We start from the raw sequence: 230,686 nt of genomic DNA, 5'->3' as shown, positions 1-230,686 counted from the left end.
GTTATTACAATTACAATATACACGCCACTTATATGGTTTCGGCTATTATCGAAAAGACGACTGGAGAGAATCTTGTTGATTTTCTAATGCCAAGATTATTTACTCCATTGGACATAGAAAGACCGGATTGGGAGACTTGCCCGTTAGGAATTGTTGCTGGTGGAATGGGACTAAGCATACCAACAGATGGAATTGCGAAATTTGGCCAGATGCTCCTCAATCAAGGAGTTTACAATAGCTGTAGAATTGTTTCTGAAGATTATTTAAAGCTGGCACTAAATGAACAAAGCGATAATCGTTGGGGACAAAATAAGGCTGATTGGTCAAACGGATATGGTTATCAGTTCTTTATGTGCAGGAATGGATGTAAGATGGGGAATGGAGCTTTTGGTCAATTGTGTTTCATTGATCCGAGTCGAGAGATTGTGATTGCTGCAACTTCAAGTTTTACCGAGATGAAGAAGTTACAGGATTTTTTAGATATCATATATGCAAATTTACTGAACCTTGATTGGCCAACGGTTGTATCTAACATTATTAAACCTCCTACATTTACCTCCTTAGTAGACAGGATAGTTAAAGTAGATTATAGATCGTACAGTGGAATTTATATCTTTGAAGATAATAAGCATAAAATCAAAGAATTAACACTGAAGTTTGAAGAAGATCACCTTAGTTTTTCTTTACTTTACGACGATCATTTAGATGAATTTAACTTCAATTTTTTAAAGCCTGCCTATGCAAAATGTTTATTTATTAAAGACTTATCCCTTAGTGAGCAGGAAGTTTGTACATCTGCAAGCTGGCAATATGCTGATTCTAAATTAATCCTCACGGTATATTACATTGAAACCCCTTACGTAGTTGATTACACCTTAAGTTTTAGCGGTAAAAAAATTGAATTGCATATGCATAGGAATCTTTCCTTGGAGGATAGAGAAGACATAACTGTTATTGGTTGGGAGGGATGAAATGATCAAGGGTAAAGGATGGATGGCTGTTTTATTTTTGCTGTTTTCTTTAGTTTTTGTGGGAATCACACATCAGGGGACTATGTTTGGGGATTACCTCTTCAGAACCATTGGAATTCCGCCTTGGAGCGAGCCTGCGACAAACCATGGTTTACATTACTCAGCGATATTCGGGATCATTATGTTAATCGTCAGTGGGAGTTTAACTATAAAGCACTTTAGACAGCGTTATAAAAAATATGTAGGCAGAACCGTTTTGCTTGCTATCATCATTTTCATTACGTTATATCCATTTCTAACAGAACGATTGTATTATCTTGTGAATATGAACAATGAAGGAATTGAAGTTGTGGATTTTCTGGAAAAAGATTCGCACTGTATGTACGGTACTCAAGAGGATATAGTGAAGGTTCAATGTACAATCAGGCTAATCAACTATGGCGGGCAAAATGAAACCGTTATGATTCGTCCAATCTTTCGAGAGTATGGTAATTCTCAAGGGATTTGGTCATTCGCAGAGGTTCAGCCGCAAGAGATTACATTGTTACCAAGATCTAATATTAAACATAACATTCACTTTGAGAGTAAGCCTGATGCTCGGATCGCTGAATTCGGGGCGAACGGTAATACCGATTATTTTGGTGTGGAATTCGTCAAGGATGGACAGAAAAAGGTAGTCTTTAGGGACTGAATTGATAAAAAGATTTATGTCAGTTTTAGCTTTGGTATTATTACAGCTGAGCAGTAACGGAGGGGAAGGTTTCCAGTGACTCAACGACTGATAACAAAAGTGAACCAGCACCTCGATAGTGTGCGTGTGCTGGTTCAAGAAATGATCATGTCTTTAGGTAGCGAACAACGGAAACAGGAAGCGTGTGTTCACCTGTACGGAGTGTCTAGCTTCGCTTCATTGCTTGCCATGAAAAGAGAACAAAATCAGGAATTGGCAGCCATTATAGGACTGCTTCATAATTATTATTTCTTCAAAACCGGAGTCAAGGATTTTCCAGGTCCCAACAGTGCAGATACCGTAAGGCCTTTATTAAGAGACTTGAATATGTTCACCAATGAAGAGCTGACTCAAATTCTAAAGGCGATCTTCCATCAAGGGGATAGGAATAAAGTTAAGGGTCCCTATGAAGAGATTCTAAAGGATGCTCAAGTTCTACAATTACACTTGCAGAATAGGGACTGTAATGTAACACAACAGGACACGAATAGGCTTCGGAATGTACTTCGTGAAATGACGATTCCAGAGGATTTTTTGGAAGAGATAGATTACAGTAGCGGGGCTGAAGTTCACCAGCCTACGGATAAACGAGGCAAGTTGGCTAATATTGCTGAAGCATTTGGAAAAGAAAACATTGTTGGAATACCAGGAAACGAACGATATCGAGAAATCTGTAAATATTGGCCTGACCAAGGGATTTATAAAGTATTACAAAACAATTGGTGCGCAGCATTTGTATATTACTGCTGTATGCAAGCTGGCTTTCTGCTGCCGATTCGATATCCGAATGCTGATTTTCGATTAGCTGGCGTAGGGGCATGGTTAGAGTGGGCGCAACTACCTGAGACCGCATTTTTTTATTTTGACGGGCAAGAGGGGTTTACTCCTCAACGTGGTGATATTGTGATTTATGAAAAATTGCTAACTAATGACCCTCACGATCATACAGGTATTGTTTTAGCATGCGATGACAAAGAGATCTTAGTTGCTGAAGGAAATAGGGATAATCAGAATTATTCCAGTGTTTTCTACAGAGATCGCTGGCATTGCGTATATGGCTATATCCGTATCGCTAATGACTATGAATTTGAGTTTAATGGAGAGTATACTCCAATTAGTTGAGGATGAAGAAGATTGCTTAATGGGCGAGTGTAGGAATTATATACTTGCCTTTTAAAAATGTTAGAGTTATCATAGATTTCTAAAGTCGTTAATGGAGGTGCTGAATGAAATATTCCCAAGCGACAGATTATGCACTTCATGCAATGCTCTATATGGTGACGGTGGCGTCTGATAAGCCGGTGGGTGTTCAATTGCTTGCTGAGAAGCTGGGTGTTTCCCAAACCTATCTGTCCAAAATGATGACTAAGCTAGTGAAGGCTGGATTAATTCAATCTGCACCTGGCGCTAATGGTGGTTATCGTCTCAGACGCAAGTCGGAGGAAATTTCTTTTTTGGATATTATCCATGCAATCGAAGGAACGGCTTCCTTTTTTGAATGCAGTCTAGATCACGGAAGTGAATGTCTGATTCAACAGGTTGTGATTGACGCTGAGCGACAGATGGAGCGGTACTTAGAGAACACGAAAATTGCAGATTTGGCAAAAACGATGAAGACGGAGTAAAGATCCGTTCTTTTTTCGGGCTTATTAGGGATAATATAAATCCGTAATAACTTTAATGCGGGTTTTGATACTAAAATGTGAAGTTTAAAACAATGGAGGATGATTACAATGACTGATGAGCAAAAATTAAATGCCAAGAGGGCGACCTATGAAAAAACAACTCGTATTTCGATTCCCTCTTATGATTCATTATTTTCGATGATCCAATCTTATTTTCGCTTCGAATTAGGTGACATCCCTGTATCTTTGCTCGTGGTCGGTGCGGGGGGAGGAAATGAATTTTCGGCATGGGGTCCATCTAACCCAAACTGGACATTTACTGGAGTGGATCCTTCGGAAGATATGCTTAAGATCGCGAAGTTAAAGATAGATGAACTGGGCTTAGAGAGCCGTGTCAGTCTGATTCCTGGGACAATCGATGATCTTCCTCAGCAGGACTCAAAGTTCGATGTGGCAAGTTGTATTTTGGTCCTTCATTTCATTCATGATGTTCAAGAAAAATTGAAATTGCTTCGCTCCATAAAGGATAATCTGAAACCGGGTGCTCCATTTGTTCTCGTAAGTGCATATGGAGATTTGGATGATCCTGAACTCCACGACAGAATAAATGTATGGAAAAGCTTTTGGGTTGCAGGGTATGAATCTCCCGAAGCGTTTGATAATGTAAGTAGCAATATTACGAAAATTTCTTTTCTTCCTGAAAAACAAATTGAAGAGTTATTGAAAGAATCAGGCTTCACGAGAATCACTCGATTTTATTCTACTGGAATTATGGCAGGCTGGATGTGTCACGCGGAGTGACTTGAATACTTTCAGACTCAGATGACGTTATTTGCATATATTTAGCCTTTGGAGCATGATTTCGGACTCCAGTGCTGCTATTCCTTAAATAGAGGATGATATATGGTGATTATCAAGCTCATAGCGGCTATGGAGTCCGCGAGCACCCTTAATATAGTAAAAAGTAGCGCATAAGGTCAACTGTGTCCTATAGCGGCTTCGTTCGTGTGAATAATATCTAATCAAACCAAGTTTAAGGATTAGATCAGCGATCAGTTAGATTCAAAAAGTAAGGGTGCCCAACAGCCATTGTATGGCTATGGACACCCCATTGTTTTTAACGAAAGTGACTAATCTATACATGAAGCTTGTAACGATTTGCTTTGCTCATCTGCTGAATGTCTGCAAGTTCCTCCGAAGTGAGTGGAGCTACATCAGCAGCCATTACATTGCTTTTTAATTGCTCCAGACTGCTTGCCCCAGGAATAATAACGGCTACAGATGGATTAGCTAGTGGATAATGCAGCGCTGTTTGTGCAAGATTGCGAGAGTCACTAGTTTCCTGTGAAAGCCGATCATGCAAATTCAGAAGTTCCTCACTACTGTAATCTAAGTAATTCTTTTCCGCCTTGCTGCGACCACGCTCTGATAGAATGCCCCCTGCTAAAGGTCCGCGTGCGATCATGCTAATTCCATGCTTAGCTAGCAGAGGAAGGATTTCTTCCTCAGGACGTCGATCTAAAATGCTATATTGGCTCATAACACTTACAATATTTGATTTTTTCACATATTCTCTAATTACATTAGGACGAATAGAAGAGATCCCATAATAGCGGATAAGACCCTCTTGCTTAAGTTCTTCAAAAGCTTCAATCGTTTCGTCAATTGGATCTTCAATAGTGCCGCCATGCAGCTGGTATAGATCGATGTAATCCGTTTGCAGCCGTTTGAGACTATCTTTGACTGCATTTTTAATATAGGTTTTTGAAGGGTCCCAGCTCCAGCCTTCTTGACCGGGAATTCTGCGGTTGCCAACTTTTGTTGTTAGGATTACATCCTGACGACGTTGACGAATGGCTTTGCCAATAATCTCTTCATTACGGCCCTCATCATAAAGATCTGCTGTATCAACAAAATTGATTCCTTGATCGAGTGCTTCATGAACAATGGAAATGGCTTTCGCCTCATCCGTACCCAAAGACATACAGCCAAGTCCTATCTCACTTACATACAAATCGGATTGTCCTAAACGATTTTTTCTCATAGCGCATTCCTTTCTACTTCTGTTGTTGTTATATTATAACGTTTTGGAGATTTGAATTCTAATGGTGCTGCTGACTTCCATTGACTTTATGATCTTTTGGCTTTATCGTCATAGCATATATTATTTATTAGATGAAGATAGATAGGGAGAGATTTGATCATATGGAACAAGCGATGTTTGCAGGCGGATGTTTTTGGTGCATGGTGACACCGTTTGAGGAATTACCAGGCATTCATGGAATTGTATCGGGATATGCGGGAGGGTTAACTGAGAATCCAACCTACGAAGAAGTCAAAACCGGAACAACGGGGCATTACGAGGTTGTGCAGATTACGTTTGATCCAGCGCTTTTTTCATACGAGAAGCTGCTTGAATTATATTGGCCTCAGATTGACCCTACCGATGATGGTGGGCAATTCCAGGATCGAGGAACTCAGTACCGGACAGCGATCTTCTATTATAATGAAGAACAGCGGTTAGCGGCTCTTGCCTCGAAAGAACAGGTTGCGGGCAGCGGCAGATTCTCCGGTCCAGTCGTTACGGAAATTCTTCCGGTGCCAACTTTTTATCGTGCAGAAGAGTATCATCAGGATTATCATCATAAGAATCCTAAGCACTACAAAGAAGATCGGGAGCAATCCGGTCGGGATACTTTTATCGCAAAACACTGGTAAGCATTGAAAAATCTAGACCAAGAGCATCCTGAGTCATACATGGCTTACGGGATGCTCTTTTTGCATTATATACAAATTTTATTTATTTTAAATTCTACATACTTTCCACACATTTGTAGACTAAACTACTCTAAATCAAGCGAGAACATCACACAGGAGGGTTTAGGATGAAAAAAATCATACCATTTGTTGCCGTTAGTTTGCTTTTGAGTACAGTGATAACAAGCTGCCAATCAGGCAATAATGTTCCATCTAAGGTTAATTCGCATGCTAGTTCTGCAACGGTGGAGCCACCTTGGATAGCTACGAAGAATACTACTCGCATTAACACTTCAGATCCGATTCAAGCCGCAGTGTTAGTTTCTCAGACTTTATGGACTGCGCAAACAAAGAATAATAGACCCTCAAGTGTAGTTTTGACGGATGTGAGTAATTGGCAGATTTCCGCAGTTAGTGCAGATTTGATTCATCATCCCAGTAACGGCCCCGTCCTGTATACCGCAAAAGATGGGGTTCCTGAGGTTACCCTCGCAGAACTTAAGCGACTGAATCCAATAGGTGCTGATGGCAATAATGGGGTTCAGGTAGTGCTTGTTGGGCCTATGGCATCTAATGTAAAACAACAATTAAAGGCCATTGATTTAAAAGTAGACCGGATAGAAGGGGATGAGCCAGCGGCTGTAGCTCAGGCTATAGATACTTATTACGCTAAAGCAGCCGGCGAACTTCCAAAGTCGGTCATTATTGGTTCTATGGATAATCCTGAGTACACGCTGCCAGCAGTGAATTGGATCGCACATATGCCGGAACCTCTACTCTATGTAACCAAAGACGAAATTCCTAACTCAACGGTCGAGGCTTTAAAAGAACGTGGAGGTAGCGCAACCATTTACATCCTAGGAGCAGAAGACATTGTCTCAGCAGATGTAGAAAAGCAATTAAAAGAATACGGAACAGTTACCCGTATAGCTGGAGAAGATGTTTTTAAGAACGCTATAGCTTTTGCAAGTTTTAAGGATGCCAATAACGGATTCGGCTGGGGAATCACTACACCCGGTCATAACCTGTCTTTGTTAACCACGGATTCAACGATGCTCACTATCGCCGCTGCGCCGTTTTCCCATTTGGGGAAACATGCGCCGCTTATTTTTACAGAAAAAGACGGGCTGCCAGATTCAGTAATGGAGTATATGATGGAGCTTCAACCTAAATTTCAAGATTCACCAGCGGAAGGTCCTTACAATCATGCTTGGATAACTGGAGATAACCTTGCAATAAATGAGCGAGCACAAAGTGAAATTGATGACATGCTAGAAATCTCACCTGCTGCAGGAGGCAATCCGCATTCCGGCCACTAACCATAATCACAGGCTGGCATCATTTAGAGATGATGTCGGCTTGTTCTGTGTTTTTTTGTATAATGAGAAGAACTAGGTCATAAAGAGGGTGAACGGCTTGAATAAGCTACAGATACTGATCGTAGATGATGAATGGAACATGCGGAATTTATTGCGGATTTATTTAAGTAAAGAAGGGATGTCTACAAAAGAGGCGTCAACGGGTCATGAGGCACTCCAACTGTTGAAACAACACAGCTTTGACCTAATCTTGCTGGATGTGATGATGCCGGATATGGATGGCTGGCAGGTCTGCAAGCTGGTGAGGGAGACAAGCTCTATCCCAATTCTAATGCTAACCGCACGTTCTGAAACCAAGGATAAGGTACGTGGTCTCGGTATAGGAGCAGATGATTATCTTACTAAACCGTTTGAGCCGGAAGAATTAGTGGCTAGGATTTATTCTCTGCTGCGGCGTTCAACACTTACATTTGCCCACCAACCTCAGGATAAGGTGCTCACATACCCTGATTTTAAAATATACCCAGAAGCTAGGGAGGTACATATTCAGGATACATCCATTGAATTCACTCTCAAGGAGTTTGATTTACTGGCTACTTTGGCGCAAAACACTACCCGGGTTTTTACGAGAGAAGAACTGGTGGAACGATTATGGGGGAATAATTATGAGGGGGAGAATCGTGTTATCGACACCCATATTAAGAATATCCGTGAGAAATTGCATAAGGCAGGCCTCTCCTATAATCCGGTTCAAACAGTGTGGGGGTTAGGTTATAAATTTCACGCTCCCGGTAATCTGGTATGAAAAATAACATCATCGGACTTAAGCTTGGTTATATTATAATGTCTGTTTTTTTAGTAGTTTTGCTTGTCCTTGGAATTACTATAGACCGGATGTTTACAAGCTTCTATTACAACGAGATGCAAAAAGAGACGGAGGAACTCACCTCACATTTTATCGGAATGGCGGAATCGCAGGATAGTTCAAATGAGCAGATGATGAGTACCTTTGCAGAATTTTCGGATGTCAGTATCTTTAATATCTCGAAGGATGGCAATGTGATACTGCACTCGGGTGTACATGATCGTTCGGATCGTTCATTCATCCAAGCTTCGGATGTTAGCCGGATTTTCGCTGGGAAAAGTGTTGATTTTGAGTATAAAGATCCTGCTGGACATTCCTATTTTATCATTGGAAAACCAATAATGGAGGGGGATACAACTCAGTCTGCACTTTATGTAATGTCCTCTACAGAGAGTATGAAGCAATCTTTGGCTTCCATCCGGAACCTGCTGCTGATTGCAGGAATAGGGGCTTTTATATTGGCTATAGGGATCACTGGTGTGATCGCCATGATTTTGTCCAGACCTCTGATCAAGATGCAAAAGGCAACCCGGAAAATCGCGGCTGGCGAGCTGGAAACGAGACTTTCTATACGTAGTACCGATGAGATTGGTTTTTTGGCTGCGGCCATAAATGATCTGGCTGTCGATCTACAACGATACAGGGATACAAGGCAGGAATTTCTGGCAAATATCTCACATGAGCTGAGAACGCCCATTACATATTTGGAGGGGTACACCAAGGTTATAAAAGATGGGCTTTACGAGACCGAGGGGGAAAGGGATCTATACTTGGATATCATTCATCAGGAAGCACATCGGCTCCAGCATCTGGTGGATGATTTATTTGAACTGGCAAAGATGGAGGAAGGAAAGGTTACACTTACCCAAGAGTGGATCGATCTCAGTCAGCTAACGGAACAAGCCGTGCGCAGAGTTGAACTGAAAGCAAAAGAGAAGGGGTTACAGCTGAAGCTTCAGCTTAGCGGAGATGCGTATATGATCCGTGGAGATCAAAAACGTATGGAACAGATTATAATGAACCTTCTGGAAAATGCAATTCGTTATACGGATGAAGGCGAGATTATTGTTCATGTGGAATTTACAGCGGATGCTGCAACTCTAATAGTTGAAGATACAGGAATAGGTATTCCTGAGGAAGAGCTTCCCTATATCTTCGAGCGTTTCTACCGGGTAGAGAAATCACGTTCAAGACAATACGGAGGTTCAGGTCTGGGACTTTCCATTGTTAAAAAGCTGGTGGAATTGCATGGAGGCAAGATTCGAATGATGAGTCAGCCTGGAGCGGGTACTCGTTGCGAGGTGCAACTATTGAATTTATCTAAATCCGAATACATGTAAGTAAAAAGAGACTTCCGATACAAAATGAGGTCTCTTTTTTGCATGTTTATAATGTTATTGATTCGACTCAAGCTCTTCAAGTGCCCATTCGCAAAATTGTATAGAGCTCTCCATATCAAGCACACGTTTGTGGATCAGTAAATAACGTCCAAAAGTGGTGGCTTTTAACTCACGAGTCTCACCGCGTTCATCACGCAAGACTTCGTTTGCTTTGAGCAAAACCTTGTATCGCTCCAGCTCACTTTTACAAAACTCTGCACGTTTTAGCAATAGGTCCTTGGCTTCTTTCGGGTTGGATAGCCATAAGCTATACAGCTTAAAATGCAGCTCATCCCGCAGCACCGGAGGCTCTGCAGTAGTTTCCACCCATTGCCGTAATTGCTCCAGTCCTGCTTTCGTAATGGAGTATTCTTTTTTATCCGGTTTATCGGTCTGTTCAATGAGCTTAAAGGTGATATAACCTTGCTGCTCCATGCTCATTAATAGAGGGTAGATTTGACTATGTCCAGCACGCCAGAGCGGCTTGATATTCTGAGTTAATTCATATCCAGACAATGAGTTAGCGCTAAGTAAAGCTAGAAGTCCATAAGACAGTGTATTCATTACTATAAAGCCCTCCAGTTATTATAAATCCGTTTTCATTGAATTTTTCGGGGATATGTCATCATTGACATATTGATCATACGATTATAACATTATTCAAGTCACCTTATATATGTAAAAGTAGACATATAAAAAAATAATGAGGAGGGGAAGCATGGAAGAAAATCAAGCAAGCAAAATACATTTTTGGCCGATCATGATTGCCATATTCTTCGGAAATTTCGTCTCTGTCTTAAGTACAACGACGATCAACATTGCTGTTCCTCTTTTAATGGATCATTTCAATACGAGTCTGAACACCATGCAATGGATGGTCACCGGTTTTATGCTGGCGACAGGAGTAACCGCACCACTCGCCGGATATCTCGGAGGAAGATTCAGCTACAAAAGGCTTTATCTTTTCGCCTTGATGGGATTCACCATGTTCTCTTTGCTTTGTGCTTTGGCATGGGATCCAACATCATTAATTGTATTTCGGATGCTACAGGGTTCGTGTAGCGGTCTCATCATGGCTTGTACAATGACCATCATATTTCAAGTAATACCGGGAGAACGCAGACCTTTTGCAGTAAGCCTCTGGTCGTTATCCGCGATGGTCGCGCCAGCCATAGGACCAACGTTTAGCGGGTGGCTGCTCCAATATGCCAGCTGGCATTGGTTATTCTTAATTAACATCCCTATTGGAATCATAGCTGTTATTCTAACCCTAACGTTAATTCCATATTATCGAATGAATATTCCGAAGTCATTTGATATTCCTGGTTTCCTTACCGTTGTCCTCGGTAGTTTATCATTATTAACTGCATTTAGCCAAGGCAATAGCTGGGGATGGACTTCGTGGAAAACCTTATCGTTAATCCTTTTGGGAGTTGTATTGTTAGTTTTGTTTGTTTTGCGCGAGCTGAAGGCGGAGGTACCTCTGCTGAATTTGCGTGTATTCCGTAATCGCCGTTTTACCGCCATGCTTAGTATCTATAGTTTAGTTACGATTGCGATGTATGCCGGAACCTATTTAACCCCTTTGTTCTTACAAACGGTAGAAGGGGCTACAACGCTTAAAACAGGGCTGATTTTATTGCCGTCCTCGATCCTCCTTGCCTTACTGAGTCCAATCGTAGGTAAGCTGTATCCAAAGTTCGGACCTGTGAAGTTGATTTCTGCGGGAATTTTATTTATATTCATCGGTTTATTCATGCTTAGTCGGCTGCAAACGAACATATCTTATAGCTTTATTATGTGGGCGATGGTCGTTCGTAATCTCGGCATTGGACTAGCCAATGTTCCAAGCAGTACAGCCTCAATGGAGGAAATTCCTGTCGAATGGTCTGGGCATGCTACGTCGATCAACAACTGGGTTCGCAATGTGTTAAGCTCACTTGGGATTGCAGTATTCACCTCACTGCTGTCGAGTAGATCCTTACTCCACTCTAAAGAGTTGATCAGCTCCGGTGCAAGTAATACAGATTCGATACGTTTGCTATCGTTCACGATGGGTGTGAATGATGTTTTTGTGGTAGGTTCCATTATTGTGTTGTTTGGATTTCCACTGATGTTTTTATTACGCAAGAAGCGTACTGTGGTAACTGTACAAAACGCAGGATAACCGGTACGATCCAAAAAGCAGATCAAGGTTTTATCCTTGATCTGCTTTTTGACTTAGATTACGTTATGTTAATAAACTTTAATGCATCATATCGCCCATTCCACCCATACTGCCCACAATTTCCGGATTAATCATCCCAAATATCATCGCTATATGCGCCACGACCAAGAAGCCACTAATTAGCAGAAAATGCAGCTTCATCTTGTGCTCTTCCGATCGTTTATGGGCAATCAGATCAAGATCTAACAAAGCCAGTGGCAATAAGGAGAGTACTCCGCTTAAATAGAAGCCCACGGCTACGATATCTACCCATGTGTGCCATTCCCCATTCACAGACAAAGGAATAAACGCAGTTGGGAACAAGTAAAGGAATACCCCTGTGAAATATAACCCTGCGAGTATGCTGCAGACTTTGTTGAAGGATCGTAGTGGGCCTTTTAGGTTCTTGGTGAATAAAATAATAAACTCTGTAATGGTAATCGTCTCAGCGAAAATCACGGGGATTGCCATGAATATAATCAAGTTCCAAGGCTGGTTGTCCGCTAGCAAAGACATGTAATGCGTCATGTTCATAAGATACTCCTCCGATAATATGTAATAGCTTCGGTTACTTATCGTATTCGAGAAGTATGTGGAAAGTATGTGGAAACGAAGGTATGATAAATATATGCAATAATAACAGTCGAGGGGAGCAAGACAACCGTGGGAAGAGGATTACAAAACATTTTATTTGATTTAGATGGTACTTTAACAGACCCCAAAGAAGGCATCACCAAAAGCGTAGAATACGCTTTGAACAAATTTGATATACAGATCGAACATTTGGATGAGCTTCTTCCTTACATAGGTCCTCCGTTATATGATTCATTTATCGAGCTGCACCATTTCACTGAGGAACAAGCGCTTGAAGCGGTTGCTTTTTACCGGGAGCGTTACAGTGCCACGGGATTATTTGAGAATATGGTGATTGAAGGTATACCCCAATTGCTGGAGGGACTTAAGACGAATGGATATTCATTGTATGTAGCAACCTCCAAACCGACTGTTTTTGCAGCACAGATTCTTGAGCATTATAAGCTCGATCATTATTTCAAACATATCGGAGGAAGTAATCTGGACGGTACCCGTTCTAAGAAGCAAGAGGTTATTCAGTACGTGCTTGATGAGAATGACATACATCCAGAGGAAGCGGTAATGATAGGAGATCGTAAGCATGATATGATCGGTGCTATTGGCTGTGGTGTCGAATCTATTGGAGTGACTTTTGGTTATGGTCCCAAGGAAGAGCTTGAACAAGCCGGAGCAGACCATATCGCCTTTCGTGTGGAAGAAATTGCAGATATCATTCAGCATATTTCATTGAGAGAACGGTGCACCAAATGAGTGTTATGAATACTGAACTACTTGACGGGAAAACAATTAAGCTGGTTCCAATAGATGAAAGTCATGCAGAAGGATTGGCGAGAGTGTTAAGAAATCCAGACATCTGGGAATTTACCTGGCGAAAAATAACGTCGGACGAGCAGGTGCAAGGATTAATCTCAACAGCTTTAGCAAATCAAAAAAACGGTTCACAAATTACCTTTACTATCATTGATAAAGCAACGGAGCGAATTATCGGAACCACAAGGATTATGCATCCGGATTTGGTTCATCGCAATGCGGAAATCGGATGTACCTGGATCTCGCCTGATTATTGGAGAACTAGTGTGAACACAGAGGGCAAGTCGCTGCTGCTACACTATTGTTTTGAAGAACTTAAGCTGATCCGTGTAGAATTTACAGTGGTCGCGAACAACTTGAGGTCACAAAGAGCAGTAGAACGAATTGGGGCGGTTAAAGAAGGAGTTCTGCGCAAGCATAGAATCAAGTCTGACGGATCGATTCATGATAATGTGGTCTTTAGCATATTGGATACCGAATGGCCTGCTGTAAAAGAGAATCTGCATTATTTGATAAATGATAAATACGCATAAGTATAGATAGTAGCAAACAAACGGGCTAGGGGCTGTTCCATAGGGAGCTACACTTCATCTAGAATAGATGAATCAGAGTGGCGATGGAAGCAATTAGTTGAAGCAGAGCGTTTAATTGTATTTTGTACAACTATAATTCCTTAATTGGTTGGGTCATAGATATAACTGTATTTAGTACATCTATTTTCCTCATTTACTTCCGTATAGGTAGATTTTTAGGTTTTTAATTGTACAGAATACAATTAAAACAAGTATAGTTGCTTTTTCATCCGGAATAAGTGCACAGAATGCAGTTATTTCACATTTACCCTATATCACTCTCCATTATCTCATTCAAATCCTTTAAATTAGGTGCTAGAAGTATACTAAGAGGGGATACAACGGAAGCTACGTTCTGTCTGAAAGGATTTCTTCAAGGCATCAGACTTGGCAACTCCTGCATAGTGTGTGGACAATTATACTTTGGTGGATCAGCGGATGTTTAAGCGGGTTAAATCAGAGTATATAAGGATTTGCCCATAAATTTGCTTAAGCCCCGCCACAGATCAAAAACACCAGGCAGCGATACTCCAATTCCCGGAGTATCGCTGCCTGGTTGTTTTTTAATAACAGAGACTGCTACAAATTCTAGAAAGAGCTGCTTGGGGCAGCGCCTTCTTTTATGATTCAGCCAATAGGCTGCTTATGGTTATTGTTTAGGACTTACAAGGATTTTCACTTGATTTTTTTCTTTCAAAAGTGCCTCAAACCCGTGATCAATCACTTCATTCAGTTTAATTCTCTTAGTAACAAGCTTCTCAGCAGGGAAGTACCCTTGTTCCATCAAGCTAATTACAGCTGGGAAAACATCACGGTATCCGATGATACCAGTTAAGTTGCGTTCTTTAAGTACGATATTGTTTGGAGTAATCGTAGCATCTTTTTCGAAAATACTAACGATCATGATTTGTCCACTCAATTTAGTGGAATTAATGGCTTGGGTTAGAACGGGAGGGACGCCAGTGACTTCAAAAGCAACATCTACGCCACCATCGGTACGTTTTTGAATTTCTTCGACCACATCATATTGTTTAGGATCGATTACAATACCACCGAGTTCTTCAGCTTTACTCTTACGTTCTTCAGAAAGTTCTACAACATAGATTTCCGCTGCACCGGATGCTTTCAAAGCTTCAATGACCAGCAAACCGATTGGGCCAGCACCGAATACTACAGCTTTATCTCCAACCTTTAGTTGACTGGAACGAACAGCGTGTAGAGCAACGGCAGAAGGTTCCACGAGAGCACCTTGTTCATAGGATAAGCTGTCTGGAATTTTGTGCACCATATGTTGGTCTGCTGCGACGTATTCTGAGAATCCACCGCCACCACCAGCCAAACCTAGGAAGCCCATTTTTTCACAAAGATTATATTTACCTTGTCGACAAGCCACACATTCACCACATGCAAAAACAGGCTCGACGACGACGCGATCACCAACATTAAACTTACTAACGCCTTTACCTACTTCTACGATTTGTCCAGAAAATTCATGTCCCATTACGACTGGAGCTTTTTCACCAGTAAGGGGATGATCAGTACCTTGGGGGATGAAAATAGGGCCAGCTACATATTCGTGAAGATCGCTGCCACAAATTCCGCACCATTCGATTTTGATTTTCACTTTTCCTTCAAGGGCTGCTGGTTCTTCAATCGTTTCTAACCGTAGATCTTTGACGTTATGCCATCTTAATGCTTGCATATCATTCATCTCCTAGATTAATAATTGATAATAAATAGTGTTATATTTCTGAAAAAGAGGAAACGTTTCCGAGAACAAATATGTCACATAATTTTCATATTGTCAAATTTAAATAATGAAAATATTAATATCGAAAATTAGTGAAATATTTCACTAAAACGGAGCTATATCAAGCGTTAAGGCACATGACGGTAGCTGAGATATGTATTTTTCTATGCAGTATTATGTTATAATCTTTACATTGGAATTTTGATTTTAGATGAGCGGAATAGAGATAAATACGAAAACGATTCCGGAAATAAGGGGACTATCAGAGTGGCTAATAAAAACAAAGTAACCATAGAGGATGTAGCGAAACGGGCGGGGGTAGGTATTGCTACTGTCTCAAGAGCCATTAATAATTCAGAGGGAATTAGTTCCAAGACCAAGGCGCTGGTACTTCAAGTGATTGAGGAGATGGGTTTCACTCCGAACACCTCTGCGCAAAGCCTCAAAATCCGCCAAACGAAGCAAATTGCTCTGGCCGTTCCTGACATCCGCAACGCAATTATTCCGGATATCGCCTGGTCCGTAGAGCAAGCCGCTAAACAACATAGCTATCGGGTAATTCAAATTAATACTTCTGGCAACCCGCGCACTGAGCTCGAAACGATTCGTGAGGTCAAAAAATTACATGTAGATGGACTCATTATCATGCCTCTTGCTTATCCAAAGACCATGGTGGAGTTAATTAATAAATCGAGTGTTCCGGTCTCCATCATTAACTACGGGAAAAGAATCACAGAAAATGTGAAAGCAGACATCGTCAGCTTGTCACGTTTTGAAGGTCAATTAGTGATGGAGCATTTAATCAATATCGGTCGAACTAGAATTGCATATGCAGGAGCTCAAAAAGATCTTATTGAAGATCGTTATCTTGCCTATCAGCAAGCTTTAAAACAAGTGGATATTTCGCTTGTTTATTTTGGCGAAGACTTTTCCTTGCAAACGGGGCTACAAGCCGCTGATTATTTCTACAGCCTGACACATATGCCAGACGCTATTTATGCAGTGAATGACATGGTGGCCATAGGTATTGTGAATCGTTTTAAAGAATTAGGCGTTCGTGTTCCGGAAGATGTGGCGGTGGTTGGGGTGGATAATAACTCATGGACAACTATTACAACGCCTCAGATTAGTTCGGTTTCCATCATGGGGAATGAAGTGGCGCGTTTAGCCACACAGCTTCTTTTACAACGTATTCAGGATAATATTACCGGGGAGTATCAAAGGGTGCAGCTTGATCCACGATTAATCGTGCGAGAGTCGAGTGTTTCGGTTAGACGTAGTACGAATTAACGGCCTCAATTTGCGACTAATAAGAATCAATAGGTTGTAAATCCTTTAAATCCTGCTAGACTTAATACAGAGTAATTTGATTGGAAATTAAGAAATGAGGTGCGGATCATTATGGCTAATATTTACAAGAGCTTAACCGATCTGATCGGAAATACACCGTTATTAGAGATTTCAAAGTATAGTAAAACCCAAAACGTAGAAGCAAGGGTTCTTGCCAAGCTGGAATCCTTTAATCCTGCAGGTAGTGTTAAGGATCGTATTGGGTATGCATTGATCAAAGATGCGGAAGAGAGAGGTCTCATCAATAAAGATTCTGTCATTATTGAGCCTACCAGTGGAAACACTGGGATTGGACTTGCTTTTGCAGCTGCTAGCTTGGGGTATTCACTGATCATCGTCCTACCAGATACATTTAGTATTGAACGCCGTAAATTAATGCTGGCACTAGGTGCTGAGCTTGTGTTAACACCGGGAACTGAAGGGATGAGCGGAGCTGTAAGAAAGGCAGAACAATTAGCTGCGGAAATTCCAAATTCATTTATTCCCCAACAATTCAGCAATCCTGCGAACCCGGAAATACACAGAACGACTACAGCTGAGGAAATTTGGCGGGATACCGATGGAGATGTAGATATTTTTATAGCGGGGGTTGGTTCTGGAGGCACTATCTCGGGTGTTGGAAAAGCGTTGAAAGAAAAGAACCCAGCAGTCCAAATCGTTGCCATCGAGCCGTTTGACTCCCCTGTTTTATCAGGAGGCCGTCCAAAGGGACATGGGATTCAGGGCATTGGAGCTAACTTTATTCCGGAGAATTACGATAATGAGGTAGTGGATGAGATTTTTCAGGTGAAAAATGATGATGCCTATAGCGTATCACGTGCACTTGCGAGAACAGAGGGTTTGCTGGTGGGTATCTCCTCCGGAGCAGCTGTTTACGCAGCTACACAAATCGCTAAGCGTCCTGAGAATAAAGACAAGACCATCGTGGTAATTCTGCCGGATACCGGTGAGCGTTACTTAACAACTACTCTGTTTGATTTTTAACGGAACATGAGCTCGAGATCCAACTAATTGGCTTTAAAATCATGAGGCTCAGCAATATGCTGAGTCTTTTTGTTGTTGGAGTATTGGCTGGGTATCTCAAGATAACGGGTACTCAAGTAACTAAGAAGTTTAAGAGGAATCCAAAACTCCAATTTTGTATAGTAGCCAAGGAAGTTCAGTGTGTTACGGACCGTATTGCAGCTATTTCGCCTTTTAAGCTCATTTTGCTGCGTTATCGGACTGTATAGCACTTATTGGCCAACATTTATGGATAAGTGGTGTGGTTTTAAGTAAATAGCTGCAACTGAGTCCGATAGCCTGCCGCAAACCCGCAAATGAACAAAATAACGTCTCCTGAGTCCGATGCATCGGCGAAAAGTATGTTATCCAGTAGGAGGATTCCAAAACTCCAATGTTCTTGAGTTTGATCCCTCAACACAACACGATGATTGCCCCTAAAGCGACTCGCACGCCTTAAATCACCTGCCTCACAAATTCTAATCGTTTTTTCCTGTTGTGTAATTTCCAGTTTAGAATAAAATGGAACTATTCCGCTAACCGCGCGTAACCGATAAATAAGAGAGATAATGATAGATCAGGAGGTACATATGAACACGAGAACTCTAAAAATACTGCTACGTACCACACTTGCTGCCTTATTGTTAAGTGTATTGCTTTTGCCGGCTGTAAGTTTAGCCAAAACTGCTGTACCTAAGCATACGGGTTCATTTTATGTGAATGATTTTGCGAATGTGATTGACGAGAAAGCAGAGAATTACATGGTGAACTACGGTATTCGATTACATCAGGCTACTGGAGCTCAAGTTGTGCTTGTAACTGTCGACTCTACTGAAGGGGTTTCGATGGAAGAGTATGCAAAATCGCTTTTCAATAGCTGGGGTGTGGGGGCTGCGGATAAAAATAACGGTCTGCTGCTGCTCCTTTCTATAAAAGATGATGATTATTGGGCGGTACAAGGTAAAGGTATAGAGGAATCATTGCCTAACAGTAAGATTAAAGAGATTCTTTCACAATATCTTGAGCCGGATTTCGCAGCTAAAACATACAGTAATGGTGCTAGGAAGACGTATGGAGCTTTTATTCAAGCTATGGGCGGTACTTGGGCAGAAAATGTTGGCACCAAAAATTACGTATCCGATAATGCGGGTGTGCTCAAAAAAGTAACTAAAGACTATCTGAACGATTCCAGCAACAGATATAAAACAACAACCGGAAGTGGAATTTATGTGGTTACCGTAAAAAATGCTGGAGATAAAACATTGCAGGACTATACCTATATGAAGTTTGCTTCGGTAGGTGCTGGTCCTAAGGATGTTATGCTTGTATTGGACATAGGCGGAGACAACTATCATGTTCTACAAGGCAAGGATATCGACAAGATTTTAACCAATGAGGCTATTAGTAATATTTTAAATACCGTGCTTGAACCCCAATTTGCGAAAAAAGATTACGGAACGGGAGCTACAACGACAGTTAATTCGTTCTACAGTTTCTTGTTAGCGAGAGCGGATCATCCGCAAGGAGTCACTGGAAACAACGGAAACAATGTTAATCCTGGAACTACAACGAACTCTGGTACTTCCTCTACTACTGCTATAACTGGAGGTGAGGCGGTTAGTAAAAGCAAGGCTTTTCTAATCTTCTCAGCAATTTTTGGTTCGCTCATCTTATTTGGATTTACTGCTTCACGACGCAATAGATATATAGAAATGTATGGTTTGCCATTTAATCCATATAGTCAAAGGAATATACGCCGTTATGGTCCTTGGCATGGTCAAGCGGATTACGGTTATGGCAGACGATGGCACAGACGTTATTATCATCACCATCATAATCATCATAGAAATACACCATCCAATAACTCACAGTCAAGCTTCTGGGGAAACAGTGGTGGCGGAGGCTCTACTAACGGTGGCGGTGCAGGAAGGTATTCCTCAAGCAACGAGAACCATGGTGGTGGAGGTTCCAGCAGTGGTGGAGGAGCAGGAAGACATTCTTCCAGCTCTTCAAGCAGCAGCAGATCTAACAATGATAGTGGCTCTTCCGGTGGAGGAGGTTATTCCGGCGGTGGTGGCTCATCAGGTGGCGGCGGTAGCGCTAGCGGCGGCGGTGGAGTAGGAAGACATTAGAATTTGATTAGCTATATGTGAGCAGGTAGCCAAAACTTTGGAAACCTGCTCTTTTTTGTTTTTGAAATGATGACTATTACTCAAATAGAAACTTTTAACGAAAATCATCGTCTATGATAAGGACGAGTTGTACATATTATCAAATTAGTAATATTTAGGGAGGAATACTTAGAAGTGAGCACTTCATCATTACCTCAACGTTCCAATGCACGCAATAAGAAACCTGTTAAGAAACCAATAAAAAAGCGTAAGAAACGGAGTTTTTTTCGCACCTTATCCAAAGTTTTTTTATTCTGCTTATTTTTAATGATCGCTGCTGGTGGATGGCTTTATTTTGCACCCTCGGCTCAGAACTTACGTTATACGATCGCAGATACGCTAATTACAACACAACATCGCTATATGGCTAAATATATTATAGGTGAAGATCAACTGAAGGACCGGGTAACCGAGTATACCGCCCGCTTTGAAGAGATGGGGGACGAAATAGATACACATACGATCGCTCCCGAACCTGAGGTGGTAGAGAAGCCACTTGTCGAGATTGAGAATGTCTCAGGCAGTGGTTATACCGGATATGTAATGATTGTTAATGATCCAACCAAAGTCCGGCTAGGAATACCTAATAAGATTGGTTCAGGTGAAAAAGTAACCAGTATGGTGAAGCGTACAGGCGCTGTCGCCGGAGTTAACGGTGGTGGGTTCGCTGATCCGAACTGGAAAGGTAACGGTTTTAAACCTATAGGAATTGTAGTCTCTCAAGGTAAATTATATTACAACGGTCTAGGCGGTAAAAAATCTACACAGATTGTTGGTCTTGATAAACAAGGAAAAATGGTTGCCGGGAATTATACACTAGATGAGATTAGTAAAATGGGGGTTCAGGAGGCAGTTACTTTTAGCCCGCGGCTAATCGTCAATGGCAAAGGATTGATTAAGAATGCAGCGGAAGGTTGGGGGATTGCACCTAGAACAGCAATGGGTCAGCGGGCAGATGGCGCTATTATTTTTGTGGTAATTGACGGTCGACAGCCTACTTATAGTATTGGAGCAAATCTCTATGATGTGCAGCAAATTTTGCTTAAGCATGGAGCCGTGATAGCGGCTAATCTTGATGGTGGATCTTCTACGGTACTTGTAAAAGACAATGAGATTATGAATAAACCTTCATCCCAATATGGTGAGCGGTATTTGCCTACAGCCTTTTTAGTTTTTGAGCATCCAGAACAGGTTGATATGCCAAATATTTGGAAAGGACTAGATCCTGCCAAGATTGATGCTGGGAAAAAGAGAACACAATAAGTACGCGTTATTGGGCACCTGAAAAGGATTATCTTGGAATGAGAGATGTATTTATGCTACGATATCAGCTAGTATGAAACAGAATGCAGTACGAATAGGTCTGGAACAGGGGGAATAGGAGTGACGTTGCAGCAGCTCCGCTACGCTATCGAAATTGCAAATAGTGGCTCCATGAATGAGGCGGCAAAGAAGCTCTTTGTTTCTCAACCGAGCCTGTCCAACGCTATTAAAGAGCTTGAAAATGAACTTGGGATTACCATCTTTGAACGGACGAACCGTGGAATAAGCATTTCTGTAGAAGGAATGGAATTTCTCGGATATGCCCGTCAAATCATTGAACAAACAGAGCTTATGGAGAATCGTTATACTGGGAAAAAGCGTAGCCCAATCTATTTTTCCATTTCGACTCAGCATTATGCTTTTGTGGTAGATGCTTTTGTGAGTCTCATGAAGCAAAGTGATGTCTCAGAGTACAACTTCAGCTTGAGAGAGACGCAAACCTACGACATCATCGAAGATGTGCGTACCCTCCGTAGCGATTTAGGGATTCTTTATATTAACGAGAGCAACTATAAGCATATGAATAAGCTGTTCAGTGATGGTAATCTGAAATTCACGCCACTCTTTAATACCGACCCACATCTTTATGTCAGAACTGGACATCCGCTTGCCCAGAAGGAAAGGATTTCGCAGGACGATATTTTACCTTTTCCGTATATTACTTTTGAACAAGGTGAGAACAATTCACTTCACTTCTCGGAGGAAATGTTAAGTTTTTCTCAGATTGAGAAGAATATTAAAGTGAATGACCGGGCAACCTTGACCAATTTATTAATGGGCACGGACGGTTATACGGTGGGTACAGGAATCATGGCATCCGATCTGAATGGTAATGGACTGAGGACGATTCCATTTGAGAGTAATGAAGTATTCACGGTTGGTTGGATTGCACATAAAGATCGCAGACCTAGTGTGATGGCATCCAAGTATATAGAAATCTTAAATGACTTGGTTTCCGGAAGTTATTTTGATCTAAATCATTTTTTACTATAGCTGTAGGAGGATCGGTATGATTAGACCCGTAACTGGCACCCAGAGAAATGCTCCACCCTTTCGCTATGATATCGTCGGCAGCTTCTTGCGTACGGAAGAAATTAAAGCAGCCCGCCTCCAATATGAGAATGGTGAAATCACAGGAAGTGAGCTTTATGAAATAGAGAATATTGAGATTGCTAAACTACTGGAACTAGAAAAGGAAGTAGGATTATTAGCAGTTACAGATGGTGAATTTCGCCGTTCCTGGTGGCATCTTGATTTCTTTGTTGGAATTAAAGGAACTGAAAAAATTAACTTAAACCAAGGGAGTGGAAGAGCGGAAACGGTTCAGCGCGCGGAATCATTCCGAATTGTTGACCGAATTTCCTTTGAAGATCATCCGATGCTCCAGCAATTTATCAAGCTCAAGCAAATGGCGGGAGACCGAATACCCAAAATGACGATTCCTTCACCTGCATTATTTCACTTTGTGGAGGAGTTTAATGGAAATGAAGTTTACCCTGATAAGGAAACTTTATTTCAAGATATCATAGCGGTTTACCAAACTGCGATTCAAGCATTTTACGATGCAGGCTGCCGTTACCTCCAGTTAGACGATACAACTTGGGGAACGCTGAGCAGTGGTAGACATCGCGCACATTTACGCAGTAGAGGTACAGATCCAGATCAGTTAGCAAAGGATTATGTTAGGCTGATTAATGAGAGTATTGCGAAGCGTCCGCATGATATGACCATCGCTCTGCACGTATGCCGAGGTAATTTTCGCTCCACTTGGTTCGCTGCTGGTGGTTATGAGCCTGTTGCCGAGGTGCTTTTTTCCAATACCAAAGTTGATGCCTTTTTCTTGGAATATGATAATGAACGAGCTGGCGATTTCGAACCCTTACGATTTATTAAAGACCAATTTGTAGTGTTGGGATTAGTAACAACCAAACATGGGGGTCTGGAGAGTAAAGAGCAGCTTAAGGCAAGAATCGAAGAAGCCGCACAATATGTAGATATTGAAAAGCTGTGCCTAAGCCCTCAGTGTGGATTTGCTTCTACGGAGGAAGGAAATATTCTAACTGAAGAAGAGCAGTGGGATAAAATACGCCTTGTGATCGAAACCGCTCGAGAGGTCTGGTTATAATTAAATAAGCTAATTTGGTGGCCTGCTATAGCGTAAGCTTATGGTAGGCCATAGTTTTTAGGAGTTACCCTGTCCTGATTGTACAGTGCTATAGTGAATTCAACAGAAAAGCACAGACAATAAAGGAGGACGAACCCCTATGAGTACCATCCAAAAAGGAAAACAAAGAACTGAAGTGCCATTCAGAGTAGATATCGTTGGCAGCTTCTTACGTCCGGAAACGATTAAGAGAGCTCGTGTCCAATATCAAAATAATGAAATCTCCGCTGATGAATTGCGCAAGGTAGAAGATACAGAGATTGCCAGAGTTGTGAAAAAACAAAAAGCGGTTGGATTAAAAGGTGTAACGGATGGAGAGTTCCGCCGCTCCTGGTGGCATTTAGATTTTATGTGGGGCCTTGAAGGGGTAACAAAGAAAGTCAGCCCAGTGGGCTACCTGTTTAATGGTGTAGAGACCAGAGCGGAAACTGCAGAATTATCCGGTAAAATTCGTGGGACTAACCATCCAATGATCGCTGACTACAGACAATTGGTTAGCATAGCGGGAAATGATGTAGTAGCGCGCCAAACGATTCCTTCGCCAGCGCAGTTCCTTGCTGAACTTCAGCGCAATCAAAAGACTACTGTAGCTGTTTACGACAAGCAGGATGAACTTGTGGCTGATATTGCTGCAGCTTATCGTGAAGTTATTCGCGATTTCTATGAGGCAGGTTGCCGTAATCTGCAATTGGACGACTGCACATGGGGTATGCTCTGTGATAAAGGATATTGGGAAGCCCGTCAAAAAGAGGGTGTAGATGTTAACGAAATCGCTAAGCTATACGCATTTGTAAATAACGAAGCGATTAAAGATCATCCAGCAGATATGGTTATCACGATGCATGTATGCCGTGGGAACTACGCGTCCACTTGGGCAGCATCCGGCGGATACGAGCCTATCGCAGAAGTGTTATTTGGAACGGTGGATGTAGATGGTTTCTATCTGGAGTTCGATACGGATCGGGCCGGAGACTTTGCACCCCTTAGATTTATTAAAGATCAGCAAGTGGTTTTAGGTTTGTTCAGTTCGAAGTCAGGTGAGCTTGAGAATAAAGAAGAAATCATTGGACGGATTAAAGAAGCTTCGCAATATGTGGATATCAATCAGTTGTGCCTGAGCCCACAATGTGGTTTTGCCTCTACGGAAGAAGGAAACCATCTGACAGATCAACAGCAATGGGATAAACTGCAGTTTATTAAAGAGATTGCAGATGAAATTTGGCAGTAATCTATAAAAAATTAGCAGGCTCCTGATCGAATCAGGGGCTTTTTCTATCTGTATTGTGACAGCTTAGAGGATTAACCTACTACTGCACTTTACTAGAGCTATCGAAGAAGGGTATAATAAGTAACAATTGTTTTTAATTCATGTTGAAAGAGAGCGGGAACAATATGGGTCGTAAGTGGAATAATATTAAAGAAAAGAAAGCTTCCAAAGACGCAAACACTAGTCGTGTTTATGCAAAGTTTGGTGTTGAGATTTATGTAGCAGCAAAGAAGGGTGAACCCGATCCAGAAGCGAACCGGGCCCTGAAAGTTGTATTAGAACGTGCAAAAACTTACAATGTACCAAAAGCGATCATTGACCGTGCGCTTGATAAGGCTAAAGGTAGCGCTGAAGAAAATTATGAAGAGCTTCGTTATGAAGGATTTGGACCTAGCGGTTCAATGATCATCGTTGATGCGCTCACAAATAACGTTAATCGGACAGCTCCATTGATCCGTTCAACCTTCAGTAAGAATGGCGGAAATATGGGTGTCAGCGGATCAGTAGCTTACATGTTTGACTCTACGGCCGTTATAGGTGTGGAAGGTAAAACTGCTGATGAAGTAATTGAAATGATGTTTGATGCAGAACTTGATGTACGCGATGTGCTGGAAGAGGATGATGCAGTTATTGTTTATGCAGAGCCTGATCAGTTCAATGCAGTGCAAGAAGTATTCAAGAATGCAGGCATCACTGAATTTACTGTTGCTGAGTTAAACATGCTTCCACAAAACTATGTGGCACTCCCAGAAGATGCTCAAGCTCAATTCGAGAAATTGATTGATGCTTTGGAAGACCTGGAAGATGTTCAACAAGTGTATCATAACGTAGATTCAGAAGAAGAATAATTTAAGTTTTATAAAGGGCGATGGAGTTCGCCATAACTGTCTCTCTGAGACTAATGACTCCTACCAGTGTGAGCTTCCCTGGTAGGGGTCTGTTTTATTGTTGAGACTAATTTATTTTGTCCTTAGGAGCAGTCGAGATGAATCCATGGTCTACCCGATGGTTTGAAATCACTAAGAAGCGAAGTTATTTTGCTCTTTGGAGTACATTTATCAAATGGATTGTGCTCGGCAGTGTAGTTGGTATTTTATCCGGCACCGCCTCTGCTTTTTTTCTAAAAAGCTTGGATTACGTAACAGATGTACGTTTAGAGCATCCAGGGCTACTTTATTTGTTGCCTCTTGGGGGAGTATTTGTTAGTTTCCTATATATGCGTTACGGAAAAAACAGCGCTAAAGGAAATAACCTTATTATAGAACAAATTCAGGACGGCCAAGAGACTATACCTTTGCGAATGGCTCCATTGGTGTTGTTCGGAACATTAGTAACCCACTTGTTTGGTGGATCCGCTGGGCGTGAAGGGACAGCTGTTCAAATGGGCGGAAGCCTTGCGGAATGGTTCGGAAAGCTGATTAAAATCAGTCCTCTGGATCGTAAGATACTGTTAATGTGCGGGATCAGTGCAGGCTTTGGTTCTATTTTCGGAACACCGCTGGCTGGAACCTTATTTGGTCTAGAGGTAGTAACCATTGGACTTATTAGCCAACAGGCATTACTTCCATGTTTTGTGGCTAGCTTTGTTGGTGATCTGGTCACCACTCGATTGTGGGGTGTTCATCATACACACTATGTAGTGAATGAATTTCCAGCTTTAAGTTTAATGATTATTCTAAAAGTGGTATTGGCCTCTGTAATTTTTGGTCTCGTGAGTATGCTTTTCAGTGAACTGACTCATTTTCTAAAAAGAATCTTCACCGCCAGGATAAGCAATCCAATGATAAAAGGTGCCGTAGGTGGATTAATTATCATTGCCTTAGTATTCCTTGTAGGGTCTCGTGATTACTTAGGCCTCGGAATTCCATTAATCAAGGATTCTTTTGAGGGAGATGTCTCGCCGTTCGCTTTTTTATGGAAGCTGATCTTTACCGCCTTTACCTTAGGAACAGGATTTCAGGGTGGTGAGGTTACTCCGTTATTTACGATTGGTGCCACACTAGGAAATGTCTTGGCTGGAATATTACATGTGTATGGACCCTTTTTAGCTGCCCTCGGTTTTATTGCTGTCTTCTGTGGAGCTACTAGCACGCCTATCGCTTGCTTCTTAATGGGGATCGAGCTGTTTGGTTCGGAAGGAGCCATATACATGTTTATCGCTTGTGTGGTGAGTTATTTATTCTCCGGACATAGTAGTATTTATACTTCACAGCTTATTGGTGTATCGAAGAGCCAGTTCATTACTATTCCTCAAGGGACTAGGATCGGTACGGTCAAACGCGCCCGCAAAAAATAACAGCACCTCTCGGATGGTGGTTGACAAGTGCGGTTACACGATTTAAAATGTAGCCAAACGAAGGGATGGTTCAACATGATTCATGTGGAAACTGAAAAATTATATACCAGAAGCTGCTCCGAACAATCGGATACAAACGATGAAACGTTGTCCGGAGCTTAATCAAAAAGCGAATCGCTTTTTATATCATCGAAAGATAGCTAGGTCATTTTAGTGTGATTATTCATGCTTATTTGATTACGCCATCTTCCGATGTTAATGATTAAGAGGCTGTAGACAATTTTCGTCTACAGCCTTTTGTGTTTATAATGTTCAGTTTCCAAACTGACAATTATCTATTTGTGCCGTCTATTTGTGCACTAATAAGCAGAAGGCTTGCGCCCAAGGGCGCAAGCCTTCTGCTTTTTTGTGCTTAAAAACAATTATAGAAAAGAGGAAAGCAATTGAGTTTACTCGAGGTTTCTAATGTATCACATGCTTTTGGAGATAAAGTGCTGTATAAACAGGTTTTTTTGGAAGTCTACAAAGGGGAGCATGTAGGTGTAGTGGGTCAGAATGGAACAGGGAAAAGCACATTGATTGGTATTCTGACGGGCGAGGTGATTCCTGATGGTGGAACGATTAAATGGCAGCCCAATATCAAAATAGGTCATCTTGATCAATACGCGGTTATTGATGGGTCAAGTACCGTTCAAAGTTATTTAAGGAGAGCGTTCACTGAAATATACGAAATGGAAGAAAAGATGAATGCACTTTATGCGGAATGTGCTGTTTCTGGCAATGGTGTGCTTTTGCAGGCAACAGACCTTCAGGAACGACTTGAGGCGCTCGACTATTATTCTATCGAGAGCAATACCAGTAAAGTGGTTACGGGGCTAGGATTAAATGCAATGGGGATGGACCGTCCTATTGATCAGCTTAGTGGGGGGCAGCGAACCAAAGTTATATTGGCAAAGCTGTTGCTTGAACAACCTGATGTGTTATTGCTCGACGAGCCCACCAATTATCTCGACACCACGCATATTAACTGGCTTGCTGAATATCTGATAGCGTTCGATCAAGCCTTCATTGTGGTCTCTCATAACTACACTTTTCTCGATAAAATATCAACAAGCATTTGCGATATTGAAGGGGAAACGATTAAAAAATATCATGGCCAATATGCTGATTTTTTGAGACAGAAGGAGCATTTTCGAGAAAGCCATATCCGGCAGTACCATGCACAGCAGAAAAAAATTGAAGCCACTGAGCAATATATCCGGAAAAATGGTGCTGGTGTTAATTCTAGAATTGCCCGTGGCCGTCAGAAGCAGCTGGATCGTATGGAGAGAATCGCTGCACCGACGTTTGTCACTAAAGCATCTATCCGTTTTCAAGAGCTTCCTGTTACTGCACAAGTTGCGCTTAGAGTAGACCATCTTGTGGTTGGTTACGATAGGCCGCTGCTGCCAAAATTAACATTTTCCATTCGAGGAGGACAAAAGATAGTCATAGCAGGCTTTAACGGCATCGGAAAATCAACATTGCTGAAAACATTAGTTGGTCAAATCCCCAGTGTTGACGGGGCATTCCGCTTTGCGGAACAAGTCTCTATTGGTTACTACGAGCAAGATTTAATTTGGGAAAACGATAACATGACACCTATTGAAATCGTCTCATCTTTTTATCCAAAATTGACTATTAAGGAAATACGTCGTCATCTAGCATTATGTGTTGTAAAAGATAGTCACGTTACACAGCCTATCCGTACACTCAGCGGTGGCGAACAATCCAAAGTTAAGCTGTGTCTTTTATTGCTTACAGCATGCAATTTCTTAATCTTAGATGAGCCCACTAATCACTTAGATGCCGAAACAAAAGATGCTTTACAGAATGCTTTAATCCAATTTAAAGGTACAGTGATTTTGGTTTCTCATGAGGAGCAATTTTATCAAGGGTGGGTGGATCGTGTAATCAATATTGTGGATGAAAATAGAAATAGAGAACTAAAGTATAGCCATAGATAAGGTTACCTAGTAACATGAAGCTGTTCCAAATTAATACAATCGTCTTTAAATGGCTTCCTGGTTTAAGTGAATATTAAGGAGGGCTCCAATCAGACATGTACATTAATAAATCTTCGTTAGCTCAGTTTGCTCAGGGCAATAAGACCTCAGATGTGACCATGGATAGATATCTTACGCAGTATTTAGATCTTTACAATAAAGTAGAACCACACGTGCGTGCTTTTGTGCCAGAGCAGAACCGAGCAGATAGAATAAAAAATGAAGTGGCTAGGGTAAGAGAGAAGTATTCGGAATTTCCTAACCCATCGCTATATGGAATACCTGTTGGAATCAAAGACTTAATTCACTTAGACGGGTTGCCTACCCGTGCAGGGTCGAACCTTCCCCCACAAGCATTGACGAAGTCTGAGGGCAGTTTTATTCAAAAGCTTCGGCAAAAAGGGGTTTGGTTCACCGGCAAAACAGTGACGGAGGAATTTGCTTATGCCGGACCTATCACAACCCGCAATCCTCATCAGCTGGATTATACGCCTGGCGGCTCTAGTGCAGGCTCTGCTGCTGCGGTTGCCGCGGGTATCTGTCCATTTGCGATAGGTACACAAACCTTGCGTTCTGTTATGGCACCTGCTTCATTTTGCGGAGTGGTCGGCTTTAAACCTAGTTATGGGCGTATCCCTATAGATGGTGTCCAATTGATGTCGCCATCTTTTGATACGTTTGGATTTTTCACTCAGGATATGGAGGGTATGGACTTTCTCGCCGCGGAGCTAGTAACAGAATGGAAACCATTTAATGAAGCTCGTAAACCTGTGCTAGGGATACCCGAAGGTGTATACATGACATTATTGGAGGATGACACCAAGATAACCTTTCAGAAGCAGCTTAAGAAGCTTGAGGAAGCAGGGTTCAGCATAAAAACAGTTGCGATGCCGTGGGAAGATAGCTTTATCTACGGAGATGCCATGGTGCGGTTTGTTCACGGAGAAATGGCGCAAGTCCATCATTCACTATTTGATATTTATAAAGATCTTTATGATGATACCGTACGGCAGGCTATTTTATCTGGACGAACCATCACTGAGGAAGAACTGGAAGGATATCGTAGCGGACAAATCAAGCTCAGAAATGATCTATTAGATGTGCAGAAGTCACAGGGGATTGATTTGTGGGTTTCGCCAGCTCAGGCAGGAACAGCTCCGCTGTGGGGTTCACGAACCGGATGGACCGGAATGACGGCCATTTGGTCATATGCTGGAGCGCCTGCGGTGAGTATTCCAGCTGCCTCTATAAATAACATGCCATTAGGATTTCAATGTATCGGGGCATATGGTAGGGATGAAGAGTTAATTTATTGGAGTAAAGTGGTTTCTTTAGCGCTTCAGTGATTCTATGGCTTTAGAAATGGATCAATTGTTGTATTTTGTTCTAAAACGTAATCGGTAGATTACACAGTAGGTCTTCGTTTTATTTGAAGATCTACTTTTTTTGTATAAAGTGAGAGTTTTTTTAATAGGGATCGTCTATATAGTATCGTGCTTCAAGGAGGCTTCAAGGTGAAGGGACATGTACCGAAAGTTGAAAAAGAGGATGAGAGGCTATGGATCCAAAATGTTCTCGATGGACATAAAGAAGACTATTCGTATCTTGTAAATCGATATAAGAATAAAATTTATGGGCTTTTGCGAGGAATGGGAGCCAATCATCAAGATGCACAAGACATAACGCAGGAGACGTTTATTAAAGCTTACCGCAAGCTGACCTCACATGATTTGGATAAGAATTTTGCGGCGTGGCTATACGCTATCGCGACTAATTTACTGAAGGATTTGTGGAAAAAAGACCGACCGACAGCGAGTTTGCCGGACGACAATGCCGAACATTCTCTTTCGGATAATCCAGAAGAAGAATTAATGCGATCGGAGCATCGCACAGAGCTGCTTCACCTGATGCAGAAGCTCCCGTCTAATTATCGTACGGCTTTACTGCTTCGTTATACCAATGATTTAAGCTATGAAGAAATGTGTATGGTTCTAGATGTTCCATTAAGCAAGATTCAAAATGATTTATACCGGGCTAAACAGCGTTTGAAGCAGCTAATTACACTCCAGGAGGTGAAGACCGATGAGGTGCTTAAATTCCTATGAGATCGAAGAATATATTTTAAGCAAATCTATCTTACGAGATCAAGCCGTAACTGAACATATGGCAACTTGTACGCATTGTAATATGATCTACGAAGCAGAGCTTGAGGAACAAGCTGAATGGTCGCAGGCTATGTATGAAGAGCGCTTACCAGATTCATTTACTGCTCAAGTAATGGCTTCTTTGGAACAAGTAGAGCTTGAGGAATTTACTCCAACACAAAGGAATCGGAAGCATCCGAAGCGCAATAAGTTGCTGAGATTATTTATGGGTGCGGCGTTGTTACTGGTTGTGCTAAGTGCCGTGATCTTATATTCCGTTCCTACACTGGCAGAGACTTTACGTTCTCTTTTTGTAAAAAACAACATGGACATTGGCCTTCTACGAGCACAAGAATTTGGGTTGGTAGAGCATCCTAATATTAAGGTGAAGGATAAGGGCTACACAATCAAAATAGATGAAGCAGTGGCAGATCCTACACGGGTAATTGTTGCGTTACAGTTGTTTGGACCAGATGGAAAGCATGATAAAAAGCGGTTGGCCCTTAATGATGGGAACAGTATTGCGATTAAGGATGATCAAGGGAAGGTTGTTGGGGAGTTATACGATATAGGATTTACCAGTGACTTTTACTATTTGATCGCTAATTTCACTGAACCTCTGCAAACTGATCGAATTACGGTCGAAGGTCATATTACTGAATTGGGAAGTGAACGCAAGAACATCCCTACTCTTAAAGGCGATTGGAATTTCAATTTTTCTATGGATATGACAGAAGCGAATAAACAAACAACCTCCATGCCACTAACGGGTAGCTACACCTCCCCGGACGGTTTAACTGTGACCTTGAAAAAATTAACTCATATGGTGCAAGGTGTTCGTTTTGAGTTTGATACGCAATTGAGTGAAGAGGCATTGACCCGTTCTCCTGGCGAACTATGGAAGCAACAGGGCTTGAAATTCCATTTTGAGGATACAGCAGGCGAAGAGATTCACAGTGTTAATGCTAGAAAGTTTCCTAATAAGAATAGCGTGATGTCCTACTCTAACCTTCCCGGGGCAACAAAGGGACTTATGCACTGGAGCTATACGTTTAAATATTTACCGCAGGATACGCCTTATACTTTCGTATTGGATGGATATTTCATCCCAGAGAAGGATGGTTCTAGTGTACAATTTGAGCCTGCCAAGTTGAAAGAACAGCCGATTCCCTTTGCATTTGACGGGGATGAACTGATGTTAAATGATTTTACAGTGGAGTCATCTCCCGATAACAATGTATCAGCGAAGGAAGGTGTATTACATTTTAGAGGAAGATTGAGAAATGAGTTTTTAAATAGTGAATGGATATTTAAGACACTAGATGGCAAGGAGTACAAACTCACTGAACAAGGAGCTTTTACTACCAAAGGGGGAGGATGGAAAGATGGTTATATTGAATTTATCGAGTCTCAGTCAAATAATCAAAAGAAATATTTCCAATTCCGTGCCGAAGGCCTTACACAAATTCCCGAGCAGCTTCAATTAGTACGCACGATAAACAATCGAATGTATTCTAATGTAGACTGGTCCGTTCCTATCATGGAAGCTAGTAAAAAAGAGTAAATATAGTTATTTGGTTTCCGGATTGTACAAGCAAATAAGGGGGAATAAGCATCTCATATACTATCACAATCGAAAAGAGGTGGTAGTTTATGACTGCTGCAGAGAAGAGAAAAATTCAAAGAGCTTTGAACGCATTGCGTAAGCAAAGAGTGATTCTGAAAGAAAGTCTTAAAAGAATTGAAGCCATTCTTTGCAGGTTGCCTATTGGCAGTCGTGAAAGATTTGAATTGTTAGCAGTAAGAGACTCAATAGTAGAAGCGCTTCGACTAAATGCAATTGCCATTAGAAATTTAAAAGATGCTACTTGTTCTTGTTAATTACCCTTATACCAGTTCTACGCAGTTTTTGCGTGGAGCTGGTTTTTTTGAAATAATAAGATTCAAACTATCCGTTATGATACTATAAACTTAATATGTCGATAACGTAAAAAAGAGAGGAAACCATTTATGACCAACAAACTATATTACAATTCTACATACCAGACTGATTGGCAAACCCGTGTGACTGAAACCATAGAACGAGAAGATGGGCTTTATGTTCTTTTGGAGGAGACGGCTTTTTATCCGCATGGTGGTGGACAACCCTGTGATCTTGGAGCTATTCAGGGAATTCCTGTGCTTGATGTAATCAGTGAGGAAGAGCTTGTACTGCATAAGCTGGAACGTTTACCTAATGAGGAATCGGTAACTTGTCAGATTGATTGGAATAGAAGATTTGACCATATGCAGCAGCATAGTGGCCAGCATTTGCTCTCAGCGGTTTGTCTAGAAAAACATAACTTTATGACCTTAAGCTTTCATTTAGGTGAGGACTATTGCACTATTGATATAGAAGTTTCTGAACTGTCTGCTGATCAACTGTACTCCATAGAGAGAGAAGTTAATCGGCAGATTTACTTAAATCACAATATTCTCAGTTATTTTGTAACAGGGGAAGAGGCTGCACAGCTTAAATTGGTTAAACAGCCAAAAGTGACAGAGAACATCCGGATTGTTGAGATCAAAGATGTTGAATACAACGCTTGTGGGGGGACACATGTGTCCTCAACAGGTGAAATTGGGATAATTAAGCTTTTGAAAGCTGAGAAAATAAAAGGGAACACACGGATTTATTTTAAATGTGGATATCGTGCTTTAGAGGAATTTAATACTAATCAGCAAATCCTTGGAACACTGTCTTCCAAATTCAACACAGGCAAAGATGAGATTATTGATCGAATTGAAAAATGGGAAAATGAACAAAAGCTGCTGCAAGCTGAAATTTACCTGCTTAAAGAAAAAAATGACGACTATGTTGTGCAAGAGCTTTTAAATGAGCAAGCGGGAAAGATGATCGCACAAGTATTTGAAGATAAATCGCTAAAAGATCTACAGAGCTTAGCTAATAAGCTGACTTCGAAATGTGATCTTCCTGTATTATTAGCTACTTCTGCGGAGAATAAGGTTGTGTTTGCGCAGAACGGGAGCACGGAGATTTCCTGTGGAGCTTTTTTCAAAGCTCATCTAGGCAGCTATAATGGTAAAGGCGGGGGCAGCGATAAACTGGCGCAAGCAGGATTCCCAACTTGGGAGGATGCTTTGGCATTTTATGAGTTTGCTAGAGGGTGAGAAGAAACTTTTTCCATTATCTTCCGTCTAATTACATATGATTATAATGTCGAGGGAGACGGATAGAAATGATTAAATGGAAGGTAACGCTAGGAATCTTTGCTGTTTTGATTTTAAGTACTGGATATGGATCGGTATCTGCGCAAGCAGACAAGCAAATTCAATTTAACTATAAAGAAATTGGAATCAGCAGTAAACAAGTGATCGCGGAGAATATAACTTTTGTACCCTTGAAATCACTTGCAGATGCTATGGGTTATACGTTATCGTGGGATCAAAAATCCAAAATGGCCAAGCTGGTACGTCCAGAGCGTGAAGTCATCTTCACCGCGGGTACTGCAACGTCAAAAGTGAACGGGGCAGCGATGGCATTAACAAAATCTCCTCGTATCATAAAAGGTTCGTTGTACTTGCCATTGGTCTCTGCAGTCAGTGTACTCGGGGGTAAAACCGCGCTTAATAAAACGGATGGGGTTATCCAAATCGTAGATGAACCTAGATTTGTTGCTGCTTCTGTAGAAGGTAGATCCTATTGGATATCTCAAAAAAACGCTAATTTATATTACCGGGCTACGGCAGCCGGGAAACCAGTAATTATTGGCCAACTACCCCTTAAGGAGTCAGCTTACAATCATGGATTTGAGATTAAAAAACTTGGAAATGGCACGGACTTACTCCAGTTAACGGACAATCACTATGCAATGTTTAATGATTTCAGCAACAGCTATCAGGTATTAGTTCAAGCAGGTACAATAATTAAGCAAATGGATTATCATTATATGATTTCTGCTTATCCACATGCGCCTCAAGTACCTTCCACTCAGGTGTATATGACCGATGGGAAGAATGTTCAGTATATTACTAAGGATGGCGGTTTGGGCAAGTTGTTTGAGATGGAGAAATTAACCGGGGCAACCGGTGATTTCATAGTGGAGTACGCCGCGGAGGATGTGGCACTTGTTCGCTTATTAGATACAACACAATTATATATTGTCTACAGCAGTACAGGAGAAATCGTCAATCTCAGTGAACAACTGATTACTAGTGAGGATCGTAAAGAATGGGATAAAGTAAATGATGGCAGAGATCAATACATTCTGAGCAGAATGTTAGGGATGAAAAGCCGTAAGGGGAATGTGCTGACATTCACCTATACGCCAATCCTTGAGGAAAAAGCAAAAACAGTGACATATACACTTCTAACGAAATAATTCGGAATCACATCAATATAATTAGTACAAAAAAGGAGCGATGTTGAACATCGCTCTTTTTTATGTATTTATGATTATTTCGTTGTCATCATACTTCCACCCTTAATCTGAACGGGTTGATCATTTATAGATACCCAAACATCTATGGCAGAATTGTTGCGGATAATCGTTTTGTCGGCACTTAATTTCAGTGAAGACAGGGCAGTGACATAATCATAAATCTCAATATTAGTAGCGTACCAAATATCTGAATGTCCACCTGCTTGTTGGCAAAAAGTTTCGATTAGCTCCCAATTGTTCTGTTGTGCGAACTCATAACTATGGCCCCAAACATAACAGAGTCTTAGTTTCTGGGAGGGTCCTTCCATTGTGAATCGCTCCCAAACCTGATGCAGATCTTCAATATGGTGGCAGGTTGGATGCCATTCCATGAAATTAAGAGGCATATCAAATTGTTTAGTAGAGTGAACAGTGCGGCTGTATTCAATTCCAACGGACTGAAGTGGTGCAATTATCTCCTGAGAGTATGTACCGTAGGGGTAGGACATGCCTCGCACTGGATAATCCACCAGCTTTTCCAATCGTTTACGGTCTTCGAACAGCTCTTCAATTACCATCGGTAAAGGAAGACGCTCTAGATGTGGGTGAGTAACGGAATGGGCGGACACTTCATGATTCCTGAGCGAATGCTTAACATCAGCGGGCGATAAGAACCCAGGTGCATTGATCATTGCACTATTTAAATGGAAGGTCCCTTTGATTCCATATTGATCAAAAATACCAGCCAAGCGGATATCGTGTTTCTGGCCGTCATCATAGCTCATAGTGAGCGCCTTAGATAATCCGCCTGGGAATAAGTTGAATTGAAGTTTCATGAATTCACACTCCTATAATTTGGTAAGCTCGAAATTACTTCTTCCAATTATAAGCAATTAACGTTATAATCAGATTCCACGTTTAAAAATGAAAGAGTTTTCAGTGAAAAATATACACTTAAGGAGAGATGCTATCTGCCTGACTTTCTCTACGTTGTAAAACTACTCTATGTAAAAGACAAAAGAAACTCACTTTTATATTTTATCACTAACCTGCTGAGCCCACCAATTCTATTTGCAGAGCTGTTCATAACGAAATATGTGGTTGACCTCATTCAGAACTTCACGACTAACGCCTACCTACATATCTTACTATTGGTAAGTTCACTGATGTTAATTTTATATCTGGCTGGCATCAATGGTTCTCTTCGAGCCATTTCTGTAACCAATTTAACGGCAACCAGTATTTATGAACTGGAACATAGTATTTTGGCTAAGACCTCTAAATTATCGACGGCTTTATTAGAAGACCCCGCAACAAAAACGATTAGAGAAAAAGCAAAACGGCTTTCCCTGATCGATTTATTAGATCAATGGACCGGAGTGACAATCCACTTTATAACATTAATCGCACTTATCGTAGTCCTATCCTGTTATGGCTTTTATATCCTGGCAGTGTTCATTTTAGTTGTACAAATTCTGCAGCTTTACCTCATCAGATGGATGTCTCGGAAAGTAGAGGCCAATTCAGCGAATCAAACCTCCTCTGTACGAATGATTAATTATATCGTTGATTTGCTGGTTAGTAGAAATACCCTCCCGGAAGTAAGAATGTACGGAATGTCCTCCTACTTGGTTAGCACAATGAAAGAGCTCTTCAATGGAAATTTCAAACAAATGCACCGAAAAGTTATTTTATCTGAGACCTTAAGCTTCTCCCAAAGTATAATTATGATTTTATTAAACGGGCTTACGATTGCTATTTTAGCAATTACGCTTGGAGGTAGAGGGCAGAGCGCCGGACTTTTCGTATTATTACTTCAAATATCTAGTCAAATATTTATTGTCATACCTGCGCTAACAAGGATGTATTCTGATCTGACCAAAAGTCGCGTGCGCTTCAATGAGTATAGTGCGTATTTGGAACTTGAAGAGCAAGTTCAAAGAGATCCGGAAGATTCCATAAGGAATACCGATGCGATGCAGATCACAATTCAGCAGTTGAATTATCGTTATGCAACCAATGCACAGGACACGCTTAAAAATATAAACATGACCCTCAAACCTGGTGAACGAGTTGCTTTTGTAGGTGAGAATGGTTCAGGAAAATCCACGCTCATCAAGCTGATAGCAGGGTTATATCATCCAACAGCGGGAAACATCCAGTGGTTTAATGGAAAGCAGGAAGTTCTGGCTCATAACGTCACAAAGGGTGTGAGAGTTGTTTTTCAGGATTTCACTAAATTACATAGACCAATTCGAGAAAACATAGCCATGGGGAATATTGCTGCCATGTATGACGATTCAAGATTATTAGCTGCGATGAGAAAAGCAGAAGCCGATTCTTATGGTGTTGCGTTGGACACTTTAGTAGGTCCACAGTTTGGGGGGATTGATCTGTCTGGTGGACAATGGCAAAGACTTGCGATTGCACGTGCATATCTCAACAACGGCTCGCTTACGATTTTTGATGAACCTACTGCAGCCCTCGATCCTTACGCGGAACAGCAGGCGTTTGAAACCTTTATGAAATTAGGAGAGCAGCAGACCTCCATTATTGTGACACATCGGCTATATATGTCCAAATTCGTTGATAGAATTTTTCTGTTTGAGCATGGAGAAATCGTTGAAAGTGGAACACATGAAGAATTAATGATATTGGATGGTAAGTACAGGGGAATGTTTAACCGCCAGTCCTCTTTATATGGCTGAGAAAGGAGAGATTCTGCTGAGAAGAGACCTTAAGAATATTTTAACGATACTGGCACGGATGATTGGAAAAAGTCCCGTAATCTCAACAATAACGATCATAGTTCCTGTAATCAGTGGATTATTAACTTTTTACTCGTATTCTGTTCAAGTTCATATCATTAATGCAGTAGCTGCTGGTGCGATAACCTTTATTCCGATTCTATGGTTTGTTTTAATTCATGGAGTACAAGCCTGTTCATTGAGTATAACCAACATAATAAAAAGTCGAATGAATGCGGAACTAACTCTCGCTTTCCAATCCGAGCTGATAGATATTGCAAACCAAGTTGACTTTGAGGATTTTGATGATGAAGAGTTTGGGAACAAGCTGCAAAGAGCTAAAACAATAGTTGGAGAAGATTTAGAGGGAATTACTGGTTTTTTGGTGTCCAGTGTAGGAAATATCTCAGGACTTATAAGTATCATCTGGTTATCTGCTACAAGTGGATATTTTTTAGTCACACTGGTGGTGGGTTTAATGATCGTATCTACTTTATCTTTTCGAATGTTTACTGAGATTAAAGTTAGAAGAACAGGGCGAGAGCTTACTTTTGACGGAAGAATGGGGGATTATCTAGCTGTAACTTTGGAAGATCCTAATGCGATTAGGGAAATGCGAATCTATAACGCTATCTCCTATTTTACGGATCTCTGGGCAAAGCTTATGAAGAAGCAGCATGATAAAAGGTATAGTGCGAGGAAATTCGAAATCAAAACAGGGATGATTGTGGCTATGGTTCAGACGAGTGCTATTTTTATCGTATTGGTCTATCTGTTAAGTAAAATGGGGGAGTCAAATACAGTTACTGTGGGGACAATCTCAGTATTATTTCTGGCTTTGTTAACTTGTGGTGGTAAAATCATGAGTTTGACTTGGCCGCTAAGCAAGCTTTACATCAGCAGCAGTAAATTATATGACTTAAATGAAGTGCTTACCTATAAAAATAGAGATTTCCGAAAAAATAATATCAATAACAGCTCTGAAGCTATGCTTCCTATTACCGTTTCAAATGTCTATTTTAAATACGCCAAATCCAGTAAGTATGTTTTATCTAACATCAATATGGTCATAAAGCCCGGTGAGAAAATAGCCATCGTTGGAGAAAATGGAGCAGGAAAGTCTACCTTGATCAAATTGTTATTAGGGCAGTACACTGCTAGTTCTGGATCTATTTACTGGAAAGACAGTCCAGAACCTCAAGGTAAAGTATCCGTCGTGTACCAGCATTCTATTAAATTCGAAATGACACTAAGAGAAAACATCCTGTTGGGTGATGCCAAATCTTCGCCGGACGATGTGAAAATACTAAGTATTCTGGAAAAATGTGAGCTGATGGATTTGTTTTACGAATTAGGGGGACTAGATGTAAGGTTAGGTCAAATGCTTGAAGGAAGCAGGCAGCTATCAGGCGGACAGTGGCAAAAGCTGGCGATAGCGCGTGCGTTATATAATGATGCTGATCTTATAGTGTTTGACGAACCTACTTCTGCGATTGATCCGAATGCTGAGATGCAGATCTATACACAATTATTAGATATCTGCCAAGATAAAGCTGCGATCTTCATTTCACATAGACTGGGCTGGGCGAAAAATGTTGATACGATCTATGTTATTGATAATGGAAGTATAGCTGAAGTGGGGCAGCATCAAGACTTAATAAATAATAAAGGGATTTATGCAGATATGTACGCTTTACAATCATCTTGGTATAACTAAAAATGCTTAGCATAGTAGTTTTTACCTTAATTATATTCATGAGGTTTACTAAAAAAATCCACAGCAAATTTCCGGAAATGTATAGCTGCTTGCGATAAAAAGTGCTTTCTGCTCCATGCGATGCCAAAAGAGCGTTGACATAGTGGTTCTGTTATTTTTAATTGAACAATTTCGGTATTTTGACTTCTTCTGCCTAAGGAGAGAGGGAGGGTGAAGGTGATTCCTAGTCCCATTTCTACTAGGGTTTGAATGGCGCTTACTTCTTCAAGCTCGAACGTAATTTGAGGTTCAAATCCAGCTTGTCGGCAAAATTCATCTGAAATTTCACGGAAATTATATCTAGAAGATAAAGAAATGAAATTCTCACCTGCAGCTTCTATCAAAGCAATGCTCTTTCGATTAGCAAAGCGATGATTCTTGGGCACAGTTAAACATAATTCTTCTTCTGCTAAGGTATGCCACTCAATATCTGGTCCGGTAACAGGTGTAGATGATATGCAAAAATCAATCGCTGCACTCTCTAAATCATTTCTCATTTCTAACGCAGAGCCAAGCTGGCGTTGGATGATCCGTACATGCGGATGAAGGGTAAGAAATTCTTTTAGTAAAGTGGGCAATACATACGGGAGTGTGGCCGCAATAGAAATTACACCATGTTCAAGTCCAGCCATATCTGTGAGCTCACGCTGTCCTTCTTCAAGTTCCATAAAAGCTTGCTCGACACGTTGCAGATAGGTTTTGCCGAATTCGTTCAATTTTATATTTCTGCCTTGTCGCTCGAATAAGGGAACACCTAAGTTTTTCTCTAAACGCTGTATGGAATTACTAAGGGAGGGCTGAGATACATTTAATTCTTTTGCGGCCTTAGTCATGTGTTCATGGCGTGCAACTGCCTGGAAATATTGAAGCTGAAGGAATTCCATAACAAAAACCTCACTTTACTTATAACTCTAATGTGATCTATCGATCATATAATATGTATTTTACTTAATTAATTTTCAGTCCTATACTATTGTAACATATAAAAAGTTATAGGTAGGATGGAGAGAGTCTGTTGTGATTAGAGAGAGAATATGGACCCGGAATTTTATTGTTGTTTGCTTAAGTAGTTTTTTTATGTTCCTGACCTTTTACATTCTGGCAACTGCATTCCCGTTATACGTTAAGGAAAGCTTACACGGGAATCAGCAGCAAATGGGGTTAGCGATTACTATCTATGTAATAGGGGGAGTATTGATCCGTCCTTTTTCGGGACAATGGGTCGATAAATTCGGCAAAAAGAAAATGGCGGTTATTGGGCTAACCATATTTCTAATCGCCTGTATTGGTTACTTCGAATCTAATGGAATTGTATTATTCCTGGTAATTCGTTTCCTTCACGGAATGAGTTATGCTATTGCCTCGACAGCTACTAGTACAATAGCCTCGACGCTAATTCCTTATTCACGTCAAGGAGAAGGCATCGGTTATTTTAGCATGTTTATGAGCATTGCTATGGTCATTGGACCCGCATTGGGTCTTTTTCTCTGGAAAGATGAGAATATTAATGTACTACTGTTAGGCGTGTGTGTGATTGCCGCTCTTTCGCTGTTATTCACGTTAGGTGTTCGGATGCCAAAAGAAGATAAGGCTAACGTTATTGAAGCTGTTAAGGAACCTGCTAAGACGCGAAAAGGGCTTCGCTGGAGAGACGTAATCGAGCCGAAAGCCTTGCCGATATCACTTGTCGGATTTACGCTTGCTTTTTCCTACAGCTCCTTGTCTGGATTTATAGCTTCTTTTACGAAAGAAATTCATCAATCACAGCTTACTGGTTATTTTTTTGTGGCTTTTGCAATTATGATTGTATTGTTTCGCCCGGTTATAGGTAAAGTATTCGATAAATATAATGAGCATATTCTCATCTATCCCGGAATTCTAATCTTCGCCGTTGGATTGCTTAGTTTAAGTCAAGCTCGGTCTGGTTTGATGTTAATGATGTCTGGTGTCATTATGGGAATTGGATATGGTGCACTTATGCCATGTTTCCAGACTCTTGCGCTTAAATTAGCGGCTAAAGATCGTAGAGGTAGTGCGAATGGGACCTTTTTCTTGTTATTTGATTTGGGTTATGGAGCGGGCTCGTATTTCATGGGTTTAATTGCTTCTTATACGGATTACCGAATGATGTATGAGGTTGCGGGGGGAGTAACACTTCTTTCTCTTGCTGCGTACTATTTGCTTCATCATGTACCTCAGGCCAAAGCTAAGCTGCACATACAAAAATCAAATATAGACGTTGTATAAATAGATGGTCTTGGCTGTATGATATAATTATTAGAAAAAAATATGGGGAGAACTGTATGACTACAATCATTGATAAAATTGCATGGATTCATATTCAGAATGGACAAGTTTTGTGTGCGCGTTCCAAAGGGAAAGATACCTATTATTTGCCTGGAGGAAAAAGAGAAGCTGGAGAAACAGACGAGGAGACGCTCGTGCGCGAAATCGAGGAAGAGATCTCTGTTCGTATTAAAACAGAAACCATCTCCTATTTTGGAACCTTTGAAGCGGAAGCTCACGGTAAAGCTGAAGGCGTCATAGTTAAAATGACATGTTATATCGCCGATTTTGAAGGTACACTTAGTCCTGCGTCGGAAATCGAAGAGTTATCCTGGTTATCTTATAAGGATCGAAATGGTGTTTCAGTCGTTACACAGATCATTTTTGATCAATTGCATGAGCATAAATTACTTTCCTAATCCACAATTTAAAGTTCTGAAAGCCCGTTTTAAGCCTAAGAGATGGCTTGAGGCGGTCTTTTTTTTGAAAATATATGAAAGGCTTATAGGGGCAACAACATCGTTTATTTTGGTTTAGGACAGATGTCCTTTTTTAAAGGCCTGAATTGCTTTTTAATATGTAAGAGATCGAAGTTGAGGAGAGAGAGAAATGAGAGGAATTATATTTGCGTTTTTAGCGGGGGCTTGTATCACTCTGCAAGGAGTATCTAATGCTCGAATTAGTCAAGATATTGGGACTTGGCAAGCTGCGACAATTACACAGCTAACTGGGTTTATAATGTCCTTATTAATCCTGCTATTCGTCCGAGATGGCAAATCACAGGGCTTTAAACAGGTAAAACCTTTATATTTGATTGGCGGCGCCTTTGCCGCAGTCATTATTTTCAGTGAGGTAACAGCTATTCAGCAGATTGGTGTAACGTTTACGATATCCACATTGCTGATTGCTCAGCTATGCTTGACCTTCATCATCGATATTAAAGGCTGGTTCGGGATGGAAAAACGAAAGATGAGACTGCCACAATTTATCGGTATCGCGTTAATGATTGCTGGCGTCGTGATCCTGAAATTCTAAATGATCCTGATGGACAATCGATAAATGGAGGAATGAAGTTATGATTATAGGTTTGATATTAGCGCTTATCGCGGGCTCACTAGTGAGCCTGCAAAATATATTTAATACGAAGGTTAATGAGAAGGTTGGATCTTGGGCTACAACGACATTAGTGTTAGGCATGGGATTTCTGGCTTCTTTTATCATGAGTCTTATCTTTGAAGGCAACCGTATATTTACTTTGCGAAACATGGAGCCCTGGTATTGGATCAGCGGATTGATCGGAGTGGGAGTTGTAATCTGTCTCGTGCAAGGGACCAAGCGGCTTGGACCAACCTATGCGATCTCTATCGTGTTAATCTCTCAGCTTGGATTCGCTTTATTGTGGGATTCCCTCGGCTGGTTAGGGCTTGAGAAGGTTCCTTTCACTTGGAAGCAGTTGGTCGGAGTACTTGTGATTGTTGGCGGTATTCTAGTGTTTAAGCTAGGCGGTGCCCGGGAGACTCAAAAGTCGGCTTAAATCAATCCTCTAAATAGAGCTAATAAATTTGTAAGCGTGAACCCATAGGGTTCATGCTTTTTTTTGTTATGGATAACCTATTCTCGGACGCATGACTGTCAAATTAGAAGTGATGGCAGTCACACGAGAGGAGAAGAAAATCGATTTATACTTTGCCAAAGCAGTAAATCTGGAGCATAGAAGGAAAGGAGAAATTATCTAATGTCGGGAGCGGAATTGTTAGTAGACTTGTTATTGAGGAAAGGTGTTTCAACGATTTTTGGTTACCCCGGTGGGGCCGTACTGCCTGTATATGATGCATTGTTCGATTGTGAAGGATTAGAGCATATTTTAGTACGGCATGAACAGGCTGCAGTACATGCCGCAGATGGTTACGCGAGAGCGACTGGAAGTGTAGGCGTTACACTCGTAACTAGTGGTCCTGGAGCCACCAATGCTATAACTGGAATAGCGACAGCTTTTATGGACTCCATTCCACTGATTGTACTAACTGGTCAGGTCCCCACGGATATGATTGGATTAGACAGCTTTCAGGAGGTTGATATTTATGGCATGACCATGTCCATCACGAAGCATAATTACATAGTAATGAATAAGAGTGATCTCCCACGCATCATTGATGAAGCTTTTTATTTGGCAACTACAGGACGTCCTGGCCCAGTTCTTATTGATCTGCCTAAAAATGTTATGATGGACACAACTCCAATAATATACGAAATTCCCGAACAACAATCATTTGTTTCTATTCGTGGATATTCAGTTGCTAATCAGTCTAATGGGAATGACTTGGATACGATGGCGGAGAAACTTCGGAATGCTGCCAGACCCTTACTATTGATCGGCGGGGGATGTGTAGCAGGTGAAACCCCTTCCTTATTGCTTAATTTGGCAGAACGTCTCGATCTTCCAGTTGCTTCTACTCTGATGGGTATAGGGGCGTTTCCATCTGATCATCCATTGCACTTAGGAATGGTAGGTATGCATGGAACGGTGGCCGCGAACCGCGCTATACAAGCAGCTGATGTTCTAGTTTGTCTAGGCGTCAGATTTAGTGATCGTGTAACAGGAAAACGCAGAGCGTTCTCTCCTCATTCGTATAAAATCCAAGTGGACATAGATGAAGCTGAATTTGATAAAAATATAGAGATGGATCTAGCTCTTTGTGATTCTATAACAAACGTATTACAGGAAATGCTTAATCGCTTATCAGATAGAAAGATTCCTGAATGGCATGACCAGATCAATGAATGGAGCAGATGTCCAATTCAACCATTTAGAGATCATCATGAATCGAGATTGACACCTCAAGACGTTATTCGGTACGTTGATCATGCAACTGTCTCCGATGCTATTATTTCCACGGATGTAGGACAACATCAAATCTGGACAGCACATCACTATAATTTTAAAAAGCCGCGTACCTTTCTAACCTCTGGAGGATTGGGTACTATGGGTTACGGGTTTCCTGCAGCTATTGGAGCAGCAGTTGCTTTTCCGGAACGGCAGGTTGTATGTATAAGTGGGGATGGAAGCTTTCAAATGAATATGCAGGAAATCATGACAGCTGTAGATTTGCAGCTCAATGTAAAAGTAGTTATTTTGAAAAATGGTTATTTAGGAATGGTGCGTCAGTGGCAGGAACTATTCTTGAACAAAAGATACTCAGCCGTACAGATTAGTTCACCTGACTTTGCCGCACTCGCTAAATCCTTTGGTGCACAAGGTTATCAAGCCAGCACTAAAGAAGAGGCTAAAGCCATAATCCAACATGCTATGAATACCGAAGGTCCTGCTATTATGGAATTTGATGTCATCGAAGAAACAAATGTCTATCCAATTGTCCCGCCTGGGGCAAGCAACGATGAATCGATTGAAGGGTAGTCTAAATTACAAAATAAGGAGTAGAGTATCTTATGCACATAGAACTAAACGCACTAACAGTAGATAAGTTAAAAGAAAACCTTGGGGAACGGCCAGGTGATTTTAAATTGTTCTTCGATACAGAGGGGTGTGGTTGTAATGGCGTGATCGTAATTCAGATCATTAGTGAACCCTATGCTACAGATATTGAAGTTCAGAAAGAGCCTTTTACATTTTTTGTTGATCGTCAACAGGAATCTTTATTTGATGAACAGATGCGACTTGAAGCAGATGCAAATTACCCTACATTTAAATTAAGTAGTGATGCCAGTCTGTTAGGAAATAATATTCGAGTAAAAGATATTCGCTGAGTAGAGCACTGCTACACTAAAAAACCAGAGCATTTGAGATCATCTCTCAATGCTCTGGTTTCTTGAATTTTTGTTTCCGTATTAGCTGCTTGCGTTTCGTTTCTTATCCATTTGATTTTTTCATAAACGCTATATGGTCTATTTTGCTGTTAACCAGTGTAATTAACTGTTCTGCCATATAGCTCGCCGAATATTTGAAATTGACTTCAGCCCAGTGCATAATGACACCTACTGTAGCAGACATTTGGTAACTCAACATAATTTCATAATCCACGGGAGCAGCATCAGCTTCTATCTCAATACGCATATCCTCACGCATGGATTCCCGTAAACGGTCGAACAGTTCAACAGTCATTTTCCCTCGTTCCACAGCGGATAAGGCCAAAAACTCAGCTTTATGCCCCTCAATATATTCGAACAATTGCAAAATGGAAGGGAAAACCTCTGTTGCCTCAATACGATCCAATCCCTCATAAGGGTCTATTAGCGCTTCACCTATGCCCTGTAGAAATTCATCATGTATTTCCTTAAGCAAAGCCTCTTTACTCTCAAAATGCTTATAAAAAGTCCCTCGATTGTAATCCGCTCGATTAGTCACGTCCAATATCGTAACTGAATCATAACTATTTTCCAATATTAGTTCAATGAATGCAGATTTCAGAGCTTGGCGTGTTCTTCTGGTTCTTCTGTCTTCATGCTCTTCCTGTATCAAAAAAACTACCCCCAGCTATGATCTTTTTATCGTTCATTTATAATTCCTACTTTAAAAGTAACAAAAGATCAGCCAATGTTCAAGATTTAGACATAAGTAAACACAGAGATCAGTTCTGTTGGTTAGGCGACATTGATTAAAATTCTGATTATTGAACAGATTAACTAATGGGGTGTACTCTAGTAATAGAGATAGGTTATCCCATCTCCTAAGACTATAATATATAGCCAATTCATAACAAAGGATGCGAATATACAATGAGTGAATCATATGTAAAAACTGCTGTAATTACTGGAGCTGCAGGAGGAATCGGTAAGGAGCTTGCCCGTCGATTGTCTGATCGTAAACTGAATCTTGTACTTGTCGATCTGAATGAAGAAGCGATAAAAAATGTTATCCAAGATTTAGGCTTAAATGAATCTAACTCTTTAGCTGTAGCTGCGGATGTCTCTAATGAAGAAGACGTTCAGAATTATGTTAATAAAGCGGTAGAAAAATTTGGTGCCATTGATTATTTTGCAAACAATGCCGGAATTGAAGGTCCAGCAGGTCAAATCGAAGAGCTTAACGTCAAAGCACTTGATCTTGTATACAACGTCAATGTACGTGGTGTATTTCTTGGACTACACTATGTAATTCCTGTGATGAAAAAACAAAACTCAGGTGCTATTCTGAACACTTCTTCTCTGGCAGGACTCATGGGCGCACCAGGCATGGCCCCTTACATTATGTCTAAGCATGCTGTAATTGGTCTGACTCGCGTAGCTGCAAATGAGCTTGCACCACTTGGCATTCGTGTTAATGCGGTACTGCCAGGAACGATCAATACACAAATGATGCGTAAAATTGAGAATAATTTCGGAAGTGCAGAAGAATACAAGGCAGCTAACGAAGCTGCAACACCAATGGGTCGCTACGGTGAACCGCAAGAAGTTGCCGCTGTGATGAACTTCCTTCTGTCGGATGAGGCTTCATTCGTAACGGGTTCTCTATATACAGTCGACGGTGGTATGATAGGTCAATAATGCAAGCTGATTTCGGTCATTATGGATACTCCAAATAAAGGATTGGGCCTGTGCGTTAAGCATTGGGTTCAATTCTTTTTTATTTAGGATACCCGGATCGGATTTAATAATAAGCAATCTGTTGAATTATCTTATAGAATATACAAAGGGGAATTATTCTTTTAAGTATTGCTCAGTTATTTAGATAAATTGTTGGCGAGGAGTGTTCATATGCTTGAATTATCTCAACAGGATTTTATTGAAGTGAAACCGTTACTTACAGGTGCTCTTATTCATCCTGAAATTCTCTCCATCATCGAGGGAAATAATCCGGGCTGGATTTTTGTAGATCAACTTGTAACACCGAAAAGCGCGTTGGTATGGAGTAAGGGGATGCAAGGATTTTATATTATAGGCGATCACACCAATGAGATATTTATCAAAAGCTTAGATAGTTATGTATCCAGTCATATTGCACCGAGGATGAAAAAGCTTGGGCTGGAGTATTTTGAAGTCTCAGGTCAACACGATGAATGGAATCTGGCATTGATGTTTCCTTCTAGGAAGCTATATCCTTTTGAACAAATGGTGTTCAAGTTATTCCACAAGCCCGCTGAGTCCCTTAATAATGGGATTAGAACTATAAATCTTAAAATACAGGATTGGGAGAACTTAGATTTAAAGCACATGGAATTTGTACATGAGAATATTGATTTATTCTGGTCATCGAAAAAAGGCTTTAAGGCAACAGGCTATGGATATGCTGCTATTGAGGGAGCTGAGATCATTGGTGTATGTTATTCTAGTTTCGTTACTGTGGATACTCATGCTATCGGAATTGAAACCCTCTCCAAGTATCAGAATAGAGGAGTGGGGACCCATTTAGCGGCTTTAGTAGCGGGAGATATACTTGCAAATGGTTTTACACCTTATTGGGACTGTTCATTAGATAATGAAGCTTCCCAAAAGCTAGCTCTTCGTTTAGGATTTCAGCAAATTCATCAATATAAGTGTAGCGCTTTTTCAATATGACGGTTTCGCAAATTATTAGGTTAGGATGAACATATATGAAAATATTGCTCGTAGAGGACGATAGAACCATTGCGTCAGGACTTGAATATTCCTTGCAGCAGGATCATTTTGAAACTATTTTATGTTATGATGCAACCTCTGCTAGGAGGGTGTTGGCGGAGCAGATATCTGAAGTAACACTTTGCATTTTTGATCTCTCTCTACCGGATGGCAGCGGATATGATCTGTGTAAGATCGTGAAGGAACGGAGCGATATTCCGGTCATCTTTTTAACTGCGATTGATGATGAGGTCAATGTAGTGATGGGACTTGATATGGGAGCAGACGATTACATAACTAAGCCATTTCGGATTCGTGAGCTGTTATCACGCATTAAATCGGTGTTAAGGAGATATAACAAGCAGGCTCAGACCCCGTCTAATTTTGAACTAGAGAATGTACGGATTAATACGCTAGAAGGAAAAGTGTATAAGAACGGCAATGAAGTTCTGCTAACAGCATTAGAATATCGTCTGCTTCTGATATTTGCTAATCATGTGGGACAAGTCCTTTCCAGAAATCAATTGTTAGAGCGGATTTGGGATGTCGCCGGAGAATTTGTAAATGATAATACATTGTCTGTGTATATTAAACGCTTACGGGAAAAGTTAGAGGATAACCCGCAAGAGCCCACCTTAATCAAAACAGTACGCGGTTTAGGGTATAAGGTTGGTGATTAGATGTTACGAAACAGAGAATTTAGATGGTTATTACTAACGATGTCTACGATCAGCCTTCTGGCGATTATAGTAACGGCATTTATTTCATCAGCAGCGATGGGGATCACGGCGGTAACTTCAGTTCTGCTTATAGGTTGTTGTTTATTATTTACCCGCTGGAGATACCGCGAAATTGAGAAGCTTTCAGGGTATCTACGTCAAATTAGCAGCGGTAATTATTCGCTCGATGTTCGTGATAATCAGGAAGGCGAGCTTAGTATTCTGAAAAATGATATTTATAAGGTGACGTTGATGTTATCGGAGCAGCGTTTGCTTTTGCAAGAGGATAAAATAAAGCTTACCAATGCGATCTCCGACATCTCCCATCAGCTCAAAACACCACTTACCTCCATGACCGTGATGGCAGATTTATTAAGTGATCCTGATCTGGACGTTGAGAAAAGAATAGAATTTACGCGGAAAATCAGCCTTCAGCTCGATCGGATTGGCTGGCTGGTTTCTTCATTATTAAAGTTCTCTAAGATCGATGCCGGAACCATTCAATTTAAAAAAGATTCAATAAAAGTAAAGAAGCTTGTTCAGAAATCTATGGAGCCCATACTGATTTCAATGGATATTAAGGAGCAACGGATCCTAATCGAAGGTGAAGACGCTACCTCATTCATAGGCGATTACAATTGGACAACTGAGGCGATGATTAATATTCTGAAAAACTGTGTAGAGCATACACCTGCTGGGGGAGAGATTACGATTTCTTTTGCAGAAAACACGCTGTTCACGGAAATTGTCATTACTGATAATGGCAAAGGAATTCCTAAGGCAGAGATCCCCTATATTTTCAAACGATTCTACAAGGGTACAAATGCAAACGAAGACAGCGTTGGAATTGGACTTGCCTTGGCGCAAAGTATTATCACTGAACAAAACGGCACGATTGATGTGGTGAGTGAAGTAGGAAAGGGTACACAATTTCGGATCAAATTTTACAAGCAAGTGATTTAACACTTATGGCTTAGTGACTAGAATGTCACTTAAGAGTCACTGAAGAGTCATTGTAGACAGATATACTGATCTCATCAACAAATGGGGGTCTAACAATGGATATTTTAAAGATTGAACATCTGTCTAAAACATATGGTAAAGGCGAGACCGCAGTAAAGGCTCTGGATGACGTATCTTTTTCAATTAAAAAAGGTGAATTCGTAGCGATTATTGGACCATCCGGCTCAGGAAAATCAACTATTCTGCATTTATTAGGTGGGGTGGATAGACCGACAAGTGGTAAAGTATTTGTAGATAACACGGATATTTATGATTTGAATGAAACACAGCTGGCGATCTTTAGACGCAGACAAATTGGTCTTATTTATCAGTTCTATAATCTCATACCGGTGCTGACGGTTGAAGAGAATATCACACTTCCGTTGCTGCTCGATCAGCATAAAGTGGATAAGAAGCAATTTGCAGATACCGTGAAGGCGTTAAATTTGGAAAATCGTTTAAACCATCTGCCGAATCAGCTATCAGGCGGACAGCAGCAGCGGGTATCCATAGGCAGAGCATTAATTAGTAACCCTGCAATTATGCTGGCAGATGAGCCAACTGGTAATCTAGACAGCAAGAATAGCAGTGAAATTATTGAATTATTAAAAATGTTTAATAAAACGTATAATCAAACACTTATTGTGATTACTCACGATGAACGTATTGCCTTGCAAGCAGATCGGGTCATTACTATTGAAGATGGAAGGATCGCTAAAGATGAGGTGATTCGTCCGTGAATATCGTAAACAAATTAACTATAAGACATTTGAAACAGAATAAGCGAAGAACATTGGTTACTATCATTGGAGTCATCATTTCAGTAGCTATGGTAACGGCTGTGGCGACGTTAGGTTTTTCTTTTATGGAATTAATGAAAAAGCAAAGTATCTCAACAAATGGAGAATGGCATGTCCAATATAGAAATGTTACTAAAGCTCAGCTCAAAGCGATAGAAACAGATGATGCGACAAAAGCCCTAGTGATCTCTAACGATCGTGGCTACGCCCCTTTAGAGGGTGGGAAAAATGAGAATAAACCCTATTGGTATATCAAGGAATATAATGCAGCTGGTTTTAAACAATTTCCGATTGAACTGCTGGAAGGTAGACTCCCGAAGACAAACCACGAAGTAGTCATTTCTGAGGAGATTGCAAAGAATGCAAAAGTCTCTTACAAGATTGGTGAAACTTTAACGCTTGATGTGGGTGAACGTGTCACTAGCGATGATGAAAATAGTGGCCAACCCCTATCTCAGAATGAACGATTACGGACTGAAGAGGATACCCTGCTTGAAAAGATTATTCATAAAAAATCAATGAACTATACGATTGTGGGAGTGATAAAACGTCCTACTTGGGAACCAACATGGTCTCCGGGTTATACTGCCATAAGTTATGTGGATGAAAGCATGATTGGAGCAGCTGAAAAAACCACAGCGACGGTTGTATTAAAAAAGGTGGACAGCTCCATATACAAGCATGCAGAGGAATTGGCAAAAGAAAATAAGATCGAGTCGATCTCTTATAATAATAGTCTGCTCCGCTATTATGGTGTGACGAATAACGATGGCTTACGTAACACACTTCTTTCATTGTCAGTAATTATTATGGTTGTGATTATCATTGGTTCCGTTTCTTTAATCTATAATGCTTTTGCGATCTCTGTCTCGGAGCGTGCACGTCATTTAGGGATGCTCTCCAGTGTAGGGGCTACAAAGTGGCAAAAGCAGAATTCAGTGTTTTTTGAAGGAATGATTATCGGTTTAATTAGTATTCCAATTGGGATCATTTGCGGTATAGCAGGCATCGGGATCACTTTTATGTTTATCAATTCGATGATTCAAGATGTATTAGGGATAACTGAGAGATTAACGCTGATTGTTACACCTCTGTCTCTACTAACCGCTTGTTTAGTTTCAATACTGACAATTTTTATATCCACCTATCTTCCAGCCAGAAAGGCTTCAAAGATCTCGGCAATTGATGCGATCAGACAAACAACCGATGTTAAGCTCTCAGGTAAAGCGGTGAAAACATCCAAGTTCGTGCGCAGATTGTTTGGTATTGAAGCAGAAATTGGTTTGAAGAATTTAAAGAGAAATAAACGCAGGTACCAAGCAACCGTGTTCTCACTTGTCATTAGTATTGTTTTATTTTTATCTGTATCAGCGTTCACTTCTAATATGAGAAGATCGGTAGAACTCTCACAGGATGGTTTGAACTATGATATCCAAGTATATATGGGGACTGAGGACGCTCAAAAAGTGGACCGGTTGACGAACTCGATATCCAAATTACCTAATATAACGGAATATAATGTGACTAGGGAACTCAGTGTGAGTTCATGGATTGATGAGAAAAATATGGCAAAAGAATTGCAAGAGATTGTGCAGGCGGATAAGAGTGTTCTAAAGAACGGGAAATATCCTTACTATATTCAGATCTATGCACTAAATGAACAGAGTTTGAAAACCTATGCAGAAACGGTCGGTATAAATTATGAACAACTAACGAAGCTTGATCAGATGACTGCTATTGTGAATGATACGGTTACCTTTGAGGATGAGAAAGCTAAAAAAATTGTTGAGACCAAAGCTTTTCACTCTGAAGTCGGCCAAAAGCTTGAGCTTATTTATACGGATTGGGATACCAAAAAAGAGACGGATTTATCACCAGTAAAAATTGTCGCTCTAACTGATAAACGTCCAATGGGAGTACATTCAGCAATGGTTGGTGGAATAAACATCATCGTCTCTGAACAAGTCTTCGATAAACTAACAAATGATGCGATGAGCAAAGATATTCAAAGCCGGCTTAACTTGAACAGCACAAACCCATTAGCAACACAACAAGCCATAGAGGAAATGAAAGAGCGGAATATCTATGTTCAAAATGTGTATCAAAATAGACAAAATAGTGAGCAGATGATCATGTTAATGTCTATTTTCACCTATGGTTTTATTGCTTTGATTACTTTAATATCAATTGCGAATATTTTTAATACGATATCAACCAGCATATCTCTTCGTAAAAGAGAGTTTGCGATGCTGAAGTCTGTGGGCATGACGCCAAATGGTTTTAATAAAATGATTAATTACGAAAGTGTTTTTTATGGAATAAAGTCATTACTATATGGGCTTCCGATTAGTATAGTTATTATGTACTTGATCTATAGATCAATGATGAGCAGCTTCTCTTATGGATTCACACTTCCGTGGATGAGTATCTTGTGTGTCATATTGGCAGTGTTTATCATCGTTGGTGCAGCCATGTTATATTCAAGCTCAAAAGTGAAAAAAGAGAACATTATCGATGCATTGAAACAGGAAAATATATAACTCTTAGCCCATCATTGCCGCGTTTAACGCGGCTTTTTTGTGTCATATCTGACACGTTGGTATGTAAATTCTTATAAATTCCTATGATATAATGTACACAATTGAATTGAACAGATTATAACCACGAGGTAGGTGTCAACGAATTGAGAACAGTTGTCGTGATTGGCGGGGGAATTACTGGATTGTCTACCGCTTACTATTTACAGAAATCTATAGAGCATAACAAGCTAGATGTAAAAATCGTTTTGGTTGAAGCCAGCGATAGACTGGGCGGTAAAATCAGGACACTAAAACAAGAAGACTTCATTATGGAGTCTGGGGCAGATTCTATTGTCACCCGTAAAACGAATGTTGCACCTCTGATTGAAGAGTTGGGTATACAAAATGAGGTTGTATATAACGCGACAGGAATATCCTTTATTTATACAGAAGGTAAACTGAAGCAAATTCCTAAAGATGCAGTCTTTGGCATTCCGCTCAGTATGGAGTCGCTTGCTACAACAGAACTGATCTCAGCTGAAGGAAAGGTTGAAGCACTCAAAGATTTCTACACTCCCAATAATAAGTTTACGAAAAACGATTCCGTGGGTGATTTTCTAGAAGCTTTTTTTGGAAAAGAACTTGTCGAGAAGCAAATTTCACCGGTTCTTTCAGGTGTATATTCCGGGAAGCTAAGCGAACTTACAATTGCCTCAACGCTGCCTTATTTGATTGATTATAAGAATGAATACGGCAGTATTATTCAAGGCTTATCCGCAAATAAAGCCAAATTTCAAGGGAATGGTGATAAGAAGTTCATGTCATTCAAGGGAGGTGTATCTGCCTTGATCGACTCTATGGAAGAACATCTTTCTAATTCGGAGATCATCAAAGGGATTCGTGCCGAGAGAATTGAGAAACGTGGAGAGCAGTACCGGGTAACTTTGGCAGATGGACGAATCATAGACTCCGATGTTGTCGTACTTGGAACGATGCATTCTACAGCACAAGCGCTACTTCAAGACGAAGAACTAAATGAAGATTTCAATCAGTTATATAATAGTTCAATGATTAGTGTATATTTAGGATTTAATATCCCTGATAGTCAGTTGCCTGCGAATGGCACAGGGTTCATCACTGCCAACAGCGATGATGTCCTATGTAATGCGTGTACGTGGACAAGTCGCAAGTGGGAGCATACGTCAGGACAACAGCGTCTGCTTGTTAGACTCTTTTATAAGAGCTCAAACCCTCATTATGATTCGTTGATCAAGCTATCTGAAGAGGAACTATTGAAGGTGGCTTTGAAAGATATACAGACCAGTCTCGGGATAACAGGACAGCCAGCTACCTATGATGTGACCAAATGGCATGATGTAATGCCAAATTACCATAAACTTCATCATCAAATTGTAGTATCCTTAGAGAAGAAGATGACAGATAGGTATCCTAATGTTATCCTTGCCGGATGCTCTTATTATGGAGTTGGTATTCCGGATTGTATTGCGAATGGAGAAAAGACAGCTGAGCGTATTTTGGAACAAGTAACTACACAATAAAAAGGAGGGTGTACAATCGTGAGAAGATTAGCGATCAGCTCTATGCAAAGTCTAGACTTATAAACAACGGCGGTTGTTTGTATAGAGCGAAAAATTGAGTTTACCGCTAGTGCAGTGTGCATGGGTTGTTTACAGAATAGACTTTGCTACCTTCAAACTCATTAAAAAGTTTAAGGAGCAGAGCGATTATGAAATATGTAAATGCAGATACGATTTTCCCAAAAGAATTATTAGAGGAAATTCAGAAATATATCAACGGTGGTATGGTTTATATCCCTAAGCCAGAAGAATCACATGTAAAATGGGGCGAAAAATCAGGGGGCAGAAAATACTTAAGATCTAGAAATATCGAAATCTGTCTAAGATTTGCTGTTGGTGCAACGGTTGACCAGCTTTCAGATGAATATTGCCTTTCTAGAGATAGTATCAAGAAAATTGTTTATTCAAAAAAATAGCTTATCATCCAAAAAAACCACGTTAGAGGAAACTCTGACGTGGTTTTTGGAATTTGATTATAATTTAATCTTAAATACCATATTTTTTCCGATATTTATTGATCCCATCTACAAACTGTCCTTCATACTTCACGCCTTCATCCATCTTTTTATTTGCGGCATTAATAGCTGTACTAGAAACCTTTGTTTTGTATAGTGCTTCTTTCATCATTGTCATTGCTTCTAATTGCAACTTAATCGCTTTTAAATAGATTTCATGTAACGCCTGCAATTCTGTATTGGGTGCTTTGATCTTTTTCGCCTCTATTACCAACTTAGTGTAATTAGGAATGATCACATTATTAAACGCTGTATAGCGTTGTTTTCTATTGTTACCTGTATCTATTCTGTTCTTTACATATGCCTCAGAGGCAATTTCGTCAAATTTAAAAATCGCTGCTATTTGATTAGAATAGATTGTGAAATCTATTACTTCTTGTGGCGTTTTCATCTTTTCTTCATAATCTGCCTCAGATAGAACGGTAATAGGGAATCTTTCTTCAGACCAACCAGGAATGTTGAAGACTACTTCTGCAGAACCTTCTTGAACTCCTGTAATAATATAATCTGAGTAACCATCCAATTCAATGGTAAGTATAGATTCATCAGAAACTTCAGGTGTCAATTTTGCATATGTAAGACTGGTCATTTCGGCTAGTAAGCGAACTTTTATTTTTGTGGTTCCACCCACGGGAATAACATCACTAGACAAAGTAATACTCGCTTCGTTGAGCAATTTCTTATCAGCAGCAAACACAGTGGATGGCATTAATAGAGCAATAACCATAGTGCATAGTATCAAATATCGACCAAACCTTTTCATTTTCAATCATCCTTATCTATTGATTTTGTATTTACTGGTAGCAATCCCGTATTCCATAAACTTACTATTCCTCCCTGAGTTTTACTATAAAGTGTTTTTTCTCAAATACCAACTACTTTTTGTGCTTTAAATCTCTATACATCGATTGGGAATGGATTACTGAATTAAATGTAGTCAAATATAAAGATAGATAGGGCGACAACCTGTATTTTTTGATACAAGTTGTCGCCCTATCCATTAAATATGTAATGCTATACGATTTGTTTATTCATATTCAAAGAGGCTTCAAATGCATCAATTATATACAGGAATCGTTCTGCTTCTCGGAATACATGATCCGCAAGCAATGGATGGATGATGCTCTTTATTCGACATTCCTCAATAAGATCTCGTGCCGTTTTCTTAAAGTCACGGAGAGATTTAACTGAGACTTTATTCTCGTCAAGTTGCTGACTGAGCAGGGGTTTGGTTTGGGATTGAGGACGCATGGAGCTAAGATCAATAGCTTGATACAGCAAAACATCAAAGTCATGGCTGAAATTTCTTGCTTGTTCAACAAGTTGACGTTCAGAAGGGTCCAATAAATGACCAATGAATTTAGCATGGTCTGCCATTATACGTAGGAAGAATACATTTTCATTAATAATTGCGTCTGGTAAAGGATCTAACCTACCCTGATTCAGTTCTTCCAGTCGATTTCGAAAATAGTTGGCTTCCCTACTGACATGATCCACTAATAAGGGGAAGTTCGTTCCGCCTGGAAGCTTACATTGTAGAATTAGACCTAGTATTTTTCTTTTGAACGCCCAGATATGTGAAGCTGCACTATGAACTTCCTCATTAAACTTCCGTATTACTGCTGGATCAGAATCCACAGTAAATCCGAGTGATCTATTCTCTATGGCTTCGAATGTGGCATAGAAATGGTTTGCTTCATTAATTAGTTGCGTGTCTTCACAACGAAACCCTAATTTAAGAAAAAAAGAGTGTTCTTTCATGATTCGTGACCAGAATCGTATTTCATCTAGAGATCTCGAAACAAAAGGATCCGGCATATCTGAGCACACCTCCCATTTTTATACAATTATAATATGCTAGAGGTTTGTACTATATCCGCAGAAGTTAAGGCGAGTCGAGTATATAGAAGTACAGGTACGCTTAACTTAATTATCAAATATAAATGGTGACATTATATAAAAATTAATTCTAATCGAATATGGCATATAACTAGAGCGAGGTCGTAATTATACTGAGAAAAGAAGTAATTATGGAGAAGAAATTGTGGGGGATGATGGAGATTAAGTTTGTTCCTGAACCGTTGAAGATAAAAAGTTATTCTGCCATAATATTTTAACGGAAAGTACTTACAGAGTATACAAAAGATAATGATACAGAATGTTATTTGAGTGATCTCCATTAATATATTCAAAAATTCGATAGAAGGTAGGAAGGTAACGATATGAATATCACAATCACCTTAACTGATAGTGCCTCGAAGTTTATTATTAACAACCTCTACCCACTATACTTACACGATCTATCAGAAATATGGGGGACGATTCCTAATCAATACGGGGTATTCGAGGAGGACGAGACACAGACACTGAAGGAACAGAATAAAGTCTTCGACATTTGGTGGGAGAAAGCTGGCGTTTTGTATCCTTATTTAATAAAAGAAAATGATATTCCAGTAGGATTTGCATTAGTTGCTACACCGCCTTACACACCGTCTGCTTGTGAATTCTATTTGAATGAATTTTTTATTCTACGGCCCTTCCGTGGCAAGGGAATTGCTGAATATGCAGCTAAGGAAGTCTTTAAGCTTCATTTGGGTAACTGGGAGTTGCAAACAAATCCCACGGGCACAAATGGGAGAGCACAGCATTTTTGGAGGAAAACTTTAAAAGAATACACTGGTGATAGTTATTTAGAGGAATGCGGGAAGTCATATGATGATGAATTAAAGATGATTTTTACATTTAGTAACCAATCAAAATTATCGAATCCATAAAAGGGGATTATTTCGAAGTTATGTTTAAGAATTCATTCCTAAAAGCGAAAGCTTATAAGTACAGTTCTTTGCAATATTTGGATGTTGAAGAGCTGGAACTACAGGCGCCTGAGGATATTCTTATTGATGAACCTGGTGTGTTTATATTATGTAAATCGGTTGATGAGGGTCATAATATTCATTGGGCTGCCGAGTCTACAGAATTATTTAGGACTGCACTAATAGATCTGACCAGTAAGTTTATTCAATTACCTGTGGGTGGAACTCATAGAATGTATATCGAATTTATACATCCAGATCTCATGCCAGTTATGGTGTCTTTGGGGTTCAAGATAGTTAGTCAGTTTATTGATTTCTGGAATGAGGATATCTCAAAGAAGATCACCGATCAAGCAGAATCACCATTCATAAGAAACATTGAGCCTAAAGACTATTTACAGGTTAGTATGATCACCAAAGCATGTATAAATCTTTCAAGAGGTTTCTATGGTGAAGAGTTGGATTTCATACAAACATGGAATGAATCGGATCATTCTTGTATTCTTGTAGCAGAATTGAATAAAAGCATTGTTGGAGTATGTTTATTGAACATCTACGGATTTGAAAATGAAAAGGGACCTGTGTTATGGCTTAGAGAATTAGCTGTAGATCCGAAATATCATAACCAAGGTATCGGACATAAGTTAGCTGTTGAAGGTATACGCTGGGGGAATAACAACGGCGCTAAGCGGAGTTTTCTAGCAGCAGATAAAGAAAATCGAAATGCGATCAGAATCTATAATAAATTGGGGTATAACCATAAGGACGAAGTAGGGCAGATTAATATGGCTTTAGTGCTTGGAATTGAAGAGCCGATCTAACTATCATAGTTAGATCGGCTTTTGTTGATCTTAGCTATTTGATGCGTTTAACTTGCAAATATATGCTTACCAATTTTTAAGTTTTGCGGACGTGACCAGATCCATGCACTTGTTGCTGTATCCGGATTGAAATAATAGATTGAATGGTTTGTGGGGTCCCAACCCCGAACAGCATCAAGAGCAGCTAAATAAGCTGTCTGATTTGGTGTAAGCCAATACTGACCGTCAGATACGGCTGTGAAAGCTCCTTTTTGGAATACAACTTCTTTAATATTATTTGGAAATTGACTTGATTGTATACGATTCATGACTACTGCACCCACTGCAACTTGTCCAACATAAGGCTCACCGCGAGACTCACTGTAGATAACTTTAGCCAAAATATCCATTTCATTAATATTAAGCGTGTGTTTTTTTAAAATATTCCAAGTTTTTGTCCCCGAAATTCCATCAGCGCTTATTCCATAGGCCTTTTGAAATCTAGCAACCGCTGCTTTCGTTTGTGATCCGTATACCCCATCTAAGGGCTCAGTGTAGAAATCAAGGGTTTTTAATCTATATTGTAGATCCCATACATCTCCTGAAGAACTTCCTATGGTTAATACCGGAGCTGCATTAGCAGAACCGATCATAGTAGCCATGCTCACCAGACCCCAAAGAAGCAACAAAGTGAATATTTTAGTCTTCATTATAGTAGCCTCCTTTCAGAAAACATTATAAATATAGTTTAATCATTGAGACAACACTCATTTAATGGAAAATAAATTACTGTTTTACAAACTGTGAATCCTTAGTTCCGTTTGTGATTTTCTGAAATGGGTAAAATAATACTTATAGGCAGATAAAATTTCGGAGGTCTTTTATATGAAAAAGCAATTATTTCTACTAGTCGTCGCAGCTGCTTTCAGCTTAAGTGCTTGTAGTAATGACAATAGCTATGGCAATCAAATGTCTTCTAACGATACACAAATGGAACATAACTCACATTCAAGTTCAGGTGAAGTTCCAAAAGATCTGCGGGTAGCGGAGAATCCTACTTACAAAGTAAGAAGTGAAGCTGTGATCCAAACTGACCATATGGAAGGGATGAAGGGAGCCATTGCGACAATTGTGGGAGCTTATGAGACGACAGCATATAATGTTTCCTATAGACCTACTACAGGAGGTCAGCCGGTCACAAATCATAAGTGGATTATTCATGAAGAAATAAAAGAAGCAGATGATATATCCTATCAACCAGGCTCAGAGGTTATTATGGAATCTGATCATATGGAGGATATGAAGGGTGCAACGGCTCAGATTAACTCAGCAGAAAAAACCACTGTCTATATGATTAATTACAAACCTACTACGGGTGGAGATGAAGTGAAAAATCATAAGTGGGTAACAGAAGATGAGCTTTCACCTGTAAAATAATAGATCAACACAAAAACTGCAACTTACTCAGTTACGCATGAGTAAGTTGCAGTTTTTGTTGTTTTATAGTCAGCTTCAAAGTAATTTGCGGTTAGGCTTTATCCACTGCAAGTTTTGAAGATTTCATGTTTGACGGGTCCTGTTCAGCTTCTTCAGGAACTGGCATTTGGTTAGAAGTACGAAGTGGAAGCTCCTTCAGGAAGAAGACAAGAACGAAAGCTACAACAAGCACAATGGTCCCGGTTAAGAACACGGATGACAATGTCTGTCCTAAAGCGTCACGGATACCCTCAATCATTTGTAAGAAGACAGGCTGTACATCGGTTGGCAGACTAGCTTGAGTCTGTTCAAGCAATGGTTTGTTCATTAATGCCTGTGGATTAGCGAAGGAGAGCATTTGCTCAGCAAGTTTTGGATCTATCTGTGTGAAATCCGGTGCTGATGACGATTGCAGAGCTTCCTTCAAGTTTTTGGTAAGACTATTTGACATAACGGTACCCATGACTGCGATACCGATCGTACCGCCTAAATTACGGAATAATTGTGAGGAGGCCGTTACTACACCCAGTTCTGTGTGTGAAACCGCATTTTGAGTAGCTAGTGAGAATACTGGCATTCCCAATCCTAACCCAAGACCAAACACAATCATACTTAGGACAGCCATCGGTACATTATTCATAAATACCATAATTGTCATACCAGCAATCATAATGGGTATTCCAATTAATGCGTAACGTTTATACTTCCCTTTTTTCGCCATCTTTTGTCCGGTAAGGGCACTGGCTACAACCATAACGATCGACATTGGCATAGTAACATACCCTGCATATGTCGCGGAGATCCCCAGAACACCTTGTACGAAGAAGGAAAGATAGATCATAGCTCCCATCATACCGAAGTTCATAATAAAACCAATAATATTAGATATGGTAACTACGCTATTCTTAAATAGATGAAGCGGAAGAATTGGATTTTTAGCTTTGGATTCGACCAAAATAAAGAGAAGTGCCGAAACGACCGTTCCCGCCAACAGGCCGAGAATTTGCGAAGAACCCCAATCATATTCTGTACCTGCCCAGGTGAAGGCAAGCAGTAGAGGCACGATGGTAGTTGTCATTAGCAAGGAACCTAAATAGTCGATGCTGGTTGACTCCCCGCGTTTGCCTTTAGGAAATAAGGTAAGAATCATCACGAAGGCTACTACACCAAGCGGTAGGAAGATCCAGAACAGCCAATGCCAATCCATATTGTCAATCAAAAAGCCTCCAAGCGTTGGTCCAAGCACACTGGAGAAGCCGAATACTGCCATCATCAACCCCATCCATTTACCACGTTCACGCGGAGGGAATAAGTCACCTACGGCAGTAAATGCGGTGGATTGAATAATACCTGCACCTACCCCTTGAATCCCACGGTAAATGATAAATTGATAAACATCGGAAGATGTACCTGTCAGAAAAGCCCCAACCATAAATAAGAGAATACCTGCTAATAGAAAGGGTTTACGTCCGAACATATCAGATAACTTACCGACAAGAACGGTTGCTATTGTTGATGTTAATAAGTAAATGTTAATAGTCCAAGTATAGTAATCCATGCCATCAAGAATTGCGATTATACGCGGCATAGCAGTACTTGTAATTGTCTGATTAATCGCTGCGAACAGCATTGCAGCCATTATTGCTATCATAATACTAAGTTTTCGTTTGCTGGATAAATGTTCCATTTGATTGTTTCCCCGCCACTTTTTAAATTTTATCTCTTGTCTAAATCAGAAATTATTACTGCGAAAATTCTTCTTAAATGCTCAATATCTTCATCGGGCAGTATCTTAAAGTAAGATTCCATAAGTTCTTGATGGCGTTCCTGCACCTCTTTAATCGTTGCTTCTCCTTTCTGCGTAATGGTGATGTGTACAACCCTTCGATCATCTTTGGCGCGTTCCTTATTTACGTAATCTTCAGCGATTAATTGGTCTGTTACGCCTGTAATTGCTGCTGAGGTAATACCCAGAGCAGCAGCAATCTGTGATACGTTTTGTGGACCGTTCTTAGATAAAGTCCTGAGGGTTTTGAACTGTGTAATATTTAAGGGGTAGTCTTGTTTGTTCCAATCTTGGGAGATTCCTTTTAAAAAGGATTTGAACATAGTAGAAATCTGAAGAAAATCTTCATTATTAGCCAAATCACGCCTCCTAAAGTTATGAAATAGGGCGGAATAAGTAATTCCATTAAATATTAGATAACAACTAAATGATTAACTACTTAATTATTAAAGCGTGAAACAATATATCATCCTTTTTTATATCTCGTCAAGAAAAGGTTTGTTTTTTTTGAATGAAATAGAGTGTTGTTGTTGAAGTTCGTTCCTGAGCTAATGAATTATTTGTTATACTGTGTATAGTTATCTTTATTATTATTTCATTAAAAAGGAGCATTTATTTGAATCTAGCAACTCCTGTAACACCTATTCAACTTATGCAAGTACTTCTAAACGTTTCTGTGATTCGCCCTGTTTTTATCTGGGGGGCGCCTGGTATTGGGAAATCTTCGCTAGTAGAAGCTTTTGCTGATCAGGTGGGTCTTCCTTGTGTGTCACTATTAGGTTCTCAATTGGCACCTGAAGACATCATTGGAGTCCCGCAAATCGTTAACGGTAAGAGCCAATTCTGTCCTCCAAAAATGATTGCTCGGGATGAACCATATTGTTTGTTCCTGGACGAGCTTAATGCCTGTTCTCAAGAGGTGCAAAAAGCTTTTTATAGTCTCATCCACGAACGCCGCATAGGCGATTATCACCTACCTGAGGGCTCTATAGTAATAGGAGCTGGTAACCGTGCACAAGATAGTGCAATTGTTAAACCTATGTCCTCCGCGCTTATCAATCGGATGTTCCATATACAGTTAAATGTTTCGTTTCAGAATTGGATCTCTTGGGCATATGAGCATAGCATTCATCCCATGGTTATTGAATATCTGGAATTGCGTCCCGATCATTTGTGGAGTGCACCTCCAAAGACTGAAGAGCCTTTCTCCACGCCACGCTCTTGGCATATGCTTAGTGATGCACTACATGAGTTTGGCGATGATATAAATGTGGATACCGTGGGGATTTTAGCGAATGGTTCACTGACACCTTCTCACGCCACACAATTCAGGGCTTTTTATAAAAATCTAACTGGTAAATATGAACTTAATCAAATTATAGATGGTAAATCCTCATTTCCAACGGCTCCAGAAGATCGGGATCTCCTGTATTTCCTGGCGCAATCCTTGCGTGCCCAGATTATCAAAGAACTCCCTCCGATTAAAGATAACGTACGAGATGGACATCGCCAATTTGCACACACGGTTAAAAAGCTGATTAAAGACCTGTCCGTCATTAGCTTTGAAATTGCACAGCTAGTAGTTGCTAAGCAGGAGCAAAGTGATAATATTCCAGATTGGTTAATGGTTGAAATTGTACGTGATTTACCACGTCTTGCAATAAAAGAGCGGGGGTAAATATGGCTAAAAAAACAACTCCAGATAATCCCGCTTTGAAAAATTTTAATGAAGCATGTTCGTTAATCGCGGATCATCCTATTTTTGCGCCGTTATCTGTTCGAGCTTCGATTATCCATAATGAAAATAGTCCCTATCCAGAAGACGGCTGGGCAATTGTCACTAATAACGGTTATATTTACACTCATCCTAAACGGCGTGGCGAGGTTGCTGAATGGATGTACGTTTTGGCACATTGTTTTCTTCATTTAGGTCTTGGACATTTAAAGATTAAAGAGAATCAAGTGGCGTGGAACGTTGCATGTGATGTGTACATAGCAAAGTTTTTAAATGACTTGAAGTTTGGGAAAGTACCCGCAGATATGGAGTCGCGAATTGATCTTACAATTAAAGATGAACAACAGCTTTACGAGCAATTTATGATAAAAGGAATTCCGGACAACTCCAGATATTTTGGGACTGCGGGTGTTTCAAAGCCGGACATGAATGTTCGAGAAACCACCAAAAGATACTGGGGAAAAGCGCCGGATTGGGAAGCCTATTTTGCTTATGGGTTATCTAATGCTGTGACGAATGCAGTAAGTGTTGCTGGAGGACATGCTAATACTATTAGTGACCCTGCACTTTCTTTAACAGCTCCACAACGGGCAAAACGATGGTTTATGGACAGATATCCTTTATTAGGAGCGCTTGCCGCCGGCTTTGAGATTATAGAAGATCCAGCGATATGTCGGCGATTAGATATTTCCATAGCTGCCATTGACGTTATTGATCGCAAAATATTCATGAACCCTGCAGCTGGACTAAACGATGAGGAGTGTATTTTCGTGATGGCGCATGAGCTTCTGCATGCAGGGCTTCAGCATCACGAGCGGTGTCTTGGCCGGGATCATTATCTTTGGAATGTGGCTTGTGACTACGTTATAAATTTATGGCTAGTGGAAATGAGTGTAGGGGAGTATCCGCGAATTGGACTCTTATTAGATCCTGAGCTTAAAGGTTTATCTGCTGAAACGATTTATGATCGTATGGTCGGAGATATCCGCACTTATAAGAAACTGGCAACCTTGAGAGGGAATGGACTCGGTGACATTTTAGATAACGGTTCATCAAGTTTTTGGGATGCGAGAGAAGGACAAACGTTAGATGATTTCTGTAAAAATGCTATGCAACAGGGACTTATGTATCATGAAGAGCAAAGTCGCGGTCTTTTGCCATCAGGCCTAGTTGAAGAGATTAGAGCGCTGGGCCAGCCACCTATTAAATGGGATGTAGAGCTTGCTCGGTGGTTTGATCATTATTTTTCACCGCTTGAGAAGACCAGATCTTATTCACGAATTAGCAGACGTCAATCTTCTACGCCTGATATCCCTCGACCACAGTGGGTTCATAGCGGTGCTGCAGATGATGGCCGTACTTTTGGCGTTATTTTAGATACCTCAGGCTCAATGGATAAAAAACTTCTGGCCAAAGCATTAGGGGCCATTTCAAGTTATGCGCAGGCTCGTGATGTTCCTTTTGCACGGATTATCTTTTGTGATGCTTGTCCTTATGATGCAGGTTACATGCCCCCCGAGGCTATCGCGGATCGGGTACAAGTGAAGGGAAGAGGGGGAACGATCTTACAACCAGCTATTGATTTGATTCAACAAGCTGAGGATTTCCCGAAAAAAGGACCGCTTCTAATTATTACAGATGGTTATTGTGACAAGCTGATCCTTAAAAGAGACCATGCTTATATTTTGCCCAAGGGTAATGACTTGCCTTTCTCACCCAAAGGACCTGTATTCAGAATTAATTAGGGCTTAGAATAAATTTAGAGCGAGGTAACAATGGATATGAATCCCCCCAAACATATTCTTTCAGCAGCTACAGTTATATTCAATGATCAAGAAGAAATCTTATTAATAAAAGGTCCACGTAGAGGCTGGGAGATGCCAGGCGGACAGGTTGAAGAGGAGGAGTCCCTTATAGAAGCAGCAATCAGGGAAGCCAAAGAAGAATCGGGCATTGATATAGAGATTAATAAGATCTGCGGAGTTTTTCAAAATGTTAATCGATCTATTTGTACTAACCTATTTCTAGGGAAAGCCATCGGCGGCGAACCTGCTACTAGTTCCGAGAGCTTAGAAGTTGGTTTTTTCTCGATAGAACAAGCATTGGAAATGGTCACATGGAAAAACCTCAGACTGCGGCTAGAGTATTGTCTAAATGATGAGGTACAGCCTTTTTACGTAGAGTTACGGGGTACAGAAGTTGAAGAAATTATATTTAAATTAGAAAACCAGCAAACTTTTTAGAGGTCCTCCTGCGTCCTAGCTAATGAGTGTCATCGGAAGGCACTTATAAATAGAGATGGAGGATGACGAGATATGAACAAAAGAACAAAAAATCTATTTAAAATGAGTGCAGTTGGATGTGTAGCCATTATGGGAGTGAGTGCAGCTTCTTTACCGGTTCATGCTATGGTTCCCACACAAGTAACAGCTAATGTTTCTGCGGCTTTACCGTCCAAGGCACCAGCTCTTGCTGGCATTAAAGTGCAAGAAAAAGTACTTAACACAACAAGTAAATACCTGATTGCAGATTTAAAAGTACCACAGCTAACAGGAATGCTGGATACTCATTATCAAGATGAACTGAACGATATTATCCTCTCTCATGCTGAAAAGGATCTGGCACAGTGGGAGAAAGACGCCGCAGAAATGGGCAAAAAAGCACAGGCTGATCAAATGGAATTTCATCCTTATACTCTTTACATTACTTATGATCTGAAATCAGATGGAACAGGTTCTCCAGCAGGTGTTATCTCCTTGACTGTTACTACTGAAGGCTCTGAAGGTGGAACAAGCATGCCGCGGATCGATACTTATAATGTGAAAAATATAGCTGAGGCAGAACCTGTTACACTAACGGATCTACTGGGCGCTAACTACAAAGAGAAGCTCGATGCAGACATTCTGGCAGAAATTAAAAAGGATTCAGATAAGTATTTCTTAGAAGAGTACACAGGAACTTCAACTGAGCAGTCGTTCTATATCGATAAAGGTAACTTAGTAATCGTATTCCCTAAATACAGCATTGCACCAGGTTATGTAGGTTCACCAGAGTTTCGGTTCAGCTTAAATCATAGTTCAACGGATACAACTAAGCTAGATTTGAAAAAAGTAGCTACTTTCACGAATAAGAAAGGCGTGCGCATGGTATCGCTTCGTGATGTGGCCAGTCAACTAAACTATGAATTGAAATGGAATCAGTCTACCAAAACCGCTGAATTGATGAAAGGTGCACAGTGGACAAGTGTTACGCTTAACAAAGATTCATACTTTTTCGCAAAAATGACTCCTAAAGCTTTAGGTGCTGCACCTGTTCTGCAAGATAACAAAACCTATGTACCTGTTCAATTTGTATCAGAAATTCTACAGGTTGAAGTTCAGAAATAACCTTTTAGAAGTTTGTGAAAGTAGTTAGATTTTTTAAAAACATCCCGCAGGGTAATTCTTGCGCGGGTGTTTTTTTACTTTTGATAACAGAATAACCAGTTAAAAGAACTTTTTGTGCTACTCCTGCGTCCTGCCTATGAACAACAAATTAAGGGTAAGGACTGAAACAGAATGAATGACAACAAGCGTTATATGCCTGGAATTGATGGACTAAGAGCTTTTTCTGTACTCGCTGTCATAGCCTATCATTTGAATTTGAAATGGGCTGGGGGTGGACTGCTGGGAGTGGGAATCTTTTTTGTGATCTCGGGTTATCTCATCACAGACCAAATCATTAACCAATGGGAGCGTCATCGAAGATTGGACCTTCTGGACTTTTGGATACGTAGAGCACGGAGGTTGCTGCCGGCGACGATAGTCATGCTGATCGTTGTCACCTTATGGCTCTTAATCATAGATCCCACGAGATTAAATGGGCTGACAGGAGATTTCATGTCATCACTATTTTACGTTAATAACTGGTGGTTAATATTTCATGATGTTTCGTACTTCGAAAGCTTTGGACCTCCTTCACCGATCGGACATTTATGGTCACTTTCTATTGAAGAACAGTTTTATATTCTATGGCCGCTGCTGCTCGTATTAGGACTAAAGATCATACCTCGTCGAGGTAAACTTATTGCCTGGATTCTGGCTTGTGCTGCTGTCTCAGCTTTAGCCATGGCTATGTTCTATGTACCGGGCACAGATCCAAGCAGGGTCTATTATGGAACAGATACTCGCATATTTGCACTTCTAGTTGGAGCGGCGCTTGCCGTTGCATGGCCTAGTCAGAAACTTAAAAATACAGTCACAGAAAGATCTCGTTATATGTTTGATATCATTGGTGCTCTGGGACTGCTGGTATTAATGGTGCTAGTTTACCGGATTAACGAATTTGATGAATCACTATATCGTGGTGGATTTTTGATCATCTCTATCATTACTGCAGTAGTGATTGCCGTGCTTGCTCATCCTGCCAGTTCTCTTGGCCGGAAAATAGGCTGCAAACCTTTGCGATGGATAGGTGTACGTTCATATAGCTTATACCTTTGGCATTATCCCGTAATTATTCTTACCAGCCCTAATGGGAATCCAGATGAGAGCGGCGTGCTTCGTATTATCCTTCAGTTAGCAGGAAGTTTTCTACTGGCAGCCTTATCATACAAATATGTGGAGGAGCCGCTCCGGCGGAAATCATTAAGAAACATTTGGAACCATTGGAGTGCGAAACAACGCCGCAGCTACCGCCCAGTCTTTCTTATGACCATGATCTTTTTGATTCTTATTCCGATTGCCTGCAATGGATATTTATCCAATGCTGAATCTGACACGCGTCCAATCGAAGTTGCAGATAAGGAGAATGTACAGCAAGAAGCAACAGCGCTAGATCCAATAGATCACAACTCATTGGCACCACCCGTAGAAAAAGATACGACGGATGTTGAGAAGCAAAAACCTGACACTGAAGAGAAACAAGCTGAACGAGAAGGAAACATAGCGGTAACCGAAAAAAATCAAACCGGAAAGAATATTACGGCCATTGGCGATTCTGTCATTTTGGATGCGGCACCATTTTTGGTAGAAAGTTTCCCTGGTATTGTTATCGATGGAAAGGTCGGCAGACAGATGATGCAGGCACAGGAGGTGGTTGATCAGCTTAGAGCACAAGGACGGTTAGGGAAGCGGATGATCATAGAGCTGGGGACGAATGGAGCTTTTAACTCCAAGCAATTACGTAAACTATTAAACTCGTTAAGCGATGCGGAGCAGATTATTTTGGTCAATACACGTGTGCCGAGAAAGTGGGAGCAGACTGTGAATTCCACCCTTTCAAAAGTTTCCAGTGAATTCAGGAATACGACCATAGTAGACTGGTACTCAGCTAGTGAAGGAAAAGACGACTACTTCTACAAAGATGGTGTTCATCTGAAACGTGAGGGTGCCAAGTATTATGCATCAATTCTAATTAAAGCTTTGGAAAAAGAAAATAAATAATTTATTTGGAATCTCCAAACTTTTTTATACTCACCAAACGTCTTACTCCTGTTACAACACCAGATCACAAACAGAGAAGGATAATCGACCATGTTGAATAGGAAAACCGAGAAAATATTGACGCGATGTATCAAAGAAAACAAAGAAAATGTATACCGGCTTGCTTACAGTTATGTGAAAAACAAAGAGGATGCCCTCGACATTGTGCAGGATTCTATTTATAAAGCGATGACACGAATGGATTTGCTAAAGGATCACGATGCCGTGAAAAGCTGGTTTTACAGGATTGTCGTGAATACCTCTTTAGACTTTTTGCGCAGAAACAAGAAGGTTCAGACGATGGAGCCAGAGATAATAGAAACCTATAGTCCGGCTGTTGAGGATAACTATACAGATATGGATTTGAAAAGAACACTGGAAGAGCTGCCGGCGAAATACCGAAGTGTGATCGTGCTTAGATATTTTGAGGATATGAAGATTAATGAAGTGGCTGAAGTTCTTAATGAGAACACCAATACAATAAAGACAAGGCTGTATCAGGCCCTTCAGTTATTGCGAGTGAAGCTGAATGATGAAGCCTTAAAGGAGATAAAGTAAGATGGACGAAAGAATACAAGAATTACATAAAGAGTATACCGATATTCCCATTCCGGATGAACTTGATTTGATTGTAAACCGCTCTATAAAGCAGTCACTTAAAGCCAATAGAAAAAAACACACAACAACTAAGTGGGTGGCTAGTGTTGGAGCGGCCGCAGTTATTTTTCTAGTAGCCATAAACACCAGTACAACCGTAGCTAGTGCATTATCTTCCATCCCAGGCGTTGATCGGATAATAAAAGTGCTAACTATTAAAGAATACGTTGTAGAAGAAGAGAACTACGATGCTAATATCAAAGTTCCAGCCGTAACGGATATGGAGAACAAAGAACTGGAGCTTGGATTGAACAGCAAATATTTAAGTGAGAATAAAGCACTATACGAAAAGTTCCAAGCGGAGATCGAAGCGTTGAAGGAACAAGGTGGGGGCCATTTGGGGCTGGATGTTGGTTATGAAGTGAAAACGGATAATGAGCATATTTTCTCCATTGGCAGATATGTTGAGGAAACCGCTGGTTCATCTTCAATGGAAGTTACTTTTGATACGATAGACAAAGAAAATCAGATCCTTATTACATTACCAATGTTATTTAAAGATGATCAATACATTGAGCGCATCAGCGAAAATATTAAAGAACAGATGATTGCTCAAATGAAAGCAGACTCTGAGAAAGTTTACTGGATCCCTGAGTATGGCGATGATGTGCCAACGGATCAGTTTACATCCATTACGAAGGATCAAAGCTTTTATATCAATACCGAAGGTAAGCTTGTGATTGTGTTTAATAAATACGATGTCGCACCGGGTTATATGGGCTCCGTTGAATTTGTGATACCAACCGCGGTGCTTGCTGATGATTTGGTCAGTCAGAAGTATATTCAATAAAAGAATTCTGGGAATAACGTCATCTGCGTTCCGAAACTCTGCGCAAAAGTTGATAAATGTGGAACTAGCGTCATCTGAGTCCAAAAGTTTAGCCAAAACTCTTTGTCAAAGCCTTAAACATCGTTTGATGTCATTATTTTACGGGGGACGCAGCAGCTATCGGACTCAGCTGACCCTAAACGCAGCATTATCGCACTTTTGCAATCCTAACGGACCACATCGTCGCTATTGGCACGAAAAACACTCCCCAAGCACTCTTTTCTAACGAATAGCTGCACTGGGGTCCGAAACTCTGCGCAAAAGCTGATAAAAGCGGAAATAACGTCATCTGGGTCCGAAAGTTTAGACGTAAATAAATCGCTCTACTGCCGCAACGGTAGCATAAATATCCGGGTTAGAATTATCGATCAACGCAATATTTTCAGCCGGGAGCGGCCATGCTACCGTACGGTTGCCAAGAGAAGTGCGGAATTCATTCCAATGCTGGAACTTCCATTCATCTAGTGGTGATTGTCTGTCTTGAATTCGTTCCCGGTACAATTCCTCGTTGGCTAAACCTACCAAGACAACCTTGACTTCAACATCAAGGAGGGAACGTCCGATCCGAACTAACTCATTGCTGATCCAGTCAGGATTGGCCGCCTCTTTGGTGAAGGGACCAACCACAAAAGCATCGACGTCCAAGCCTATATTATCCAGCGCAGCATCCATAGTGATTCGATAACCTAAATCGCGGCATAACCTTTTGTACTCTGCTGAGTCTCTATCTGCCGGATCCAGTCCGTGTAAAGTCATTATGGCGTCGGCAGCAGGCCGTAGCAGAATATCCATATCGAAAAATGGTATTTTGCGCCGCGAAGCAATCGCTTTAGCTAACGTTGTTTTGCCTGCTCCAGCTGGACCAAGAAAAAATACAAGTTTATTCATTTCTAATTCTCCTTAGTTCTCAAGTCAACTCCAAAGTGTATCTATGCATACTATCATATAAAAGATGACGAGCGATCGCCAGCGCAAACCTAATCTCGGCAAGTGACGGTCCACAAAAACTAAAATTGTTCGCAAATTAGCCTGAAAAATGATAATTTTTTGCTTCTCCATTGAGTTTTTAGTTAATCCTGCTTATAATATAGCGAGAAAAATAAGAAAAAGGTGTCCATAAATGAGCATATTAAATGTTGAAGGATTAAGTCATGGCTTTGGGGATCGTGCGATTTTTAAGGATGTTTCATTCCGTCTCCTAAAAGGCGAGCATATCGGATTATTCGGCGCTAACGGCGAAGGAAAATCCACTTTTATGAATATTGTTACAGGCAAACTGCAACCTGATGAGGGTAAAGTCGAATGGTCCAAGCGGGTGCGTGTTGGCTACCTCGATCAGCATGCTGTGTTAACCAAAGGAATGACGATTCAAGACGTACTCAGAAGTGCCTTTCAATACCTGTTTGATCTTGAGCAAGAGATGAATGATATGTACGGCAGAATGGGTGACGTTTCACCTGAAGAGCTGGAAAAGCTGCTTGAAGAAGTAGGTACCATCCAAGATACACTTACAAATCAAGATTTTTACATGATTGATGCGAAAGTACAAGAAACTGCGCGTGGACTAGGGATCACTGACATTGGATTGGACCGTGATGTAGCCGATCTTAGTGGTGGTCAACGTACCAAAATCTTGCTTGCGAAGCTATTGCTTGAAAAACCAGATATTTTGCTCCTCGATGAGCCTACGAACTATCTGGATGAGCAGCATATTGAGTGGCTGAGACGTTATCTTCAAGAGTATGATAATGCCTTTATTCTGATCTCTCACGATATGCCATTCTTGAATAGCGTTATCAACCTGATCTACCATATGGAAAATCAAAAGCTGACCCGTTATGTGGGTGATTATGAGCAATTCCAACAAGTCTACGAAATGAGAAAACAACAGCTTGAATCTGCTTATAATCGTCAAAAGCAAGAAATAGCAGAGCTGAAGGATTTCGTAGCTCGTAATAAAGCCAGCGTGGCAACCCGTAATATGGCGATGTCCAGACAGAAGAAGCTCGACAAGATGGAGATCATCGAGATTGCCAAGGAGAAACCGAAACCACAGTTTAACTTTAAAGAAGGTAAAACTGCGGGCAAGATGATTTTCGAAGCAAAAGAATTGGTTATCGGCTACGATTCTCCATTGTCCAGACCGCTTAATTTGCTGATGGAGCGTGGACAGAAGATCGCGTTGGTTGGGGCAAACGGAATTGGTAAAACAACTTTGCTGCGCAGCATTTTAGGTGAAATCTCTGCATTGTCCGGTTCGGTAGAACGTGGATACCATCAGGAGATTGGCTATTTTGAGCAAGAGATGAAGGAAGGCAATTACAAGACTTGTATTGAGGAAATCTGGGACACGTTCCCGTCTCTGTCACAATTCGAAGTACGTGCTGCCCTTGCTAAATGCGGATTAACTACGAAGCATATTGAGAGTAAGATTGCTGTTCTAAGTGGTGGGGAAAAAGCCAAAGTGCGTCTATGTAAGCTCATTAATAGCGAAACCAATATTCTCGTATTAGATGAGCCGACAAACCACTTGGATATCGATGCCAAAGATGAACTGAAACGCGCTCTAAAAGCATACAAAGGAAGCATTCTTATGATTTCTCACGAACCCGATTTTTATCAGGACATCGTAACAGATATCTGGAATTGCGAAGATTGGACGACGAAAGTATTCTAAGTATACGAGTTCAATTAACGAATCTTAAACAGGATACCTAACTTCGATTCTCCGAAGGGTATCCTGTTTTTTTATCCCGAGGCACCATCTGCATTAACTGTGACGATTAAAATTGGCGTCTGAGGCAATGATTCCATCTCTCTGAGAAATCTTGAACAGTAACGCAAAAACACCACTGAGGATGGATAATGTAACTACACAAGGTTACTAGGATACCGATGATCCAGCCTGCAAGATGGGAGACACTTTCAATGCAGATGCCTTTTATAAAATCGACTGATTTATATTTCATCCGTACCTCAAGATAGGCGTAGATGATTACAAATAGCATAAATAGACCACACCAGTGATAAAAGTATTTTGGCAGATTCCCAGATAACAAATCCGTCAAAAATTGAATGGCCGTCTTCATGATTTCCATAATTAACACAAACAATAGATCACTCCTCAAAACTTTCCGCCGGTAAGCAAACTTTAGGCTTCAAACTTCAGATTCTGCGGTTCCGTCGGAAATTCTTCTGTCCGTGCACGGGAATCAGTGACGGGAACATCCAGGCCTACTTCTTCAAAGGTGCAGTCATCCAGCCAAATCTTTCCGGATCCGGATAGGAGAATACCTATGTTGATACAATCCGCCTCTGCCGGGATATCCAGCACACAAGCGTAAAAATTCCAGGAAGCAGTTCCTTTAATACTTCTGTACTGCATGTTGTCAAAACCCAGCATATTCTGGAGCTTGTCATCAATACGCATCCATAAGCCGCACCAGTCGCTTACTTCTTCGGTCCGGATAAAGCCGGCAAACCGCATCCGTTTCCCAAGATAATTTTTTGCGTCAAACTGCTGCATTAGAGTACCGAATTCGTTCCCTTCGAGTGGTTCAGTTTCTGCGCATTCCAGTGATACAGAGTTCCTTCCCTTATGGTAAATCTGCATATCTAATGATGCCTTATATTTGCTGGGGGATGTTCCGGTGATGAACCAACCTTTAATTTCGGACATGGTAAATTCCTCTCTTTCCTGAATCAATAGTTTTATCTGTGACCTGTATTGGGCTGGGGGGAGAGCATAAAGTCCTTTAAAAGCTCTTGTAAAAGCCTCTTGACTATCAAAACCATAAAGAAGTGCAATATCTAGAATGCATTCTTCGGAATAGAGCAGCAGTTGGGCAGCAGAACTCAACCTGCGGGAACGAATGTATTCAGCTACACTTTTGCCGACATATTTCTGAAAGAGCCGATGGAAATGATATTTGGAGAATCCAGCCTCTTTCGCAATTCTGTCCAGATTCAATTCTTCTTCTTCCAAATGGTTCTCAATAAATTCAATACTATTGTGAATCATCTTGTAATACAGCCTGATCACCTCCTTGTTCTGGTCTTAATATACCTCATCTATTTAAAGGGATTTTGATAATTCTTGCTTAGTTGTACTTCAGTATGTAGAAATTTGCACCTGAATCTAATACTATCAGCAGAATATATAAAAGAAGAGTATTAAAACTATAAAACACAAAAAGGCGAATTCTTACTCATAATGGAGTGAGAATCCGCCAATATCTATTTGGATGCATTCCTACATTAAACCTCAATGATGATTGGAAGGATCATTGGACGCCGTTTCGTTTTCTCGTATAGGAACTTACTTAATGATTCTTTGATGGTCTGCTTGATGATATTCCATTGGCCGAGATCAGTTTCGTTCATCTTTTTAAGGGTCGATGTTACATGCTGGTTGATCTCGTCCATTAAATTATCGGAGTTACGGACATAAACGAATCCCCTGGAAATGGTGTCCGGCTCATTTAATAGACGTCCATCGGTTTGGCTCAGTGTAATCACCGTAATCAGTATGCCGTCTGCTGACAGCTGGCGACGATCGCGAAGCACAACATTTCCAATATCACCGATCCCAAGGCCATCCACTAGAATTTGCCCAGCAGTCACTCGACCGGATTGGCGGACAACACCAGACGATGACTCGACGATGTCCCCATTTTTTAGAATAAAGATATTTTCTGGTTTGACGCCTACCGCCTCCGCTAACAAGCTGTGATGATGCAGCATGCGGTATTCACCATGGATCGGAATAAAGTATTCAGGTTTCATTAGAGTCAGCATTAGCTTAAGTTCCTCTTGGCTACCATGCCCTGAGACGTGAAGCTCACTGCGTGAACCATAGATGACTTTAGCACCCAGCATATATAAATTATCGACAATCCTTGAAACATTTCTTTCATTTCCTGGGATGGGATTGGCTGCGAGCAGAACCGTGTCCCCAGCCTGGATCTCCATCAATCGATGGCTTGAGTTCGCTAAGCGGGAGAGGGCGGCCATGGGCTCTCCTTGACTGCCTGTACATAAAACAGTTACCTGAGCCGGAGGAAGCTTAGCAGCTTCTGCAGGTTCGATCAGCATATTGTCCGGAATGTTTAAGTAACCGAGCTCTTGGGCTACTCCGACTACATTAACCATACTTCTGCCGAGTAAGGTCAATTTACGTTCAGTTAAATGAGAAGCATCAATGATCTGCTGTAGACGATGTACATTTGAGGCGAAGGTAGAAATAAAAATTCTACGTTCTGCTTTTAAAAAGGCTTCTTCTATGTGAGCGCCAACAAGCTTCTCAGAAGGGGTGAAGCCAGGGCGCTCAGCATTGGTGCTTTCTGAAAGCAGGATCTTTACACCCTTTTTACCGATATCGGCCATTTTATGTATATCTGGATACTGCTTGTTGACGGGCGTCATGTCAAATTTGAAGTCTCCCGTATGAACTACGGTACCTTCAGGTGTATCGAATACTACGCCAAGGCAATCTGGAATGCTATGATTTGTATTAAAAAATGTTGTAGTAATGGCACCCAGGGTTAAAGTAGATTCTGAATCAATACAATGGAGTTTCGTTTGTCGTAAAATCCCATGTTCCCTAAGTTTATTTTCGATTAATCCTAGGGTTAAACGGGAAGCATATATCGGGATATTCAACTGTTTAAGCAGGTAAGGAATCCCACCGATATGATCCTCATGTCCATGAGTAACCACCAATGCTTGTACCTTATCAATATTATTTAATAAATACGAAACATCAGGAATAATTAGGTCAATTCCTAAAAGACTTTCATCTGGAAATTTAGAGCCGCAATCAATAACGACAATGTCATCTGCGTATTGCAGGATATACATATTTTTACCGATTTCATGAACCCCGCCTAATGCTGCAATCGAGAGCTGCTTAGCTGCCATTTTCATTGAAGCCCCTCCTAAATAAATTTCTCTATATTATGTTTGATTCCCATTATAATTATCCATTTTGAAGGCTGATACAATATAATAACTGAAGAAAGCTAATCAAAAGATAGGAGAACGTTACTCATGAATATCCGACTATTACAAATGAAAGATAATAGCTCCATTGAAAAGGTCATCAGGGACTGCCTAATTGAGTTTGGCGGGAATCGCGCGGGTCTCGCCTGGGAGGATGACAGCCTGCATCATTTATCAGATTATTATAATCATAGTGAGAATCGGGCTTATTGGGTTGTTGAAGATGGAGGGGGAGTATTGGGAGGTTGTGGAATTGCTCCTTTCGGGAATGATGACAAGATATGTGAGTTGCAAAAAATGTATTTATCTCAGTCGATTAGAGGTAACGGGATAGCCAACGAACTTTTAAATACAGCGCTGGACTTTGCCAAGCTTCATTACAACCAATGTTATTTGGAGACACTGCAAAACATGCACGCAGCCAACCGTTTCTACACAAAAAATGGATTTGAGCTATTAGAAAAACCACTTGCTGGGTCGGAGCATTTTGCTTGTGATGCTTGGTATATTAAAAATTTAATGTAATTGATTTAAAAATGTTGGAGGCCTGGATTACCAGGCTTTTTTTGCTCTAAGATAATGATTTTTTATTTGACAATAAAACCGTCCAGACGGTATAGTAAATAACAGAGGTGATTATCGTGAACAGTAATTCAAAACGAAGTAGTATTTTATTAGCAGCTTCTATTGTTGTTAAAAATAATGGGGTGGAGAAGCTTACGCTTGAAGCCGTTGCCAAAGAAGCCGGGGTCAGTAAAGGTGGACTGCTGCACCATTTTCCGAATAAGGAAGCTTTAATAAAAAGTATGGTGGAAGAGTTAACAAGCGATTTTTTCAGTAATGTTCAAGAAAGAGTAGCGAATGCATCTAGAGAAACGGGGAAGTGGGGACGAGCGTTTGTTCAGGCGATTGACGACGATCTTAAGGAAGAGCAGGAGATTAGCACAGCGCTTTCGGCTGCTCTTTTTACGAATCCGGATATCCTTAAGAAATTTCAAGATCAATACTCAGTATGGCAAAACAATATAGAGAACGATGGAATAGATCCTGTACGTTCAACAATTGTCAGGCTGGCAGCGGACGGTTTATGGTATTCAGAAATGTTCGGATTAGGAGTTTTAGATAAGGAGTTACGCAGTAAAGTGATTCAAGAATTAATAAACATGACGGAGTAAGGAGGGGCTATTGTTGAATTCATATGTGTTACTGGCAACAGCGATTATCTGCGAGGTATTTGGTAGCTCCATGCTTAAGGTTTCTAACGGGTTTAAAAAGATTTTACCTTCAATAGGAGTCGTACTCGGCATGGGTTCAGCCTTTTATTGTCTTTCTTTAGCGCTTTCAACGATTCCTCTAGGGACGGCTTATGCTATTTGGTCAGGGGTAGGTACGGCTTTAACTGCGTTAATTGGAGTAATCATTTATAAAGAAAACTTCAATCTGAAGAAATTACTCGGTCTGATTCTTATCATTGGTGGAGTAGTCATTATGAAACTTTCTGGTGGATCTCATTAGAGCTTGGAGGAAATGTTATGAACAAGAATAAGGGTTTTTGGGTACTAGGGGTAGCTATTATAAGCGAAGTAATAGGTACAACTATGCTGAAAATGTCAGAAGGGTTCACACAAATATTGCCTACTATAGGTGTTATTATTGGTTTTATAATCGCATTTTATAGTTTGTCCATAAGTCTCAGAGTTTTACCTTTAAGCCTAGCTTATGCGATTTGGGCAGGTGTAGGTACAGTTCTAACCGCAATCGTTGGTATCGTAATATGGGGGGATCCATTTAGTGTGCTTACACTTGCAGGCATAGTATTAATAGTTGGAGGTGTGGTTTTATTAAACGCTCCAGATTCAGCTAATGAAAAAGAACTTAAAACCACAAGTTAATCTTCATAATAAACTAGGGTCTGAGAAATCAGGCCTATATTTGATTGGCGTGATGTTGATAGATTCCATATTTAGGGTAGTTTGGCGATATTGGTATCACATATCTTTTCCGTAGAATTACATCTTATAGCTTGAACTGTTCTTTCTCTATAATGAAAGTGTCTCACATTGAAAGGAGGATCGGTTGTTATTTAATGTGCTCTGAGATGAATTTGAATGTAAACGCTATCATTTGAGCACTCAGATAGGGTGACACGTTAGTGATAATCTACATTAAGAGGAGGATTATAATGCGCAACAAGTATGTCGTATGGTCGCTTGTAGTAACCCTGTTGATTTCAAGTTTATACCTGGCAGCGGGTCCGTTCACATTTGTTAGTGCCTCTGGTGGCGCGAATTTGACGCTGGGCAAAACTGTAACGGCTAGCGGTCAATCACAAACGTATAGTCCAAACAATGTGAAAGACAGCAATCAAGAGACGTATTGGGAAAGCAGCAATAATGCATTTCCGCAATGGATCCAAGTTGATCTCGGTACAGAGACAAGTATTGACCAAATCGTATTGAAGCTGCCAACGGGCTGGGAGACGCGTACGCAAACACTCGCCGTTCAAGGCAGCACAAATGGATCTACATTCACTGACATTGTTGGTTCAGCTGATTATGTGTTCAATCCTTCAGCAGGAGGGAACACCGTTAAGATTGATTTTTCAGCAACCAGCACTCGTTATGTACGCCTGAATGTAACAGGCAATACGGGTTGGCCGGCAGCGCAAGTATCTGAATTCGAAATTTATGGAGCTAGCACACCAACACCGACGCCAACAGCCACACCGACAGCCACACCAACGCCAACTGTCACACCAACGCCAACAGCCATACCGACAGCAACGCCAACGGCTACGCCTGTTGCGGGCAGTAATATCGCGTTTGGCAAATCGATTACCGCATCCTCTAATACGCAATCATTTGTGGCAGCAAATGCTAATGACAACAACACCAACACATACTGGGAAGGTGGCAGTAATCCTAGTTCATTGATACTTGACCTGGGGTCAAACTACAACGTTTCCTCAATCGTTCTAAAGTTAAATCCAGCCGCTGCATGGGGAGCACGTACCCAAACGATTCAAGTGCTCGGTCACAATCAAAACACAACGACATTTGGAAATCTGGTGTCAGCACAATCGTATTCGTTTAATCCAGCTTCAGGAAATACAGTAACCATTCCTGTTACCGCAACTGTCAAACGTCTACAGCTTAATATTACTGCCAACTCGGGTGCTCCAGCTGGACAGATCGCCGAATTAGAAGTGTACGGTACTCCAGCTCCGAATCCGGATTTGGTGATTACTGGCATGTCCTGGTCACCAACGAATCCGGTTGAGTCTAATGCGATTACGCTGAACGCAATCGTAAAGAATATCGGCAATGCCAGCTCTCCAGCTACTACTGTTAATTTCTATTTGAATAATGAGCTTGTAGGCTCAGCTCCGGTAGGTGTACTAGCAACTGGAGCATCGACAACAGCATCGATGACACTTACCGCAGGAGTTAAGCCTGCAGCAACGTATTCAGTTAGTGCCAAAGTTGATGAAGATAACCTAGTTATCGAACAAAATGAAGCGAATAACAGCTACACGAACCCAGCGTCACTTATTATCGCTCCAGTGTCCAGCTCTGACTTAGTGGGAACTGTTACATGGACACCAAGTAATCCTGTTGCTAATAACAATGTAACGTTCAATGTAAATCTTAAGAATCAAGGAACCGTCACCACTGCAAGTGGTTCACATGGTATAAGCGTTGTTCTTAAAAACTCTGCGGGTTCCACTATTCAAACCTATAATGGATCTTATAACGGTGCCTTAGCAGGGGGGGCATCAGTTAATGTTGCGATTCCAGGGACTTGGACAGCGATTAATGGTAACTACACAGTCACCACTACTGTTGAAGTGGATGCTAATGAGATAGCTGCCAAGCAAGCGAATAATGTAAGTGTTTCTAATCTCGTTGTCTATGCTGCGCGTGGTGCAAGCATGCCGTATAGTCGATATGATACCGAGGACGCTACTCTCGGGGGTGGCGCGACATTGAAATCGGCGCCAACCTTTGATCAAGCATTAATCGCTTCTGAAGCTTCTGGCCAGCGTTATATAGCTCTTCCTTCGAATGGTTCGAACTTAGAGTGGACGGTCAGACAGGGTCAAGGCGGCGCAGGTGTAACGATGAGATTTACAATGCCTGACTCTGCAGATGGGATGGGATTGAATGGTTCACTGGATGTGTATGTGAATGGAGCGAAAGTAAAAACAGTTTCCTTAACCTCATACTACAGCTGGCAGTATTTCTCAGGTGATATGCCTGGCGATACACCTAGTGCAGGACGTCCACTATTCCGTTTTGATGAAGTTCACTGGAAGATGGATACACCCCTCCAACCTGGGGACAAGATTCGAATCCAGAAGAACAATGGAGATAGCTTGGAATATGGTGTGGATTTCATTGAAATTGAATCTGTTCCAACAGCAATTGCCCGCCCAGCTAACTCCGTATCTGTAACAGATTACGGTGCTGTGGCAAACGACGGACAAGATGATCTGGCAGCTTTTAAAGCTACTGTAAATGCAGCCGTGGCAAGCGGGAAGTCTATTTATATTCCAGCAGGAACCTTTAATCTTAGCAGTATGTGGGAGATTGGTTCTGCTAGTAATATGATCAATAACCTCACTATTACTGGTGCTGGTCTCTGGCACACCAATATTCAGTTCACCAATCCTAATGCTGCGGGTGGTGGTATTTCACTCCGTATTTCAGGTAAGCTAGATTTCAGTAATGTATATATGAATTCTAATTTGCGCTCACGTTATGGACAAAATGCAATTTACAAAGGTTTTATGGATAACTTTGGAACCAACTCTATTATCCATGATGTCTGGGTAGAGCATTTTGAATGCGGAATGTGGGTAGGCGACTACGCTCATACACCTGCGATTTATGCTACCGGGCTGGTAGTTGAAAACAGTCGGATTCGGAACAATCTTGCAGACGGCATCAACTTCTCGCAAGGAACTAGCAATTCAATTGTACGCAATAGCAGTGTGCGAAATAACGGTGACGATGGTCTTGCAGTATGGACCAGTAACACAAATGGTGCACCTGCTGGTGTGAATAATACCTTCTCGTATAACACCATTGAGAATAACTGGCGTGCCGCAGCGATTGCTTTCTTTGGAGGAAGTGGTCATAAGGCTGATCATAACTATATCATTGATACAGTTGGTGGTTCCGGCATACGTATGAATACCGTTTTTCCAGGTTATCATTTCCAGAATAATACGGGTGTAGTTTTCTCAGACACAACCATTATTAACAGTGGCACGAGTAAAGATCTTTATGGGGGTGAACGTGGCGCAATTGATCTTGAAGCATCAAATGATGCTATCAAGAACGTTACATTTAACAACATAGACATCATTAATACCCAGCGTGATGCGATTCAATTTGGATATGGTGGTGGATTCGAGAACATCGTGTTCAACAACATCAATATTAACGGTACAGGACTTGATGGAATAACAACTTCACGGTTCTCAGGTCCACATAAAGGTGCAGCTATTTACACCTATACAGGCAATGGTGCGGCAACCTTTAATAACCTGACAACTTCTAACATTGCTTATCCGAATCTGAATTATATTCAGAGCGGTTTTAATCTAACGATTCATTAATTTTATGTACGAGGTTGAGGGAGAAGCTCTTAGGAGCTTTTCCCTTTTTAGCTTGTAACGAGCTAATATCTCTAATTTGCCAGAAGGATAATGACTACATGAACAAGAAATTAATATATGGGGAATTTAAACTATTAAATTTTTGAAATTCTTTTGCAGATGTGTTGATTTCATCATCTTATGTTCGTCATAGCAGATGCGTCGGATCTCAAAGGACCTCCTGATTTTGTTAAACAACTTACTGCGCTTATTCAGGCAAACCATTTAATTACTTAAAGGGAGAGATGAAAAATGAATCAGGAAGTAATCGATTTTATTGAAGCGCTAAAAGAATCATGGCAGGTGGAGTTGTCCACCTCACTACGTGAGGTTGTTCATCAGGCTATACCGGATGTGCAGGAACGTATTCAGTATAAGAAACCTCATTTTTTGAAAAATGGAAAATACGCTGCGGCCATCTCGACATCAAAAGACGCAGTCAGCTTTGTAATCTTTAATACAACCGAGCTAACGCTTCCAGAGGGAGCATTTGAGGGACCACCTGAAAGGAAAACCTTAAAGCTTCGAAAAGGAGACACATTTGATTCTGCACAGTTGGTCTCTTTAGTTGCTCAAGCTTCAGCTTCTCTTTGATCCATACTTATATTAAAAGGACGATATCTCAAAGTCATTTGACTTCATGGGATATCGTCCTTTTTTGATGATTATACAGTTTTAGTTACTAGTTGTAGTGCTGAGATAATGAATCTGCTCTTCCAGGATGGTACTTGCTTTGCCTAAAAATGTTGTTATCAACTCAAGCTCCTGCTCAGTAAAGGAAGACGCCAGTTTAACCATCTTAGTGTGCAAAGGAAGGTAGGCATTTCCAACCTCGTTATTCTCATATAAAGGGACAATGATCACCTTACGACGGTCATTTGGGTCATGTTCTCTGCGAACAAAGCCGTTTTTTTCAAGTCGATCAACTAATGTGGTAATGCTGCCTGTAGTAAGTCCAGTTAATTTGGATAGCTCGCCGGCGGTGATAGGACCTTTTTCCTGAAGGATATCTATAGATAGAAAATCGTTATTGTATAACCCCAAAGAAGTTGCTACTTTTTGCTGATACAAAACCGTTCGGCTGCCTAGGCCCCGCATGCGTAAAGTTAAGTCTTCCTGCTGAATTGTAACTTGATTGTGTCGATCTCTTGACAAAAGAGGACCCTCCTTTTAAAATGTTTATATCTTGATAGTCAAGATAATTAATAAACAAGATGCTTGATGAACATCTAATTAATTGTCTTGATTTTATCGAATTATTCACTAATTTGCAAAGGATATAACATCACGTGGTTTGGAATGAAGCCTGTGCACAATCCTTTAACAATTAGAGTAGAACTAAACATTTGGGAAAAGTGGAGGAGAAAAAGGAGCATGGAAAAGAAAAATAAAGTTGGGGTTATTATAGTAGCTCTATTGTTGGCCACCCTTATGGCATCAATGGATAATACTATACTTGCAACCGCAATGGGAACCATTGTAGGTGACCTTGGCGGTTTTGACAAATTGATGTGGGTTACGTCCGCTTATATGATAGCTGAGATGGCGGGTATGCCGATTTTCGGTAAATTATCGGATATGTATGGACGTAAGCGATTTTTTATTTTCGGTATTATTGTCTTTATGATTGGTTCAGCTTTATGTGGTACGGCAAATTCTATTGTCCAGCTTAGTATTTATCGGGCAATTCAGGGTATTGGTGGAGGGGCACTCGTTCCTATTGCATTCACGATTATGTTCGATGTAGTGGCCCCAGAAAAACGGGGGAAAATCGGGGGGTTATTCGGTGCTGCCTATGGTATTTCCAGTATTTTTGGTCCTCTTATTGGCGCTTATATAGCGGATTATATTCATTGGTCTTGGGTCTTTTATATCAATTTACCCATTGGTGTTATTGCATTCTTTATGATCGCTTTCTTCTACAAAGAATCTGTTGAGCATTCCAAAGAGAAAATTGATTATCTTGGGGCTTTTACACTTGTAGCTTCAATCCTTTGTCTCATGTTTGCGATTGAGCTCGGGGGTAAGAAATATGCTTGGGACTCGACAATGATTCTGGGATTATTTATGGCTTTTGTTGTGTTTTTAATTGGTTTTATTTTTATTGAACGTCGTGCAGAAGAGCCAATCATTACCTTTGGCATGTTCAAGAATCGTCTCTATTCTACGAGTAATGTTATGGCGATATTTAGCGGAGCGGCATTTATTACAGCCTCGGTGTACATTCCAATTTATATTCAAGGGGTTCTTGGCGGGTCTGCCACAAATTCGGGGCTTGTTCTACTTCCGATGATGATTGGTTCTGTTATCACTGCTGCTGGCGGAGGATTCTTGTTGTCTAAATTTAATTATCGCACGATCATGATTTCTACGTTAGTACTCCTTGTTGCAGGTATTGCTCTGCTTACCACACTAACACCAGACTCCTCCCGGTTTATGGTCACTATTTTTATGTTTCTGGTGGGTCTTGGCATAGGTTCATCATTTTCTGTTCTAAGCAATGCAGCGATTCATGGATTTACAGCAAGACAACGGGGTTCTGCAAGTTCGACACTTAGCTTCACACGGGAGCTGGGAATGACACTTGGTATTACGGTATTTGGTATTATTCAAAGTCACATTTTTTCGAATAAATTAACTTCCATGTTCAGTAAAGGAGGCGCGGCACCAGAAGGTGTTAATCTAAGTGATCCAAGTACAATTTTGACTCCCGACACACGGGCCAAAATTCCCTCTGAGGTTCTTGATAAAATCACCGAAGGATTATCTTCTTCTCTTGTTCATACCTTTGCTTGGGCGATTATTCCATCAGTTATAGCTCTAATGGCAGCATTTGTGATGAGCAGGGAGAAGTTTGATCCTGCTTCTGAGCTGGAAGAATTTACGGCATCGCATTAAGGAAATAAAAGATAAAATAAAAGCCTAAGTCCTTTGTTAATAAAGGCTTGGGCTTTTTTGATAAGAAGCTCGGCGATCCTATTTCTCTGAAATGCTATATCGAGAATGTAAATGCCAGATAAGCTCTCTACGGCTGCTGACACCTGCTTTAGCGAAAATGGATTTTAAATGATCCTGAACCGTGTAAGCAGAAATATGTAACTCAGCAGCCAATTCTTTAGTAGATAATCCACGAATTACTCCTTCAAGTAAATGCTGTTCCCGTTTCGTCAGATCATACGCTTCTGCAATGATAGGAAGCATATCTGCTGGACGTGCAGGCTCGAATGAAATAGCGATTTGCGTCTGACCGTCGTATGCATGAAGCCGGCTAGCCCGGATCACTAGATAAGGTCCTTCTGACATCCGGATACAGGACTTAGCCATCCCCGAAGATTCAGAGGGACTATTGATTGCTTGTGTGCTCACCGCCCGAATTGGACGTGGCAGGATATGGTGATCAATTTTTTCTAATGAACGAAGTTTCTCTAACCAGCGGTCTGCTGTAGGATTGGAGGAGAGGAGCACTAGTTGATCAGAAAGGACAGCAATTCCGGAACCGTAATCTTCTTCCAGCCAAGTCTGATTTCTCTCAGGCAACTCAAGACTGAAAGCCCGCATTCTTGCGGCAATCTCAGGAAGCATTAAGGCTATCCACTCACAATCCTCCCGCGAAAATACAGGCTGACCCGACTTTCTGTAAAGTGTCAGATATCCCCAACACGCATCTCCATGAACAAGTACAGCGCGTAATTCATCCTCAAATCCTGCCGGAGACAGTACTTTTTGATAGCGGGCACTCAAATCTGGCTGCCCTTCGGTTGCTTCATATAAAGTAGCTACGTGCACTTTACTATGAACCATTTGCTCATAGGGATTAATATCGTCTTCACCGTATTCGATCTGGAACAAGTGATGATGAATGGATTCCACGTTATCTTCTGTAACCGCACCTGTCGAGAGTAGTGTCTGTGGATCAACATGGGTACAGCAGGCAGCATCAAAGGGTACAGCCTCGCGTAAAATCGACAGTAATGAAGTACGGTAGCTATGTGAAGAATCAGAAACAGCACCTAACCGTATGATTTGTTGTTTAATATGATTAAGTTGTCTTATGGTTTTCATAGGTCAGCCCTCTAGTCATGGAGTATAAAAACAAGTATCCCACATTTATGGGATAGTGAATGTAAACCATATCCGTATAATTGAGAATGGTTCTTAATTATTTCTATTATATAGGATGCGGTGATAAAATGCAGAGAAAAGAAGATATTGTAGTCGTCGGTGGATATGGCCATGTAGGGCGTACCATTTGTGAAATCTTAGAGAAAAAATATCCTGGAAAAGTATATGCTGCAGGGCGAAGCCTTGTAAAAGCAAAGCAATTCAGTCAAGCAACTAATGGGAAAATTAAGCCGATGCAGTTGGATATTAATAAACCTTTACCTACTGATAAGTTAGAACGAGTGAAATTAATCATTATGTGCTTAGATCAAACGGATACGGATTTTATAAGAGCGGTGTTTCGAAGCGGTATTCATTATGTGGATGTATCTGCGAACGGTTTGTTTTTGAATGAAATTGAGAAATACAAGAGAGAAGCTGAAGACAATGGGTCAAGTGCTGTCTTAAGTGTAGGACTTGCTCCCGGCATCACTAATCTCCTGGCCCTTGAAGCAGAGCGGCAGATGGATCAGATTGAGGAGATAGAAATTGCGATTATGCTCGGATTAGGTGATTCTCATGGCAAAGCGGCGCTAGAATGGACAGTTGACAGTTTAGCAGCTAAGTTCGAAGTGAAGCAGGATAATCGCCAGGTTGAGGTGGAGAGCTTTACAGACAGAAGGTTGTATCATTTTGGTGATGAGATGGGTAACCGATATGCTTACCGTTTTCCATTTTCAGATCAACAGACACTTAGCAGAACACTGAAATCATCGTCTATCTCTACACGATTTTGTCTTGATTCAGCTGTAGTTACTAAAATACTGGCAATAACGAAAAGAACTGGAGCCGTTCGCTTACTGCAAATAGGCTGGCTGAAGAATTCAATTGTTCGTGTTATGGGGCGGCTGCATTTGGGGGATGATGGGTTCGCTATTAAGGTTGAAGCACATGGAAGAAATTCAGAAGGTCAATTACTTCATGCGGATTTTTTATTACAAGGAAAGAATCAATCTATCATTACGGCAAAAGTAACAGCGGCAGTAGCAAAACATCTATATGATTCACCACCCCCAGGTGGAGTTTACCATATTGAGCAGATGACTGATATAGCGTATATACAGAAGGAATTAGGATCAGCCATTTCTCTCAAGACTGCGGTAAACTAGTATAATATTAATCATATAGAAAGGGGCGTCTTAGAATGAATAGAAAAGATTGGGAGCTGTTGAACGGTCATAAAGCAGGAGTGTTTTGGTTCACAGGATTATCAGGTTCAGGAAAAAGTACACTAGCACAACAAGCTGAAAAAGAATTGTTTAAGCAAGGCATCCGATGTGCTGTGATCGACGGCGACCAGCTAAGAAAAGGTTTGAATATTGATTTAGGCTTTTCAGAAGAGGATCGTAAAGAAAATATGCGTCGCGCAGCCGAAGTAGCATCTATGTTTTTGGATCTAGGCTTTATAGTGCTTGTCCCGATGATTTCACCTTCTTCAGCTGCTAGAGAAGCGATTAGATATCGTTTTCAGTCTGGCGAGTTTGCAGAGATTTATGTGCAATGTTCATTAGAAACCTGCGAACAACGTGATCCTAAAGGGCTGTATAAGAAAGCTAGAAAAGGTGAAATTCGTGAGTTTACAGGTATTGATGCTATTTATGAAGCCCCTGAACATGCCGAATTGACAGTTAACACAGAGATTTACGATATGGAGAGCAGTGTGAATCTGCTAGTTGATTTTGTTACACATAATTACGCTAAAAAGATATAGAGGGAAGTTAACAGAAGCCTGGTCAAGTCGGGCTTCTTTTTTTTGCATTCTCAAATGGAATTATATCGCATAAAAGGGATCAAGGTGCTACAATATGAATGAATAAAATATTATTCATTCATATTGATGGGTGTTATTCAAAATATGCATATATGGAGGGGTTCAAATGAAAAAAGTTACTGCATTTATTGGGAATCAACAAAAACATGCGACCTTTGAAGCGGTTTGTGAATTTGGCAATAATTTAAAAGCATATGGTGATATTGAATTTGAGTATGTCTTTTTAAAAGATTATCGGCTTGAATATTGCCGGGGCTGCAAGATATGTTTCAATAAAGGTGAGGAATATTGTCCACTAAAGGATGATCGCGATGTATTGATGGAGAAAATGATCCATTCTGACGGAATTATTTTCGCCACGCCTAATTATGCATTTCATGTATCGGCACCGATGAAGACCCTCTTGGACCGGCTTGCTTTTGTATTTCATAGACCTCGATTCTTCGGGAAAACCTTCACGGCTATTGTCAATCAGGGGATCTTTGGAGGCAGCAAAATTGTGAAATACCTTAGTAATATGGGCGAGAATTTCGGATTTCAAGTTACAAAAGGCTGTGTCTTGACTACTTTGGAGCCAAGAACAGAAGTTGCGCAGAAAAAAATGACGAGACAAATAAAGAAGGCCTCCGAAAGATTCTATAAGGACCTTATGTCGCCCAAGACTCCAGTTCCTTCTTTTCTCAGATTAATGCTGTTTCGAATGTCACGTACAAGTATAAAAACAATGCTTGATGATCATTCCAAGGATTATCGTTATTACAAAGAACAAGGCTGGTTTGAGTCGGGTTATTATTATCCTGTTTCATTGGGTCCTATAAAAAGGACAGCGGGTCTGATCTTTGACTTTATTGGGAAACGTATAGCGAAGAATTCGTAACCATAAAGACACTTCCCCGTATAAGATATGAACATGACCGACAATTAACCAAAAGAGAAGTTGAGGTAATCCACCTATGAATGTGAATGTAACCGATCATGCCAATTCAGCCTATTCGCTAGCCGAGCAGAGGGCGGCTCAGTATTTTATTTCACTGCAATTGCAGTTCAAAGAACAAACTTATGTATCTACTCTCACTGAAGATATTCAATTATGGAAAAAACATCATATTCATCGCCGCTCATGGTTGTCATTTTTCTCTAGAGGGAAAAGGAAACCTGATTCGCAGGATTATCATAGGTATATAGGCTGGCTGAATCTTAACGGTAAATTGGATGATTATTTAGATCGCAGCGTGTCCTATTTATATATGAGGGATCTGGGCAAAGCCTTGGATTCTACTGATACACAAAACAGGATTCAGCGAATGGTTGCTGACATTAGATCTCAATTGATCCCAGACGATTCAACAACGATAAGAGATCAATCGGAATTTATGAGCTTGGCAGGAGTATATCGCTGGGCGCAGAAAGAAGGCGTCGAGACCGCCACCATCTGGGTGATCGACAAGCTAAAGAACGTATCAACCCAAATTCCGCAGGAAATGAATGCCGAACAAGCGCAGCGTAAGTTAATTAAGATCATTATCGGGGTCATTCTGCATGTAATGGAGGAAATGGGGGAGAGTACCCCACCTTTGGAACGTTCTAAGAAGCTTAGTGAAGCCATTAGACTTGGTTATTCTTATGGGCTGACTTACCCTTTTATTGATGATCTTCTCGATTCCAGTGTCTTAACGGTTCAAGAAAAAGAGCAATTTTCCCTCATGATACGCGACGCTATCCTTACTAGATCTGTGCCTGACCTTGGAGAATGGTCCGGAGAGAACATGGAATTCATTCGATACGTACATTCGGAGCTTAGTGAAGCTTTCGAATATATTAAAAGCTATCAACGTCCAGAAATGCAGAACATATTCTTCGAGCAATCCTTTGTGTTTTTTCAATCTCAGGAGCTGGACCGTGTTAAGGAACTTTCCAATGCTAAATACACCAATGAAGAGCTTTATATCCCCATTATCTTAAAATCCTCTTCTTCCCGTTTAATTGTCCGATCCGTTATTAGTGCACCTACAGATGATGGATTTGATCAACGCACTTTTTATTATGGTCTTTACAATCAACTGGCTGATGATTTTGCAGATATGTTTGACGATATGAAAGAGGGAGCGGTAACGCCGTATACCTATTTTCTGAAATACCGTGATCAACGTTCAGATTTGATAAACCCTTTTGAATTATACTGGACCGTCATCTCTCATCTAATCCATACCGTATATCACTCCGATGCCAAAACCCGTGAAGTGATTCTAGATCGAGCAATTAACGGTTTGAAGCGTTGTAAAGAACGTGTGGGTACTGAAAAGTATAAAGAGATTATGGAGATCTTTGCTTCGGGTCAACCCGAATTTAATCGTCTCGTGCAGCAAATGGTGTTGAAAGCTGATGATGTGGATTTTTTTGACAAACTACTAAGAGATCAACTGCTTACGAATTTAAAAAACAACAAGCAGGAAAAGGTGGATTTTCACAATACGATTCAAAAGGTTCGTGGTGAAATCAACAATCAATTGCCGATTAATAAACCTGTTGGGACACCAGCTATGAAAGAAATGTTAATTGATGCAGCCAATTATAGTTTAGAGGGTGATGGCAAGCGAATACGACCTATCCTGACTTGGGTTATGGGTGTGAACGAATACGGATTAAACAGCGCAGCAATTGTGCCGCTTTTGAGGTCTTTGGAATATATGCATACTGCATCCTTAATTTTCGATGATCTGCCCTCTCAGGATAATGCCCCCACTCGAAGAGGCCGTTCAACTCTACATGAGGTGTATAATAGCGCTACGGCGGAATTGACAGGACTCTTTCTAATTCAGAAGTCGATTGAGGAACAGGCATCCCTTCATACATTCGATGCTAAATCCGTAATTGCTTTAATGCAATATTCAGCTCAAAAGGCGGAAGATACCTGCATGGGGCAAGCGATGGATTTGAATTCTAAAGGAAAAGCATTGACGCTAGAGCAATTAAATATGATTTGTTTCTATAAGACGGGCATTGCGTTCGAAGCTTCACTAGTTATGCCAGCGATTCTTGCACAGGTTAAGGAGACAGAAATAGAAGCTTTGAAGAAATTCGCTTATCATGCGGGGATTGCTTTTCAGATTAAAGATGATTTACTCGACTTGGAAGGGGATTTACAATTACTAGGTAAGCCGACAGGGCAGGATGTTGAGAATAACAATGCAACGTTTGTCTCCATTCTGGGTTCAGAAGGTGCTAGAAAAGAGATGTGGGAGCACTATTGTCTTGCCATGGAGGCGTTAAAAGAGATCCCCCGCAATATCAATTTTTTAAAACATCTATTGAATTATATGGTTAATCGTGATCGATAAATATGAAAATGGAGTGTTGGCATCTTTGCCAGCACTTTTTTATGAAAAAAATCAATCGTTTTTACGTTCAGCTCCGTCTTACTTATAAGAACATCAGAACGATGACTTTATCCTAATACCGACACTGACAAAAAAAGAGGGGGTGTAGTGAGTGGTGGATAGGACGATGGACGAGGTCAGAATGGTTGATTTTGCCCGTATGGATGAGGAAGTTTTCTTTAAACGCCTGTATGTGGAGCATCGGAAAATGTACACCGTCGCTTATAGTTATCTACGAACAGAAGCGGACGCGTTAGAAGTTGTACAAGAGGCTTCATGTCGGGCCTGGATGAAACGTAAGAAGCTTAAAGATGAACAGTCATTTACACCTTGGTTGATTCGAATTACGATCAATTGCTGTATGGATGAACTACGACGAAAAAAACGAGTGATTCCTACGGAGAAGCTGGCAGAGGTTGCCACTCAGGAAATGAAAAGCAACGACCGGATTGATCTGGAACGCGCTATGAACAGGTTAAAGCCCAAATATCGGCATGTGGTACTTCTTAAATATTACAATGACATGACTACAATCGAAATCGCAAAAGTGCTAAAAAAACCAGAAGGTACAATCAAAACCTGGTTACGTGAGGGACTTAAACAGCTTCGTAATGTGCTGAAGTGATATGGGAGGTGAACAGAGTGACAGATAAAGAAGATCGTATTTTGCAGAAAAATGTTGATGAAATGAATCAGAATACTGAGACTTTACAGGAAATGAAAATTTATAACGCGATGCGAAAGGGAATTATGGAAGGAAAAAAACGTGAGAAACGCCGTGTTTATACCGCAGGTTTGGGAGTGATTGCAGCTGCAGCCGTAGCCCTATTATTTACATACTCTTCAATCGGATTACCGGCCAAGGAAGTGGCCCAACCTTCAGTTCAAACCGCCAGCCCTAAAAATACAGATGATTTTGCAGCTTATCGCTCATTTTCAAGGTTAGAACCAGCACTTGCAAGTGCTCTGGAACAGAATCTCGTGATGCCGGTGGGTCAGAGCGCGGAAAACAAGGGGTACCGAGTGGATGTAACTGGTGCAGTAACAGATGGAAGGAAGGTGTATATTCTATACAGTGTTCAGAACAATACAGACAAAGAAGTTATACATGCGGATTTTGCGCTTCAATATGAAGGCATACAGGAGTCGAATCTACATAAAGGTGCTGCACTAAGTATGCTTGCCAGCGATAACCGAATTCAACCAGGCCAGTCTAAGGATTTTATATACACCACTAGTCTTTCACCAACGATTAAATATTCAAAGGAAGTAAACTATAATGTCATTCTCACTGAAACTTCAGATAAGGCGCTACAATCCAGTAGTAATAAATACCGGACTAATCTGGATGTTGCTTTCGAACTTAATCCTGATATGCTCAAAGCACAGGAAAGAATTCTAAAAACGGATAAAACGCTGACAGTTGACGGGCAAAAGATTAAAGTGAATCTAGTGCAATATACACCGCTTAGTACCTATGCAGATTTGGAGTATGATCTGAACAATGATAAACAAATTTTCCAATTGATTAATCCAGTTCTGATTAGTACAAATGGGGGTGCTACCGAAAAATTATTTTACCCCGACATCGTCAACTCTGACAATTCTGAAGTCTATTCGGACAACACCAAGTTTACGCTGGTGTTCAGGAACAGCCAGAGCGGCCTAAAGCATCAGCCAGACACCGTTTCATTAAAAACCTTTGGTATCTCGGCAGTCGAAAAAAATAAAATGAAAATTGTTGTCGATCTCAATAAGCAGCAAATCATTGAAGCACCGGGAAGCGGCCTTGAGCTTGTTGCTCCAACGCAAGAGAATTATGCAGATGAAGGAGAGATCTTGTTGCGGCATACAATTACTGATGCCGAATATTTAAAATACTACACTAGACTTGCTGAGACTTTTACTGATGCGGAAGGAAATGTGCATAAAAGAGCAATCAAAACAACTTCGGCAGGAAACTTCGGTGGCTACATGACTTCAAAGGATGGTACAGCCGTGGATGAAATGCGTTATACTTTTGGAAAGGGAGCGAAAGATTATCCTCAACCACTAACGATTATGCTAGAGAAATATATCAATCCGATTATGGATACGCAAGCCGTAGAGTTATTTTCTAAGTAATAGATTAAGCTTAACGATTAATAATCTTGTATTTGTTGTAATCCTATAGGAGGTAGTTATGCGTAAATATAACACTGTAATCTTTGATGTGGATGGAACCTTAATTGATACAGAAATCGCTGTTTTGAGTTCTCTGCAAAAGATGTTAAAGGTGGATCACAACAAAGAGTATGAATTGTCAGAGCTTAATTTTGTGTTAGGTATTCCAGGTTCAGCTTCATTACCGCAACTTGGGATCGAAGATATTCATGAGGGCAATGAGAGATGGAATGTTTTCATGAAAGATTTCTATGATACTATTAACATCTTTGACGGAATTGTAGATGTAATGAGTTCATTACAGTCAAAAGAGATCGTTCAAGGAATTGTGACTTCCAAGACAAGAGATGAGCTAAATGACGATTTCGTTCCATTTGGCTTAACTAAATATTTATCATATACCGTTATCGCAGAAGATACAGCAAAGCATAAGCCACATCCAGACCCCTTGCTAGAATTTATTAGAGTATCAAAAGCAAACCCTGAATCATCTATTTACATAGGGGACACGATTTATGATTATGAATGTGCACGAGATGCTGGTGTCGATTTTGGATTAGCTTTATGGGGATGCAAGCAGCATGAGCATATTCCCGCGAAATATAAATTTGAAACTCCGCAGGATATTTTAAAGCTGCAATTGTAAAGTGAATAGGATGAATATAAAGCAGAGCGGCATTTTGCCCTCTGTTTTTTAATGGAAAAACCTTCATTGTATGTTCTTAACATTGACTCTTCTCTATCTTATCGTTAATATTACCTCTGTGCTTCATTGCCCAAAAGCCTAAAAGCTTAAAAGCTTAAAAGTAAGGAAGCACCGCAATCTTCGGATTTTATCCCAATCACAATGTTAAGGAGCACTATCGTTATGGACCGTCAGCTTAGTTTTTCAAAAAGTATGATTATCATCGCCTTTATTCTTGCATTTCTTTTTGTATCTATTTTCCTATTAAAAGCAGAACCTCATATCCCGCTTCTCGCAACCACAGTTGGCACAGCAGTCTTATTGGGTTTATTTGGCGTGTCATGGAAAGATATTGAGGCAGCTATCATCAAAGGCATACAAACAGCTATAATGCCCATTCTTATCCTCATGCTAATCGGAATATTGATCGCTGTATGGATGATGAGTGGTACGGTGCCTACACTTTTATTTTATGGTATGGATTATATTAATCCGAACTACTTTGCAGTAAGCGCGTTATATGTCACAATTGTCGTCTCTATGTTTACTGGAAGCTCATTCACCACCGTTAGCACGATTGGTGTAGCTTTGATGGGTATTGCTTTGACGACAGGGATTTCTCCAACACTTGCTGCTGGAGCGATTATTTGTGGAGCTTGTTTTGGTGATAAAATGTCACCTTTATCTGATACTACAAATTTCGCACCTGCAGTGGTAGGTATATCCTTGTTCACACATATTCGTAATATGATGTACACAACGATTCCAGCGCTTATTATAACTACTGTCTTTTTCTTGTTCGCACCAAAAGCCGATGCGATTGATTTATCGTCGATTCAGGGGATTAAGTTTGCTCTACAGGATGGATTTAGTATTCACTGGTTAACGTTGACCTCACCACTTGCCGTTATTATTTGCTCAATCAAACGAATCCCAATCCTTCCTACACTGATGGTTGGCATTGTCACTGGTCTTCTGATGACCGCTATTATTCAGCAGCAGGCAGAAATCGGTGTCTGGTTCAGTGTGATGCAGAATGGATACGAAAGTACTATTGCCAATGAAACCGTTGCTTCTATCGTTAACCGAGGTGGAATGCAATCAATGATGAGCTCCGTTTCACTTATCTTGATTGCTTTATCATTAGGAGGGCTAATACAATATTGTGGTGTCATAGAGGCTTTTTTTCACAAAATCATTCAACCCCTCAAACGTAAAAGCAGTATCGTGCTTATGAGCGGCGCATCATCCATTGCGGTTAATGGGATGACTGGTGAACAGTATCTTTCTATTTTGTTGCCCGGTCAAATGTTCAAAGATGAATATAATCGCCGAGGCATTCCAGCAAAGACACTATCCCGTACGTTAGAGGATTGTGGAACCCTTGTTAATCCTTTAATTCCTTGGGGAGTTAGCGGTGCTTTTTTTGCAGCTACACTAGGTGTACCGGTAATTGAATATATACCTTATGCCACCCTTCTGTGGTTAAGCCCATTCATCACGTTTGCGTATGCTTTGATCCCGAAGCTGCAAAAGAACTCGTTAGGCTAACCTTCTCTGAAAGAATGTATTTATTGAACGGATATAAAGAATAATAAGAGTGATTTCTGATTTATATCTGGGGAATTCAGCGGGGGTATTGATAGTGAGTCGCAATAAGTTGCAGGACAGAATCAGGTTAGCAAATGTCGAGACTAAACATGCAGAGCAATTTAATAATTTATTACGTTATGTATTTCAAGTGACGAATCGTGATTTACAAATCTTTGGTTGGGAAAATCGTGAAATCACCCAAGCGAAGCTGCCAGTTCTAAAGTATGCTGATGTAGTGGGTTGGTTTGATGGTGATAAATTGATTTCACAGTTAGCAGTATACCCATTTCAAGTAAATATTTTTGGGCGAATTTATGAGATGGGTGGCTTGACGGGTGTTGGAACCTATCCCGAATATGCTAATTTAGGTTTAATGAATAAGCTGATGCTGCATGCATTAACTAAAATGCGGGGCCGCAAGCAATCAATTTCTTATCTATTTCCGTATTCTATTCCGTATTATAGGCGGAAAGGCTGGGAGATCATTACCGATAAAATCTCATTTGAAGTTCCGGATACCCAGCTGCCGAAAACTAAAAAAGTTCCTGGAAACGTGGAACGGGTAACTATTGAACATCCAGATATCAAGGAGATATATGATCAGTTCTCCATGCAGCATCATGGAGCTATGCTTCGAAATAAGTTGGCTTGGGAAGAATATTTACGTTGGGATCTGGATGAAATGACGGTAGGCATCTATTATAACAATGATGATTTGCCCACGGGGTATTTGTTGTATTGGGTTGCTGAGGAGATCTTTTATATCAAAGAAATGGTATATATTAACGAAGAAGCTCGGGTGGGATTATGGAACTTTATAAGTGCACATTTTTCGATGATTACTCTTGTCAAAGGGGATATTTATAAAGGGGAGCCGCTTTCCTTCGTTTTAGATGATGGTGACATCAAGGAAACCATTGCTCCTTATTTTATGGCCCGGATAGTGGATGTACAATTATTTATCGAACAGTATCCGTTTAAAAAACAGGATAAAGAGGGTTGCCTTATCTTCACCTTGAGTGATCCGATGCTGGAATGGAACCGGGGTACATTTACGCTTAATGTGGATAAAGATGGAACAGGTGTTTTGCACGCAGGAGGGACTAACCCTTCCTTGTTGATTGACATTCCGACTTTAACCACGATGTTAATGGGCTATAAGCGACCTACCTATTTGGCTAGGATCGGTCGGATCCAGGCAGATGAAGCTACAGTTCAATTCCTGGAAGGGTTAATCAGGCCAGAACATCCTTATTTCTCTGATTATTTTTAAAAAGCATACTCTAATGAGTGTGCTTTTTTGTTCTTTTATAGTAGAATTGATTCTCGGCAACACTAAATGATATGGGGTGTAAGAATGGCGATTAATTTCACCAAACCAATGATCCAAAGGTTAGAACAAGAAATCATAGAGGTAGAGAGCAAGCTCAAAAACGTGAAGAACAAAAAGGAAAAATCCAAATTCAAAATTAATCAATTAGAACAGGATATGAAATTTAGCAAGTCTCACACAGATTTGAGCAGTAAAATGACGCGAATCAAAAAGCTTAACGATGAAATTAAAAACATGAATCGCCTGCAAGCTGATCTTTCCAAAGAATTAACAGCAAAGAAAAACTCGTTAAAAAAACTCCAGGTAAATGGAACCGCGCCTACTACAATTGATTCCACAAAAGGATAATCGATGATGGTTGCACAGATAAAAAACCGCGTAACTGGCGGTTTTTATTTTTTTACCAGCTCATCTGTATCTCCCCTTAACAAGGAAATCTCATGCTTATAGGGTGCGTTTACATATTTCTTTTCACCGATGGAGGGAGTCTCTAAGAGTTTGGGAATAGCTGGAAGTTATTCAAAAGAGACTCCACATTCACTACCTTTTCCAGCCATAGTTTCTAATGAAACCTGAACATTTCGTTTATCTGTTAGCACTTCGTTTAAGCCTTCCACGATCCGAGAGATGCCGGCTTGAGAGCCAGGATGTAGGACGATTTGGGTTGAACCCAAAGCTTCTGTTCTTATGATTTCTGATTGAAGAAACTCTATACTATGCTCAAAGACCTGTGCCGAAAGTGTATTTCCTAAGTTAACAATAAATGGAGCGTGTACAATAATATTAGAAATACCGTTATCTCTCATATGAGCATGTCCCGCTTCAATATTCAAAGCTTCAATGGGTTTGCGGCGTGTATTTTGTGGGGCTCCGGTATAAAAAAGGAAGGTGGTCGCTCCATAAGAAGCTGCCTCTTCACTAGCTCGAAGGAGCATTTTTGTTCCGGTCATAGACACATGAGAGCCTAGGAGTAAAGACATCGGGGTTGACACTTCCTTTCCTCAGAATACAGGAAGTTTTTTAGGGAAGATCAAGGTTGTCTTATCTGATCTATTATTTATGAGAGACAACCTTAGCGACCCGGAATTTAGCGCTAATTAGCGGCGAAAATAGTCTCGCCTTGAATTGGTTTTAAATCTTGCTCCCATTTAACTCTGATTGCCCGGGAAGTGAATAGATCAGCTCCATCTGAGATTTGGAAGTGTAGATGGGCCTCGCTCGTATTACCAGAATTACCTGTTAAGCCAATAACCTCCCCTTTTTCGACTTTATCCCCCGGTTTTACAGTAACTGACCCTTGTTTGAGATGCGCCAAATGACTATATTCCCCGCCATGATCAATGACAACGATATTTCCGGTAGCTTGATTCGGATTCATGACCCCAACTGGCTCATTGTCTTTAATGTCATTCACAACCGATACAACGGTGCCGTCCGCTGGAGCGAGAATTTTTTTACCAAAGGCATAATAGCTTTCATTTCTTAGTGGGTCTCCTTTATAGGAATAGTTATCTTTGGTTTGGATAAAATCGTAAGCGTAACGCTGGATTTCTAACTCATAATGATAATTCACAAGCACATTCTCGCCACCCCAAAACACATACCAATCCCCCTCAAACGGCAGCGCGTATTCATGTTTACTTAGTACATTGTCGGTTTCAGGAGAAGGGGTAAGCTCTTGAACTTGAATTAATGTAATCATCCCATCCGGATCAAACATCCCGACGAGCCCCTTATTGCCAGCATCACTAACCCATGTGCGTCGATCAAATCCATTAAGCTGCATGGTCGATGCCTTTTCCAATGTATGGATACCCTTTGTGAATTCTTTTCCTGTCTCTGTTAATTCTGTTTCACTTATTTCATCTTTTAAAGGCTGGTTAAAGCGGGCATACAACTCCTTGTACTTCCCGTCCAGTAGAATCTTTGATAGTTCATCTGGAGCAAATCCACTCAGAATGGCAGCTGTGGCCGGGTTTGTTGTCTGCTCCGCCTTTTCAGTAGTCGGCACATCAGCATTCTCTCCTCCACAGGCAGCCATTAATAAAGACAGTGACCCTACAGCCAAGGCAGTTCTTGTATTCAAAATAACTTTATGAATGATTTTTTTAGGTTTTTTGTACATATATATCGCCTCCCAGTATTACGATTGTAGCAGTCTATCCTTAGCTCTTCTGAAATTCTATATTAACACTTACATAATTTACTAGCTATTTAATGAATACGAATTAAGCTTCCGTTAAGATTAGTAAGATTGCTAGCCAAAAAAATCATGCTATGATGATAAAAACGTCTATTGTGAAAGGGAAAATTTATATGAATGAGGCTTCAATTTTATTGGTTGATGATGAGGTATCACTTTTAGACATTATGGAGACAGTGCTGCGTAAGGAAGGCTACGTCAATATAGATACAGTGCAAACAGGTGAAGAAGCAGTAAGTGCCTGTGAATCCAAAAAATATGATTTAATTGTGCTGGATGTAATGCTGCCCGGACGAAGTGGCATCGAAATCTGCCCTTTTATCCGGCAGACGACGGATGCTCCTATTCTTTTTCTGACTGCTCGGACGTCTGATTTCGATAAATTAACGGGCTTTGCTATAGGTGGAGATGATTATATCACTAAGCCCTTTAACCCGCTTGAAGTGGTGGCTCGTATAAGAGCACAGCTGCGGAGATACTTTGCTTCTGCTAACCAACAGGCTACTGGCAAGAGTGTAGAAATAGTCCCCCATAAATCTGCAAATGTATATGATTACGGAAGGTTTAAGCTAGATGAGACAGCGGGAGAACTCCTGGTAGAGGGTCAGTCTGTTGCTTGTCCGGCACTTGTATTTCAACTGCTGGTCTTCCTATGCAAACATCCCAATCAGATTTTCAGCAAAAGTGAGTTATATGAGAAAGTATGGGGCGATGAAGCACTGAGTGATGATAATACGGTCATGGTTCATATTCATCGAATTAGAGAACGTATCGAAGCAGACCCGTCCGATCCAAAATTTATTGTTAACGTTAGGGGCCTTGGTTATAAGCTGGTGAAGGTAGACCGCCAGGAGTTGTCCATGCCATGAATATCAAACGCCGGTTAACGGTAAGGTTCGTTCTACAGCTAGCAATTACGGGAATGGTTGTTCTCGCTATTGCAGCAGTAACGTTTACTTGGATGCTGTTGCGTTTTCTCGATATCAGTATTACGCGTGATTTTGCTAATGTTGGCTTAGAGCAACTGGTTGAATCCTCCAAAATTGATGAGAAGGGCATTCAATTTTCCCCGAGCTTGCTGGAGCAAGTGAAGAAGAATAAGGGCTGGCTGCAAAACATCGATGAAAATGGAAAAGTTGAAAGTGCCTACAACACTCCAAAAGATGTCCCAATTCAATATGGACCGGGTGAAGTAGTCGCCTATTGGACAGGGACTCAGCCTTTTCCGTATACTCTGGCTGTATGGATTCAAGAGAAAAATGGGAGACAATTCACGCTTCTTTATGGCGCGCCAAATATACTAGATCCTCTGTTAAAAAAAATGAGCGAAGGTACATTTGATGCAGTAGATGGAGATCTGGTTCTGCCTGATTCGATTGAAAGAGAAATTAAATCATCACAGGCTTTTGTTCAACTCATTGATTCATCGGGTACGGAGCTGCTCTCCTATAATAGGCCAAAGATGATTCCCACCAAGTACTCAGTGCCAGAGCTAGCACTACGCACTCTCTACAGTGAACGTTACGGCTATCATGTCCGATCTTCTTTTGATAAACAAACCGGCCAAACATGGATCGTTGGACAACCAAACGTAAAGGGAGCAGATACAGGCCAAAAGGTATGGGTACCTGAAGAGGTTAAAATTGTTATTAAAGGCTCATTAGCAATGCTCGCGGCTTTATTGCTTGCATTTATATTGCTTTCTTTATGGCAAGCTCATAGGTTTGGAGCGCCAATGCTGCATATGCTTGTATGGCTCGATTCCATTGGAAAAGCCATATATACAGAGCCTATGGACCGTAAAGGAAATCGTCGTAGTCGAACACACGTAGGTAAATGGAGACGGAGATACCGGGTTTTTTCTGATGTTATGGTATCCATAGAGAAATTATCTGCTAATTTGCAGAGAGATCAAGCGTTGCGGCAACAAACAGAGAATTTGAGGGAAGAATGGATCGCAGGTGTTACTCATGATTTAAAAACTCCTTTATCTTCTATAACTGGTTATGCCCATTTACTGGCGGAGCCTTCGTATGATTGGTCGAAAGAGGAAGTTCGCAAGTTTACAAGGACTATGCTGGATAAATCAGCCCATATGGACATGCTTATTAGTGATCTTGCCATGACCTATCGGCTAAAAACAGGGATCAAGCCACCAGAGCTGATGGAGGTGGAATTGAACACCTGGCTACATCAAGCCCTTGATCAAGCTGCTGCAAATCCCGAATACGGGAAGCAACGAATTATATTTGTGCCGGCACCAAACGAAGTGAGAGCTCGATTGTATACTCCATGGCTAGAGCGGGTGGTCAACAATTTGACTGCGAATGCTTTACTTCATAACCCCTCAGATACGATTTTAACGGTTTCGCTTACTATGAATGATGAGGACAGTGGATTTACTATTCAATTTTCCGATGATGGCGATGGAATGGATGAAGTCACACTTAACCGTCTATTTGAACGTTATTATCGAGGAACGGACACCGTATCTAGCTCCAACGGATCTGGCCTTGGCATGGCGATCTCCAAGGGATTAATCGAATGTATGGAGGGCAGGATTGCTGTTGAGAGTAGCCCTGGACAAGGGACCATTATTAAGTTGATATGGAGCTGATCATAGAACCAGCGTTTTTCCTAACGGAAATGACGGTGGTTTTTTTGTTGTGAATATAGTTTTTTAATTCTTCTGCGTATTATCCAGCCAGAGTTGGGATCATAAATAAGTTGACATCTAAACTGATTGTAACTACAATAGTTACAGGTAGTGGTTAAAAATAAATTTATCATCCTAATTTGAGGAGGAAGTAAAAATGAAAATAGCAATAACAGGAGCAACAGGTCAATTCGGATCATTGGTGATAGAAGCTTTACTTAAAACTGTACCCGCAGGTGATCTTGTAGTTAGTGTGCGGAACCCAGAAAAAGCAAGTGATCTTCAGGCGCGTGGAGTAGAAGTCCGTCATGGTGATTTTGATCAACCTGAGACGCTGGAATCAGCATTTGCCGGTGTGGATCGACTATTAATTGTCTCCGCAGATGGTGATAATGAAACCCGGATTCGTCAACATAAAGCAGCTGTTGTTGCTGCGGAAAAAGAAGGCGTTGGCTTCATTGCCTACACAAGTGTAGGACAAGCAGACAAGAGTGAACTATTTCTTGCTGAAGTTCACCGCATCACCGAAGAAGCTATTCGCGCAACAGGCATTCCTTACAGCTTCCTCCGTAATAACTGGTATTTGGAGAATGAGATCGGCTCCATTCAAGGCGCTCTAGCAGGTGCCCCATGGGTGACTTCAGCAGGGAACGGTAAAGTTGGCTGGGCTACACGCGGAGATTATGCAGAAGCTGCAGCTAATGTACTGACAGGTGACGGACATGAGAACACAGTGTATGAATTGTCTGGCAAACCTTTAACACAAGAGGAATTGACTGAGATCATAGGCACTGTAATCGGTAAAGAAATCAAAGTAATCCAGGTTGACGACGAGGCTTATGCCAAGACCATGTCGGAGGTGGGTGTCCCAGAAGCTGCGCTTCCAATAGTTGTAGCTATACAACGTGGTATTCGTGAAGGTTGGCTTAATATTGAAAGTAGCGATTTAGAGAAACTGCTGAAACGTTCAGCTACTCCTCTTGCGGATGTCATTCGTGTTATGGTCGGTAATTTACAAGCATAATAATATAAAAGATAAAAGGCTTCCTCGAGGTTGAAAAACCAGTGAGGAGGCCTTTTTTGTGTTGATAGAGGATGAATCAAATACATAACTTTTCACTATTTTGCCTTGTTCATAATTGTGTTAGTTTAGTTTAACTAGTTATACTAAAAGAAATGGAAGATACTCTGAGAGAGTACATAATCTGGCGAATAAGCGAAGGAGATGATTACAAATGAAAAGAAATATCTTGCTGGTATCTGGAGCGGCGGTTGTTGCATTAGGTGCGTATTTGTTATTGGGAGGTATCGACAAGGATACGCCCTCAGCACAAGATACAACCGACATTAAGCAATTAGTGCAAGAATATAGTTCAAGCAGTATGGAAAACCTGTCCGCTTCTATCACTTCTGAGCAACTTATTGTAACCGATAGTAACAATAAAGAGAAAACTTACGACTTGCCTAAAGATGAGTTTTTTGTTTCTATAGCTCCATATGTGGAGAATACGCATCCTTGCGCTACACATAGCTTGACCGGCTGCCAAGGGGAATTAACGGATGATGAGTTTAAAGTATATATCGAAGACAGCGAAGGCAATGTGGTTGTGGATAAAGAAATGAAATCGCTATCTAACGGATTTATTGATCTTTGGTTGCCCCGGGACAAAAAATATAACGTAACCATTGAGCAGGACGGAAAAGCAGCAAAATCTGAACTTTCCACTTTTAAGAGTGATAATACATGTGTTACCACTATGCAATTGGCAGAAAGTATCTAAAAAGTTGTAGAGAGAAGACTTGGAAAGCGAATGCTCAGGAGGATGTTTCTTAAGCGATGTCGAATTCGTTATTCATAGTCCAATCTGATCTTCCTTCTGATGTATTCTGTGTCGGACTTTCGCCAAATGTCCATCGTATCGGACTCTATTGCAGCTATTTTAGATTTTCGCAGCATTTTTCAAGCTTATCGGACTGCATAGCTCTTATTGGCTTATAATGGCACAGAATCGGAGTGTTTTTAGGGAAATAGCTGCATCTGGGTCCGATAACCTGGTGAAATGCCATAAATCTTCGAAATAAGAGCCCCACGGTCCGATCCAGCGGAGAGTTAGAAACTGTTTGGGAAAAGGAACAAAAGTATCACACGAATGATCAAAAGAAATTGCTTTACAGAAGAGAGGAGAGAGATGAATGGTTAAAGAGCTGATCATTGGGGATGTTTTGCAGGAGTTGGCTGGTACGCGTCGGATACTGGAGAAGCTGCCTCAGGAGCATATGACATGGAAACCACACTCTAAGTCAATGAGCCTGGGTGGGCTGGCCACACATCTCGTTAACCTTCTGAGCTGGCAATCCGCAATTCTTCTTTACTCGGAGTTTGATTTGGCATCCGTGGCATACCGACGAGAAGCACTGGAGAGTCCCGATGCGGTTCTACAAGAGTTCGACCTGAAAGCTCGTGAGATTGAGGAATTAATTACTGCAAGCAATGTGGAGATGCTCGGCGCCGAGTGGACCTTGCGGAACGGGGAGCAGATCATCCGTCGCCAGACCCGGGCTGCTGCGCTTCGTACCATCGGATTGAATCACATGGTTCACCACCGGGCACAGCTTGGAGTATATTTGCGGCTGCTTGACGTGCCGGTACCTGGTCTTTATGGACCCTCGGCTGATGAATTAGAATTAGCAAACGGGGAAGTTTGATTAGTGAGGAAGCCCTACACTGCCAAGTAAGTTCAAGATATAGCTCTTACCTTATATATTGGAGTATTAAGTTACTTCCAAACATACGGTAATGGGCTTATTTGCTTTTTTCTAGCACTACACTAAATAAAACTCATGGAGGATCGGGAGGTTTGGGTTGACACTTTAGTTAATTTGGAGATATTATAGATTCATTAAATCTATGATGTAACAGATATTTTTTTGATTTAATAATAGACAAAAAGAGTCTTTAATATCTGCATATAGGAGATGATTCATATGATTTACGATTGCATTATTGTTGGTGGTGGACCCGCAGGCTTGAACGCAGCCCTTGTTCTTGGTAGGGCAAGACGAAAAGTAGCTTTAATTGATAATAATCAGCCAAGAAATGCTGTTACCCATGCGTCATATGGTTTTATTACAAGAGACGGGGTTACACCAGCCGAGTTTCGTCGTATTGCGTATGAGGAGGTACTACGTTATCCGTCAGTTGAGCATATCCAGACTGAGATTATTTCGATTAACAAAAATGATTCTGGATTTGCAGTACTTGATTCGTTTGGTCGTCACATTGAAGCTCGCAGATTGATTTTGGCGACTGGGTTAAAGGAGGTCCTTCCTGAGATAGAGGGCCTACGTCCATTATACGGAAAAAGTCTGTTTAATTGCCCGTATTGTGACGGCTGGGAATTACGAGATCAACCCCTTGTCGTTGTTTGCGAAAATCCACATATTTTTCATATGGCAAAGATGCTGCTCAATTGGAGTAAAGATTTGGTTATCTGCACGAACGGCAAGACATTCCTTTCAGATGAACAGAAAAAAAGTCTTGAGGCCAAGGGGGTTGTAGTCAAAGAATCATTAGTTTCCTCTTTTATGGGTCATGACGGGCAACTTCAGGCGGTTCGTTTTGCGGATGGTACTGAGATCATAAGAACGGGAGGGTTTATTGCTCCGAATTTGATCCAAACGGCATCGATCGTAGATCATTTGGCTGTAGAGCGGAATGATTCTGGTGGGTTTAGCACAGATGGTGCGGGGAGAACCTCGATTCCAGGATTATATTCGGCTGGAGATGTTTCTTATTTTATGCCTTCTCAGCTAGTGTTTGCCGCGGCTGACGGGAGTCGGACAGCTATGAGTGTAAATATGGATCTTACAGAAGAAGAATTTGAACTTTTTTAACGAATTATGGGTAGGAAGTTGAAAATAATAAGTATGCATGATAACATAATTACAAATTAATGATCGGAGTTGAAAAGTATAGTGTAGTAATTATTCTTGCGTCCTATGATGAATAAAACAACAACAATGGTTTATTTCGTTTGTTTTATTCTTTGTATGCAAGAAAGTTACTACTTCTTTTCACTCGAAAATATATCCATATCTAACTCCATTTGGGGCTGGATTTGCTGTATTTATTTGAGTCACAAGAAAGTAACTTTCTTGTGGCTTTTATTTTTTAAAATACAGGAGGATTATTTTATGTCATTAATAAATGTCACAAATCTAACCTTTGCCTATGAAGGCAGCTACGATAACATATTTGAGAACGTAAACTTTCAAATCGATACCGATTGGAAATTAGGTTTCACAGGGAGAAATGGTCGAGGAAAGACTACATTTCTTAGCTTATTGCTTGGAAAGCATGAATACAGCGGTAATATTTCTGCTCATGTCAGCTTTGAATATTTCCCTTTTCAGGTGAATAACAAGGAGCTTAACACCATAGATGTGATCAGCGAGATTTTTCCGGATTATATTCATTGGAAGTTAATGCGTGAGCTTTCTTTGCTAAAGGTTTCTGAGGATGTGTTATATCGTCCCTTTGATTCATTGTCTAACGGAGAGCAGACGAAAGTGCTGTTAGCCACATTATTCATAAAGGAAAATAGCTTCCTGTTGATTGATGAACCTACAAATCATTTGGATATGACGGCAAGAAAGCTTGTCAGTGATTACCTCAATTCAAAAAGTGGATATATTCTGGTCTCTCACGACAGATCCTTTCTAGATAATTGTGTGGATCACATCTTATCGATTAATAAAACTAATATAGAGATTCAAAAGGGCAATTTTTCTAGCTGGTGGGAGAATAAAGTCAGACAAGATAACTTTGAGTTAGCAGAGGACGAAAAACTTAGAAGAGATATCAAACGCTTGTCAGCATCATCTAAACGGACAGGTAACTGGTCACATGAGGTGGAAAAAACTAAAAACGGAACTAGAAATTCTGGATCTAAGTTAGATAAAGGTTATGTTGGGCACAAGGCCGCTAAAATGATGAAACGCTCTAAAGCCATCGAGCAAAGACAGCAATCTGCCATCAACGAAAAGTCTAAGCTTCTTAAAAATATTGAAAATTCTGAGAACTTAGAGATTACGCAGCTTGCTTATCATAAACGTCATCTTGCGGAGCTGGACAATGTTTCGGTTTTTTACGGAGAGAAAAGGGTATGTTCAGAAGTAAGCTTTACCATTGAGCAGGGGGAGAGAATAGCACTCTCGGGTAAAAATGGTTCCGGGAAATCAAGTATCATCAAATTGATCTGCGGTGAGGAGATAGATTATACCGGCTCCTTCACTAAGGATAGCCAGCTTATCATTTCCTACGTATCACAAGACACTTCAGATCTACGGGGCGATTTAACAGATTATGCTAGAGAGAATGGGATAGATGAAAGTCTTTTTAAATCTATTCTGCGAAAGCTTGATTTCTCCAGAATTCAATTTGATAAGGATATTTCCACATACAGTGGCGGCCAAAAGAAAAAAGTCCTGATCGCCAAAAGTCTTAGTGAAAAAGCTCATTTGTATATTTGGGATGAACCGCTTAATTTTATTGATGTTATTTCACGTATGCAAATTGAAGAGCTATTGCTTGAATATACCCCAACACTCGTTTTTGTGGAGCATGATCGCGAATTTTGCCATAATGTTGCCACGAAGATCATTGAACTTAGCTGATATTTTTAACATCGATTGAAAATTTCCAACTCTAACAGACCAATATTATTATATTAATAAAGATAATTATTATATATATTACAGTTATCCAATGTACTATAATGGTATAGTTAAACTTTATGATATGTAATTGATGCCTAAAGAAACAACCTATAGAATTGAACAACAGGAGGAAACAAGTTGAGTACACAGAGTGTGGGAATTCCATTAGAAGGTTTTGCAGAATTTAGCCGAACGGTAGCCGCTGAAGGTGCGGTACTGTTGAAGAATGATCATCAGGTGCTTCCGCTTGGTGAAAATGATAATGTTGCTGTATTTGGCAGAACTCAAGTGAATTATTATCGCAGTGGTACTGGTTCGGGCGGTAGTGTTCATGTTACTTATACGACCAACCTGCTAGGCGGTCTTCGCAGTAAAAAGAACCTTACGGTCAACGAAGATTTGGCAGCAGTATATGAGAAGTGGATTGCGCAAAATCCATTTGATAATGGTGGCGGCGTTTGGGCTGCAGAGCCATGGAACCAGAAGGAAATGCTTTTATCCGACGAATTGGTAGCAGAGGCTAGAAGAAAATCGAACAAAGCAATCATTGTAATCGGACGTACAGCAGGAGAAGATCAGGATAATGTCGATGGTTCAGGGAGCTACCAACTAACAGCTGATGAAAAGGCGATGCTGAAGCAGGTAACTACATATTTTGAGCAAACGATTGTTGTACTGAACGTCTCTAATATTATTGATATGAGCTGGCTGAACGATGAAAGCTATAAAAATCCGATTTCGTCTGTCATCTACTCTTGGCAGGGGGGAATGGAAGGTGGTAATGCAATTGCGGACGTGCTGGCCGGAGAAGTGACTCCAAGCGGTAAATTAACAGACACGATCGCATATTCCATCAACGATTACCCGTCAACACATAACTACGGCAATGAATTTACAAACCTTTATCAGGAAGATATCTATGTTGGTTATCGCTATTTCGAGACATTTTGCCCAGAAAAGGTTCAATATGAGTTTGGTTATGGAATATCGTATACCAAGTTTAAGCTCGAGCCAGAAGAAGCAAAACTTATTAACAAAGCTGGCGAACTAAATGTTGAAGTCGGCGTAACCGTAACCAATATAGGAACTACCTTTGCTGGAAAAGAGGTCGTTCAGGTCTATTATGAAGCTCCACAAGGAAAATTGGGACAGCCTGCTAAAGCTTTGGCAGCATTCGCAAAAACAAAAGTCCTTCAGCCAGGCGAAGCTCAACGTCTTACTGTGAGTTTTCCTGTTCATTCTATGGCTTCCTATGATGACGCTGGTGTGACAGGGCATGCTTCTGCTTATGTGCTAGAAGAAGGCACGTACCGCGTGTTTGCGGGAACGAGTGTTAAAAAAGTGGAGGAAGTCAAGGTTGAAGGGAATAGCGGCTATGTCGTGGAAACTCTTCAAGTTGTGGAACAGTTACAAGAAGCTCTTGCACCAACGCAAAGCTTTACAAGAATGCAACCTGGCGTTCAAAATGCAGACGGTTCGTATGAACTTCTGTATGTAGAGGTTCCAACACGCAAGATTTCGTTAGCAGAACGGATCGAGAGCAATCTACCAACAACGATCTCCCAGACAGGCAATCAAGGGCATAAATTAAGAGATGTATTTGAACAAAAAGTTAGTATGGAAGCTTTTATTGCCCAGCTTAGTGACGATGACTTGGCTGCCATTGTCCGGGGTGAAGGCATGAGCAGTCCTTTAGTTACACCGGGTACAGCTTCTGCATTTGGAGGAGTAAGTGATAGTCTATATAACTTAGGAATCCCTGTTGCATGTACGGCAGATGGTCCTTCAGGAATTCGTATGGATAGTGGAGCAAAAGCGACTCAGGTTGCGATCGGAACGCTTCTTGCAGCTACTTGGAATGCCGAATTAGTCGAAGAGCTGTATGTGTTAGAAGGACAAGAGTTGGTAAGAAACAACATAGACACCTTGCTTGGACCAGGTCTGAATATTCGTCGCAGCCCGCTTAATGGCCGCAACTTTGAATATTTTTCTGAAGATCCTTTGATCTCTGGGGTGTTTGCCGCTGCATGTACACGTGGGATTATGAAAGGTGGCTCTAATGCCACACTGAAGCATTTTGCCTGCAATAATCAGGAGAAACATCGCAGTAAGGTTGACGCTGTTGTGTCGGAACGTGCGCTTCGCGAGATTTATTTGAAAGGTTTCGAAATTGCTGTGAAGCAGGGTGGGGCAAATTCAATTATGACCTCTTATAACCCTGTTAATGGACATTGGGCCGCTTCAAATTACGATTTGAACACTACAATTCTCCGCGGAGAATGGGGCTTCAAAGGTATTGTCATGACAGACTGGTGGGCCATCATGAATGATGTCGTTAATGGTGGAGCTGCAGACCGGAAATTTACAAATTGGATGGTCCGTGCACAAAATGACCTGTACATGGTTGTAGCTAACTATGGCGCCGAAATTAATGGATGGAATGACAACACCATTGAATCCTTGGAAAATGGATCTTTGACTAGAGGAGAGCTGCAACGTTCTGCAATGAATATTTGTGAGTTCATCATATATGCTCCAGTATTCTCGAGAAAACAGCAAATTATTGAAACGGTTGAGTCCTTTAAGGCCAATCCTTCACTTACTGCAGAACAAGTACAATCTTTATCTCAAAATCCACAGGTTAAGCCAGCCGTTGAAGGATCGACTTTCTTTGAAGTTGGCCAAGCTGGTCAATATCGGATCCTCGTGCATATCATGTCAACAGAGCCTGAGCTGGCTCAAAGTGCATGCAATGTTAATTTGAATGATCAATTGATGACAACCATTCAAACCAACGGGACAGAAGGTCAATGGATTAGACAAAAGCTTGTGAAAGTAGAACTCGAAGCAGGTCTTTATGAAATGAAACTGGAATTCATTAAACCAGGTTTACAGATCGACTGGATCGAATTTAATAAAGTTGACTAAGTAGCTCTAAATATAAGTTAAAGGAAAAACCCTGTGCTAATGCGCAGGGTTTTCTTTTGGTAAGCGATTAGTTTAAAGTTGAAACTACCTTATTCTACTTGGAACTGGAACCACTTAAAGTCAAACTGGCTCCCCGGTAGAAATATAAAGGTGACGGTTTGTGGACCGGTTACGCGCTCCAACACAAATTCTCTTTCGCAATAATCACTTGACTGTGTAAACTCCACAAGCTGTCTCTTTTCACCCTCTGGTCCGCTAAATAGAATATGCAGAGTATTTTTATCGATAGGCGAATGCCCGCATAAGGTTAGTTTAGTGCTTCCAGTATCACCGAAGTCCATATCTTTAAAGATGAGAGAGACGTTGTTACCAATATTTTTGATTTGTCCATCTGCCAGTGTAAAGGAATCCCCATAAATCTGATTGTATTCCAGAACGTTAAGTTGTTCGTACGCTTTTAAAGGTTTGTTAAACTGAAAGCCCTTGAGATGAATCTTTTTATGAAGAACAAAACAAAGGGTGGTGACACCTTTTATTCGCTCAGGTAATGAGTAGGTTTCCTCTTGATATACATTCCATATAGAAGGTTTTTGATAGGTTACCTGTGTCAGCAGAGCTGCGTTTGGAGCATCCGGAGTACCTTTCCATATATCAATCGTATATTTATCGTTATCTAGCGCGAAGATAGGAAGGGTAAGTTCAGTAGCTCCATAATCACCGAAATCGATGTTGTCGAAACAGATCCAGCTTTCACCTTCTCTTGCAGTAGCCACTCCGCGTTCATTCCCATTTGTTAAGTTCCGGCTCGTATTGCTATGATAACCAGCGGAAACAAACTCATAAGGATTCAAAAAGGCCGCTCCCATATCTCGAATATGGAATTCCATAAGCGAGTACAGGCGCACTTGATCTGCACCGTTTTTCGTTGCACACCGTACATAGACGTCTCCGTCTCCCAAAGCCGATATTACTGCTTCATGCCCATTTGCCTCAAGAACGGCTATATTGGCGTCAATGCCGGCAGCATTCGTAACTCGCCATTCAATTTCCTGATAGGTTGCGTTCTCTGGATGAATTTGCACACGAACCGGAAGTGCTCGGGTGTCCTTCGTTAGTTGATTTCCTTGTGGGCATATGATTTCCAGCTTGCGAACGGGAATTTCATCTGATAAATAGTCTTGGGATAACTCGCTCACATCCGATAGTGATTGTGACGAATGCTGATAAAGTACAAGCTCTTCGTCCTTAGAATGATCTAGCTCTCGTGCTTCGGCAGTCAGTGTAAGCTCAGCGGACTGTAAGCCTTGGGAAGATGCACGTACAACGATTTTACCTGGCTCCAATGAAGAGGCAATGACTGCAAGCAATTTTCCACTGAACATCCGGCGACTTGTTCCTTTATATGAATCGTAGTCAGTGCTGTCACCATTATCCAAACCAACAAGACGCCCCGGTCCTTCTACAGAGATTTGGATACGATTATTGGCGTTCTCCACGGGACGTCCTTCTTGATCGAGGGTCGAGATCTCAACAAATACCAAGTCCGATCCGTCAGCAGTGATCTGAGTTTTATCAGGCTTCATGACCACAGTAGTTGAATCTCCGAAAGAAGTTACCGTATCTTCAGCGATCTGTACTCCGTGTTCATCATAAGCGACTGCTCGTAGAGTACCTTCGCTAAATGGGAGCTGCCATTCCCCAAGCAGCTTTTTACCATGTTTATGGTCAATGTTAAAAGTGCCCATGGATTGATCATTAAAGAACAATTCGATTTGTGGTGCGTTGGAGCATACTCGCACATCAATAAGCTGCCCTTCAGAGAAATCCCAGTATGGAAAAATATGAATCATCGGGGCGACCTTGTAATCCGTCCATTCTGCTTGATAAATATAATAGGAATCCTTTTTGAATCCCGCGGTATCCAGTTGACCGAAATACGAGTTTTTAGTGAAGTACGGGGTCGGCTCCCCGATATAGTCAAATCCAGTCCAAATAAATTGTCCCGGTGAGTAGGTCGCATCACGATCTGCAATGATGCAAGCTTCTGTGTTCTTGGCACCCCAGCTAGTGGAGCTATTTCCTAAAGCTGAGCATTGTTCATCATCGTCAGACAATACAGACTGAGCAAAAGGGAAGTGATAGATGCCTCTGCTCTGTACAGTAGACGATGTTTCACTGCCATAAATAATCCAGTCTGGATGTTCCTCATGATGCTGATCATAGTATTTTTCGGCATAGTTATACCCTGCGAACTTCACTAGATCTGCGCATTTCTGTGCATTCTCCCAAGGCATATAGTTGGAACCGATAGTAACCACTGCATTTCCTTTAGGGTCATGAACCTGCACCAGATCACGTAATTCTATGGTTAACTCTTGGCCGCGTTCATCGGCATGGGTGTCGTATATTTCATTTCCGATACTCCACATGAGCATGGAGGGGCGATTTCTATCCCGGCGTACCCAGCTGGCAATATCTTGTTTCCACCAATCCGGATAAAATCTGGCGTAGTCAAAAGGAGTTTTACTGCGTTCCCACATATCGAATGCTTCGGAAACTATGAGCACGCCCATCTCATCGGCTAGTTCCATCAATTCAACGGCTGGCATATTGTGGGCCGTACGAATAGCGTTTACGCCCATCTCCTGCAGGAGGATAATCTGTCTTTTTAGAGCTGTTTTATTCACCGCAGCCCCCAAACATCCCAAATCATGATGTTGGCATACGCCATGAATCTTCACCTTTCGGCCATTCAATAAGAAACCTTGTTGGCTGTCAAACTCCATCGTACGGAATCCGAAGGTTTGGACTTCTTCCTCGATCACTTGTTCGTTCTCTAACAGCTCCGTTTTTAGGTTATAACAGTAAGGCTGGTTAATATCCCAGAGCATTGGATTATTGATGGATAAGAGGGCAGAGCTGGGTACAGCAGACCCGACTTGTACTGGGATTTCATTTTCTACATGAGAGATACAAGTTCCTGAAGCATCTAGTATACTGTGACGAATTATGTAGTGCTTTGCGCTTTGCAATAGATCATTGCACAATACTTCGGTATCTACCTCAACATTCCAGGCATCCTCTTTTTTGCGAGTAGAGATATAAATACCATCAGGCACAATATGTGTCCCTGGATACGTCTTCAGCCATACACTCCGATAGATGCCCGCACCGGAATACCAGCGTGAGTTAGGAGACTCATGAACCACTTGAACATAGATTTCGTTGACACCTTCAATAATGTATGGCGTGATATCTAATTCAAAAGTGGAGTATCCATTTTTCCAGACGCCTGCGATATGGCCGTTCACATAGAGAGTGGAGTCCATGTATACGCCTTCAAAACGAAGCGACACACGGCTATTTGGCACGTGCTCATCTATAACTATGCTTTTACGGTACCAGCCTTCTCCGCTTTCATATAGATTATGTGTATCAAAAATAAGCCAGTCATGGGGTAAAGTTACGTCGATCCATTCCGAATCAGCTGCTATCACCGATTCTAAAGTAGACTTAAGCGGCTGTTTGCTGAATAACCAGTCATTATTTAATCTTGTTTTCTGACTCATGAATGAAGTTCTCCTTTATCTTTGGAAAATTTAGAAGTGGTTATTAACGATGTGAATGATTTCCGTAAAGCCTTTTGTATTCTTTTTTATCATATCAAAGATTTTGCAAAAAGACATTCACGAAGAAGAGTAAAAAAACCGTTATAACAAAGCTATTGAAATCGCATTCAAAATGATAACATGTCATTGGTAAATTATCTATTTATTTCTTAATATATCTTTTATTGCGGAGGATGAAATTTATACAAAAACAGTACTAATGAGCGATACAGAGGAGTATCTCTGGTCTATGAAAAATGTTTTTGCTACAGAAGATAATGAAAGTGAGGGAAATTGCCTGGTATACCAACTAAGATGTGGCGGCTTATTGCTGATTAAATACTTTACAAATACTTGTCTGCATGTACTTGTGTTTGTTCGAATAAGTTAGAAAGAAGGACAGGACAAACCATAGGTGGAGATGCGTATAAATGGGGATGCGTAAACAAAGTTTTATTCGTGGCACGTTCATATTAACCGTGTCGTCATTTTTCACAAAAGGGCTTGGTTTTTTGAACGGAGTCTTGCTGGCACGTTTTTTGGGAGCAGAGGGAGTAGGGCTGCTTATGATTGCTCATCCACTGCTTCCCTTATTTATTACGCTGACAGAGCTGGGGCTTCCTGTTGCGATTTCAAAGCTTGTATCGGAAGCTGAGGTTAAGCAGGATGAAGCGCGAGTAAAGCGTATTCTCACTGTATCCTTAAGCATTACGGGTACGTTGAGTATTATATTAACTTTAGTGGCTCTATTTGGCTCCAAATGGATCGCATCGATTTTTTTGGCCGATCAGCGGGCGTATTATGCTATGGTTGCTATTACGCCGATCATTCCAATTATTGCGATGTCTGCTGTACTGAAAGGTTATTTCCGTGGAAAACAGAACATGAACCCACTTGCCTTTTCCGATATTATTGAGAATCTGGCGCAAATCATTGTTATTATCGGTGTTGTCAACGTTTTGCTGCCCTACGGTATTGCTTATGCAGCTGCTGGCGCAATGGCTGCCTCCGTTGTTGGAGAAGGTTTTGGTTTGCTCTACTTGTTTGCAGTTTTCAAATGGGCTAATCGAGGTAAGATCAAAACCTCTCCACCACCACCGTCAAGAATTTCACTTAAAGGAGATAGTACGTTAAGAGATTTGCTGCGCATCGGCTTACCGATGACAGGCAGCGGTTTTATTCATTCGCTCTATCATGCCTTTCTACCACTGCTGATTACGAAAAGTCTAGTACTGTTTGGTGTAGGTGTTGAGATGGCAACCAAGCAATTCGGACTTCTGGCGGGTTATGCTCTTCCCATGTTGTTTCTCCCCAGCTTCTTCACACAATCGCTGTCGACTGCATTAATTCCGGCGATCAGCGAAGCAAGTGTGAGCAACAATAGCAAGCTTATGCATAATCGGATGGATATGGCTATGCGATCCGCGCTTATAGTAGGTTTCCCATGTACAATCATCCTGTACTTGTGGGCTGTACCCTTAACAACTATGATCTATCATTCGCCAGAAGCGGGCGAGCTGTTAAGGTTAATTGCCCCCTTATTTTTTCTTTATTATTTCGGAGCGCCACTGCAAGCGATTTTACTTGGTTTGGGGAAAGCATCAACCGTTATGTGGAATCATATTCTTACGAATATTTTCGAAGTGATTGCGATCTTTGTTCTAGGTTCTAATATTGGAATCGAAGGGGTGGCCATGGGATTCGGACTGGGACTCTTGCTGCTGACACTGTTGAATTTCTTATCTGTGGCAGGAACGATCGGATTTTATTTTGACTTTCGTATTGTATTTAAGGTGGGAGTAGGAGGAATTGTCATGGCGCTTAGCGGACTGGCGGCTCACGGAATTCTGGAACGATTGGACCTGGGGCAGATCATTGAACTGTTCGGAGCGTTGCTCGTTTCGTTAATCACCTATGCAGCAACATTGCAGGTAACCCGTGCTTGGGAAAGAGCACCGAAACCACCAACGATTACGCCTGTTTCTTGAAAGGGAATATTTCTGATATTCCGGTACCGTGCTCCAAAAAGTAAACTTAGTAATGATGCAACCCTCTGTGTACCCGTATGGAGGCGGATGAAGGTAATGGATGGGGAGCAGCGAGGTGTTTAACTGTATTTTGTGCAGCTATAATCGTTCAAAATAGTTGTGCATTAAAAATAGCTGTATTTCATACATCTATTCTCATGAGATTAAGGCTTCTAGGTGATTTCTCTTGATTTTAATTGTATAGAATGCAGTTAAAGTCGAAGTTATTCCCTAGCAATATGGATTAAGTGTATAAAATGCAGTTACTTAATAGCTTCCGTTAAAATCTTGCGCTACAAATATACGGAGTGGGGATATCAGACGTTACAGTCTTAATTGCTCAGGCAAAACGCCAGTGATCCAAAATATCAGGCAGCGATCCTTGATTATCGGAGATCGCTGCCTGATTCTAATTAGCTTTATGCTAACTATGCTCGATTGACTCACATGCAAAAATGGAGCTAGCTCATAAGTAATTTAAGTAATTCCTATAGGGATGATCCATATGGCAAGTTGGATTGATTAGGTAACATTTTGCGCACACGTATTTGCTATCGGACACAGCTGAGCTTATGAGCAGATTTAGCTTACATTTGGAATTTTAACGGACCCCATCGCAGTTATTACCATGAATAAAACCCGAAATGACTCTCTTTTTAAGGAATAGTTTCACTGGAGTCCGTAACTTAACTCAAAAGCCTAAAAACAAGCAAATAGCGTTTTCTGGGTCCGAAAAGCTCTATGCTTGATCAAGACTGGGTGATTTAGGTAGGTGCAACGGACAAAAGCATTCATCTCTCGATTCATAACATCAGAGCAACGGGATTCTCCAGTAACGGACGATTGCTGCTCTGGCGATCCAAGCTTTTTCGAGACAGTTAAGAAGTGGAGCAGGACAACGCTAGTTATTACCGAGTATTACCGAGTACTATCCTTGACCGTATTTTTTTCTGTAATGACTCAGTGTGAGTAGTGGCCAGATATACTGATAACTATGATAATTGGAATAAAAATTACCGGGGAGACCAGCGCCAGTGGGATAAGAAGTTTTCCAATCCTCTTCATGAATAGACGTAATTAGTCTTTGAAGTCCTTTTTCCACCGCAGCTGTTGGCTCTGGCTGAACGGCGATAATCGCATCAAGTGCCCAGGCGGTTTGTGAAGGTGTGCTTTCTCCTAAAGGAACATATTGTAGTAGCCGGTCGCTGTGACAAGACTCTCCCCAACCGCCGTCCGAGTTCTGAATGCTTAGAAGCCACTTCACTCCTTTTTGCAATGTATCATGATTTATAGGCAGCCCAACAGCCTGCAGGCCTGTTAATGATGCCCAAGTGCCATAAATATAACAAACACCCCATCTTCCATACCACGAACCATCCTTCTCCTGATGTTGAATCAGCCATTTTGTACCCCTTTTAATGAACTCGTGTTGTGTATTTAAACCAGCGAAGTTTCCGAGAAACTCCAAAGTTCGTCCGGTAAGATCTGCTTCCGAAGGATCAATGGCTGCAGATTTAGCACCATCGATAGCGAGCCATGTGAGCATTTCTTTATTGGTGTTTTTTTCGAATGCCGGCCAGCCGCCGTCGTTATTTTGCATCGATAGGACCCAATTCAGTCCGCGATTCCATGATTCCAGATATGAAGGGTGAATGGTTGATAAGCTTCGGATGGCTCGCAAGGCTGCCGTTGTATCATCTACGTCCGGATTGTTTGTATTAGACTCAGAGAATCCCCATCCACCGGGAACTGTATCCGGATTATGGATGCTCCAATCAGCAGGTTTATGATGCTGTTTATCCAGAAGATAAGATGCAGCGTGTTTTATTCCTTTGTGATCAACCGGAATTTGAGCCTCTTGTAAAGCATAGGAGATTAACGCTGTATCCCATATTGTAGATGGAGAGTTTTGAATTGTAGTATTATGATTTGATTGGCATTGCAGTGCGGTGAGACCTTGAATGGCCTGTGTAATTATTGGATGCTGCCGATCATAATCGAGAGCAAGCAGGGCAAAAACCATAAGAATTGTACTGCTGGCATAGCTGTAAAAGGTACCGTCGGATTCGATTCGCTGGAGCATATATTGTTCCGCTTTGTTTTTGGCAGCTTCATGTATGTAGTGTGGACTCCCGAGTAATCTGCTCAAACCCATTTGAATAACATCCTGCATTTCCTGATATCCACGGGTAGACGATTCATCTGTATCCAATCGTGTCTCTATAAGATCTGACAGATCAGGAGCATGGGCTGTAGTGATCGAAAATCGCCGATCGGCCATAATGAGCATAGGAGTGAGGTGTACCCTAGAGTAGCCAGAGAATTCGAAATAGTTAATAGGGAAGTAAGAGGGAAACAAAAGCACCTCCAGTGGAATCGAAGAAATTGCTAAAGGCCACTTGCTTTGACCCGTTGCAGCGAGTATGACTCTAGTTAAGATACTTGTGACTTTGCCTAATCCACCTTTAGACAGTATATAACGTTTAGCCCGCAGTATTGGCTCGTCTGTTATCTTACTGTATCCAGAATAGAGCAGGGCATAATAAGCTTCGACTGATGTGGATAAGTTCCCAGCTTCTTCGTCCTTATATAACTGCCAGCAACCCTCTCGCTGTTGTGCATCAAGAATGCGATCATGTAGCTGCCGAATGAGCGTTTCATTCTGCAGGTTCAACACCCTAAAGAGAATGATCATATAAGCATCGATCACAATCCCGTTCTCAAAACAAAAATGCCATGAGCCGTCATCCTTCTGCTGTTGTAGCAAGAACGTTGACAAACGTTCGATTTCTTCATCTACTTTACTTAGTATATCCGTCATTTTTTGGGTTCCTCCGAAGGCATCATTTTTAACATTATATGAAGTCGGAGAACAGGACATGAAAAAGAGCTGCTTAGTCGCTTTTACGCAACTTTGCAGCTCTTTTAGCATTATTAAACGGTTAATTTTTAATCACAATACGATTTAGCTTGAGATTAACCGGAGCTGCAATGGTGTCACCTACAGGGCATTTGCTCTCCAGAAATTGTACGAACTGTTCGACCTTCTCAGCAGGGGATGGAGTCTTTATGTAGAATGTATACCGAATATCGGAATAGCCAGGACGTACTTCAGAGCGGTTGAAGAATCCGTCGAGATCCAAGTCACCTTCCACATCTACTCTGAAATCTTCAAGCTCCACCTCAAATTTAGAGGCGTAGACCCGAGCTACAATGGATTGGCAGGCACCCAAAGAAGCGAGCAAAGCTTCAACAGGATTCATTCCTGTATCTGTGCCCCCAAGACTTGTCGGTTCATCGATGACCAGCTCGAATTGTCTTGCATTAGTAACGACCTTTACGCCGTCTTGCAAATGAGCAGTTGCTTTGAAAGTTTGAACATTTGGCATGTGTTTACACTCCTTCTTGTGGACAAACTAAGGATGATTTAATGTTTCTTATTTTTTGTAATTCATAGTATATTTCTAGGAATTGTATAGATTATAGTTCTATTCTGTATACCCGTCAATACATGATTAAAATAATAGTTAGGAGGCAACTAGAGTGTCGACCGAAATTGAGAGCTATTTGGACTATCCTAGGTTGCAAATTTTAGGGGGAGAAATAGAATTAAGAGACGATGGGATAAAGCGTAGATGGAAAGCAGAAATCAAACCGTTTCTTCTTGCACCCTATCCTGTAACTGAGGATCTATACAATGCTATAATTAATAACTCATCACATGGAGATCTAAAGCCGGTTGTGAGTATATAGGTGAAGATGGTATATACATTATTTGGGATAAGGAGTCAGACGGCTTCCATCTTGCTCGGTCTTATTAATGGGTTATGGATTTGTAAGTGGAATTAGAGGAGGGAATAATTATGCGCGAAGGACACATAGAAAAGCACGGTTATAACGAGCATCGAGAATACGGAGAGCATGGAGAAATGAATATAAATGGAGTCAAGGAGGGTTCGGAGCATCCTCACAAAAGCGCTCAGACCTTTCGTCGTGCTAGGGCTATCGCATTTTTGGACAAGCTAATGATTAATCGTTCGGCGTTGCAGCAGCAGCTAAAAGAGTCAGAGATTGAAACGACAAAACAAGTCATTAGTGGTGAACTAAAAGCTACGGAAGCGATCATCGATGAGTTCATACATATGTTTCAGATTCATGAGATAACTTCTAATAATAGAGAAGATAGAACCTAAGCCACTCAGCTATATAGAGGTGTTCATGCCCTAGGTTTTGATATGAATGAAAAAAGAAGACTTCTGAAGAAATCAGAGGTCTTCTTTATGTGTAGCTAATAAAGAAAAATGTCTAATGTAAAGAGAATACATCATTAAGTAAAACGCTTTCATGTTCACTCGATAAATTGATTTATATAATTAGTCCTGTAAGTAATATAAAAAGGGGGGCGAAAAAGAATGAAAAAAGTCAACAAAAAAAGGATTAACCTAACTTTAACAGTGTTGATGGCTATGTCCATGCTTATCACTGCTTGTGGTGGGAACAACGGGAATAAAGTGAATTCTGAGGCTAATGCAAACGCAGGCAATACGGGAAAAACACCTGTGTCGGAAGAGAAGCTCAAGATTACCATGTGGTCCCAATTCGCGGATCCAAATTCTAAAGACGGCGGGTTTGTTGGTTTTTATAAAGCACTTGAGGCAACCAAGGCTAAATTCCCTAATGTAGAAATCGAGCATGTAGGTGTTGGAGGCGAATCTTATAAAACGAAAGTGAAAGCGGCTTCAGCAGCCAATGAACTGCCCGACATTTTTTACACCTGGGGTGGTGGATTCTCTGAGCCATTTATAGCGGGGAACCGGATTCTGTCCATTGATGATCTCGCAAAAGATGGAACGCTGGACCAAATCGTACCAGGTACGACAGACAATTTCATCTTCGATAGCAAGCTTTACGGTTTGCCGATCAATATAGCTACTGCTCAAATGTACGTCAATAAAGAACTATTTGAGCAAGCAGGAGCAAAAATTCCGGAAACATGGGATGAGCTTGTTGCTGCGATTGAAGCACTAAAAGCAAAAGGCATTCAGCCGATTGCACTTGGGGCTAAAGACAGATGGCCAGCAATGCAATGGAACGCGATTCTAGCCATCCGGATGGCAGGCGTGGATGCTGTAAATGCTGCTTTAACGAAAACAGGATCATTCGACACACCTGAATTCACAGAAGCTGCTGCGAAATACAAACAATTGATTGATGCGGACTCCTTCGGCAAACATTTTGTTGGAACTTCTTATGATGACGCGACAAATATGTTCCTATCAGGCAAAGCAGCTATGATGTTCATGGGCGCTTGGGTCAACGGACAGATTGAAGATGACAACTCTCTGGTCAAAGGTAAAGTGGTGCCGATTAAATTCCCAACTATTCCAGGGGGGAAAGGAAATGCTGACGAGTGGTTCGGAGGTTCGGGTGAAACATTCGTGCTCAATGCCGATCTGAAAAACAAGGAAAGAATATGGGAAGTATACAAGTTCTTTATTGAGACCATGTCTAAAGAAGTATTTCTGGCTGGTTCAGGCTCCTCAGCATGGAAAGTTGATGTAGGTGACACTTCTCAAATGAATCCACTGGCTCTGCAAATTGGTGAATTGTCCTCTTCAGCAACTGGTTTCTCCTACTGGTGGGATCAAATGCTGAATGGTAATGACACTGAATCTATGTTTGGTTCGCTGATGAAATTCGTCGCCGGAAAAACAACACCTGAAGACTACACGAAAGAACTACAGAGCAAGGTCAATCAAGGACAATAATCTGCGTCAGGCGGCGAGAATTGTTCGCTGCCTGATCGATTTAAGGTGGAGTGAAGCATGCATCAAGTATTCGGAAACAAAAAGGCTATCACCGTATTTGTTGTTCCTGCTTTGATTTTATACATTCTTGTTGGTTTTTTCCCGATCCTTCAGTCTATGTATTACAGTCTGCTGGACTGGGATGGGATACAACCGGCTAAATTTATTGGTTTAGCTTCTTATAAGGATTTATTTTTTGCAGATACGTACGGCATGGATTTTAATCATTCGATACTTAATACGTTGTATCTGGCAGTTCTTTCTGTTTTCATGCAACTTCCGATAGCTCTGGTGCTCGCTCTGGTTCTTGCCAGAGGGGTGTGGGGTGAAAAGCTGTATCGTACTTTGTATTTCATTCCAGTCTTGGTATCCTCCTCTGTCATCGGGGTTATGTTTCTGAAAATCTATCAGCCTGAATATGGCTTGCTGAATACGATACTCAATCAATTAGGCTTGTCCTCCTGGACACATGATTGGTTAACGGAAAGCGGAACTGCACTAATAAGTGTTATGATTCCAATCGTTTGGCAATATATCGGCTACCATATGCTTCTAATGTACGCTGCCATCAAAGGGATTCCTGAAGATTTGTACGAGGCTGCGAAAATTGACGGAGCATCAAGTATAAGAACCGCCTTCTCTATCACTATTCCACTTATTTCACCGATCCTGAAGGTATGCGTCATATTTGCTGTTTTGGGATCATTGAAGTTTTTCGATTTAGTCTTCATTATGACCAATGGCTACCCTACACCGGAAACTAGTGTTCCAAGTACATTGATGTATTCGTCGATTTTTAATCGCAATATGTATGGGTACGGCAGCGCGATGGCCGTGTTTATGGTTGTGGAATGTCTCTTTTTCTACTTAGTTCTACAAAAACTGATCAGAACCTACGATGATAAGGAGGAGAGCTAATGACAACAACACATAACCGCCGCTGGCCAAAGGTTGTTTTGCAGATTGCGTTTCTAATCTTCGCAGTTATTCAACTGTATCCGCTCGTGTGGCTTGTATTTTCCTCCTTTAAAACAAACATAGAAATTACAGGCTCAAATGTGATGGGCTTGCCTAATGAGTGGCGGTGGGCGAACTACGACTACGCACTTTTTAAGGGGAATATCGCACGTAACTTTTTGAACAGCCTTATGTATACAACGGTAACTGTCATTATTTCTGCTCTGTTATCGGCAATGGTTTCTTTTGCTGTCGCAAGAATGAAGTGGAAGCTTAATAATGTGGTGCTTACTTTCTTCATGCTGGGATTGATGATCCCCGTTCATGCTACGCTGCTACCTGTCTTTCAGATGTTAAAAATGACAAGCTTGCTGAATACGCCTTGGGCCTTAATCATTCCTTATACCGTTAGTGCACTTCCTACTACAATCTTTATCATGATTGGTTTCTTTAGAGCGCTGCCAGGGGAGTTGGAAGAAGCCAGCGTTGTAGACGGCTGCAATATTTATCAGGTTTTTTTCCGTATTATGCTTCCGCTTGTAAAGCCGGCTATCGTAACCACTTCCATCTTTACTTTTTTATCCGCTTGGAACGAACTGATGTTTGCCAATACATTCATTAATGATCCTGACTTAGCAACAATTACCGTCGCCATCAATTCGTTTAAAAGTGCCTATGCCACAGAATTTGGACCTATGTTCGCAGGAATGGTTGTGGCTACACTACCCATGATCATTATCTACTTGTTCCTAAGTAATCAAGTCCAAAAAAGCATTATTGCCGGGGCAGTTAAGGGTTAAAGCAATGGGATAGGAATCTTTCGATAAATGCTATACTAGTGTCGTATTGAAGAAGCTATAAATAAAAGTCCGTATTCGCTTAATGTCGGCCAGGAGGTTACCGATGAGGTTTGCACGTATCCGATCACAAATCGTTTTTTACTACTTGGCCTTATTAGTGGTTTCCATGATTGCAAGCGGTATTATGTACCAACGAATCAATGAGAAATTCACCGAGGAAAAGGTAGGTGAGGTATCGCTTCAAACCTTGAACGCCATGAATTCCGGAATCGAATCACTTCTTGACAGCACGAATAATTATTCCAAGATGATCGTGTCGAACAATACGGTTCAGGAAATTTTGGGCAGTGATCTGGCGGGTAACGACATCGGAATTTTAACTTACAAGCTAGAGGTGGCTCTGTCAGATTTTATGCTCGCAGAGCCCTCTATCTCTTCTGTCTATCTATTCGATAATGCAGGACGTAAGTTTGCGATTGATTTGCAGTCTGCAAAACCGATCAGAACGGATGGGATCGAGTCAGCGGAATGGTACTCCGAGGCGGTCACCTTAGACGGAAAATCAATTTGGAGGAAAAATGCCGGAGGTATCTTCAATTTTGAGACGAAGGAACCCCAGCAGGATCCACAATATATTTCTCTGATTCGCATCGTAAACGACATGAACACTTCTAAGAAAATAGGAGTATTAGTCGTGAACATTACGGTTCAGGAGCTGAAAAAAAGCTATGAACGTTCGATCAACGATAATAAACCTGATTTAATGATCGAAACTGGATATGAGACACTCCTTGATTTTACACGGCCTGAATTATCGAACTATACAAACTCTTCTATGCTTGATGTGCCGCTCGGTAGTAGTAAAATCGTAAAGATCAAAGATCATAATTATCTGATCTCTTCTCTGGTTTCAATGGATCGTGGTTGGAAGTTTACTAGCGCTCAGCCTCTGGGGGAATGGGAAAGCCCCTATCGTCAATTTAATCTGATGCTGTTAATGATTATGTTGTTTAATTTCATTTCTATATTTTTAGGTTCCGTCTGGATTTCTAGATTCATTACTACACCTATTTTACATATGCTGCGATCCATGAAAAAAGTGGAGATTGGAGATTTCAGTTTGGTTCGGTACGAGGCGAGAACGGATGAGCTGAACCAGTTGAAAGATAGGTATAACAATATGATTATGACCATTGAGCAAGCGCTGAAGCGGGAGAAAGAAGAACAGAAATTGATTCGAAAACTCGAATTGGATATTTTGCAGCAGCAAATTAAACCACATTTTTTATATAACACGTTAGAATCAGCTGGCTATTTAACTTTGTCAGGAAATAATAATGAGGCGTACCAGATTATTTCTGAGCTTGCAGCCTTCTATCGTCAGAGTCTTAGTAAGGGCAGTGATGTAGTAACGTTAAGAGAAGAAGTAGAGATCACTAAAAGTTATTTGAGTATACAAAATATTCGCTATCCAGAAATTTTCATCAGTGAAATTGAGGTGTCGGAAGAAGCTGAGTATGTTCGGATACCCAAATTGACGCTTCAGCCGCTTGTAGAAAATGCGCTTTATCATGGTATTCGCCCTTTAGGGGAGTGTGGTAAGATTCGCATCCTTGCCCGTATTCAGGGGAATCGACTGAAGCTAGTCGTGGAAGATGATGGTGTGGGGATGAATGAAGACAAACGTCGGGAAATGCAAGCTGAGCCCTATGGGCAAAATGAGTCCAGTTTTGGGTTGCGCGGTACTTTGATGCGTTTGAAGCTGTACTATGGGGCGGACATGAATTGTAGTTTGGTCAGTGCACCGGGAGAAGGAACTCGGATTGAATTGGAACTACCGCTTGAGGAGGGGAATAGTCATGGAGCTTGAACTGCTCAGAGCCATTATTGTGGATGATGAAATTAATGCGAGAAAAATTGTTCCCATCATTATAGATTGGCAAGCGGTTGGTTACAGATTCGTAGGTGAGGCCTCGAATGGAAGCGAAGCGTTAGATCTGATCGAAACCATGAAACCGGATGTAGTATTTACAGATATCAGTATGCCTTTTATGGATGGACTGGAATTAAGCCGGTTGATAAAAGAAAGGTATCCGCTAGTCAAAATTGTGATCATCACTGCACATCCCGAATTCGAATATGCAAAAAGAAGCCTGGACATTGGAGTGCAAAATTTTATCTTGAAGCCGCTCCAAGCCGAGGAGGTACGAAGAGTTGCGGTAGATCTTCATGGAAAAATCCGGGAAGAGACAGAGCGGTGGAACGAATATCAGGAGCTGAATCGACAGTTAAATGAAAACGCCGTTCAACTAAAAGAAAAATTTCTAAATGATTTGCTATCAGGCCTCTGGGACCCCGATCAGCTGGATAGCCGATTCCATTACTTTTTTCCTGAATCAGCGAACAGCTTGTTTTCAATCATGCTTATTGAACTTCAAATTCCCTTAGAAGAAGGGGAGGAACAACGAATCCTGCAGTCTTTGCGTTGTAAGAGGTTTATTGATTACGCGCTTGAAGAGTATGAGGGAATCGAAGTTTTTTTTGATAACAGTCAACGGATTGTCCTTCTTAATAGAAAAGATAATCAGAATCTTACGAAGATTGGAGAGTGGCTGGCCCAATCGCTCCATGAAAAGCTTGGATGTAAAGCTTGCATTGGCGTAGGTAGTACCTGTACGGATTTCAATAGGATCAAAGAATCCTATAAAGAGGCGCTGGAGGCAGTTAGATATGGTAAGTTAAAGGGCAGTAACGCCATTTATTTTTTTAATGATGAAATTCATTTCGGGGGCCGATCCTGGGAAGTTAAGACGAATGAAATTGAGGAAATTTTGTTTTTTGTAAAAGCTGGTGTCTTAGACAAGGCTGTGCAATCCATTGAGAAAATGTTTCAGGATTTGGAGAAGTCCAAGGCTTTTTCTGTGGAACGAGCTAGGCTGGTTTCGGCCCAATTTGTCTCCACATTAATCAATTCACTCGCTGAAATGGGAGTTATAATAGATAATAATCTTTCTTTCGATATTTCGCCATATAAAAGGATTTTTGAGCTCGATAGCCTGCCAGACATGCAACAGACATTACTTGAACTCACAGAGAAGGTAACCTCTCAAGTAACCCGGGCACGAAGCAAAAAAACTAATAATATTATCCATGAAGTTAAAGAATTTATTCAACAGGAGATGCACATTCCGGAGATGTCTTTATCCTATGTATCGAATAAATTCCACATGAATTCCAGTTACTTTAGCCGGATCTTTAAGCAGGACACAGGGATTAGCTTTACGGATTATCTTCTCAAGTGCAGAATGGAAAAAGCGGTGAAGCTTCTGAATGAAACGGATTGGAAAGCTTATCAAATTGCTGAAAAGGTCGGCATTAAAGATCCATTTTACTTCAGTAACTGTTTTAAAAAAGTAATGGGAGTATCCGTTCAGGAGTATAAGAAAAATAGCTTTTCCCTATAAATCACTCCGTTGAATTTGATAATTTTTCTCTTTAAGCCCGCACTTTATGCGGGTTTTTATTGTTTTTTAAGATATAAAGTAAGCAATAATGATGTTACAAAATGGAAAAATGATCTTGACAGAAATGGTTTATATCGTATACATTTGTATACATGAAGAGCGCGTATACAAATGTATACACCGCAAAAGGAGGAAATAAAATGCGTGAAGGACATGTCGGCAAACGTGGCGGTCATAGGGAGCATGGAGAGCATAGAGATCGTGAGGGACGTGGCGAACACAGAGATCGTGGCTTTATGAAACATGGGATGACGGAATCAATGGATCCACATCCTAAAAGTGCTCAAACTTTTCGCCGTGGCAGAGCCATCGCTTTTTTAGATAAGCTTATGGTTAACCGGGCTACATTACAGCGGCAGTTAAATCAGCCTGAGCTTGAATCGATTAAACAAGTGGTTAGCGGTGAATTAAAAGCAACGGAAGCGATCATTGAAGAGTTTAAACAAATCTTTCAGATTCATGAGATCGCTCCAGAAGATACAACATCAAATGTTAATAAAGAGGAGAGTAAAGAAAAAGATGAAAATAACTGAGCTCATTAAAACCCGTAGAAGTACAAAACAATTCAAACAGACTCCAATTCGTGAAGAGGAGTTACATTCATGGCTGGAGGCTGCAAGTTACGCTCCTAATCATCGTATGACCGAACCTTGGGAGCTTCTTTTCATCGGACCCAATACTAGAGCGAAATTAAAGCATAAAACGGATTTTGGCAACGCACCTGTTGTTTTTGCAGTTCTGTCTAAGCCTGCCGCAACTGCGTTTGAACGCGATGAGAATGTTATGGCTGCTGCTTGTTTCGTACAAAATTTCTTATTAGCTGCACATGAAGCAGGTGTAGGTACGTATTGGGCTTCGCTGGGGGCTTTGCCTCATAATCGTGAGATTCTTAGTGTTCAAGAAAATTACGATGTTATTGGGATATTTGGAATGGGGTATCCGGAGGAAGTGCCGAATGCGAAACCTAGAACACCGATTAGTTCTAAAATCACTTATTTATCTTAAACAATTGAAGGTGGCGGAATGTGGAAGCTTAAGCATTATTTGAGGCCATATTGGGTGTGGTGTGTGTTGGCACCATTGCTGATGCTGGTCGAAGTGACTATGGATTTACTGCAGCCCACGCTCATGGCGAGCATTGTGGATAAGGGTGTCATGACAAAAGACTTGTCTCATATTTTCTCGACCGGACTGATCATGCTTGGTGTAGCGTTTATCGGTCTAATTGGTGGGGTGGGCTGCACTATTTTTTCGAGTATTGCTTCTCAAAACTTCGGAAATGATTTGCGGATTAGCTTGTTTGAACATATTCAGAAATTTTCTAATAAGAACCTGGATCAATTGAAGACGGGCTCACTGATTACACGATTAACAAATGATGTGGTACAGCTGCAAACCTTTGTGCAAATGATTTTGCGGAGTATTCGATCTCCCTTGCTATTAGTCGGAAGCTTGGTGATGGCGATTCGGATTAGTCCTATGCTGACCCTCATCCTAGCCGTTGCCGTGCCACTCTTGAGTTTAATTTTGTATGGGTTAATCCGACTTTCTTTTCCTTTGTTTCAGAAAATGCAGGTCAAATTAGACGGTGTGAACACAGTGTTGCAGGAAAATTTATCAGGCATTCGTGTAGTCAAAGCATTCGTCCGCGCTAACCATGAACAGAAACGCTTTAATACAGCTAACAAGGATTATACAGAAATTGCGATAAAAGCGGTACGGTTAATGTCATTAAATATGCCGCTAATGATGCTTGTACTAAATGCCAGTATTGTTGCTGTACTATGGTTTGGGGGAGTGCAAAGCTGGAACGGTGGGCTGCCAGTTGGTCAGCTGATCGCTTTTATTAACTATATAACCCAATTGTTGATGTCAATGCTGATGTTAAGCAATATGTTGACCTTCTTCTCACGAGCCAAGGTTTCTGCCGATCGGGAGAATGAAGTATTTTCCACCATTAGTGAGATTAAAGAAGTTGCCAACGCTAAAAAAGATGCCATACACAACGGTCGGATTGTATTTGACAATGTATCTTTTGCTTATGATCCTTCGGATGAAAATCTAGTGTTAGACGATATTAATTTCACTGCGGAGCCAGGAGAAACAGTGGCCATTCTTGGTGCCACCGGTACTGGTAAATCATCATTGGTCAGCCTCATTCCCCGGTTTTACGAAGTGTCCTCTGGATCCATTACAATTGATGGCTCCGACACTCGTATGATTGCTCTGGAAGATTTGCGTAGCAGAATCGGATATGTTATGCAGCAGGCTATTCTGTTCAGCGGTACTATCCGCGATAATATCCGATACGGCAGACCGGATGCCACAGATGAGGAAGTGGAAGAAGCAGCAATAGCCGCTGAAGCTCACAATTTCATTTTAGAACTTCCACAGGGTTACGATACAGAGCTCGGCCAGCGTGGCATTAACCTGTCCGGTGGGCAAAAGCAGCGGCTTTCGATTGCACGGGCACTTTTAATTCAGCCAACAATCCTCATTATGGATGACAGCACTAGTGCGCTCGATGCAGCGACAGAGTCACGAATCCGGCAGATGTTAAAAACACGGCTGCGCAGCAGCACGAATATTTTGATAGCTCAGCGTGTCACCTCTGTAATTGACGCTGATCGTATTCTGGTATTAGAAAACGGCCGAATTGCTGTACAAGGTACACATGATGGTCTTATGAACAGCAGTGAAATATACAGAGATATTTGGAGATCACAGATGAAGGGAGAGGAGGTGCCTTATGTCAAAGCTTAATAATGGCATGAACACCACTCCTTTTAATCGATCAGGCGGATTCGGACCTGGATCTGGATCTGGACCGGGATCTGGCCCCGGACGGGGCGGAGCTGTGCCAATCGTACGTGCTAAGAATCAAGCGGGCACACTCAAACGCATTTGGATGTATTTGAACCGCCAGCGGTTCGGGTTAATCATTGTGTATGTATTTACTGTGTTAAATGCAATTCTTTCGTTGATTGGGCCTTATCTAATCGGTAAAGCGATTGATACTGCGGTAATTCCTCACGATTATCAGGGTCTTATTCGTTTTTGTCTACTCCTAATAGGTATTTATGGGCTAAGCAGTGTGGTTGCTTGGGTGCAAGCCTATGTTATGACATCCGTCTCACAGAATACCGTGTTTGAGCTGCGTCGTGATCTGTTCAGCAAATATCAACAGCTACCGATTAAGTTTTTTGACACGCAAGCTAACGGAGAACTAATGAGCCGGGCAACCAACGACATAGAGAGCGTATCCAGTACACTTAATCAGAGTGTGACCCAGTTATTAAACAGTTTGATCACCTTAAGCGGTTCACTAGTGATCATGTTAATGATGAACGTTCCGTTGACCGCAGTTTCACTGATAACGATCCCTCTTGTGTTATTGTCCAGCCGTAAAATCATAGGTTTAAGTCGAACTTATTTTAAAAATCAGCAACGCCATCTAGGTGAGTTGGGTGGATTTATCGAAGAAACCATCAGCGGACAAAAAGTAGTCAAACAATACAGCAGGGAAGAGACAGAAGTGAAACGGTTCCGCAAAATCAGTGGAGAGTTGAATAAAGTCGGCATTAAAGCACAAATTGTTTCCGGATTAGTGGGACCGGTCATGAACATGATTAATAACCTTGGATTTGCGATCATTGCCGGGGTGGGTGGCTGGATGGCTTTTCATAACATGGCTACGGTTGGCGTAATCGTTAGCTTCCTTACGTATTCCAAACAGTTCGGACGACCGATCTCCGATCTTGCTAACCAGTACAATCTAATTCAGTCGGCAATTGCTGGTGCGGAGCGTGTGTTTGAAGTTATGGATATGCCATCCGAATACGGTGACGGTGATGAACAAAGTGACGATCTGCCAAGGTTAAAAGGGAAGGTTGTTTTCAAAGACGTTTCATTTGCTTACAAGCCGGATTCACCGATTCTGAGCGGGGTTACGTTTGAAGCAAAACCCGGAGAGAAAATTGCGCTTGTTGGCCCAACGGGTGCTGGAAAAACGACCATTGTCAACTTGCTGATCAGATTCTATGATTTGAGCGGCGGCTCCATATTCATTGATGGGCGCGATATTGGAGAGCTGGATAAAAATGCACTTCGTAGTCAATTGGGAATGGTATTGCAAGACGCGCATGTATTCTCGGGAACGATTCGGGAAAATATTCGCTTTGGCCGTCTTGATGCGACTGACCAAGAGGTAGAGGAAGCGGCAAGATTGGCTAATGCAGACGCCTTTATCAATAGACTTCCGCATGGATATGAGACTATTCTCCATGCGGAAGGCAGTAATTTGAGCCACGGCCAGCGTCAGCTTTTAACGATTGCCCGCGCCATTCTAGCTGATCCAGCTATTTTGATCCTAGATGAGGCAACCAGCAGTGTGGATACGCGTACGGAAATGCATATTCAACAGGCGATGGAAAAGCTAATGAAGGGACGAACAAGCTTTGTGATCGCCCATAGGCTTAGTACCATCCAAGATGCTGATCGTATACTCGTTATTCAGGGTGGCGGAATTGCCGAGCAAGGCAGTCATAAAGAGCTTCTTGCGCTGCAAGGCGTTTATTACGAGCTGTACAATACCCAGTTCAAACGAGCGATTTGAAAGAATCCTTACTTGAACCGATAACATTTGTAAGTAGATGCTTTTATCGGACTCCTCTGACCTTAAAGGCGAGATTTTCTGATTTTCAGAATGTTAAAGGACCCCACTGCAGCTATTGGCGTGAAGGAATAGCATCCCAGGGTCCGAAGTCCTTAAAAAGATGTGTAATCTATTGCGTAATTAATGCCCGATAAAAAAGAGCGACGATTCACCTATTATAGGAGAATCGCCGCTCTTTTTATAAATTCCTCTCTAATAACGTTCCGAGTTGTTCAGCCAAGACTTGATGTGCTACAGGTCTTTCATTCTTGAACCACCATTCCACTACCCCTGCATAAGCCGATGCAACAAAACTAATAATAACCTCTTCATTTAACCCTTGGTTTATTCCTGCGGTGACATTTACTTCATGCCGAAACTCATCGAGAAGAAAGCTTAAGAAACGATTTCGAAAATAAGGAGCACCTTTACTCGCTAACATCATAGAGAAGAAAGAATAATTTTTATCGAAGTATTCCGTCCAGATCAACGTTGCCTCGATAAAATCCAATTCAGACGCCGATTCACAAAGTGCTCTTAGGACCTCTATATGTTCTTCGATAAGTTTATCTAACAAATCATATTTATCCAGATAATGAAGGTAGATCGTTCCCCGGCTTACATTTGCTGTGTCGGAGAGATCCTGTATGGTAATGTCGTCAAAATTTTTCTTAGTCATCAGTTCAATTACGGCCTTTTTAAGCGCATCTTGAGATTTGAGTATTCTTCTATCCACTTTAGACATTCGGGGTTCACCTTACTTTCTAAAAATAATAAACACATTTATAGGATCTGTTTAGTATTGAACAAAACAGACTCATCGTACAATTGAATGTATTCTGTAACTGTTTATAATAATAGATTATAGTCTATTAATAAATCAATATACAATATCGAAAGGGTGTTTTTTCACATGCCAAATATCAAAGATAAAGTCGTAATTATTACAGGTGCTTCTAGTGGGATTGGGGAAGCCGCCGCGAAAGAACTAGCCTCTAAAGGTGCTAAGCTTGTTCTAGCCGCTCGTCGTGAGGAACGTCTTCAAAAGCTTCAAGGAGAAATTGAACAAAGTGGTGGAACAACCATCTACAAAGTGACAGATGTGACTTCCCAAGCACAAATGGAAGAACTGGCTGCTTATGCACTTAAAGAGTTTGGCAAAATTGATGTATTAGTTAATAATGCGGGAATCATGCCACAAGCTTTTCTTTTTAAGAAAAAGGTGGATGAATGGGATCAAATGATTGACGTAAATATCAAAGGGGTTTTATATGCGATTGCAGCTGTTCTCCCATCAATGAGAGAGCAAAAATCTGGTCATATTATTAACTTATCATCGGTTGCTGGCCATAACATTTACCCAGGGGGTACAGTATATTGTGGCACCAAGCATGCGGTTAGAGCAATTTCTGAAGGGCTTCGTCAAGAAGAAGCGATGAGTGGAACCAATATTCGTGTTACCAATGTTTCTCCAGGAGCCGTCAGCAGCGAATTGTTAGATACTACCTCAGATGCAGAGTCAAAAGCTGGCTTGAATGAATTTTACAAAATAGCCATTGATGCAGACAGCATCGCTCGTGCCATCACATTTGCCATTGAGCAACCTTCAGATGTGGCTATCAATGAAATGATTATTCGTCCAACAGTTCAAGTAGGTTAAAAGGGGATCGTTATGGACAGGCCCTATATTATTTGCCATATGCTTACCTCATTGGATGGTAAAACCATCGGAGATTACTTGGATGAAGAACGGACTGCCTATTTTATTGATGAGTACGAAAACATTCATGATCGGTATGGATGTAAAGCTTGGATATGTGGCAGGATTACCATGGAGGAAAATTTTACGTTAGGCAATAAATTAGAATTAGAGCAGAGTAACACTTCAAGCATTCCTAGAACAAACTTTATCGCTCAAAATGATGCCTCAACATATGCAGTAGCTGTAGATCCCTCGGGAAAACTGGGCTGGACCAAAAACTACATTTCAGAAGGAAGTCACAATAGAACAGAGCATCATATCATTGAAGTGCTTACAGAACAGGTATCTGATGCTTATCTAGCTTATCTGAAAAATCTAGGAATCTCATATATATTCGGTGGAAAAGAACGATTGAATTTTTCTGTAGTCGTGAGAAAGCTGAAACAATTATTCTCAATCGATGAATTGATGCTGGAGGGTGGGGGCGTTTTAAACGGCTCTTTCCTGAATGAAGATTTAATTGATGAGTTGAGCTTGGTTATAGTTCCCATCGTAGATGGAGCCTCTAATTCTGTGACCTTATTTGAAATGGATTCATCTATGAAACAACAGCCCTCAGCAAATTTCAGCTTAAAAAGTGTAGAAAAACTTGCGGATGATGGGCTATGGTTGAAGTATGTAACACGGCGTGATTAAATCTATGTTTCTTAAAAAGCGCAAAGCAAAATATGCTTTGCGCTTTTTGAAATCGAGAAAGTAGTAAGCAAGCTTCTCATTCCAAGCCTGCCAGATGCAACGTTTGTTTCAGACGATCTACGTTCACATAGATGTCTTCCAGTCCTGGAAAACGAATCGCAGGATTCGCTACACCTTGCCCGTACACCATATAATATTCGAGATTATTATGGTTGCTGATCATCCAATAGGTTGGAACAACATGCTGGGCATGGAAAATTTCAATGACCTGTGTTCCAGGCTGGCAAAAAGCCAGATTAGCGAGTCCAGCACCATGCGGACCTACGATTACTTTCGCTGAGGCGAATAATTGGATTTGCTGGGCAACCGTCCAGTCTTCTAGACAAATCGGTACGATATTAAATTTCTCTAGGCAGCGGATGACATCATCTTCATTAACCAACCTTCTTGAGCTTGCTTTTTTTCGTGAGATATAAATTCGTTCTGGAGTGACTAGTGTTGTTTCTCTATGCGGTAACAAAAATCTCCGCAGTGTATCCGTGGTCCAAGGAGGATAATGTGAATTCATCATTAAGGAAGGGACAAGTAGCTGGTCAGCCTGAACATATGCTTCTGAATTCGTCCGGATCACCAATGACTCGGATATCCCAAGCATGGCCCACGTTTGTTCCACAAAGGGTCCATACGGATTTGGATTCATGATAATAGTGGAGTAAGTGATTCCGCTCGATTGAAGCATCGCTAATCTAGGAAGCACATCATACATCCAATGAAAATAGTTATGGGCTCCGCAAAATGTTAACACCGCTGCGGTCCCGGCAAAATGTTGAAGCTGCGGATCGTTCCACCGGTGAAACACTGGGTGCTCATCTGCTTCAAGCATCCTGTATTCTTCGGCGTCATATTCTTGGGAAAGATCAAAGATCAATTTCCCTTCTGGTGTTAGAAGGGCACCAGATTCTCCCCATACCTTCCCTCTGGAAATGGTGGCTACGAATCCGCCAAAGGGCTCTAAACAATAAGGTGTTAGTGCTGGAGCAATACTCGTTTCAATGCTTTTGGGCGCTCTGAACTCAGCCGCCCGTCCGAAGTCAAAAGGAACGACATTCCCAGCTTCCTTTGTACTGTTTTCGTTGTGGGAAGTAAAGTCCCAGATGCTTTGGTAATATCCTTGGGGTGGTACCCCTTGTGCAGAAAATAACATCATGTCACCTCATATTCCCAAGTAGAAGCGCAGAAACCTTATTAAGCTATTTTATGAAATGAAGATTCTTTGGACACAGGCTTACTCGGAAAGAGGCGGATGAACAAGAAGACTTACGTGAGACTGAGCAGAAACAACTCATCGCACAGAAACAGATCAGATCCAAAAATCTAAATATGTGCGTTAACCTATGAAGAAATTGCGTTTCTGGAAAAGACATATGTTCCATTGTTGGTATGAATTAACTTATTAACTAATAAGCGACGAGCACGCTAACGCTGAATAGATAGCCGATGGATGCGATGTGTACCAACGTTTAACTGCATTTCGTACAACTATATTCCTTCAAATCACTCAGCTCGGGGATATAAGTGTACTTCGTACATCTATTTCCTTGATTTTCTACCCAATAGGTGGATTTGATCGTTTTTAGTTGTATAGAATGCAGTTAAAGTATGAAGGTTCTTTTTGCGTACGGAATAAGTGTATAGAATGCAGTTATCTCACTGATTCGATTAAGACACAGAACTAAAAGAATACGGAGAGGGCATTTCGATCGGTTACATTCCAAGGTTTGCTATAAGCGATATGCGGACCATTAGTTTGTTTATATTCACTTGCCCATAATCTGATCAGGTAAGCTGGTTAATCCAAAAACACCAGACAGTAATTTTCCAACAATAGGAGAATCGCTGCCTGGTGTTCTTTTTTTACCCTCAAAGCTTGTTCCTATAGACCTTGGGTGACATCCCATAGATTTTAGTGAATTGGCGAGTAAAATAATTACTATCACTAAACCCGCATTCATGTGAGATTTGGGTGATACTGAGATTAGAATGCTTTAATAACCCGCAAGCCCGTTCCAGACGTAAACGATGAAGATAAGCGATCGGGGTTGTCTGATAGTAGGAGCGAAAGATCCGGTTTAAGTGTCTGACTGATATGTCCGAATGTTTGGCGATCTGATCCAGTGTTAACGGCTCAAGATAACGATCTTCCATATATGAGAGTGCATTCGCCAAATGCATCAGATGGTTCCCCTGAATCCCTTTTTCCTGTGGGTCATATTGTCTGGACAAATAGACGACCAGTTCCATAAACTTGGAGCCCAGCATGGTCTGATAACCCTGTAGCTTGTTGTGATATTCTTCAATCATGCCCGCAATGAGAAAAGAGACATACTCCAGGTTAGGAATCGGCAAGCTGAGTTTGCTTGTGTAGGAATGTTTATGGCGATACAGGGGTTCCAACACAAATAAGGCTTGAAAGCCGTTGGATGTCCGCAAATCTGCCCCAGCTGTCGATAGCAATTCAGGCTGAAACATAACATTGCAGATCTTGAAATCCTGAGGATCTTTAAAAGCATGCGGGGTCGAACCATTAATTACAAACACATTTCCCTTTTTGATAAAAGACTCCTCAGTATTAACAATATGTGTAGCTGTGCCACTCAATACAATTACGAGCTCTGAAAAGTCCGCATGTCTATGTAGATCGGTGTCTTCGTCGTGATAGCCGTATTGAATAAAAAATGGAAATTGACGATCAGATGTAAACCATTTTAAATAAAATTCACTCAACTTGTTACCCTCCAAAAGCTTGTCTAGATGAATGTCTATATCATGCTATTTTAGGACCGAATAATCAAGGCTTTCTATCCAGTTGAAGCAGTATAATCCTTGACATAGGTTTCAGTGATTAAGATAGAGAAGGAGAATACTACATGAAATATAACAATCCGATTATCCCGGGGTTTTATCCAGATCCAAGCATTTGCAGAGTAGACGAGGATTTTTATCTGGTAAATAGTTCATTTGCCTATTCTCCGGGAATACCCATTTGGCACAGCAAGGATTTGGTGCATTGGAAGCAGCTTGGGTACTGTTTGACTCGTGAGAATCAGCTTCAATTTGATGAATCCGTGATGTCCGGAGGTGTGTGGGCGCCGACTCTTCGTTATTATAACGGTCGTTTTTATATGGTTACGACAAATCAGGATAGCGGGGGTCATTTCTACGTTTGGGCGGATGACCCGGCAGGCGAATGGTCGAATCCACTTTATGTGGAGCAGAAAGGCATTGATCCCTCCTTGTTTTTTGATGATGGAAAGGTTTATTTCACAAGCACAGGCTCCGAGCAAGGGATGGGGATCTACCAATGTGAGATTGATATTGAAACGGGTCAAAAGCTTAGCGATACACGCTTGATCTGGACTGGCAGCGGAGGAAAATTCCCTGAGGGTCCACATCTTTACAAAATAAACGATTACTACTATTTGATGTGTGCGGAAGGTGGGACAGAATATGGACATATGGAGACTATTGCAAGAAGTAGATCGCCATATGGGCCTTATGAATCGTCTCCTCACAATCCCATTTTGACACATCGAAGTTCAGATTACCCCATTCAAGCTACAGGGCATGCCGATTTAGTTGAAGCACAGGATGGTAGCTGGTGGGCGGTATTTCTGGGGATTCGACCAGTAGGTTATCCTTACCGTCATCATCTTGGCAGAGAGACATATTTGGCTCCGGTTCAGTGGACGGAGGAGGGGTGGCCAATGATTGGTGATAACGGAGTGGTTGGTTTAGAAATGGAAGCTGACCTGCCTTCACCAATGCCGTGGGAAGAAGAGCCTGAAACCGACGATTTTGATCAATCTGACCTAAGAATGAGCTGGAATTTCATACGTAATGCTAATAAGGTGGATTGGTCATTGCAGGAACGGGGAGGGTGGCTAGCTTTACGTGGATCAGATGTGAGATTAAACGAAAAGGGAACGCCTGCTTTTATTGGCTGTAGACAGCGGCATTTGAATTGTGAAATTACCACCAAAATGGAATTTAGCCCTCTTGAGGGTGACGAAGCTGGTCTTGTAGTTTTTATGGATCAGAAGTATCACTACGCAATTGGACTAACGCAGATGGAAGGTGAAAATGTTATTACGCTGCGCAGACAGGTAGGGAGCATTAGTGATGTGGCATATTCTTCGGCTTTCGAAGGTACAGGGGTAGAATTGAGAATCCAGGCATTACCTGAAAAATATATATTTTACTATCGAGGTGTGGATCAAATATGGCATCTGCTTGGCGAAGCCGAGACACACTTGATATCTACTGAAGTCGCAGGCGGATTTACTGGAGTATTCTTCGGCATGTATAACTACTCTCCTTATGGAACAACTGCTTATTATGATTGGTTTAGCTATCAAAAGAAATAAAAGGCGGTCGGCTACGTGATCGTCAGAAAAAGCAGTGTTAGCTTGTGAAAAATACAAAGCAGCGATTCTCCAAGTATGGATGAATCGCTGCTTTGTGTTTTTTGGTTGTTGTTGTTGTTGTTTGGATATCGTTGTTTTTTTGTCGTCGTTGGTTGTCTCCCTCAGCTTGTATTTATCAACCTCTTGGGCTTAAGGACTCAGAGGACGTTATTTGCATATTAATCCCTTTTTAAGCATAGTTTCGGACCCCAATGCAGCTATTACTTCGAAATAGATTCATATTGAGTGTTTTCTGAGCCAATAGCGGCTATGCGGTCCTTTAGCATCCCAAATGTGAGATAATACTACGTTTAAGGTCCCATGGGTCCGATAGTGATCAGCAGATAGGATAAACCTGATAGGACCAGCCCGATAGAATCAGCCTGTGCGCAAAGGTTACCCATACAAGTTGGTGTTAAGCTGATAGTTCCATATTGTGAATGACGAACACGTTCGCTTTTATCCAATGAGCATATCTTCCTTCAAACGCTTGATGTCTGCTCTAGGTGGTGAACCAAACATCCGAGAATATTCGCGGCTGAATTGTGATGCACTTTCATAGCCAACTCGGAACGCGACATCCGCTGCATCCGCTGATTCAGATAATAAAAGGCGGCGAGCTTCCTGTAAGCGCAGATGCTTTTGAAACTGAATAGGACTCATGGCAGTTACCTCTTTGAAGTGTCTATGGAACGAAGAAATACTCATACTGGCTGTTTCAGCAAGCTCTTCAATCCGCAAAGGTTTATCACAGTTCTCGATAATCTGTTCGATGGCCTCCCGAATGCGGTAGGTGCTGCTACCTTCCATCGCAATTTGAGCGAGTGTAACTCCATAGGGTCCCTGCAGAAGCCGGTATAGAATTTCATCAGTATAAATCGGAGCCAAAAACGGAATGTCCTTGGGATCATCCAGCAAACGTACCAATCTCAGGATCGCATCCAATAGTGGTAACTCTATCTGCCCGACATACATAGCGCGCTTAGCATTTTCTTTCGGAGCGAGTTTAAATTCGGAATCATTTAGTACTTTCAAAATCTGACTCTGCGTGAATTCTAGCTTAAAGCTTAAATAGGGTGCGTTGGGAGAAGCTTTTATAATCTGACCGATAACGGGTAAATTCATTGATGATATTAGATAATTTGCGGGACCATACTCAAAACGCTCCTTGGCCAATAAGATCTCCTTTGTTCCCTGCGCAATGAAACATAAAGAAGGTTTGTATACTCTGTATACTGGCTCGGTCACATTGGAGTTACGAATCACAAACAATGAGGGGATAGCGGTCTCATATACTCCATCCTGGCTCGAATGATGTTCAATCAATCTGGCGAGTTCTTCTTTCCGCTCTAGTAATTCTTTAGACATGTGCTCCTCCTAATGTTTTGTTCTTATTCAATTATAAAGTAAAAACATCTTTTGTGTTAGTGATAGTGAGAGGAATAGGCAATCATTTAAGATAATTGAGATAACGGCGTTCACTTCATTTATCGCATAATTAGAACTAAGAAAGGGGTTTTGAAATTGAGCAATGTTTTGATCATAGGCGCTAATGGCGGAATTGCACGACATGCGATTGATTTGTTTTTGAACGAAACCGATGCCCGCTTAACACTTTATCTCCGTAACTCGGACAGATTAAGCCATATAACATCCAGCCGTGCTCGAGTAGTTGAAGGAGATGTGTTGGATAGTGAGCAATTAAAAGAAGCGATGATCGGGCAAGATGTTGTTTATGCTAATCTGGCAGGTAATTTGGAGAAAATGTCTAAGACTATCGTTGAAGCAATGAACACCACTGGTCTTAAACGTTTGATTTTTATCAGCTCAATGGGCATTTACGATGAAGTTCCAGGAGAGAAGTACAGCAGTATATTGGATCCATATCGTAAATCTGCAGAAATTATTGAAGCTTCAAATCTTAACTATACAATTCTGAGACCTGGATGGTTTACCTATAAAGACGAGATAGACTACGAAACAACTCAGAAAGGTGAACCTTTTAAAGGGAGAGAAGTGTCGCGAAAAAGTGTGGCTGCATTAGTTGTTAAATTGGCCGAGTCACCAGATATGGAAATTCGCCGCAGTTTAGGAGTAAACAAACCCAAAATCTAAAGGAGACACAAACTAATGGAATATACAAAACTTGGTCGTACTGGTTTGGATGTATCTAGAATTTGTCTTGGTTGTATGAGTTACGGAGTACCTGAACGTGGAATGGCTCCGTGGTCGCTAAATGAGGAGCAGAGCAGACCCTTTATTAAAAGAGCCCTGGAGCTTGGCATCAACTTCTTTGATACGGCTAATGTATACTCTGACGGAACAAGCGAAGAAATTGTCGGATGTGCCTTAAAAGAATTCGCTCGCCGCGATGAGGTAGTCATTGCTACAAAGGTGTTTTTCCGGATGCATCAGGGACCAAATGGAGCAGGACTTTCACGCAAAGCGATTATGACCGAAATAGACAACAGTCTAAAACGGCTGGGCACAGATTATGTGGACCTATACCAGATCCATCGTTGGGATAATGACACTCCTATCGAAGAGACCATGGAGGCCCTTCATGACGTAGTAAAGGCAGGTAAAGTTAGATATATTGGAGCGTCCTCTATGTATGCTTGGCAGTTCTTGCAGGCACAGCATGTTGCTGAGCGTAACGGTTGGACTAAATTTGTCTCTATGCAAAATTACTTGAATCTACTCTACAGGGAAGAAGAACGGGAAATGTTGCCTCTTTGCCGGGAAGAAGGAATCGGTGTGATCCCATGGAGTCCGCTTGCTAAAGGTCGACTAACCCGTGATTGGAATGAACAAACAGCTCGTTCAGAGATAGACGAAGTCGGAAAGGCATTTTATGCAAAAATGGCTGAGGCTGACCGCAAGGTTGTTGAGGTAGTTGCCGAAATTGCGGCAAAGCGCGGGATTCCACGTGCCCAAGTAGCGCTTGCTTGGGTTCTGCAAAAAGAGCAAGTAACATCGCCTATCATTGGTGCAACCAAAGCAAATCATCTGGAGGACGCCGTTGCAGCGGTATCAGTGAAGCTGGAGCCAAGTGAAATAGCGAGTCTGGAAGAGCCTTATGTGCCACACCCAGTTATAGGAAATCTAAGCTAGATAAAAAGCGTGATACCCTTGGGGATCGCGCCTTTTTTTTACCTAAGCTAAACTTTCATCTACCATTTAGTGCCTTTAGAAACTTGTCTTTAGTTTGGCTTAATCGTTGCTCAGCACCATGCGGGTGCAAGGGTTTGCATAAATAGGTGAATAAGAAAACACATTCCAATCGATAAAAATGACATGTTAATTCTTCTTAAGCCAAGGTAATATGTATCCGATATGTGAGAGTGAATATAGAAAAGGAGATGAACTCTTTATTATTAATTCCACATTGAAGCATACGCACATGAATACTGAAATTGGCCAACCAGCCATCCTCAATCCAAGTCAGGTGTACCCGACGGTTTCCTTCACACCGTGTGTTAACGGAAGGGTTGCCGGTGAATTGATTTTTGATAGAACGAAACTGGTGACTGAGTTGCCTGAGACTCCTATGGTTAAAGACTCGTTAATGGAATGGACACCGTTAGGCACGGCTGATCTACTGGGTACTTATGAACTGCGAATGACCCTCAAGCAGGACGGAATAGCTCCTCAGTATGACTCATATTATTTTACCGTGCTGGATCCAAAGAGCATCCCCGCGGGACAGAGCACAATCGCTTTCCTTGGTAACGATGGAATGATGATGTATATCGGTGATTATCGAGGTAATCGTATCTTGGACTTTTCTAATGTGGGTTATAGGGGTGGTGGTGTTGAGATCCCGAATATTCCCGTTAAGTCGACCGTTCTACCCTTGGACGGAGACGCGACGGACCGTATTCAGGTGGCAATTGACCAGTTGGCTATGCTCCCGCTCGATAAGAACGGATTCCGCGGGGCAGTCCTTTTGAAAAAAGGCAGATATGAAGTCGGAGGCACGTTGTTCATTAAAGCAAGTGGGATCGTCCTTCGCGGTGAAGGTCAGGACAAAGAGGGCACTATTCTCTATGGTACCGGAGCGAAACTGCGAAATCTAATTGAAATTGGTGAAAATGCAGATCTTATGCTGGACAGCAACTCGAAGCAGATGATTTCTGATTTGTATGTGCCCTCAGGCTCGCGTTCTTTCCATGTAGAAGACGGGGGTGCTTACAATGTAGGCGATCAGATCATAGTCCGCAGAATAGGTAATAAAAATTGGATTCACGAAATTGGTATGGGTAACATATATAAGCGCCCGGGTGGAACCGTAACCCAATGGTCACCGTTCAATCTGGATTTTGACCGAGTCATCACTGCTATTGTAGGTAATACGATTACGGTCGATGCCCCATTGGCGAATGCTATCGAACGTCAGTGGGGCGGCGGAGAGATCTATAAATATACGGACGATGTCCGCATTCAGCAGGTTGGGGTAGAGAATATGAGGGTAGAGTCCGATTTTGACCCAAGTATTATAGATATTAAGATGGATAACGATACAACAGATCCTTATTATGCGGACGAAAAGCATGCTGAACGCTTCGTCGTGTTCAACAGTGTGAAGAATGGCTGGGTTCGAGAGGTGAGAGGTTATCATCTGTCCTATTCTCTCGTTCAAATGAAGCGTTATTCCAAATGGATTACGGTTCAGGACTGTCAAATGTACGATATGATCAGTGTGGTTACTGGGGGTCGCCGTTATGTCATACATCAGATGGGCCAGCTAAATCTCGCTCAACGTATTTATACAGAGACGGCGCGGCATGCGTTCACCGTCGATAGCTGGGTACCGGGGCCGAATGTATTTCTGGATGGAGAAGCTGTTAAAAATTATAACACCAGTGAACCTCATCATCGCTGGTCAGTCGGAGGCCTGTTCGATAATATCAAAGCTCCCATCTCTATTCGGGATAGGGCGTGGTTAGGCAGCGGACATGGTTGGACAGGTGCGAATTATGTGACTTGGAATACACACGGAGAGCTCACTTTACAGCGGCCACCAACTGCTCAAAATTACGCCATTGGCCATGTTGGTAGCAAGGTACCCGGACTGGTTCCTAACGATTATGATTCCCGGCCCCGTGAAGATGGATATTGGTGCAGTTGCGGTCAACATGTCGTCATTAATAGTCTCTACAAACAGCAGCTGACGGAACGTTTAGGTCGAAATGCGCTCAGTATTATAAAAAAATAATTTACAGTAGGGTGCGGAATTTTCCGCATCCTTTTTAGTTTGGATCATAAAAAAACACAACCCCTAACAATCTATGCCATGGAGAGACATCAGGATCAAGAGTAGCATAGGAAGTAGAGTTACTGACGAATGATATGACCTGAAAATAGGAAAGGCCAGGTGAACAAGAGTTGAGTGAAAGAAGACGAGCGAAACAAGAGGTGGCATTACCGGCAACCAAGCAGGAATCAGAACGTCTTCGATTATGGTATACAAACCCGGCGTCAAATTGGAATGAGGCTTTTCCCATAGGAAATGGGCGCCTCGGGGCAATGGTGTCCGGTATGATCGGCCAAGATAAAATCCAGCTTAACGAAGATTCAATTTGGTACGGCGGCCCTGGACGTGCAGCTAATCCTGCAGCTCAGCCATATTTAACAGAGATTCGGCAAATGCTGAAAGACGGCAGGCAGGCGGAGGCAGAACATTTGGCACGAATGGCTATGACTGCTTCACCAAAATATGAGCAGCCGTACCAGCCACTTGGAGATTTGATTTTAAAGTTTCTGGATTCCAGTGAGGTTATAGAAGAATATGAGCGGGAGCTCGACTTGGAGCAAGCGGTCGTTACGGTATCGTACCGTTGTGGCGGGGTTCGCTATTACAGGCAATATTTTATAAGTGAACCGGACGGTGTATTGGTAGTCCGATTGACAGCTGACAGACTTGGCAAGATCACGTTGGCTGCGAATCTTATGCGTCGTCCGTTCGATACCGGCTGTAGCACTGGTCCTGCAAACACAGTTTTAATGAATGGGGAATGCGGAGCGGATGGCGTTCGCTTTTGCACAGCACTAAGGGCAGTTCAACAAGGGGGCCGCCAGAGGCTCATCGGGGATTACATCTCTATTGAGGGGGCAGACTCCGTCACCCTTATGCTGGCAGCGCAGAGTACCTTTCGCGTAGATCAACCTGAAAAAGCCTGTCTAGAGCAATTGGATCAAGCTACGGCTCAGTCTTTTGCAACTCTAATAAAGCAGCATAAGGAGGAATACAAGTCCCGGTTTGCTCGATTTTCAATCGATTTAACTAGGGGGGGAGACCTGTACGCTGAGCTTCCTACCGATAAGCGATTACAGCGGTTACAGCAAGCAAAAGATGAAAGAAGCAATCCCAATGAGTCTGGTGATCCAGGACTAGTTGCACTATATGTACAGTATGGGCGCTACTTACTGCTTTCCAGTTCTCGACCAGGTACGTTGCCTGCTAATCTGCAAGGCATATGGAATGATAGCTTTACCCCGCCATGGGAATCAAAATATACAATTAATATTAACCTCCAGATGAATTACTGGCCTGCCGAAGTCCTAAATATGGCTGAATGCCATGAACCGCTGTTTGATCTGATCGAACGGATGCAGTTGAACGGTCAAGAAACGGCAAAAGAAATGTATGGCTGTCGCGGTTTTGTTGCTCATCATAACACTAACTTATGGGCGGAAACCCGACCAGAAGGCATCCTAATTACCTGCACGGTCTGGCCAATGGGTGCTGCTTGGTTATGCCTTCATTTGTGGGAACACTACCGGTTTGGACTGAACCTTTCTTTTCTCAAGGAAAGGGCCTATCCAGTGATGAAGGAAGCAGCGATTTTTCTGCTTGATTACATGGTAGAGGAAGGTGGCTTACGAATTACTGGGCCTTCTGTCTCCCCGGAAAACCGATTCCTTCTTTCGGACGGAAGCAGCGGCAGCCTCTGTATGGGACCATCCATGGATTTGCAAATCGCATATACATTGCTATCCGCCTGTTCGGAAGCGGCATTAATTCTCGGAGAAGAAGATACAATGTTTCTCTCTGAACTACATGAGACGCTTGAACACATTCCACAGCCGAGTGTGGGCAGTCATGGACAGATTAAGGAATGGCTGTTTGACTACGAAGAGCAAGACGCAGGTCACCGGCATATTTCTCAGTTGTTCGCATTACATCCGGGGGAACAGATTGACATGAGGCACACCCCTGAGCTTGCCGCAGCAGCCCGGCGAACGCTTGAACGCCGCCTTGACGGAGGTGGAGGTCATACCGGCTGGAGCAGGGCATGGATCGTCAACTTTTATGCCCGTCTCGGTATGGGTGCGGAAGCCTATGAGCATTTAATTAAACTGTTAGCCTCCTCCACGTATTCGAATCTTTTAGACTGCCATCCACCCTTTCAAATAGACGGCAATTTTGGTGGAGCAGCAGGGGTAGCAGAAATGCTGCTGCAATCCCACCGAGGAGAACTTCGACTATTACCTGCCCTTCCCAAGGAGTGGTCTTCAGGCAGCATAAGGGGGATGAGAGCAAGAGGTGGTTTTACCGTTGATCTTTCTTGGAGCCAAGGAAAGCTGGATGAAGCGACGATTCACTCTACGGTTACCGCTGAATATCGAATTTGGTCTGCCGTTCCGCTCGATCTGCCAGAACAATCTCTTATTAGCGATGGTCAGGGATTTGAATATACTTTTTCTTCAGTTGCAGGGAAGTCCCGCAAGATTTATGCACAATAGTCTATCGTAATAAAACACAGGCAAGCCGAAAAATCTCCATTTTGAAGACCTGGATATTGGATTAACATTAGCCATACAACAAAACCCAAACTGCAACCAAAGGAGCGATATTTATGCCACAACAAGTGCCAGCCGCATTGTCAGCGAGCAGGCCAGATCTTTCCCCATTCCAAAGACGAATGACCAATTTGCGCAAATATAAGGCGCTATATCTCATTTCACTTCCGGGCATTATTTTTTTTATCGTATTTAAATACTTACCCTTGGCGGGTTCCATCATGGCCTTTCAAAACTACAACATATTCAAAGGTTTTACAGGCAGTCCGTGGGTTGGCCTTGATCAGTTCCGGCGGATGTTCACCTATCCAGAGTTTTTGAGAATTCTTGAAAATACTATCCTGATCGGCCTATATGATATGGTCTTTGCTTTTCCGGTTCCCATAATATTCGCCCTCCTTCTTAATGAAGTGAGAAAAGCTTTCTATAAACGGATTTTGCAGACCGTCGTTTATTTGCCTCATTTTCTCTCATGGGTCATTATTGGGGGGATTATGATCGGCATTTTGTCCCCAACGACAGGTATCGTGAACCAGATCTTAAATGCTTTTGGGCTCGACTCCGTTTATTTTCTGGGCGAGGACTCGTATATTCGTACCATCCTGGTTGGAACAGGCATATGGAAAGACAGTGGATGGGGAACTATTGTTTATTTAGCCGCACTCGCTGCTGTGAATCCTGAGCTGTACGAAGCGGCTCGGATTGACGGAGCAAATCGTTGGAAACAAACCTTATCTATAACGATCCCGACGATCTTGCCCACTATCATGATTATGTTCCTGCTTCATATCGGTAACTTCCTTGATTTTGGCTTTGAGCGAGTGTTTGTATTTATCAATTCGCTTAATGAGACCAATGGAGATATTCTCGATACTTATATATACCGAGTGGGTCTTATTGATCAGCAATACAGCTATACAACAGCTATAGGCCTCTTTAAATCGGTCGTCGGACTGTTGCTAGTCATGATCGGGAATACGCTTAGTAAAAAAGCATCAGGGGATGGACTTTACTAGAAAGGAGTCGAAGAGTAAATGAAAAATAAAGGTCGCCTATTTGACGTTTTCAACTATATATTTCTGATGCTGGTCGGGTGCTTGATGGTCTTCCCTCTGCTGCATGTGCTCGCCAAATCATTTAGCAGCACACATGCCATTAATGCAGGCGAGGTTAAGCTATTCCCAATAGATTGGACGCTTATGAATTATCAAGTTATTCTTGGGGATACCTCCATCTGGAGAGCTTTCATGGTAAGTATATTTATTACCGTTGTCGGAACGCTTATTAATCTGATTTTAACTGCATCACTGGCCTATCCTTTATCCAGATCCGAATATTCGATGCGCAAAGGAGTTCTGATTTTAATCCTAATTACGATGATATTTCACGCTCCGCTCATACCGAACTATATGGTCATCAAAAACTTGCACTTGATCGACTCTTTATGGGTATTAATCATCCCATCGGCCATCAGTGCATATAACCTGTTCATCATGCGTTCTTTTTTCTCAGCCCTGCCTACTGAGCTGATAGACAGCGCGCGAATGGATGGAGCGGGAGAGCTGCGCACGATGTGGAGCGTCATCCTTCCTTTGTCCAAACCTGTTATGGCAACTATGGGCTTGTTCTACGCGGTATCCCATTGGAATTCTTATTCATCGGCGTTGTATTTTATCAATACACGAGCGCTTTATCCACTTCAGCTGCGGCTTCGGGAAATCGTACTGAGTAACGACCTTGGGCAAGCGGGCAGCTTATTAGAAAACGTAAATGAAGTATCTCCGGCAGGTGTGCAAATGGCAGTTATTGTCGTCTCCGTCATACCGATTATTATCGTGTATCCGTTTCTGCAAAAGTATTTTATCAAAGGGATGTTAATCGGATCTATTAAGTCTTAATCAACCAGCTTGCATCATCCTTTAAAAGAAACAGCCATCTGCTTATCAAAATATGGTAAGATATAATCCAAACTCAAAAATGGAAGCGTTGCCAATGATCGCAACTTCTAATCAATTTCATACCACAAGACAACTGATTCTGATTCCATTCCGGAAGGGATTTGATACAAGTGCGAGTATTGATTGTAGAAGATGAGCCTGTCATTCAAAAAGGATTGGTGAAGATGGTCCAGCGTTATCCGGTCTCATTCACCGCAATTTATACAGCCGACGACGGAGAAGCAGCTTTAGAAACCATCCAGAAGCTAGAACCGCATTTAGTGCTGACAGATTTGCGCATGAAGCGGATGGATGGCCTTGATTTATGTGAACGAATTCACCGTGATTACAGTCATGTCCAGGTGGCAGTCATTTCCGGGTACAATGACTTTCAATATGCACAACGAGCAATGGCTTATGGCGTTAAGCGGTATTTACTGAAGCCGGTTCTCCAGCAGGATGTGCATGATATGCTGAGAGAACTGATATCAGGCATGACAGGCAGCATTATTCCTGTTCATAAATACGTGGATTGGGCCGAACAGCTGGAACAACACATCTGGCTGCTGCAACGTGATGAGACAAACCGTCTGCTTGATGAAAGAGAAACATCCGGTTTATTTGAAGGATTGAACGTCTTTAGCATGGATGCAGTGCTGAATGATTGTCTGCAAATGATCGTAGATCGCTTGGAACGCCGAGGCTGGAAGCCTCAGTCCCGGTGCTGCGGAGATGTGAAAGCCGCCAATACGAAAAAAGAAACGATGTTAGCATTTGTCGCGATAATAAACGGTATACTTGCGGAGCTGCAACTTACTCGCAAAGGCAACTATAAGGACCCGGTTGAAGAAGCAAAAGCTTTCATTGATAAACATCTGGCTGAGGATGTATCGTTAGAAGAAGTAGCCAAACGGGTGGGACTTGCCCGCACCTACTTCAGCGCATTATTCAAAAAAATGACGGGAGAAACCTTTGTACACTATCGGATCCGGAGACGAATGGAGGAAGCGCGCAGACTTCTTGCCGTACCCACCATGACAATCAGTGACATCTCGATTCATGTAGGCTATGAGGATTATCCTCATTTTACGAAGACGTTTAAAAATCATGTGGGTGTATCACCTTCGGAATACCGTGCTTCGTTTGGCATTGAATAATGAGAGCAACCCTCAGCCGGAAGCTGCTATTTTATTTTACCATTGTCATCTTACTTTCCCTGTCAGCGCTGGGGATTTCCTTCTACAGCATTTCTGCCAAGCAATTGCAGGCAAGCACTGAAAACCAAATGATTCAGATCGTAAATAATGCAGTTCATCATACCAATCTCTATATTTCATCCTATCAACGGTCGACCGTGGCGCTACTAACGGATTTGAGAGTTAAAAGATATATTGATCTATCAGCAGACCGTGAGGAATATGAAAATTACCGCTACACGACCGATATACGCGATGCTATTGTTGAACCTGTATGGATTCGCAATCCCGAGATTGAAGCCTTATATATTATCGGGTATTCCGGGAATGCGCTTTATTATTATAATGGCGGTTCAGCGCCATCTTTTACACAGGAAGACACCGCTAGACAGATCCGGTATTTCAAAGAACATACAGATGTCAGTGGACAGTTGAATGTAATCAATTACAGTATCCGTGGGGATCAAACGCCGATGTTGACCTTAATCCGCAGCATTCGCGGTCTTCAGTCACCAGAGATGAAAGGATTTGTAGGCATCGAAGTCAAAGCGGAGGAGCTCTCTACGTTATGGAAAGGAATCGATCTTGGTCCCGAAAGCTATTTTTTTATTGTAGATGGCGAAGGCAGGATTCAATATCATAACGATCAAAACAAAGTAGGGACGTTGATTCCCGATAGTCTTGGCAAGCAAATTGAGCTAGCAGGAGATGCGATGTTCCGCAGCTCGGCAGAGGGAGTGGAAAAATCTTATATCAGCCGTAATGCGGAATATTCCGGTTGGCATCTGGTTGTATCCATTCCAGACACTCAGCTGCAAAAGCCGCTAATTACCATCCGGAATTATATTATTGCTGTCGCGATTTTGACATTTATGATAGCGCTGTTTCTGGCAAGCCGATTTGGTAAGTCTGTTACTACACCAATCCGTATACTGATGAAAGGAATGAGCCAGACCGAAAAAGGAAATTGGGAATTAATCTCCCTTCCGAAAAGCCAGGATGAGGTCACTGGGCTTATCGTTCGTTACAATCTGATGGTAACGCGCCTGTCAGAGCTTGTGGACACCGTGTATCAATCAGAACTGAAGAACAAGGAAGTGGAAGCCGAGCGGCAGAAGGCCGAATTCCAATCCTTACAGTTACAGATCAACCCCCATTTTTTATATAATACGCTCGAAACGGTGGTCTGCTATGCAGTAATTCAGGATTCAGATGAAATATCAGAAATTGTCGGAGCCCTGTCCTACATGCTGCATTATTCGGTGCGCACCAATCTTGAAGAGATAACCGTGGCCAATGAGCTGAAGCATGTCATCCATTATATGGTCATTATCAATCACCGGATCGGAAGGCCGTTTGAAATCGATGTGCGGATAAAGCCTGAAATGCTTCTGCGCAAAATGGTCCGTTTGACCTTACAGCCACTTGTCGAAAATGTGTTCCAGCACGCTTTTCGTTATGGTGTTGAAGATCATCACACAATTACGATTGATGCTGGAGAGGATGGCGATATCTTCTGGGTCAGCATTACGGATAATGGCAGCGGGATGACCCCGGAGCGGCTTGAAGAACTTCGCCTCAAACTGAGCGAAAATCGACTCGCCGATGTGGATGAAGGTAAAGGAAGCCCAGGCGGCATCGGTGTGCAAAATGTTCATCGCCGGATTCAGCTTGTCTTCGGAGAAGAATTCGGCGTTGACGTAGAAAGCAGTCCAGAATGGGGAACACGCATGATCATGAGAATGCCGATTTCCGGAAGGAAGGAACATCAAGTGCTTAACGCATAGGCGCTACTCGCCGAAGAGAACGAGGATCAAAAGGCTGTCCTGAGGTCCGAGCCGCGGACTTTTGGGGATGGCCTTTTTTATAACGGCAACCGATCACAAAAAAACACATCCCACAATAATCCACCCCATGGGAGAGCTGATGATACAGATTTATGATGGGTACAGGTAAACCAAATACCTTTTTATACTAATAAGGGGGATTATCCAGATGAAAAAATGGGTTAGTCTGATCCTATCCACGGCGCTTGTCTCAAGTCTCGTCGCAGGATGCGGAAGCAATGAAACATCGGACGGTAACGCCGATGCAGCAGGCGAATCAAAACCGCTTAAATTTAGTATTTCGTTAAACACAAGCGGAAACGCTTACACGGAAAGTTCTAAAGATATTAATACTGATAAGTGGGTCAAGGAGTTGGAGAAACGGGCGAATGTCGATTTAGACATTAAGTTAATTCCTTTGAAGGACTTTGATTCCAAAATGGCGGTTATGTTTGCCGGCGGTGATATCCCGGATGTGGTTCAAAATGTCGGAGGGGCTACGGATAAATCGATGGCTGGGTCGGTTCAGGCTGGTGTTTTTATGCCGCTGGATGATCTGCTGAAGGAGAATGCGCCTAACCTGATGAAGGTTGTCCCGCAGGAAGCATGGGATGAAGTCAGCTACGACGGAAAAATATATGGCATTCCGACTTGGCTCAGCAATCCGTCTCGACGTGCTACCTTTATCCGAACTGATTTATTGGAGAAAACTGGCCTTCCGGTACCTGTAACGATTGAAGATTTCTTGAATGTGCTACGCGCTTTTAAGAAACTCGGTGTGAGCGCTCCTTATCAGATGCGTGAGAACTTCAAATATGCAGATATCGCATTCGGTGCATATGACGCGCTTGGCTATCAGTTTACAGAGGATAATGGAGAGATCGTACCCAAATTTTATAATTCCGAGAATATGGAAAAAGCACTGAACGTATACAAAACGATGTATGACGAAGGCCTCATTCAAAAGGATTTTGCAACAATTCAGACGGCGCAGTATGGCGAAAATATTGCTGCAGGCAATGCAGGAATCTGGACAGCTAACGCGCAGAATCTACTGGATTTCCGGACCCAAATCGCCGCATCCAATCCGGAAGCGAAAGTGGATATTATCTCGTCGCCAACCGGTGACAATGGACAAAAAGGATATGGCTTGTATAGTTCGGTCAATACCTCACTGTATATCAACAATAAGGTCAGTAAAGAAAAGGCTGCCCGGATTATTCAAATGTTTGAATGGATGCAGACCCCGGAAGCAAGTAATTTCTATAGCTTTGGGATTGAAGGCGAAAATTACACGGTAAAAGACGGAAAAGTTGATTATAAGCTGCCAGAGAACAAGGCTGCCCAAGATGAAGAGAAATTCCGCACACAGCTGCGCTGGGTAGGGGACGGAACGATCAACCGCGAACGAACTGAGCTGCTTTCGGGTGGTAAAGATGTCTTGAAAGCATTGGATGAAACGCTGAGCAAAGAAGGCTTAGGGGGCATCGGATTTGTACCTGATCTGGAGTCTTTCAGCAAGTTCCCTGATCTTGCCTCTAAACGTCCCGATCAGGCACCAAAATTGATCATAGACCATATGGTCAAAATGATTTATGGCAAAGAACCGATTAGCGATTTCCCAAAAGTCATCGAGGAATATAAGCAAAAAGGCGGCGTAGAAATCTTAAAAGAAGCAACAGAACGCTACAAAAATAATGAGGGAATCCTTAATCAGCAAAGCCGGAAATAGATAGATTCTCAGGAAGCCTCTTCATTCGAAGGGCTTCCTGCCAGTTAGGAGGGAGAACGATGAGTCAAACTTCATTGTGTGATGAAATCATGCGTCTGCCTGTAATCGATACACATACCCATCTCGTCGGCGATAAGCTAAACGCGGCTGACTTCTGGGAAATAGCCGATTATTTCTGGTTGAACCAAGAGCTTCAGTCAGCAGGATATCCGGCGAATGCGGACCAACTTTCGAAAGAGAAACGGGCTGACTCTTTTGTTAGCGCCTACCACGCTTCCCGTAATACGATGATGAATCGTGCTTTTACAGCAATCATGAAAGATCTGTACGGTATCTCCATCACAGATTCAGAGTCGGTGTTCAAAGCGGATATAACGATTAAACAGCAAAGTCACGATCCCGGCTGGGCGCAGAACGTAGCTGACCGTCTGCATGTGCAGCGGTTTATTGTAAACCGTCCGGAACATGCCAACTTTGCACACATGAGGGAAAATGCTCTACTGATTCCTCGAATTGACTCTTGGCTGCCTGAGCTGGCAAAGAATATTGCAGATTCCTATGATCCCAGCCGGGAGGCTGCTTATGCTCAAGCGAAAAAATTTATTAGCGAGCAGCTGCAGTCTTATCAGACTATGGGCTGTCCAGGAATCATGACTACGTTGCCAGCTTTTGAAGCCAAAGCTCATGATGTTTACAATCTTAGCAACGTAACTGGACCGGATGAAATCATGATGCTGCTCTTTCATCATATTTGTTCGGAACTGCAAGCAAGAGGAATGTTCTTGCAGTTGTTTCTCGGCGTCGAACGCAGATGGTGTAATACATCAGCTGCGCCAGTTAACGATTCGCTACGGATTGTTAAACTGTACGGTTTATTCGAACGGTATTCCATTCCGTTTGAGCTGGTGGTGGCTTCGGAATTAAATAACCTGGATGTTGTGCAGGCTGCATGGAATTTCCCTAACGTTCATGTAGGCGGGATGTGGTGGTATAACTTCAGACCCAGTACCTATTTGCAGAGCATGCAGTATCGGTTAGAGGCACTCGCCCCGCTCAAGTGTTCGCTCATTGTCTCGGATGCGCGCTGTATCGAATGGACATATGGCAAGCTGCTGATCGTTAAAAAAATACTTGCGCGCTTTTTGGAAAGTCAAATAGCGGAAGGCTGGATCAGCCGGGATGAGGCGCTGGATATTGCTGCGGAATGGCTGCATGGCAGTGCTGCTAAACGTTATAGACTAACGGATGTTAAGCAATAAGCCATGGAGGGAGAAAATGACTTTTTCATTAATGGACCGAATGTTGCCTGCTCCTTTGAACGGAGGATTCCGTATGGAGGACTGGTGGGTGTGGTGCGGCTCAGCTGTGCGTGGCGAGGATGGGCGTTTTCATTTATTCGCATCCCGTTGGCCGAAGTGGCTGCCGATGCATCCGGGATGGTTACTTCGCTCAGAAATTGTCCGCGCATCTGCCGATAACGCGGAAGGACCCTATACGTACGAAGAAACCGTACTACCCGCAAGGGGAGCGGAATACTGGGACGGACGAAGCACCCATAATCCGCATATCCTTCGTTATGGCGATAAGTTTCTGTTGTATTATATGGGCTCAACTCATCCATTCGCTGAGCCGCAGCCTAATGAAACAGTGGAACTTGACGACTATCGGGTGATTGCCGCTCGTGCCAACAAACGTGTTGGCCTAGCTGTAGCCGACAGTGTATTCGGACCATGGACAAGGATGGATGCACCTATTCTGCCTACACGTCCGGGCAGGTTCGACAGCTTCCTCACATCCAATCCGGCTCCTTGTATCCGCGAAGATGGCTCCTTGCTATTGGTATATAAAGCCCGCAAATACGAAGGCAATTCCTATGGACAGATGACGCTTGGCATTGCCGGTTCATCTAAGGACGAAGGGCCATATAGAGTAATTAACAACGCACCGCTGTTTCCACCAGAGCGGTCTCATATTGAAGATCCATTTATCTGGCGGACGGCGGACGGGTACCAAATGATCGCCAAGGATATGGATGGCCGGATATGTGGAGAAAAGCACGGTGGGATATTTGCATCTTCTAAGAATGGAACCGACTGGCAACTGGCTGATTCAACGCAATCGTATTCCCGACGAGTTCTCTGGGAGGACGGCACTGAGCAGTGGATGGGCAGCTTTGAACGGCCGTTCCTATTATTTCAGGAAGGGGTTCCTACCCATTTATTCGCTGCGGTAGCAGATGGACCGGGAGGGTTCCGAAATGCGAAGCACACTTGGAATATGGTCATTCCACTAAGGACAACGCTTTAAGAGGTTGAATTTCATAAATATCATCAATGTTAACAGGAGGTACTAAAATGGGAGATGTACTACCAACTCAACAAACTCGCGAACTGGTAATTTCGGAGTCAACTCTGGAATGGGCGGATAGCGCATGGCAACAAATTGTAAATAAAGTGGAAAAGACTAGTAAGCGAATTGGCGTTAGTTTTCCGCATGCTTCCGTGAGTGGAGTATACGACAACATGCGTCCATCGTGGTGGACAGCAGGGTTCTGGCCGGGTATTTTGTGGCAGATTGCCGCAGAGGGGAATTATCCGGCGCTGCAAGAAATCGCCGAGCAAATTGAAGAGAAACTGGATGAACCTCTTTATGCTCTTTCCGTACATCATGATGCCGGTTTTATATGGACACTCTCAGCTTTGGCCAATTACCGCGTGACTGGTAATGAACGCTCCAAGCAGCGCGGGTTGATGGCTGCCGCTCAACTGGCCAGCCGCTTTAACCTGAAAGGGTCATTTATCAGAGCCTGGCATGACACGGAGAAGATAAACCGGGCGGGATGGTCCATCATTGATACTGTAATGAATCTGCCCTTATTATACTGGGCATCGGAAGTTACAGAGGATCCGCGTTTCCGGCATATCGCCGCTGCGCATGCGGAAACGGTAGTGGAGCATTTTTTACGTCCGGATGGATCAAGTTATCATATTCTGCAGTTCAACCCGGAATCAGGAGAAAAAATCGGCGCTATGGCCGGCCAAGGTTATGCGGAAGAATCCGCTTGGGCACGGGGCAGCGCATGGATGATTTACGGTCTTACTTTGTCTTATCACTATACCGGAGAGAACAAGTTTCTATCGGGAGCTAAAAGAGCTGCGCACTTCTTCTTGGCTAATCTTCCGGAGGATCATGTACCTCACTGGGATTTCAGGGCACCTGATGCAGGCGAAAAGCCGCGTGATACCTCTGCTGGTGCATGTGCGGCATGTGGCTTGATCGAGCTGGCAAAGATCTTACCACAGGCGGAAGCCTCTTTTTACCTCCGAGCCGCAGAACAAATCGTTCGCTCACTTTATGAGAGTTATGGGACTTGGGACATTCCGGAAGAGGAGGGATTGATTCTTTCTGGAACATCCAATCTTCCAGGGGGTGTGCACATCGATACGCCACTGATCTATGGCGATTATTTCTTCGTCGAGGCTGTATCTAAACTCCGCGGAGCCGTTCTTCAGTTATGGTAAGGGACGAAAAAACAACAGAAAACCTTCTCGATGATCCGTATAGTATACAGTCGGTCGATACTCCGATAGATAACGAGCAGGCTCGGCGTATGGAATGGTGGCAGGAAGCCAGGCTCGGCTTGTTTATTCACTGGGGCCCTTATGCCCTGCCTGCGGGTGAATGGATGGGAAAAGAAATACAAGCTTCTTACAGTGAGCATATTATGCTCCGCGCGAAGATCCCAGTTGCTGAATATGAGGAAATGGCCGCGGCGTTCAATCCATCAGCTTTTGATGCAATGAAGTGGGTGCGGACTGCCAAGCGTGCTGGCCTAAAATATATCATCTTTACAGCTAAACATCACGACGGCTTCGCGATGTATGACTCGAGTGTATCCCAATATTCGATCAGTAAGCACACCTCATTGGGCCGTGACCCCCTTCGGGAACTAATGGAGGCATGTCGTGCGGAAGAAATGGTACTCGGAATTTACTACTCCCATGCGATGGATTGGCATGATCCAGACTCTCAAGGGAATACCTGGGATTATCCACTGAATATCGGCGCTTATGATGACGTTCAAACTTGGTTAAATGATACCGATAAACACACCCGCTTTGAACGATATTTGCACAGCAAATCAATCCCTCAAGTCCGTGAGCTGCTGACGGACTACGGAAAAGTTGGTTTAATGTGGTTTGATTGCGGGGGCAAACTGACCCGTGAGCAAGGAGAAGCGTTTTTGGCGGCGGTACATGCAATTCAGCCAGATTGTTTGGTCAATAGCAGAGTATGGAAAGCACCACTTGGAGATTATTCAAATACATCTGATAATCAACTTACGACTCGTAACCTTGGTAAGTACTGGGAGAATATTATTACGTTAAATGACTCATGGGGGTATAAGAGATCCGATCACCATTGGAAATCCCCTGTAACTATCATCCGCCAGATCATCGATGTGGTTAGCAAAAATGGGAATCTGGTTATCAATATCGGCCCAACAGCGACAGGGGAATGGGATCCGGTATCCGAATCCATTTTGCTTGAAGTAGGAGATTGGTTAAATACCAATGGGGATAGCATTTACGGTGCTGGAGAATCGCCCACAGCCAAACCGTCTTGGGGTAGATGCACTTTGAAAGGAAACACATTATATCTGCATGTTTTCGATCTTAAGAAGAGAAATAAGCTAATCGTTCCCGGTCTGAAGACCGCTGTTCAAAAGGTATTTGCTTTAGATGGAGGGGAGGAGCTGTTTTTCACAAAGCTATCTGAGCAGGATCTGGAAATCGAACTCCCCAGCTTACCGAACTTTGCCGAAAATTCTAACAACATGCCGCTGGTCATCGCAATTGTCTGTGCAGAACCTGTAGAAGGTAATCCAGTCCGATTATTGGACTTTGGAGAAGATACCTTACTAGAATTGGGGGTATTTGAAAGCGAGATCTTTGGTCCAACCCTCCGTTACGATACAGGAAAAAAAGACCATGATAATTTGTTGGACTGGAAGGATAGAGAGGATACCACAGTTTGGCATGTCCGGACATTAGGTCCGGTAAGATTTCAAGTTAGTATCGCATATCGCAGCGAAGAAGGAGAGAATGGCGGTGGCGGAGTCTACCTCATCAAGGCTGCGGATCAAATTTTGCAAGCTAAAGTTATTTCTACCGTTGAGGTTAATAATTTTCAAAGCTTTCAAGTAGGTGAACTGTATCTCCCCACGGCAGGAGAATATACGATTCAATTGCAGGCAGAGCTTATTACAGGGGGTTATTTGATGCAGCCTAGATGTTTAAAACTACTGCAACTATGATATTTTTATATTGTAATAATGAAAAAGAACTCAAATCACTTGGGTTCTTTTTTTTGTTGATTTAAGGATTGTTGTTGACATATTGCCCTTGGGTAAATATATTGTATATAAGAATAAATGTTTACCGAGGGAAACAAATTGGATCGAAGGAATCATTGTTTCTATTAGGAAATAAATTAACAGGGTGAGCAGAACAGTGCTACATATGAACTTAACCGAGATAAGGAGTTTTTTTTATGATTGAAATCAGAAACCTAAACGTAGATTATTTCGGTAATTCTGCACTAGAAAATGTGAATATTGATATTCCCTTTGGGTATGCAATCGGAATTATCGGGCCAAATGGTGCCGGGAAATCTACATTTATCAAGTCTTTGTTAGAGGTGATAAAGAAGAGAACAGGATCAGTTATGGTGGAGGGAAAAGATATTTCTGAGTACAAACGGAAGATCGCATATGTGCCGCAAAAAAATGACATTGATCTTTCTTTTCCAATCACGGTGAGGGATACAGTGCTGACTGGAACTTACCCAAATTTGCGAATTTTCCAGCGTCCCGGAAAAACAGAGCGGCAAAGAGTCGAGGAATGTATGGCGATGGTGGATATAAGTGATCTTGCAAATAAACAAATTAGCAATCTGTCCGGGGGACAACTCCAAAGAGTTTTTATCGCCAGGGCGCTTGCACAACAAGCAAATGTATTTTTTTTAGATGAACCTTTTGTTGGCATAGATCTAGTCAGTGAAAAAATCATTGTAAAGCTGCTTAAACAACTTCGCGAAGAAGGAAAAACCATACTCATCGTACATCATGATTTGCATGAGGTCGAAGAATATTTTGACAAAGTCATCATTCTCAATAAGAAATTAATTGCTTTTGGTGACGTTAAAGACACCTTTACGCCAGAGAATATCCTCAGCGCCTATGGTGCCTCCTTAGGTAATCTGGTGATCAAAGGGATGGGGGCGACAGATCATGATTGATTATTTCTCAGGGGTATTAAACATTCCAATATATGCACTTAACGCGGGATTATCTGCTATCATTCTTGGAATTGTATCAGGGGTTTTAGGAAGCTTTATTGTGCTCAGAAAGATGTCATTAATGGGAGATGCGTTATCACATGCGGTGTTACCCGGGGTGGCGTTATCTTATATCTTAGGAATCAACATCCTTCTTGGAGCTTCACTGTTTGGACTATTAGCAGCAGTTCTCATTCAATTTATAACAAGTCGCAGCAATATTAAAAGTGACACTTCTATTGGCATTATTCTTAGCTCATTTTTTGCGCTAGGCATTGTCCTAATTACTTTCGCCAAAAGCGGGCTTGATCTAACTCACATTCTATTTGGTAATATTCTGGCCGTCCCACAGTCGGAGTTAATGCAATCCTTTATTATTATGCTTGTTGTTATTGCCATCATTTCATTGCTGTATAAAGAGCTTTTAATGAGTTCATTTGATCCGGTTGTTTCCAAAGCCTATGGGTTAAAAACAGGGTTCTATCATTATTTATTGATGATGCTCCTATCTGTAGTTACCGTATCTTCGTTATCTCAAGTAGGAATTGTGCTTGTGATTGCAATGCTGGTTATTCCGGCTGCTACATCCTATCTCTGGACGAATAAGCTGTTCCACATGATTATCCTAGCTTCTACAATCGGCGCTGTATCCGGGATTATAGGTGTAATTGTAAGCTTTAAATTCAATTTACCTACAAGTGCCACGATTGTTCTGGTCGGCGTAAGCATGTTCGGAATTTCATTTATAATCTCACCAAAAAATAATTTTTTCAGGAAAGGGTTGAAACAAAGATGAAGACCATAAAAATACTCTCTTTGACAATGTTTATCGTACTTCTTACCGCATGCTCAAAGGTTAGTGAAGGAGATGCAGACCATGATAAGCTGCAGATTGTTGCAACATACTCCATTATCGCTGATATGACCGAAAACATTGTAGGGGAGAAAGCTGAAGTTTACAGTATGGTACCCATCGGAACAGATCCGCATATGTACGATCCATTACCCAAGGATACAAGTAAGGTTTCTAGCGCAGATTTAGTGTTTTATAACGGTTTGAACCTAGAAACAGGTAAGGGGTGGTTTCAAGATCTTCTAGATGTGACTAATAAAAAGGATGTTGCTTTTGCAGTCTCAGATGAAGTATCTCCAATGTACCTAACAGAAAAAGGCAAAGAAACTCAGGTTGATCCTCATGCCTGGCTGGATATTCAGAATTCAATAAAATATGTAGATATTATCACTAAACGTGTAATCGAAAAAGATCCCGACAACAAAGAATTTTATCTTAATAATCAATCAGAATATGTTAAGAAACTGAATGAATTGGATCAATATGCAAAAGAAGCAGTCGAAAAAATTCCACAAGAGAAACGTATCCTTGTTACCAGTGAAGGAGCATTCAAATATTTTTCTAAAGCTTACGGATTTGAATCGGCTTTTATCTGGGAGATCAATACGGATAGTCAAGGAACGCCAGAACAAATGAAAAACATAATTAAGATCATTGATGAAAATCAAGTGCCTGCATTATTTCTGGAAACTAGCGTAAATCCAAAAACAATGGAAACTATCGCAAATGAAACGGGAGTACCGATACATTCTAAGATTTTCACCGATTCTTTAGCTAAGAAAGGCGAAGAGGGCGACACATACATTAAAATGATCAAATGGAATATTGATAAAGTTATAGAAGGTTTATCTCAATCCTAAATGCCTGCTCCAAGCCTATATTAACCGACAGAAGGTTCAGTTTACAGCTGATTCCTATGTCGGTTTTTTATTGAATAAAATCTACATTCGAGCCTCGAAATATTACGTGTACGCCTTGGGATAACCTGCTACAGGAAATATCTTCTTGTCTACTTTTCAAAAAAATCTTGGTAAGGTAGAGGCTAACACTTAATAAGAGGTGAAGAGTTGTCATGATTAAGAAACACTGTTTGTTCTGTGATGAGATTGTTTCCATTGAACCAGAAGGCGATAACGATAGATATATAGGCTGTTCTTGTTCACCAGGCGGGTTTTATAGTCTACGTAGAGACAGCTACGAACCCATTAATTCGCTCCCGCATCAAAAGAAACGCGACATGCTGCATGTAGTATCGGCTTACATACGTGAGCTGACTGATTGTGATGAAAAGATCACTATATCTGCTGAAGATTTAGAGTCCATTGTAAATTCACCAAAAATACCTGTGAACATTGAAGATAAAGGAAACCGCCTACTGCAATATTTATATAGACATTCTGAAGGTCCGGGGGAAGCGGTTGTCATTCAACCCCTCTCTAGCAGCTATAACTTGACGTATTCTCCCAATCTGCAAGAGCTGGTATACATCATAGACAAGTTGATAAGTGATCAGCTTTTGATCAGGGAAGGCATGACCTTTAAGCTTACTGAAACCGGCTGGAATGAAGCTGCGGAAAGCGCTGGAGGTAAGAAACTAAAACCTTGCCTCGTGCTCGTGTCGGATGAAGAAAATTTGTCTACAACATGGCTGGAGAAGTTATTGCCCAAAATAGAGCAGTGTGGTTTTCTTCCGCGCTTATTAACACATACGAAAACTCAGAACGGTGAAAAATACGAGTTGGATCAAATCGCAGAAAGCAAACTGATTATCGCAGATTTAACGGGCCAATCCCCAGAGGTGTATTTTTCGGCGGGATATGCACTTGGTTTAAACATACCCGTATTATGGACCGTAAACAGTATTGAGGCGGATAAACTTTTTGTACAGCTTAAGGATATTCGTCCTATTGTGTGGGATTCAGCAGAAGAACTAGCAATTATACTACAGCAGAAGTTGAGTTAACCCGCAAAATCATTGCCTATGACTCGATAAGCTGGCTGAAATTCAAACAGGTGTCTTCTTAAATGAGGACGCCTGTTTCGTTTGGTACTGTAAGAACACTATCAAATTTTCTTAGGAAGTGATATTGTAACCGATATAAAAAAATGAGCAAATGTATGTAAATGTATGCTTCAGTTAATATTAGCTCATATTCATACTCTGGATAAGAAAGAGGGATAGAATTGTTTTCAAAACGGCAAAAAGAAATACTTTTATACTTAATTAATTCTAATCAACCTGTCACAGCTGCATGGATTTCTAAGGAACTGAATGTTAGCGATCGAACGATCCGTAATGATTTAAAGGAACTACAAAATATATCTTCCGTATTAGGCCTGAAAATAGAATTGATTCGTGGGAAAGGCTTCGCAGCAAAAATTACTGATATAAATCTATTTCATCAGGAATTTGGTGATTTAACAAGTGATAAGATCAGTTATACTACGATTGACTTTTCTGAACAAGACAATAGGGTCTTTTATTTGTTGAACCGTTTTTTGTTGAAAAATAACTATATCAAATTAGCGACGATTGAAGATGAGATGTTTGTTTCTAAATCCACAATACAAAATGATTTAAAAGAAGTGCGTAAAATACTGGAAAATTACAACCTGAGTATAGTAAACCGCCCCCATTACGGCTTGTATATAGAGGGGGATGAATTTATGAAACGAATATGTTTGTCCAATTATTTATACAAAAGAGAAGAAGAACTCGATCCAACTCACGTGAGCTCTAGTTTATTTGATAAAGATACATACAAAAAAGTAAAGGAAATAATCGTTGATAAAGTAAACAACTACAAAATCGAAATATCTGATATTTCTTTAGATAACCTTGCCATCCATTTAATTATAGCTTGCAAGAGAATTGAAGAGGGCTTTCTAATTGATAATCCTTCAGTACATCTAAAAGAAGATTATCCTTTTGAAAAAATAGTGAGCCAAGAAATTGTTAAAGAAATAGAAGACTTTACCGGACTAGAGTTTCCTGATTCGGAGATCAACTATGTTATTATCCATTTGGTGGGTACGAAGTTGCTTCCAAAAGAAAGTTTGTCAGAGTACAGTAAGCTGGATGAAGTGGGAACCATTGTAAGATGTATACTGAATAGATTAAAAAACGAATCTAATTGGGATTTTAATGGTGACGTTGAATTTATTCAAGCTCTGACCCTTCATATCAGGCCTGCGATGAACAGAATCAGGTATAAAATGAATATTCGAAATCCTTTGTTAAAAGAAATTAAAATAAATTTTCCGGCGGCTTTTGAAGGAGCTCTTATAGCCAGCAAGTGTATTAACAACTTTTTAGATTTAGAAGTTGGGGAACATGAGGTGGCTTTTATTGCTTTACACATTGGTGCTGCTTTAGAAAGAATGAAAAGTAAAAATAAAAAGGTCAAAAGAGTTATTCTTGTATGTGCCTCAGGTGTCGGAAGTGCAAAATTACTTTATTACCGTTTAATCAATCTATTCGAAAACAAGATTCATGTTGTAAATACAATTAGCTATTATAAATTAGCAGAAACCGATCTATCCTCGATAGATTTAGTCATCAGTACAATCCCTATCAAGGAAAATATAGGAATACCTGTCCATGTAGTAAAAACCTTTCTAGACGATACGGATCTGGATCAGATCAGGAATCTCTTATCTTCTTCAGAACAGCCGGGAGAAGCTCATATTTATCTTGATCCTTACCGGATATTCGTGAAAAAAGAATTAACAACAAAGGAAAGTGTTATTCATTTTTTAAGTAGTGAGCTGATTAAGCAAGGTCTTGTTCCCGACCATTATGAATCTTTAGTATTAGAAAGGGAGGAACTGGCTCCAACAAGCTTTGGTAATCTGGTGGCCATTCCTCATCCAACTACTCCCGTAACGAAAGAAACCTTTTGGACGTTATGTACGTTAAAGCGGCCTATTCGTTGGAATGATAAGCAGATGGTGCAGTTAATATGTCTGTTAAATATAAAAGAAGGAAATAGTGGCGATCTAGATAGCATGTATAAGAAACTTGGTTCGCTTATTGAAGATAAAGAGATCGTTGAGCAAATTCTTGTTAAAGATTCTGCGGAAGAAATCTTAGAGTTACTGAAATGAATCTGCGTTTTTACACTGCAAACGTTTCCTATTGTTTTTGGAAAAAGGTTCGCTTAAAAAGAAAGCTGTTTAGCGATAAACTGAGGTTGTTAGTAAATACAACAGTATTTAAGGGGGAGAACAATAATGAATACAATTATGTTAGCGTGTAATGCAGGGATGAGTACAAGTTTATTAGTAACTAAAATGCAAAAGACCGCTGAGGAAAAAGGAATACAAGCTAATATTTTCGCGAAACCAGTTACTGAAATTGAACTTACGTTACAAGAAAAAAACGTAGACGTCATCCTATTAGGTCCTCAAGTGAAATTTATGAAAAAACAATTAGAAGCTAAACTGGTCGGTAAAAATATTCCGATTGAAGCGATTGATATGCTGCATTACGGTATGATGAACGGCGAAAAAGTACTAGAACAAGCATTAAAGATAATTGAGAGCAAATAAGCAATTAAGCAAATAGAGAGAGACGAAGGGAGCGGTAAGTAATGGTAGATGAAGTGAAAGAGGAATACTATACTGTAGCATTTAACATCATAAGCAACGTTGGCGCAGCTAAAAGCTCAGTAATGGAGGCGCTTTATGCAGCAAAAGAGGGGGATTTTAAAGGAGCGGAAGAAAAGTTAGAAGAATCAAAGCAATTTTTTAGAGAAGGCCATAAAATGCATAAATCATTAATCAAAAGAGAAGCAAATGGAGAACAACTTCAATTCTCACTGATTCTTGTTCATGCTGAAGATCAACTAATGAGTGTAGAAACCATTTCTCTGCTTGTTACAGAAATGATTGAACTATATAAGCGTGCGAAATAAATAAATTAACGCTGCAAAATACCCCTTTCAAGAAAGGAAAGTGTAGCACATATGAAAATAACGGACTTCTTAGAAGAAAAGGTAATGCCTGTTGCGGGGAAAATAGCTGCACAAAGGCACTTATCTGCACTCCGTGATGCGATGGTCTTGACTATCCCATTTATAATTATTGGTTCAGTATTCTTAATACTAGCTTATCTGCCCATTCCAGCCTATTTAGATTATTTAACTGCTCATCCAGGTATCAAAACTGCCTTGTTGTATCCCTACGGTGGCACATTTAACCTAATTGCTTTAATTGCTACTATTGGCGTGGCATACCGATTAGCAGAGAGTTATAAAGTCGATCCGCTATCGTCTGGGATAGTAGCCTTATGTTCGTTCTTTATTATCACACCTAATTCAACCTTTACGGTAGATAATGTGACTACCACAGCGGTGAATGTTGTTTATTTCACTAGCCAAGGATTGTTCGTAGGATTGATCATTGCCGTTTTGACAACAGAAATATTCCGCAAGATTGTCCAAAAGGATATTGTTATCAAAATGCCGGACGGAGTTCCGCCAACAGTTGCGAGATCTTTTACAGCCCTAATTCCGGGGTTTGTAGCAGTCATGAGCGTTGTCGCGATTCGTTTGCTCGTTGAGAACTTCACCTCTTTTGAGAGCGTTCACAAAATTGTGGCACAACTTCTTCAAGAACCTTTAACTGCTGTTGGGACAAGCTTAGTAGGAACTATTATTGTTTTCTTACTTGCCAATTTATTGTGGGCTGTAGGTCTGCACGGTTCTTCTATTATCGGCAGCACCATTATGTTGCCCGTCTGGCTTCAGCTGTCAGCAGCCAATGCCTCTGCACTCTCTGCAGGCATGCCTCTTGAGAATATCGCTACTGCAGAATTCAAATTCTTTATCTGGATAGGTGGCGCAGGTACCACGCTAAGTCTAGTTGTTTTAATGTTCCTGTTCTCCAAAAGTAAGCAGATGAAGCAAATAGGACGAATAGGTATTGGACCAAGCTTATTCAACATTAATGAACCCGTTCTATTCGGACTACCGATTGTATTGAATCCGATTATGTTAGTTCCGTTTCTCATCACTCCAATCGTTACTGTTCTGCTCGCATATCTATCCATGTCTTTAGGAATCGTGGCCAAACCAATCGGAGCATTGCCACCTCCAACAACGCCGATATTTATTTCAGGATATTTAGTAACGCAAAGTATCTCGGGAATTGTCTTGCAGCTGGTTAATTTCGTGGTAGCGATTCTTATCTACTTCCCGTTCTTCAAAGTTTTAGATAACCAGAAATATAAAGAAGAACAGGATAGCCGTAGTAATGAAACTGAAAGCGTTTTAGCGTAGTAGCAAAAAATTAGATTGAGTAAAAAGAAGGAGGTAACAGCATGGGATTTCCACAGGGATTTTTATGGGGTGGTGCAACTGCAGCTAATCAATATGAAGGTGGTTACAATGAAGGAGGTCGAGGATTAGCCGTTTCTGATCTGATGACTGATGGCACAAAAGATTCTCCGCGCAAAATATTTTATCAATTTCCCGATGGCCGCGAAGGAGTAATTGGACAAGGTGCCTGCATACCAATCGGAGCTAAAGGCATTTTAAAAGAAGGATATTATTATCCAAGTCATAATGCGACGGATTTCTACCATCATTACAAAGAAGATATTGCTTTATTTGCGGAGATGGGATTTAAAGTTTATCGATTATCCATTTCTTGGACGCGAATTTTTCCAAATGGTGATGATGAAATAGCTAATGAAAAGGGACTGGAGTTTTATGACAATGTTATAGATGAATTGCTGAAATACGGCATTGAACCTCTGGTAACATTATTGCATTTTGATATGCCTCTTAATCTGGCTGATAAGTATGGGGGCTGGACCAACCGTAAGCTAATTGATTTCTATTTAAGATTCGCCGAAACTATATTTGTGCGTTGGAAAAACAAAGTGAAATATTGGGTCACTATTAATGAAGTAAATGTGCTTGGCGGCTATTGGACTTTGGGGTTAGCTTCAAATAATATCAAGGAAGGAACCCATTCTAATCAAGGCGAAACTCCCCTCGCTGATGCAGGTGACAAATTACAATCTATCCATCATCTTATGGTTGCTTCGGCTTTAGCTAATAAACTGGCACGAACGATTAATCCTGACTTTAAAATGGGAGCTATGTTGGCATTATCAGGGATCTATCCAGCAACATGTCATCCAGATGATGTTTTTGGGGCCTATGAATTCAGAAGAAAAGCGTTAATTTTCTCAGATGTAATTTTACGAGGCTATTATCCAAATTATGCACAAGCCATTTTTGATGAATATAATTTCGAGTTAAAAACAGAGTTTGGTGATGAAGAGATCCTAAGACAGTATACTTCCGATTTTCTAGCGTTTTCTTATTACCGTACAACTGTATTTGATCGTTTTTCACCTAACACAACAACAACTGGTGGGCAACAAGGTTCGCCTAACCCGTATCTTAAAGCAACACCGTGGGGTTGGCCAATCGATGCAAAAGGTCTGCGTTTTGTATTAAATGAGCTATATGATCGCTATCAAAAACCTCTGTTTATTGTTGAAAATGGAATGGGCAACATAGATAAGGTTGAAGAAGATGGTAGTATCAATGATGATGAACGTATCGACTACTTAAAAAATCATATCAAAGAAATAAAAAACGCTATCGAAATTGATCATGTGGATCTGATAGGTTACACACCTTGGGGCTGCATAGACATTGTTTCTGCTGGAACGGGTGAAATGAAAAAGCGTTATGGCTTTATTCACGTCGATCTGGATGATAAAGGAAACGGGTCGTTTAAACGTTCGAAGAAAAAATCATTTTATTGGTATAAAAATGTTATCGCTACTAATGGAGAACAATTAGATTAATTATTAAATCGTAAAACGAAATGATTCATCTGGAGGCATTATCAGGAGCAGTCCTAAGCTGGACTTGCTTTTTGGTAATGCTTTTTTTCACTGGATTGTTGACATGTGACCATTTGGTGTCTTATAATCAATCAGACACCAAATAGTGTCCTATTAGGTAATATTGATGGATACTCGGTGACATTACAGGAAATATTACGGAAAAGGTGGGGGTGGTTGTGAGCGACAATAGTCAAGTGAGGGATGTTTATGACGCTGTTGCGGATCCAACAAGACGAAAACTTCTTCAAATTCTGGCTGATGTTGATGAATTACCTCTGTATGAGATAACGATTCATTTTGAAATGGGTCGTACAGCCGTTTCGAAGCATTTAAATATACTTAAAGATACTGGTCTCGTAATTGCTCGAAAGGTTGGCAGAGAGACGAGGTATCGGTTGAATGCCAATCCTTTGAAAGAAATTCAAGATTGGGTATCTTTTTATGAAGGATTCTGGAAGCAAAGAATTGATAAATTAAAACTTATATTGGAGGAATAACTATGAAACCAGATGTATCATTAGATTTTCAATTTACAAGTTCGATCGAGAAGGTATGGAATGCTTTAACGGATTCGGATACGCTTGCGAAATGGATCTGGAGTAATGATTTTAAACCCGTCGTTGGTCATAAATTTCAATTCCGTGCTGAGCCAAATGAATGGTGGGATGGAATTGTAGATAGCGAAGTACTCGTCGTGGATGAGCCTCATACGTTATCTTATACTTGGAATAGTGCGGGAGAAAGTACTACTGTTACTTGGACTGTGAGTCAAGATTCAGAGGGGAAGGTTAATCTCCATCTAGATCAATCAGGATTTAGTGAAGAGACGAAAGCCCGCCAAGGAGCCATCGAAGGTGCTAAATATGCTTGGACAAATATGGGTGGTCAGCTCGAAAAGGTATTAGCAGAATTGTAATTCAAGAATAGGGCGCTTTTCTGGAACAAGGAAAGTGCCCTTTTTAATGGAATAAATCATGGCAATACTAGATGAAGAGAATGGAGATGAGATGAGCATACTATGAAAATAAATCAATTAATTGCGAACAATATTAACAGATTAGAAACGGTACTGCCAGTGGATGAGTCGTTAGGAATTGCTGGTTTGTCTGGATCTGGTAAAACAACTTTTTGTCAAACGATTGGGGAAGAATCAAAAAAACGTCTCGTTTCCTTATTGCCAAAAGCTGAATACCAGTATTTATTCCCCAATATTATGGAGACTAATTTCAGTGCGATCAAAATGGAAGCAATGCCCCTTGTTCTTTTTCTTGGTAGGTCATCCATATCTTCAAATCCTCGGTCAACCATTGGCACACATACAGGTGTGTTTACTGAAATCCGTGTCACTCTTGCTGAACAATATAATCTCTCTCCAGAGGTTTTTTCATTTAATAATGAATTAGGTTGGTGTCCTGATTGTAAGGGGCGTGGAACTACAAAAAATATCGAGTGTAAAAAGTGTCAAGGAAAACGCTACAATCAAGCAGCTGAACAATATAAAATTGAATTATTGGATCAAGCACAGAGTATTTCCGATCTAAACGACTTTAGCATCGAAACCATTTTTAAACTAGCAGAAAAGCTTAAGATAAGTGAGGGTAAACAACAAATCCTGAAAAATATAATCAATATGAATATTGGTTATTTAACATTAAATCGTATTATGGGTACATTGTCAGGCGGAGAATTAACACGACTTTACTTGGCAGAATTCATGGCAACAAGTGAAAATACCGTGATTATCATTGATGAAATCTCCGTGGGTCTCGATCACCAAACCCTATTGAAGATTTTAGCGGAGATTAAACAATTGGGATATAAAAATCAAATTTGGCTCATTGACCATTCTGACACGGTGCTGGACACAGCGGATAAACACTTGTTCTTTGGACCTGGCAGTGGCAAATATGGCGGGAAAATTGTTGAGGAATCACCACGTCCTGAGCCCATCAATAGAGAACTAAATCAGGCAGCACCTGCAGAATATTATCAATTTCATGATCTTTATTGTCGTAATATTCAAATGGCCGAGATTCAGATTCCCCAAAATAGGTTGGTAACTTTTACAGGTGAGTCCGGATGTGGTAAATCTACGCTGGTTAATGAATGTATGGTCAAAGATTTTCTAAAGCGTTATTCCAAAGATAAGCTGGTGATCGTAGGGCAAGATCGAAATCAGTCGATTACCAGTCGCTCGACCGTTGCCACTTTTCTTGATATTAAAAGGAAACTGACAAAATACAGTGAGGATATTGATGATATTTTTGAGCGCTCGATTGAAGATATTATTGTTGAACTGCCAAATGAGGACATTGCTCATAAAAGACTAAGCTTATTGATCAAGCTTGGACTTGGTTATTTGACGTTGGAGCGAAAAACACAGTCCTTATCCACGGGTGAATTTCAATGTGTCCATTTAGTTTCTGAGCTGTTTGCGGGCTCAAGAAATCCACATACACTTTTTATTTTTGACGAGCCTTCCAAAGGTTTATCACAAAATATTTTAAATCAATTCATTGACAGCATTAGGGACATTTTGCAGGATGAATCTGTCTCCATAATCATGATTGAACATAATTCTTATATGTTAGATAACTCTGATTTTATCGTTGATTTTGGCAAAAGACAGCTTGCACCTGTGGAGCATCTTGATGTTCTCAGTCATGATGATTATTATCGTCAACAAAACAGTGCAGATAGCGTGGCGCCTGCGCACATTTCTTCAACACTCCAGCAACAAAATGGAATTGCCTATTTAAAAGAAGATCAGATCGCCTATTTTAAAAATGCAGAGAACATCTATAAAGGTGGCATATTAAAAAGCTTATCCTCCATGGCCCGCCTGATTTATGGTGAATATGAATCGGATACGATTGCACCTGTCATCGCCATTGATCTGGAACGACACTTGTATAGTCAGTTTACTTTCCTTTATGAAATGGGTGGACTGATCAACCATATTGTGGCAGCGCATCCCACTAATAAGGATACAAAAAGCTTTGATTTCTATCAATCAGACAATCATTGTCCAAGCTGTAAGGGCCGCCGTGTGATTGAAGAATTTGATTTTGATATTGTACTTCAGGACAAGAACGTCCCCTTTTGGGACGGCTCATTACATCCAGATGCGATGGAGATTCTGAAATTCTATCAATTACCAAAAATAAAATTCATCTTTGATGAGTTAAAGAATGAGCTCGGACAAGATATTAGCAAAAGTTATAATGAGATGACAGAAGCTGAAAAACACACCTTTTTATACGGGTATTGGGAAAAGTCCTTCTATGATAAAGCAGCTAAAGCCTCGAGAACTTGGGAAGGCTTTAATACCATTATCGGGAACTATATGGTCATTTCGAAATCAATTATTAAAGAGCATATTAAAGCGTCCAAAAAAATGATTACTTGTCCAATCTGTCAAGGAACGGTGTTAAATCATCATAAAAAGCTTAAATTCGGCGACACTGATATTCGCGAGCTTATTGGGATGCCCCTTGATCAAGTCATTAGCACCGTTGGTGAATTACAGGTACTAGAAAAAATGAAAGCCATCGTGGGCGGAGATATGGTTTTGACAGAAGAGGTCTCTCTATTACCCAGGGAAACACAAGTCGCTCTAAAAATGCTTGAACTAGAGTTAGGAAGTTTTGCGCAATATGAAATGGTGTTACAAAATGCCTTGCCATTCTGGAACAGCATTAGCAGCAGTATCGAATCCATCAGCAGGAAAAACCGGATTACCATCTGTGATTTTGCCAATATCCACGAAACAAGAGAAAATATCATAGATAAGTATTTCACTAATGGAAAATATAAAAAGCTGACTTATGTCTATGAAGCGTTTGGTTACAAAAAAATCGTCACCTTAATTAATAAGATTAAAGCAAGCCATCCATGTCCATTCTGTAAAGGGAAAAAAGTTATTTCGGAAGATGGACTTCATGATGGCGTATATAAATTAACGATTCCTTGTGTAAGTTGTTATGCGAGTGGCATCAATGATGAAGGGCGTAAGGAAGTCGTTGAAGGTATAGATGTGCAAACTTGGCTAACGGGTAAAATAAGTGACGTTGTTTCTAAAAGCTTAAACATTGAGGCTGTAGCTGATATTCCAATTTTCAATCGTATTCGTGAGTTGAATAAACAAGAGATGATGGCAGTTTACCAATTTCTTGAGCAATAGAGTTTAGTTTTCTCAAAAAGACGATATAGAAAAGTAACGCATCGAGTCCATAGACCCGATGCGTTTTTTTACAATTGATTATAAAGCTTACCATCAACAGGTTCTAACCATTCTGTTTCTCCGGGTGAAATGGCTAAGTGAACAAACCAGCTGTCTTTTGTAGCACCATGCCAATGTTTTACGTTCGCTGGAATATTCACAACATCCCCGGTTTGGAGGAATTGAGCTGGTTTGCCTTCTTCTTGATACCAACCCTCACCACCGGTAACTAATAATACTTGTCCGATTTTATGGGAGTGCCAGTTATTGCGAGCTCCCGGGGCAAAGGTTACGTTCCCAATAGGCGCATTCAAAGGTGTCGCGTCAGTATAAATCATCTGCAAGTATGCATCACCTATAAAATTAGCTTCAACCTTTTGTCCGAGTGGAAAGATAGTACTGTTGCTTAGTTGCTCATTAGCCATAATAAAAAACCTCTTTCGTTTAATTTTTATAAATTTCTTTGGCAATATTAAATGCCGACCAAGCTTTAGGCCACCCTACATAAAACGAAATTAACTGCTTCAAAATGAAGTATAGACCTTAAAGTACACTTTAAGGCAAGCCATAAAAATGGATTCATACTCCGACATTTGGTTTTTTATTAGTTTAAGTATATCCTTTGGATAGAAACAAAATTAGAAATGGAGGTGGGGATCATGCCTTATTCCATTGGAGAATTTGCAGAAATCGTCGGTGTTAACAAGAGCACGCTCAGATATTACGAAATGGAAGGATTACTTACTCCACATCGAAGTGACAATAATTTACGCGAATATACAGATCAGGATATAGGTTGGGTTCAATTTTTACTTCATTTAAAAGATTCAGGAATGACGATGGCAGAATTGAAGCAATATACCGAGTGGCGGGCTATGGGGGACGAGACAATTCCTGAACGGAAAAATTTACTTGAACAGCGTAAGCAACAAGTGGAACAAGAAATTAAGGCATTGCAACAAAACTTAGATGTACTGAACCGTAAAATTGTATTTTATAATGATCAACTAACGGGGAATAAATACGAATTCGTCCTTTATCACAATGAATAGATATCACATCAAGAAGAAAAGTAGATTCCTAACAAGTTAAGAGGCAGATGAACAACCTTTGATAATCAAAAGTTGTTCATCTGCCTCTTGTTCATGATTTTGTCCATTTAGCTGGATTCGTGTCATCCGGGATTACCTGATTGATAATATCTAGATAATGATTGGCTTTGTCTTCCATATATTTGACTTTAAGTTTGGCCTCTTCCAACTGAGCTGCAGCAGCGGCTTTATACTCCATTATGATTTGATAACGATCGTGGATGGTAGAATCGCCTATTAAACACAAGTCTACATAGCTTTTAATGTCTTCTACTGACATCCCACATTGTTTGAGATATTTTACACCTGTTAGCCAATTAATGGAGTCATCATCAAAAAGACGAATGTTATTTTTGTCCCGTTGTATCGTTGGAACTAAACCCTTATCCGTATAATAACGGATGGTATGTTCAGTCAAACCCAGTAGTTTGGCAACTTCCTTCACAGTATACATTGTAATTCCTCCTTGAAAATGGATGCGAAAAGAACTCAGCATCGCTTGACTTCGTGTTACTCGAACCTGTTAGGCTAATTATTGTAATCTTAATCACAGAACATGTAAATAGGAGGATTTCATATGCAAACAGTAACTCTGAACAATGGTGTAGTGATGCCTATCCTTGGTTTTGGTGTCTATCAAATGAATGATGCTAGCGAATGCGAGCAGAGCGTTTATGAAGCTATTATGGCAGGCTATCGCCTGATTGATACTGCAGCAGCTTACCAAAATGAAGAAGCCGTCGGTAGAGCCATCAAACGCAGTGGTGTACCAAGAGAAGAAATATTTATTACTACTAAACTTTGGATTCAGGATGCCGGTTATGAGCGTACTAAGAAAGCATTTGCCAAATCGCTCGATCGATTACAAGTGGATTATTTAGATTTATATTTAATTCATCAGCCATTTGGTGATGTATATGGTTCCTGGCGTGCTATGGAGGAATTGTACCGTGAGGGTAAGATCAAGGCGATTGGAGTCAGCAATTTTCAAATGGATCGTCTAATTGATTTGATTAGCCACAATGAAATTACACCTGCAATCAACCAGATTGAAACACATCCTTTTCAGCAGCAAATCGAAAGTGCGAATTATATGAAAGAGAAGAATGTGCAGATCGAGTCATGGGGACCTTTTGCGGAAGGACGAAACAACCTTTTCAATAATGAAGTATTAGTTTCTATCGCTGAAAAATATCAGAAATCCGTTGCTCAGGTAGTTTTACGTTGGTTAACTCAAAGAGGCGTGATTGCTATTCCAAAGTCTACGCATAAAGAACGAATCATCGAAAACTTTAATATTTTTGACTTCGAATTAAACCAAAAAGATTTAGAGACAATAGCTACGTTAGATACGAAACAGAGTGTTTTCTTCTCGCATAATGATCCCCAAATCGTAGAAGGACTCGCTAAACATAAATTTGATATTTAACATTTGTATAGCACATCCAAGGGGTGCCCTAAAAGCCATGAAAAGGCTAAGGGGCACCCTTATTTTATAAACCAGATCTAACTCCAAAACTTTATTGAGGGGATGATAATTGAGTAATCATATTGCATGATCCGGTCGAGATATTACATTCTCATTTATCCGTTTATTAATTATATTGAAGCTGTATTCGTTTAAAAAAACCAGAGTAAAGGAGAAATTACTTTTGAGAAGAGAACTGAGAAAGGTTTTGACTTTTTTGTTGGTTTTAGTGACAGTGGTTGGCACAGGGATTAGCTTTGATGGTAATATTGTAAACGCTTTCGGACCTAATGTCTTATATGTACCACCAGCAGATTCACCATCCTATGGGGCTTTATCACCTAGGGCAATCCAGCTTAAATATAGTGGCATCAACAATAATAAAATGTATGCTACATTTGAACAAACCTCTAATACCACACCTGTTTTCCCTATTTATGAAAGCGTTGACAATGGTGTCACTTGGAATCAGGTTGGAGAAGTGGAGGATACTCAAAACGGTTGGGGAATGTTAAATTGCCCTGAATTGTTTGAACTCCCCCAATCTATAGGCAACATGCCTGCGGGTACTATGCTTCTTGCAGGAAATTCTGTGCCAAGCAACAAAGCAGCTACCAATTTGGAATTATATAAAAGCAATGATTTAGGTAGAACATGGACATATGTAAGCACCATTGCTGAAGGTGGACGAAACGATATTGGTTACGATCCCATTTGGGAGCCTTTCTTTTTGGTTCACAACAACAAACTCATTGTTTATTATTCAGATGAACGTGATCCTGCTCATGCCCAGAAGTTAGTTCATCAGACTACGTTGGAGGGCACGAACTGGGGACCTGTGGTAGCTGATGTGGCATTTGCAGACAGTAAATTACGTCCAGGAATGCCTACAATCGCTAAGCTGGGCAATGGTAATTACGCAATGACCTATGAGATGGTCGGATACCCGGGCGTGCCCAATTATTTGAAAATTTCAGCAGATCCTGAGAGCTGGAATCCAACTGAAGTAGGAACTCTTGTAGGGTACGGAGGAAGTCCCTATATTTCTGCTTTGGGAGATGGGAGACTCGTATTAAACGTTGCAGGAAAAAAAGAAGTGCTGATCAACTCTTCTAGAGTGGATGCATCCGGAAGCTGGGTTCCATATAATCCACCCGTAGACGCAGGGTATAACCGCCAACTACTGCCGCTTAGCAATGGCCGCTTATTTATCCCACAAGCCGGATTTTTTAGTGGGAAAAACACGGTGAAATACGGTGATATGTCCGTAGGTTACTACAAATTAATTAATGTGAAGAGTGGGAAGGCTTTAGGTGTATTGGAAGGCGGAACTGCGAATGGCAATCCGCTCGTGCAATGGAGCAGTGGGACTAATTCCTTGGATCAATATTGGCTCATTTCCACTGCGGAAAGTGGTTATGCTCCTAACGGTTACAAATCCATTGTGAATGCAAAGAGTGGTAAGGTCGCCGGAATATTAGAAGGATCAACAACTGATGGAGCTAAAGCCGTATTATGGACTGAAAACAATTCCAATGACCAGCAGTGGACTTTACAAGCCTCTGGTAACTACTACAAGATTGTTAATCGTAACAGTGGTCAGACGTTAGGTATAGCGCAGGGTTCTACTGAAGAGGGTGCCCAAGTTATGCAGCAGGCTGATGCAGGCAGCACTGATCAGCTGTGGGAGTTGGTTCCAGATGAAGGACATATTATGGTGGACAGTTATCGATTGGTTAATGAGAACAGTGGTAAAGTGTTGGGAATCTATCAAGGTTCGATGGCAGATGGAGGGAAGGCGGTTCAGTGGACCAGCGGAATTTCATCATATGACCAAAATTGGTTTGTAGTCAGCACAGCTGATGGTTATACGAAACTGGTCAATACTAATAGTCGTAAAAACCTGGGCATTTTAGGAGGTTCATTAGCTAACGGTGCTCAAAGTGTTCAATGGAATGATAACGGATCGAATGACCATCAGTGGACTTTGGAACCCTCAGGTGAGTTTTACAATATTATTAATCGTAACAGTGGAAAAGTTCTGGCAGTAGATCAGGGTTCAACGACAGAGGGTGCAAATATTATTCAAGCAAATAATACAGGTTCTGCTAGCCAGCACTGGAAACTAGTCACGAATAGATAAAATATCATGTATCAAAAAGTCATCGGCCTTAAACTAAGGGTGATGGCTTTTTTATCGAAATAAGCCTTGAATGACTAAATCGTCACCTTCAGTGTCACGGGAATGTCACCTTGGAGAGATATACTATTTCCATCGACATATGGAGGGAATTGTGAAGTTATTATGGGAGTGAAATTACGGAAGATCCTTATTATAGGAACTATTTTGTATACACTGTTGATCTTATATTTTTTGTTTTTTGCTTTCAATAGAGTTGAGCATGCAACAAGCCAGTATGAATACACGTTTATGTTGATTCCTGAAAGTGTTCCGCTTCTTTTTCCTGATCTCTTTGACCTATCCTTTTCTTGGGTTTATGACTTTGGGAACATCGCTGCTTTTATTCCTTTTGGCGTATTATTCCCTTTGCTGTATCGTACACATTTTAAGAAGTTTATTTGTTTGTTTATCTTAACAATTTTTGGGCTGGAAACTCTTCAAGCTTTAACTTTTTTAGGTTCCTTTGATGTAGCCGATGTCATCTCCAATACGTTAGGGGCAATGATCGGATTTTGTGCATATAAGATTGGATTTTCCCCGGAAATCACCAGGAGATCGCTTTTTACTTCGACATTATCTGTTGTTGTGCTATTGGTTGGAATCATGGGAATCTCTGAGATCATTGATTTAACTCTGAAGAAAAGTGAAAGACCTGTGCAGGGATTACAAACGTTGGAAAAGCTTACGGGAAGCATGCCTATCACGCATAATCTTCCCAGTTTCACTATCGCTGGTGAAAATATAATACCAAAAATGAATTTATACAGCAGTGAAGGTGAAGAAATTAAAAAATACACCTATACTTTGGGTGATAAAAAAGAGGTATCGTTATATTTCAGCTTTGGATTCCCGGAAAATGAAAATTCTAGCAGTGAACTAATGATTATAGCTGATGGCAACGTGATCCTTCAATCCAGTGAACAATATAGTTCCCAAGCTGAACTCAACAATACGGCATTAGTTACCGTAAAAGAAATAACCTTTATCCTTAAAGGGAATGTGAAGTTATGGGATGTAGGATTTAGTGAAATGAAGCATTGGTGGGAATGAGGAACTAACCCTTCGCTAATTTTATTAACGGAGGGTTTCTTTTGCTGATCGCCTCATATACATATTCCGATATACAGCCGGGGTGAGGTTCTCGTATTTTTTGAAGGTTTTAATGAAATAGCCCGTGTCGCAAAAGCCCAAATCATCACTGACTTGATTGATCGGGGAATCCGTGGATTCCAGCAGTTGCTTAGCCCATTCAATCTTGAGTCTGGCAATGAAGACGGAGAAATTCTCTCCAGTTTCTTTTGTGAAAATACGGCTGAAATAACTGGGGCTGATATGACAAAGCTTAGCCATTTCTTTGAGGCTGAAATTCTCATTTTTATGTGTATAAATGTAATTAAAAGCAGGTTGAAGCACAGAATTCGCTGAGACGAACTTTTGAACACCATTTTTTAATTTGGTCTCGATCAACGCCCCGGATAACTCCTGCTGTATGGATTGGATTTTTCGGTACGTACGGTCTGATTCGTCCATAGCTTCGGCAGAAGCGGGTTCTTCTATATTGGTGGTCAGAACCTTTTTGTACAAATCCACGGTAGTATGCTTTTGAATGGCTTCCTCCACGATATAGGTACTTAACTGCAGCAGCAGCTCAACACACTTTGTTACTTCATCGTAGGATAAAACAGGCAGTGCCAGGTAATCCTCTTTGAGTGTTTGAAACTTCATGTTCGTCTCCACATTCGGCGGCCGAGAGACAATCTGCTCCAGTTGTGGCACGTCAGGTTCACGAAGCTTGAGCTGTCCGGCCATAATTGCACCTAGATATTGATTATCTATAATGATGGGAATCGCGATATCTATAATATTGAAATGACATAAATAAATAAACGGTTTGTTCTGGCGAACCGCTTCAATTCCAGCGCGGGCATCACATTTTTGACAATATTGAGAGAGATGGGAGTCCTGGCGCACACCTTGACAGAAAGGCTGACAATAGCTGTGCTTGGTCACGGGAACACCCTTGTAATCAACAGTAAGAATAGCCATTTTGGTTACAAGAGATAAGGAATCCTGGAGCTTTTCCCATTTCTTCAAATCAATAATTTCTTCTAGATTGAACCGGGATTTTGACATCACAAAATTCTCCTATGTAAGTTATAGAATCTTAATGAACATTATACAGAATAATTCAACACAATGACATGAAAGTTCGATTTTTCACGATTATGACAAAAAAATACGATAAGAAAACGCTTTAATAAGCTTTTATTGTTTCATGTTTCTTAAATTAGAGCAATCTATAATGATAACTATAAACAACTGAGGAGGAACGAAAAATGAGAAGAGCATTTATCAGTCCGACGAAATATGTACAAGGTGAGAATGAATTATTGAACTTAGGTTACTTCGTAAAAACCTTTGGTGATTCTGCTTTGTTAATTGCCCATCCAGATGATGTAACACGTGTGAAAGACAAACTGGAGTCAACTAAACAGAAATTTAATATAACTCTTGTTGAAAGCGGCTTCCACGGGGAATGCTCAAGACAAGAAGTCGCCAGATTACAAGCGCTAGCCAAGGAGCATCAATGTGCATGTACGATTGGCTTGGGTGGAGGTAAGGCGATTGATACGGCAAAATGTGTAGCTGAAGGAGAAGCACTGATTATCGTTCCAACGATAGCAGCAACTGATGCTCCGACAAGCCACTCAGCGGTGCTCTATACTCCGGAAGGTGAATTCGATGATTATGCTTATTTCAAGCAAAGCCCGAGTGTAGTCATGATTGATACAACAGTTATTGCCAATGCACCTACAAGATTTCTTGTGGCAGGCATGGGAGATGCACTTTCAACCTATTTCGAAGCAAGAGCTACTGCAAATTCGTATTCCAACGTGAATGCAGGTTTACCTTGCGGAGTTCGTGAAGGGGTTTGCGGTGAAGCTAAAGGGACAGTAACAGCGTTGGGACTTGCAAAGCTCTGCTATGAGACATTGCTTGAGAATGGATTCAAGGCGAAGCAGGCTTGCGATCTGAATATCGTAACCCCAGCTTTGGAGAATATAATTGAGACGAATATTCTTTTATCGGGTCTTGGGTTTGAAAGCGGTGGTTTGGCAGCGATTCATGCGATTCATAATGGGTTAACTGCTTTGGAAGGAACTCATCATTATTATCATGGTGAAAAGGTAGCCTTCAGCACGATTGCTCAACTGGTTCTTGAAAACGCAGACCGGACTGAGTTAAAAGAAGTGTTGGACTTCTGTCTTTCGATTGGTCTCCCAGTTTGCTTAGCGGATATTGGTGTTGAGCATGTAACCTATGAGGAACTGCTTGAGGTTGCTAAAAAAGCTTGCATTGCTGAGGAATCTATCCATTCGATGCCGTTCCCAATTACGGAGGATGCGGTTGCATCAGCAATTATGGCAGCCGATCAATTAGGCCGTCAATATAAATCAAGTAAGGAGTTTTAAGATGAAAAAAATCATAAACAAGCCGGAGACTCTGGTTAGGGAAATGTGTAACGGGCTTGTCTTGGCGCACCCCGAGCTGGATTTCGATCCGAAATTTAAAGTGATTTCTAAGAAAGAGATTAATCAAGATAAAGTTACCCTGATCAGTGGTGGCGGAAGCGGGCATGAACCGGCTCATGCCGGGTTCGTAGGAACCGGGATGCTGGATGCAGCTGTATGCGGTGATGTGTTTGCTTCACCATCCCAAATCCAGGTTTATCAAGCGATTCGCCGCACAGCAAGCACCAAAGGTTCATTGCTTATTATCAAGAATTATAGCGGTGACATCATGAACTTTAAAAATGCGGCCCATCTAGCAACTGAAGATGGTATCGAAGTGGATTATGTCAAAGTAGACGACGACATTGCCGTTGAAGACAGTCTTTATACAGTAGGGAGAAGAGGCGTAGCCGGAACAGTGCTTGTTCATAAGGTAGCCGGAGCAGCAGCAGAAGCTGGATTGTCTTTAGCAGAAGTGAAAGAAGCGGCGCAACATGCAATTGATCATATGCGCAGCATAGGCTTCGCCTATACCTCTTGTACCGTGCCTGCCAAAGGTACTCCGACATTTCATATTGAAGAGAACGAGATGGAATACGGGGTTGGCATCCATGGAGAACCTGGAATACGCAGGGAGAAAATTGTACCCGCAGATGAATTAGCACAGCGAATGGTTACCTCTTTGCTAGACAACTTCCAAATGAATGATCAGAAGCAGGAGGAAGTAGCCGTATTAATTAATGGATTTGGCGGCACCCCGCTGCAAGAGTTATATTTGCTGAACAATTCTGTCATCCGCGAATTAACTGCTAAGAATAAACAAGTGTTTAAAGTGTTTGTTGGTAACTACATGACCAGCATTGACATGGCAGGTGCATCGGTGACGATAATGAAGCTGGATGAGACGCTGAAGAAATGGTTATCTGCGCCTTGTGATACACCAGCCTTGTCGATTAAAGGCCCCTTTGAGCCTGTGAACTATACTGAAGTAATCCAGGAAGAGAAAGCAGACAGCAATGTATCCTTTAAGAATAATACGGATGCTGCTGCAGCGGTGATTAAGAACAATCGGTTTACTTTGCAAAATATCGTCTATCTGCTCGATCAAATGAGCCAGGTTATTATTGAGAATGAAGTTCCGTTCTGTGAGCTTGACTCCCACGCTGGAGACGGCGATTTTGGGATGAGTGTAGCTAAGGGCTTTAAACAGCTGAAAGTCGAGTGGGAGGATATTTTAGCTCATCATCTCACTAATATCGGCGAGTTCCTTGATGCCTGTTCCATGGTCATTATGGAATATTGCGGCGGAGCATCCGGACCGATCTGGGGATCAGGCTTCCGCGCAGCAAGCAAAAATGTTCAGCAGAAGGAAGAGCTGACCATTCAGGAGTTTGCTGATATGATGAAAGCTGTTGTCAAAGGGATTCAAGATACGGGTGAAAGATCTTTTGGCAGAGGGGCTGTTGTCGGAGACAAGACATTGATTGATGCGCTTGTACCGTTTGCAGATGCCTGGACCCAAAGTGCAGAACAAGGCGACGATATCAAAGTGGCGGCAAGTAAAGCAGCGGAAGCAGCTGTCCAAGGTTCTAAAAATACTATAGAAATCGTTGCCCGTATGGGAAGAGCCGGCACAGTGGGGGAACGTAGCATAGGTTATCCAGATGCGGGTGCTCATGCACTTGGGGTTATTTTCACAGAGCTGGCAAAAGCAATGAAATAAGAATCACACATAACCTGAATCCGAGGGATATCTACTCATGGGGTCTACTAATGAATTTTTCGGATTCAGGTTATTTTTTTTGCCCATTTTGTGTTACACATTTTGATTTGATACTTTTTTGGGGGGGGAGACCAGATGAAAAAGTTTCTGTCTACGAGATTAGCATTGAAATTTTTATGTGTCGCTTTATCCATGGTTTTGATCAGCAGTGTGGGAGCTTCTTTCTTGCAAACAGATTTCGGCAAGGTCCAGATTAGTAAGTTTAAGATTCCGTCCGATAATGGTACTTGGATTGAGGGAAATCTGTTCAGGCCTGTCTCAGCAAATGCAGAGCATAAAGTTCCACTCGTCATTACTAGTCACGGTTTTTTAAACAATAAAGAGATGCAGGATAGTACCGCAATCGAACTTTCCCGTCGGGGAATTGCCGTGATTGCAATGGATTTCTTATGGCATGGAGGCTCGAGCTCTCCTGATATGCCATTTTTCCCAACGATAATGTCAGAGAATAATGGGATGATTCCTCTGGTGGAATATGCATCATCCAGTCTTGATTATGTAGACTCTACAAAAATTGGCATTAGTGGTCATTCTATGGGTGGAATGATTACCTGGAGTACACTCCAGTATTATGGCCAACTTTATTTGGCGGAGCTCGAAGCGGCGAAAGATCCCTCTTCGGAAGACGGCGCAGTTATTACGGTAAGTGAACAAGCCAAGGCTGATGCTTCGAATAAAGTTGCATCCGCTTTCATTGTTTCTCAGGTCGAACAGTCTACCGATGAGACTTTTCAAAACATCCATGCCAATGTAGGCATCAATGTAGGCAAATATGATGAAGGCGGCTCCGGATTTGCGAGAGGGAATGCTGATCTTTCGGGCGATGCCCCAGAATCACTAGCTGCTATAAATTCAGTAATGCCGGAGAATCAAAAGATAAACGCTGTGGAAATCGGCAAATATTACGGTAATGCAGCTGATCAAACCTTGCGCGTCGTGTACAATCCAGCGGAGATCCACCCTTGGCAACACTTTTCGGTGGCGAGCACTGGTTATTTAGCAGACTTTTTTACGAAAGCGTTTCAAATCAATAATCCGTTATCTGCCGGCAACCAATTATGGTTATGGAAAGAGATCTTTAACTTTATCGGCTTGTTAGGATCCTTTTTATTTATTGTCCCCTTTGCGGTATTGCTCCTCAAGCTTCCTTGTTTCAATAGTCTAATTCAACCTACTCCTGCCAAGTTACCGGAGCCTAAGACCAGAAAAAGCAAAATTCTTTTTTGGGGCTCTTGGATAATGAGTTGGGTAATTTCCGCAATATCATACCTTCCGATCAGTCGCTGGAGTATTATAGCTGGACAGAATATCCTTCAGCCTCGTAGTTTATTTCCACAAACCGCCATGAACTTTATTTTAATCTGGGCGATCTTTAACGGCCTTGTGGGTCTATTGTTATTCTGGCTAACCACTCGTTTATCAGGAAAAAATTATAATGAGCACTCTGAAAGCTGGGGAATAAAAACAAATTTGAAAGAACTGCTGAAGACTTTTGCACTTGCGGTATGTATATTCACTGGATTCTATGCTTTGGTTGCATTTGCAGATTATTTCTTTCAGACAGACTTCCGCTTATGGGTACTGGCAATTAAAGTATTCACTCCGAATCAATTATTAATTGGCTTACGTTATATGCTTTTCTTCTTTATATTTTATGTTGCACAGTCAATTGCCGTGAACTCTACCCCCCCAGTTGAAGGGCAGAAAGAATGGAAGGATCTGCTCATTAGCGGGACAGGCGGTGTACTCGGAATTCTAGTGCTCATTGGGGTACAATACGGAACGTTATTTTCAACAGGTGTAACTTTTTGGCAAAATCAAGATTGGCTCAGAATACTAGTCCTTTTCCCTCTCGTTTTCCAGCTCTTTATTGCAGCTTATATTTCGCGTTACCTCTTTAAGTGCACAGGAAAAATATGGCTGGGAGCCATGGTGAATTGTATGATTATTGTGATGATGGGCGCAGCCAATACATTTACATTTTGAGAGATGCTATAATCTATTCTTCTACGAAGAATATGCCTACGGCGTAAGAGGTTTAGATAGAAAAAACGTACTGCAGCTTATGCAGTACGTTTTTTGATTAAATAATAAATTCAACGATGTATTGTTGGCAAATGAGTTCATATCCCAGCGATTGATATAGAGAAATGGCTCCTACATTCTCCTCAAAAACATTCAAATATACGTTAGCTGAAATGGCATGTCCTTGGCGTGTTAGCTCTGCACAGACTTTTTTTCCATATCCATTTCTTCTCCAGGCCACATCCGTTCCGATATTTCCTAGTTCAACGTAATCCTCACTATATATGTGGTATCCTCCTACAGCAATCAGCTCGTCTTGTGCCATCACACCATAGAACGGATTCTGTAATTCTTCTTTTGAAAAAGCCATGGTTTGCAGCTCGTTCATCTTTGCTTCAATTCGCTGGAAATGAGCAGGTCCTAAGTGCATAACATGCTTGTCCGCTGTTGGTAGAACATCTTCATGAATATGTTTCATTAGAAGCAATTTTTTGGGAGGGCTGTAGAACTGAAGCTGAGAAGCAAAGACCTGTAGCTCTTGTTCGTTAATAATAAAGCTACCCACCGCATGGTTATGTAGATGTAATTCATCTTTCATGAACGCCAACATTGAGCTGAGACAAAAGGATTGCTGAACTGGATATACAGAAAAAGCATTAAACGGAAGGCCACTTAAAAAGGCTAATACTCCAAGCAACTCGCCCTGGTCAGAATACTGACCGTAATGCACTGTGTTTTGTCTGCGAAAAGTAAGGTATGAATAATATAAAAAATGCTGTTCCTTATTAATCGAGCTTAAAATAACATCCAACTCTGCTGCTGTTAATTTTCTATACATATACGACCTGCCTCCATTAACAATTGCTGTTGCTATTTCCTCTTGCCGAATTAGCACAACCTTTTCTAATATATCATAAATCAGAACTTTAATTGCTTTATTGCTGGGTTGAGCCAAGTATGATACTATTGTCCCCTTAGAAACATAAAATGAGATATGAAGGTTTTCTTGAAAGGATGATATATATTAAGGCAATCTTAGTTCGGTACTTCGGAAATCCGCAAGATCGAACCGCCATGTTCAACGCTGCTTCCCTAGTCATCAATGCTTTTATTGGTATAGGCAAATTAATTCTTGGGTTATATCTATTGTCCGGATGGTTCATCACAAATGCACTTTATTATCTGATTCTTTGTATAGCCAAAGGACAGGTGCTTCATAAATATACATTAGCTAAAAAAGTCAGTTCACCACAGCAAAGGTATTCCATGGAGCTTTATGTTTATAAGCGTGGCGGTGTTTTTCTTTGTCTTCTAGGTGTTTCTTATCTGTTGGTCTGCCTGCGGATTTATCTAGTCGGGGACGCTTTGGTTTATGAAGGTTACATTGTATATCTGGTAGCACTGATCGCTTTTACAAAACTTGGTTTTGCCATTCATGGAAACATTGTTAACCGTCATCTCAACAATCCCATTATATCAACATTAAAAATGATTAGCTTTACTGATGCCGTAGTCTCCATTGTTGTCACTCAAATGGCTGTGCTTACGATGAAAGGCTCACCTCAGGCATTAAACGCCAGTGCGTTGTTTGGCATGGGGTGTAGTGTTTTATTTTGTCTGGGGGGGATCTGGATGATGCTCCGTAAGACAAAGGCTCCAATGAAGGAAGTAGAATTAATTAAAAATTAGATGATATTATAACTTCCCCTTATCCTTTAGGATGAGGGGATATTTGTATTTTTATGTCATATTATCAGCGTTGAATGCCGAAGCTTATAGAAAATTATATTTTTATGCAACCTAAACACTTCTTTTCCTACTTTATAAGTGAATGCTTAATCAAATCGAACGGAAGTGATGGAGTGGAAGATAGTGAAATCATACAATTGTATTTTGCACGTAATGAAAGGGCAGTAGAAGAAACATCGAAAAAATATAGAAATTATTGTACTCGGATCGCTCATAACATTTTGTCTAATGCTGAAGATTCGGAAGAATGTGTTAACGATACCTTTCTTGGTGCATGGGAAGCAATACCGCCGAAGTCTCCTGCAAAGCTGTCCTCTTTTCTGGGGAGAATCACACGAAATATTGCTTTGAACAAATATGATTATTACATGGCTAAAAAACGGAATAAAAAATTCGATACGATTCTTGATGAATTAAACGATTGTTTATCCTCTTCAGACAACGTTGAAACCCAATACGAGGAAGCACAAATAGCCGAATCTATAAGCAAATTTCTACACAACATTAAGGAAGATCAGCGGAATATTTTTTTGAGGCGTTACTGGTATTCTGATTCTTTGGCCGATATTGCCGCACGCTTCTCAATCAGTGAAAGCAAAACCAAATCAATTCTTTTCAGAACACGCAAAAAACTCCAAATATATCTTCAGAAAGAGGGTTATTTCCTTTGAATAATAAAGAGCTCTTCAAAACAATCGGTTACATAGACGAAAATTTGATAGAAAAAGCCAACTCCGCGAGACGCACTAATAAAAAAACTTATGTAAAGTGGGGCTCATTCGCAGCTTGTGCTGCATTGGTGTTAGGTGTGGCCGTTTATAAATTTCCGCAGACGCCGTTGCCTAATTCACCACAAATATCGCAGCAGACACCAGTCTCGTCTCCCACAGGGGTTCGCAAAATTCTGAATTACAATGGATACCGTTATGCATTCGTAGCAGATGGCGCTCAGTTTAAGTTCACAGGTATGGAGCCTGACAAATCGCTTGGTGCATTAGAGTTTGATCTCAACCAAGAGCCCGGAAAGAAAGACGGGGATAAGAATGCGGAAAAGGATTATGCCGCTACGTTCGCTATTGGTGGAAAGCTGTATGAAATCCCAACATACCCATCCCATTTTCGTATTGCAGTTAAGGATGAGCAATATTATTATCTAGCTGAAATTGTGGCGAAGGTAGACGATTCTGCAATGAGCGCGAAGGAGTATTTAGATCTGGCTAATCTGAAGGAGCATGCAAAAGATATCTATATTCTGAATCATGTGGGGAATGACGTGCAAAAGACTATCACTGATCATCCTATTGTTGAGTCCATTATCGAAGGTTTGTACAGCGCAAAAAAAACAGAGCTAAGCAATAAGGAATATGAAGCTCTTGCAGCGGCGCAATCCCAAGGAAAATCATATCAATTACAGTTCAACCTAAAAGACGGGACTTATATCGCCATGTATATCATTCCCGAATTAAAGGTGGTGTCTATGGGTGATGCTTATTATTATTTGCCTGATGCCTTTTTTGTTCAAACCAGCGACCTTTTTTCAGGGCTGACCCAAGAGGTGCTACCGCTTTACTGAGGAGGCGGAGATAAGTGATCCTTACAAACTGTACATTGCAGGTTATCCAATATCTCGCATATAATGATCTAAATGATAATCGTTATCATTTAATAGAAGAGAAAAGGTGATCTGCTCATGATAAAACATAATATTGGGATTACGGAGTGCAGCTTACCTGCTGAGTGTATAACAGAATGACAAGTTCATCTATTCATAACATCTATAACGGGTATTTCGATGCTTTGTTTGAGGCTCCGTCTATGAGGGACACTACAGAGAGGAAACATTTTGCACAATCCAGTACCCAAGGATACGTCGATAGAGTGATCACACCCTCCGGGATCGAAATTGTTGATAGTGATTACCGTTTTGCTGATGATCGCCTAGTTCAGGTTCAATCCGAAGCAGCAATGATTGAGTTAAGCTTTTGTCTGCAGGGGAGCGGGGAAGTTCATGTTACAGATACTAGCCATGAGTTAATGCCCGATAGTTGTTCATTGCAGTTCATGCAGGATTTCCAGGCGGAATTTCACTATCGCAGTGCTGAACCTATCCGTTTATTGTCCATAGGTGTACCAGTTACACTATTTGATTCATGGATGGAGGATCAAGGCTCTTCACATGCTCGCAGCTTATCCGGACTGTTAGATTCACGTGCTTTTCGAATGTTCCGTATGCCTATTCTTCCAGAAACCACCCGATTATTGGTGCAATTGAGAGACTGTCCATATCATACCTCCATGCGCCGGTTGTACGTAGAGGGGAAGGCATTAGAACTCTTATCTGTATATTTTGACGTTTTTCTTTTTGAGCAAAAGCATATTAAACGCAGTTTGCATTTATCACGTAGTGACCGAGAAAACATTCGGAAAGCCAGGGATATCATCCTTGACCACATGGCAAACCCACCATCGCTAATCGAATTGTCCAAGCTGGCAGGCATTAACGAATACAAATTAAAAGTTGGATTTAAGGAAGAGTACGGAACAACTGTATTTGCATATTTACGGAACAAACGTTTAGAAAAAGCATGGGAAATCATAAGTACCGGGGATATTAGTGTCAGCCAAACAGCGACGATGGTAGGTTACAACAACTTTAGTCATTTTGCCGAAGCTTTTCGGAAGCAATATGGAATTAATCCTTCAGAAGTAATTAAAAAACGATAAAAATTAAATAAATATCCGCCAAACCGTTATTCAATCCCTCTGCCGGTAGTTCTGTCCTATCAGCAGAGTGTATGATCGGACTTGCTAGAAGTGAGAATGATTATCAATAGATTGGAGAGGGTTGGAAAAAATGTTCAGTTTAAAACGGATCTCTTTTGTCGGAATCGCCTTAATCATGATGGTGATGCTGTACGGGTGTGGGAATTCAGGTCAGGAGGCTAAAGGAGATGTTGAATTACCGGTGAATCCGGTTAGAATTGCCGATGTATCCGGCTCAACGGAAGAACTTCTGGTGCTTGGATATAAACCTGTTATTACTGGGAATACAGATATGGCTAATTCATTAGAAATCACTCCTATTCTCAAAAAAGAACTGCCTGATGTAACTCCCGCTGGATGGTTTCAGACGGAAGTCAACTTAGAAGCGATCATTGCAGCAAGCCCTGATTTGATACTGGCAGGACCTACCCAAGAAAAAATCTATGATCAACTAAATATGATTGCTCCAACAGTGAGGGTGCCTTATGGCTTTAACGCTTTTAGAGAGCGATTTGCATTTGTTGCGGAGGTGCTTGATAAGAAAGCGGAAATGGAAGCGTGGTTGAAGGTCTATGATCAACGTGCTCTACTACTACATGATCAAATCACTGAGATAACCAAGGAAGAGACGTTTGCGGTAATCGAAGCTACAGAGAAAGAAATACGCATCTATTCCCGCACAGGTATTGCGGATATGATTTTTAATGATCTAGGATTACCCATCGCGCCAGGTACACCGGAGCCAGATCCATGGGGAGGGAAAGTGACAAGTCTAGAAGCACTGTCCACCTTTAATCCAGACCATATCATTTTATTATCCGATAATGACCAGAATGTTCTTGACCAAAGCAAGGTCTGGAGCAATCTGAAAGCTGTAAAATCGAATAATATATATCGTATGACAAGCAGACAAAATTATAATGAGGCTTTCTTTGCTTTAGGAAAAGAAGCATTGTTGGAGCAAATAGCCGAACAAATCAAGGAACATATCAAACAGTAAAGGATAATTTAATCTTTTCTCGAATAATCTCTGAGTTGCAATGATTATTATTTGAAGGGATGATTAAATTGAAGCAAGGGATATTAGTTTTTCTAAATGGAACTTCAAGTTCCGGAAAGACCTCCATATCGACTGAACTGATAAAACAGAAAGAGATTCCTTTTTATCATTTATCAATTGATGATTTTTTTAATAATTACAATGATTTTATTAATAATAAATTTCCAGATGAACCTACAAGAGAAATAGATCATCAAGTCGTTTCCCAAATATTGGATGATTCCATATTCTCAGTGTACCATTCGACAATTAAATTGTTATCAGAATTTGGTTTTAATGTAATAGTAGATACCGTAATCGACAACGATAAGAGGTTTAATGTGTTTCTTGATCAATTTTTCGATCACCCTACGTTATTTATAGGTGTAATATGCTCGAAAGAAGAACTCATAAGAAGAGAGCAAACAAGAGGAGATAGAATGATTGGACTAGCAGCTTCACAGTTTAGCAAAGTATATTGCTTTGAAGAATATGACCTCGAAGTAAATACGGAAGAGATGAATTCATTAGAATGTGCTGAAAAGATATTAAGTTTTATTAAGTCCAATAAGGAATACTCGGTATTTAAGAAATTAAGTAAAAGAAATGTTAGTGTTTGGGGTTATCACCCCTCGGGCTGCCGAGGGATTTCGGGATAAATACGGGATAAATCCCGGCAAGCTTGTGAAACAGTTTGCTTCTTCTGTACTGTTGACTTCAAAACAAGAATCGAACCTTTAAAGAATACTAAGATAACAGTTGCAAATAACCCACCAGTCACGACTGGTGGGTTATTACATTTACATATAAAGATAAACGCAAATTCCTCAGAATTTATTCTATCTCTCGACTACTGTTTCTCCTTCAATTAACACAGGTTGATAATAAGTGTTGTTGGGAAGATCCTTTTTTCCTTGTAATTTTTTAATGACCCAATCCGCTGCATCACGGCCCATAGTTTCTTGGGGATGCGTCAAAGTGGTCAGTTTGATGTTCGCATTTTGGGCAATATAGGAATTGTCCTGGCCAATAATTGATAAATCCTCTGGTATAGAAATTTCCAGCTGTCTGCAAGCATTGACTACTTCCAAACCGACCTCGTCGTTGTAGCAGACAATCGCAGAGAGGGTATCTCTATTTTTATTTAGGAAATCCTTCAGGTTTGTAGCTAAGGTTTGTTTGGTCTCGGTGTTGAACGAAAATATTTGCTCTGGATAAAACCGCAATTTAGCTTCTTCGAGGGCTTTGATATAACCCTTCATTCGATATTTGCCTTGTAAATCATCCATTTTTGCGATAAGTCCAATTTGAGAGTGACCTTTGGAGATCAATTCTTTTGTTGCCAGATAACTGGACTGCACATCGTCAAGACAAAGGAAGGGTAGCTCTATTTCCTCATAAAAAGCATTGATCATAATGAGTGGAATATCCTGCTCCTTAAATGACAGATAATACGCAATATTGGGATTATACAGATTACTTTTTGTAGGTTCAATAATTAAACCATCTACGCCGTAGGACAACATCATTTCGAGAGCTTTTTTTTCTTGAGCAACATCGTTATTGGTACTAGCCAATAATAGTGAATAGTTATCCTCATTCATTCGGCTTTCAATCCCCCGGATAATAGAAGGGAAGATGTAGTCTGAGATATACGTCGTAATTACACCGATCGTCTTCTTATGGGAACTCCCGCCGGTCTTTGTGCGATATTGGTTGCTGACATACGTGCCAGAACCTTTTTCGCTGCGGAGGAATCCTTCGTTGGATAGCTCTAAAATGGCTTTTCTAACAGTCTGTCTGCTAACCTCGTACAAGGACTGCAAGGCAGACTCCGTAGGAATTTGTTCGCCTACATTGTAATCTCCTGAAAGGATCTTGCTTTTTATATCCTCTATAATCACTTGATACTTTGGTTTCATGTAATTCCTCTTTCCATACTTGTTCGCTTTATAATTCGTACATTTCATTAAGTTGTATGTACAAATTATAGCATGACTACGAATTAAATATAAAGGGGCTCTTTTTTTATGAAAAAATGTAAATATTTCGTACCTTTAGATCATCATAAACAAACTAAGTACGGTGTTAAATTATTATCATCTCCATATTTGTATGTATATATAACTATTTTATTGACAAATGTACGTACAAAAATTTATACTAAAGCTGTTAATTAAGAAAGCGAATTCTTTTATATTAAAAAAGCGCTGTCAGAGAGGTGACTAACGTGATATCGAATCGATTAAGCATCGAAGAAGCAATCAATAAGGGAGAAACTTCGCTAGGGATTGAATTTGGATCCACGCGTATTAAAGCAGTACTTATTGATCATAGTTTTCAAACGATCGCTTCTGGAAGTTATGAATGGGAAAATCAGTTGAAAGACGGCTTTTGGACGTACAGCCTAGAAGATATTATCAAAGGTCTACAAGATGCTTATCGCGAGATGAAGCAAGAAGTTCAACAAAATTACGGAATCACCCTCCAAACCGTTGGTTCAATCGGGTTTTCTGCAATGATGCATGGATATATGGCTTTTGACGAACAGGATCAATTGCTCGTTCCGTTCCGGACTTGGCGTAATGCAACAACTGGTAAGGCAGCCAAAGAATTGACCGATGTATTTAAATTCAATATCCCTGAACGATGGAGTATTGCTCATCTTTATCAGGCGATCTTAAACAAAGAAGAACATGTGCCGCAGATTCGTTTTGTTACGACGTTAGCAGGATACATTCATTGGTTATTGACCGGCAACAAAGCACTTGGTGTTGGGGATGCTTCAGGTATGTTCCCAATTGATGAATCCATAGGGAATTATAATGAATCCATGATACAACAGTTTGATGAGCTTATTGCTGGCAAAGGTTATTCGCTGAAGATCAGCGATCTTCTTCCTAAGGTGTATGTTGCCGGTGAGCAAGCGGGTCTATTAACCGAAGCAGGAGCCAAAATTCTGGATCCATCATTGCAATTACAAGCTGGGATTCCGCTTAGCCCTCCAGAAGGGGATGCAGGAACCGGTATGGTTGCTACCAATAGTGTAAGAAAACGTACCGGGAATGTCTCCGTAGGAACCTCTGTTTTTGCCATGATCGTATTGGAAAAAGAGCTTTCCAAGGTTTATCCGGAAATTGATATGGTGACTACGCCAGACGGAAGTCCAGTAGGTATGGTTCATGCTAATAACTGTTCAAGTGACCTTAACGCCTGGCTCGGATTATTCCGTGAGTTCTATGAAGCAATGGGGCAAAAGGTAGAAGCTGATAAATTGTACAGCGTACTGCTGAATAAGGCTTTGGAAGCAGACGCAGATGCGGGTGGATTGCTCAGTTACGGTTATTTCTCGGGTGAGAACATTACGGGCTTAGAAGAAGGCCGTCCGTTATTTGTACGTTCCCCTGAGAGCAAATTTAATCTGGCTAACTTTATGCGTACACATTTGTTCAGCGCCTTTGGTGCTTTGAAAATTGGAATGGACATTTTGACGAAAGAAGAGAATGTAGCCATAGATAGTATTTTAGGACACGGCGGTATATTTAAGACTCCGGTAGTTGGCCAAAGAATGATGGCAGCTTCACTGAATGTTCCTGTTTCCGTAATGTCAACTGCTGGAGAAGGCGGCGCATGGGGAATGGCTATTCTTGCCTCCTACATGATGAACAAAAATCAGGAAGAAAGCTTGGAAGACTTCCTCGATCAAAAAGTGTTCAAAGATGTAAAGGGAGAAGAAATTCATCCCGATGCAACCGACATTAAAGGCTTTGAAACCTTTATCGAACGTTATAAAAAAGGTCTGGCGATTGAGCAATCCGCTGTTGATAATTTAGTCTGAGAATGGAGGGACCAAGATGTTAGAACAACTTAAAGAAGAGGTTTTTCAAGCCAATCTGGAATTGCCAAAACATGGACTTATCAAGTATACATGGGGAAATGTGAGTGCAATTGATCGCGAAAGTGGATTATTCGTAATCAAACCTAGTGGTGTAGATTATGAAACAATGAAAGCCAGCGATATGGTAGTCGTTGATCTGGATGGCAATGTGGTTGAAGGGGAAATGAGACCTTCCTCCGATACACCTACTCATGCAGTACTTTATAAACATTACTCCGAAATTGGCGGAATCGTGCATACACATTCCACTTGGGCAACTATCTGGGCACAAGCAGGACTTGACGTTCCTGTAATGGGAACTACGCACGCTGATACATTCTATGGCTCCATTCCTTGTGCGCGTTTCTTAACGCAAGAGGAAATCGATCGGGGTTACGAAGCGGAAACAGGTAATGTAATCATCGAAACCTTTGAACAACGCGGGATAGATATTATGGCGGTTCCCGGTGTTTTGCTTAAAGGCCACGGACCCTTTACTTGGGGGAAAAATGCAAAATCCGCTGTAATGAACAGCGTAGTGTTGGATGAAGTATCAAAAATGAATTTATTTGCTAGAGAGTTGAACCATTTTGCGGAAGAATTGCCACAACGTATTCTAGATAAACATTACTTGCGCAAACATGGGAAAGACGCTTATTACGGTCAAAAATAATCAAACTACAAAATGATGAAAAGAGGATGAATATGTCAACAGCAGTAGCAAAAGAATTTTGGTTTGTCGTAGGTTCGCAACATCTTTATGGGGAAGAAGCATTGGCTGAAGTTAAAGCGCACGCACAAACGATGACAGATGCTTTGAATAAAAGCGGAGTTTTGCCTTACCCACTAGTATTGCAGGATTTAGCTGTCAGCGCAGATAAAATCACCAACATTATGAAAGAAGTTAACTATCGTGACGAAGTTGCCGGTGTCATCACTTGGATGCATACTTTCTCACCTGCAAAAATGTGGATCCGCGGAACAAAAATGCTGCAAAAACCTTTGCTTCATCTAGCTACGCAATATAATGAAAGTATTCCATGGGCAACAATTGATATGGACTTCATGAATCTAAACCAAGCTGCTCATGGTGACCGTGAATATGGTTTTATTAACGCCCGTTTGAACAAACAAAACAAAGTGGTTGTAGGCTATTGGGAACGTCCTGAAGTTCAAAAGCAAATTGCAGAATGGATGGACGTAGCCGTTGCTTATAACGAAAGCTTCAATATCAAAGTTGCTCGTTTTGGTGACAACATGCGTAATGTTGGTGTAACTGAAGGAGATAAAGTTGAAGCCCAAATTCAATTTGGCTGGACGGTTGACTACTTTGGTATTGGTGACCTGGTTCAAGTCATTAATGAAGTTAAAGAAGAAGAGATTGATGGTTTGTTTGCTGAATATGCTGAGCTGTATGAATTCGACTATGGCACTAACAGCAAAGAAGCTTGGGAAGCTAGCGTAAGAGTTCAAGCAAGCTATGAAATTGCTATCAAACGTTTCCTTGATCAAGGTGGCTACAATGCCTTCACCTCAAACTTCGAAGATTTACATGGAATGAAACAACTTCCAGGACTTGCTGTTCAACGTTTGATGGCACAAGGATATGGTTTTGCTGGAGAAGGAGACTGGAAGACTGCAGCTCTCGACCGCTTGCTTAAAGTGATGAGCCATAATCAATCCACTGGCTTTATGGAAGATTACACTTATGAATTGACGGTTGGACAAGAATCTATTCTTCAATCCCATATGCTTGAAGTTGATCCTACTTTGGCAAGCAACAAACCAAAAATCATCGTGTCTCCACTAGGTATTGGTGGTAAAGACGATCCAGCCCGTTTAGTATTTGACGGTAAAGCAGGAGACGGTGTAGTGGTTTCCATGGCTGACTTCGGTACGCATTACAAACTTTTGATCAATGAAGTGACTGCTTTTGAACCAACTGTTCCAGCTCCAAACCTTCCAGTAGCTCGTGTGCTTTGGAATGTTAAACCAAACTTCCAAGATGGGGTAAAAGCTTGGATCGAAAATGGTGGCGGTCACCACACCGTTGTTTCATTAACTCTTACAACAGACCAAATTATTGCTTACGCAAAACTTGTTAACTTGGAATATGTAGTAATTAAATAATAGCAAAGCTTTATTACGATTAATAGGACTCCATTCCTCGACCTTTTCGAGGAATGGAGTCCTATTGTTTTGTTCGATATACTTCAATAAATGCGATAGTTTCCACTTAGGGCTAGTAAACTAAAGAAGTACAGACAGTTATCATAATAACGACGTTGTCCAGTTCGCAAAGGTGTATCCCAAAACAAACGGACAAAATGCTCTGCCTCCGGGCCATCCGAAGCAAGCGAAGCCATGGCATTGGTCGCCAAAAGGCCTACTGGATGCAGCGCCGGTTCGTCGAATGCCTGTCCCTCAATGGTATACCGTCGGTAATTGGAAACTTCGATATTCCTAAAAAAAGCTTGAATCCGGTTACATTGATCGACCTGCCAGCTGTCCTTTTGGAACCATGCCCAGTCCAGACCGATGTTAGCCGCAACCCGGTAAGCATCACTGAAAAAATGGCTGAAATCACCATGAGGCTGGGGTTCTGCCGGGGTGCCGTTAAAATTGGCATATTCGGGAGCGAGACCAGTTATAGGATGGCATGTAGTGTGTAGATATGTACGGCTGGCTTCCGCCGCTTCTCGCCAAAACATATGGTCACCTTCATCAGCCCACAAAGCGAACAAATCATAGAAATGGGGGAGATGGTAAGATGGATCACTGAAGGTGGATTCCGGTACGAATTTAATCAGTTTCGTTTCCGCGTCCCACATTGAGTCACCAGCACCTGTTTCAGTTTTATGTACACAAGCACGCAATATTGTTCGAGCCTGCTCAGAATAATTATAAGGTTCCGGACCGTTTCCCCAACGTTTCGAGGCAAAAAACAGGGCCATGGCGAAAAACTCTTCCCCGTCCGGTGCGGGTCCCTGAGAAATTCTTGTGCCGTCAGGCTTGCAGTGCCAAGCAAAGTAATCGGCATAACGGCCTTCTTTGTGCTGCATAAACGTCTTAGAGAAGTTCCATAAACGATCAAACTCATCTTTTTTATTCATTTGAACAGCCATCATCATCCCGTAGGACATTCCTTCAGACCTAACATCCAGATTACCTGTATCCAGAATATAGCTTTTATCCTCGTCCAGCGGATAGTAGATTCGTACGTTGGGATCTCCGTAAAACAAATCACTCCAAGTTTCTTCGAGTTTAGCGTTGATTTCATCTTCAGAAAAGCTGAGCTCCTTAAATAAATTGCGATATTTCCCCGTATAAAAAGCACCTTGTTGTGTCATTGGCATGATATTTCCCCTCCTGTGCACTCCAGCATGCACTCCATTTCAATAAAAACTAAGGATGGATGGTTTGAATGGTGCCATCATCGTTGTATTTCAGCTCCGTATATTTTACAGAACGCTTGTTGTCAGCACCACCAGATAAAGAACTATCATGATAAAATAAATACCATTTCTCTTTAAACTGAACAATAGAATGGTGTGTTGTCCAGCCCAGGACGGGTGTAAGTATTTTTCCTTGATATACAAAAGGCCCAAGCGGATCTTTACTGATAGCGTATACAATATTATGGGTAGTACCCGTGGAATAAGAAAGATAATAATAACCGTTATATTTATGAACCCATGGACCTTCAAAATATCTTCTCTCTTCATCTCCAGCAAGAATCGGATTTCCATTCGTATCGATGATGGATATTTCTCTAGGCTCACCTTCAAAGCTCAGCATGTCCTCGCTCAGCTCCGCTACGATAGGTCCAAGAGCTGGTGCCGTTTCAGCCGGTCCCTCGGCATCCGCAACAAATGAGCCGGTTTGCCATTTTTCAAGTTGACCGCCCCAAAGACCCCCAAAGTATATATATGATTTGCCATCATCATCAACGAAAACAGCGGGATCAATGCTATAACTGCCAGGAATGTAGTTCGGTTCAGGTGTAAAGGGTCCGGAAGGTGAAGCTGAGGTGGCAACCCCGATTCGGAAAATATCGTCATGGTCTCGGGCTGGGAAAAACAAATAGTAGGTATTGTTTTTGTATGCTGCATCCGGAGCCCACATTTGCTGTTTAGCCCATGGAACATCCTTCACATGAAGTACTTCACCGTGGTCGATACAAGTGGAGCCATCTCCATCAATAGACAGAACATGGTAATCCTCCATATTATATTGGTCACCGTTGTCATTAGAGATCATATCGTGATCCAGGTCATGAGAGGGATAAATATAAATTTTGCCTTCAAATACATGAGCAGAAGGATCCGCAGTATAAATATGAGTTACGAGAGGTTCATTGGGTTGCACTGGCTTTGTCAAGTCATTTCCTCCTATAAAGTTAATCGCTTACAAAGTTAATGGTATAAGAACTTTAGGACTCTGTATATATAGCAACTATAGTTTATACCCCACAAAGTTTAGATGTTGCTTCTTGACCTTGCAGACCCTGTCCCATTTATGCTGCCTCGCAATATTTTCTCTAGATAATCTGGTACAATAGAAATCTCCAAACTTTGACCTTACAAATACCTTACAAATACATTGAGGTGGGATTAACATAAGGGAATATAAATCATAATTTTACACAAGAATGAATGTTAGAGCGAAAGACACCAAGTATTCTACATTATATTTTTAAAAAGATGAGGTCAGCTTAATGCAAAAAATTCAAAATTCTAGAATCTACTTTATATGTATACATGTGCTTTTATTAATCTTATTGTTCACCTCTTTGTATGCTTATTCCCCCTGGATTCGCATTAAAGTAAAGGAAATTATCATGCCTGCGGATAAAGTATATACAATCGCTCACCGTGGTGCTTCAGGATATGCTCCTGAGAATACAATACCTGCATTCGAGCTAGCTATTGATATGAAGACCGATTATATCGAGTTAGACATTCAGTTAACAAAAGATCATGTTCCTGTTGTTATTCACGATGGGACCGTAAATCGTACCACGAATGCTAAAGGGTATGTAAAGGATTTTACTTTAGAGCAGATCTCAAAATTAGACGCGGGTTCATGGTTTAATGAACAATATCCCATGTTCGCTAGAGATAAATATGTAGATTTACGTATTCCGACACTAAAAGAGGTATTTGAAAGGTTCGGAAAAGAAGTGGACTATATGATTGAGATTAAAGATCCCACGTCGAATTCGAACATCGAGGCATTGTTAAATGAAGAAATCTTAAATTATGATCTGTCGGCTCATGTTGCTATACATTCATTTAGTGAAGCGAGTTTACGTAGATTCCATTCCATAAATCCAGCAGTCCCTCTTTATCAAATTGTATGGTATGATTTCCCTGTTTATAAAATATCAGAATCCTATGTGAATAGATTAAAAACTTATGCGGTAGGCATAAGTCCTAATTTTCAAAAAATAAATGCGGCATATGTCGCGCAGGCAAAAAATTCAGGGCTAAAGGTGTTTCCATATACTGTGAATTATCAAGTGAATATGGATAAAGCCGTAATTTGGGGTGTAGATGGTGTACATACAAATTTCCCTGACCGCTTTAGCGAAGTAATTAAGAATAATAAAAGGTAAAGGGATGTGAAATCACTCTTTTCTGGACATAAATAAAGCTGTCGAGACTTTCTCGACAGCCTAAGAACCTTTATCCAAAGGTTCTTTTTTTACGGAAAAATAAATTATTTTTGATTCTTCGTATTACTGAAGAAGTCTTTTCTCGTGAAATTGTAGATGAAGCTCCCGTACTTGTTCTGCAAGATCCGGTACAGGGCCATCTACGAACGCATCGTAAATAACCTCCTGAATACTTAAATTACGGACGGGTGATGCTGCAATTCCCATATCATTTAACCACCCCGATAATTGCTTCGAGGAACTCGCATATACAATTCGTCCTAAATGAACCCAACCGTGTGCCGCTGCACACATAGGGCAATGTTCTCCGGAGGTATACACTGTTGCCTTCTTACGTTCTTCCTGTGTCATATTCTGAGCTGCCCAGCGGGCTAAAGAGAATTCGGGGTGCTGAGTATGGTCACCGCTACCTACATGGTTGCGGTCTTCTGCCAGCACTTCGCCACTTGCTGATACAAGGACAGAACCAAAGGGTTCGTCCCCAGCTTCGAGTGCAATTCGGGCAAGTTCAATACAACGCTTAAGATGTTTGATATCCGTGTCGTTTATCATGATGGTAGAACCTCCTGGATTTTAATTTATAGATAAGTTTCATGAATAGTAGGCCTGAGCCTGTTTGTTCACCACATTCTTCTATGTTAGCATGTAAAGTATTCGATGAAAAATATATCATGCAATATCAAGCTAGGGAGGATATATAAAAATGAAGCACCCATTTATATTAAACGCCGTATGGAACGGTGGCCGTAACAGTGACGGAACTATTGAAGCTGGACAGCTTAAGACTCAAATCTCCATTCCGAAGGAAATGGGAGGACCCGGAGTAGGAACGAATCCGGATGAGATGCTTTTGGGAGCAGCAGCAACCTGTTATCTCATTACACTTGCAGCAATGCTGGAGCGGGCAGGGCTTACGACTACAGAGCTGACGTTAACCTCAGAGGCGACGGTAGATGTAACGAATAACATTTTTACATATGAAGCCATCAAACATTCACCCCTAATCACCCTTACCAAAGATGCGTCACAGGACGATATCGATAAAACCATCCGAATTGCCCATAAAGCAGAAGGCTCCTGCATGATCTCTAGAGCCGTTGCAGGAAATGTAGAAATCACGACAGAGCCAACGGTGTTGACTGCAAGCCTATAAAATTGAGTCCTAGGTAATCAGAGAGGAGACGTTAACTTTGAACGTTGGTTTATATAAGGATTTGATCAAGGATGATCGCGGAAATTATTACGTGGCTGTACAAAAAGAGGGTAATGAGCTGACTTTGGTAAACGCAATGCTAGAGCGGTCTTACCAAGAGCTGTGGGAATTTAATGAAGCTTTCAAAGAGAAGTACGCGGAATACGAGCATCAGTTCATCGGCAAAATGATTATGGATAAGCTGCGGCACGATGTTGTTTTTGCCTCCAAAGAAGACGGCCATGGCCGAATGTATGATCTGGCCGCGGTTGCAGTTGATTACAAGCTTATTTTTATCGATATGATCGAATTTTACCGAAACCCTCGAGTAGGACTTAATCATGACAAGAACATCCATTAAGCTTAGTGTATTAGATCTCGTACCTGTTTTTAATACGGTGGATGCTAGTACCGCATTGGGACAAGCAGTGAAGCTGGCTCAGACAGCAGAAAGACTGGGATATTCTCGTTATTGGGTTGCTGAACATCATGATATGCCGGGATTAGCATGTACCTCTACGGAGGTGCTTTTATCGCATATTGGAGCGAAAACAACACACATTCGCCTTGGCTCAGGCGCTTTATTGCTGCCACATTATAAGCCGCTAAAGGTGGTGGAAGCATTTCATTTGCTGGCCAGTTTGTACCCGGGACGCATCGACCTTGGATTAGGCAGAGCTCCCGGCGGTACTGCTGAAGTAAGTTTAGCACTGAGTGGCAATTTTCTCGAAAATGTTTGGAAAATGCCAGAACTGCTTAAAGGAGTCACTGAATTATTGCAGGGTAACTATTCCTATGAAGGACGTTCAATAACCGCCCGTCCGGTCCCACCCGTATCTCCAGAGCTATGGCTGCTGGGTACAAACAAGAAAAGCGCGGCATATGCTGCCGAGTTTGGAGCAGGTTATGTGTTCGGCCAGTTCATGAGCGATGTAGCAGGGGAGGAGGTTTTGCAAGCTTACCGTGAAACATTTACTCCTTCTTCACTTTCTCCTGAACCGCAGGCCATGGTTGCTGTTGGCGTCATTTGCGCCGAGACAGAGGAAGAGGCAGAGCGATTGGCCTCATCTGGTACGACATTATTCCAACAAGAAGGTTCTGCCGAAGCGAAGTCTGAGCCCTTGGAACGTAAGCTGCTGGTAGGTACTCCGGAAAGTGTTAAAGGTAAGTTGGAACGGTTATCTCTTTTGTATGGAGTTAATGAATTCATTATCGTTACCATGATTCCAGATTATGAGAAACGATTGCATTCGTTCGAACTGCTTGCCCAAGCGTGCTGGAGTTCTTAATAAAGGAGGTCCATATGTATGAAGTCTCATACCTCTGATCAAATTAAAATCCCACCAGGATTTTGGGCTGGATTAAGTCAATTAGGGATAACTGCACAAGATGTAGCCAGCAAAGCAAATCTTCCACTTAGCCAGATCACAGAGTCAGAAGTCACCACCGCCCAATATTTCGCAGTCTGGCAGGCATATTCCGATCTCATTGGAGATACTGCCGAAGGAATCATTAAGCTTGCAACCGTCTTTGAAACCACACAATATCCGCCGACGGTTTTAGCAACATACCATGCTAAGGACTATCGCGATGCTCTTAACCGAATGGTACGATACAAACAAATGTGCCCTCCTGAAAGCTTGCGTATTACCGAGGAAGGCGAGTTATGTACAATCGAATTGGAATGGCAGCATCCCGGGCATTCTGGTCCACCGCTGCTGCTCGGCCTCACTTTGGCATTTCTTCTAGAACTCGGACGGCGAGGCACAGGCCTACCTTTGACAGCACAGCTTGTCGAGTTTTCACAGCCTATAGGAAATGTAAAGATTCTTGAAGCTTATTTCGGCTGCCGAATTCAGATAGATGCTCAATATAATCGTTTGACGTTGCGTCGAAATGATTTGAATCATCCTTTTATCTCGTACAACGAAGAGTTACTGGAGATTCTGACTCCCGTTTTGGACCGGACGCTTGCTGAACAGAAGGGCACACGCTCTATAACCGAGAGGGTCAAATGGATCATGAAACGCAGCTTCAGCGGAGGACGCCCTGACATTCAAGCTGTTGCGAAGGCGTTAAGTATGAGTGACCGTACCTTGCAACGCAGGCTTACTGAAGAAAACACAAGCTTTAAGCAATTGCTTACACAAGCTAGACATGAGCAAGCACGAGAGTATCTGGCAGATTCTTCGCTTGATATTAAAGAAGTGGCTTTCTTGATTGGATATGAAGACCAGAACTCGTTCTACCGTGCCTTTCGTCTTTGGGAAGGTGACACTCCTTCAAATTGGCGTAATGAACATTTAGGTTTAAACTCGATACCCTCTTCATAAAAACAGTATTTTCAGAGTTTTATCATTGGCGTGTTAAACAAGAACTTTGGCGCAATCCGCTAGTTACTGAACAACCCCGGTACGATAATATAATCCTAGCCGGCACACAGGACTGTTCTTAAAATGACAACTACTCAGCACGCCGTGATAAAAGGAGAAGTGTAATATGGATATGGGATTAAATAATAAAACAGCTTTAATTACAGGATCAACAAAAGGTATTGGTAAAGCAATCGCCATTGAACTCGCTAAAGAAGGGGTTAATGTACTAATTAATGGACGGAATTATGATCAGGTAGAACAGACTGTAAATGAAATAAAGTCGAATTTCCCGGCTACCTCTCCACAAAATGCTACAGCGGATATTGTGGATATTGCGCAAAGAGAAGCTTTATTCGAAAAATACCCTAATATAGATATTTTAGTTAATAATATGGGTATCTATGAAATTATGAAATATGAGGACGTTGACGACGAAATATTTGAAAAATACTTCCGCACTAATGTCCTTGCTGCGAATGGATTAACAAAATTCTATTTACCTAAAATGTTACAAAAAGATTATGGCCGCATTCTCTTTATTGCTAGTGAAGAAGCCATTATGCCTTCAGGCCAAATGCCTCAATATGCAATGACCAAATCAATGTTATTATCATTGTCAAAAAGCTTATCTAAGTTAACGATAGGAACTGAAGTTACAGTCAATACAATCATGCCAGGACCAACACTATCTGAAAATGTGCATCAAATTATTGATGGGATATACTCCAATGAAGATATGACTTTTTCAGAAAAAGAAAGAAAATTTATGACTACAAATCTTCCTCAATCTGAAATACAACGATTTATTAAACCTTTTGAAATAGGCAGACTAGCAACATTTGTATGCAGTCCTTATGCCTCTGCATTTAAAGGTTCTCCAATTCGCATGGATGGGGGAATGGTGCCGACTATTTTTTAAGCTTACTCTGAAAGGATATAGATAAAGATACAAAAAAAGCCACTCCTTATGGAGCGGCTTTTTTGCTTGAAAAGTTATCACTGTCCTCTGGTACAACAAAGGATACCAAGGTGCCTTCTCCAGGCTTACTCTGGACCGAGAGACCTTGACCATATAATTGACTTAACCTCCGATGGGTGTTGGCCAGCCCGATGCCACCTTTGCCTTCCATCAATGGCTTCAGCAGTAAAGAGAGTGTTCCGGAATCCATGCCTTGCCCATCATCCTCCACTTCAATCTTTACAGTCTTGTGCAGACGGATAATACGTATTTGAACAGTTCCACCCTGTTGGCGCTTAAGTATACCGTGCTTAACAGCATTTTCTACCAACGGTTGGATGGATAGAGGAGGGATTAGGATATCAATATTCGGATCTATCCTCCAGACAACAGATATCCTTTCTGCAAATCGAGTCTGTTCAATATACAGATAAGATTCTACCAATTCCAGTTCATGGGAGAGGTTCACGAGCTCTCCGATATTTAAAAAGTCAAAACTGATTCTTAAGAAAGAAGTAAACGCACCAATGAGCTCCTGCATTTTTTTAGTATCCAAATCACTGAGTGCGGCAATAGAGTTCAACGTATTGAATAAAAAATGTGGTTGTATCTGTGCTTGTAGATATGCTGCTTCTATCCGCACCCGTTCATTGAAGGATAACTTCATTGCAGTTAAAGCCCGAATACGATATTTAAGCTCCACTGCGTCCACAGGTTTTGTGACATAATCATTGGCACCGGACAAAAATCCAGTATAAATATCCTCAGGCTGACTACGGGCAGTAAGCAATAGAATCGGAAGCTCATATAAGGAGTAGCGAGTACGAACCTTCTGTGTTAATTCGTATCCCGACATCTGTGGCATCATAACATCGCCAATAAGTAAGTCCCAGTTCCTTTTATCCAACAATTCCAATGCTTCATTGGCTGAGTTCACGGTAGTTATGATATAAGGTTCGGTTTCAAGAATACCCTTTAGTACATTCAGATTGACAGGATCATCATCTACCACCAGAATATTTACCTTAATCTCTGTAAAAAGCGGCGGAATTTTTTCAGAGTGGTTACTTGGCTGGTGTTCGGAAATTCCCCACTCAGTCATCTGTCTATGAATCTCATCTGCCATATACGAAACTGTAGGTTCCGTCTGTCTTATTATCTGTTCGCTGTAAGAATCGGCAAGAGAGAGTGTGAAACTAAAAGTTGAACCTTTACCAAGCTCAGATTGAATGCTTAGGCTGCTCCCATGCAGTTCTACCAGCTGTCGGCATATGCTTAATCCCAGCCCAATTCCACGCCCGTCATTTATTCCGTGAGGACCTTGCTCATAGGGTAGAAAGATCCGTGCCATAGTCTCTTCAGTCATGCCCACTCCAGTATCTGTCACATAGATAAGAACCTGTCCGTCCTGTTCCTCAGCCTTAACAGCTACAAGTCCTGCTTCGGTGTATTTGAGCGCGTTGTGCACCAGATTTAATAAAACCTGCACCAGTCTTTTCTCGTCCGCAAGAACTGGCGGCATAGCTTCCGGGATATCCATAGATAGCTGTACTGGCTTACCTTCAATCATATATTGAAGCATACTAATCACACCGGGAACTACCGATTGAACCGAAATAGGTTCCTGTTGTAAAATAACACGATGCTCCTGAAGACGGACCACATCCAGTAGATCACCAAGCATATGAGACATACGGCGGCTGATTGTAATCAGCAGCTCCATATCTTGACGGCTACTTTCGTAAAGTCTGTCCTTTTCCTTTGTGACAATATTTTGTGCGATATTCATGATTCCGTGAAGCGGTGTGCGCAGCTCATGTGAGGTATTAGCGAGAAACTGGTCCTTAAGTTTGTCTGCTTTTTTCAGCTGCTCATTCAGTTCCATGTTCTCTTTAGCATTTTGAAAATACTTTTTAAACCAATAAGCTGAGAAGCCCACGATGGCTGCGATAATATCCAAAGGATAATAGACAATTGAATAGTGTCCGTTACTATCCCACAAATTCCATAACAAATTAGAAACGATCGCCGCACCTGATAACAGCAGAAAAACAACATCTTTATCATCTTGCTTTTTGAACAATAAGCGCCCTAAGCTATAGAGCAACCAAATGAAGGGAATATACTGGAACACTTGAATGATTCCCAAATGAATGGATGTGCTGACCCAATAAGCTGGGACAGTAAGTATAAAAACAGAATAAAGACCAAGACTCACTACGTATGCACGTAACCACTTATTGATTTTGGCAACTGAGGTGAATTTTCTAAAAACAAGAAGAATAAAAAGATTTTGCCACAAAAAAGCAAGCAAGCGGATCTTTAATGACCAGGTATAATTAATCGGCACTATTGCAAGAAGTAAGTTGTCATTACGGGCTAAAATGATAACAGCTACGGATAATGTCATTAACCCTACAAGAAACAAGGCTCGTTCTTTAGGATTAAATAAATAAAGAATGCAGGCATAGAGCCCATGCAACAACAGGATGATTGCTGTTAACATTTGAAAACCTACGGTATAAAAGTATGTACGGTCAACTTTTTCCTGAGAACCAAAATAAACAGGCCCTGCAATCCCCCCCTTATAAGGTAGATCAAAGTTTGCTACACGAATAAGCACATCAATTACTGTTGTGTTTTTTGTGAAATAGGATACTTTATATGAGGTGGTTTTGGGCACATAAGTATCGGCATCAAGAGATATTGTCCCATTATTGAGCAATAGGCTACCGTTAATTTCTACGCTGGATGCAGTATAGATTTGTTTGATCCACAATGCTACAGGCTGCTGAAGGGGTTCTACCAAAATTCGCAGACGGTAAGTACCAAAACCGTACGAAGAAGGGTCATCCGTTCCTATCGCGCGGCTCCAGTCTCCGGGAACTTGAAGCGGGAGGGAAGGTTCTGTTAAAGTTGAAATATCCTTGGACGTTACGAATTGCGAAGGATAGAAGCTCCATTCACCATCCAGCCTGAATAAGTTAGACTGCTCCAGATCCTGGCCGCGTAAATCCAGTACACCATTGTTAATCACAGGTACAGTGTTGGAAACCTTAAATATACTCAACCAAATGCAGCGTAGGCCAAAGAGAATGCTTATAAAAAGTAGAATGATAGCTAATTTGTTTAAAATAGTTTTATTTTTCATGAGAACATTATAGCAAATATTTCTAATCTAGAATCTAAAATGAAGATTATTTACATAAGAAGGAGAAGTAATGAGCAACGGACACTGCGTGGGGCTAGGAGGAATGATCCCCACATTGAAGAAGCATGATGTAACTCCTTGAACACTTGAGTACTCGAATTTGCTGTAGGGCGTTTGTATTACTTGATGTGCGACTATGCTGCTTGTTTGGCGTCTGTGATACCGAATGTGCAACTATGCTGCTTATTTGGCGTCTGTGATACCGGATGTGCGACTTTGTTGCTTGTTTGACGTCTGTGATACCGAATGTGCGACTATGCTGTTTGTTTGGCGTCTGTGATACCGGACGTGCGACTATGCTGCTTGTTTGGCGTATTGTATTCCCACACTCTCTCTTCACGATGAGCGATCGGACTCAGATGCAGCTATTTGGCTGAATTTTGGATTTTAAGAAGTGTTTCGGACCCCAGAGGCGTTATTCGTTCCAAACATGGCGATATGAGGGCTTTTCGAGCCAATAGCGACTATAGAGTCCGATAGGTTCTCAAATGAGCCGGATTATGGTAAATAGCGACTATAGGGTCCGATAGACTTCACTCCTGCTTCTAATGCCATTTGTTATAAGCTTGGCTTCTCGTTTATTGTGAATGTGATATTGAATCCCCCGTTGGCACTAACCTTCGATGTAATGACTGGAAGTTAACGGTGGATTCTCCTTAATCCTAAAGGGTACATTATTAGAAAATTCAATGCAGACAGGAGTGTAGATACGATGATTAAAGGTTTCGGAGGAATATTCTGGAGAACTAAGAATCTTGAAGCTACAAAAAAGTGGTACAGTGAGGTGTTGAAGCTTGACATAGAGAATTGGAATGGGACTGTGATAAAACCTCAAGTGGGAAATGAGACTATCTTTTCTTTCTTTACCGAGGATGACAGTTATTTTCCAATAGAACAACAAGTGATGTTAAATTTCCAAGTGCATGATCTAAACGAGACGATTAAGCATTTTGAACAGATTGGTGTACCTCTTGCAAAGAAAATAGAGATTAGTGAATTTGGAAAGTTTATTTGGATTGAAGACCCAGAAGGTCGACTGATCGAGCTTTGGGAGAAATAAGGAGTTGCAGGTTATTATTAAGCTACCGGTGCGTTAATTTAATAATATAGCTAATTAACTACTATCATCTTAGGTGCGGCGCTTGCGCTGCATGCATGGCTAACAGAATACTATTCTCACCCAAATAGGGAGCATACCATCTAGGTGTACTCCCTGTTTCATTGAAGGAACTGGAAAATTAGTGCAACATTTCACCTATTAATAAAGTCAATAAAGATGTTATGAAATAAAATCATAAGAGCAGGTGGTAAATTGAATCTTCGTTTAATCACGTTAATATGTTTATTTACATTCGCGTTCTTTATTGCAAATGGACAAGATGCTAAAGCTTTATCCTGTGTCGAGATAGGAAGTCCCCAAGAAGCCCTAGAGGTCTACGGTGGAGCTATTTATGGTGAAGTAAAACAAATAAAGGTTGATTTGAAACAAGAAGGATTTGCGGGGCCAAAAGAGAAAATCAGATATATATTAGTGGATGTTGAACGAAGTTGGAATACTGAAGTTGACTCTCAAATTATTGTGGGAACAGACTACACTTGGGGTTTTGATTTTAAGGAAGGTAATAAATACTTAATATACATTAGCGAAGTGGATGGCGTAACAAGCAGTAGTCCATGCAGTTCAACCATTGAAATGAATAACCTTAACCAAGCAACAGAACTATTCGGTGAAGGACTTCGACCCAAACAGCAAGTACACATAGAATACAAGATGTGGTTAATGTTTGAGCAGGATACTGATTTGTATATCGTAATTGCAATAGTACTAGTAGTGATTTCAGTCATTTACCTGAGAGCAAGAAAGAAAAAGAGCTAAGTGTAATCTTATTGCACTAACGGTTAGGATAGTTCAAATAAAATTAAGAAAAAGATAGCTGAACTAATTACTATTTCATTCATAACATGTGAGGTGCGAGTTGAACTTAGTAGAAATGATCATAAAAAGATTTAACCTTAATGTATTAAGTATAGATAATGTTCCTGAGTCCTTTAGTTCACAAGTATACAAGCTGAATCTTACTAATGGAGAAACGGTGTATGCGAAGATCCCTTATAACAGGGATAAGCTATATCGCGAATATCGTATGCTTGAAATGTTGAGAGAGGTATTACCGGTTCCAAAAGTGTTAGACTTCTGGAGTGGGGATGACTTAATCTCTGGTGCATTACTTTTATCTGAGATTAAAGGTATACCATGTACAGGTGCTATTGACGATGAATTAGCATTTCAAATTGGGTTACTTCACGCAAACCTGCATGAAGTTAAAATGCCGGGATATGGTGTGGAAGGATTAGACGGTTTTCAATTTTCTAATCAGAACAATTGGAGACTTTATATAAGAAATAGCTTTGAAAAATTTATAGAACCTTGCAAGGAAGTCCTTGAGAGAGGACTTTTCGAAAAATGTATTAATTACTTTGAGGGTGCTTTCTCAGTTTTACCTCCTCCTGATGGCCCGTGTGTTGTTCATATGGATTTTCGACAAGGTAATATACTAACAAATAATAATATGGTTGTTGGAATTATTGATTTTGAGAGTGCACGGGGTGGATCCTCTGAAATTGATTTCACAAAAATTAACCGATATGTTTGGGAAGTGAATCCTCAAAGTAGAATTTCGTATAAAAAGGGATATTCAACAATTCGTCCTCTAATGGATTTGGAAACAATACTACCCTTTTATAATTTTTACGATGCTTTTAGTGCTGTTGTCTGGTGTAAAAATAGAGGGATTGAAAAGAACAGGGCGTTCCTAAAGGAAAGTATTTCTGTATTGCAGAAATCCGTAGGTTGTTGAAATTACGGGACACGTTAGTTTGCGAAGGATATTCCTTGTTTTACGGAGGAGATGATAATCTGAAACTATTTATTGATTGGCTAAACCGCAATCGAATACGTCGATGCGAAGCCTGTAACACTGAGCTTAATATTTATTCATATTTCTCCGATGAATCGCAGATTTTGTACTGTGTTGCATGCAATAAGTATTATATTAGGGCGGACAAAAGCTCTCCCATATTTAAGTATGAAGTTTCCGAGGGGCTTTTAAAGATATGGGAAATGGACCCTTATCATAGTTATTATACAGGGATTCCAATTAGCGAAGCATACGAGCCGAAGTGGATTAAATTTCTCCGTAAAATATTAAGATAACAGGAAACGATAGTTAAATAACGAGTTAAGACGAGGAGCTACCTGCATTATGGGTAACTTTGTTACGTTAGCGGACATGATAGTGAATAAAGGATAGAATGATAGAGAAGGGCGAAGATTAGATTGGTAGTAGCTTCGAATTGTAATGTTGCAACGATGAATATAATAGCCCAAGAAGATTTTCGTCCAGCTGGTTGAACTTACTCCAGCTGGTGCAGAAATATTGGGTGCTATCTACGAACAATATCCTGAGTGGAACCAGCATCTAATAACTAAACTTGTACTTGTACCAGAGCAATAGGATAAGATAGCAGACTCTATTGACAATTTCATGCTAACTTTTGAAAAAAACAGAAAATCGAAATGGGGAGTGTGTTTATGGAAAATATATATAACAAATTACATACCGCAGAAATACTGAGCCGTATCGAGAATTTAAGTCCAAATTCTAAACCGCAATGGGGAAAAATGAATGTTGCTCAAATGTTGGCTCACTGTTCTGCATTTCAAGACATCGCAATTGGAAACTCCTTTCCCCCTAGAAATTGGCTAGGAATGCTAATAGGAAGTTTTATAAAATCTATTTTTTATAATGACAAGTCGGTACCACACAATATGTCAACAATTCCGACCATACTTATTTTAGATGACAGAGATTTTGGGAAAGAAAAAGAAATACTGAAACAAAAGATTTTAATTTTTCAAAGTAACGGTCCGGAAAAATGTTCATCCCATCCACATCCTTTTTTCGGAAAATTCACTCCGGAGCAATGGGGTAAAGGGATTTATAAACATCTAGACCATCATTTAAGACAATTTGGTGCTTAGTATTTTTTCGCAATGAACAATAATATATTATTGACATAAAATCCCTATTACTTTATATTGTATTTAATTACATTGCAATCAAATGCGACGAAGAGGACAAGTAAATCCGGATATGTCGATCAGAGAACTGCCGGTTGGTGCGAGGCAGTGGACACCCGAATCGAACAATCGCCTCAGAGCTGGCTCCCGAAATCATAGTAGGCGGGCCCGGGATTCTGCCGTTACAAAGAAGCATCGTTGTTGGACGATGGCAGAGAGGGTGTATTCACGAATACACTAATCAGGGTGGTAACGCGGAATCTACTCCGTCCCTAATGGGACGGAGTTTTTTGCGTTCATATAAATAAATAAGGAGGAGTAACGATGTTCCAAACAATCAATGTTTCCGATCGCATACTAAGCCAGGATATGTTTATTGCTGATGAGGTTCAATACAACCTGATTCACCTTATTTGCGAGTCGAAGAGTTCTAGATGCTTAAAAGATTCTGGTGAAACAATGATCTATGCCCAGTCAACGGGACATAACGCATGGCTTTGGAGTTCTAAGGAGATTGCCGAGGATAAGAAGATCGTTCTCTACGAAGAACTTATAGAATTCCTTAAAGGGACAACATTATCGGGAGTATCTGGAGAACCAAAAACAACAGAACGTTTTGCACAGCTGTATTCTCAGGCAAATAATCTTCAATATGAGTCCACGATGACTATAGAATCTTATTTCTGTACAGATCCAAAGAAACCTTTGAACGTAAAGGGCATAATGCAACAAGCAACGAGAAAAAATGTGGCCATTGTAGCAGAATTTTTGGCGGGTTTCTCAGAGGGGGCTTATGGGATTACGGTGAACCCAGAAACTATAATTCTAGATGCCAAGAGGATGATTGAGACAGGTGACTTGTATTTATGGTTTGTAGACCATAAACCTGTATCGATGGCGTACATTGCACATCGGTCGGCAAGATATTCTAGATTAAATGCGGTATACACACCTCCGTCTTGCCGGAAAAAAGGTTATGCAAGTGCACTAGTAGCAGAGTTATGTTCTGTTCTTTTATCGGAGGATTTAGTGCCCATGCTTTATGCTGATTTAAAGAATCCTGACTCCAATAAGGTGTATCGAAATATTGGTTTTGTGGAAAGCGGAAAGATTGTTGACATCAAGTTCAAATAGGCACGAAAGGGCTACCGCAAGGTAGTCCTTTTTCTATGATCAATATGTTACTTGGCATTACTTTTATACAATTTAACATAGTTTGTAAGTTCAGCTATCGCGAAAAATTGCTTCGTTAATTGAGAATTCAATTTTTGTAAGGCAAGCTGAAAGGATACCTCCACTTTTTTGTAGTTATGTGTTTCTATTTCATTCAAAAGCTGTTTCATATTCTCGATATAATAAACGGTTTTCCTTAAACTGCTGATAAGAATAATTTTTCTTAATTCCGTTAAAGTGAAGACTCTGTAGCTATTATCTTTGTTCCTATTCGAAGAGATTAGCCCTTCTTGTTCCCAATGCCGAATAGCTGATGGATTAACTCCTGCCATTTGTGCAACTTCACCAATCGTCATTGAATCTGTTACAGTTAAATCTTTGTATTTTGATAAATCAACATCCCGAAACATGCGTAAAACTTCCTCTAACCTTTCTTTTTCCACTTGGGTCTTATGTTGCTCCTGATTGATTGCCCAAAGAGCAGACTCCATCTGCTGGCCTTTAATCTTCCTCATCACATCGTACACAACCGGAATTTCATATCCCTGCAATAATGTCCGAATGGTAATAAAAGCTTGCACATGGATGGAAGTGTAACATCTGCGGTTGCTGGCGGTCCTTGGTACATCTGGAATTAAACCTTGATCTTCGTATCTCCTTAAAGTAGTGGTACTCACATTTAATTGCCTAGCTATCAGTGTAGGTGTATATATCTCTTCCATAATCATCATCGCCCCAAAACATTAAAGTTGAACCTTCAAGTGCTACAACAATATTAAATCGAATTTAGGCAGATATATCAAGGGAGGTAGAGGGATGAACCGAAAGATTGCATGAATGTTATATGATACTTTTATAGAACATAAAGGAGTGAGTTCATTGAAAAAGATAATACAATTAGCAAACCAATCAGAAATAGAAGTAGGTATGGCAGGGCTTCCAGATCGTCCAACCATCATGTTACCCATCGCTAAAAAATCTGTGTACAATCAAGAAGCAGAAAACTTAAAGCTATGGGGAGTAGATCCCGAATTAGGTAAACATTTTGTTGAAGGATTAGCGGACACTTTTCAAGTGCTTTATTTCGATTATGAAGGTCATCTATTTCAACATCCAGTGGAAAATCTAACAGCAGATCATATTGTGAAGGATCTACTCCACATTGCGGATGAAATGAATGTTACAAGCTTTAGTTACTACGGTTATTCCTGGCTTGCGTTGATTGGATTGCAAATGGCTATAAGAACAGATCGCTTGGAGAGTTTGGTAATGGGAGGTTTTCCACCCTATAATGGCCCCTATCAAGAAATGAGGGTTGTGACCCATAAAACACATACACAAGCTTTGAGTAACCAAAATGAATCTGTAGAAAGCCCAACAGGATCGGAGAATCCAAACGAAATGGATTGGGACAATATAAAGGTTACCATAGATACCCGTGTTACAGCACAATTTGTCTCTCTATACCAGAGCCTCACAGCCTTTGATGATCGCAGTATTCAACATTTGCTTAGTCTCCCTAAACTAGCTTTTGCAGGTGGAAATGATACGATCGTTTACGGTGAAAATTTCGGGAGCGTTACCGTTGACATCGTCGGGTTGTTAAAAAAGAATAAGGAGCAGTTGGCGGATTTAGGCTGGGATGTTGAAATCCTTTTGGGAGCCCAGATGGACCATACAAAAGCTATGCAACCAGCAGTAGTCTTACCACTGATTAAGCCTTGGTTTATGAACTTGTTACTAAAAAATACTGGATTGTAATTGTGGCAGATACAAAAATCCAGTGAATAAGGTATCCCAAAAGAACAATACTTTTTAGGGTAAAAGCTTTAATTTGAAGAGATTAAATAGTAAACGATCTATGATAAGATTCCATATGTAATCGCTTACATTAATATATATGGAAGGAAGTGGTGTTGCGAATCTGCCCCAACAAGAAATTGCTTCGACTACTAGAAATACAGACAAGCAGTATGTAGGTATGTAGTGACAAAAAATTTCAGGAGGTAGATTATGTTTAAATTTAACAAGAAAATCGTGACTGTAATTATGGCCGCTTCAATGAGTTTCAGCTTGTTTGCAGCAACCTCAAGTGCAGCGACAGACTATTGGCAAAATTGGACCGATGGTGGCGGGACAGTAAATGCTACTAATGGATCTGGTGGGAATTACAGTGTTACATGGTCAAATACTGGTAACTTTGTTGTTGGTAAAGGTTGGAATACTGGATCCCCATCTAGAACAATAAACTACAATGCAGGCGTCTGGGCACCATCCGGCAATGGGTATTTAACTCTTTATGGGTGGACGAGAAACTCCCTCATAGAATATTACGTCGTTGATAGTTGGGGCACTTATAGACCTACTGGAACCTATAAAGGTACCGTGACTAGTGATGGAGGCACATATGATATATATACGACTACGAGAACGAACGCCCCTTCTATTGATGGTACGGCAACCTTCACACAGTTTTGGAGTGTAAGACAATCCAAGCGAGCAACGGGAAGCAATGTCGCGATCACTTTTGCCAACCACGTTAATGCTTGGAAAAGTTACGGAATGAATCTGGGCAGCAGTTGGTCTTACCAGGTATTAGCGACAGAAGGATATCAAAGTAGCGGAAGCTCAAACGTAACAGTGTGGTAATAACAGGTTATCTATAAGTAATCACTATCATTGCTAAGGTTGTCGGTCCACAACCGGCAGCCTTAGATCATTCTAGATCATTCAGCAAATGATACTTAACTACATACCAGTGGTTGGAAAGGAGATATATCCATGAGAAAACTATTAATTTCTCTTTTAATAGTTGTTACTATCAGCGCTTGTTCGCAAGAAAAGCCTGAACAGAAGGATACTTATGTATTGGTCAAAGGTGGAAATTTCATTAACACAAATTCCAACTACAAAAGTACAACTATATCAAATTTCTATATCGGCCAATATGAAGTTACTCAGAAAGAGTGGGTTGAAATAATGGGAAGCAACCCTTCAGCATTCAAAGACGACAACTTGCCAGTAGAAATGGTTAACTGGTATGACGTAATAGATTACTGTAATAAAAGAAGTATAAAAGAGGGGCTCAAACCCTATTACAATATAGATAAAAATAAAAAAGATCCGAATAATAAAAGTGATAACGATACTTTAAAATGGACAGTAACACTCAATGCAGGAGCTAATGGTTACCGATTGCCTACAGAAGCAGAGTGGGAATATGCTGCGGGTGGAGGACAGTTGAGCAAAAGTTACACCTACAGTGGAAGCAATAAAGCAGATGAAGTAGCATGGTATTGGCAAAACGCTGGAGACAAATTCTTATCAGGAGATTGGAACTGGCCGATCATAGAAAACAACCATAACAAAACAAAATCTATTGGTGGCAAAAAACCTAATGAGCTAGGTCTTTACGATATGTCAGGGAATGTTAGGGAATGGTGTTGGAACTGGTACGGAGATATAGATAGTAAGAGCGGTTCTTTCCGGGTTGTAAAGGGTGGCGGGTGGATCGGCGGCATTAACAACAACGAGATTTCATTTCGGGGAAAGTTCGAAGCGAATGGTATGGGTCCTGATCAAGGTTTTCGAGTGATTCGTGGTGAGTAGACGGGAACAAGACATACCAAGTATAATCGGAAAAAGCTGAAAAGGGTTTGATTAATATACAAGCTTTGCGCTCGAATATAATCAAACCCCAATATGTAGGTTGCTATATTTCTTCGATCATTTGGATTAATTTTGACAACGCACTAGTAAAAACCGCGTTCCGGCGATACACAAACCATACCTGCAAATCTCGATATCCTTCTGGCAGACGGTGGGAAGTAATTACTCCCGCCTCTTCGGCCTTAGAGATCGAAGATTGGGGCAGCATAGACACGCCGAGTCCAGCGGAAACCCCACTTAGAATTACATCTAACGTTCCGTATTCCATAATCTTATAAGAGCTCATCCCGCTTTCATTTAGGAAACTCTCAGCTTTGGCACGATGTGTACATCCGACGTCGAAAAACAACATTGGCTTTGTAAGCAATTCGCGCATATCGCTCTTACCTGGTTGTGAGATAAGCACCAGCTCCTCTTCGAAAGCAACTACATGTTCTATATCAGGCTGGTCAATGGGTCCATAAACAAAGGCTCCATCTAGTTGGTAATCAAGCACTTTTTGTAAGAGTTTATGCGTTTCTCCCGTTATAAGCGATAGATTAACATCGGGATATCGTAAGTGATATTCGGTTAGCAGAGGCGTTAGATGAGTAGCCGCTGTTGTTTCGATGGAACCTAAACGGAGCGGACCAGTAGGGTGCTCAGAGTATTGTGTGGTTATTACAGCCTCGTCCATTAGTAATAATATTTTGTCTGTATATGCCAGTAAGTTCTCACCTGCCGGCGTTAACGTCATCCCTCGATTGGATCGGCGAAATAGGGGGATTTTCAGCTGAGCTTCTAGATACTGAATCCGGTTTGTCACATTTGACTGGACATAATTTAAGACTTGAGCAGCCTTCGTTATACTACCCTCGCGAGCAACCGCTTGAAATATTCTCAAATCTCCACTTTCCATTTCCTTTGCACCTTCTTGGTATGATGATTAATGATAGTCACCTTCAGTTTTGATCATTTTACTGGATTACACCCACTATGTAAAATTTATTATAGATTCATTAATAACAACTTGAGGAAGGGGCTTGGATGATGAAAGCCATTGTACATGCTGGAGAAGGTGGCCTGAAGGGCTTGAACTATAAAGAGATTATGGATAAAAGACCGGGGATTGGAGAAGTGAAGGTTAGGTTAAAGGCTGCAGGGCTGAACCACAGGGACTTGTTTATCATGGATGACAGAACAAAACAGGATGCTCCTTTGATTATCGGCTCTGATGGCGCGGGGAGAATTGAAGCAATAGGTGAAGGTGTACTTGATCATAATGTTGGTGAAGATGTCATCATTAATCCGTGCATCGGATGGGAATATGCCGACAATGTTCCTAACGTTCCAGCCATTGTAGGGGGACCTTCAGAGGGTACATTCGCTGAGTCAATCATCATTCCAGCGCAAAATGCCATCAGCAAGCCAGCTTACCTGTCATGGGAAGAAGCCGGCGTGCTGCCCTTATCAGCCTTAACAGCCTATCGGGCGCTGTTTACTAGAGGCCGCTTAAAGAAAGGTGAACACGTTCTTATACCTGGCATTGGTGGTGGGGTTGCGACATATGCCATGATGATGGCTTCAGCGGTGGGTGCACGTATCAGTGTCACTTCACGCAGTGAATCGAAAAGACTAGCTGCACTCGCTCATGGAGCTGACCATGCTTTTGACAGTCATAGCAATTGGAAGGAAAGCATGAATGGAGACACCGTTCATCTCATCCTCGACAGCATTGGGCCTGCGACGTTCCCGCATTACTTTGATATTATTAAACCTAATGGACGTATTGTCACATTTGGTGCAAGCTCAGGAGACCGAATGGAAATCCCGACGCGAGCCATATTTTTCCCGCAAATTAGTATCATAGGTACCTCAATGGGAAGTAGTGAAGAGTTTACGGATATGCTTCAATTTATGGAACACCATTCGATTCGACCTATCATTGATCGAGTGTATCCTTTACAAGACACAGTTCAGGCATTTCACCGAATGCAGCAGGGAGAACAATTTGGTAATATTGCGATAAGAATAGAATGAGCTGAGTCCCATATAACTGGAATTCAAATGCCAAATATATCGATTTCGGAGACAGGAAACCACTTCTTCGAAGCCACATCTTTAAAAAACACTTGAATAGTGTAGGTGCCCTTTGTATTAAAGGAATATGTATACTCGTTGGTTTTGAACCAAAAGTTTTCTTCGCTGTTCTTAATTTGTTGAGCATCAATGGTTTCTGTTTTGTCCGCAGGATCGGTGATCACAACCTTAATATCTGAAATTTCTGCTTTTAAATGATCCACCTGTAATAGAGTAGAAAATGCAAAACGTGACGGGCTTTTTACTTTACCAAAAATCTCTCCATTATTATCGAGCATAACCATGTTTATATTAGGCTTGTAGATTCGAACCGTTTTACCTGATTCATCCAAGGCGAATAGTGCAAATAAATCTTTAGACAACTGTTCAGTCGTCAAGGAAATCGAACCTTCGGACAATATTGCGGGCTGTTTTTGAAGCACATTATTCAAATATAATGATACTTCAGATGAGCCAGCTGCAGCATAAATCACGGTTCCAGGTAAAATCATGATGCAAAATCCTAAAAGAATCAGCTTCCTTAATTTTCTCAATGATTTTCCCTCCTATAGAGCTTTATGTTAATTATACCCATAAGATGGAAGATAGTTTCTTTTACACAATTAATAAAATAAAAGAAGGTCAGTAGAGGGAACTACCCTTACCTGACCTTCTTGGTGTTAAATGAAAGAGTTATTTTTTCTCAGGAGCCAGGATAAGAATGTAACAAAACATTGTGGCATAAAAATAGCATTGGGACTAGATTTCATTTGACAGAGGAGATGTGTTTGGTAAAATTATACATAGGTTTTATTAATAGGAGGTTAGCAATGGATATCGCCATTGAGTTAATTGAAAGTATGTTAGTCAAATTTAGATCGGAAAAGAAATGGACGCTCCAAGCAATCGAGCAATGTACCCAAGAGGATATTACATGGTCCCCAACCGTGGAAAGTAACAGTATTGCAAATTTGGTTGCTCATATTAGCGGGGCAGTACACTCACGAATTGAAACTATCCTTTTAGATATTCCGGATACTAGAGATAGGGAGAGGGAGTTTGAAAGAGGCCTAGAAATGACAAAAGAACAAGCCATAACCATGACCAGGGATGCTTTTGATATTATCATCCAATATCTTGAACGGCTCCAATCTAACCCGGAGTTATTGATGTCACAACCCTTTCTTAATTTACCACCACTTACATATAGCCAAGTAAATAACGAGACTACTGCTCTTAATCTCATGATAGCGATGGTGAGAGAAGTCCATTATCATACAGGCCAAATCATTTATGCAGCAAAAATAAGAAAGGGTCAGCTTGTATGGCAATGACAGTTTAACTAGAGGAACGATACATACACTAACAAAGGACTGCCAAGAGGCAGTCCTTTGTTCACTCTAACTAGAATCCTCTCACACTGCTAGGGGTTACCTTTTTATGTTTTTTAAAGGTGCGGCTGAAGTAGTAGATATCGCTGAAGCCAGTAGTGGTAGCGATTTCAGAAATCGTTAGCTGGGTATGGCGGAGCAAATAATCTGCACGGTCTAAACGGACAGCATTTACATATTCCGATATCGTATGCCCAGTGAGTTCCTTAAAGAGACGGCTGAAATGGAAGCGGCTTAACCCCGTTAGCGCCGCAAGTTCGTCAACTTGAATCGGCTCCTGGTAATGGGTATCGATATAACGCAAAACAGGTGCGAAGCGTTCAACGGTCTGAATACGTCTTTCTTGCTCCGCTTGTGAGAGTACGGTGACGATATGTCTGCGCAACAACAGTGTTAGCAGGCGGTACAGCTCGGATTTGACAGCCAGCTCGTAACCAAATTCGCGACGTTCCAGTTCCCGGATAATCGCCAACGCACAGTCTGTAATGTGCTGATCCCCTCGGATATGGTTACGTAACAGCAGCTGGTTCCGCTGAATCGGGGCGATGAACTTGGTTTCGGCAGCGTCGCTTACCGCACTATGCAGCAAGGAAGTATCTGCAATAATCGCATAATACAATAAATCAGAAGAAGCGCTTACCCCATAATGCAGCTCGTTGCTGTTCACAGCAACTAAATCGCCAGCCCGGACGTTAATTGGTGTTCGTCCGCACTCAAAAACAGCCTCACCACTTTCAATAAATATAAACTCAAGATGCTCATGCCAATGATGTGGGAACAACATAACTCCTTCTTGGTTGAAGCGCTGGGTATGTACTTTAATCGGGAACTCGGGATCCGGCATGTCCATGGGTTCCTGTAGATGTTTATCATAGTCCAACATTTATAGACTGCACCTCCTATAGCACAATTGTACAAATGAAACCGCAAGGCTCTGCATGGTATTTAGGGTTGAAATCATTATAATACGAATCATAACCTATGCAAAATAAAGGAGCGAGTGTTAATGGATAAGATCAAAATTGGCGTAATAGGTACGGGCTCTATCTCCGGCATGCACTTAAGTGCTTATCGGAATAATCCGCAGACAACCATATATGCGGTATGTGATCTGAATGAAGAACGTGCACGCGAAGTAGCTACAGAATATAACGTCGAGAAGGTATACACGGATTACCGTGAATTACTGGCCAATTCCGAAATAGATGCAGTCAGCATCTGCACATGGAACAACTCCCATGCCGAGATCAGCATCGCGGCGCTTGAGGCAGGCAAGCATGTGCTTGTGGAAAAGCCGCTTTGCCGTACGGTTGAAGAAGCGCTTCAGGTACAGCAAGCAGTGGAAAAGAGCGGCAAGATTTTGCAAGTAGGCTTTGTACGACGTTATGACTCCAATGCCCAGCTCCTTCAGACATTGGTGGAACAAGGAGAATTCGGCGAAATCTACTATGCAAAGGCAACGACGTTCCGTAGACTAGGCAATCCCGGCGGCTGGTTCAGTGATATTGAACGCTCAGGCGGCGGACCGCTGATCGATATTGGCGTCCATGTGATCGATCTTTGCTGGTATTTGATGGGCCGTCCGAATCCAGTATCGGTAAGTGCCAATACCTACCGGAAGCTCGGCAATCGTTCTAATATTAAGAATCTCTCTTTCTATAAAGCCGCGGATTACGACGCAGCGAACAATACGGTGGAAGATTTAGCAAATGCACTAATTCGCTTTGAGAATGGAGCTTCGCTGATGGTCGATGTCAGCTTTACACTGCATGCCAAAGAAGACGAGCGCTCAGTACGCCTGTACGGGGACAAGGGTGGTTTTGAAATCGATCCTGAGATAGTCATCGTTAAAGAACAGGCGGATACGATCGTCAATACCTATCCGCAGACTGATAATAAAGGATTTGAGTTCAACAGTGCATTCCAGAATGAAATTAATCATTTTGCGAGCAACATCAGTACCGGCTCTACACCGATTAGTCCTGTGCAAGACGGCGTTACAATCATGAAGGTACTCGGCGCGATCTATGAATCCGCAGCCAAAGGTGAAGAGGTGAAACTATGAAGTTAGGAATCAGCACTTACAGTCTGCATTCAGCTTTTTCGACGGGTGAGCTCACGCTTGAAGGAGTCATTGAGACGATCGCCGATCTGGGCGCAGAACATGCGGAGATTGTACCCTTGGGTATCAATTTGGTTGAAAATCCTGAGCTAATTGATCAGATTGTACGAACAGCAGCGGGTCGTGGACTAGAGTTATCCAATTATGCTATCGGGGCGAACTTTGCCGGGCTGGAGACAGCGGAAATGCAGCGGGAAGTCGAGCGGGTAAAGCGGGAAGTAGACGTGTGCGCGGCATTAGGCATTCAGCGGATGCGGCATGATGTAGCCTCCTCAAACGATCTATCCATCACGCATTTTTTGGAAGAGCTTCCACGTTTGGCTGAAGCCTGCCGAGAAATTGCCGATTATGCTTCAGGTTTGGGCATTACGACCAGTGTGGAGAATCATGGATACTTTATTCAGCACAGCGATCGTGTACAGGCGCTGGTTCATGCCGTAGGAAGAGACAACTTCCGTACAACACTCGACATTGGGAATTTCCTGTGCGCAGATGAGAACCCGCTAATAGCTGTACCTAACAACATCAAGCTTGCTTCGATGGTGCATTTCAAAGATTTCTATATTCGTCCGCAAGACCGCCAGCCTGGCGAAGGTTGGTTCCAATCCTCCGGTGGGAACTGGTTGAGAGGTGCCATCGTTGGTCAAGGAGACATCGACATGCCGAGTGTAATTCGAATCGTTAAAGAAAGCGGTTACGACGGATATATCTCTGTAGAATTTGAGGGAATGGAAGAGTGCCGTAAGGGAACAAGACTGGGGCTGGAATACATCAAGCGGGTTTGGAACCAAATCTAATTAATTATACTGGAGGATTATTGCCATGGTTAAACCAATTATCACTAATAAAATCGGTGTTATCGTAGACAGCTTTCAGGTTGGAGTGAAAGAAGGATTGCGTAAGGCAAAAGAAGCTGGGGCAGATGGAGTTCAGATTTATGCGGTGCAAGGCGAATTTGATCCCGCTACTCTCTCTCAGTCAGCACGCCGTGAATGGAAGGATTACATTGCTTCGCTGGGGTTAGAAATCTCTGCCCTCGTTGGAGATTTAGGCGGACATGGCTTTCAGGATCCTGCCCAGAACCGTGCCAAAATTGAAAAGTCCAAACGCATTATGGAGCTGGCCAAGGAGCTAGGTACAGATATCGTAACTACACATATCGGTATTGTTCCCTCTAACCCAGCCAGTAAAATTTATGAAACCATGCACATTGCCTGTGAGGAACTTAGCAGATATGCACATGAGATGAATTCTTATTTTGCGATTGAGACTGGGCCAGAACCCGCTGCACGTCTGAAGACTTTCCTCGACGGTCTGGGTTCCAGAGGGGTTTCCGTTAATTTTGATCCGGCCAATATGGTCATGGTGACTGGTGATGATCCGGTGCAAGGTGTTCATACTCTAAAAGATTACATTGTACACACCCATGCTAAAGATGGTCTCAAGCTTGCCGATATCGATCCGCGCGATGTTTACGGTCAATATGGTTATGAAGCACCAGCATTAGACCATGAGAAGATCGCTGAAATGGCCGAGACCGGCTCGGCATTCCGTGAAGTTCCGCTCGGAGCGGGTTCTGTTGATTGGAACAACTATCTGCAAGCGCTGAACGACATCGGTTATACAGGATTCCTGACCATAGAACGGGAGGTTGGCACTAATCCGGAGGAAGATATCCGCCAGGCTGTGAATTTTTTGAAGGGTTTTCGGGTCTGAACACGGTAGTAATAAAGATTAAATAGTTCATCCAAACAGTCCCTGTGAAAAAAGATCTTACATCCATTGGGACTGTTTGTGTTATAGAGTGTGCGGGAAAGACCTAGGACGGTAATGTTCTGAATTTGGAAAGAAGGTGTGACGATGACAGCAGAACGTTTGCTCCTCCGCCGGGCGAAAGTCCTGAATGGAATGGAAATGGACATTGTCATAGCTGATGGCAACATAGTCCAGATAGTTCCCGGTGGCACCGCCGAAGACCATGGTTTCAAGGTCGTGGAAGCCAATGGGGCATATGTCTCTAGCGGCTGGATCGACTTGCATGTACATGCGTTTGCAGAACTGAATCCGTATGGAGACGAGATTGATGAGATTGGAATCAGATGCGGCGTGACTACGCTCGTGGACGCAGGTAGCTGCGGAGCGGAGCGAATGGGTGAGCTGGCGGAGGCGGGGGAAAAGTCAGCAACGCAACTGCTAGCTTTTCTTAACATTTCAAAGATTGGCCTGATGCGAATTGACGAGTTGTCCCAACTAGAGTGGATTGATCATGAAAAGGTGCTTCAGGCGGTAGTTGCTTATCCAGAATTTATCGTAGGATTGAAGGCCAGAATCAGCAAAAGCGTAGTGGGTGACAATGGCATTCAACCGCTTCATCATGCGCTGGAGCTCTCGGAGAAGACCGGGCTGCCGCTGATGGTACATATTGGCTCCGCTCCGCCGGATATCCGTGAGGTTCTACCGCTACTTCAACGCAACGACGTGATAACCCATTATCTAAATGGTAAAAGCAACAATTTATTCGATAAGGAGAATCGTCCGCTCCAGGTATTGAGAGATGCTATTGAGCGAGGAGTTCACTTGGATGTGGGACACGGTACGGCTAGCTTCTCGTTCGCTGTGGCCGAGGCGGCCAAACAAAACGGTATTGATCCGGATACGATCAGCACGGACATATACAGAGGCAACCGTATGAATGGTCCCGTCTACTCCATGGCGAATCTGTTGAACAAGTTTCTCGCACTGGGATATTCCCTTGAAGAAACAATTGCACGAGTGACGAGCAGAGCAGCCCAGTGGCTGGGACGCCCGGAACTTGGGGAGATTCGGGTCAATAACAAGGCGAATCTGACCCTTTTTCGTGTGACGGATGAGAAGATTGAGCTGGTAGATTCTGAGGGGGAACGCCGGGTAGCGCAGCAAACCATTCAAGCAATAGGGGTGATCATAGGTGACAAATACATGGAATGCGAAATACGGCCTGAAAAGAGTTATTAATGCAAGCGGCCGGATGAGCATCCTCGGGGTATCGGCACCGACCGATACGGTGATGGAAGCTATGCGTCAAGGCGGACAGAGTTATGTGGAAATCGCCGATTTGGTGGATAAAGCGGGAGATTATGTTGCACGTCATACAGGTTCTGAAGCAGCGGTGATCGTGAACTCGGCTTCCAGTGGAATTGCTTTATCCGTGGCGGCGCTGGTAACCCGCGGTAATATTCGTACAAGTCTACGGCTCCATCAGGATAGCATTTTTAGAAATGAAATTGTAATGCTAAAAGGTCATAACGTACAATACGGTGCACCAGTGGAAACCATGGTTTATCTCGGTGGCGGTAAAGTGGTGGAAGCAGGTTATGCCAATGAAGGACGGGCGGAGCATTTGGCCGCTGCGATCTCGGATCAGACTGCGGCTATCTTGTACGTCAAATCTCATCATGCCGTTCAGAAGAATATGATCTCTGTAGAGGAAGCTTGGGCTGTGGCCCAAACTCATAACGTACCGCTTATAGTAGATGCTGCAGCGGAAGAGGATCTGCAGAAATATGTGCAAATATCCGATCTGGTCATTTACAGTGGCTCCAAAGCCATAGAAGGTCCAACATCCGGACTTGTGGCGGGAAAACGTCTTTATATTGAATGGCTGAAAGTGCAGCTTCACGGCATTGGACGCAGCATGAAGGTTGGTAAGGAAACATCCTTCGGTCTGATGCAGGCGTTGGATGAATATGCTCACAAGCAGGATACAAGCGAAAAGGAAAAAGCTACGCTCCAATTGCTGATGCCGCTCGACGGGCTTCCCGGAATTCGGGTAGCTATCGTGCAGGATGAAGCAGGCCGGGCAATTTACCGTGGACGCATCCATGTGGACCCGAATCAGTGTGCAATAACAGCACTTGAGTTGTCCCAGCAGCTTCAACAAGGTGAAGTGGCTATTTACACTAGAGACTATGGGGTAAGGCAAGGTTATTTTGATATTGATCCGCGTCCGCTAATGGGTGATGACATAGAAATGATTACTGCGAGGATAAGGGAATTGACAGGAGGGGTAAGCAATGTCTGAAGTTAACAAGCGGTTCTATAAAGGTCGGGTGGCCTTAAACGTATTGGCTAAGGATATAGAAAATGCCAAAGAGGTGTTTGCTGCCGCCGAAGGTTATGTACTGGTCGGTGTATTGTCCAAAGATTATGCAACGGTAGAGGAAGCCGTACAGGCGATGGAGGCATATGGGCGGGAAATTGACGGTGCGGTATCGATAGGACTAGGTGCAGGTGATAATCGGCAAGCTGCTGTTGTTGCAGAGATTGTCAAATCCTATGCTGGCAGCCATATTAATCAGGTGTTCCCGGCAGTTGGGGCGACCCGTGCCAACCTTGGAGCGAAAGATAGTTGGATTAACAGCATGATCGCACCAACGGGACAACCTGGTTTTGTGAATATCTCCACCGGCCCGGCCAGTGCGGCACAATCTGTCCCGGCTGTAATTCCCGTGAATGCGGCCATTGCATTGGTCCGGGATATGGGCGGAAATGCTTTAAAGTATTTTCCGATGCAAGGGCTGAGCCGTAAAGCGGAGCTAATCGCTGTGGCCAAAGCCTGTGCGGAAGAGGGTTTTGCGCTGGAGCCGACCGGCGGTATCGATCTGGACAACTTTGAAGAGATCTTGTCCATTATATTGGAAGCAGGAGTGCCGCAGGTGATTCCCCATGTCTATACATCGATTATCGATCCGCAGAGCGGAAGAACGAGAGTGGCGGACATACAACAGCTGTATCGGACGATGAAAAAGCTGGCGGATCAATATGCCTAAACATATCGCCGCTTTTGGTGAAATAATGATGCGGCTACAGGTACCAGGCTTTGAACTGTTATCTCAGGGTAACCTGCTGAAGTATTCCTTTTCCGGCACCGGCGTCAATGTACTGTCTGCATTGTCCCGATACGGACATCAAGGAAGCTTGGTGTCGAGGCTGCCTGCGAATCCTATTGGTGACGCAGCAACAGCCTATCTTCGGCGACTGGGTATCCAGCCGGAGCATATCCAGCGCGGGGGCTCAAGTATAGGGATGTACTTTCTTGAAAACGGATTCGGGGCTCGCCCCTCCCGAGTGACTTATTCCGGTCGCCCGGAGAGCAGCTTCAATACTGCTCCTCCGGGCACTTATCCATTCGCAGAGCTGGCAGACCTCGCGGATGCTGTTCATTTCTGTGGGATAACGCTGGCAATGAACGACGGTGTGCGAAAAGCGATGAAAACTTATGCAGAAACGGTTAAGCAGCGCGGTGGTCTAGTCGTTTTTGACTGCAATTACCGCCCATCGCTTTGGGGAGAGAGAGGCTATGAGCTGGCGCGTTTCCATTACGAAGACATGCTGCATTTGGCCGACATCGTGCTGATGAATGAAAAAGACGCAATGCTAATCCTTGGTATGAAGCCCGAGGGAACTTCAAGGGAAGAACAACTTCAGGAGCTAATTCCCGCAGTAGCTTCACGCTACAGTCTATGTACGATAGCAGGAACGCATCGGTCCATCCATGAAGATAACCGCCATTCGTTGCGCGGTTATATCTTCAAATCCGGTCGCTTCGCATATTCCGAGACCTTAAGCTTTCCGGTGCTTGATAGAGTCGGGGCTGGAGATGCATATGCCAGTGGTATAATTCACGGAGAGCTGGAAGGTTTTGATCCTCAGCATACTGTAGCCTTTGCGGCCACGGCCGGTATGCTAGCCCACACAGTAGAAGGAGATTCTCCGCTGGCCACCGAGCAAGAAGTTATTGGTGTGCTGACAGGTGCTGTAAGAGATATATTGAGATAAAGAAGAAGCTGCCTTACAGGAGAACAGGCCTGTGCGGTGGCTTTTTTTATCGCTACAGACACTGTAACTTTGCTCAGATCAAGAATCTGATCCAATGGCTACAGGCTAGATTTGGCTTATTTAGGTCTTTTTAAATAGGTGTAAAATCCATTTTTTGCAACTTTATCCTCTAACCGGCGTCAAAGAAGAGAGAATAAGAAGGGGGAGCCTATATGAAAAAGTTAAATCTACTAGCCCTTTTAGCAGTTATTTCAATAATCTTTGTTGGATGTGTCAATACAGGGGATAAAGATAAAGCGAATCAAACGCTAATCGATCTGAGTTCTGTGGACTCCATTACAATCCATAATGATAGCGGCGGATTAATAACCATAACGGACCAAAAGCTAATAGAACGTTTCAATAAAACTATACATACTGCTGAGTATGACAACGCGAAGCTTGATATTGCAGCACCTGATTATGAGGCTACTGTTGAATTGAAGAGTAAAGAAAACGAAAAATTCTCATTCTGGATTATGGGCAATAATAATGGTCTTTTCACCAAATCAGGAGTAAATGGGCATTACAAGTTATCAGAAACGGATAAGGCTGCTTTGCTTACCTTATTTCAATCAAATGATCAACAAGTAGAATCAGATAATCTAAAATTAGATGAGACCATCAAGCGAATCACATTAGCAAACTCTCTAGCACATGGTTCAGTGAATGCTAACATAAAGGATGAATACACAGATCATGAAACCATAGATACTTTCGTCCGAGCCATCCGTACCGCTGAACAAATACCAGGGAATTTAAATACCGCAACGCCTAACTACGATATCGTTCTAATTTCAGATAATAATAAATATGCCTTTCATTTATGGATTAACGAGACAAGCGAGCAAGGCATGTTAATGAATGTGAACGAAACGGATACAGGCTACACACTTACTAAGGAATCAACTGCCGAGTTAAAAAAGATTCTGTTCTCGGAAGCAAAATTTAATGGTTTGGAGTTTAATACAAAACGGAACTCTATTGGAGATCTGGTGGCCAAACCGATGGGCCTATCCGAAAATAACTATCTATTAAACGGTGGAGAAGTAGTTGAACTGCAAGGGATCTCTTATCATACCATTCATCTTTTCTATGGCGACCATAATGCTGTCAACGCTTTATTAGCCCATGATCCTGCTACGGATGAGGTAAAGGTGAAATGGAGCGACGAGCTCAACGATTCCAATAATCGATGGAATAATGCTTTTATGAGCAACTATAATATGCTAATCCCGCTGGATGAGGATCATCTATTATTTCTGGAATCGGATGTGACGAAAAAAGCTGGGCAATATCATTTGTCCTCATATAATGTTCTTACAGGAAAGATTGAACGACTTCGGGAAAAC

200 protein-coding genes, 1 pseudogene, 1 riboswitch and 1 other annotated feature (2 of these 203 running past the window's edge) are annotated in these 230,686 nt (G+C 41.4%); of the genes and pseudogenes, 160 read left to right on the top strand and 41 right to left on the bottom strand.

Features of this window, described 5'->3' with window-relative positions; translation table 11 throughout:
• From MKY63_RS26980 to MKY63_RS26960, 5 genes are all read left to right on the top strand, one after another.
• Nucleotides 1–971, top strand: partial view of a serine hydrolase gene (locus tag MKY63_RS26980; RefSeq protein WP_339810533.1) — the 3' portion only. Its footprint begins 418 nt before the window's first position; only the last 971 of its 1,389 coding nucleotides appear in the window; its start codon lies off the left edge, out of view; the stop codon is at nucleotides 969–971.
• A gap of 1 nt (nucleotide 972) precedes the next feature.
• Nucleotides 973–1,662: a hypothetical protein gene (locus tag MKY63_RS26975; protein WP_036678141.1), complete on the top strand. Its 690-nt coding sequence runs from the start codon at nucleotides 973–975 to the stop codon at nucleotides 1,660–1,662.
• Nucleotides 1,663–1,737: 75 nt separating this feature from the next.
• The gene (locus MKY63_RS26970; protein WP_339810530.1) at nucleotides 1,738–2,823 is read left to right on the top strand and encodes a CHAP domain-containing protein; all 1,086 of its coding nucleotides are present in this window, start codon (nucleotides 1,738–1,740) and stop codon (nucleotides 2,821–2,823) included.
• A 104-nt stretch (nucleotides 2,824–2,927) separates the two neighbouring features.
• Nucleotides 2,928–3,326 (top strand): Rrf2 family transcriptional regulator, encoded by a 399-nt coding sequence (locus MKY63_RS26965; RefSeq protein ID WP_076296738.1) that lies wholly within the window; start codon nucleotides 2,928–2,930, stop codon nucleotides 3,324–3,326.
• 108 nt (nucleotides 3,327–3,434) lie between these two features.
• Complete coding sequence (locus MKY63_RS26960) at nucleotides 3,435–4,127, top strand: class I SAM-dependent methyltransferase (RefSeq protein WP_076146100.1); 693 nt, start codon at nucleotides 3,435–3,437, stop codon at nucleotides 4,125–4,127.
• 334 nt (nucleotides 4,128–4,461) lie between these two features.
• Here the strand turns inward: MKY63_RS26960 and MKY63_RS26955 are convergent, their stop codons facing one another.
• Nucleotides 4,462–5,370 carry an aldo/keto reductase gene (locus MKY63_RS26955; protein WP_339810527.1) on the bottom strand — a complete coding sequence of 303 codons (909 nt, stop codon included), beginning with the start codon at nucleotides 5,368–5,370 and terminating at the stop codon, nucleotides 4,462–4,464.
• 161 nt (nucleotides 5,371–5,531) lie between these two features.
• On the opposite strand from MKY63_RS26955, the gene msrA reads away from it, so the two are divergent.
• The 4 genes from msrA to MKY63_RS26935 all read left to right on the top strand — a co-directional run bounded on the left by msrA (nucleotide 5,532) and on the right by MKY63_RS26935 (nucleotide 9,607).
• A complete protein-coding gene (gene msrA / locus MKY63_RS26950) occupies nucleotides 5,532–6,044 on the top strand; it encodes a peptide-methionine (S)-S-oxide reductase MsrA (RefSeq protein WP_339810525.1) in 513 nt (170 codons plus the stop codon).
• A 167-nt stretch (nucleotides 6,045–6,211) separates the two neighbouring features.
• On the top strand, nucleotides 6,212–7,402 hold the full coding sequence (locus MKY63_RS26945) for a cell wall-binding repeat-containing protein (RefSeq protein ID WP_339810523.1): 1,191 nt from the start codon (nucleotides 6,212–6,214) through the stop codon (nucleotides 7,400–7,402).
• Nucleotides 7,403–7,499: 97 nt separating this feature from the next.
• Nucleotides 7,500–8,207: a response regulator transcription factor gene (locus MKY63_RS26940; RefSeq protein ID WP_176462543.1), complete on the top strand. Its 708-nt coding sequence runs from the start codon at nucleotides 7,500–7,502 to the stop codon at nucleotides 8,205–8,207.
• Complete coding sequence (locus MKY63_RS26935) at nucleotides 8,204–9,607, top strand: HAMP domain-containing sensor histidine kinase (protein WP_339810521.1); 1,404 nt, start codon at nucleotides 8,204–8,206, stop codon at nucleotides 9,605–9,607. Before MKY63_RS26940 ends, MKY63_RS26935 begins: the two co-directional genes overlap by 4 nt.
• A 54-nt stretch (nucleotides 9,608–9,661) precedes the next feature.
• Here the strand turns inward: MKY63_RS26935 and MKY63_RS26930 are convergent, their stop codons facing one another.
• Nucleotides 9,662–10,210, bottom strand: coding sequence for a PadR family transcriptional regulator (locus tag MKY63_RS26930; protein ID WP_339810519.1), 549 nt, complete (start codon nucleotides 10,208–10,210; stop codon nucleotides 9,662–9,664).
• Between the two features lie 154 nt (nucleotides 10,211–10,364).
• Here MKY63_RS26930 and MKY63_RS26925 point away from each other — a divergent pair, with 154 nt between their 5' ends.
• Nucleotides 10,365–11,813, top strand: a complete 1,449-nt coding sequence (locus MKY63_RS26925; protein ID WP_076302010.1) for an MDR family MFS transporter — start codon at nucleotides 10,365–10,367, stop codon at nucleotides 11,811–11,813.
• Nucleotides 11,814–11,891: 78 nt separating this feature from the next.
• Here the strand turns inward: MKY63_RS26925 and MKY63_RS26920 are convergent, their stop codons facing one another.
• The gene (locus MKY63_RS26920) at nucleotides 11,892–12,386 is read right to left on the bottom strand and encodes a DUF6803 family protein (RefSeq protein WP_339810516.1); all 495 of its coding nucleotides are present in this window, start codon (nucleotides 12,384–12,386) and stop codon (nucleotides 11,892–11,894) included.
• Between the two features lie 129 nt (nucleotides 12,387–12,515).
• On the opposite strand from MKY63_RS26920, the gene MKY63_RS26915 reads away from it, so the two are divergent.
• Nucleotides 12,516–13,196 carry an HAD family hydrolase gene (locus MKY63_RS26915; protein WP_339810513.1) on the top strand — a complete coding sequence of 227 codons (681 nt, stop codon included), beginning with the start codon at nucleotides 12,516–12,518 and terminating at the stop codon, nucleotides 13,194–13,196.
• A complete protein-coding gene (locus MKY63_RS26910; RefSeq protein WP_036678116.1) occupies nucleotides 13,193–13,789 on the top strand; it encodes a GNAT family N-acetyltransferase in 597 nt (198 codons plus the stop codon). Before MKY63_RS26915 ends, MKY63_RS26910 begins: the two co-directional genes overlap by 4 nt.
• A 688-nt stretch (nucleotides 13,790–14,477) precedes the next feature.
• Here the strand turns inward: MKY63_RS26910 and MKY63_RS26905 are convergent.
• Complete coding sequence (locus tag MKY63_RS26905) at nucleotides 14,478–15,530, bottom strand: 2,3-butanediol dehydrogenase (protein WP_036678113.1); 1,053 nt, start codon at nucleotides 15,528–15,530, stop codon at nucleotides 14,478–14,480.
• A gap of 315 nt (nucleotides 15,531–15,845) precedes the next feature.
• On the opposite strand from MKY63_RS26905, the gene MKY63_RS26900 reads away from it, so the two are divergent.
• From MKY63_RS26900 to MKY63_RS26825, 16 genes are all read left to right on the top strand, one after another.
• Nucleotides 15,846–16,868, top strand: coding sequence for a LacI family DNA-binding transcriptional regulator (locus tag MKY63_RS26900; protein WP_036678110.1), 1,023 nt, complete (start codon nucleotides 15,846–15,848; stop codon nucleotides 16,866–16,868).
• A 111-nt stretch (nucleotides 16,869–16,979) separates the two neighbouring features.
• Nucleotides 16,980–17,912, top strand: a complete 933-nt coding sequence (gene cysK, locus MKY63_RS26895; protein WP_038570807.1) for a cysteine synthase A — start codon at nucleotides 16,980–16,982, stop codon at nucleotides 17,910–17,912.
• 608 nt (nucleotides 17,913–18,520) lie between these two features.
• The gene (locus MKY63_RS26890) at nucleotides 18,521–20,062 is read left to right on the top strand and encodes a TPM domain-containing protein (RefSeq protein WP_339810508.1); all 1,542 of its coding nucleotides are present in this window, start codon (nucleotides 18,521–18,523) and stop codon (nucleotides 20,060–20,062) included.
• A gap of 174 nt (nucleotides 20,063–20,236) precedes the next feature.
• Nucleotides 20,237–21,364 (top strand): phosphodiester glycosidase family protein, encoded by a 1,128-nt coding sequence (locus tag MKY63_RS26885; RefSeq protein WP_036678103.1) that lies wholly within the window; start codon nucleotides 20,237–20,239, stop codon nucleotides 21,362–21,364.
• Nucleotides 21,365–21,484: 120 nt separating this feature from the next.
• Nucleotides 21,485–22,417 (top strand): LysR family transcriptional regulator, encoded by a 933-nt coding sequence (locus MKY63_RS26880; RefSeq protein ID WP_339810505.1) that lies wholly within the window; start codon nucleotides 21,485–21,487, stop codon nucleotides 22,415–22,417.
• 16 nt (nucleotides 22,418–22,433) lie between these two features.
• Nucleotides 22,434–23,549: a 5-methyltetrahydropteroyltriglutamate--homocysteine S-methyltransferase gene (locus MKY63_RS26875; RefSeq protein WP_339810502.1), complete on the top strand. Its 1,116-nt coding sequence runs from the start codon at nucleotides 22,434–22,436 to the stop codon at nucleotides 23,547–23,549.
• 139 nt (nucleotides 23,550–23,688) lie between these two features.
• A complete protein-coding gene (locus MKY63_RS26870) occupies nucleotides 23,689–24,816 on the top strand; it encodes a 5-methyltetrahydropteroyltriglutamate--homocysteine S-methyltransferase (protein ID WP_076184512.1) in 1,128 nt (375 codons plus the stop codon).
• Nucleotides 24,817–24,980: 164 nt separating this feature from the next.
• Nucleotides 24,981–25,703 carry a YebC/PmpR family DNA-binding transcriptional regulator gene (locus MKY63_RS26865; RefSeq protein WP_036678376.1) on the top strand — a complete coding sequence of 241 codons (723 nt, stop codon included), beginning with the start codon at nucleotides 24,981–24,983 and terminating at the stop codon, nucleotides 25,701–25,703.
• 7 nt (nucleotides 25,704–25,710) lie between these two features.
• A riboswitch (Fluoride riboswitch) is annotated at nucleotides 25,711–25,773 on the top strand.
• Nucleotides 25,774–25,840: 67 nt separating this feature from the next.
• A complete protein-coding gene (locus MKY63_RS26860) occupies nucleotides 25,841–27,151 on the top strand; it encodes a voltage-gated chloride channel family protein (RefSeq protein WP_076280394.1) in 1,311 nt (436 codons plus the stop codon).
• Nucleotides 27,152–27,594: 443 nt separating this feature from the next.
• A complete protein-coding gene (locus MKY63_RS26855; RefSeq protein ID WP_339810498.1) occupies nucleotides 27,595–29,157 on the top strand; it encodes an ABC-F family ATP-binding cassette domain-containing protein in 1,563 nt (520 codons plus the stop codon).
• Between the two features lie 95 nt (nucleotides 29,158–29,252).
• Complete coding sequence (locus MKY63_RS26850; RefSeq protein ID WP_339810495.1) at nucleotides 29,253–30,542, top strand: amidase; 1,290 nt, start codon at nucleotides 29,253–29,255, stop codon at nucleotides 30,540–30,542.
• Between the two features lie 168 nt (nucleotides 30,543–30,710).
• Nucleotides 30,711–31,301: a sigma-70 family RNA polymerase sigma factor gene (locus tag MKY63_RS26845; RefSeq protein WP_339810491.1), complete on the top strand. Its 591-nt coding sequence runs from the start codon at nucleotides 30,711–30,713 to the stop codon at nucleotides 31,299–31,301.
• A complete protein-coding gene (locus MKY63_RS26840; RefSeq protein WP_339810488.1) occupies nucleotides 31,279–32,904 on the top strand; it encodes a DUF4179 domain-containing protein in 1,626 nt (541 codons plus the stop codon). Before MKY63_RS26845 ends, MKY63_RS26840 begins: the two co-directional genes overlap by 23 nt.
• Before the next feature lie 89 nt (nucleotides 32,905–32,993).
• Complete coding sequence (locus MKY63_RS26835) at nucleotides 32,994–33,221, top strand: hypothetical protein (protein ID WP_036678084.1); 228 nt, start codon at nucleotides 32,994–32,996, stop codon at nucleotides 33,219–33,221.
• Nucleotides 33,222–33,350: 129 nt separating this feature from the next.
• Entirely contained in the window at nucleotides 33,351–34,511 is a 1,161-nt protein-coding gene (locus MKY63_RS26830; protein WP_339810487.1) for a DHHA1 domain-containing protein, read from the top strand.
• Nucleotides 34,512–34,579: 68 nt separating this feature from the next.
• Nucleotides 34,580–35,722, top strand: coding sequence for a copper amine oxidase N-terminal domain-containing protein (locus MKY63_RS26825; protein ID WP_339810486.1), 1,143 nt, complete (start codon nucleotides 34,580–34,582; stop codon nucleotides 35,720–35,722).
• A gap of 74 nt (nucleotides 35,723–35,796) precedes the next feature.
• On the opposite strand, the gene MKY63_RS26820 is transcribed toward MKY63_RS26825, so the two are convergent.
• Nucleotides 35,797–36,597 carry a polysaccharide deacetylase family protein gene (locus MKY63_RS26820; RefSeq protein ID WP_339810484.1) on the bottom strand — a complete coding sequence of 267 codons (801 nt, stop codon included), beginning with the start codon at nucleotides 36,595–36,597 and terminating at the stop codon, nucleotides 35,797–35,799.
• A gap of 330 nt (nucleotides 36,598–36,927) precedes the next feature.
• Here MKY63_RS26820 and MKY63_RS26815 point away from each other — a divergent pair, with 330 nt between their 5' ends.
• Both MKY63_RS26815 and MKY63_RS26810 read left to right on the top strand, forming a co-directional pair.
• Nucleotides 36,928–38,469 carry an ABC transporter ATP-binding protein gene (locus tag MKY63_RS26815; protein ID WP_339810481.1) on the top strand — a complete coding sequence of 514 codons (1,542 nt, stop codon included), beginning with the start codon at nucleotides 36,928–36,930 and terminating at the stop codon, nucleotides 38,467–38,469.
• On the top strand, nucleotides 38,462–40,225 hold the full coding sequence (locus tag MKY63_RS26810; RefSeq protein ID WP_339810478.1) for an ABC transporter ATP-binding protein: 1,764 nt from the start codon (nucleotides 38,462–38,464) through the stop codon (nucleotides 40,223–40,225). The genes MKY63_RS26815 and MKY63_RS26810 overlap by 8 nt, the downstream gene beginning before the upstream one ends.
• A gap of 26 nt (nucleotides 40,226–40,251) precedes the next feature.
• On the opposite strand, the gene MKY63_RS26805 is transcribed toward MKY63_RS26810, so the two are convergent.
• Nucleotides 40,252–41,148, bottom strand: a complete 897-nt coding sequence (locus MKY63_RS26805; protein WP_339810476.1) for a LysR family transcriptional regulator — start codon at nucleotides 41,146–41,148, stop codon at nucleotides 40,252–40,254.
• Between the two features lie 133 nt (nucleotides 41,149–41,281).
• Between MKY63_RS26805 and MKY63_RS26800 the strand changes: the two genes are divergently transcribed.
• The 6 genes from MKY63_RS26800 to MKY63_RS26775 all read left to right on the top strand — a co-directional run bounded on the left by MKY63_RS26800 (nucleotide 41,282) and on the right by MKY63_RS26775 (nucleotide 46,315).
• Nucleotides 41,282–42,511, top strand: coding sequence for an MFS transporter (locus MKY63_RS26800; protein ID WP_339810474.1), 1,230 nt, complete (start codon nucleotides 41,282–41,284; stop codon nucleotides 42,509–42,511).
• Nucleotides 42,512–42,567: 56 nt separating this feature from the next.
• Nucleotides 42,568–42,969 (top strand): NUDIX domain-containing protein, encoded by a 402-nt coding sequence (locus MKY63_RS26795; RefSeq protein ID WP_076105632.1) that lies wholly within the window; start codon nucleotides 42,568–42,570, stop codon nucleotides 42,967–42,969.
• A 190-nt stretch (nucleotides 42,970–43,159) separates the two neighbouring features.
• Nucleotides 43,160–43,585, top strand: a complete 426-nt coding sequence (locus tag MKY63_RS26790) for a DMT family transporter (RefSeq protein ID WP_036678064.1) — start codon at nucleotides 43,160–43,162, stop codon at nucleotides 43,583–43,585.
• A gap of 40 nt (nucleotides 43,586–43,625) precedes the next feature.
• Nucleotides 43,626–44,084, top strand: a complete 459-nt coding sequence (locus MKY63_RS26785) for a DMT family transporter (RefSeq protein ID WP_036678062.1) — start codon at nucleotides 43,626–43,628, stop codon at nucleotides 44,082–44,084.
• Between the two features lie 201 nt (nucleotides 44,085–44,285).
• A complete protein-coding gene (gene ilvB / locus MKY63_RS26780; protein WP_339810471.1) occupies nucleotides 44,286–45,965 on the top strand; it encodes a biosynthetic-type acetolactate synthase large subunit in 1,680 nt (559 codons plus the stop codon).
• A gap of 32 nt (nucleotides 45,966–45,997) precedes the next feature.
• Complete coding sequence (locus MKY63_RS26775) at nucleotides 45,998–46,315, top strand: iron-sulfur cluster biosynthesis family protein (RefSeq protein WP_038570840.1); 318 nt, start codon at nucleotides 45,998–46,000, stop codon at nucleotides 46,313–46,315.
• Between the two features lie 103 nt (nucleotides 46,316–46,418).
• On the opposite strand, the gene MKY63_RS26770 is transcribed toward MKY63_RS26775, so the two are convergent.
• A complete protein-coding gene (locus tag MKY63_RS26770; RefSeq protein WP_339810468.1) occupies nucleotides 46,419–47,027 on the bottom strand; it encodes a TetR/AcrR family transcriptional regulator in 609 nt (202 codons plus the stop codon).
• Nucleotides 47,028–47,284: 257 nt separating this feature from the next.
• Here MKY63_RS26770 and MKY63_RS26765 point away from each other — a divergent pair, with 257 nt between their 5' ends.
• The 8 genes from MKY63_RS26765 to MKY63_RS26730 all read left to right on the top strand — a co-directional run bounded on the left by MKY63_RS26765 (nucleotide 47,285) and on the right by MKY63_RS26730 (nucleotide 56,156).
• Complete coding sequence (locus tag MKY63_RS26765) at nucleotides 47,285–48,052, top strand: SDR family NAD(P)-dependent oxidoreductase (protein ID WP_036678050.1); 768 nt, start codon at nucleotides 47,285–47,287, stop codon at nucleotides 48,050–48,052.
• A gap of 210 nt (nucleotides 48,053–48,262) precedes the next feature.
• Entirely contained in the window at nucleotides 48,263–49,063 is an 801-nt protein-coding gene (locus MKY63_RS26760) for a GNAT family N-acetyltransferase (RefSeq protein ID WP_339810465.1), read from the top strand.
• A 35-nt stretch (nucleotides 49,064–49,098) separates the two neighbouring features.
• Nucleotides 49,099–49,782: a response regulator transcription factor gene (locus tag MKY63_RS26755; protein WP_036678046.1), complete on the top strand. Its 684-nt coding sequence runs from the start codon at nucleotides 49,099–49,101 to the stop codon at nucleotides 49,780–49,782.
• Nucleotides 49,783–50,784, top strand: coding sequence for a HAMP domain-containing sensor histidine kinase (locus tag MKY63_RS26750; RefSeq protein WP_339810463.1), 1,002 nt, complete (start codon nucleotides 49,783–49,785; stop codon nucleotides 50,782–50,784).
• Nucleotides 50,785–50,879: 95 nt separating this feature from the next.
• Nucleotides 50,880–51,563, top strand: a complete 684-nt coding sequence (locus tag MKY63_RS26745) for an ABC transporter ATP-binding protein (protein ID WP_076125806.1) — start codon at nucleotides 50,880–50,882, stop codon at nucleotides 51,561–51,563.
• Nucleotides 51,560–54,163, top strand: a complete 2,604-nt coding sequence (locus tag MKY63_RS26740; protein ID WP_339810461.1) for an FtsX-like permease family protein — start codon at nucleotides 51,560–51,562, stop codon at nucleotides 54,161–54,163. The genes MKY63_RS26745 and MKY63_RS26740 overlap by 4 nt, the downstream gene beginning before the upstream one ends.
• Nucleotides 54,164–54,306: 143 nt before the next feature.
• Nucleotides 54,307–55,701, top strand: coding sequence for a protoporphyrinogen oxidase (locus MKY63_RS26735; RefSeq protein WP_339810459.1), 1,395 nt, complete (start codon nucleotides 54,307–54,309; stop codon nucleotides 55,699–55,701).
• A gap of 188 nt (nucleotides 55,702–55,889) precedes the next feature.
• Nucleotides 55,890–56,156, top strand: coding sequence for a CD3324 family protein (locus MKY63_RS26730; protein WP_036678034.1), 267 nt, complete (start codon nucleotides 55,890–55,892; stop codon nucleotides 56,154–56,156).
• Nucleotides 56,157–56,226: 70 nt separating this feature from the next.
• Here the strand turns inward: MKY63_RS26730 and MKY63_RS26725 are convergent, their stop codons facing one another.
• Both MKY63_RS26725 and MKY63_RS26720 read right to left on the bottom strand, forming a co-directional pair.
• Nucleotides 56,227–57,018 (bottom strand): hypothetical protein, encoded by a 792-nt coding sequence (locus MKY63_RS26725; RefSeq protein ID WP_036678031.1) that lies wholly within the window; start codon nucleotides 57,016–57,018, stop codon nucleotides 56,227–56,229.
• Nucleotides 57,019–57,269: 251 nt separating this feature from the next.
• Nucleotides 57,270–58,073: a DUF2935 domain-containing protein gene (locus tag MKY63_RS26720; RefSeq protein WP_036678028.1), complete on the bottom strand. Its 804-nt coding sequence runs from the start codon at nucleotides 58,071–58,073 to the stop codon at nucleotides 57,270–57,272.
• Nucleotides 58,074–58,477: 404 nt separating this feature from the next.
• Here MKY63_RS26720 and MKY63_RS26715 point away from each other — a divergent pair, with 404 nt between their 5' ends.
• Nucleotides 58,478–59,029 (top strand): GNAT family N-acetyltransferase, encoded by a 552-nt coding sequence (locus tag MKY63_RS26715; protein ID WP_036678025.1) that lies wholly within the window; start codon nucleotides 58,478–58,480, stop codon nucleotides 59,027–59,029.
• Nucleotides 59,030–59,049: 20 nt separating this feature from the next.
• Nucleotides 59,050–59,889 carry a GNAT family N-acetyltransferase gene (locus MKY63_RS26710; RefSeq protein WP_036678022.1) on the top strand — a complete coding sequence of 280 codons (840 nt, stop codon included), beginning with the start codon at nucleotides 59,050–59,052 and terminating at the stop codon, nucleotides 59,887–59,889.
• Between the two features lie 47 nt (nucleotides 59,890–59,936).
• Here MKY63_RS26710 and sleB read toward each other — a convergent pair whose 3' ends face one another.
• Nucleotides 59,937–60,530 (bottom strand): spore cortex-lytic enzyme, encoded by a 594-nt coding sequence (gene sleB, locus MKY63_RS26705; RefSeq protein ID WP_235219404.1) that lies wholly within the window; start codon nucleotides 60,528–60,530, stop codon nucleotides 59,937–59,939.
• 223 nt (nucleotides 60,531–60,753) lie between these two features.
• Here sleB and MKY63_RS26700 point away from each other — a divergent pair, with 223 nt between their 5' ends.
• The gene (locus tag MKY63_RS26700; RefSeq protein WP_036678016.1) at nucleotides 60,754–61,305 is read left to right on the top strand and encodes a YdhK family protein; all 552 of its coding nucleotides are present in this window, start codon (nucleotides 60,754–60,756) and stop codon (nucleotides 61,303–61,305) included.
• Nucleotides 61,306–61,396: 91 nt separating this feature from the next.
• On the opposite strand, the gene MKY63_RS26695 is transcribed toward MKY63_RS26700, so the two are convergent.
• A complete protein-coding gene (locus MKY63_RS26695) occupies nucleotides 61,397–63,031 on the bottom strand; it encodes an MDR family MFS transporter (RefSeq protein WP_036678013.1) in 1,635 nt (544 codons plus the stop codon).
• A 29-nt stretch (nucleotides 63,032–63,060) separates the two neighbouring features.
• A complete protein-coding gene (locus tag MKY63_RS26690; RefSeq protein ID WP_036678010.1) occupies nucleotides 63,061–63,489 on the bottom strand; it encodes a MarR family transcriptional regulator in 429 nt (142 codons plus the stop codon).
• Between the two features lie 257 nt (nucleotides 63,490–63,746).
• Between MKY63_RS26690 and MKY63_RS26685 the strand changes: the two genes are divergently transcribed.
• The 7 genes from MKY63_RS26685 to MKY63_RS26655 all read left to right on the top strand — a co-directional run bounded on the left by MKY63_RS26685 (nucleotide 63,747) and on the right by MKY63_RS26655 (nucleotide 71,774).
• Nucleotides 63,747–64,808, top strand: a complete 1,062-nt coding sequence (locus MKY63_RS26685; RefSeq protein ID WP_036678009.1) for a MoxR family ATPase — start codon at nucleotides 63,747–63,749, stop codon at nucleotides 64,806–64,808.
• 2 nt (nucleotides 64,809–64,810) lie between these two features.
• Nucleotides 64,811–66,610, top strand: coding sequence for a peptidase (locus MKY63_RS26680; protein ID WP_036678006.1), 1,800 nt, complete (start codon nucleotides 64,811–64,813; stop codon nucleotides 66,608–66,610).
• Between the two features lie 36 nt (nucleotides 66,611–66,646).
• The gene (locus tag MKY63_RS26675) at nucleotides 66,647–67,108 is read left to right on the top strand and encodes an NUDIX hydrolase (RefSeq protein ID WP_051491017.1); all 462 of its coding nucleotides are present in this window, start codon (nucleotides 66,647–66,649) and stop codon (nucleotides 67,106–67,108) included.
• 72 nt (nucleotides 67,109–67,180) lie between these two features.
• The gene (locus MKY63_RS26670) at nucleotides 67,181–68,251 is read left to right on the top strand and encodes a stalk domain-containing protein (protein ID WP_076316222.1); all 1,071 of its coding nucleotides are present in this window, start codon (nucleotides 67,181–67,183) and stop codon (nucleotides 68,249–68,251) included.
• Between the two features lie 171 nt (nucleotides 68,252–68,422).
• Nucleotides 68,423–70,288, top strand: coding sequence for an acyltransferase family protein (locus tag MKY63_RS26665; protein ID WP_339810452.1), 1,866 nt, complete (start codon nucleotides 68,423–68,425; stop codon nucleotides 70,286–70,288).
• Between the two features lie 90 nt (nucleotides 70,289–70,378).
• Nucleotides 70,379–70,885: a sigma-70 family RNA polymerase sigma factor gene (locus MKY63_RS26660; RefSeq protein ID WP_038570883.1), complete on the top strand. Its 507-nt coding sequence runs from the start codon at nucleotides 70,379–70,381 to the stop codon at nucleotides 70,883–70,885.
• Between the two features lies 1 nt (nucleotide 70,886).
• Nucleotides 70,887–71,774 (top strand): RsiV family protein, encoded by an 888-nt coding sequence (locus MKY63_RS26655; protein WP_036677997.1) that lies wholly within the window; start codon nucleotides 70,887–70,889, stop codon nucleotides 71,772–71,774.
• A 342-nt stretch (nucleotides 71,775–72,116) separates the two neighbouring features.
• Here the strand turns inward: MKY63_RS26655 and MKY63_RS26650 are convergent, their stop codons facing one another.
• On the bottom strand, nucleotides 72,117–72,701 hold the full coding sequence (locus MKY63_RS26650) for an AAA family ATPase (protein WP_076316224.1): 585 nt from the start codon (nucleotides 72,699–72,701) through the stop codon (nucleotides 72,117–72,119).
• A gap of 232 nt (nucleotides 72,702–72,933) precedes the next feature.
• Between MKY63_RS26650 and MKY63_RS26645 the strand changes: the two genes are divergently transcribed.
• Nucleotides 72,934–74,490 carry an ABC-F family ATP-binding cassette domain-containing protein gene (locus MKY63_RS26645; RefSeq protein ID WP_036677991.1) on the top strand — a complete coding sequence of 519 codons (1,557 nt, stop codon included), beginning with the start codon at nucleotides 72,934–72,936 and terminating at the stop codon, nucleotides 74,488–74,490.
• 106 nt (nucleotides 74,491–74,596) lie between these two features.
• Here the strand turns inward: MKY63_RS26645 and MKY63_RS26640 are convergent, their stop codons facing one another.
• From MKY63_RS26640 to MKY63_RS26630, 3 genes are all read right to left on the bottom strand, one after another.
• The gene (locus MKY63_RS26640) at nucleotides 74,597–74,920 is read right to left on the bottom strand and encodes a DUF5823 family protein (protein WP_256717303.1); all 324 of its coding nucleotides are present in this window, start codon (nucleotides 74,918–74,920) and stop codon (nucleotides 74,597–74,599) included.
• Nucleotides 74,921–74,964: 44 nt separating this feature from the next.
• Nucleotides 74,965–75,834, bottom strand: a complete 870-nt coding sequence (locus tag MKY63_RS26635) for a helix-turn-helix domain-containing protein (protein ID WP_036677981.1) — start codon at nucleotides 75,832–75,834, stop codon at nucleotides 74,965–74,967.
• 236 nt (nucleotides 75,835–76,070) lie between these two features.
• Nucleotides 76,071–77,732, bottom strand: coding sequence for a ribonuclease J (locus MKY63_RS26630; RefSeq protein ID WP_036678358.1), 1,662 nt, complete (start codon nucleotides 77,730–77,732; stop codon nucleotides 76,071–76,073).
• Between the two features lie 129 nt (nucleotides 77,733–77,861).
• Here MKY63_RS26630 and MKY63_RS26625 point away from each other — a divergent pair, with 129 nt between their 5' ends.
• From MKY63_RS26625 to MKY63_RS26600, 6 genes are all read left to right on the top strand, one after another.
• Nucleotides 77,862–78,338, top strand: a complete 477-nt coding sequence (locus tag MKY63_RS26625; RefSeq protein WP_036677978.1) for a GNAT family N-acetyltransferase — start codon at nucleotides 77,862–77,864, stop codon at nucleotides 78,336–78,338.
• 116 nt (nucleotides 78,339–78,454) lie between these two features.
• Nucleotides 78,455–78,988 (top strand): TetR/AcrR family transcriptional regulator, encoded by a 534-nt coding sequence (locus MKY63_RS26620; RefSeq protein ID WP_036677976.1) that lies wholly within the window; start codon nucleotides 78,455–78,457, stop codon nucleotides 78,986–78,988.
• Nucleotides 78,989–79,001: 13 nt separating this feature from the next.
• Complete coding sequence (locus MKY63_RS26615; RefSeq protein WP_036677974.1) at nucleotides 79,002–79,328, top strand: multidrug efflux SMR transporter; 327 nt, start codon at nucleotides 79,002–79,004, stop codon at nucleotides 79,326–79,328.
• A 17-nt stretch (nucleotides 79,329–79,345) separates the two neighbouring features.
• On the top strand, nucleotides 79,346–79,705 hold the full coding sequence (locus MKY63_RS26610; protein ID WP_036677972.1) for a multidrug efflux SMR transporter: 360 nt from the start codon (nucleotides 79,346–79,348) through the stop codon (nucleotides 79,703–79,705).
• Nucleotides 79,706–79,995: 290 nt separating this feature from the next.
• Entirely contained in the window at nucleotides 79,996–83,436 is a 3,441-nt protein-coding gene (locus tag MKY63_RS26605) for a discoidin domain-containing protein (protein ID WP_076316226.1), read from the top strand.
• A gap of 291 nt (nucleotides 83,437–83,727) precedes the next feature.
• Nucleotides 83,728–84,069 (top strand): DUF1801 domain-containing protein, encoded by a 342-nt coding sequence (locus tag MKY63_RS26600; protein WP_036677965.1) that lies wholly within the window; start codon nucleotides 83,728–83,730, stop codon nucleotides 84,067–84,069.
• Between the two features lie 81 nt (nucleotides 84,070–84,150).
• On the opposite strand, the gene MKY63_RS26595 is transcribed toward MKY63_RS26600, so the two are convergent.
• Complete coding sequence (locus tag MKY63_RS26595) at nucleotides 84,151–84,573, bottom strand: MarR family transcriptional regulator (RefSeq protein ID WP_169744822.1); 423 nt, start codon at nucleotides 84,571–84,573, stop codon at nucleotides 84,151–84,153.
• 276 nt (nucleotides 84,574–84,849) lie between these two features.
• Between MKY63_RS26595 and MKY63_RS26590 the strand changes: the two genes are divergently transcribed.
• Nucleotides 84,850–86,373, top strand: a complete 1,524-nt coding sequence (locus MKY63_RS26590; protein WP_038570903.1) for an MDR family MFS transporter — start codon at nucleotides 84,850–84,852, stop codon at nucleotides 86,371–86,373.
• 78 nt (nucleotides 86,374–86,451) lie between these two features.
• Here the strand turns inward: MKY63_RS26590 and MKY63_RS26585 are convergent, their stop codons facing one another.
• Nucleotides 86,452–87,537 carry a helix-turn-helix transcriptional regulator gene (locus MKY63_RS26585; protein ID WP_076316227.1) on the bottom strand — a complete coding sequence of 362 codons (1,086 nt, stop codon included), beginning with the start codon at nucleotides 87,535–87,537 and terminating at the stop codon, nucleotides 86,452–86,454.
• Between the two features lie 128 nt (nucleotides 87,538–87,665).
• Between MKY63_RS26585 and MKY63_RS26580 the strand changes: the two genes are divergently transcribed.
• The 10 genes from MKY63_RS26580 to MKY63_RS26535 all read left to right on the top strand — a co-directional run bounded on the left by MKY63_RS26580 (nucleotide 87,666) and on the right by MKY63_RS26535 (nucleotide 98,906).
• Nucleotides 87,666–88,745, top strand: a complete 1,080-nt coding sequence (locus tag MKY63_RS26580; RefSeq protein ID WP_076316228.1) for a saccharopine dehydrogenase NADP-binding domain-containing protein — start codon at nucleotides 87,666–87,668, stop codon at nucleotides 88,743–88,745.
• 35 nt (nucleotides 88,746–88,780) lie between these two features.
• Nucleotides 88,781–89,347 carry an adenylyl-sulfate kinase gene (cysC, locus tag MKY63_RS26575; RefSeq protein ID WP_339810446.1) on the top strand — a complete coding sequence of 189 codons (567 nt, stop codon included), beginning with the start codon at nucleotides 88,781–88,783 and terminating at the stop codon, nucleotides 89,345–89,347.
• 166 nt (nucleotides 89,348–89,513) lie between these two features.
• Nucleotides 89,514–90,284, top strand: a complete 771-nt coding sequence (locus tag MKY63_RS26570; protein WP_076316230.1) for a flavodoxin family protein — start codon at nucleotides 89,514–89,516, stop codon at nucleotides 90,282–90,284.
• 76 nt (nucleotides 90,285–90,360) lie between these two features.
• Complete coding sequence (locus tag MKY63_RS26565; RefSeq protein WP_076316231.1) at nucleotides 90,361–92,745, top strand: polyprenyl synthetase family protein; 2,385 nt, start codon at nucleotides 90,361–90,363, stop codon at nucleotides 92,743–92,745.
• Between the two features lie 166 nt (nucleotides 92,746–92,911).
• On the top strand, nucleotides 92,912–93,409 hold the full coding sequence (locus MKY63_RS26560) for an RNA polymerase sigma factor (RefSeq protein ID WP_036678355.1): 498 nt from the start codon (nucleotides 92,912–92,914) through the stop codon (nucleotides 93,407–93,409).
• Nucleotides 93,410–93,426: 17 nt separating this feature from the next.
• On the top strand, nucleotides 93,427–94,908 hold the full coding sequence (locus MKY63_RS26555; protein WP_076316232.1) for a DUF4179 domain-containing protein: 1,482 nt from the start codon (nucleotides 93,427–93,429) through the stop codon (nucleotides 94,906–94,908).
• 58 nt (nucleotides 94,909–94,966) lie between these two features.
• On the top strand, nucleotides 94,967–95,593 hold the full coding sequence (locus MKY63_RS26550; RefSeq protein ID WP_076316233.1) for an HAD family hydrolase: 627 nt from the start codon (nucleotides 94,967–94,969) through the stop codon (nucleotides 95,591–95,593).
• Nucleotides 95,594–95,815: 222 nt separating this feature from the next.
• Nucleotides 95,816–97,183: a Na+/H+ antiporter NhaC gene (nhaC, locus tag MKY63_RS26545; protein WP_076316234.1), complete on the top strand. Its 1,368-nt coding sequence runs from the start codon at nucleotides 95,816–95,818 to the stop codon at nucleotides 97,181–97,183.
• 94 nt (nucleotides 97,184–97,277) lie between these two features.
• Nucleotides 97,278–98,498 (top strand): GNAT family N-acetyltransferase, encoded by a 1,221-nt coding sequence (locus tag MKY63_RS26540; protein WP_036677937.1) that lies wholly within the window; start codon nucleotides 97,278–97,280, stop codon nucleotides 98,496–98,498.
• An 84-nt stretch (nucleotides 98,499–98,582) separates the two neighbouring features.
• Nucleotides 98,583–98,906 (top strand): hypothetical protein, encoded by a 324-nt coding sequence (locus MKY63_RS26535; protein WP_036677934.1) that lies wholly within the window; start codon nucleotides 98,583–98,585, stop codon nucleotides 98,904–98,906.
• Between the two features lie 44 nt (nucleotides 98,907–98,950).
• On the opposite strand, the pseudogene MKY63_RS26530 reads toward MKY63_RS26535, so the two are convergent.
• A pseudogene (locus tag MKY63_RS26530) lies at nucleotides 98,951–99,538 on the bottom strand (TIM barrel protein).
• 113 nt (nucleotides 99,539–99,651) lie between these two features.
• On the bottom strand, nucleotides 99,652–100,683 hold the full coding sequence (locus MKY63_RS26525) for a M23 family metallopeptidase (RefSeq protein ID WP_076274458.1): 1,032 nt from the start codon (nucleotides 100,681–100,683) through the stop codon (nucleotides 99,652–99,654).
• Between the two features lie 191 nt (nucleotides 100,684–100,874).
• Here MKY63_RS26525 and MKY63_RS26520 point away from each other — a divergent pair, with 191 nt between their 5' ends.
• The 8 genes from MKY63_RS26520 to MKY63_RS26485 all read left to right on the top strand — a co-directional run bounded on the left by MKY63_RS26520 (nucleotide 100,875) and on the right by MKY63_RS26485 (nucleotide 112,063).
• Complete coding sequence (locus MKY63_RS26520) at nucleotides 100,875–101,630, top strand: response regulator transcription factor (RefSeq protein ID WP_036677929.1); 756 nt, start codon at nucleotides 100,875–100,877, stop codon at nucleotides 101,628–101,630.
• A complete protein-coding gene (locus tag MKY63_RS26515) occupies nucleotides 101,627–103,378 on the top strand; it encodes a HAMP domain-containing sensor histidine kinase (protein WP_076274459.1) in 1,752 nt (583 codons plus the stop codon). Before MKY63_RS26520 ends, MKY63_RS26515 begins: the two co-directional genes overlap by 4 nt.
• A gap of 196 nt (nucleotides 103,379–103,574) precedes the next feature.
• A complete protein-coding gene (locus MKY63_RS26510) occupies nucleotides 103,575–104,441 on the top strand; it encodes an SDR family oxidoreductase (RefSeq protein ID WP_076141649.1) in 867 nt (288 codons plus the stop codon).
• 211 nt (nucleotides 104,442–104,652) lie between these two features.
• A complete protein-coding gene (locus tag MKY63_RS26505) occupies nucleotides 104,653–105,198 on the top strand; it encodes a CueP family metal-binding protein (RefSeq protein ID WP_076274460.1) in 546 nt (181 codons plus the stop codon).
• Nucleotides 105,199–105,610: 412 nt separating this feature from the next.
• Nucleotides 105,611–106,123, top strand: a complete 513-nt coding sequence (locus MKY63_RS26500) for a DinB family protein (protein ID WP_076099273.1) — start codon at nucleotides 105,611–105,613, stop codon at nucleotides 106,121–106,123.
• A 279-nt stretch (nucleotides 106,124–106,402) separates the two neighbouring features.
• Nucleotides 106,403–107,311, top strand: a complete 909-nt coding sequence (locus MKY63_RS26495; protein ID WP_038570935.1) for an NAD(P)/FAD-dependent oxidoreductase — start codon at nucleotides 106,403–106,405, stop codon at nucleotides 107,309–107,311.
• A gap of 300 nt (nucleotides 107,312–107,611) precedes the next feature.
• Nucleotides 107,612–109,093, top strand: a complete 1,482-nt coding sequence (locus MKY63_RS26490) for an Lsa family ABC-F type ribosomal protection protein (protein WP_036677916.1) — start codon at nucleotides 107,612–107,614, stop codon at nucleotides 109,091–109,093.
• A 180-nt stretch (nucleotides 109,094–109,273) separates the two neighbouring features.
• Entirely contained in the window at nucleotides 109,274–112,063 is a 2,790-nt protein-coding gene (locus MKY63_RS26485) for a glycoside hydrolase family 3 C-terminal domain-containing protein (protein ID WP_076099272.1), read from the top strand.
• Between the two features lie 89 nt (nucleotides 112,064–112,152).
• On the opposite strand, the gene MKY63_RS26480 is transcribed toward MKY63_RS26485, so the two are convergent.
• A complete protein-coding gene (locus MKY63_RS26480; RefSeq protein ID WP_076316235.1) occupies nucleotides 112,153–115,632 on the bottom strand; it encodes a glycoside hydrolase family 2 in 3,480 nt (1,159 codons plus the stop codon).
• A gap of 470 nt (nucleotides 115,633–116,102) precedes the next feature.
• On the opposite strand from MKY63_RS26480, the gene spoVB reads away from it, so the two are divergent.
• The gene (gene spoVB, locus MKY63_RS26475) at nucleotides 116,103–117,659 is read left to right on the top strand and encodes a stage V sporulation protein B (RefSeq protein WP_339810430.1); all 1,557 of its coding nucleotides are present in this window, start codon (nucleotides 116,103–116,105) and stop codon (nucleotides 117,657–117,659) included.
• A gap of 967 nt (nucleotides 117,660–118,626) precedes the next feature.
• Here spoVB and shc read toward each other — a convergent pair.
• Both shc and MKY63_RS26465 read right to left on the bottom strand, forming a co-directional pair.
• The gene (gene shc / locus MKY63_RS26470) at nucleotides 118,627–120,519 is read right to left on the bottom strand and encodes a squalene--hopene cyclase (RefSeq protein ID WP_339810427.1); all 1,893 of its coding nucleotides are present in this window, start codon (nucleotides 120,517–120,519) and stop codon (nucleotides 118,627–118,629) included.
• A 121-nt stretch (nucleotides 120,520–120,640) separates the two neighbouring features.
• A complete protein-coding gene (locus MKY63_RS26465) occupies nucleotides 120,641–121,087 on the bottom strand; it encodes an OsmC family protein (RefSeq protein WP_339174208.1) in 447 nt (148 codons plus the stop codon).
• A 154-nt stretch (nucleotides 121,088–121,241) separates the two neighbouring features.
• On the opposite strand from MKY63_RS26465, the gene MKY63_RS26460 reads away from it, so the two are divergent.
• The 11 genes from MKY63_RS26460 (at nucleotide 121,242) to MKY63_RS26410 (ending at nucleotide 133,401) form a co-directional block, all read left to right on the top strand.
• Nucleotides 121,242–121,451, top strand: coding sequence for a hypothetical protein (locus tag MKY63_RS26460; protein ID WP_339174210.1), 210 nt, complete (start codon nucleotides 121,242–121,244; stop codon nucleotides 121,449–121,451).
• A gap of 110 nt (nucleotides 121,452–121,561) precedes the next feature.
• Nucleotides 121,562–121,891: a hypothetical protein gene (locus MKY63_RS26455; protein ID WP_339174213.1), complete on the top strand. Its 330-nt coding sequence runs from the start codon at nucleotides 121,562–121,564 to the stop codon at nucleotides 121,889–121,891.
• 219 nt (nucleotides 121,892–122,110) lie between these two features.
• On the top strand, nucleotides 122,111–123,466 hold the full coding sequence (locus MKY63_RS26450; protein ID WP_339174215.1) for an extracellular solute-binding protein: 1,356 nt from the start codon (nucleotides 122,111–122,113) through the stop codon (nucleotides 123,464–123,466).
• 57 nt (nucleotides 123,467–123,523) lie between these two features.
• Nucleotides 123,524–124,423: a sugar ABC transporter permease gene (locus tag MKY63_RS26445; protein ID WP_339810424.1), complete on the top strand. Its 900-nt coding sequence runs from the start codon at nucleotides 123,524–123,526 to the stop codon at nucleotides 124,421–124,423.
• Entirely contained in the window at nucleotides 124,423–125,262 is an 840-nt protein-coding gene (locus tag MKY63_RS26440; protein ID WP_076302063.1) for a carbohydrate ABC transporter permease, read from the top strand. Before MKY63_RS26445 ends, MKY63_RS26440 begins: the two co-directional genes overlap by 1 nt.
• Nucleotides 125,263–125,365: 103 nt before the next feature.
• Nucleotides 125,366–127,132, top strand: coding sequence for a sensor histidine kinase (locus tag MKY63_RS26435; protein WP_339174217.1), 1,767 nt, complete (start codon nucleotides 125,366–125,368; stop codon nucleotides 127,130–127,132).
• Nucleotides 127,122–128,726, top strand: coding sequence for a response regulator (locus MKY63_RS26430; protein WP_339174220.1), 1,605 nt, complete (start codon nucleotides 127,122–127,124; stop codon nucleotides 128,724–128,726). Before MKY63_RS26435 ends, MKY63_RS26430 begins: the two co-directional genes overlap by 11 nt.
• Nucleotides 128,727–128,926: 200 nt before the next feature.
• Nucleotides 128,927–129,319, top strand: a complete 393-nt coding sequence (locus MKY63_RS26425) for a hypothetical protein (protein WP_076217567.1) — start codon at nucleotides 128,927–128,929, stop codon at nucleotides 129,317–129,319.
• On the top strand, nucleotides 129,306–129,791 hold the full coding sequence (locus MKY63_RS26420) for a nitroreductase (RefSeq protein WP_076184571.1): 486 nt from the start codon (nucleotides 129,306–129,308) through the stop codon (nucleotides 129,789–129,791). Before MKY63_RS26425 ends, MKY63_RS26420 begins: the two co-directional genes overlap by 14 nt.
• A gap of 18 nt (nucleotides 129,792–129,809) precedes the next feature.
• On the top strand, nucleotides 129,810–131,549 hold the full coding sequence (locus MKY63_RS26415) for an ABC transporter ATP-binding protein (protein ID WP_339174223.1): 1,740 nt from the start codon (nucleotides 129,810–129,812) through the stop codon (nucleotides 131,547–131,549).
• On the top strand, nucleotides 131,536–133,401 hold the full coding sequence (locus tag MKY63_RS26410; protein WP_339174225.1) for an ABC transporter ATP-binding protein: 1,866 nt from the start codon (nucleotides 131,536–131,538) through the stop codon (nucleotides 133,399–133,401). Before MKY63_RS26415 ends, MKY63_RS26410 begins: the two co-directional genes overlap by 14 nt.
• A gap of 238 nt (nucleotides 133,402–133,639) precedes the next feature.
• Here the strand turns inward: MKY63_RS26410 and MKY63_RS26405 are convergent, their stop codons facing one another.
• Nucleotides 133,640–134,185, bottom strand: a complete 546-nt coding sequence (locus MKY63_RS26405; protein WP_076105670.1) for a TetR/AcrR family transcriptional regulator — start codon at nucleotides 134,183–134,185, stop codon at nucleotides 133,640–133,642.
• A 168-nt stretch (nucleotides 134,186–134,353) separates the two neighbouring features.
• On the opposite strand from MKY63_RS26405, the gene MKY63_RS26400 reads away from it, so the two are divergent.
• Together MKY63_RS26400 and MKY63_RS26395 are read left to right on the top strand one after the other, a co-directional pair.
• The gene (locus MKY63_RS26400) at nucleotides 134,354–135,100 is read left to right on the top strand and encodes an SDR family oxidoreductase (RefSeq protein ID WP_339810418.1); all 747 of its coding nucleotides are present in this window, start codon (nucleotides 134,354–134,356) and stop codon (nucleotides 135,098–135,100) included.
• A gap of 78 nt (nucleotides 135,101–135,178) precedes the next feature.
• Nucleotides 135,179–135,838: a RibD family protein gene (locus MKY63_RS26395; protein ID WP_339810416.1), complete on the top strand. Its 660-nt coding sequence runs from the start codon at nucleotides 135,179–135,181 to the stop codon at nucleotides 135,836–135,838.
• Between the two features lie 76 nt (nucleotides 135,839–135,914).
• On the opposite strand, the gene MKY63_RS26390 is transcribed toward MKY63_RS26395, so the two are convergent.
• Nucleotides 135,915–137,045 carry a glycosyltransferase family 61 protein gene (locus MKY63_RS26390; RefSeq protein ID WP_339810413.1) on the bottom strand — a complete coding sequence of 377 codons (1,131 nt, stop codon included), beginning with the start codon at nucleotides 137,043–137,045 and terminating at the stop codon, nucleotides 135,915–135,917.
• A gap of 713 nt (nucleotides 137,046–137,758) precedes the next feature.
• Nucleotides 137,759–138,622 carry an AraC family transcriptional regulator gene (locus MKY63_RS26385; RefSeq protein WP_076217573.1) on the bottom strand — a complete coding sequence of 288 codons (864 nt, stop codon included), beginning with the start codon at nucleotides 138,620–138,622 and terminating at the stop codon, nucleotides 137,759–137,761.
• A 143-nt stretch (nucleotides 138,623–138,765) separates the two neighbouring features.
• Here MKY63_RS26385 and MKY63_RS26380 point away from each other — a divergent pair, with 143 nt between their 5' ends.
• On the top strand, nucleotides 138,766–140,262 hold the full coding sequence (locus tag MKY63_RS26380) for a glycoside hydrolase family 43 protein (RefSeq protein WP_339810410.1): 1,497 nt from the start codon (nucleotides 138,766–138,768) through the stop codon (nucleotides 140,260–140,262).
• A gap of 350 nt (nucleotides 140,263–140,612) precedes the next feature.
• On the opposite strand, the gene MKY63_RS26375 is transcribed toward MKY63_RS26380, so the two are convergent.
• Nucleotides 140,613–140,768 carry a hypothetical protein gene (locus MKY63_RS26375; RefSeq protein ID WP_280752948.1) on the bottom strand — a complete coding sequence of 52 codons (156 nt, stop codon included), beginning with the start codon at nucleotides 140,766–140,768 and terminating at the stop codon, nucleotides 140,613–140,615.
• Nucleotides 140,761–141,669, bottom strand: coding sequence for an AraC family transcriptional regulator (locus MKY63_RS26370; protein ID WP_076184576.1), 909 nt, complete (start codon nucleotides 141,667–141,669; stop codon nucleotides 140,761–140,763). The genes MKY63_RS26375 and MKY63_RS26370 overlap by 8 nt, the downstream gene beginning before the upstream one ends.
• A 156-nt stretch (nucleotides 141,670–141,825) precedes the next feature.
• Here MKY63_RS26370 and MKY63_RS26365 point away from each other — a divergent pair, with 156 nt between their 5' ends.
• The 25 genes from MKY63_RS26365 to MKY63_RS26245 all read left to right on the top strand — a co-directional run bounded on the left by MKY63_RS26365 (nucleotide 141,826) and on the right by MKY63_RS26245 (nucleotide 174,043).
• Nucleotides 141,826–142,416 (top strand): SDR family oxidoreductase, encoded by a 591-nt coding sequence (locus MKY63_RS26365; RefSeq protein ID WP_076125657.1) that lies wholly within the window; start codon nucleotides 141,826–141,828, stop codon nucleotides 142,414–142,416.
• Between the two features lie 15 nt (nucleotides 142,417–142,431).
• Entirely contained in the window at nucleotides 142,432–143,415 is a 984-nt protein-coding gene (locus MKY63_RS26360; protein ID WP_339810407.1) for an aldo/keto reductase, read from the top strand.
• A gap of 289 nt (nucleotides 143,416–143,704) precedes the next feature.
• Nucleotides 143,705–145,519, top strand: a complete 1,815-nt coding sequence (locus MKY63_RS26355; RefSeq protein ID WP_339810405.1) for a hypothetical protein — start codon at nucleotides 143,705–143,707, stop codon at nucleotides 145,517–145,519.
• A 170-nt stretch (nucleotides 145,520–145,689) separates the two neighbouring features.
• Nucleotides 145,690–148,050: a glycoside hydrolase family 95 protein gene (locus MKY63_RS26350; protein ID WP_339810402.1), complete on the top strand. Its 2,361-nt coding sequence runs from the start codon at nucleotides 145,690–145,692 to the stop codon at nucleotides 148,048–148,050.
• A 179-nt stretch (nucleotides 148,051–148,229) separates the two neighbouring features.
• Entirely contained in the window at nucleotides 148,230–149,123 is an 894-nt protein-coding gene (locus tag MKY63_RS26345) for an ABC transporter permease subunit (protein WP_051491014.1), read from the top strand.
• A gap of 18 nt (nucleotides 149,124–149,141) precedes the next feature.
• Nucleotides 149,142–150,005, top strand: coding sequence for a carbohydrate ABC transporter permease (locus tag MKY63_RS26340; protein ID WP_339810400.1), 864 nt, complete (start codon nucleotides 149,142–149,144; stop codon nucleotides 150,003–150,005).
• A gap of 170 nt (nucleotides 150,006–150,175) precedes the next feature.
• Nucleotides 150,176–151,201: a response regulator gene (locus MKY63_RS26335; protein WP_076184581.1), complete on the top strand. Its 1,026-nt coding sequence runs from the start codon at nucleotides 150,176–150,178 to the stop codon at nucleotides 151,199–151,201.
• The gene (locus MKY63_RS26330; protein ID WP_339810398.1) at nucleotides 151,201–153,027 is read left to right on the top strand and encodes a histidine kinase; all 1,827 of its coding nucleotides are present in this window, start codon (nucleotides 151,201–151,203) and stop codon (nucleotides 153,025–153,027) included. The genes MKY63_RS26335 and MKY63_RS26330 overlap by 1 nt, the downstream gene beginning before the upstream one ends.
• Before the next feature lie 208 nt (nucleotides 153,028–153,235).
• A complete protein-coding gene (locus MKY63_RS26325) occupies nucleotides 153,236–154,798 on the top strand; it encodes an extracellular solute-binding protein (protein WP_036677873.1) in 1,563 nt (520 codons plus the stop codon).
• 59 nt (nucleotides 154,799–154,857) lie between these two features.
• Nucleotides 154,858–156,057: a glucuronate isomerase gene (locus MKY63_RS26320; RefSeq protein ID WP_076099251.1), complete on the top strand. Its 1,200-nt coding sequence runs from the start codon at nucleotides 154,858–154,860 to the stop codon at nucleotides 156,055–156,057.
• 16 nt (nucleotides 156,058–156,073) lie between these two features.
• Entirely contained in the window at nucleotides 156,074–157,105 is a 1,032-nt protein-coding gene (locus MKY63_RS26315) for a glycoside hydrolase family protein (RefSeq protein WP_178420256.1), read from the top strand.
• 47 nt (nucleotides 157,106–157,152) lie between these two features.
• Nucleotides 157,153–158,319: a glycoside hydrolase family 88 protein gene (locus MKY63_RS26310; RefSeq protein WP_339810393.1), complete on the top strand. Its 1,167-nt coding sequence runs from the start codon at nucleotides 157,153–157,155 to the stop codon at nucleotides 158,317–158,319.
• Nucleotides 158,313–160,115, top strand: a complete 1,803-nt coding sequence (locus MKY63_RS26305; protein WP_339810391.1) for an alpha-L-fucosidase — start codon at nucleotides 158,313–158,315, stop codon at nucleotides 160,113–160,115. Before MKY63_RS26310 ends, MKY63_RS26305 begins: the two co-directional genes overlap by 7 nt.
• Nucleotides 160,116–160,354: 239 nt before the next feature.
• Entirely contained in the window at nucleotides 160,355–161,098 is a 744-nt protein-coding gene (locus tag MKY63_RS26300; RefSeq protein WP_283160366.1) for a metal ABC transporter ATP-binding protein, read from the top strand.
• Nucleotides 161,091–161,933 (top strand): metal ABC transporter permease, encoded by an 843-nt coding sequence (locus MKY63_RS26295; protein WP_339810389.1) that lies wholly within the window; start codon nucleotides 161,091–161,093, stop codon nucleotides 161,931–161,933. Before MKY63_RS26300 ends, MKY63_RS26295 begins: the two co-directional genes overlap by 8 nt.
• On the top strand, nucleotides 161,930–162,850 hold the full coding sequence (locus tag MKY63_RS26290) for a metal ABC transporter substrate-binding protein (protein ID WP_076099247.1): 921 nt from the start codon (nucleotides 161,930–161,932) through the stop codon (nucleotides 162,848–162,850). The genes MKY63_RS26295 and MKY63_RS26290 overlap by 4 nt, the downstream gene beginning before the upstream one ends.
• A gap of 212 nt (nucleotides 162,851–163,062) precedes the next feature.
• Nucleotides 163,063–163,953 carry a hypothetical protein gene (locus MKY63_RS26285; RefSeq protein ID WP_339810387.1) on the top strand — a complete coding sequence of 297 codons (891 nt, stop codon included), beginning with the start codon at nucleotides 163,063–163,065 and terminating at the stop codon, nucleotides 163,951–163,953.
• Nucleotides 163,954–164,174: 221 nt separating this feature from the next.
• The gene (locus tag MKY63_RS26280; RefSeq protein ID WP_339810385.1) at nucleotides 164,175–166,097 is read left to right on the top strand and encodes a BglG family transcription antiterminator; all 1,923 of its coding nucleotides are present in this window, start codon (nucleotides 164,175–164,177) and stop codon (nucleotides 166,095–166,097) included.
• A gap of 126 nt (nucleotides 166,098–166,223) precedes the next feature.
• Nucleotides 166,224–166,541 (top strand): PTS sugar transporter subunit IIB, encoded by a 318-nt coding sequence (locus tag MKY63_RS26275; RefSeq protein WP_076105684.1) that lies wholly within the window; start codon nucleotides 166,224–166,226, stop codon nucleotides 166,539–166,541.
• A 41-nt stretch (nucleotides 166,542–166,582) separates the two neighbouring features.
• The gene (locus MKY63_RS26270) at nucleotides 166,583–166,906 is read left to right on the top strand and encodes a PTS lactose/cellobiose transporter subunit IIA (RefSeq protein ID WP_076105685.1); all 324 of its coding nucleotides are present in this window, start codon (nucleotides 166,583–166,585) and stop codon (nucleotides 166,904–166,906) included.
• 51 nt (nucleotides 166,907–166,957) lie between these two features.
• Nucleotides 166,958–168,271: a PTS cellobiose transporter subunit IIC gene (gene celB, locus MKY63_RS26265; RefSeq protein ID WP_076105686.1), complete on the top strand. Its 1,314-nt coding sequence runs from the start codon at nucleotides 166,958–166,960 to the stop codon at nucleotides 168,269–168,271.
• Between the two features lie 41 nt (nucleotides 168,272–168,312).
• Nucleotides 168,313–169,818 (top strand): family 1 glycosylhydrolase, encoded by a 1,506-nt coding sequence (locus MKY63_RS26260; protein WP_076105687.1) that lies wholly within the window; start codon nucleotides 168,313–168,315, stop codon nucleotides 169,816–169,818.
• A gap of 218 nt (nucleotides 169,819–170,036) precedes the next feature.
• On the top strand, nucleotides 170,037–170,357 hold the full coding sequence (locus MKY63_RS26255) for a metalloregulator ArsR/SmtB family transcription factor (protein WP_339810383.1): 321 nt from the start codon (nucleotides 170,037–170,039) through the stop codon (nucleotides 170,355–170,357).
• A 2-nt stretch (nucleotides 170,358–170,359) separates the two neighbouring features.
• Nucleotides 170,360–170,776 (top strand): SRPBCC domain-containing protein, encoded by a 417-nt coding sequence (locus MKY63_RS26250; RefSeq protein WP_036677852.1) that lies wholly within the window; start codon nucleotides 170,360–170,362, stop codon nucleotides 170,774–170,776.
• A 102-nt stretch (nucleotides 170,777–170,878) separates the two neighbouring features.
• Nucleotides 170,879–174,043 (top strand): ATP-binding cassette domain-containing protein, encoded by a 3,165-nt coding sequence (locus MKY63_RS26245; RefSeq protein ID WP_339810381.1) that lies wholly within the window; start codon nucleotides 170,879–170,881, stop codon nucleotides 174,041–174,043.
• A gap of 68 nt (nucleotides 174,044–174,111) precedes the next feature.
• On the opposite strand, the gene MKY63_RS26240 is transcribed toward MKY63_RS26245, so the two are convergent.
• Nucleotides 174,112–174,507 carry a cupin domain-containing protein gene (locus tag MKY63_RS26240; protein ID WP_036677849.1) on the bottom strand — a complete coding sequence of 132 codons (396 nt, stop codon included), beginning with the start codon at nucleotides 174,505–174,507 and terminating at the stop codon, nucleotides 174,112–174,114.
• A gap of 234 nt (nucleotides 174,508–174,741) precedes the next feature.
• Here MKY63_RS26240 and MKY63_RS26235 point away from each other — a divergent pair, with 234 nt between their 5' ends.
• Entirely contained in the window at nucleotides 174,742–175,134 is a 393-nt protein-coding gene (locus MKY63_RS26235; RefSeq protein ID WP_339810377.1) for a MerR family transcriptional regulator, read from the top strand.
• A 91-nt stretch (nucleotides 175,135–175,225) separates the two neighbouring features.
• On the opposite strand, the gene MKY63_RS26230 is transcribed toward MKY63_RS26235, so the two are convergent.
• Nucleotides 175,226–175,627, bottom strand: a complete 402-nt coding sequence (locus tag MKY63_RS26230; RefSeq protein ID WP_339810375.1) for a MerR family transcriptional regulator — start codon at nucleotides 175,625–175,627, stop codon at nucleotides 175,226–175,228.
• Nucleotides 175,628–175,750: 123 nt separating this feature from the next.
• Here MKY63_RS26230 and MKY63_RS26225 point away from each other — a divergent pair, with 123 nt between their 5' ends.
• The 3 genes from MKY63_RS26225 to MKY63_RS26215 all read left to right on the top strand — a co-directional run bounded on the left by MKY63_RS26225 (nucleotide 175,751) and on the right by MKY63_RS26215 (nucleotide 179,873).
• Nucleotides 175,751–176,602 (top strand): aldo/keto reductase, encoded by an 852-nt coding sequence (locus MKY63_RS26225; protein WP_076274487.1) that lies wholly within the window; start codon nucleotides 175,751–175,753, stop codon nucleotides 176,600–176,602.
• A 223-nt stretch (nucleotides 176,603–176,825) separates the two neighbouring features.
• On the top strand, nucleotides 176,826–178,784 hold the full coding sequence (locus MKY63_RS26220) for an RICIN domain-containing protein (RefSeq protein ID WP_339810372.1): 1,959 nt from the start codon (nucleotides 176,826–176,828) through the stop codon (nucleotides 178,782–178,784).
• 102 nt (nucleotides 178,785–178,886) lie between these two features.
• A complete protein-coding gene (locus tag MKY63_RS26215; protein WP_339810370.1) occupies nucleotides 178,887–179,873 on the top strand; it encodes a VanZ family protein in 987 nt (328 codons plus the stop codon).
• A 24-nt stretch (nucleotides 179,874–179,897) separates the two neighbouring features.
• On the opposite strand, the gene MKY63_RS26210 is transcribed toward MKY63_RS26215, so the two are convergent.
• Nucleotides 179,898–180,956, bottom strand: a complete 1,059-nt coding sequence (locus tag MKY63_RS26210) for a PocR ligand-binding domain-containing protein (protein ID WP_339810368.1) — start codon at nucleotides 180,954–180,956, stop codon at nucleotides 179,898–179,900.
• Between the two features lie 203 nt (nucleotides 180,957–181,159).
• On the opposite strand from MKY63_RS26210, the gene MKY63_RS26205 reads away from it, so the two are divergent.
• The 3 genes from MKY63_RS26205 to MKY63_RS26195 all read left to right on the top strand — a co-directional run bounded on the left by MKY63_RS26205 (nucleotide 181,160) and on the right by MKY63_RS26195 (nucleotide 186,104).
• Nucleotides 181,160–182,296, top strand: a complete 1,137-nt coding sequence (locus tag MKY63_RS26205) for a glycerol dehydrogenase (protein WP_076274491.1) — start codon at nucleotides 181,160–181,162, stop codon at nucleotides 182,294–182,296.
• Between the two features lies 1 nt (nucleotide 182,297).
• The gene (gene dhaK, locus MKY63_RS26200) at nucleotides 182,298–184,058 is read left to right on the top strand and encodes a dihydroxyacetone kinase subunit DhaK (protein ID WP_339810366.1); all 1,761 of its coding nucleotides are present in this window, start codon (nucleotides 182,298–182,300) and stop codon (nucleotides 184,056–184,058) included.
• Nucleotides 184,059–184,193: 135 nt separating this feature from the next.
• Nucleotides 184,194–186,104, top strand: a complete 1,911-nt coding sequence (locus tag MKY63_RS26195) for an alpha/beta fold hydrolase (RefSeq protein WP_339810364.1) — start codon at nucleotides 184,194–184,196, stop codon at nucleotides 186,102–186,104.
• 97 nt (nucleotides 186,105–186,201) lie between these two features.
• Here MKY63_RS26195 and MKY63_RS26190 read toward each other — a convergent pair whose 3' ends face one another.
• On the bottom strand, nucleotides 186,202–186,981 hold the full coding sequence (locus MKY63_RS26190; protein ID WP_076099355.1) for a GNAT family N-acetyltransferase: 780 nt from the start codon (nucleotides 186,979–186,981) through the stop codon (nucleotides 186,202–186,204).
• Nucleotides 186,982–187,157: 176 nt separating this feature from the next.
• On the opposite strand from MKY63_RS26190, the gene MKY63_RS26185 reads away from it, so the two are divergent.
• The 6 genes from MKY63_RS26185 to MKY63_RS26160 all read left to right on the top strand — a co-directional run bounded on the left by MKY63_RS26185 (nucleotide 187,158) and on the right by MKY63_RS26160 (nucleotide 192,353).
• Nucleotides 187,158–187,832, top strand: a complete 675-nt coding sequence (locus MKY63_RS26185; RefSeq protein ID WP_232061357.1) for a hypothetical protein — start codon at nucleotides 187,158–187,160, stop codon at nucleotides 187,830–187,832.
• Nucleotides 187,833–188,005: 173 nt separating this feature from the next.
• Nucleotides 188,006–188,563 carry a sigma-70 family RNA polymerase sigma factor gene (locus MKY63_RS26180; protein ID WP_076099234.1) on the top strand — a complete coding sequence of 186 codons (558 nt, stop codon included), beginning with the start codon at nucleotides 188,006–188,008 and terminating at the stop codon, nucleotides 188,561–188,563.
• Nucleotides 188,560–189,465, top strand: coding sequence for a hypothetical protein (locus MKY63_RS26175; RefSeq protein WP_339810361.1), 906 nt, complete (start codon nucleotides 188,560–188,562; stop codon nucleotides 189,463–189,465). Before MKY63_RS26180 ends, MKY63_RS26175 begins: the two co-directional genes overlap by 4 nt.
• 176 nt (nucleotides 189,466–189,641) lie before the next feature.
• Nucleotides 189,642–190,616 (top strand): AraC family transcriptional regulator, encoded by a 975-nt coding sequence (locus MKY63_RS26170; RefSeq protein WP_038571041.1) that lies wholly within the window; start codon nucleotides 189,642–189,644, stop codon nucleotides 190,614–190,616.
• A gap of 130 nt (nucleotides 190,617–190,746) precedes the next feature.
• Nucleotides 190,747–191,655 carry an ABC transporter substrate-binding protein gene (locus MKY63_RS26165; RefSeq protein ID WP_036677367.1) on the top strand — a complete coding sequence of 303 codons (909 nt, stop codon included), beginning with the start codon at nucleotides 190,747–190,749 and terminating at the stop codon, nucleotides 191,653–191,655.
• A 68-nt stretch (nucleotides 191,656–191,723) separates the two neighbouring features.
• The gene (locus MKY63_RS26160; RefSeq protein WP_051490969.1) at nucleotides 191,724–192,353 is read left to right on the top strand and encodes an AAA family ATPase; all 630 of its coding nucleotides are present in this window, start codon (nucleotides 191,724–191,726) and stop codon (nucleotides 192,351–192,353) included.
• A 180-nt stretch (nucleotides 192,354–192,533) separates the two neighbouring features.
• Here MKY63_RS26160 and MKY63_RS26155 read toward each other — a convergent pair whose 3' ends face one another.
• Entirely contained in the window at nucleotides 192,534–193,616 is a 1,083-nt protein-coding gene (locus MKY63_RS26155) for a GntR family transcriptional regulator (protein ID WP_076144120.1), read from the bottom strand.
• A gap of 308 nt (nucleotides 193,617–193,924) precedes the next feature.
• On the opposite strand from MKY63_RS26155, the gene MKY63_RS26150 reads away from it, so the two are divergent.
• The 3 genes from MKY63_RS26150 to araA are packed head-to-tail and all read left to right on the top strand — an operon-like array spanning nucleotide 193,925 to nucleotide 197,701.
• Complete coding sequence (locus MKY63_RS26150) at nucleotides 193,925–195,532, top strand: FGGY-family carbohydrate kinase (protein WP_339810355.1); 1,608 nt, start codon at nucleotides 193,925–193,927, stop codon at nucleotides 195,530–195,532.
• Nucleotides 195,533–195,548: 16 nt separating this feature from the next.
• The gene (locus tag MKY63_RS26145; protein WP_036677359.1) at nucleotides 195,549–196,244 is read left to right on the top strand and encodes an L-ribulose-5-phosphate 4-epimerase; all 696 of its coding nucleotides are present in this window, start codon (nucleotides 195,549–195,551) and stop codon (nucleotides 196,242–196,244) included.
• Nucleotides 196,245–196,276: 32 nt separating this feature from the next.
• A complete protein-coding gene (araA, locus tag MKY63_RS26140; RefSeq protein WP_038571054.1) occupies nucleotides 196,277–197,701 on the top strand; it encodes an L-arabinose isomerase in 1,425 nt (474 codons plus the stop codon).
• Between the two features lie 83 nt (nucleotides 197,702–197,784).
• On the opposite strand, the gene MKY63_RS26135 is transcribed toward araA, so the two are convergent.
• Together MKY63_RS26135 and MKY63_RS26130 are read right to left on the bottom strand one after the other, a co-directional pair.
• Nucleotides 197,785–198,927 (bottom strand): glycosyl hydrolase family 8, encoded by a 1,143-nt coding sequence (locus tag MKY63_RS26135; protein ID WP_339810352.1) that lies wholly within the window; start codon nucleotides 198,925–198,927, stop codon nucleotides 197,785–197,787.
• 49 nt (nucleotides 198,928–198,976) lie between these two features.
• Nucleotides 198,977–199,951, bottom strand: a complete 975-nt coding sequence (locus MKY63_RS26130) for a glycoside hydrolase family 43 protein (RefSeq protein WP_339810350.1) — start codon at nucleotides 199,949–199,951, stop codon at nucleotides 198,977–198,979.
• 337 nt (nucleotides 199,952–200,288) lie between these two features.
• Here MKY63_RS26130 and MKY63_RS26125 point away from each other — a divergent pair, with 337 nt between their 5' ends.
• Entirely contained in the window at nucleotides 200,289–201,188 is a 900-nt protein-coding gene (locus MKY63_RS26125) for a glycerophosphodiester phosphodiesterase (RefSeq protein WP_339810347.1), read from the top strand.
• A gap of 123 nt (nucleotides 201,189–201,311) precedes the next feature.
• Here the strand turns inward: MKY63_RS26125 and MKY63_RS26120 are convergent, their stop codons facing one another.
• Nucleotides 201,312–201,800 carry a nucleoside deaminase gene (locus MKY63_RS26120; RefSeq protein WP_339810345.1) on the bottom strand — a complete coding sequence of 163 codons (489 nt, stop codon included), beginning with the start codon at nucleotides 201,798–201,800 and terminating at the stop codon, nucleotides 201,312–201,314.
• Between the two features lie 151 nt (nucleotides 201,801–201,951).
• Between MKY63_RS26120 and MKY63_RS26115 the strand changes: the two genes are divergently transcribed.
• The 5 genes from MKY63_RS26115 to MKY63_RS26095 all read left to right on the top strand — a co-directional run bounded on the left by MKY63_RS26115 (nucleotide 201,952) and on the right by MKY63_RS26095 (nucleotide 205,734).
• Nucleotides 201,952–202,401, top strand: coding sequence for an OsmC family protein (locus MKY63_RS26115; RefSeq protein ID WP_339810344.1), 450 nt, complete (start codon nucleotides 201,952–201,954; stop codon nucleotides 202,399–202,401).
• 37 nt (nucleotides 202,402–202,438) lie between these two features.
• Nucleotides 202,439–202,801: a hypothetical protein gene (locus MKY63_RS26110; protein ID WP_339810343.1), complete on the top strand. Its 363-nt coding sequence runs from the start codon at nucleotides 202,439–202,441 to the stop codon at nucleotides 202,799–202,801.
• Entirely contained in the window at nucleotides 202,782–203,729 is a 948-nt protein-coding gene (locus MKY63_RS26105; RefSeq protein WP_339810342.1) for an LLM class flavin-dependent oxidoreductase, read from the top strand. The genes MKY63_RS26110 and MKY63_RS26105 overlap by 20 nt, the downstream gene beginning before the upstream one ends.
• An 18-nt stretch (nucleotides 203,730–203,747) precedes the next feature.
• Nucleotides 203,748–204,773 carry a helix-turn-helix domain-containing protein gene (locus MKY63_RS26100; RefSeq protein WP_339810340.1) on the top strand — a complete coding sequence of 342 codons (1,026 nt, stop codon included), beginning with the start codon at nucleotides 203,748–203,750 and terminating at the stop codon, nucleotides 204,771–204,773.
• A gap of 166 nt (nucleotides 204,774–204,939) precedes the next feature.
• On the top strand, nucleotides 204,940–205,734 hold the full coding sequence (locus MKY63_RS26095; protein ID WP_339810337.1) for an SDR family oxidoreductase: 795 nt from the start codon (nucleotides 204,940–204,942) through the stop codon (nucleotides 205,732–205,734).
• A 46-nt stretch (nucleotides 205,735–205,780) separates the two neighbouring features.
• Here MKY63_RS26095 and MKY63_RS26090 read toward each other — a convergent pair whose 3' ends face one another.
• Nucleotides 205,781–208,843: an ATP-binding protein gene (locus MKY63_RS26090; protein WP_339810334.1), complete on the bottom strand. Its 3,063-nt coding sequence runs from the start codon at nucleotides 208,841–208,843 to the stop codon at nucleotides 205,781–205,783.
• Between the two features lie 853 nt (nucleotides 208,844–209,696).
• Between MKY63_RS26090 and MKY63_RS26085 the strand changes: the two genes are divergently transcribed.
• The 5 genes from MKY63_RS26085 (at nucleotide 209,697) to MKY63_RS26065 (ending at nucleotide 214,199) form a co-directional block, all read left to right on the top strand.
• Complete coding sequence (locus MKY63_RS26085) at nucleotides 209,697–210,044, top strand: VOC family protein (RefSeq protein WP_076125591.1); 348 nt, start codon at nucleotides 209,697–209,699, stop codon at nucleotides 210,042–210,044.
• Nucleotides 210,045–210,296: 252 nt separating this feature from the next.
• Nucleotides 210,297–210,860, top strand: coding sequence for a hypothetical protein (locus MKY63_RS26080; protein ID WP_326047130.1), 564 nt, complete (start codon nucleotides 210,297–210,299; stop codon nucleotides 210,858–210,860).
• A 100-nt stretch (nucleotides 210,861–210,960) separates the two neighbouring features.
• Entirely contained in the window at nucleotides 210,961–211,842 is an 882-nt protein-coding gene (locus tag MKY63_RS26075) for a phosphotransferase (RefSeq protein ID WP_036677327.1), read from the top strand.
• 734 nt (nucleotides 211,843–212,576) lie between these two features.
• Nucleotides 212,577–213,026 (top strand): DUF1569 domain-containing protein, encoded by a 450-nt coding sequence (locus tag MKY63_RS26070; RefSeq protein WP_076274493.1) that lies wholly within the window; start codon nucleotides 212,577–212,579, stop codon nucleotides 213,024–213,026.
• A 78-nt stretch (nucleotides 213,027–213,104) separates the two neighbouring features.
• Nucleotides 213,105–213,342, top strand: a binding site (T-box leader).
• Between the two features lie 47 nt (nucleotides 213,343–213,389).
• The gene (locus MKY63_RS26065; protein ID WP_076274494.1) at nucleotides 213,390–214,199 is read left to right on the top strand and encodes a GNAT family N-acetyltransferase; all 810 of its coding nucleotides are present in this window, start codon (nucleotides 213,390–213,392) and stop codon (nucleotides 214,197–214,199) included.
• A gap of 47 nt (nucleotides 214,200–214,246) precedes the next feature.
• Here the strand turns inward: MKY63_RS26065 and MKY63_RS26060 are convergent, their stop codons facing one another.
• Nucleotides 214,247–214,960: a MerR family DNA-binding transcriptional regulator gene (locus MKY63_RS26060; protein WP_076274495.1), complete on the bottom strand. Its 714-nt coding sequence runs from the start codon at nucleotides 214,958–214,960 to the stop codon at nucleotides 214,247–214,249.
• A gap of 157 nt (nucleotides 214,961–215,117) precedes the next feature.
• On the opposite strand from MKY63_RS26060, the gene MKY63_RS26055 reads away from it, so the two are divergent.
• The 3 genes from MKY63_RS26055 to MKY63_RS26045 all read left to right on the top strand — a co-directional run bounded on the left by MKY63_RS26055 (nucleotide 215,118) and on the right by MKY63_RS26045 (nucleotide 217,847).
• Nucleotides 215,118–215,999 (top strand): alpha/beta hydrolase, encoded by an 882-nt coding sequence (locus MKY63_RS26055; RefSeq protein WP_076274592.1) that lies wholly within the window; start codon nucleotides 215,118–215,120, stop codon nucleotides 215,997–215,999.
• Between the two features lie 252 nt (nucleotides 216,000–216,251).
• Nucleotides 216,252–216,887: a glycoside hydrolase family 11 protein gene (locus MKY63_RS26050; protein WP_036677315.1), complete on the top strand. Its 636-nt coding sequence runs from the start codon at nucleotides 216,252–216,254 to the stop codon at nucleotides 216,885–216,887.
• 132 nt (nucleotides 216,888–217,019) lie between these two features.
• Nucleotides 217,020–217,847, top strand: a complete 828-nt coding sequence (locus MKY63_RS26045; RefSeq protein ID WP_076274496.1) for an SUMF1/EgtB/PvdO family nonheme iron enzyme — start codon at nucleotides 217,020–217,022, stop codon at nucleotides 217,845–217,847.
• 103 nt (nucleotides 217,848–217,950) lie between these two features.
• Here the strand turns inward: MKY63_RS26045 and MKY63_RS26040 are convergent, their stop codons facing one another.
• The gene (locus MKY63_RS26040; RefSeq protein ID WP_038574483.1) at nucleotides 217,951–218,805 is read right to left on the bottom strand and encodes a LysR family transcriptional regulator; all 855 of its coding nucleotides are present in this window, start codon (nucleotides 218,803–218,805) and stop codon (nucleotides 217,951–217,953) included.
• Nucleotides 218,806–218,936: 131 nt separating this feature from the next.
• On the opposite strand from MKY63_RS26040, the gene MKY63_RS26035 reads away from it, so the two are divergent.
• Nucleotides 218,937–219,926, top strand: a complete 990-nt coding sequence (locus MKY63_RS26035) for a zinc-binding dehydrogenase (RefSeq protein WP_076274593.1) — start codon at nucleotides 218,937–218,939, stop codon at nucleotides 219,924–219,926.
• A gap of 23 nt (nucleotides 219,927–219,949) precedes the next feature.
• Here the strand turns inward: MKY63_RS26035 and MKY63_RS26030 are convergent, their stop codons facing one another.
• Nucleotides 219,950–220,519 (bottom strand): hypothetical protein, encoded by a 570-nt coding sequence (locus tag MKY63_RS26030; RefSeq protein WP_076099221.1) that lies wholly within the window; start codon nucleotides 220,517–220,519, stop codon nucleotides 219,950–219,952.
• A gap of 276 nt (nucleotides 220,520–220,795) precedes the next feature.
• Here MKY63_RS26030 and MKY63_RS26025 point away from each other — a divergent pair, with 276 nt between their 5' ends.
• Complete coding sequence (locus MKY63_RS26025; RefSeq protein WP_036677310.1) at nucleotides 220,796–221,299, top strand: DUF1572 family protein; 504 nt, start codon at nucleotides 220,796–220,798, stop codon at nucleotides 221,297–221,299.
• A gap of 70 nt (nucleotides 221,300–221,369) precedes the next feature.
• Here MKY63_RS26025 and MKY63_RS26020 read toward each other — a convergent pair whose 3' ends face one another.
• A complete protein-coding gene (locus tag MKY63_RS26020; protein ID WP_036677307.1) occupies nucleotides 221,370–222,239 on the bottom strand; it encodes an AraC family transcriptional regulator in 870 nt (289 codons plus the stop codon).
• 123 nt (nucleotides 222,240–222,362) lie between these two features.
• Here MKY63_RS26020 and MKY63_RS26015 point away from each other — a divergent pair, with 123 nt between their 5' ends.
• The 8 genes from MKY63_RS26015 to MKY63_RS25980 all read left to right on the top strand — a co-directional run.
• Entirely contained in the window at nucleotides 222,363–223,421 is a 1,059-nt protein-coding gene (locus tag MKY63_RS26015) for a Gfo/Idh/MocA family oxidoreductase (RefSeq protein WP_036677306.1), read from the top strand.
• The gene (locus MKY63_RS26010; RefSeq protein ID WP_076274497.1) at nucleotides 223,418–224,275 is read left to right on the top strand and encodes a sugar phosphate isomerase/epimerase family protein; all 858 of its coding nucleotides are present in this window, start codon (nucleotides 223,418–223,420) and stop codon (nucleotides 224,273–224,275) included. The genes MKY63_RS26015 and MKY63_RS26010 overlap by 4 nt, the downstream gene beginning before the upstream one ends.
• Before the next feature lie 25 nt (nucleotides 224,276–224,300).
• On the top strand, nucleotides 224,301–225,194 hold the full coding sequence (locus MKY63_RS26005; RefSeq protein WP_036677301.1) for a sugar phosphate isomerase/epimerase family protein: 894 nt from the start codon (nucleotides 224,301–224,303) through the stop codon (nucleotides 225,192–225,194).
• 144 nt (nucleotides 225,195–225,338) lie between these two features.
• Complete coding sequence (locus tag MKY63_RS26000; protein ID WP_076274498.1) at nucleotides 225,339–226,472, top strand: amidohydrolase/deacetylase family metallohydrolase; 1,134 nt, start codon at nucleotides 225,339–225,341, stop codon at nucleotides 226,470–226,472.
• Nucleotides 226,426–227,538 (top strand): DgaE family pyridoxal phosphate-dependent ammonia lyase, encoded by a 1,113-nt coding sequence (locus tag MKY63_RS25995; protein ID WP_076274499.1) that lies wholly within the window; start codon nucleotides 226,426–226,428, stop codon nucleotides 227,536–227,538. Before MKY63_RS26000 ends, MKY63_RS25995 begins: the two co-directional genes overlap by 47 nt.
• A complete protein-coding gene (locus MKY63_RS25990; protein WP_076274500.1) occupies nucleotides 227,531–228,286 on the top strand; it encodes a KDGP aldolase family protein in 756 nt (251 codons plus the stop codon). Before MKY63_RS25995 ends, MKY63_RS25990 begins: the two co-directional genes overlap by 8 nt.
• Complete coding sequence (locus tag MKY63_RS25985; protein WP_036677293.1) at nucleotides 228,279–229,295, top strand: sugar kinase; 1,017 nt, start codon at nucleotides 228,279–228,281, stop codon at nucleotides 229,293–229,295. Before MKY63_RS25990 ends, MKY63_RS25985 begins: the two co-directional genes overlap by 8 nt.
• A gap of 212 nt (nucleotides 229,296–229,507) precedes the next feature.
• On the top strand, nucleotides 229,508–230,686 hold the 5' portion of the coding sequence (locus MKY63_RS25980) for a hypothetical protein (RefSeq protein WP_076274501.1). It continues 759 nt past the right edge of the window; only the first 1,179 of its 1,938 coding nucleotides appear in the window; the start codon lies at nucleotides 229,508–229,510; the stop codon falls past the right edge of the window.

Origin of the sequence: Paenibacillus sp. FSL R7-0189 (genome assembly GCF_037969925.1) — a bacterium.
GTDB lineage: Bacteria > Bacillota > Bacilli > Paenibacillales > Paenibacillaceae > Paenibacillus_AQ > Paenibacillus_AQ odorifer.
Note: the sequence above shows the minus strand (reverse complement) of the source record. Positions and strands in the feature narration are given on the sequence as shown.

What these genes read in the sequence shown, in the direction of transcription:
- MKY63_RS26060 (WP_076274495.1), bottom strand. Translation starts at nt 214,960, where the DNA reads ATGGAAGAGATATATACACCTACACTGATAGCTAGGCAATTAAATGTG.
- MKY63_RS26625 (WP_036677978.1), top strand. Translation starts at nt 77,862, where the DNA reads ATGAATATCCGACTATTACAAATGAAAGATAATAGCTCCATTGAAAAG.
- MKY63_RS26960 (WP_076146100.1), top strand. Translation starts at nt 3,435, where the DNA reads ATGACTGATGAGCAAAAATTAAATGCCAAGAGGGCGACCTATGAAAAA.
- MKY63_RS26095 (WP_339810337.1), top strand. Translation starts at nt 204,940, where the DNA reads ATGGATATGGGATTAAATAATAAAACAGCTTTAATTACAGGATCAACA.
- MKY63_RS26360 (WP_339810407.1), top strand. Translation starts at nt 142,432, where the DNA reads ATGGAATATACAAAACTTGGTCGTACTGGTTTGGATGTATCTAGAATT.
- MKY63_RS26930 (WP_339810519.1), bottom strand. Translation starts at nt 10,210, where the DNA reads ATGAATACACTGTCTTATGGACTTCTAGCTTTACTTAGCGCTAACTCA.
- spoVB (WP_339810430.1), top strand. Translation starts at nt 116,103, where the DNA reads ATGGGGATGCGTAAACAAAGTTTTATTCGTGGCACGTTCATATTAACC.
- MKY63_RS26665 (WP_339810452.1), top strand. Translation starts at nt 68,423, where the DNA reads ATGAATGACAACAAGCGTTATATGCCTGGAATTGATGGACTAAGAGCT.
- MKY63_RS26155 (WP_076144120.1), bottom strand. Translation starts at nt 193,616, where the DNA reads ATGAAACCAAAGTATCAAGTGATTATAGAGGATATAAAAAGCAAGATC.
- MKY63_RS26945 (WP_339810523.1), top strand. Translation starts at nt 6,212, where the DNA reads ATGAAAAAAATCATACCATTTGTTGCCGTTAGTTTGCTTTTGAGTACA.
- MKY63_RS26725 (WP_036678031.1), bottom strand. Translation starts at nt 57,018, where the DNA reads ATGAAAAGGTTTGGTCGATATTTGATACTATGCACTATGGTTATTGCT.
- MKY63_RS26765 (WP_036678050.1), top strand. Translation starts at nt 47,285, where the DNA reads ATGAGTGAATCATATGTAAAAACTGCTGTAATTACTGGAGCTGCAGGA.
- MKY63_RS26210 (WP_339810368.1), bottom strand. Translation starts at nt 180,956, where the DNA reads ATGTCAAAATCCCGGTTCAATCTAGAAGAAATTATTGATTTGAAGAAA.
- MKY63_RS26760 (WP_339810465.1), top strand. Translation starts at nt 48,263, where the DNA reads ATGCTTGAATTATCTCAACAGGATTTTATTGAAGTGAAACCGTTACTT.
- shc (WP_339810427.1), bottom strand. Translation starts at nt 120,519, where the DNA reads ATGACGGATATACTAAGTAAAGTAGATGAAGAAATCGAACGTTTGTCA.
- MKY63_RS26120 (WP_339810345.1), bottom strand. Translation starts at nt 201,800, where the DNA reads ATGATAAACGACACGGATATCAAACATCTTAAGCGTTGTATTGAACTT.
- MKY63_RS26785 (WP_036678062.1), top strand. Translation starts at nt 43,626, where the DNA reads ATGATTATAGGTTTGATATTAGCGCTTATCGCGGGCTCACTAGTGAGC.
- MKY63_RS26115 (WP_339810344.1), top strand. Translation starts at nt 201,952, where the DNA reads ATGAAGCACCCATTTATATTAAACGCCGTATGGAACGGTGGCCGTAAC.
- MKY63_RS26500 (WP_076099273.1), top strand. Translation starts at nt 105,611, where the DNA reads ATGGTTAAAGAGCTGATCATTGGGGATGTTTTGCAGGAGTTGGCTGGT.
- araA (WP_038571054.1), top strand. Translation starts at nt 196,277, where the DNA reads ATGTCAACAGCAGTAGCAAAAGAATTTTGGTTTGTCGTAGGTTCGCAA.
- MKY63_RS26920 (WP_339810516.1), bottom strand. Translation starts at nt 12,386, where the DNA reads ATGAACATGACGCATTACATGTCTTTGCTAGCGGACAACCAGCCTTGG.
- MKY63_RS26430 (WP_339174220.1), top strand. Translation starts at nt 127,122, where the DNA reads ATGGAGCTTGAACTGCTCAGAGCCATTATTGTGGATGATGAAATTAAT.
- MKY63_RS26435 (WP_339174217.1), top strand. Translation starts at nt 125,366, where the DNA reads ATGAGGTTTGCACGTATCCGATCACAAATCGTTTTTTACTACTTGGCC.
- MKY63_RS26870 (WP_076184512.1), top strand. Translation starts at nt 23,689, where the DNA reads ATGAGTACCATCCAAAAAGGAAAACAAAGAACTGAAGTGCCATTCAGA.
- MKY63_RS26305 (WP_339810391.1), top strand. Translation starts at nt 158,313, where the DNA reads ATGGTAAGGGACGAAAAAACAACAGAAAACCTTCTCGATGATCCGTAT.
- MKY63_RS26425 (WP_076217567.1), top strand. Translation starts at nt 128,927, where the DNA reads ATGCGTGAAGGACATGTCGGCAAACGTGGCGGTCATAGGGAGCATGGA.
- MKY63_RS26750 (WP_339810463.1), top strand. Translation starts at nt 49,783, where the DNA reads ATGTTACGAAACAGAGAATTTAGATGGTTATTACTAACGATGTCTACG.
- MKY63_RS26195 (WP_339810364.1), top strand. Translation starts at nt 184,194, where the DNA reads ATGAAAAAGTTTCTGTCTACGAGATTAGCATTGAAATTTTTATGTGTC.
- MKY63_RS26955 (WP_339810527.1), bottom strand. Translation starts at nt 5,370, where the DNA reads ATGAGAAAAAATCGTTTAGGACAATCCGATTTGTATGTAAGTGAGATA.
- MKY63_RS26330 (WP_339810398.1), top strand. Translation starts at nt 151,201, where the DNA reads ATGAGAGCAACCCTCAGCCGGAAGCTGCTATTTTATTTTACCATTGTC.
- MKY63_RS26340 (WP_339810400.1), top strand. Translation starts at nt 149,142, where the DNA reads ATGAAAAATAAAGGTCGCCTATTTGACGTTTTCAACTATATATTTCTG.
- MKY63_RS26170 (WP_038571041.1), top strand. Translation starts at nt 189,642, where the DNA reads ATGACAAGTTCATCTATTCATAACATCTATAACGGGTATTTCGATGCT.
- MKY63_RS26840 (WP_339810488.1), top strand. Translation starts at nt 31,279, where the DNA reads ATGAGGTGCTTAAATTCCTATGAGATCGAAGAATATATTTTAAGCAAA.
- MKY63_RS26550 (WP_076316233.1), top strand. Translation starts at nt 94,967, where the DNA reads ATGCGTAAATATAACACTGTAATCTTTGATGTGGATGGAACCTTAATT.
- MKY63_RS26215 (WP_339810370.1), top strand. Translation starts at nt 178,887, where the DNA reads ATGTCACCTTGGAGAGATATACTATTTCCATCGACATATGGAGGGAAT.
- MKY63_RS26890 (WP_339810508.1), top strand. Translation starts at nt 18,521, where the DNA reads ATGAACACGAGAACTCTAAAAATACTGCTACGTACCACACTTGCTGCC.
- MKY63_RS26525 (WP_076274458.1), bottom strand. Translation starts at nt 100,683, where the DNA reads ATGTACAAAAAACCTAAAAAAATCATTCATAAAGTTATTTTGAATACA.
- MKY63_RS26825 (WP_339810486.1), top strand. Translation starts at nt 34,580, where the DNA reads ATGATTAAATGGAAGGTAACGCTAGGAATCTTTGCTGTTTTGATTTTA.
- MKY63_RS26515 (WP_076274459.1), top strand. Translation starts at nt 101,627, where the DNA reads ATGAATATCAAACGCCGGTTAACGGTAAGGTTCGTTCTACAGCTAGCA.
- MKY63_RS26535 (WP_036677934.1), top strand. Translation starts at nt 98,583, where the DNA reads ATGGCGATTAATTTCACCAAACCAATGATCCAAAGGTTAGAACAAGAA.
- MKY63_RS26240 (WP_036677849.1), bottom strand. Translation starts at nt 174,507, where the DNA reads ATGGCTAATGAGCAACTAAGCAACAGTACTATCTTTCCACTCGGACAA.
- MKY63_RS26225 (WP_076274487.1), top strand. Translation starts at nt 175,751, where the DNA reads ATGCAAACAGTAACTCTGAACAATGGTGTAGTGATGCCTATCCTTGGT.
- MKY63_RS26190 (WP_076099355.1), bottom strand. Translation starts at nt 186,981, where the DNA reads ATGTATAGAAAATTAACAGCAGCAGAGTTGGATGTTATTTTAAGCTCG.
- MKY63_RS26135 (WP_339810352.1), bottom strand. Translation starts at nt 198,927, where the DNA reads ATGCCAATGACACAACAAGGTGCTTTTTATACGGGGAAATATCGCAAT.
- MKY63_RS26655 (WP_036677997.1), top strand. Translation starts at nt 70,887, where the DNA reads ATGGACGAAAGAATACAAGAATTACATAAAGAGTATACCGATATTCCC.
- MKY63_RS26865 (WP_036678376.1), top strand. Translation starts at nt 24,981, where the DNA reads ATGGGTCGTAAGTGGAATAATATTAAAGAAAAGAAAGCTTCCAAAGAC.
- MKY63_RS26605 (WP_076316226.1), top strand. Translation starts at nt 79,996, where the DNA reads ATGCGCAACAAGTATGTCGTATGGTCGCTTGTAGTAACCCTGTTGATT.
- MKY63_RS25990 (WP_076274500.1), top strand. Translation starts at nt 227,531, where the DNA reads ATGTCTGAAGTTAACAAGCGGTTCTATAAAGGTCGGGTGGCCTTAAAC.
- MKY63_RS26490 (WP_036677916.1), top strand. Translation starts at nt 107,612, where the DNA reads ATGTCATTAATAAATGTCACAAATCTAACCTTTGCCTATGAAGGCAGC.
- MKY63_RS26005 (WP_036677301.1), top strand. Translation starts at nt 224,301, where the DNA reads ATGGTTAAACCAATTATCACTAATAAAATCGGTGTTATCGTAGACAGC.
- ilvB (WP_339810471.1), top strand. Translation starts at nt 44,286, where the DNA reads ATGTCGGGAGCGGAATTGTTAGTAGACTTGTTATTGAGGAAAGGTGTT.
- MKY63_RS26010 (WP_076274497.1), top strand. Translation starts at nt 223,418, where the DNA reads ATGAAGTTAGGAATCAGCACTTACAGTCTGCATTCAGCTTTTTCGACG.
- MKY63_RS26695 (WP_036678013.1), bottom strand. Translation starts at nt 63,031, where the DNA reads ATGGAACATTTATCCAGCAAACGAAAACTTAGTATTATGATAGCAATA.
- dhaK (WP_339810366.1), top strand. Translation starts at nt 182,298, where the DNA reads ATGAAAAAAATCATAAACAAGCCGGAGACTCTGGTTAGGGAAATGTGT.
- MKY63_RS26745 (WP_076125806.1), top strand. Translation starts at nt 50,880, where the DNA reads ATGGATATTTTAAAGATTGAACATCTGTCTAAAACATATGGTAAAGGC.
- MKY63_RS26065 (WP_076274494.1), top strand. Translation starts at nt 213,390, where the DNA reads ATGTTCCAAACAATCAATGTTTCCGATCGCATACTAAGCCAGGATATG.
- MKY63_RS26355 (WP_339810405.1), top strand. Translation starts at nt 143,705, where the DNA reads ATGAATACTGAAATTGGCCAACCAGCCATCCTCAATCCAAGTCAGGTG.
- MKY63_RS26805 (WP_339810476.1), bottom strand. Translation starts at nt 41,148, where the DNA reads ATGGAATTCCTTCAGCTTCAATATTTCCAGGCAGTTGCACGCCATGAA.
- MKY63_RS26660 (WP_038570883.1), top strand. Translation starts at nt 70,379, where the DNA reads ATGTTGAATAGGAAAACCGAGAAAATATTGACGCGATGTATCAAAGAA.
- MKY63_RS26730 (WP_036678034.1), top strand. Translation starts at nt 55,890, where the DNA reads ATGAAATATGTAAATGCAGATACGATTTTCCCAAAAGAATTATTAGAG.
- MKY63_RS26020 (WP_036677307.1), bottom strand. Translation starts at nt 222,239, where the DNA reads ATGTTGGACTATGATAAACATCTACAGGAACCCATGGACATGCCGGAT.
- MKY63_RS26450 (WP_339174215.1), top strand. Translation starts at nt 122,111, where the DNA reads ATGAAAAAAGTCAACAAAAAAAGGATTAACCTAACTTTAACAGTGTTG.
- MKY63_RS26715 (WP_036678025.1), top strand. Translation starts at nt 58,478, where the DNA reads ATGAATATCACAATCACCTTAACTGATAGTGCCTCGAAGTTTATTATT.
- MKY63_RS26100 (WP_339810340.1), top strand. Translation starts at nt 203,748, where the DNA reads ATGAAGTCTCATACCTCTGATCAAATTAAAATCCCACCAGGATTTTGG.
- MKY63_RS26270 (WP_076105685.1), top strand. Translation starts at nt 166,583, where the DNA reads ATGGTAGATGAAGTGAAAGAGGAATACTATACTGTAGCATTTAACATC.
- MKY63_RS26610 (WP_036677972.1), top strand. Translation starts at nt 79,346, where the DNA reads ATGAACAAGAATAAGGGTTTTTGGGTACTAGGGGTAGCTATTATAAGC.
- MKY63_RS26670 (WP_076316222.1), top strand. Translation starts at nt 67,181, where the DNA reads ATGAACAAAAGAACAAAAAATCTATTTAAAATGAGTGCAGTTGGATGT.
- MKY63_RS26250 (WP_036677852.1), top strand. Translation starts at nt 170,360, where the DNA reads ATGAAACCAGATGTATCATTAGATTTTCAATTTACAAGTTCGATCGAG.
- MKY63_RS26810 (WP_339810478.1), top strand. Translation starts at nt 38,462, where the DNA reads ATGGCTGAGAAAGGAGAGATTCTGCTGAGAAGAGACCTTAAGAATATT.
- MKY63_RS26345 (WP_051491014.1), top strand. Translation starts at nt 148,230, where the DNA reads ATGACCAATTTGCGCAAATATAAGGCGCTATATCTCATTTCACTTCCG.
- MKY63_RS26040 (WP_038574483.1), bottom strand. Translation starts at nt 218,805, where the DNA reads ATGGAAAGTGGAGATTTGAGAATATTTCAAGCGGTTGCTCGCGAGGGT.
- MKY63_RS25985 (WP_036677293.1), top strand. Translation starts at nt 228,279, where the DNA reads ATGCCTAAACATATCGCCGCTTTTGGTGAAATAATGATGCGGCTACAG.
- MKY63_RS26830 (WP_339810487.1), top strand. Translation starts at nt 33,351, where the DNA reads ATGACCAACAAACTATATTACAATTCTACATACCAGACTGATTGGCAA.
- msrA (WP_339810525.1), top strand. Translation starts at nt 5,532, where the DNA reads ATGGAACAAGCGATGTTTGCAGGCGGATGTTTTTGGTGCATGGTGACA.
- MKY63_RS26315 (WP_178420256.1), top strand. Translation starts at nt 156,074, where the DNA reads ATGACTTTTTCATTAATGGACCGAATGTTGCCTGCTCCTTTGAACGGA.
- MKY63_RS26410 (WP_339174225.1), top strand. Translation starts at nt 131,536, where the DNA reads ATGTCAAAGCTTAATAATGGCATGAACACCACTCCTTTTAATCGATCA.
- MKY63_RS26650 (WP_076316224.1), bottom strand. Translation starts at nt 72,701, where the DNA reads ATGAATAAACTTGTATTTTTTCTTGGTCCAGCTGGAGCAGGCAAAACA.
- MKY63_RS26795 (WP_076105632.1), top strand. Translation starts at nt 42,568, where the DNA reads ATGACTACAATCATTGATAAAATTGCATGGATTCATATTCAGAATGGA.
- MKY63_RS26505 (WP_076274460.1), top strand. Translation starts at nt 104,653, where the DNA reads ATGAAAAGAAATATCTTGCTGGTATCTGGAGCGGCGGTTGTTGCATTA.
- MKY63_RS26755 (WP_036678046.1), top strand. Translation starts at nt 49,099, where the DNA reads ATGAAAATATTGCTCGTAGAGGACGATAGAACCATTGCGTCAGGACTT.
- MKY63_RS26850 (WP_339810495.1), top strand. Translation starts at nt 29,253, where the DNA reads ATGTACATTAATAAATCTTCGTTAGCTCAGTTTGCTCAGGGCAATAAG.
- MKY63_RS26050 (WP_036677315.1), top strand. Translation starts at nt 216,252, where the DNA reads ATGTTTAAATTTAACAAGAAAATCGTGACTGTAATTATGGCCGCTTCA.
- MKY63_RS26675 (WP_051491017.1), top strand. Translation starts at nt 66,647, where the DNA reads ATGAATCCCCCCAAACATATTCTTTCAGCAGCTACAGTTATATTCAAT.
- MKY63_RS26380 (WP_339810410.1), top strand. Translation starts at nt 138,766, where the DNA reads ATGAAATATAACAATCCGATTATCCCGGGGTTTTATCCAGATCCAAGC.
- MKY63_RS26405 (WP_076105670.1), bottom strand. Translation starts at nt 134,185, where the DNA reads ATGTCTAAAGTGGATAGAAGAATACTCAAATCTCAAGATGCGCTTAAA.
- MKY63_RS26015 (WP_036677306.1), top strand. Translation starts at nt 222,363, where the DNA reads ATGGATAAGATCAAAATTGGCGTAATAGGTACGGGCTCTATCTCCGGC.
- MKY63_RS26585 (WP_076316227.1), bottom strand. Translation starts at nt 87,537, where the DNA reads ATGAAAACCATAAGACAACTTAATCATATTAAACAACAAATCATACGG.
- MKY63_RS26965 (WP_076296738.1), top strand. Translation starts at nt 2,928, where the DNA reads ATGAAATATTCCCAAGCGACAGATTATGCACTTCATGCAATGCTCTAT.
- MKY63_RS26290 (WP_076099247.1), top strand. Translation starts at nt 161,930, where the DNA reads ATGAAGACCATAAAAATACTCTCTTTGACAATGTTTATCGTACTTCTT.
- celB (WP_076105686.1), top strand. Translation starts at nt 166,958, where the DNA reads ATGAAAATAACGGACTTCTTAGAAGAAAAGGTAATGCCTGTTGCGGGG.
- MKY63_RS26440 (WP_076302063.1), top strand. Translation starts at nt 124,423, where the DNA reads ATGACAACAACACATAACCGCCGCTGGCCAAAGGTTGTTTTGCAGATT.
- MKY63_RS26295 (WP_339810389.1), top strand. Translation starts at nt 161,091, where the DNA reads ATGATTGATTATTTCTCAGGGGTATTAAACATTCCAATATATGCACTT.
- MKY63_RS26275 (WP_076105684.1), top strand. Translation starts at nt 166,224, where the DNA reads ATGAATACAATTATGTTAGCGTGTAATGCAGGGATGAGTACAAGTTTA.
- MKY63_RS26680 (WP_036678006.1), top strand. Translation starts at nt 64,811, where the DNA reads ATGGCTAAAAAAACAACTCCAGATAATCCCGCTTTGAAAAATTTTAAT.
- MKY63_RS26815 (WP_339810481.1), top strand. Translation starts at nt 36,928, where the DNA reads ATGTTAATTTTATATCTGGCTGGCATCAATGGTTCTCTTCGAGCCATT.
- MKY63_RS26465 (WP_339174208.1), bottom strand. Translation starts at nt 121,087, where the DNA reads ATGCCAAATGTTCAAACTTTCAAAGCAACTGCTCATTTGCAAGACGGC.
- MKY63_RS26445 (WP_339810424.1), top strand. Translation starts at nt 123,524, where the DNA reads ATGCATCAAGTATTCGGAAACAAAAAGGCTATCACCGTATTTGTTGTT.
- sleB (WP_235219404.1), bottom strand. Translation starts at nt 60,530, where the DNA reads ATGGCTACTATGATCGGTTCTGCTAATGCAGCTCCGGTATTAACCATA.
- MKY63_RS26910 (WP_036678116.1), top strand. Translation starts at nt 13,193, where the DNA reads ATGAGTGTTATGAATACTGAACTACTTGACGGGAAAACAATTAAGCTG.
- MKY63_RS26700 (WP_036678016.1), top strand. Translation starts at nt 60,754, where the DNA reads ATGAAAAAGCAATTATTTCTACTAGTCGTCGCAGCTGCTTTCAGCTTA.
- MKY63_RS26645 (WP_036677991.1), top strand. Translation starts at nt 72,934, where the DNA reads ATGAGCATATTAAATGTTGAAGGATTAAGTCATGGCTTTGGGGATCGT.
- MKY63_RS26165 (WP_036677367.1), top strand. Translation starts at nt 190,747, where the DNA reads ATGTTCAGTTTAAAACGGATCTCTTTTGTCGGAATCGCCTTAATCATG.
- MKY63_RS26565 (WP_076316231.1), top strand. Translation starts at nt 90,361, where the DNA reads ATGAATGTGAATGTAACCGATCATGCCAATTCAGCCTATTCGCTAGCC.
- MKY63_RS26390 (WP_339810413.1), bottom strand. Translation starts at nt 137,045, where the DNA reads ATGATGTTATTTTCTGCACAAGGGGTACCACCCCAAGGATATTACCAA.
- cysK (WP_038570807.1), top strand. Translation starts at nt 16,980, where the DNA reads ATGGCTAATATTTACAAGAGCTTAACCGATCTGATCGGAAATACACCG.
- MKY63_RS26035 (WP_076274593.1), top strand. Translation starts at nt 218,937, where the DNA reads ATGAAAGCCATTGTACATGCTGGAGAAGGTGGCCTGAAGGGCTTGAAC.
- MKY63_RS26975 (WP_036678141.1), top strand. Translation starts at nt 973, where the DNA reads ATGATCAAGGGTAAAGGATGGATGGCTGTTTTATTTTTGCTGTTTTCT.
- MKY63_RS26245 (WP_339810381.1), top strand. Translation starts at nt 170,879, where the DNA reads ATGAAAATAAATCAATTAATTGCGAACAATATTAACAGATTAGAAACG.
- MKY63_RS26325 (WP_036677873.1), top strand. Translation starts at nt 153,236, where the DNA reads ATGAAAAAATGGGTTAGTCTGATCCTATCCACGGCGCTTGTCTCAAGT.
- MKY63_RS26935 (WP_339810521.1), top strand. Translation starts at nt 8,204, where the DNA reads ATGAAAAATAACATCATCGGACTTAAGCTTGGTTATATTATAATGTCT.
- MKY63_RS26025 (WP_036677310.1), top strand. Translation starts at nt 220,796, where the DNA reads ATGGATATCGCCATTGAGTTAATTGAAAGTATGTTAGTCAAATTTAGA.
- MKY63_RS26510 (WP_076141649.1), top strand. Translation starts at nt 103,575, where the DNA reads ATGAAAATAGCAATAACAGGAGCAACAGGTCAATTCGGATCATTGGTG.
- MKY63_RS26400 (WP_339810418.1), top strand. Translation starts at nt 134,354, where the DNA reads ATGCCAAATATCAAAGATAAAGTCGTAATTATTACAGGTGCTTCTAGT.
- MKY63_RS26590 (WP_038570903.1), top strand. Translation starts at nt 84,850, where the DNA reads ATGGAAAAGAAAAATAAAGTTGGGGTTATTATAGTAGCTCTATTGTTG.
- MKY63_RS26285 (WP_339810387.1), top strand. Translation starts at nt 163,063, where the DNA reads ATGATTAAGAAACACTGTTTGTTCTGTGATGAGATTGTTTCCATTGAA.
- MKY63_RS26600 (WP_036677965.1), top strand. Translation starts at nt 83,728, where the DNA reads ATGAATCAGGAAGTAATCGATTTTATTGAAGCGCTAAAAGAATCATGG.
- MKY63_RS26835 (WP_036678084.1), top strand. Translation starts at nt 32,994, where the DNA reads ATGACTGCTGCAGAGAAGAGAAAAATTCAAAGAGCTTTGAACGCATTG.
- MKY63_RS26070 (WP_076274493.1), top strand. Translation starts at nt 212,577, where the DNA reads ATGGAAAATATATATAACAAATTACATACCGCAGAAATACTGAGCCGT.
- MKY63_RS26860 (WP_076280394.1), top strand. Translation starts at nt 25,841, where the DNA reads ATGAATCCATGGTCTACCCGATGGTTTGAAATCACTAAGAAGCGAAGT.
- cysC (WP_339810446.1), top strand. Translation starts at nt 88,781, where the DNA reads ATGAATAGAAAAGATTGGGAGCTGTTGAACGGTCATAAAGCAGGAGTG.
- MKY63_RS26045 (WP_076274496.1), top strand. Translation starts at nt 217,020, where the DNA reads ATGAGAAAACTATTAATTTCTCTTTTAATAGTTGTTACTATCAGCGCT.
- MKY63_RS26570 (WP_076316230.1), top strand. Translation starts at nt 89,514, where the DNA reads ATGAAAAAAGTTACTGCATTTATTGGGAATCAACAAAAACATGCGACC.
- MKY63_RS26710 (WP_036678022.1), top strand. Translation starts at nt 59,050, where the DNA reads ATGTTTAAGAATTCATTCCTAAAAGCGAAAGCTTATAAGTACAGTTCT.
- MKY63_RS26635 (WP_036677981.1), bottom strand. Translation starts at nt 75,834, where the DNA reads ATGATTCACAATAGTATTGAATTTATTGAGAACCATTTGGAAGAAGAA.
- MKY63_RS26630 (WP_036678358.1), bottom strand. Translation starts at nt 77,732, where the DNA reads ATGGCAGCTAAGCAGCTCTCGATTGCAGCATTAGGCGGGGTTCATGAA.
- MKY63_RS26820 (WP_339810484.1), bottom strand. Translation starts at nt 36,597, where the DNA reads ATGAAACTTCAATTCAACTTATTCCCAGGCGGATTATCTAAGGCGCTC.
- MKY63_RS26235 (WP_339810377.1), top strand. Translation starts at nt 174,742, where the DNA reads ATGCCTTATTCCATTGGAGAATTTGCAGAAATCGTCGGTGTTAACAAG.
- MKY63_RS26720 (WP_036678028.1), bottom strand. Translation starts at nt 58,073, where the DNA reads ATGCCGGATCCTTTTGTTTCGAGATCTCTAGATGAAATACGATTCTGG.
- MKY63_RS26230 (WP_339810375.1), bottom strand. Translation starts at nt 175,627, where the DNA reads ATGTATACTGTGAAGGAAGTTGCCAAACTACTGGGTTTGACTGAACAT.
- MKY63_RS26775 (WP_038570840.1), top strand. Translation starts at nt 45,998, where the DNA reads ATGCACATAGAACTAAACGCACTAACAGTAGATAAGTTAAAAGAAAAC.
- MKY63_RS26320 (WP_076099251.1), top strand. Translation starts at nt 154,858, where the DNA reads ATGAGTCAAACTTCATTGTGTGATGAAATCATGCGTCTGCCTGTAATC.
- MKY63_RS26875 (WP_339810502.1), top strand. Translation starts at nt 22,434, where the DNA reads ATGATTAGACCCGTAACTGGCACCCAGAGAAATGCTCCACCCTTTCGC.
- MKY63_RS26370 (WP_076184576.1), bottom strand. Translation starts at nt 141,669, where the DNA reads ATGTCTAAAGAATTACTAGAGCGGAAAGAAGAACTCGCCAGATTGATT.
- MKY63_RS26415 (WP_339174223.1), top strand. Translation starts at nt 129,810, where the DNA reads ATGTGGAAGCTTAAGCATTATTTGAGGCCATATTGGGTGTGGTGTGTG.
- MKY63_RS26905 (WP_036678113.1), bottom strand. Translation starts at nt 15,530, where the DNA reads ATGCAAGCATTAAGATGGCATAACGTCAAAGATCTACGGTTAGAAACG.
- MKY63_RS26480 (WP_076316235.1), bottom strand. Translation starts at nt 115,632, where the DNA reads ATGAGTCAGAAAACAAGATTAAATAATGACTGGTTATTCAGCAAACAG.
- MKY63_RS26580 (WP_076316228.1), top strand. Translation starts at nt 87,666, where the DNA reads ATGCAGAGAAAAGAAGATATTGTAGTCGTCGGTGGATATGGCCATGTA.
- MKY63_RS26495 (WP_038570935.1), top strand. Translation starts at nt 106,403, where the DNA reads ATGATTTACGATTGCATTATTGTTGGTGGTGGACCCGCAGGCTTGAAC.
- MKY63_RS26105 (WP_339810342.1), top strand. Translation starts at nt 202,782, where the DNA reads ATGACAAGAACATCCATTAAGCTTAGTGTATTAGATCTCGTACCTGTT.
- MKY63_RS26145 (WP_036677359.1), top strand. Translation starts at nt 195,549, where the DNA reads ATGTTAGAACAACTTAAAGAAGAGGTTTTTCAAGCCAATCTGGAATTG.
- MKY63_RS26560 (WP_036678355.1), top strand. Translation starts at nt 92,912, where the DNA reads ATGGACGAGGTCAGAATGGTTGATTTTGCCCGTATGGATGAGGAAGTT.
- MKY63_RS26310 (WP_339810393.1), top strand. Translation starts at nt 157,153, where the DNA reads ATGGGAGATGTACTACCAACTCAACAAACTCGCGAACTGGTAATTTCG.
- nhaC (WP_076316234.1), top strand. Translation starts at nt 95,816, where the DNA reads ATGGACCGTCAGCTTAGTTTTTCAAAAAGTATGATTATCATCGCCTTT.
- MKY63_RS26125 (WP_339810347.1), top strand. Translation starts at nt 200,289, where the DNA reads ATGCAAAAAATTCAAAATTCTAGAATCTACTTTATATGTATACATGTG.
- MKY63_RS26420 (WP_076184571.1), top strand. Translation starts at nt 129,306, where the DNA reads ATGAAAATAACTGAGCTCATTAAAACCCGTAGAAGTACAAAACAATTC.
- MKY63_RS26000 (WP_076274498.1), top strand. Translation starts at nt 225,339, where the DNA reads ATGACAGCAGAACGTTTGCTCCTCCGCCGGGCGAAAGTCCTGAATGGA.
- MKY63_RS26260 (WP_076105687.1), top strand. Translation starts at nt 168,313, where the DNA reads ATGGGATTTCCACAGGGATTTTTATGGGGTGGTGCAACTGCAGCTAAT.
- MKY63_RS26185 (WP_232061357.1), top strand. Translation starts at nt 187,158, where the DNA reads ATGATATATATTAAGGCAATCTTAGTTCGGTACTTCGGAAATCCGCAA.
- MKY63_RS26455 (WP_339174213.1), top strand. Translation starts at nt 121,562, where the DNA reads ATGCGCGAAGGACACATAGAAAAGCACGGTTATAACGAGCATCGAGAA.
- MKY63_RS26925 (WP_076302010.1), top strand. Translation starts at nt 10,365, where the DNA reads ATGGAAGAAAATCAAGCAAGCAAAATACATTTTTGGCCGATCATGATT.
- MKY63_RS26205 (WP_076274491.1), top strand. Translation starts at nt 181,160, where the DNA reads ATGAGAAGAGCATTTATCAGTCCGACGAAATATGTACAAGGTGAGAAT.
- MKY63_RS26595 (WP_169744822.1), bottom strand. Translation starts at nt 84,573, where the DNA reads ATGCGGGGCCTAGGCAGCCGAACGGTTTTGTATCAGCAAAAAGTAGCA.
- MKY63_RS26790 (WP_036678064.1), top strand. Translation starts at nt 43,160, where the DNA reads ATGAGAGGAATTATATTTGCGTTTTTAGCGGGGGCTTGTATCACTCTG.
- MKY63_RS26085 (WP_076125591.1), top strand. Translation starts at nt 209,697, where the DNA reads ATGATTAAAGGTTTCGGAGGAATATTCTGGAGAACTAAGAATCTTGAA.
- MKY63_RS26520 (WP_036677929.1), top strand. Translation starts at nt 100,875, where the DNA reads ATGAATGAGGCTTCAATTTTATTGGTTGATGATGAGGTATCACTTTTA.